The 230,686-nt window shown below is 51.4% G+C and carries 207 protein-coding genes and 3 pseudogenes; 156 read left to right on the forward strand and 54 right to left on the reverse strand.

Annotation, left to right across the window (positions count from 1 at the left end; translation table 11 throughout):
- Positions 1–596: 596 nt before the first annotated feature.
- A complete protein-coding gene (locus tag LBW89_RS01960) occupies positions 597–920 on the reverse strand; it encodes a hypothetical protein (RefSeq protein WP_213504360.1) in 324 nt (107 codons plus the stop codon).
- Positions 921–1,183: 263 nt separating this feature from the next.
- Between LBW89_RS01960 and leuC the strand changes: the two genes are divergently transcribed.
- The 14 genes from leuC (at position 1,184) to LBW89_RS02030 (ending at position 22,130) form a co-directional block, all read left to right on the forward strand.
- The gene (leuC, locus tag LBW89_RS01965; RefSeq protein WP_148452003.1) at positions 1,184–2,611 is read left to right on the forward strand and encodes a 3-isopropylmalate dehydratase large subunit; all 1,428 of its coding nucleotides are present in this window, start codon (positions 1,184–1,186) and stop codon (positions 2,609–2,611) included.
- Between the two features lie 26 nt (positions 2,612–2,637).
- Positions 2,638–3,228 (forward strand): 3-isopropylmalate dehydratase small subunit, encoded by a 591-nt coding sequence (gene leuD / locus LBW89_RS01970; RefSeq protein ID WP_148452005.1) that lies wholly within the window; start codon positions 2,638–2,640, stop codon positions 3,226–3,228.
- Between the two features lie 236 nt (positions 3,229–3,464).
- On the forward strand, positions 3,465–4,967 hold the full coding sequence (locus LBW89_RS01975; protein ID WP_225038315.1) for an N-acetylmuramoyl-L-alanine amidase family protein: 1,503 nt from the start codon (positions 3,465–3,467) through the stop codon (positions 4,965–4,967).
- A gap of 46 nt (positions 4,968–5,013) precedes the next feature.
- Positions 5,014–5,610, forward strand: coding sequence for a GerMN domain-containing protein (locus LBW89_RS01980; RefSeq protein WP_225038316.1), 597 nt, complete (start codon positions 5,014–5,016; stop codon positions 5,608–5,610).
- A 186-nt stretch (positions 5,611–5,796) separates the two neighbouring features.
- The gene (locus LBW89_RS01985) at positions 5,797–7,233 is read left to right on the forward strand and encodes an N-acetylmuramoyl-L-alanine amidase family protein (RefSeq protein WP_225038317.1); all 1,437 of its coding nucleotides are present in this window, start codon (positions 5,797–5,799) and stop codon (positions 7,231–7,233) included.
- Between the two features lie 30 nt (positions 7,234–7,263).
- A complete protein-coding gene (locus LBW89_RS01990; RefSeq protein ID WP_225038318.1) occupies positions 7,264–7,893 on the forward strand; it encodes a GerMN domain-containing protein in 630 nt (209 codons plus the stop codon).
- Between the two features lie 73 nt (positions 7,894–7,966).
- On the forward strand, positions 7,967–10,693 hold the full coding sequence (locus tag LBW89_RS01995) for an S-layer homology domain-containing protein (RefSeq protein ID WP_225038319.1): 2,727 nt from the start codon (positions 7,967–7,969) through the stop codon (positions 10,691–10,693).
- 1,059 nt (positions 10,694–11,752) lie between these two features.
- Positions 11,753–12,421, forward strand: a complete 669-nt coding sequence (gene nth / locus LBW89_RS02000; RefSeq protein ID WP_148452017.1) for an endonuclease III — start codon at positions 11,753–11,755, stop codon at positions 12,419–12,421.
- 35 nt (positions 12,422–12,456) lie between these two features.
- Complete coding sequence (locus LBW89_RS02005; protein ID WP_148452019.1) at positions 12,457–12,744, forward strand: NAD/NADP transhydrogenase alpha subunit; 288 nt, start codon at positions 12,457–12,459, stop codon at positions 12,742–12,744.
- Positions 12,745–12,976: 232 nt separating this feature from the next.
- On the forward strand, positions 12,977–16,630 hold the full coding sequence (locus LBW89_RS02010; RefSeq protein ID WP_225038320.1) for a dynamin family protein: 3,654 nt from the start codon (positions 12,977–12,979) through the stop codon (positions 16,628–16,630).
- A 132-nt stretch (positions 16,631–16,762) separates the two neighbouring features.
- On the forward strand, positions 16,763–18,535 hold the full coding sequence (locus tag LBW89_RS02015) for an ABC transporter ATP-binding protein (protein ID WP_225038321.1): 1,773 nt from the start codon (positions 16,763–16,765) through the stop codon (positions 18,533–18,535).
- The gene (locus LBW89_RS02020) at positions 18,532–20,388 is read left to right on the forward strand and encodes an ABC transporter ATP-binding protein (RefSeq protein WP_225038322.1); all 1,857 of its coding nucleotides are present in this window, start codon (positions 18,532–18,534) and stop codon (positions 20,386–20,388) included. Before LBW89_RS02015 ends, LBW89_RS02020 begins: the two co-directional genes overlap by 4 nt.
- 108 nt (positions 20,389–20,496) lie before the next feature.
- A complete protein-coding gene (gene purT / locus LBW89_RS02025) occupies positions 20,497–21,678 on the forward strand; it encodes a formate-dependent phosphoribosylglycinamide formyltransferase (protein WP_225038323.1) in 1,182 nt (393 codons plus the stop codon).
- A 62-nt stretch (positions 21,679–21,740) separates the two neighbouring features.
- On the forward strand, positions 21,741–22,130 hold the full coding sequence (locus LBW89_RS02030; protein WP_148452027.1) for a GNAT family N-acetyltransferase: 390 nt from the start codon (positions 21,741–21,743) through the stop codon (positions 22,128–22,130).
- An 81-nt stretch (positions 22,131–22,211) separates the two neighbouring features.
- Here LBW89_RS02030 and LBW89_RS02035 read toward each other — a convergent pair whose 3' ends face one another.
- The gene (locus LBW89_RS02035) at positions 22,212–23,093 is read right to left on the reverse strand and encodes an AraC family transcriptional regulator (RefSeq protein WP_225038324.1); all 882 of its coding nucleotides are present in this window, start codon (positions 23,091–23,093) and stop codon (positions 22,212–22,214) included.
- A gap of 129 nt (positions 23,094–23,222) precedes the next feature.
- Positions 23,223–23,813 carry a hypothetical protein gene (locus tag LBW89_RS02040; protein WP_148452031.1) on the reverse strand — a complete coding sequence of 197 codons (591 nt, stop codon included), beginning with the start codon at positions 23,811–23,813 and terminating at the stop codon, positions 23,223–23,225.
- A gap of 255 nt (positions 23,814–24,068) precedes the next feature.
- On the opposite strand from LBW89_RS02040, the gene LBW89_RS02045 reads away from it, so the two are divergent.
- From LBW89_RS02045 to hydF, 25 genes and pseudogenes are all read left to right on the forward strand, one after another.
- Positions 24,069–25,730, forward strand: coding sequence for a response regulator (locus LBW89_RS02045; protein ID WP_225038325.1), 1,662 nt, complete (start codon positions 24,069–24,071; stop codon positions 25,728–25,730).
- The gene (locus tag LBW89_RS02050; RefSeq protein ID WP_225038326.1) at positions 25,727–27,553 is read left to right on the forward strand and encodes a sensor histidine kinase; all 1,827 of its coding nucleotides are present in this window, start codon (positions 25,727–25,729) and stop codon (positions 27,551–27,553) included. Before LBW89_RS02045 ends, LBW89_RS02050 begins: the two co-directional genes overlap by 4 nt.
- Positions 27,550–28,530 carry a substrate-binding domain-containing protein gene (locus tag LBW89_RS02055; protein WP_225038327.1) on the forward strand — a complete coding sequence of 327 codons (981 nt, stop codon included), beginning with the start codon at positions 27,550–27,552 and terminating at the stop codon, positions 28,528–28,530. The genes LBW89_RS02050 and LBW89_RS02055 overlap by 4 nt, the downstream gene beginning before the upstream one ends.
- A gap of 160 nt (positions 28,531–28,690) precedes the next feature.
- Positions 28,691–29,515, forward strand: a complete 825-nt coding sequence (locus LBW89_RS02060) for an MBL fold metallo-hydrolase (protein WP_225038328.1) — start codon at positions 28,691–28,693, stop codon at positions 29,513–29,515.
- Positions 29,516–29,674: 159 nt separating this feature from the next.
- On the forward strand, positions 29,675–30,712 hold the full coding sequence (locus tag LBW89_RS02065; protein WP_225038329.1) for a galactose ABC transporter substrate-binding protein: 1,038 nt from the start codon (positions 29,675–29,677) through the stop codon (positions 30,710–30,712).
- 167 nt (positions 30,713–30,879) lie between these two features.
- A complete protein-coding gene (locus LBW89_RS02070) occupies positions 30,880–32,391 on the forward strand; it encodes a sugar ABC transporter ATP-binding protein (protein ID WP_213504330.1) in 1,512 nt (503 codons plus the stop codon).
- Between the two features lie 23 nt (positions 32,392–32,414).
- Positions 32,415–33,422, forward strand: coding sequence for a galactose/methyl galactoside ABC transporter permease MglC (gene mglC / locus LBW89_RS02075; RefSeq protein ID WP_148452043.1), 1,008 nt, complete (start codon positions 32,415–32,417; stop codon positions 33,420–33,422).
- A 184-nt stretch (positions 33,423–33,606) separates the two neighbouring features.
- Positions 33,607–34,122 carry a CAP domain-containing protein gene (locus LBW89_RS02080; RefSeq protein WP_318249337.1) on the forward strand — a complete coding sequence of 172 codons (516 nt, stop codon included), beginning with the start codon at positions 33,607–33,609 and terminating at the stop codon, positions 34,120–34,122.
- 40 nt (positions 34,123–34,162) lie between these two features.
- Positions 34,163–35,929 carry a dihydroxyacetone kinase subunit DhaK gene (gene dhaK / locus LBW89_RS02085; protein WP_225038330.1) on the forward strand — a complete coding sequence of 589 codons (1,767 nt, stop codon included), beginning with the start codon at positions 34,163–34,165 and terminating at the stop codon, positions 35,927–35,929.
- Between the two features lie 183 nt (positions 35,930–36,112).
- On the forward strand, positions 36,113–36,784 hold the full coding sequence (locus LBW89_RS02090) for a PspA/IM30 family protein (RefSeq protein ID WP_213504326.1): 672 nt from the start codon (positions 36,113–36,115) through the stop codon (positions 36,782–36,784).
- A gap of 39 nt (positions 36,785–36,823) precedes the next feature.
- On the forward strand, positions 36,824–37,330 hold the full coding sequence (locus LBW89_RS02095) for a DUF4178 domain-containing protein (protein WP_213504324.1): 507 nt from the start codon (positions 36,824–36,826) through the stop codon (positions 37,328–37,330).
- Between the two features lie 157 nt (positions 37,331–37,487).
- A complete protein-coding gene (locus LBW89_RS02100) occupies positions 37,488–38,306 on the forward strand; it encodes a GDSL-type esterase/lipase family protein (RefSeq protein WP_225038331.1) in 819 nt (272 codons plus the stop codon).
- A gap of 21 nt (positions 38,307–38,327) precedes the next feature.
- Complete coding sequence (locus LBW89_RS02105) at positions 38,328–39,284, forward strand: ABC transporter ATP-binding protein (protein ID WP_148452051.1); 957 nt, start codon at positions 38,328–38,330, stop codon at positions 39,282–39,284.
- Positions 39,285–39,291: 7 nt separating this feature from the next.
- Complete coding sequence (locus LBW89_RS02110) at positions 39,292–40,272, forward strand: ABC transporter permease (RefSeq protein ID WP_148452707.1); 981 nt, start codon at positions 39,292–39,294, stop codon at positions 40,270–40,272.
- A gap of 139 nt (positions 40,273–40,411) precedes the next feature.
- On the forward strand, positions 40,412–42,397 hold the full coding sequence (gene parE, locus LBW89_RS02115; RefSeq protein ID WP_148452053.1) for a DNA topoisomerase IV subunit B: 1,986 nt from the start codon (positions 40,412–40,414) through the stop codon (positions 42,395–42,397).
- A gap of 13 nt (positions 42,398–42,410) precedes the next feature.
- A complete protein-coding gene (gyrA, locus tag LBW89_RS02120) occupies positions 42,411–44,843 on the forward strand; it encodes a DNA gyrase subunit A (RefSeq protein ID WP_225038332.1) in 2,433 nt (810 codons plus the stop codon).
- Positions 44,844–44,902: 59 nt separating this feature from the next.
- Positions 44,903–45,196: pseudogene (locus LBW89_RS02125) on the forward strand (transposase); the annotation flags it as partial.
- A gap of 654 nt (positions 45,197–45,850) precedes the next feature.
- Complete coding sequence (locus LBW89_RS02130) at positions 45,851–46,204, forward strand: Na-translocating system protein MpsC family protein (RefSeq protein WP_225038333.1); 354 nt, start codon at positions 45,851–45,853, stop codon at positions 46,202–46,204.
- Between the two features lie 133 nt (positions 46,205–46,337).
- Positions 46,338–48,482: a formate dehydrogenase subunit alpha gene (fdhF, locus tag LBW89_RS02135; protein WP_225038334.1), complete on the forward strand. Its 2,145-nt coding sequence runs from the start codon at positions 46,338–46,340 to the stop codon at positions 48,480–48,482.
- Positions 48,479–49,069, forward strand: a complete 591-nt coding sequence (locus LBW89_RS02140; protein ID WP_225038335.1) for a 4Fe-4S dicluster domain-containing protein — start codon at positions 48,479–48,481, stop codon at positions 49,067–49,069. Before fdhF ends, LBW89_RS02140 begins: the two co-directional genes overlap by 4 nt.
- A 32-nt stretch (positions 49,070–49,101) precedes the next feature.
- Positions 49,102–50,499 (forward strand): [FeFe] hydrogenase, group A, encoded by a 1,398-nt coding sequence (locus LBW89_RS02145; RefSeq protein ID WP_225038336.1) that lies wholly within the window; start codon positions 49,102–49,104, stop codon positions 50,497–50,499.
- Positions 50,496–51,080 carry a 4Fe-4S dicluster domain-containing protein gene (locus LBW89_RS02150; protein WP_225038337.1) on the forward strand — a complete coding sequence of 195 codons (585 nt, stop codon included), beginning with the start codon at positions 50,496–50,498 and terminating at the stop codon, positions 51,078–51,080. The genes LBW89_RS02145 and LBW89_RS02150 overlap by 4 nt, the downstream gene beginning before the upstream one ends.
- 27 nt (positions 51,081–51,107) lie before the next feature.
- Positions 51,108–52,148: a GTP 3',8-cyclase MoaA gene (gene moaA, locus LBW89_RS02155; protein WP_412066982.1), complete on the forward strand. Its 1,041-nt coding sequence runs from the start codon at positions 51,108–51,110 to the stop codon at positions 52,146–52,148.
- Between the two features lie 22 nt (positions 52,149–52,170).
- Positions 52,171–53,577: an aspartate ammonia-lyase gene (locus LBW89_RS02160; protein WP_225038496.1), complete on the forward strand. Its 1,407-nt coding sequence runs from the start codon at positions 52,171–52,173 to the stop codon at positions 53,575–53,577.
- Positions 53,578–53,607: 30 nt separating this feature from the next.
- Positions 53,608–54,873 (forward strand): [FeFe] hydrogenase H-cluster maturation GTPase HydF, encoded by a 1,266-nt coding sequence (gene hydF / locus LBW89_RS02165; RefSeq protein ID WP_225038339.1) that lies wholly within the window; start codon positions 53,608–53,610, stop codon positions 54,871–54,873.
- 88 nt (positions 54,874–54,961) lie between these two features.
- On the opposite strand, the gene hydG is transcribed toward hydF, so the two are convergent.
- The 4 genes from hydG to LBW89_RS02185 all read right to left on the reverse strand — a co-directional run bounded on the left by hydG (position 54,962) and on the right by LBW89_RS02185 (position 59,993).
- The gene (gene hydG, locus LBW89_RS02170) at positions 54,962–56,377 is read right to left on the reverse strand and encodes a [FeFe] hydrogenase H-cluster radical SAM maturase HydG (protein WP_225038340.1); all 1,416 of its coding nucleotides are present in this window, start codon (positions 56,375–56,377) and stop codon (positions 54,962–54,964) included.
- A 99-nt stretch (positions 56,378–56,476) separates the two neighbouring features.
- Positions 56,477–57,553, reverse strand: coding sequence for a [FeFe] hydrogenase H-cluster radical SAM maturase HydE (gene hydE / locus LBW89_RS02175; RefSeq protein WP_225038341.1), 1,077 nt, complete (start codon positions 57,551–57,553; stop codon positions 56,477–56,479).
- Positions 57,554–57,670: 117 nt separating this feature from the next.
- Positions 57,671–58,426, reverse strand: coding sequence for a formate dehydrogenase accessory sulfurtransferase FdhD (gene fdhD / locus LBW89_RS02180; RefSeq protein WP_225038497.1), 756 nt, complete (start codon positions 58,424–58,426; stop codon positions 57,671–57,673).
- 685 nt (positions 58,427–59,111) lie between these two features.
- Positions 59,112–59,993: a LysR family transcriptional regulator gene (locus tag LBW89_RS02185; RefSeq protein WP_225038342.1), complete on the reverse strand. Its 882-nt coding sequence runs from the start codon at positions 59,991–59,993 to the stop codon at positions 59,112–59,114.
- Between the two features lie 218 nt (positions 59,994–60,211).
- On the opposite strand from LBW89_RS02185, the gene LBW89_RS02190 reads away from it, so the two are divergent.
- Together LBW89_RS02190 and LBW89_RS02195 are read left to right on the forward strand one after the other, a co-directional pair.
- Positions 60,212–61,282 carry a branched-chain amino acid aminotransferase gene (locus LBW89_RS02190; protein ID WP_148452080.1) on the forward strand — a complete coding sequence of 357 codons (1,071 nt, stop codon included), beginning with the start codon at positions 60,212–60,214 and terminating at the stop codon, positions 61,280–61,282.
- Positions 61,283–61,473: 191 nt separating this feature from the next.
- On the forward strand, positions 61,474–61,881 hold the full coding sequence (locus LBW89_RS02195; protein ID WP_148452082.1) for a MarR family winged helix-turn-helix transcriptional regulator: 408 nt from the start codon (positions 61,474–61,476) through the stop codon (positions 61,879–61,881).
- Between the two features lie 135 nt (positions 61,882–62,016).
- Here the strand turns inward: LBW89_RS02195 and LBW89_RS02200 are convergent, their stop codons facing one another.
- Both LBW89_RS02200 and LBW89_RS02205 read right to left on the reverse strand, forming a co-directional pair.
- Positions 62,017–62,772: an RluA family pseudouridine synthase gene (locus LBW89_RS02200; RefSeq protein ID WP_148452084.1), complete on the reverse strand. Its 756-nt coding sequence runs from the start codon at positions 62,770–62,772 to the stop codon at positions 62,017–62,019.
- Positions 62,773–62,785: 13 nt separating this feature from the next.
- Positions 62,786–63,649, reverse strand: coding sequence for a class I SAM-dependent methyltransferase (locus LBW89_RS02205; protein ID WP_213504282.1), 864 nt, complete (start codon positions 63,647–63,649; stop codon positions 62,786–62,788).
- 247 nt (positions 63,650–63,896) lie between these two features.
- Here LBW89_RS02205 and LBW89_RS02210 point away from each other — a divergent pair, with 247 nt between their 5' ends.
- Complete coding sequence (locus tag LBW89_RS02210) at positions 63,897–65,624, forward strand: ABC transporter ATP-binding protein (RefSeq protein ID WP_148452088.1); 1,728 nt, start codon at positions 63,897–63,899, stop codon at positions 65,622–65,624.
- Between the two features lie 5 nt (positions 65,625–65,629).
- Here the strand turns inward: LBW89_RS02210 and LBW89_RS02215 are convergent, their stop codons facing one another.
- Positions 65,630–66,466, reverse strand: coding sequence for a GNAT family N-acetyltransferase (locus LBW89_RS02215; protein ID WP_148452090.1), 837 nt, complete (start codon positions 66,464–66,466; stop codon positions 65,630–65,632).
- A gap of 133 nt (positions 66,467–66,599) precedes the next feature.
- Between LBW89_RS02215 and LBW89_RS02220 the strand changes: the two genes are divergently transcribed.
- On the forward strand, positions 66,600–67,445 hold the full coding sequence (locus LBW89_RS02220) for a prohibitin family protein (RefSeq protein WP_148452711.1): 846 nt from the start codon (positions 66,600–66,602) through the stop codon (positions 67,443–67,445).
- 12 nt (positions 67,446–67,457) lie between these two features.
- On the opposite strand, the gene LBW89_RS02225 is transcribed toward LBW89_RS02220, so the two are convergent.
- Genes LBW89_RS02225 through LBW89_RS02240 form a run of 4 tightly spaced genes read right to left on the reverse strand, consistent with a single transcriptional unit; the run spans position 67,458 to position 71,653 of the window.
- A complete protein-coding gene (locus LBW89_RS02225) occupies positions 67,458–68,579 on the reverse strand; it encodes a GerAB/ArcD/ProY family transporter (RefSeq protein ID WP_225038343.1) in 1,122 nt (373 codons plus the stop codon).
- A 24-nt stretch (positions 68,580–68,603) separates the two neighbouring features.
- On the reverse strand, positions 68,604–68,819 hold the full coding sequence (locus tag LBW89_RS02230) for a hypothetical protein (RefSeq protein WP_148452094.1): 216 nt from the start codon (positions 68,817–68,819) through the stop codon (positions 68,604–68,606).
- A gap of 15 nt (positions 68,820–68,834) precedes the next feature.
- A complete protein-coding gene (locus LBW89_RS02235; protein WP_148452096.1) occupies positions 68,835–70,040 on the reverse strand; it encodes a Ger(x)C family spore germination protein in 1,206 nt (401 codons plus the stop codon).
- Positions 70,040–71,653 carry a spore germination protein gene (locus LBW89_RS02240; protein ID WP_148452098.1) on the reverse strand — a complete coding sequence of 538 codons (1,614 nt, stop codon included), beginning with the start codon at positions 71,651–71,653 and terminating at the stop codon, positions 70,040–70,042. The genes LBW89_RS02235 and LBW89_RS02240 overlap by 1 nt, the downstream gene beginning before the upstream one ends.
- A gap of 225 nt (positions 71,654–71,878) precedes the next feature.
- Between LBW89_RS02240 and LBW89_RS02245 the strand changes: the two genes are divergently transcribed.
- On the forward strand, positions 71,879–72,922 hold the full coding sequence (locus tag LBW89_RS02245) for an HD-GYP domain-containing protein (RefSeq protein ID WP_148452100.1): 1,044 nt from the start codon (positions 71,879–71,881) through the stop codon (positions 72,920–72,922).
- A 79-nt stretch (positions 72,923–73,001) separates the two neighbouring features.
- On the opposite strand, the gene LBW89_RS02250 is transcribed toward LBW89_RS02245, so the two are convergent.
- Positions 73,002–74,015 carry an N-acetylglucosamine kinase gene (locus LBW89_RS02250; protein WP_148452102.1) on the reverse strand — a complete coding sequence of 338 codons (1,014 nt, stop codon included), beginning with the start codon at positions 74,013–74,015 and terminating at the stop codon, positions 73,002–73,004.
- Positions 74,016–74,024: 9 nt separating this feature from the next.
- The gene (locus tag LBW89_RS02255; RefSeq protein WP_148452104.1) at positions 74,025–75,317 is read right to left on the reverse strand and encodes a 6-phospho-beta-glucosidase; all 1,293 of its coding nucleotides are present in this window, start codon (positions 75,315–75,317) and stop codon (positions 74,025–74,027) included.
- Between the two features lie 314 nt (positions 75,318–75,631).
- On the opposite strand from LBW89_RS02255, the gene LBW89_RS02260 reads away from it, so the two are divergent.
- The 11 genes from LBW89_RS02260 (at position 75,632) to LBW89_RS02310 (ending at position 87,601) form a co-directional block, all read left to right on the forward strand.
- A complete protein-coding gene (locus LBW89_RS02260) occupies positions 75,632–76,501 on the forward strand; it encodes a MurR/RpiR family transcriptional regulator (protein ID WP_148452713.1) in 870 nt (289 codons plus the stop codon).
- A 212-nt stretch (positions 76,502–76,713) separates the two neighbouring features.
- Complete coding sequence (murQ, locus tag LBW89_RS02265) at positions 76,714–77,628, forward strand: N-acetylmuramic acid 6-phosphate etherase (RefSeq protein ID WP_148452106.1); 915 nt, start codon at positions 76,714–76,716, stop codon at positions 77,626–77,628.
- A gap of 31 nt (positions 77,629–77,659) precedes the next feature.
- A complete protein-coding gene (locus LBW89_RS02270) occupies positions 77,660–79,093 on the forward strand; it encodes an ABC transporter substrate-binding protein (RefSeq protein ID WP_225038344.1) in 1,434 nt (477 codons plus the stop codon).
- Positions 79,094–79,178: 85 nt separating this feature from the next.
- Positions 79,179–80,099, forward strand: a complete 921-nt coding sequence (locus LBW89_RS02275) for a carbohydrate ABC transporter permease (RefSeq protein ID WP_148452110.1) — start codon at positions 79,179–79,181, stop codon at positions 80,097–80,099.
- 15 nt (positions 80,100–80,114) lie between these two features.
- Positions 80,115–80,975, forward strand: a complete 861-nt coding sequence (locus LBW89_RS02280; RefSeq protein WP_148452112.1) for a carbohydrate ABC transporter permease — start codon at positions 80,115–80,117, stop codon at positions 80,973–80,975.
- Entirely contained in the window at positions 80,972–82,168 is a 1,197-nt protein-coding gene (locus tag LBW89_RS02285) for an anhydro-N-acetylmuramic acid kinase (RefSeq protein WP_225038345.1), read from the forward strand. The genes LBW89_RS02280 and LBW89_RS02285 overlap by 4 nt, the downstream gene beginning before the upstream one ends.
- A 43-nt stretch (positions 82,169–82,211) precedes the next feature.
- Positions 82,212–83,180 carry a GNAT family N-acetyltransferase gene (locus LBW89_RS02290; protein ID WP_225038346.1) on the forward strand — a complete coding sequence of 323 codons (969 nt, stop codon included), beginning with the start codon at positions 82,212–82,214 and terminating at the stop codon, positions 83,178–83,180.
- Positions 83,181–83,182: 2 nt separating this feature from the next.
- Positions 83,183–83,893: a PIG-L deacetylase family protein gene (locus LBW89_RS02295; protein WP_148452118.1), complete on the forward strand. Its 711-nt coding sequence runs from the start codon at positions 83,183–83,185 to the stop codon at positions 83,891–83,893.
- Positions 83,894–83,939: 46 nt separating this feature from the next.
- Positions 83,940–85,097: an exo-beta-N-acetylmuramidase NamZ domain-containing protein gene (locus LBW89_RS02300; protein ID WP_225038347.1), complete on the forward strand. Its 1,158-nt coding sequence runs from the start codon at positions 83,940–83,942 to the stop codon at positions 85,095–85,097.
- Positions 85,094–86,662, forward strand: a complete 1,569-nt coding sequence (locus LBW89_RS02305) for a glycoside hydrolase family 3 protein (protein ID WP_225038348.1) — start codon at positions 85,094–85,096, stop codon at positions 86,660–86,662. Before LBW89_RS02300 ends, LBW89_RS02305 begins: the two co-directional genes overlap by 4 nt.
- Before the next feature lie 15 nt (positions 86,663–86,677).
- Positions 86,678–87,601: an N-acetylglucosamine kinase gene (locus LBW89_RS02310; protein WP_225038349.1), complete on the forward strand. Its 924-nt coding sequence runs from the start codon at positions 86,678–86,680 to the stop codon at positions 87,599–87,601.
- Positions 87,602–88,892: 1,291 nt separating this feature from the next.
- Here LBW89_RS02310 and LBW89_RS02315 read toward each other — a convergent pair.
- Both LBW89_RS02315 and LBW89_RS02320 read right to left on the reverse strand, forming a co-directional pair.
- Positions 88,893–90,239 (reverse strand): (Fe-S)-binding protein, encoded by a 1,347-nt coding sequence (locus LBW89_RS02315; RefSeq protein WP_148452124.1) that lies wholly within the window; start codon positions 90,237–90,239, stop codon positions 88,893–88,895.
- A complete protein-coding gene (locus LBW89_RS02320) occupies positions 90,236–91,648 on the reverse strand; it encodes an FAD-binding oxidoreductase (protein WP_148452127.1) in 1,413 nt (470 codons plus the stop codon). The genes LBW89_RS02315 and LBW89_RS02320 overlap by 4 nt, the downstream gene beginning before the upstream one ends.
- A gap of 144 nt (positions 91,649–91,792) precedes the next feature.
- Here LBW89_RS02320 and LBW89_RS02325 point away from each other — a divergent pair, with 144 nt between their 5' ends.
- Positions 91,793–92,482: a FadR/GntR family transcriptional regulator gene (locus LBW89_RS02325; protein WP_225038350.1), complete on the forward strand. Its 690-nt coding sequence runs from the start codon at positions 91,793–91,795 to the stop codon at positions 92,480–92,482.
- Positions 92,483–92,618: 136 nt separating this feature from the next.
- Positions 92,619–93,632 carry a phosphotransferase gene (locus LBW89_RS02330; protein ID WP_225038351.1) on the forward strand — a complete coding sequence of 338 codons (1,014 nt, stop codon included), beginning with the start codon at positions 92,619–92,621 and terminating at the stop codon, positions 93,630–93,632.
- Positions 93,633–93,646: 14 nt separating this feature from the next.
- Here the strand turns inward: LBW89_RS02330 and LBW89_RS02335 are convergent, their stop codons facing one another.
- Positions 93,647–94,549: a M23 family metallopeptidase gene (locus tag LBW89_RS02335; RefSeq protein WP_225038352.1), complete on the reverse strand. Its 903-nt coding sequence runs from the start codon at positions 94,547–94,549 to the stop codon at positions 93,647–93,649.
- Between the two features lie 142 nt (positions 94,550–94,691).
- Here LBW89_RS02335 and LBW89_RS02340 point away from each other — a divergent pair, with 142 nt between their 5' ends.
- The 7 genes from LBW89_RS02340 to LBW89_RS02370 all read left to right on the forward strand — a co-directional run bounded on the left by LBW89_RS02340 (position 94,692) and on the right by LBW89_RS02370 (position 100,808).
- Positions 94,692–95,282, forward strand: coding sequence for an RNA polymerase sigma factor (locus tag LBW89_RS02340; RefSeq protein WP_148452133.1), 591 nt, complete (start codon positions 94,692–94,694; stop codon positions 95,280–95,282).
- Positions 95,248–96,429: a DUF4179 domain-containing protein gene (locus LBW89_RS02345; RefSeq protein ID WP_148452135.1), complete on the forward strand. Its 1,182-nt coding sequence runs from the start codon at positions 95,248–95,250 to the stop codon at positions 96,427–96,429. Before LBW89_RS02340 ends, LBW89_RS02345 begins: the two co-directional genes overlap by 35 nt.
- 36 nt (positions 96,430–96,465) lie before the next feature.
- Entirely contained in the window at positions 96,466–97,488 is a 1,023-nt protein-coding gene (locus LBW89_RS02350) for a DUF5643 domain-containing protein (RefSeq protein WP_225038353.1), read from the forward strand.
- Between the two features lie 178 nt (positions 97,489–97,666).
- Positions 97,667–98,215 carry a hypothetical protein gene (locus tag LBW89_RS02355; RefSeq protein WP_148452137.1) on the forward strand — a complete coding sequence of 183 codons (549 nt, stop codon included), beginning with the start codon at positions 97,667–97,669 and terminating at the stop codon, positions 98,213–98,215.
- A gap of 299 nt (positions 98,216–98,514) precedes the next feature.
- Positions 98,515–99,618: a GIY-YIG nuclease family protein gene (locus tag LBW89_RS02360; protein WP_148452139.1), complete on the forward strand. Its 1,104-nt coding sequence runs from the start codon at positions 98,515–98,517 to the stop codon at positions 99,616–99,618.
- Complete coding sequence (locus tag LBW89_RS02365; protein ID WP_148452141.1) at positions 99,615–100,109, forward strand: hypothetical protein; 495 nt, start codon at positions 99,615–99,617, stop codon at positions 100,107–100,109. Before LBW89_RS02360 ends, LBW89_RS02365 begins: the two co-directional genes overlap by 4 nt.
- A gap of 18 nt (positions 100,110–100,127) precedes the next feature.
- A complete protein-coding gene (locus tag LBW89_RS02370; RefSeq protein ID WP_148452143.1) occupies positions 100,128–100,808 on the forward strand; it encodes an MOSC domain-containing protein in 681 nt (226 codons plus the stop codon).
- Between the two features lie 69 nt (positions 100,809–100,877).
- On the opposite strand, the gene LBW89_RS02375 is transcribed toward LBW89_RS02370, so the two are convergent.
- Positions 100,878–101,807 (reverse strand): serine hydrolase domain-containing protein, encoded by a 930-nt coding sequence (locus tag LBW89_RS02375; RefSeq protein ID WP_225038354.1) that lies wholly within the window; start codon positions 101,805–101,807, stop codon positions 100,878–100,880.
- A 184-nt stretch (positions 101,808–101,991) separates the two neighbouring features.
- Between LBW89_RS02375 and LBW89_RS02380 the strand changes: the two genes are divergently transcribed.
- From LBW89_RS02380 to LBW89_RS02415, 8 genes are all read left to right on the forward strand, one after another.
- Positions 101,992–102,795, forward strand: a complete 804-nt coding sequence (locus tag LBW89_RS02380) for a CPBP family intramembrane glutamic endopeptidase (protein WP_225038355.1) — start codon at positions 101,992–101,994, stop codon at positions 102,793–102,795.
- Between the two features lie 45 nt (positions 102,796–102,840).
- The gene (locus LBW89_RS02385; protein ID WP_225038356.1) at positions 102,841–105,159 is read left to right on the forward strand and encodes an ATP-binding protein; all 2,319 of its coding nucleotides are present in this window, start codon (positions 102,841–102,843) and stop codon (positions 105,157–105,159) included.
- Positions 105,143–105,766 carry a response regulator gene (locus tag LBW89_RS02390; protein WP_225038357.1) on the forward strand — a complete coding sequence of 208 codons (624 nt, stop codon included), beginning with the start codon at positions 105,143–105,145 and terminating at the stop codon, positions 105,764–105,766. The genes LBW89_RS02385 and LBW89_RS02390 overlap by 17 nt, the downstream gene beginning before the upstream one ends.
- A gap of 131 nt (positions 105,767–105,897) precedes the next feature.
- A complete protein-coding gene (locus LBW89_RS02395) occupies positions 105,898–106,455 on the forward strand; it encodes a polymer-forming cytoskeletal protein (RefSeq protein ID WP_148452153.1) in 558 nt (185 codons plus the stop codon).
- Between the two features lie 158 nt (positions 106,456–106,613).
- Positions 106,614–106,883 (forward strand): transcriptional regulator SplA domain-containing protein, encoded by a 270-nt coding sequence (locus tag LBW89_RS02400; RefSeq protein WP_412066983.1) that lies wholly within the window; start codon positions 106,614–106,616, stop codon positions 106,881–106,883.
- A complete protein-coding gene (gene splB, locus LBW89_RS02405; protein WP_148452157.1) occupies positions 106,880–107,908 on the forward strand; it encodes a spore photoproduct lyase in 1,029 nt (342 codons plus the stop codon). The genes LBW89_RS02400 and splB overlap by 4 nt, the downstream gene beginning before the upstream one ends.
- Before the next feature lie 87 nt (positions 107,909–107,995).
- Complete coding sequence (locus LBW89_RS02410) at positions 107,996–108,172, forward strand: hypothetical protein (protein WP_170287079.1); 177 nt, start codon at positions 107,996–107,998, stop codon at positions 108,170–108,172.
- Positions 108,173–108,281: 109 nt separating this feature from the next.
- Entirely contained in the window at positions 108,282–109,514 is a 1,233-nt protein-coding gene (locus LBW89_RS02415) for an MFS transporter (RefSeq protein WP_225038358.1), read from the forward strand.
- Positions 109,515–109,606: 92 nt separating this feature from the next.
- On the opposite strand, the gene LBW89_RS02420 is transcribed toward LBW89_RS02415, so the two are convergent.
- A complete protein-coding gene (locus LBW89_RS02420) occupies positions 109,607–109,909 on the reverse strand; it encodes a putative quinol monooxygenase (protein ID WP_225038359.1) in 303 nt (100 codons plus the stop codon).
- A gap of 109 nt (positions 109,910–110,018) precedes the next feature.
- Here LBW89_RS02420 and LBW89_RS02425 point away from each other — a divergent pair, with 109 nt between their 5' ends.
- From LBW89_RS02425 to LBW89_RS02435, 3 genes are all read left to right on the forward strand, one after another.
- Positions 110,019–110,333: a thioredoxin family protein gene (locus LBW89_RS02425; protein WP_225038360.1), complete on the forward strand. Its 315-nt coding sequence runs from the start codon at positions 110,019–110,021 to the stop codon at positions 110,331–110,333.
- Positions 110,334–110,796: 463 nt separating this feature from the next.
- A complete protein-coding gene (locus LBW89_RS02430; RefSeq protein ID WP_225038361.1) occupies positions 110,797–111,372 on the forward strand; it encodes a GNAT family N-acetyltransferase in 576 nt (191 codons plus the stop codon).
- Positions 111,373–111,493: 121 nt separating this feature from the next.
- On the forward strand, positions 111,494–113,620 hold the full coding sequence (locus LBW89_RS02435) for a bacterio-opsin activator (protein WP_225038362.1): 2,127 nt from the start codon (positions 111,494–111,496) through the stop codon (positions 113,618–113,620).
- 18 nt (positions 113,621–113,638) lie between these two features.
- Here LBW89_RS02435 and LBW89_RS27415 read toward each other — a convergent pair whose 3' ends face one another.
- The gene (locus LBW89_RS27415; protein WP_263638999.1) at positions 113,639–113,770 is read right to left on the reverse strand and encodes a hypothetical protein; all 132 of its coding nucleotides are present in this window, start codon (positions 113,768–113,770) and stop codon (positions 113,639–113,641) included.
- Positions 113,771–113,886: 116 nt separating this feature from the next.
- On the opposite strand from LBW89_RS27415, the gene LBW89_RS02440 reads away from it, so the two are divergent.
- Together LBW89_RS02440 and LBW89_RS02445 are read left to right on the forward strand one after the other, a co-directional pair.
- Positions 113,887–114,336, forward strand: coding sequence for a DUF4375 domain-containing protein (locus tag LBW89_RS02440; RefSeq protein WP_225038363.1), 450 nt, complete (start codon positions 113,887–113,889; stop codon positions 114,334–114,336).
- A gap of 194 nt (positions 114,337–114,530) precedes the next feature.
- Positions 114,531–116,297 (forward strand): Ig-like domain-containing protein, encoded by a 1,767-nt coding sequence (locus LBW89_RS02445; RefSeq protein WP_225038364.1) that lies wholly within the window; start codon positions 114,531–114,533, stop codon positions 116,295–116,297.
- A 54-nt stretch (positions 116,298–116,351) separates the two neighbouring features.
- On the opposite strand, the gene LBW89_RS02450 is transcribed toward LBW89_RS02445, so the two are convergent.
- The 4 genes from LBW89_RS02450 to LBW89_RS02465 form a co-directional block, all read right to left on the reverse strand.
- Positions 116,352–118,277 (reverse strand): sucrose-specific PTS transporter subunit IIBC, encoded by a 1,926-nt coding sequence (locus LBW89_RS02450; protein ID WP_225038365.1) that lies wholly within the window; start codon positions 118,275–118,277, stop codon positions 116,352–116,354.
- Positions 118,270–119,256: a PfkB family carbohydrate kinase gene (locus LBW89_RS02455; protein ID WP_225038366.1), complete on the reverse strand. Its 987-nt coding sequence runs from the start codon at positions 119,254–119,256 to the stop codon at positions 118,270–118,272. Before LBW89_RS02455 ends, LBW89_RS02450 begins: the two co-directional genes overlap by 8 nt.
- Before the next feature lie 28 nt (positions 119,257–119,284).
- Positions 119,285–120,760, reverse strand: coding sequence for a glycoside hydrolase family 32 protein (locus LBW89_RS02460; RefSeq protein ID WP_225038367.1), 1,476 nt, complete (start codon positions 120,758–120,760; stop codon positions 119,285–119,287).
- A 156-nt stretch (positions 120,761–120,916) separates the two neighbouring features.
- Positions 120,917–121,900 (reverse strand): LacI family DNA-binding transcriptional regulator, encoded by a 984-nt coding sequence (locus LBW89_RS02465; protein ID WP_225038368.1) that lies wholly within the window; start codon positions 121,898–121,900, stop codon positions 120,917–120,919.
- Positions 121,901–122,079: 179 nt separating this feature from the next.
- Between LBW89_RS02465 and LBW89_RS02470 the strand changes: the two genes are divergently transcribed.
- From LBW89_RS02470 to ybaK, 3 genes are all read left to right on the forward strand, one after another.
- Positions 122,080–122,904, forward strand: a complete 825-nt coding sequence (locus LBW89_RS02470) for a MerR family transcriptional regulator (RefSeq protein WP_225038369.1) — start codon at positions 122,080–122,082, stop codon at positions 122,902–122,904.
- 28 nt (positions 122,905–122,932) lie between these two features.
- The gene (locus LBW89_RS02475) at positions 122,933–123,949 is read left to right on the forward strand and encodes a serine hydrolase domain-containing protein (protein ID WP_225038370.1); all 1,017 of its coding nucleotides are present in this window, start codon (positions 122,933–122,935) and stop codon (positions 123,947–123,949) included.
- A 692-nt stretch (positions 123,950–124,641) separates the two neighbouring features.
- Positions 124,642–125,139 (forward strand): Cys-tRNA(Pro) deacylase, encoded by a 498-nt coding sequence (gene ybaK, locus LBW89_RS02480; protein ID WP_148452181.1) that lies wholly within the window; start codon positions 124,642–124,644, stop codon positions 125,137–125,139.
- A 360-nt stretch (positions 125,140–125,499) separates the two neighbouring features.
- On the opposite strand, the gene LBW89_RS02485 is transcribed toward ybaK, so the two are convergent.
- Positions 125,500–125,811, reverse strand: a complete 312-nt coding sequence (locus LBW89_RS02485) for a YbjQ family protein (RefSeq protein ID WP_148452183.1) — start codon at positions 125,809–125,811, stop codon at positions 125,500–125,502.
- 262 nt (positions 125,812–126,073) lie between these two features.
- Here LBW89_RS02485 and sstT point away from each other — a divergent pair, with 262 nt between their 5' ends.
- Positions 126,074–127,303, forward strand: a complete 1,230-nt coding sequence (gene sstT, locus LBW89_RS02490) for a serine/threonine transporter SstT (RefSeq protein WP_148452185.1) — start codon at positions 126,074–126,076, stop codon at positions 127,301–127,303.
- 86 nt (positions 127,304–127,389) lie between these two features.
- Here the strand turns inward: sstT and LBW89_RS02495 are convergent, their stop codons facing one another.
- Positions 127,390–128,121, reverse strand: a complete 732-nt coding sequence (locus LBW89_RS02495) for a type II toxin-antitoxin system prevent-host-death family antitoxin (RefSeq protein WP_148452187.1) — start codon at positions 128,119–128,121, stop codon at positions 127,390–127,392.
- A gap of 70 nt (positions 128,122–128,191) precedes the next feature.
- Positions 128,192–129,142 (reverse strand): ketopantoate reductase family protein, encoded by a 951-nt coding sequence (locus LBW89_RS02500; protein ID WP_148452189.1) that lies wholly within the window; start codon positions 129,140–129,142, stop codon positions 128,192–128,194.
- A 174-nt stretch (positions 129,143–129,316) separates the two neighbouring features.
- Here LBW89_RS02500 and LBW89_RS02505 point away from each other — a divergent pair, with 174 nt between their 5' ends.
- Together LBW89_RS02505 and LBW89_RS02510 are read left to right on the forward strand one after the other, a co-directional pair.
- Positions 129,317–129,892: a TetR/AcrR family transcriptional regulator gene (locus tag LBW89_RS02505; RefSeq protein WP_148452192.1), complete on the forward strand. Its 576-nt coding sequence runs from the start codon at positions 129,317–129,319 to the stop codon at positions 129,890–129,892.
- 422 nt (positions 129,893–130,314) lie between these two features.
- A complete protein-coding gene (locus LBW89_RS02510; RefSeq protein ID WP_148452193.1) occupies positions 130,315–131,301 on the forward strand; it encodes a patatin-like phospholipase family protein in 987 nt (328 codons plus the stop codon).
- Between the two features lie 142 nt (positions 131,302–131,443).
- Here the strand turns inward: LBW89_RS02510 and LBW89_RS02515 are convergent, their stop codons facing one another.
- Entirely contained in the window at positions 131,444–131,764 is a 321-nt protein-coding gene (locus tag LBW89_RS02515; RefSeq protein WP_148452195.1) for a cupin domain-containing protein, read from the reverse strand.
- 49 nt (positions 131,765–131,813) lie between these two features.
- Complete coding sequence (locus LBW89_RS02520; RefSeq protein ID WP_148452197.1) at positions 131,814–134,399, reverse strand: heparinase II/III family protein; 2,586 nt, start codon at positions 134,397–134,399, stop codon at positions 131,814–131,816.
- Between the two features lie 221 nt (positions 134,400–134,620).
- Here LBW89_RS02520 and LBW89_RS02525 point away from each other — a divergent pair, with 221 nt between their 5' ends.
- From LBW89_RS02525 to LBW89_RS02555, 7 genes are all read left to right on the forward strand, one after another.
- Entirely contained in the window at positions 134,621–135,517 is an 897-nt protein-coding gene (locus LBW89_RS02525; protein WP_148452199.1) for a carbohydrate ABC transporter permease, read from the forward strand.
- An 18-nt stretch (positions 135,518–135,535) separates the two neighbouring features.
- Entirely contained in the window at positions 135,536–136,417 is an 882-nt protein-coding gene (locus tag LBW89_RS02530; protein ID WP_148452201.1) for a carbohydrate ABC transporter permease, read from the forward strand.
- A gap of 62 nt (positions 136,418–136,479) precedes the next feature.
- Positions 136,480–138,249 carry a sensor histidine kinase gene (locus LBW89_RS02535; RefSeq protein WP_170287080.1) on the forward strand — a complete coding sequence of 590 codons (1,770 nt, stop codon included), beginning with the start codon at positions 136,480–136,482 and terminating at the stop codon, positions 138,247–138,249.
- Positions 138,228–139,853, forward strand: a complete 1,626-nt coding sequence (locus LBW89_RS02540) for a response regulator transcription factor (RefSeq protein ID WP_148452205.1) — start codon at positions 138,228–138,230, stop codon at positions 139,851–139,853. Before LBW89_RS02535 ends, LBW89_RS02540 begins: the two co-directional genes overlap by 22 nt.
- Positions 139,854–140,948: 1,095 nt before the next feature.
- Entirely contained in the window at positions 140,949–142,343 is a 1,395-nt protein-coding gene (locus LBW89_RS02545) for an ABC transporter substrate-binding protein (RefSeq protein ID WP_148452207.1), read from the forward strand.
- 119 nt (positions 142,344–142,462) lie between these two features.
- Positions 142,463–142,684: a hypothetical protein gene (locus LBW89_RS02550; RefSeq protein WP_225038371.1), complete on the forward strand. Its 222-nt coding sequence runs from the start codon at positions 142,463–142,465 to the stop codon at positions 142,682–142,684.
- A gap of 226 nt (positions 142,685–142,910) precedes the next feature.
- Positions 142,911–143,963 carry a DUF1835 domain-containing protein gene (locus LBW89_RS02555; protein ID WP_225038372.1) on the forward strand — a complete coding sequence of 351 codons (1,053 nt, stop codon included), beginning with the start codon at positions 142,911–142,913 and terminating at the stop codon, positions 143,961–143,963.
- A gap of 494 nt (positions 143,964–144,457) precedes the next feature.
- Here the strand turns inward: LBW89_RS02555 and LBW89_RS02560 are convergent, their stop codons facing one another.
- The 3 genes from LBW89_RS02560 to LBW89_RS02570 are packed head-to-tail and all read right to left on the reverse strand — an operon-like array spanning position 144,458 to position 146,203.
- Positions 144,458–145,114, reverse strand: coding sequence for an NAD(P)H-dependent oxidoreductase (locus tag LBW89_RS02560; RefSeq protein ID WP_225038373.1), 657 nt, complete (start codon positions 145,112–145,114; stop codon positions 144,458–144,460).
- Positions 145,111–145,617 carry a flavodoxin family protein gene (locus LBW89_RS02565; RefSeq protein ID WP_225038374.1) on the reverse strand — a complete coding sequence of 169 codons (507 nt, stop codon included), beginning with the start codon at positions 145,615–145,617 and terminating at the stop codon, positions 145,111–145,113. The genes LBW89_RS02560 and LBW89_RS02565 overlap by 4 nt, the downstream gene beginning before the upstream one ends.
- Positions 145,598–146,203 carry a TetR/AcrR family transcriptional regulator gene (locus LBW89_RS02570; RefSeq protein WP_225038375.1) on the reverse strand — a complete coding sequence of 202 codons (606 nt, stop codon included), beginning with the start codon at positions 146,201–146,203 and terminating at the stop codon, positions 145,598–145,600. Before LBW89_RS02570 ends, LBW89_RS02565 begins: the two co-directional genes overlap by 20 nt.
- Before the next feature lie 148 nt (positions 146,204–146,351).
- Between LBW89_RS02570 and LBW89_RS02575 the strand changes: the two genes are divergently transcribed.
- The 11 genes from LBW89_RS02575 to LBW89_RS02625 all read left to right on the forward strand — a co-directional run bounded on the left by LBW89_RS02575 (position 146,352) and on the right by LBW89_RS02625 (position 154,709).
- A complete protein-coding gene (locus tag LBW89_RS02575) occupies positions 146,352–147,065 on the forward strand; it encodes a GntR family transcriptional regulator (protein WP_225038376.1) in 714 nt (237 codons plus the stop codon).
- A gap of 155 nt (positions 147,066–147,220) precedes the next feature.
- Entirely contained in the window at positions 147,221–147,853 is a 633-nt protein-coding gene (locus tag LBW89_RS02580; protein ID WP_225038377.1) for a carbohydrate ABC transporter permease, read from the forward strand.
- Between the two features lie 68 nt (positions 147,854–147,921).
- Positions 147,922–148,083 carry a hypothetical protein gene (locus LBW89_RS02585; protein WP_225038378.1) on the forward strand — a complete coding sequence of 54 codons (162 nt, stop codon included), beginning with the start codon at positions 147,922–147,924 and terminating at the stop codon, positions 148,081–148,083.
- A gap of 101 nt (positions 148,084–148,184) precedes the next feature.
- Positions 148,185–148,907 carry a carbohydrate ABC transporter permease gene (locus LBW89_RS02590; protein WP_225038379.1) on the forward strand — a complete coding sequence of 241 codons (723 nt, stop codon included), beginning with the start codon at positions 148,185–148,187 and terminating at the stop codon, positions 148,905–148,907.
- 11 nt (positions 148,908–148,918) lie between these two features.
- Positions 148,919–149,719: an endonuclease/exonuclease/phosphatase family protein gene (locus LBW89_RS02595; protein ID WP_225038380.1), complete on the forward strand. Its 801-nt coding sequence runs from the start codon at positions 148,919–148,921 to the stop codon at positions 149,717–149,719.
- 81 nt (positions 149,720–149,800) lie between these two features.
- Complete coding sequence (locus LBW89_RS02600; RefSeq protein ID WP_225038381.1) at positions 149,801–149,998, forward strand: hypothetical protein; 198 nt, start codon at positions 149,801–149,803, stop codon at positions 149,996–149,998.
- A gap of 15 nt (positions 149,999–150,013) precedes the next feature.
- Positions 150,014–151,189, forward strand: coding sequence for an ABC transporter substrate-binding protein (locus LBW89_RS02605; protein ID WP_412066984.1), 1,176 nt, complete (start codon positions 150,014–150,016; stop codon positions 151,187–151,189).
- A 312-nt stretch (positions 151,190–151,501) separates the two neighbouring features.
- Complete coding sequence (locus LBW89_RS02610; RefSeq protein WP_225038382.1) at positions 151,502–151,789, forward strand: DUF6809 family protein; 288 nt, start codon at positions 151,502–151,504, stop codon at positions 151,787–151,789.
- A 325-nt stretch (positions 151,790–152,114) separates the two neighbouring features.
- Positions 152,115–152,885, forward strand: coding sequence for an ABC-three component system protein (locus LBW89_RS02615; RefSeq protein WP_225038383.1), 771 nt, complete (start codon positions 152,115–152,117; stop codon positions 152,883–152,885).
- Positions 152,882–153,121, forward strand: a complete 240-nt coding sequence (locus tag LBW89_RS02620) for an ABC-three component system middle component 7 (RefSeq protein ID WP_225038384.1) — start codon at positions 152,882–152,884, stop codon at positions 153,119–153,121. The genes LBW89_RS02615 and LBW89_RS02620 overlap by 4 nt, the downstream gene beginning before the upstream one ends.
- Positions 153,099–154,709: a DUF2326 domain-containing protein gene (locus LBW89_RS02625; protein ID WP_225038385.1), complete on the forward strand. Its 1,611-nt coding sequence runs from the start codon at positions 153,099–153,101 to the stop codon at positions 154,707–154,709. Before LBW89_RS02620 ends, LBW89_RS02625 begins: the two co-directional genes overlap by 23 nt.
- A 261-nt stretch (positions 154,710–154,970) precedes the next feature.
- On the opposite strand, the gene LBW89_RS02630 is transcribed toward LBW89_RS02625, so the two are convergent.
- Both LBW89_RS02630 and LBW89_RS02635 read right to left on the reverse strand, forming a co-directional pair.
- On the reverse strand, positions 154,971–157,937 hold the full coding sequence (locus LBW89_RS02630; RefSeq protein WP_225038386.1) for an AAA domain-containing protein: 2,967 nt from the start codon (positions 157,935–157,937) through the stop codon (positions 154,971–154,973).
- Positions 157,938–158,051: 114 nt separating this feature from the next.
- On the reverse strand, positions 158,052–158,210 hold the full coding sequence (locus LBW89_RS02635) for a hypothetical protein (protein ID WP_225038387.1): 159 nt from the start codon (positions 158,208–158,210) through the stop codon (positions 158,052–158,054).
- Between the two features lie 348 nt (positions 158,211–158,558).
- Here LBW89_RS02635 and LBW89_RS02640 point away from each other — a divergent pair, with 348 nt between their 5' ends.
- The 5 genes from LBW89_RS02640 (at position 158,559) to LBW89_RS02660 (ending at position 163,717) form a co-directional block, all read left to right on the forward strand.
- Positions 158,559–159,461: a toll/interleukin-1 receptor domain-containing protein gene (locus LBW89_RS02640; RefSeq protein WP_225038388.1), complete on the forward strand. Its 903-nt coding sequence runs from the start codon at positions 158,559–158,561 to the stop codon at positions 159,459–159,461.
- A gap of 185 nt (positions 159,462–159,646) precedes the next feature.
- A complete protein-coding gene (locus tag LBW89_RS02645; protein WP_225038389.1) occupies positions 159,647–160,156 on the forward strand; it encodes a hypothetical protein in 510 nt (169 codons plus the stop codon).
- 186 nt (positions 160,157–160,342) lie between these two features.
- Positions 160,343–161,491 carry a hypothetical protein gene (locus tag LBW89_RS02650; RefSeq protein ID WP_225038390.1) on the forward strand — a complete coding sequence of 383 codons (1,149 nt, stop codon included), beginning with the start codon at positions 160,343–160,345 and terminating at the stop codon, positions 161,489–161,491.
- 28 nt (positions 161,492–161,519) lie between these two features.
- Positions 161,520–162,887 carry a caspase family protein gene (locus tag LBW89_RS02655; protein ID WP_225038391.1) on the forward strand — a complete coding sequence of 456 codons (1,368 nt, stop codon included), beginning with the start codon at positions 161,520–161,522 and terminating at the stop codon, positions 162,885–162,887.
- Between the two features lie 83 nt (positions 162,888–162,970).
- Positions 162,971–163,717, forward strand: coding sequence for a hypothetical protein (locus LBW89_RS02660; protein WP_225038392.1), 747 nt, complete (start codon positions 162,971–162,973; stop codon positions 163,715–163,717).
- A 41-nt stretch (positions 163,718–163,758) separates the two neighbouring features.
- Here the strand turns inward: LBW89_RS02660 and LBW89_RS02665 are convergent, their stop codons facing one another.
- The 4 genes from LBW89_RS02665 to LBW89_RS02680 form a co-directional block, all read right to left on the reverse strand.
- Complete coding sequence (locus LBW89_RS02665; RefSeq protein ID WP_068785507.1) at positions 163,759–164,157, reverse strand: retropepsin-like aspartic protease; 399 nt, start codon at positions 164,155–164,157, stop codon at positions 163,759–163,761.
- Between the two features lies 1 nt (position 164,158).
- Entirely contained in the window at positions 164,159–164,401 is a 243-nt protein-coding gene (locus LBW89_RS02670; RefSeq protein ID WP_068785508.1) for a hypothetical protein, read from the reverse strand.
- Positions 164,402–164,609: 208 nt separating this feature from the next.
- On the reverse strand, positions 164,610–164,990 hold the full coding sequence (locus tag LBW89_RS02675) for an aspartyl protease family protein (protein WP_225038393.1): 381 nt from the start codon (positions 164,988–164,990) through the stop codon (positions 164,610–164,612).
- Entirely contained in the window at positions 164,987–165,247 is a 261-nt protein-coding gene (locus LBW89_RS02680) for a hypothetical protein (protein WP_212938201.1), read from the reverse strand. The genes LBW89_RS02675 and LBW89_RS02680 overlap by 4 nt, the downstream gene beginning before the upstream one ends.
- A gap of 182 nt (positions 165,248–165,429) precedes the next feature.
- Here LBW89_RS02680 and LBW89_RS02685 point away from each other — a divergent pair, with 182 nt between their 5' ends.
- From LBW89_RS02685 to LBW89_RS02695, 3 genes are all read left to right on the forward strand, one after another.
- Positions 165,430–168,066, forward strand: coding sequence for a LuxR C-terminal-related transcriptional regulator (locus LBW89_RS02685; RefSeq protein WP_225038394.1), 2,637 nt, complete (start codon positions 165,430–165,432; stop codon positions 168,064–168,066).
- A 201-nt stretch (positions 168,067–168,267) separates the two neighbouring features.
- Positions 168,268–168,894, forward strand: a complete 627-nt coding sequence (locus LBW89_RS02690; RefSeq protein WP_225038500.1) for a DUF4386 domain-containing protein — start codon at positions 168,268–168,270, stop codon at positions 168,892–168,894.
- A gap of 443 nt (positions 168,895–169,337) precedes the next feature.
- Positions 169,338–169,796: a hypothetical protein gene (locus LBW89_RS02695; RefSeq protein WP_225038395.1), complete on the forward strand. Its 459-nt coding sequence runs from the start codon at positions 169,338–169,340 to the stop codon at positions 169,794–169,796.
- A 68-nt stretch (positions 169,797–169,864) separates the two neighbouring features.
- Here LBW89_RS02695 and LBW89_RS02700 read toward each other — a convergent pair whose 3' ends face one another.
- Both LBW89_RS02700 and LBW89_RS02705 read right to left on the reverse strand, forming a co-directional pair.
- On the reverse strand, positions 169,865–170,263 hold the full coding sequence (locus tag LBW89_RS02700; RefSeq protein WP_225038396.1) for a retropepsin-like aspartic protease: 399 nt from the start codon (positions 170,261–170,263) through the stop codon (positions 169,865–169,867).
- A gap of 1 nt (position 170,264) precedes the next feature.
- A complete protein-coding gene (locus LBW89_RS02705) occupies positions 170,265–170,507 on the reverse strand; it encodes a hypothetical protein (RefSeq protein WP_225038397.1) in 243 nt (80 codons plus the stop codon).
- 185 nt (positions 170,508–170,692) lie between these two features.
- On the opposite strand from LBW89_RS02705, the gene LBW89_RS02710 reads away from it, so the two are divergent.
- The 18 genes and pseudogenes from LBW89_RS02710 (at position 170,693) to LBW89_RS02795 (ending at position 183,519) form a co-directional block, all read left to right on the forward strand.
- Positions 170,693–171,331, forward strand: coding sequence for a hypothetical protein (locus LBW89_RS02710; protein WP_225038398.1), 639 nt, complete (start codon positions 170,693–170,695; stop codon positions 171,329–171,331).
- A gap of 52 nt (positions 171,332–171,383) precedes the next feature.
- Complete coding sequence (locus tag LBW89_RS02715) at positions 171,384–171,776, forward strand: hypothetical protein (protein ID WP_225038399.1); 393 nt, start codon at positions 171,384–171,386, stop codon at positions 171,774–171,776.
- Positions 171,777–171,841: 65 nt separating this feature from the next.
- Positions 171,842–172,288: an oxidoreductase gene (locus LBW89_RS02720; RefSeq protein ID WP_225038400.1), complete on the forward strand. Its 447-nt coding sequence runs from the start codon at positions 171,842–171,844 to the stop codon at positions 172,286–172,288.
- 48 nt (positions 172,289–172,336) lie between these two features.
- Positions 172,337–172,585: a hypothetical protein gene (locus tag LBW89_RS02725; RefSeq protein ID WP_225038401.1), complete on the forward strand. Its 249-nt coding sequence runs from the start codon at positions 172,337–172,339 to the stop codon at positions 172,583–172,585.
- A gap of 247 nt (positions 172,586–172,832) precedes the next feature.
- On the forward strand, positions 172,833–173,414 hold the full coding sequence (locus tag LBW89_RS02730) for a DJ-1/PfpI family protein (protein WP_225038402.1): 582 nt from the start codon (positions 172,833–172,835) through the stop codon (positions 173,412–173,414).
- 71 nt (positions 173,415–173,485) lie between these two features.
- Positions 173,486–174,259, forward strand: coding sequence for a Cof-type HAD-IIB family hydrolase (locus LBW89_RS02735; protein WP_225038403.1), 774 nt, complete (start codon positions 173,486–173,488; stop codon positions 174,257–174,259).
- Between the two features lie 52 nt (positions 174,260–174,311).
- Positions 174,312–174,761 (forward strand): hypothetical protein, encoded by a 450-nt coding sequence (locus tag LBW89_RS02740; RefSeq protein ID WP_225038404.1) that lies wholly within the window; start codon positions 174,312–174,314, stop codon positions 174,759–174,761.
- Between the two features lie 225 nt (positions 174,762–174,986).
- On the forward strand, positions 174,987–175,955 hold the full coding sequence (locus tag LBW89_RS02745) for a helix-turn-helix transcriptional regulator (protein WP_148452267.1): 969 nt from the start codon (positions 174,987–174,989) through the stop codon (positions 175,953–175,955).
- Positions 175,956–176,104: 149 nt separating this feature from the next.
- Positions 176,105–176,896 (forward strand): annotated as a pseudogene (locus tag LBW89_RS27650) (CPBP family intramembrane glutamic endopeptidase).
- A gap of 59 nt (positions 176,897–176,955) precedes the next feature.
- A complete protein-coding gene (locus LBW89_RS27420; RefSeq protein ID WP_263639000.1) occupies positions 176,956–177,090 on the forward strand; it encodes a hypothetical protein in 135 nt (44 codons plus the stop codon).
- Between the two features lie 366 nt (positions 177,091–177,456).
- Positions 177,457–178,299 (forward strand): nucleotidyltransferase domain-containing protein, encoded by an 843-nt coding sequence (locus LBW89_RS02760; protein ID WP_148452270.1) that lies wholly within the window; start codon positions 177,457–177,459, stop codon positions 178,297–178,299.
- Positions 178,300–178,452: 153 nt separating this feature from the next.
- Positions 178,453–178,833 carry a VOC family protein gene (locus tag LBW89_RS02765; RefSeq protein ID WP_148452272.1) on the forward strand — a complete coding sequence of 127 codons (381 nt, stop codon included), beginning with the start codon at positions 178,453–178,455 and terminating at the stop codon, positions 178,831–178,833.
- A 592-nt stretch (positions 178,834–179,425) separates the two neighbouring features.
- Positions 179,426–179,926, forward strand: a complete 501-nt coding sequence (locus LBW89_RS02770; protein WP_225038407.1) for a hypothetical protein — start codon at positions 179,426–179,428, stop codon at positions 179,924–179,926.
- Positions 179,927–180,639: 713 nt separating this feature from the next.
- The gene (locus tag LBW89_RS02775) at positions 180,640–181,236 is read left to right on the forward strand and encodes a DJ-1/PfpI family protein (protein ID WP_225038408.1); all 597 of its coding nucleotides are present in this window, start codon (positions 180,640–180,642) and stop codon (positions 181,234–181,236) included.
- A gap of 81 nt (positions 181,237–181,317) precedes the next feature.
- Entirely contained in the window at positions 181,318–181,791 is a 474-nt protein-coding gene (locus tag LBW89_RS02780; RefSeq protein WP_148452278.1) for an NUDIX domain-containing protein, read from the forward strand.
- Positions 181,792–181,885: 94 nt separating this feature from the next.
- Complete coding sequence (locus tag LBW89_RS27845; RefSeq protein ID WP_148452280.1) at positions 181,886–182,170, forward strand: histidine phosphatase family protein; 285 nt, start codon at positions 181,886–181,888, stop codon at positions 182,168–182,170.
- A gap of 130 nt (positions 182,171–182,300) precedes the next feature.
- Positions 182,301–182,981, forward strand: coding sequence for a serine/threonine protein kinase (locus tag LBW89_RS02790; protein ID WP_225038409.1), 681 nt, complete (start codon positions 182,301–182,303; stop codon positions 182,979–182,981).
- 73 nt (positions 182,982–183,054) lie between these two features.
- Positions 183,055–183,519, forward strand: coding sequence for a VOC family protein (locus LBW89_RS02795; protein ID WP_225038410.1), 465 nt, complete (start codon positions 183,055–183,057; stop codon positions 183,517–183,519).
- A gap of 92 nt (positions 183,520–183,611) precedes the next feature.
- Here the strand turns inward: LBW89_RS02795 and LBW89_RS02800 are convergent, their stop codons facing one another.
- Positions 183,612–184,766, reverse strand: a complete 1,155-nt coding sequence (locus LBW89_RS02800; RefSeq protein WP_225038411.1) for an epoxide hydrolase family protein — start codon at positions 184,764–184,766, stop codon at positions 183,612–183,614.
- Between the two features lie 290 nt (positions 184,767–185,056).
- On the opposite strand from LBW89_RS02800, the gene LBW89_RS02805 reads away from it, so the two are divergent.
- On the forward strand, positions 185,057–185,911 hold the full coding sequence (locus tag LBW89_RS02805) for a helix-turn-helix domain-containing protein (protein WP_225038412.1): 855 nt from the start codon (positions 185,057–185,059) through the stop codon (positions 185,909–185,911).
- Positions 185,912–186,374: 463 nt separating this feature from the next.
- On the opposite strand, the gene LBW89_RS02810 is transcribed toward LBW89_RS02805, so the two are convergent.
- From LBW89_RS02810 to LBW89_RS02830, 5 genes are all read right to left on the reverse strand, one after another.
- Positions 186,375–187,283 carry an EamA family transporter gene (locus tag LBW89_RS02810; protein ID WP_225038413.1) on the reverse strand — a complete coding sequence of 303 codons (909 nt, stop codon included), beginning with the start codon at positions 187,281–187,283 and terminating at the stop codon, positions 186,375–186,377.
- 188 nt (positions 187,284–187,471) lie between these two features.
- Positions 187,472–188,041, reverse strand: a complete 570-nt coding sequence (locus LBW89_RS02815; RefSeq protein ID WP_148452292.1) for a YdeI/OmpD-associated family protein — start codon at positions 188,039–188,041, stop codon at positions 187,472–187,474.
- A gap of 4 nt (positions 188,042–188,045) precedes the next feature.
- Positions 188,046–188,564, reverse strand: coding sequence for a DinB family protein (locus LBW89_RS02820; RefSeq protein ID WP_148452294.1), 519 nt, complete (start codon positions 188,562–188,564; stop codon positions 188,046–188,048).
- Positions 188,565–188,645: 81 nt separating this feature from the next.
- Positions 188,646–189,563, reverse strand: coding sequence for a helix-turn-helix transcriptional regulator (locus LBW89_RS02825; protein WP_148452297.1), 918 nt, complete (start codon positions 189,561–189,563; stop codon positions 188,646–188,648).
- 34 nt (positions 189,564–189,597) lie between these two features.
- Positions 189,598–190,560: a hypothetical protein gene (locus tag LBW89_RS02830; protein ID WP_225038414.1), complete on the reverse strand. Its 963-nt coding sequence runs from the start codon at positions 190,558–190,560 to the stop codon at positions 189,598–189,600.
- Positions 190,561–190,646: 86 nt separating this feature from the next.
- Between LBW89_RS02830 and LBW89_RS02835 the strand changes: the two genes are divergently transcribed.
- Both LBW89_RS02835 and LBW89_RS02840 read left to right on the forward strand, forming a co-directional pair.
- Entirely contained in the window at positions 190,647–191,717 is a 1,071-nt protein-coding gene (locus tag LBW89_RS02835) for a hypothetical protein (protein ID WP_225038415.1), read from the forward strand.
- Between the two features lie 72 nt (positions 191,718–191,789).
- Entirely contained in the window at positions 191,790–191,987 is a 198-nt protein-coding gene (locus tag LBW89_RS02840) for a hypothetical protein (protein WP_225038416.1), read from the forward strand.
- Between the two features lie 102 nt (positions 191,988–192,089).
- On the opposite strand, the gene LBW89_RS02845 is transcribed toward LBW89_RS02840, so the two are convergent.
- Genes LBW89_RS02845 through LBW89_RS02855 form a run of 3 tightly spaced genes read right to left on the reverse strand, consistent with a single transcriptional unit; the run spans position 192,090 to position 193,338 of the window.
- Positions 192,090–192,560 (reverse strand): hypothetical protein, encoded by a 471-nt coding sequence (locus tag LBW89_RS02845; protein WP_148452304.1) that lies wholly within the window; start codon positions 192,558–192,560, stop codon positions 192,090–192,092.
- A gap of 16 nt (positions 192,561–192,576) precedes the next feature.
- Entirely contained in the window at positions 192,577–192,819 is a 243-nt protein-coding gene (locus tag LBW89_RS02850; protein WP_148452306.1) for a hypothetical protein, read from the reverse strand.
- A gap of 42 nt (positions 192,820–192,861) precedes the next feature.
- On the reverse strand, positions 192,862–193,338 hold the full coding sequence (locus LBW89_RS02855) for a MarR family winged helix-turn-helix transcriptional regulator (RefSeq protein WP_148452308.1): 477 nt from the start codon (positions 193,336–193,338) through the stop codon (positions 192,862–192,864).
- A gap of 117 nt (positions 193,339–193,455) precedes the next feature.
- Here LBW89_RS02855 and LBW89_RS02860 point away from each other — a divergent pair, with 117 nt between their 5' ends.
- From LBW89_RS02860 to LBW89_RS02980, 26 genes and pseudogenes are all read left to right on the forward strand, one after another.
- Positions 193,456–194,040 (forward strand): RNA polymerase sigma factor, encoded by a 585-nt coding sequence (locus LBW89_RS02860; protein ID WP_225038417.1) that lies wholly within the window; start codon positions 193,456–193,458, stop codon positions 194,038–194,040.
- Positions 194,021–195,526 carry a hypothetical protein gene (locus LBW89_RS02865; RefSeq protein WP_148452310.1) on the forward strand — a complete coding sequence of 502 codons (1,506 nt, stop codon included), beginning with the start codon at positions 194,021–194,023 and terminating at the stop codon, positions 195,524–195,526. The genes LBW89_RS02860 and LBW89_RS02865 overlap by 20 nt, the downstream gene beginning before the upstream one ends.
- A gap of 109 nt (positions 195,527–195,635) precedes the next feature.
- Positions 195,636–196,412 (forward strand): DUF4367 domain-containing protein, encoded by a 777-nt coding sequence (locus LBW89_RS02870; RefSeq protein ID WP_148452312.1) that lies wholly within the window; start codon positions 195,636–195,638, stop codon positions 196,410–196,412.
- A 243-nt stretch (positions 196,413–196,655) separates the two neighbouring features.
- Positions 196,656–199,058 carry an ATP-binding protein gene (locus LBW89_RS02875; protein ID WP_225038418.1) on the forward strand — a complete coding sequence of 801 codons (2,403 nt, stop codon included), beginning with the start codon at positions 196,656–196,658 and terminating at the stop codon, positions 199,056–199,058.
- 87 nt (positions 199,059–199,145) lie between these two features.
- Positions 199,146–199,793 (forward strand): sensor histidine kinase, encoded by a 648-nt coding sequence (locus LBW89_RS02880; RefSeq protein WP_225038419.1) that lies wholly within the window; start codon positions 199,146–199,148, stop codon positions 199,791–199,793.
- Between the two features lie 250 nt (positions 199,794–200,043).
- Positions 200,044–200,685, forward strand: coding sequence for a FusB/FusC family EF-G-binding protein (locus tag LBW89_RS02885; protein ID WP_148452314.1), 642 nt, complete (start codon positions 200,044–200,046; stop codon positions 200,683–200,685).
- A 316-nt stretch (positions 200,686–201,001) separates the two neighbouring features.
- On the forward strand, positions 201,002–201,568 hold the full coding sequence (locus tag LBW89_RS02890) for a delta-aminolevulinic acid dehydratase (protein WP_148452316.1): 567 nt from the start codon (positions 201,002–201,004) through the stop codon (positions 201,566–201,568).
- A gap of 309 nt (positions 201,569–201,877) precedes the next feature.
- Positions 201,878–202,846 (forward strand): LacI family DNA-binding transcriptional regulator, encoded by a 969-nt coding sequence (locus LBW89_RS02895; protein WP_148452318.1) that lies wholly within the window; start codon positions 201,878–201,880, stop codon positions 202,844–202,846.
- A gap of 173 nt (positions 202,847–203,019) precedes the next feature.
- Positions 203,020–204,756, forward strand: a complete 1,737-nt coding sequence (locus LBW89_RS02900; RefSeq protein WP_225038420.1) for a sensor histidine kinase — start codon at positions 203,020–203,022, stop codon at positions 204,754–204,756.
- Positions 204,753–206,396: a response regulator transcription factor gene (locus LBW89_RS02905; RefSeq protein WP_170287081.1), complete on the forward strand. Its 1,644-nt coding sequence runs from the start codon at positions 204,753–204,755 to the stop codon at positions 206,394–206,396. Before LBW89_RS02900 ends, LBW89_RS02905 begins: the two co-directional genes overlap by 4 nt.
- An 81-nt stretch (positions 206,397–206,477) precedes the next feature.
- A complete protein-coding gene (locus LBW89_RS02910) occupies positions 206,478–207,443 on the forward strand; it encodes an ABC transporter permease (protein WP_148452324.1) in 966 nt (321 codons plus the stop codon).
- A 28-nt stretch (positions 207,444–207,471) separates the two neighbouring features.
- A complete protein-coding gene (locus tag LBW89_RS02915) occupies positions 207,472–208,359 on the forward strand; it encodes a carbohydrate ABC transporter permease (RefSeq protein WP_148452326.1) in 888 nt (295 codons plus the stop codon).
- Between the two features lie 50 nt (positions 208,360–208,409).
- Positions 208,410–210,131: an extracellular solute-binding protein gene (locus LBW89_RS02920; protein ID WP_148452328.1), complete on the forward strand. Its 1,722-nt coding sequence runs from the start codon at positions 208,410–208,412 to the stop codon at positions 210,129–210,131.
- A gap of 17 nt (positions 210,132–210,148) precedes the next feature.
- Positions 210,149–211,570 carry a GH32 C-terminal domain-containing protein gene (locus tag LBW89_RS02925; protein ID WP_148452330.1) on the forward strand — a complete coding sequence of 474 codons (1,422 nt, stop codon included), beginning with the start codon at positions 210,149–210,151 and terminating at the stop codon, positions 211,568–211,570.
- Positions 211,571–211,694: 124 nt separating this feature from the next.
- Positions 211,695–213,512, forward strand: coding sequence for an ABC transporter substrate-binding protein (locus tag LBW89_RS02930; protein WP_148452332.1), 1,818 nt, complete (start codon positions 211,695–211,697; stop codon positions 213,510–213,512).
- Positions 213,513–214,305: 793 nt separating this feature from the next.
- Positions 214,306–214,854 (forward strand): TetR/AcrR family transcriptional regulator, encoded by a 549-nt coding sequence (locus LBW89_RS02935; protein ID WP_412066985.1) that lies wholly within the window; start codon positions 214,306–214,308, stop codon positions 214,852–214,854.
- A gap of 44 nt (positions 214,855–214,898) precedes the next feature.
- Entirely contained in the window at positions 214,899–215,279 is a 381-nt protein-coding gene (locus LBW89_RS02940; protein ID WP_148452334.1) for a VOC family protein, read from the forward strand.
- A 215-nt stretch (positions 215,280–215,494) separates the two neighbouring features.
- Positions 215,495–216,943 carry an ABC transporter substrate-binding protein gene (locus tag LBW89_RS02945; RefSeq protein WP_225038422.1) on the forward strand — a complete coding sequence of 483 codons (1,449 nt, stop codon included), beginning with the start codon at positions 215,495–215,497 and terminating at the stop codon, positions 216,941–216,943.
- A gap of 78 nt (positions 216,944–217,021) precedes the next feature.
- Positions 217,022–217,981 (forward strand): carbohydrate ABC transporter permease, encoded by a 960-nt coding sequence (locus LBW89_RS02950; RefSeq protein WP_148452336.1) that lies wholly within the window; start codon positions 217,022–217,024, stop codon positions 217,979–217,981.
- Positions 217,978–218,811 carry a carbohydrate ABC transporter permease gene (locus LBW89_RS02955; protein WP_148452338.1) on the forward strand — a complete coding sequence of 278 codons (834 nt, stop codon included), beginning with the start codon at positions 217,978–217,980 and terminating at the stop codon, positions 218,809–218,811. Before LBW89_RS02950 ends, LBW89_RS02955 begins: the two co-directional genes overlap by 4 nt.
- A gap of 105 nt (positions 218,812–218,916) precedes the next feature.
- The gene (locus LBW89_RS02960; RefSeq protein WP_170287082.1) at positions 218,917–220,515 is read left to right on the forward strand and encodes a response regulator; all 1,599 of its coding nucleotides are present in this window, start codon (positions 218,917–218,919) and stop codon (positions 220,513–220,515) included.
- Positions 220,512–222,398, forward strand: coding sequence for a sensor histidine kinase (locus tag LBW89_RS02965; RefSeq protein ID WP_148452342.1), 1,887 nt, complete (start codon positions 220,512–220,514; stop codon positions 222,396–222,398). Before LBW89_RS02960 ends, LBW89_RS02965 begins: the two co-directional genes overlap by 4 nt.
- 68 nt (positions 222,399–222,466) lie before the next feature.
- A pseudogene (locus tag LBW89_RS02970) lies at positions 222,467–225,181 on the forward strand (DUF5695 domain-containing protein); the annotation flags it as partial.
- Between the two features lie 72 nt (positions 225,182–225,253).
- Entirely contained in the window at positions 225,254–225,625 is a 372-nt protein-coding gene (locus LBW89_RS27655) for a discoidin domain-containing protein (protein WP_338114598.1), read from the forward strand.
- Positions 225,626–226,145: 520 nt separating this feature from the next.
- Entirely contained in the window at positions 226,146–227,675 is a 1,530-nt protein-coding gene (locus LBW89_RS02975) for an ABC-F family ATP-binding cassette domain-containing protein (RefSeq protein ID WP_225038424.1), read from the forward strand.
- A 590-nt stretch (positions 227,676–228,265) separates the two neighbouring features.
- Positions 228,266–228,415: an aspartyl-phosphate phosphatase Spo0E family protein gene (locus tag LBW89_RS02980; RefSeq protein ID WP_211373285.1), complete on the forward strand. Its 150-nt coding sequence runs from the start codon at positions 228,266–228,268 to the stop codon at positions 228,413–228,415.
- Between the two features lie 73 nt (positions 228,416–228,488).
- On the opposite strand, the gene LBW89_RS02985 is transcribed toward LBW89_RS02980, so the two are convergent.
- The 3 genes from LBW89_RS02985 to LBW89_RS02995 form a co-directional block, all read right to left on the reverse strand.
- Positions 228,489–229,667: a MalY/PatB family protein gene (locus LBW89_RS02985; protein WP_148452348.1), complete on the reverse strand. Its 1,179-nt coding sequence runs from the start codon at positions 229,665–229,667 to the stop codon at positions 228,489–228,491.
- A gap of 82 nt (positions 229,668–229,749) precedes the next feature.
- Positions 229,750–230,313 (reverse strand): beta-class carbonic anhydrase, encoded by a 564-nt coding sequence (locus LBW89_RS02990; RefSeq protein WP_148452350.1) that lies wholly within the window; start codon positions 230,311–230,313, stop codon positions 229,750–229,752.
- A gap of 31 nt (positions 230,314–230,344) precedes the next feature.
- Positions 230,345–230,674, reverse strand: coding sequence for an iron-sulfur cluster biosynthesis family protein (locus LBW89_RS02995; protein WP_148452352.1), 330 nt, complete (start codon positions 230,672–230,674; stop codon positions 230,345–230,347).
- Positions 230,675–230,686 lie beyond the last annotated feature (12 nt).

Genomic DNA, 230,686 nt, shown 5'->3' on the forward strand with positions numbered 1-230,686 from the left:
TTTAATTCATCAAGAAATCCGGGAGCAACAGCGATCGGAAGAACATTTCACCCGGCTGCCTCTATCCCTCCATCATTAGTTCAACTCATTACGACTAACTGATGTTAAGGTTTTTGCAAGTTTAATGGAAACCGAGCCGTTTTCGTCGAAATTTCCTGCAGATTTGCAGGTATTTAGAAATTTTGAGTCCAAACAGGAAAAAAAACATGCACATATGCAGGAATTTTATGTTAGCCGGTAATAAAGGCTTATAGCCTAAGAGCAAACCACCCGTTCACACGGGTGGTTTTGATGCGGGCGAGAATATACACGGATAAAAAACCGTTTTGCGGGTGAAATGTCATTTCTACGGATTTAAAATAATCGCTCAAAAAACTAACCAATAAATCTAGGTTATGGTCTATACCAACCCTTTATTTGCCTCATAAGATGAGGTGTAACAAAAAATAAGTCCTGGGAGGGAAAATAATGAGCGGTTACGACGGGAAAAACTTCATTTTTACATCTACGGCTACAATTTTGGTTCTCTACATTTTGCTTGTTATTGTACTGAGACCATTCTAAAGCGGAGCTAATCAGAAGCATGTCGGGTGTGTTCAAGTATACAACAGAGTAATGACGAGCAATTCGTAAAGAACCAGCGTCAGGATGAGTTCATCCGAGTTGTAGAAAGGGCCCCCAAAAAACGCCCGCGGCCCGCCATAGCTGGGCACGGCTAATTGCAGCAAACCATTGTTGCAGTTAACGATTCGGCCTACGAACGTCTGACCGTCCAAGGTTACAATACGTACGGTATGATTGGCGTAGTGTTTGCAAATGTAATGCAATTTGTGTCGGATGTTTTTTAAATTCTCCGCCCAATTTTGGTCCGCCTGATACAAGACGGTCTGCGACTGTTGACCTCCAAGCTGAAGACTCATGGAATGGATTCCTCCTTATTTGATATGTGTTTATCGTATGCGAGCCAGGAACTCCTGGTTCATCTTCAAACGACCTGGACAGTGACGCCGTTTCACTGTCCTTTTTTGTTTTATCTATAGGTAATTCCTATGACCATTATAGATATTATATCTTGGATCAATCAGAGGCAAAATGCTATATTGTATTCAACAGACGAGAAAGAGGGCTCGATCTTAGCCGCCTTTACGTCACATGTTCGAACTTACGCTATGGGGTGAATTCAATGACCAGCAAAAAGACAATGTATGAGAAGATTTGGGATAATCACGTAATCTACCAAGAAGAAGGTAAACCAAGCATTCTGTATATCGACCTGCATCTCGTGCACGAGGTGACTTCCCCGCAGGCCTTTGAGGGCTTGCGTCTCAGCGGACGCAAAGTTCGCCGTCCGGATTTGACCTTCGCCACGATGGACCATAACGTACCGACGAAGGATCGTTACAACATTTCGGATCCGATTTCCAAACAGCAAATCGATACGCTGTCCCAAAACTGCCGCGATTTCGGCGTGACCCTGTACGATCTGGATACGATCGACCAAGGCGTCGTTCACGTCATGGGACCGGAGCTTGGGCTCACGCATCCGGGCAAGACGATCGTGTGCGGCGACAGCCACACCTCCACCCACGGCGCGTTCGGCGCGCTCGCTTTCGGGATCGGAACGAGCGAAGTGGAGCATGTACTGGCTACCCAGTGCTTGCAGCAGGCTAAAGCGAAGACGCTGGAAGTTCGTTTTGTCGGCAAAAGAAAACCGGGCGTTACCGCAAAGGACATGATCCTCGGTGTGATCGCCAAATACGGAACGGATTTTGCTACAGGCTACGTCATCGAGTATACGGGCGAGGCGATTCGGGAGCTCTCCATGGAAGAGCGGATGACCGTCTGCAACATGTCGATTGAAGCCGGAGCCAGAGCCGGGCTGATCGCCCCCGACGAGACGACGTTCAATTACCTGCGCGGCCGCGAGCACGTGCCTCAAGGCGCTGATTTTGACCGTGCCGTACAAGAATGGAAGCAGCTCACGACCGACGAAGGCGCAACTTTCGACCGCGTCGTCGAGTTCGACGTCGATTCCCTTATCCCTCAGGTAACCTGGGGAACGAGCCCGGGAATGGGCACCAGCATTACGGACCGCGTTCCGAATCCGGCGGATTTCGCCAGCGATAACGAGCGCAAAGCGGCGGAAAAAGCGTTGGAATACATGGGTCTCACGCCGGGAACTCCGATGACCGACATCGAAATCGATTATGTGTTCATCGGTTCCTGCACCAACGGACGGATTGAGGATTTGCGCGCGGCGGCGGAAATCGCCAAAGGCTATAAGGTTTCCGACAAAGTGACCGCGATCGTCGTTCCCGGATCGGGCCGCGTCAAGATCCAGGCCGAGAAGGAAGGGCTCGACAAAGTGTTTATCGAAGCCGGGTTTGAATGGCGCGATGCCGGATGCAGTATGTGCCTGGCAATGAACCCGGACGTGCTGCAGCCGGGACAGCGCTGCGCATCCACGTCGAACCGGAACTTCGAAGGGCGTCAAGGCCGCGGCGGAAGAACCCACCTCGTATCGCCGGCCATGGCGGCAGCGGCTGCGATTAAAGGCCGTTTTGTCGACGTGCGCGAGTGGAACGTGAAGAGCGAAGAAGCTGTGGGTTAATCAAGCGGAAGAGAGGGGAAACAACCATGGAAGCTTTTAAAAAAATGACGGGTGTCGTCGGTCCGGTGGACCGGGTTAACGTCGATACCGATGCTATTATACCGAAACAATTTCTTAAGCGGATCGAGCGCACGGGATTTGGCCAGTTTCTGTTCTATGAGTGGCGTTTTGATACGGAAGGCAACGTAAACCCGGAATTTGAACTCAACAAGCCGCGTTACGAAGGGGCTTCGATCTTGATTTCGCGCGTCAACTTCGGCTGCGGTTCTTCCCGGGAGCATGCTCCGTGGGCGATATTGGACTACGGCTTCCGCTGCGTAATCGCGCCGTCGTTCGCCGATATTTTCTATAATAACTGCTTCAAAAACGGCATTCTCCCGATCAAACTGTCCGAGGAGCAGGTCGAGGAGTTGTTTCAGCGCACCGCCGCGCATGAAGGCTATCAACTGACGGTGGATCTGGAAGAGAAGAAGATTACCGATAGCTATGGCCTGGCCATCAACTTTGATCTTGACGAGCATCGCCGGCAATTCCTGCTGCAAGGGTTGGACGATATCGGTCTGACGCTGCAGCACGAGGATCTGATTGCGGCTTACGAGAAAAAGAAATTCGCTTAATAGGGCGCCGCAAAAAGGGCCGCCGCAGGATTCGCTAGAATCCTCGGCGGTTTTTGTCTTTCTGTGAAAATATAAGTCTATTAGCGGGGCTGATTTTCTGGTATTATGGAAGCAATTAGAAAACCAGGGAAGGTGCCGGGATGCTGAAACGGATGTGAGCGATGTTTGCAGGATTTTTTCGAACTGTGACGACTTGCGAGCATCCGGCAAATAACGAGAATGGTAGGGATCTTACAATGAAAAAAATCGGGTTTCTCTTGGTCTTTGCGTTTTTCCTGCTGATGTTCCCCTCAATGAGCATGGCCGCTCAGGGCGGTACGCATATCTACCTGGACGGGGCCGAACTTGAGCAGCCTGCCGATGCCCAGGCCGGGAGCGTGAAGGGCAGCGTCATGGTTCCGCTCCGCGTCATCATTGAAAACCTCGGATACGAGGTGGATTGGGACAAAAAGAGCGGCCTTGTGACCATCCGGCAAGGGGAGCGGAACTTGCAGTTAACGGTCGGAAGCACCAAAGCCGTCGTGGACGGGAAGGCGATCGAATTATCCGCCGCTCCGGTGGTTCAGGGTAGTTCGACCATGGTCCCTCTTCGCTTTGTGGGCGAACAGACCGGACTGAAGGTCAGTTGGAACAACGATAGCAAGTCCGCCTATCTCTATAGTCCGGACGGGGGAGAATCCGTGGGGATCGTTCCCGGGCGCGCCAGTTCCTCTCCCGAAGAAGAAGCGGCCGGAGAGGGAACGTTGACCCCTGTAATCGAAGACGGCGAACAAACCGATGATTCGACATACATACCGGATTCCCCCCCAGCCGGGGAAGGGAAGACCGCTGAACTCAATGGCATCGGCTTCAGTGAGAATCGCCTGACGATCGCGGTCTCTGCCGCGGTGCAGCCCAAGGTGTTCACGATGAGCGGACCCGACAGGGTGGTCGTGGATATTCCCAACGTGACGTTCTCGGAAAGCTTCAAGCAGCAGAATTCTTTAAACGTATCGCTGCAGGGGGAACTGCCCGTAACGGACTATCCCGACGTGGCCAAAATCCGCTACTCCATGTTCGATAACGCCACCTCGACCATCCGAATCGTCGTCGATCTGAATAAAGAGGTTCATTATCAGGTTAATAATGAAGGAGACGGTTTGCTCGTCGTGGATTTGGCCGCCCCGTTCACCGTTCCCGTCGTCCCGCCGGTAACCAACGGGAAACCGCTCGTGGTTATTGATCCGGGACATGGAGGCAAGCAGCCGGGCGCGACCAGTATTACGAATAAGAACGAGAAGGATTTCACGCTTGCCTTGGCTTTAAAAGTGGAGGCTCTGCTGAAGCAGGAAACCGGGTTGAATGTCTTGATGACACGGACGACCGATGTCACCTTGGGCCTGGAAGAACGGGCGAAGTTGGCGAACGACAACCAGGCGACGGTTTTCGTCTCCATCCATGGCAACAGCTTTGACGGCAAGACAAGTCCTACGGGAAGCGAGACCTATTATTCGCGGGACGAGAGCCTTCCGTTTGCCGAGGTGATGCATAAACATCTGGTAGAAGGAACGGGGCTGCCGGACCGTAACGTTCGCAAGAAGAGTTTGCATGTGACCCGGGAGACGAAAATGCCCGCGGTGCTGCTGGAAGTCGGTTATCTTAAGCATAAAACCGACGAGGCTCTGATGTATTCGGAGGATTTCCAGCAACGCGTGGCCGAGAGCATCGTAGCCGGGATCAAGGAGTATCTTGGACAGTAATGGTAAAATGGATACTGGTTTCAGTTATTGAATAGGGGGTCGTAACATGAAAAAAATAGGATGGTCAGCCATGCTGCTGCTGGTGCTGGTTGTGTCGGCCTGCGGGCAAAAACCCGCGACCGCGCCGAAAACGGCGGAGCCGCCGCAAACGGGCGTCACCGCCCCGGAGACGGTAAATCCGGTAACGGGAGGCGGCGGTGCCCAGGAGGATCCGGGCGATCAGGGAACAGGCAAGCAGCAGGAGGAAACGCCTAAAGCGCAGACTCAGAAGATCAAGGTTTATTATACCGACGATGAGTTGATGGAACTAAAAACGGTCGAGAAAGAAATCGAGTATACGGAGGAGTCCCAAAAGTACAGCGAGGCGTTTAAAGCGCTGCAGACCCCGGATAGCGGGATGATTTCGCTCTGGGATAAAATCACTTTAAACTCGGTCCGTGTTTCGAACGGCAAGATTACGCTGGATGTTACCATTCCGGACGAAGCACGCCTTGGAGCCGGCGGCGAATCGTTGGCGATCGACGCGTTAAAGCAAACATTCTTCCAGTTTGACGAGGTGAAGGAACTGGAATTAACCATCGACGGGGAACAGCAGGAATCCATGATGGGCCATGTTGAGCTGGAACATCCGTTTAAGAAATAAACGAAGAATCATAGACAAGTCGATGCCTCGGAGGTAAGCTCCGGGGCTCTTTTTATGGCAAGAAAAATAGCATAATTACGCAACTTTTGAGGATTATGGGCGTCTAATATGTCGTCTGGTGATACCGGGATTTCGTCTCTAAGTCCGGCGATCCGAGGCAAAATTTCAGGATGGTAGGGGTGACGGATGAAAAAAATTGGGTTTTCGGTGTTCGTGTTTCTGGCAATGATTTTATTTGTATTTCCGCAAGCGGGACAAGCCGCCGGAGGCGGAGCCAGCATTTACCTGGACGGTAAGGCGCTGGAGCTGACCAAAAACGGACAAGTCCAAAATGTGAATGGAAATGTGATGATACCCATTCGTGTCGTCGTGGAGGAGCTGGGTTTTGACGTCAACTGGGATAAAAAGACGCGCACGGTAACCATACAGCAATCCGGTACAGAGTTGAAATTGGTCGTGGATCAGAGCACGGCCACAGTGAACGGTACGAAAGTCAAATTGTCCGCGGCCCCTAAGGTGGTCAACGAGACAACCCTGGTCCCTTTGCGTTTCGTAGGGGAACAAATGGGAATCAACGTCAGTTGGGACAACACCAAGAAGGCGGTATATCTGATTACCCCCCAATCCGGGAGCGGTAACGGAGTCGGCTCGGGTGAAAATACGAACGGAAACGAAGGCGGCCAGACGGGGGATGTTCCCGCTCCGAATACCGACTTGGCGAATGTCGGCGGAATCAGCTTCAGCGACAACCGGCTGATGATTGCCGTGGACAAAAACGTGAAACCGACGGTTTTTAAGATGGCGAATCCGAATCGCATCGTGATCGATTTGCCGAATACCAAGTTTGCGGATTCGTTTTCGACGGGACAACTGCTGGATGCCACGCAAAACGGATATATCGACGTTACGGAGTATCCGGACGTTTCCAAGGTCAGGTACGCGTTGTTCAACAACAATCCATCGACCGTTCGAGTTGTTTTGGACATGAACCTGGACAAGAATTACGAGTTGATTAACGAGAACGATGGTTTGATCATCGTGAATTTGGATGCGGACTCTACGACTGGAAATCCGCCCGGAAACAACGGAAAGACGCTGGTCGTGATCGATGCGGGGCATGGAGGCAAGGACCCGGGCGCGATCGGCGTGACCAAGAAGAAAGAGAAGGACTTCAACCTTGCCGTGGCATTGAAAGTCGAAGAACTGCTTAAACAGGAGACCGATCTTGACTTTGTTTTGACCCGCAGCAGCGATACGTATCCGACGCTTCAGGATCGCGTCAAGATCGCCAACGATCTCAATGCGGATCTGTTTATTTCAATTCACGCCAACTCGGGCAGCGCTGCGGCCAGCGGGGTGGAGACTTACTATACCCGCTCGGAAAGCAGGGCGCTGGCCGATGTCATGCATAAGTATTTGGTTCAGTCTTCCGAACTCAGCGACCGCGGTGTGCGCGCCAAGAGTCTGCATGTGACGCGCGAAACGAAGATGCCGGCGGTACTGCTGGAATGCGGATATCTCAGCAATAAGAATGATAATACCGTCCTGTTTACGGAAGAATTCCAGGATCGGGTCGCTGCGGGGATCGTGGACGGCATCAAGGAATACGTCGGTTTGCGCTAATACGACCCGGTCATGAAGGAGGAAACGACAATGAACAGAAAACGATGGACATTAGGAATGATCGTTCTCCTGCTCGCATGGAGCACCGGGTGCGGTCAAAAGCCGCAAGCGGCATCTGACGTTAAACCGGGGACGGAGACCCGCCAACCCGTGACGGATACGGCTCCACCGGTTGCCGCGGAGAGCCCGGAACAGCAGCCGGAGGAGCCCGCAAAGGAGCCCGCGAAGGTGAATGCTTCGGGACAACAGCAGGCCGAGCAGGTTGTGAAGCAGCAGATTGAAACCTACTATACCGACGATCAAATGCTCGAATTAAAAACGGCTACCGTTGAGATTACCTACGAAAAGGAAAAGGAACAGGATAAATACTTGGCCGCGCTTCAAACTTTGAAGTCCAGCGGCCAATCCGCTATGTTCGCCTTATGGGAGAAGGCGGAGTTCCGTTCGGCGAACTTGAAGGACGGGGTTCTTACGGTTGACATCCATTTGCCCGATGAAGCACGGCTCGGAGCCGGCGGCGAAGCGCTTGCGTTGGAGGCGCTGGAACGCACGGTGTTCCAGTTTAAGGAGATTCAGGCGGTCGACCTCCTCGTGGATGGCGATCCGGCGGAAACTTTAATGGGACACGAAGAATTGGAACATCCGATTCCAAGAAATTAGTCGCTTTTTAAAGGAACCCGGGGGTAGGCTGTCGAATTTGAATAAGTAGAACTTTTTTAAAGGGGAGAATGGAATGTCATCTTATAAACGTACTTTTAGACGCAGCACGAAGAAGGCCGTATCCGCTATGCTTGTAACAGCGATGTGCCTTGGCGGAGCGGGCGCGGTTTTTGCGGAGGAGACGCCGGCGGCAAATACTGCGCAGACGGCGGCCGCCTCTTTGCTTTTTAGCGATGTGAAAGATGGATTCTGGGCCGAGAAGCATATATACAAGCTTGCGGCGGAAGGGATTGTTCTTGGGGACGCGGGAAAATTCCGGCCGGGCGATAGCGTAACGCAGCAGGAAGCGATTACGATGGCCATCCGGTTTATGAATCTTGAATCCAAGCTTGGCGACGGGAGCGGAGCGCCGGCCGAGATGAAGGTCAGCAATTACTTTAAGCCTTATCTCCAACTGGCGGTTGAGCAGAAGCTGATTGACAAAGCGGAAGAAGTGAAAGCGACCGGTGCCAAAGAATCCTGGGGCGAGAAAAAAGCATCGCGCGAATGGATCGCCAAGCTGCTCGTTCGCTCGCTGGGGCGTGACGCCGAAGCCAAGTCGGCTACAGGAACATCTACCGGCTTTACGGATCAATCCAATATTTCCGCGGAGGCCCGGGGATATGTCAACGTCGCCGTCCAGCTCAATTTGACCAAAGGTGTGGCGGGCAACAAGTTCGACCCTAAAGGTAAGGTGACTCGGGCGGAATTGGCGACGTTCTTCAGCCGGGGCAGCGAATATGTGACGCCGGGTTATGCGAATGTTTACGAAGGGATCGTAACCGAACTGACGGACAACAAGCTGACCTTGTATGCGGACGGGAAGTTAAAGAGCTTTACGCTGGATAACCGTTCCGTCTACTTTACCAAAGACTCCGAAACCAAAGTGAGCAAGAAAGATCTTAAACCGTACACAAAAGTGCTGGCGGTGGACAAAGTGGGAGCCGCGGCTTACATAGAGGTACGCGATCCGAAGCAGCAGTTGGAGCAAACCGAAGGGACCTTGCTGCGGGTGTTGTCCGGGAACAAGCTGTTGATGCTGGTCAACAATGATTCCGTGACATTTACGTACGACAATACAACGAGCTTTTTGGATCAAAACGGCAATAAAATCAATCCGGAGAAACTGACCAACGACAGTACGGTCGTTGTCCAGCGCGAAACATTTACGGCCGAGAAAAAGCCGGTTATCGTCCAGGTGAAATCGGCCATCGTCAATAAATCCGGCAGCGGTACGATCGATTCGGTCAGCCTGAAGGATAAGACGATTCAGATTAAAGACACTTCCGGCAACGTGGAAACTTTTAAATACGACGACGGCTCCGTCATGCTCTATCAAAATCAGTTGTTGAACAATGCCGGCGAAATTCAAACCGGGGCTTCGGTCAAATACACGGTTGAGAACAGCGTGGTGACCCGTCTTGAAATTACGCAGGGGATGGAGCGGACAGTCAAAGGAACGCTGCTCAGCGTGGAAGGCACCAAACTGCTCAGCTACACCAATGCTTCCGGCGTAGCGGAAATCAAACCCCTTGCAGAGAAGCCGACGATTATTATCAGCGGTATTGCCGAACCGACGTTAAATGATCTTATTGCCGACGTGGACGGTGGGGACAAGGTCGAACTTACCATCAATGCCGACGATCAAATCACAAAGATCGCGGTAACCGGACGCGAGTCAGATCAGCTTACGGGCGCTACCATTATCAATTACGATTCGAAGCTCAAAGCTTTAACCGTAATGGATACAGCCGAGAAGCCTTACGTGTTCGTGATAGATGCAAAAACCAAATACGATTACAACTCCAAAGAGCCGTCTTTGGCGGGATTGGAGTCCTTGCTGGAAAAAGGGCGGAAGATAAATATTAAGCATATTGGCTCCAGAGCGATTTCCGTTCAGGTTATGTATAAGTATGAGGGGACTTTTGTGACCGCAAATACGAACACCAAGAAAGTCACGATCCTTCAAGCGGACGGCAAGTCAATCGATATTCCTTATCAAGGAGTTGAGCCAACGATCGAACTGTACGGAAAAACAAAGCCGACGCTAGGGGACATCAAATCCGGAGAACCGGTGGCTGCCGTTCTATCTGGAAACCAGGACGCCCTGCAAACGTTGGCGGTTAAAAAATCAGTTCAGTTCGAAATCCAGTCGGTCAATACGTCCAACAGCCGAATCCGGGTGGTGGCTGACGGCATTTCCGACGATTTATATGTCGATCAAGCCAAACTTCTGGGTGAAAACGGTGCAGCGATTCGCGTAGCGGATCTTCAGCAGGGACAAACCGTCAACGTGGAATTTACGGGCCGAACCGTCACCTCCCTGCAGGTGATTAAGCTGACTCTCGGAAAGATTACCAACATTGACGGTTCGACATTGACGATCAAGTCGTTCACCGGAACTCAGGAATCGTACCCGTTGGCCGACGGAGTGAAGGTGATACGGGGAACTGCGGTAAGCAAGGGGGCTTCGGGCTTGGCAACCTCCGATCATGTCGAAGTCAGCAAAGACACCGACGGTTCGTTGATGGTCAAGGTTCTGACGTCGCTGGAGCGAAAAGTGTCGCGCTACGATGCGAACAGCAAGGAACTTATCGTGCTGAGAGCCGGGCTCACCGATAGTAATTACCGCTTCTTTGTGACACCGGAAACATATATTCACCAAGGTGACACGACAATATCCGTGCAATCCCTCAAGGAAAATGATAAAATTGTTCTGTATTTCAATGGCGACAAGCTGGTTGAAGTCGAAAAACAATAATCGTTTTCGTGAGAATAACCGTCTTGATGCGGGATCATTCCCGGTCAAGGCGGTTTTTAAACGTCTTAGGAGGATTTAATCCCTTGACTCACAGATTCAAAGACAAAAACGGACGTCGCTTTTACGCCGCTATTTTGTCGAAATCGTCCTTTCCGCGTGAAATAGAGGTCCTTTGGGGCCTTATTTTGAAGAAAAGCGGGCCGAAACCTGGTTTTGGGACGCGAACCGGAGCAATAAGGCCCTTTTTGGCCGCTATTATGGCGGGCGGTAAGAGAGATTGCGGACAGGCAGCACCATGTCAGGTTTAATGCAGCGCCAGTGATCGTCTAGACAGTTTAACGGAAATAATAGCCGCTATTTCCGACTTTGGGGCGGATTTCAAATTCTAACGGAAATAAAAGCTGCTATTTGGCTAAAAAACTGCTGCGTTAGCGGTTAGTGCTGGAAATAGGCGCTATCATTTCCGTTAGAAAACGCAAAAGGGCGTATTATCGCAAAATAGCCGCTATGGCGTCCGTTAGAAATGCTGAAGGTTGCGTGAAAGTAGGGACTGAGTAGCGGAGCGTAGGGGGAGCCTACGTGAGCAACGGAAGGCACGCTTGAATGCAAGATTCGAAGTCGAGTTGGCTGCAGAGATCGGCTACGCGATCAAAATTCAGATTTTTAGTTGACTGGTTAAATGAGAAGCTAAAAATCGGGATTTTCAGCACCGAGAAGGTTGCGTGAAAGTAGTGACTAAGTAGCGGAGCGTAGGAGGAGCCTACGTGAGCAACGGAAGGCACGCTTGAATGCAAGATTCGAAGTCGAGTTGGCTGCAGAGATCGGCTACGCGATCAAAATTCAGATTTTTAGTTGACTGCTTAAATGAGAAGCTAAAAATCGGGATTTTCAGCACCGAGAAGGTTGCGTGAAAGTAGTGACTGAGTAGCGGAGCGTAGGAGGAGCCTACGTGAGCAACGGAAGGCACGCTTGAATGCAAGATTCGAAGTCGAGTTGGCTGCAAAGTTCAGCTTCGTGATCAAAATTCAGATTTTTAGTTACCTTAAAGGGGGTGGGGAAATGAATGCTGCTGGGGTGCGCCATATCCTGGACACCATCGCCGCAATGTTCCCGGATGCGCATTGCGAGCTTAACCACAGCAATGCTTTTGAACTGACCATCGCCGTGCTGTTGTCGGCGCAGTGCACGGATGCTACGGTCAACAAAGTGACGGTCGACTTGTTCGAAAAATACAAGACGCCCGAAGATTACCTTGCCGTCCCGTTGGAAGAATTGGAGCAGGATATTCGCCGCATCGGGCTGTTCCGCAGCAAGGCCAAGCATATTCAGAATCTATGCCGTATTTTGGTTGACCAATATAACGGTGAGGTTCCCAGCGAGCACGACAAGCTAGTGACCCTGCCGGGCGTCGGCAGAAAGACGGCGAATGTGGTCGTTTCAAATGCTTTCGGGGTTCCGGCTATCGCGGTGGATACCCATGTGGAGCGGGTAAGCAAGAGGCTGGGGCTGGCCAACTGGAACGACTCCGTACTGGAGGTCGAAAAGAAGCTGATGAAAAAGGTCCCCCGAGAAGAGTGGACCCTTACGCATCATCGGCTGATATTTTTCGGGCGTTATCATTGCAAAGCCCAGAATCCCAATTGTCCGGCCTGCCCGCTGCTGGATGTCTGCCGGGAAGGCAAAAAACGTATGAAAAAGTCACAACCCAGAAATAATAGAGAAGTGTGACAAAACAAGATTACGATAGTAGAGGATGAGATTCCATGAAGTGTATTTCCGTTTATACCGACAATTTTGAATTATTTTCCGATGTTTTTGAAAAAGTGATCGCGATCGATTTGCAGGAAAACGACGAGCGTGAGCTGGAAGGCGTCACCGTCAGCGATTCGGGGGAAGTTCCGAAGCATTACTTGGAACGCATGTCCGTTAAACCTGAAGTGGTGGTTATGCGTGACCGTGATAAGGGCATTACGATTTTGCAGCATGGCAAAGTGTTCGAAATCCTGATTCCTTCGGAAGCGGATGAAATGGAAAGCGAAGCTTCCGTTTAAGTGGAAAACAAAAAACGATGGATGGGGACTTTTTCCCCGCCATCGTTTTTTGTTTTTCTTCCGTCCTCCCTATCGAATAGATCAAATTTAAAGAAATGGCGTGAGAGGCTTCCATGTCTTTTTCAGGTAGGGTAAAATGAATGTATTTCAAAAGCAGAACCAGATCCCTACAGAAGGGAAGGACTTCCCGGCTCGTCCCAAGGCGGGGCAGGGGAAGAAGGAGTGAAGAATAGTGGAAACGATTACAGACAGGCATAGAGGAATCCTGATGAACCGTTTAGCCGGATTGGAGACCTGGTTTGCGGAACAGGGAGACCGAATTGCCAGAAACGAACTTTTTGACTTGAAGGAAAAACTCGCGTCAGGCCGGTTGACGATCGCTTTCTGCGGTCATTTTTCCGCGGGCAAATCCAGCCTGATCAACACGTTATGCGGGAAAACCGTGCTTCCGGCCGGGCCTCTTCCGACGACCGCCAATGTGGCGTCCTTACAAAACGGGGCTCCCAAAGCGCTGCTGATTCCGTCTCCGAACAGCGGCAGCCATCCGGTGGAGATTCCGCTGGACCAGCTGGCTCCTTATTGCCGGGACGGCACCGCGTATGAACGGGTGTCCCTTTGGGACGATATCCCGCTGCTTGGGGAGCACGGGGTGCTGCTGGATACCCCTGGCGTCGATTCGGGCGAAGAATCGCATGCCGCCGCGACGAATTCGGCGCTTCATTTGGCGGATGTCGTATTCTATGTCATGGATTACAATCATGTGCTGTCGGAAAGCAATTTGGGATTTGCCCGGCGTTTGGCCGATTGGGGAAAACCGCTATACCTGGTCGTAAACCAGATCGACAAGCACCGCGAGCAGGAATTGAGTTTTGCGACATACCGAAAATCGGTGGAACAGGCCTTTGAGCTGTGGGGGATCCCCCCGGCCGGAGTCTTTTATATTTCGCTTAAAGATGCGGGCCACCCGGAAAATATGCTGCCGGGACTGAAGCTGACGATCCGCCGTCTGCTGGAAAAACCGGAGCCACTGTTGGAGTACAGCGTCGCGGGCTCGCTGAACCATAGCGCCGAGCAATTTTTAAAGCGCCGCGAGACGGCCGAGGAAGAGGAGCTGGACCGCTGGATCCGGGAAGCCGGAGGTCCGGAGGCGGTGGAAGCCATCCAAGAGCAGCTGGCTTTGCTGGAGCGGGAACAGGAAACGCTGGAGAACCGTGCCGACTCGCTGCGAAGCGAGTGGACGAAGGAACTGGAGGACTTGCTGGGCAGCGCCTATTTGATGACCCCCGCTCTCCGGGAGGCGGCCGGGCTTTACCTGGAAAGCTTGCAGCCGGGATTTAAGACCGGTTTATTGTTTCATCAAGGCAAAACGAAGCGGGAGCAGCAACGCAGGTCCAGCGACTTTCTTGAGAAGCTGAAGGAACAAACCGACGCCCAGGTTGACTGGCATGTCCGCGATCTGCTGCGGAAATGGGGCCGGGGGTTGGATTTATGGGATCCGGCGTGGGAAAGCCGGATGGAAGAGGCGCTTCCGAAAGCGGAGGAAGCGTGGATCCGCGGGCCGGCCCGGGAGGGCGCTGTCCTGTCCGGCGAGTATACGCTCCGCTATACCGCCGACGTCGCGGCCGGCATAACGGGCCGGTACCGCAGGGCAGCCCTGTCCGTAGCGGAAGGGCTGCTCGATGCCCACGCGCCGCGGCTGGAAGCGGCGCGGGCGGATTTGGCCGCGCGGCGCGAGGCCCTGCTCGCGCGTTCGGCCGCCGCGGCGCGCGTCACCGCGCTGCGCGCCGCCGCCCGCGAGCGCGCGGCCGAGCTGCGCGCGCTGCTGGGCGCCCCGCCGTCCCTCCCTCCCGGCCTCCTGCCGGAGGTGAGGGACGTGCGGGCCCAGGCGCTGCCGCCGGCGGAGCCGCGGCAGCCGGAAGCCCCGGCGCCGGCGCCAGCCGCCGCGCCCGGCACCGCCACCGGCGCGGCAGCGGCGCCGCCGGCCGCGGCCGCAGGCCGGCGGCGGCTCACGGCAGCCGCCGCTGCGCTGGAAGCCGCGGCGGAGGCGCTGGCCCCGTACCCGGCCTTCGGGTCCGGGACCTCGGAGCTGCGCGCGCGTGCGGCCCACTTGCGCGGCGGCCGCTTTACCGTGGCGCTGTTCGGGGCCTTCAGCGCCGGTAAATCGTCCTTCGCCAACGCGCTGCTCGGGGCGAAGGTGCTGCCGGTCTCACCGCATCCGACAACGGCGGCGATCAACCGGATATTGGCTCCGGCGGACGGAATCGAGCACGGCCATGCGGCGATTACCTTCAAAAGCACGGATGCCATGAAGTCCGATCTCGCCTACTCCTTTGAGGCGCTGCAGCTCGGTCCCTGGAAAGAACGGACGTGGAGAAACGACGTGAAGAAACTCCGCGCGGTGGACGTTCCGCCATCCGGCCGGGCGCACTACAGTTTTTTGAAGGCGGCCGAAGAAGGCTGGGACGATTACGCCGAACGATTGGGGACGCGTGAGATCGCGGGGATGGCGGATTTCGCCTCGTTCGTGGCGGAAGAGAGCAAGGCCTGCTTTGTGGACGGAATGGACCTGTACTATTCCTGCCCGTTGACCGAACAGGGGATTGTTATCGTGGATACGCCGGGGGCGGATTCGATTCATGCCCGCCACACCGGAGTCACCTTTCAGTATATGAAGAACTGCGATGCCTTGATCTATGTGACCTACTATAACCATGCGTTCTCCAGGGCAGACCGCCAGTTTCTGGCCCACCTGGGCAGAGTGAAAGGAAGCTTTGCGCTCGACAAGATGTTCTTTATCGTCAATGCCGCCGATTTGGCCGCTTCGCTGGAAGAACTGGACGCCGTCGTGGGGCATGTTTCGGAAGGTCTAAGAACAGCCGGGATCGAGCAGCCGCAGATTTTCGCGGTCTCGAGTATATCGGCGCTGACGGCCAAAGAGAACGGTAATGCCGGGCTGCTGCAAACCAGCGGGTTTTTCGGGTTTGAGTCCAGGTTTTTCGATTTTCTGGGCAACGAGCTGGCAAGCCTGGCGGTCTTATCCGCCAAGCGGGAGTTTGAGGCTTTGGGTGAGCGGGCCCGGGAATGGAGCCGCTCGCTGATGCAGAGCCGGGAAGAGCGAAGGAAGCGGCTCGCTGAAATCCGCGCGGACCGCGGTTCCTTCAAGGAGAGGCTGCGGCAGTTGGCGGCCATCGATAAGAGCCCGATGATTTTTCAGGAGGCGGACGAACTGCTCTTCCACGTTCGCCAGCGGCTCCGGCTGCTGGCGGGCGATTTGTTCCAAGAATTTTTTCACCCTGCCCTGCTGCAGGAGGAGGGCGGGGACTTACGGCGTAAATTTACCGCCTCGTTCCGAGGCTGGATGGCGCAATTGTCCATGGAGCTGGAGCGCGAGCTTCAAGCCACTTCGTTAAGGCTCGAACGGAAATGCGAAAGCTTCTTGGCGCTGGGTGCCGCAGAGTGGCGGACCGGAACGGAAAACGCCTTAAGGCATGTGCCGGCCTTGTCGGATCCGGAACAAGGGTCCTGGGGAACTCCGGAAATCGAGGAAGGTGTGATGGAGCATCGATTGAAAGCCGATGCCTACGCCTCATACTTTAAAAATCCGAAGTCTTTTTTTGAAGGCGGAGGAAAGCAGAAGCTGCGCGAAGCATTGGAGCAACCGTTGGAAGCCGTGCTCAAGGAAGCGGTGGAAGCCGCCGGAAAAGAGTTGGGGAATTTTTACCGCGCGGAGACGGCCCGGCGCTTTGCCCGGCTTGCGGAGCGTTACGACAAAGAATGGACGGACTGGGAGTCCGGCTTGACGGATTTGGCGGAGGCGGAAAGCCTGGAGCAGGATTGGCACGACGTCATGGTTCGTCTCGACCAACTGCTGGAGTCCTTCAATTAGGCGGCTGAACAAGTTTAAAGGCCCGCTTGGGCCAAGTAATAACGGATAAATACGGCCTTGGCTTTCGCTAGAGTACTTGAAGGCTAGTCTGCGCATCGTACGGGAGCCTGGGGAGACCTGGGAGGGAAAGAGATGGAGGTACTGAAGCAGCTTAGCGGCTTCTACAGGACGAGGCTGAATTACTTGATTTTATCGATCGTGTGCCTGGCTGCGGCGACCGGACTTGGGCTGGTTTACCCGATGTTGCTGAGGAAGCTGATCGATGAAGTGATTGTACCGCGGAACTATGATGAAGTGCTTGGAGTCGCCTTGGCGGCTGTGGCGGTGGTTGCGGTGAAAGCCGGACTTCAGTTTTTACACGGTTTTTTTGGAGGCAGGCTGGGCAATTACCTGGCTTATCGGTTAAGAAACGCTTGTTATGAGAAATTGCAGTTTCTTTCGTTTCGCTATTACGACACCGCCAAGACCGGAGATTTAATGTCCCGGCTTACCGGGGATCTGGAGGCGATCCGCAACTTTGTCGGCTTCGGCTTTGCCCAATTGCTGAACCTGGTTTTAATGGTCACGTTCGGAGCGGCCGTCATGATGTCGATTCATTGGCAGCTTACCTTGATTACGATGGTGACGATTCCTTTTCTCGCGGCGGTCGCTTTGAAATTCGAAACTAAAATTCATCCGGCTTTCCAGGAAATGCGTCAGGCTTTAAGCTCCCTTACGACGGCGGTGCAGGAAAATATCACCGGGGTGCGCACCGTCAAGTCATTTGCCCGCGAGCCCTATGAGGTTGATAAGTTTTCCCGCCGAAACGAACGGTACAAGGAGAACCAGATTTTTACTTCGCAGCTGTGGAGCAAATTCTTCCCGGTGATGGAACTGCTGGCTTCGATCAGTGTGGCCGTGCTCCTCGCCGTCGGAGGAACGCTGGTGATTCGGGGCTCCATGTCCCTAGGCGACCTGGTCGCTTTTTTCAGCCTGATCTGGTTTATCATCGGCCCGATGTGGGGGCTTGGCTTTCATATCAACAACTATACGCAGTCGAAGGCTTCCGGGGAGCGGGTTCTGGAAATTTTGAACCAGCCCATCGACGTCAAAGACAAAGCGGAGGCCATCGCTCTCGATCCCGCGAAATTCAAAGGCGAGGTGGAGTTCGATCGGGTGACCTTTGCTTACGGGAATAAAATGCCGGCGGTTTCGGATATCCGCTTTAAGGCACCCCCGGGTTCGGTGATCGGCTTTCTGGGGGGAACGGGTTCGGGAAAATCGACCATCATTCAGCTTCTGATGCGGGCTTATGATGTGAATCGGGGACGCATCACCCTGGACGGGATGGATATCCGGGAGATCGGCGTGCAAAGCTTGCGACGTCAAATCGCTACGGTATTTCAGGAAACCTTTTTGTTCTCCTCCAGCATCCGCAACAATATCGCTTACGGGATGACGGAAGTTTCCATGGAGGAGATCGTCCGCGCAGCCCGGCTGGCCCAGGCCCATGATTTCATTATGGAACTGCCGGACGGGTACGACACGGTTGTGGGCGAGCGGGGGATGGGACTATCCGGCGGGCAGAAACAACGGATCGCCATCGCCCGGGCCTTGCTGAAAGATCCGAAAATTTTGATATTGGACGATGCCACCAGCGCGGTCGATATGGAAACGGAGCAAGAAATTCAGGCCGGATTTCAGGAGGTGATGCGCGGTCGCACTACTTTTATTATCGCTCATCGGATATCCTCGTTGCGCCATGCGGATGAAATTCTTGTACTGGACGAGGGACGCGTCGTACAGCGGGGAAGCCACCGCGACCTGATTGAGATGCCGGGGCCCTATCGGGACGTTTACCGCATTCAATATGCCGACCATTTAGCCAAATCATCCCGTGGTGAAGGGGGAACGCCAAGCCTATGAGTACGGAAACGTCAATTGCCGGAAAGAAGCCGGGTCCGGCGGGAAGCCGCAAAACGAGCATTCAGGACCGCTTTGTTTACAAGGATGACGAACTTATCGACAAAGCGTTCGACTGGAAGCAGTTCCGCCGTCTTTTTGCCTATATGAAACCGTACGCCAAACAGATGCTGCCTCTCGTCGGGCTGATGACGATCTTGGGAACGGTGACGAAGCTGACCGTGCCGTATTTGACCAGTCTCGCCATCGACAAGGCGATCGCGCCCGAAAACGGCCAAACCAGTTTAACGCTGTTGTACACTTTAACCTGCGCCGTGCTGGTGCTCTACGTGATTCAATGGGCCGCGGGGGTCTTCCGAATCCGCTTCACCAATATCATCGGGCAGAAAGTGATCTATGATTTGCGCTCCGACTTGTTCCGCCATATCCAGAAGCTGTCGTTCAACTTTTTTGACAAGCGGCCGGCGGGTTCGGTTCTGGTCCGGGTGACCAACGATGTCAACTCCCTGCAGGATCTCTTCACCAACGGGGTCGTCAACCTGATGATCGATTGCGTTCAGCTGGTTGGCATCGTCATTATTTTGCTTCTGATCAATTGGAAGCTCGGTCTTGCGGTGATGATTACGGTCCCCGTCATGTTTCTGATCTCCACCAAGCTGAGGCAGAAGATTCGCCTCGCCTGGCAGGAGGTCCGGATGAAGAACTCGCGGATCAACTCCCACCTGAACGAATCGATTCAGGGGATTCGGGTTACCCAGGCTTATACCCAGGAACGGGAAAACATCGAGTACTTCGACATCATGAACCTGGACAGCAAAAAATCATGGGACCGGGCTTCCGCGATGAACCAAGGCTTCGGTCCTTTGATCGAGGTGACCGGCGGGATCGGGACGTTCATTCTCTTTATGCTCGGGATTTATTTAATTCAATCTGGCGAGCTGACGATCGGTCTTTTGGTCGCTTTCAGCAACTATGTCGGCAATTTCTGGGACCCCATAAACAGGCTGGGCCAGATGTACAATCAATTGCTGGTCGCCATGGCTTCCTCGGAACGCATCTTCGAGTTTATGGACGAAGAACCCAATATCTCCGACAAACCGGATGCGGTGGTACTTCCGCCGATCCGGGGGGATATCGCTTTCCGGCGGGTGGTCTTCGAATACGAACCCGGTCGTCCCGCCCTGCGCGGCATCGATTTGACGGTTCGGCCGGGGCAATCCGTCGCGCTGGTAGGTCATACCGGCTCGGGTAAAAGTACGATCATCAATTTGCTCAGCCGGTTTTACGATCCGACGGGCGGAACCATTCTGATCGACGGATATGATATCCGGGATGTCACCGTGCATAGCCTGCGGAGCCAGATCGGCATCGTGCTGCAGGATACGTTTATTTTCTCGGGCAGCATCCGGGATAATATCCGGTTCGGCCGATTGGACGCTACGGATGAAGAAGTGGAGGCCGCCGCCAAAGCCGTTGATGCCCATGATTTTATCATGAAGCTACCGGACGGCTATAACACGGAGGTCGAGGAGCGCGGCAGCGCTTTGTCCATGGGCCAGCGTCAGCTGCTTTCATTCGCCCGGGCGCTGCTGGCCAATCCCCGAATCCTGATTCTGGATGAGGCGACGGCCAGCATCGATACTGAAACCGAGTTGAAAATTCAGGAAGCGCTTAAAGTCTTATTGAAAGGCCGAACCTCGTTTATCGTTGCCCACCGGCTTTCAACCATTCGCAGCGCCGATCATATCGTCGTTCTGGACCACGGACAAATTAAAGAGTCCGGCACGCATGAGGAACTGATGAAATCCGGCGGGATTTACAATGGATTGGTGGAAGCACAATTCCGATTTTTGTAACTTTTTGTCGAATTTCGCGATCAGTTTTCAACACCCTATTGCAATATTGGTCGTAAAATATCAAAATAGAGATAGATTCAAGTCTATTCAAGGGGGATATAGGAACGCATGTGGGGGGCTCCTCGATCAGAACGCGCCAAAAGTATCATGCTGCTTGGCGGCGGTGAGTTAGGCAAGGAGGTTGTCATTGAGGCGCAGCGTCTCGGCCTGAAGACAATCGTGGTTGACCGGTATGAGCATGCGCCGGCGATGGGAGTAGCCCATGAGTCTTACTGTATCGATATGCTGGACGAAGAAGCGTTGAAATCGCTGATCGTCCGCATCGCTCCGGATTTAATCGTTCCCGAAATTGAGGCGATTGCGACACGTGCGCTCGTCGAGCTGGAGCAAGATGGATTTCGCGTCATCCCGACGGCTCGCGCGGCTCGGTTGACGATGGACCGGGAAGGCATCCGGCGGCTTGCCGCCGAGGAACTGGGACTGCCGACCGCGGCGTACCGGTTTGCCGACAGCCTGGAGGAACTTGAATCCGCGGTGGCTGAAATCGGCCTGCCGTGCGTCATCAAACCGCTGATGAGTTCCTCCGGGAAAGGGCAGAGCGTATGCCGCAGGCAGGAGGAGGTAGCCAACTGCTGGAACGCGGCGCTGGAAGGCGCAAGGGCGAAGCAGATGCGCGTCATCGTGGAAGCCTTCGTCCCGTTCACAAGCGAAATCACCTTGTTGACGGTACGTTCTTCCACGGGAACGCTGTTCTGTCCGCCCATCGGCCATATCCAACGGGATGGGGATTATGTGGAGTCCTGGCAGCCGCATTTCATGACGGAAGCGCAGTTGGAGGAGGCTCAATCCATCGCTGCCACGATCACGGATGCGCTCGGAGGATACGGCTTGTTCGGTGTGGAGCTGTTTATTACACCGGATCGGATCGTATTCAGCGAGGTTTCGCCAAGGCCGCATGACACGGGGATGGTCACCATGGTGACGCAGGATTTGTCGGAATTCGCGCTGCATGCCCGCGCGATTCTCGGTCTGCCGATTCCTTCGGTGGAGCTTTTGACGCCCGGAGCTTCGGCTACTTTGAAATCCGACCGGGAAGGGAGAGATTTCCGGATCGGCGGTATCGAGGAGGCGTTAAGCCTGCTGCGTACGCAAGTTCGTATATTCGGCAAGCCGGATTCCAAGCCCGGCAGACGGATGGCCGTCGCGCTCAGCGCGGCCGAAGATGTTGAAACAGCCCGCAGCCGCGCGAAGCAAGCGGCAAGCTTATTAAAGGTGGTTTGGTCCAATTGAGTATTGAGGTTTGTGCTCCGACTTTGGTAATCCGTAAATGTTGCGGTGAAGATGCCCATCATATGCTTCCTTTGATGCGGCAGCTGCGCTATCCGACTACGCCGAGCGTGCTGAAGGAGCGCCTTTGCATGCTGGAGGAACATGAACAGCTCGTAAGTCTTGTCGCCGAGCTGGACGGTGTCGTGGTGGGCACCGTCTTTCTGAGACAGCACCAGACACACGATATGCCAAGACCCGTCACCCGCATTACCGCCCTGGTGGTTGACGAGAAGCACCGGGGGACCGGGATCGGCAAACGTCTGTTGCGGGAAGCCGAAAATTGGGGAAGAGAGCGGGGAAGTTCGCAGCTGCTCGTCTCCGTTGCCGGAGAGAACAATATGTCCTCGAAATCGTTTTACGAATATTCGGGCTTTTCCTGTATGGGCTACCGCCTGAGCAAGGAATTGAAATAGTCATGGAACGTCAAACGGAAGCGGCCGGGGGGATGCCCCCGAGCCGCTTCCGTTTTTGCTTCGCCAAGACTTGCCGTGGCTTTAGATCCCCGTTTTTTTTCGCACCGGGATCCAGATTTCGCTGCGATAATCGGGGGCCGTGGTGTCGGGATGCTCGTTCCAAAGGATCTCCGGTCCTTCAACGGCTTCGAAATCCGTGGAGGGGAACCATTCGGAATAGATGCGGCCCCAAACGTTTTGCAGGGTATCCGGAAAGGTGCCGACCGCTTCAAAGACGGCCCAGGTCAGGGAAGGCACCTCCAAGGCAGCGAGGTGGTTCGGCCCCTCCTGCGTTGTCGCGACCCCGATATAGTGGTCAAGCTGCCCCTGCTCGTTCAACCGGCCTTCCGAAAAATTCGCGGAAGCGCTGATGATTCCACGGGGGTCCGTATTGGACAGCCCCTTGAGCCGATCGATCGTTTCCGGATCCAAACTTTTCGCCATTTCGGCAATTTCCGGATTCACACCATGGAAGACGAGGTTCACTCTCTTTTTTAAGCCGACAATCCGAAAAGCTTCTTTCTCCACCAATCTGTAATTCATTTCGCTTCCTCCTTGAACGGTAAGTTGGAAGGTCATCCGCGGATAGGCTTTGAGCAAAGATCCTCGGGACTTGGCTTCCGAAGGGAGGATGCCGTGCATCGATTGAAAGGCTCTGGCAAACGAATCCGGGGAAGCGTAGCCGTACTTCATGGCGATGTCGATAATCCTCGCCTGGGAACTGCCAAGCTCCAATCCGGCGAGCGTCAGTCTTCTCCTGCGGATGTATTCCGATAGCGGGATTCCCGCCAGAAAGGAGAACATTCGCTTGAAGTGGTATTCCGAGCACAAGGCCAGCCGGGCCGCTTCCTGGTAATCGATTTCGCCGGTGAGCCGGTCCTCGATGTACCGCATCGCTTTGTTCATAGATTGAATTGCATCCATCAGGTCGACCTCCTTGGTTTTAGAATAACGGAAAAAACCTTGCCGCACCCGACGATCGGTGCACGGTTTTGCAGGATATGAAAAAAACCGTTAAGCCTCCATGCGGACGGTTAACGGTTATGTTCACGTTTAGTTGGCGATGTAGTAAGGATGCTGCTCCAGTGTGGTCGAGGCTCCCTGACGAATACAATAGTTACGCCGGTAGGTCTCCATCTCACCGCGAAAAACAAGTTTCAAAGAAGAACAGGTGTTTAAATCGTCGGGCGTCGTCAACCCCGCGGACTTATTGAGCAGCTTGACCCCGGCTTTCTGGAAAACGCTGCATACGAATTGGGAACAAAAGTAGGCGTTCTCTCCGCCCAGTTCCATATTCAACACAATGCCCAAAATGCCGAGAAAATTATATTTGTACATATCGCCGTTTTCTTCAAACTGCCGGACGTAGGCTCTCATTTTATTGTAGGTTTCCAGATCGACGGTGTAGCTGTATACCGCGCAGGTCGCCCGCTCGAAAACCCGGGAGCGGACATTCTCTTTCACGAAGCCGCCGAACATGGGGAGCAAGGGGTGTTTACGACCAAAGCTGTACATTTCCCGCAGCCCCGGATCGAACGCGATGGACGCGTGATTATACGGGGCTTTAGTATAAAAGCCGATCATTTTCGCAACAACAGTATTAGGATTGCTTAACAGAATATAAATCTGTTTCTCATTTTTCATATTAGGTTTCAACCGCCATTTAATTATTGGTTATGTAAAAAACAAGCAACGGGTTTTCCATTTGATATTAACATGGTACTGCCTTCGGGGGAATAGCAAAACCGACCGGAGGCGGAAATTATACTGGACCAAGGTCGTGGACCCGTCCGCCATCCCTTGCGGGGAGCGCATTTACAAATAACGGACGATGCGATAAAATCGGGGGGAAATTAGGGGGTACGCCTAAAGTGATAAAAGAGTAGAGGATGGTCTTCGATGTACAAAATGATTTTGGCGGATGACGAAGAGGACGTTAGGGAAGGCCTGCTGCAGTTGATAGATTGGGGAAGCCTCGGATTTCAGGTGATGGATACCGCCGAGAACGGCAAGGAAGCTGTAGAGTTGGTGGAGAAGCATTTGCCCGACATCGTGGTGACGGATATTCAGATGCCGTTTATGAACGGCCTTGAGCTTTCCGAATGGATCCGGGAGACCTATCCGGCCATGAAGATCATTATTCTTACCGGCTTTGAGGAATTCGAGTATGCGCAAAAAGCCATTCGTCTCGGCATCGACGAGTATGTGCTGAAGCCGTTTTCTTCCGCGGAACTCGCCGCGGTCCTCGGAAAGGTCAAGGCGCAGATCGATGAGGAGCGGGCGGAAAAGGAGAATGTGCAGCTGCTGACCGAGCATTATCGCAAAAATTTGCCGATACTGCAAAGCTTGTTTCTATCCAGCCTGGTCTCCCGGCGTCTGCCTAAGGCGGAGATTCGGGAAAAAAGCAAGTCATACGGCCTGAACCTGGACGGGCAAGGCTACCTGATTAGCGCACTGCGGATCGATTCCGTTCAACTGCCGGAAGAAGCGGTTCGAGAACCGGGGACCTCGCTGTCGCTCCGCGAAACCCAGGATACGCAGCTGCAGTTGTTTGCCGTACTGAATATCGCTTCGGAACTCGTCGGCAGAGATCATCCGGGGAATCAAGTGTTTATTCATCATGACGAAATCGTGCTGCTTCGTGTTTTTGACAGCGCTATCAGTCCGGACGACGAGGGGATCGCCGCGCGAACGCTGCAGCTGTTGGAAGAAATCCGCTTTAGTGTGGAACGTTTTTTGAAGCTTACGGTTACCATAGGCGTCGGCTCGATCAGAACCGATATCGGCGAAGTGTTTGCGTCATATCAGGAAGCGCAGCGGGCGCTGGATTACCGGTTGGTCTTGGGGAGCGGGAAGGTGATATGGATTCAAGATGTGGAAGCGAGGCAGCTCGTCCCTTTTACGTTCGATGAGGTGAAGGAAAAGGAGCTGATCCGCGTCCTTAAAGTCGGCAGCGACGAAGAATTGGAGGAGTTGCTGGAGAAGCTGTTCAGCGGCCTGCTGGACAGCCGTATCTCGTACCAGGATTATCAGGTATATCTCCTGATGATGTTCACGGCGATCGTGAAGGCGTCGCAGGAGGTGCACGCGGATATGGACAAGCTGTTCGGGGAGAGCTCGTTGTTTCTGGGACAGATGTCCAAGCTCAAGCACGCGGCCGAGGCGAAGGATTGGTTCACGAAAATATGCCTCACCTTAAAGCACTCGATTGCCAGCGAGCGGCAAACCAGCTACAACCGACTGGTTGAGGAAGCCAAAGCTTACATTCAAGCCCACTACGGTGAGAGCGACATTTCCATCGCCAAAGTATGCAAGCAGCTTCATATCAGTACGGGCTATTTCAGCGGTATTTTCAAAAAAGAGACGAAGACGACCTTCGTCAATTACTTGATGGGAGTCCGTATGGAGGCGGCCCGGCATCTGCTGCGAACGACCGATCTCAAATCGTTTGAAATCGCGGAACGGGTCGGCTTTGCCGATCCGAACTATTTCAGCTTCTGCTTCCGGAAGAAATTCGGTATCTCTCCGAAAGAGTACCGGAATGGAGCCGGCGGGCTATGAAGTGGACGCGGGCGATCGCCCGATTGCTCAAGGGCTTTCATTTTAGAAAGATTCAGGTGTTGATCTCGTTCTCATCGATTACGATAACGATTCTGGCCGTCGTTCTGGTCAGTTTTCTGCTGTTCAACCGATTTACCAAGGTGGCGGAAGAGAACGCCTATCTTAACCTTGGTCAAATCATCGAACAGGTCAACGCAAACCTGGAAATGTACGTGAGCGGGATGCAGGATATTTTTCAAGTCGCACAGGACAAAATGAGCGAAGCTTCCGACATCACGGATGAGCCGAAGCTGAAGGAGCAGCTCGAAACGCTGTTGGGAACGAGGCAGGACCTGGTGTCCATCGCGCTCTTTACGACAGAGGGCGAGCTCGTGCGGGGCGTGCCGGCATACCCGATGCGGCGGAATACCCGGCTGACCGAACAATCCTGGTTCGAATCCGCACTCCGCAATCCGGAAGAACTGCAGTTTTCGCCGCCGCATATTCAGAACCTGTTTAAGTCCGAATATCGCTGGGTGGTGTCCATGAGCCGGCTGATCACTTACCGGGACAACTCCCGGGATCAAGAAGGCGTGCTTGTAATGGACATCAACTTTCGAACGATCGATGAACTGAGCCAGCGGGTCAGCCTGGGTAAAAAAGGATATGTTTATATCATCGACAGCGTCGGCAACATCGTCTATCACCCGCAGCAGCAGCTCATTTACGCCGGGTTGAAATATGAGAATATCGAGCCGGTGCTGAACTACGCCTATGGAAGCTATGTGGATGAAACGGAGGGCGAACAGCGGCTGATCACGATTCAAACGGTAAAACCGGCCGGCTGGAAAATCGTCGGCGTCGCCTATGCCGAAGAATTTCTCACGACGCGAAAAGAGCTGGGCGGCTTTTTGTACGGCTTTCTTTTGGCGGCCATCGCGGTTATTCTGGTTATCAACCTGTACGTTTCCGCGCGGATTTCGCAGCCGATTCGGCGGCTGGAGCGCTCCGTCAAAATGGTGGAAAAAGGGGATTTCGGCACCAGCGTGCATGTCGGCGGGGCGTACGAGGTGGAGCAGCTTTCCAAGCGGTTCAATCTTATGCTGCGCCGGATCCGGGAGCTGATGGACCAGATTATCCGCGAACAGGAAGCAAAAAGGAAGAGCGAGCTGGATGTGCTGCAGTCCCAGATCAATCCCCACTTCCTCTACAATACGCTGAATTCGGTAACCCGAATGGCGGAGCTTGGGCGGACGGAAGAAGTGGTGACGACGATCACATCGCTGTCCCGGTTTTTCCGCATCAGCCTGAGCAAGGGGGATCACATCATCACCGTTCGGGACGAACTGGAGCATATCCGGCACTACCTCATTATCCAGACGATCCGGTTCAAGAACAAATTCACCTATGAAATTCACGCTGAGGAGGGGACGCTGGATTGCCTCACCCTGAAGCTGATTTTGCAGCCGCTGGTGGAGAACGCGATTCATCACGGGATCGAAAAATCGGCCGAAGCCGGGTTTATCGGAGTATATGCCCGGTTTGCCGAGGATCATCTCGAGCTGATCGTCAAGGACAACGGGATCGGGATGACGGAGGAAACCCTGGGCAAACTCCTGTCCGGCGGCCTCCGGAGCGAGAAAGGTTCCGGCGTCGGCGTGACCAACGTCCAGGAGCGCGTCAGCCTCTATTATGGCAAACCGTACGGCCTGTATTTCGAGAGCGAGCCGGAAGAGGGGACAAGCGTTACAATCAAGCTGCCGATCGTGAGGGCCGAAAATCCGGAAAATCCGGAAAATCCGGAAAATACGGATAAGCCGGGAAAAGGAGGGGAGAACGGATGAAGCTTGGCTTGAATACGGCAAAGGGCGTATTGCTCGGTTTGCTGCTGCTGCCGTTGTCGGCTTCCTGCGCTCCCGACGGTAACGGCCCGATGGACGAGCGGCCGATGAGGGTCGATATGATCGTGAAAATGGACCGAGGCGACTACTGGAACACGATCCGCATGGGCGCGGAGGTGGCGGCCAAAGAATTCAACGTCAAGCTGAACTTTATCGCCCCGGATAACGAGAACGACTATAAAGAGCAGATCCGGTTGATGGAGGAATCGATCAAGCGCAAGCCGGATGCGATCGTGCTGGCGGCAAGCGATTACGAGGCGTTGGGGCAGGTTACCGACAGGACCTCTTACGCCGATATTCCGGTCGTTTCGATGGATTCCGAGGTGGCTTCCACCAAGGTGAAAACCTATGTCGGCACCAACAATTACGAAGCCGGACAGAAGGCGGCCCAGCGTTTGGTCGAACTGACCGGAAAAGAAAGCGAAATCGCCATCGTTAACTTTGTGAAAGGCGCCCGGAATGCGGATCAGCGGGAGGAAGGTTTTTTGGATTACGTAGCCCGGTTTCCCGGGATCTCGGTCGTGGACATCCAATATTGCGGCTCGGACGAGGAGCTGGCCTATCGGCTGACCCGGCGGATTCTCGAGAAGCATCCGGGGCTGGACGGACTGGTTTCATTGAGCGCGGAATCCTCCATCGGCGCGGGTCGCGCGGTGGTCGAACTCGGCTTAGGCGGAACATTAAAGCTGATCGCGTTTGACAATCCGCCGGAGATGCTGGAATTGCTTCAGGAGGAGACCGTTCACGCGATGGTGGTGCAAAACCCGTTCAACAACGGCTATATGGCGGTTAACGCCGCGGTAAAGGCGGCCCGGGGCGAACGGCTGGAGGACCGCATTCCGACCGACACCAAGCTGATCGACCTCGACAATATGCTGTGGCCGGAAAATCAGAAGCTGCTGTTCCCCTTCGTGAAATAAGCATTCGTGAAATAAGATTAGAAGAAATTCGGCGGATAACGCCTTTTTTCGGTGTCCTGTTGTTCGAAGCGACTCCCCGTAACCGGGGAGTATTTTTTTTGCGCCGGGGTAAATTACAGGAGAACCTATTTTTTATATCCATAGAAAGGGAGGGAGACGGATGAGTGAAAAAGATATGCTGCATACCGGTACGGTGGACACGACCCGGGTATTGGAAGATTTGTGGTGCGTTCGAACGCTGATGGTCAATGTCGGCTTCGCGGGCCGTCCGGATCGCGGGGACTGGATTATGATCGACACGGGGCTCGGCCCTTTCCGAAACGCCTTGATCGGGGAGGCGGATCGGTTGTTCGGCCGGCCGCCGCAGGCGATCGTGCTGACGCACGGACACTTCGATCATGTCGGCAACGTCAGGGAGCTGGCCGATTTATGGGGGATTCCGGTCTATGCTCACGTGCTGGAGTTCCCCTATCTTACCGGTTTGGAAGACTATCCGGAAGGGGATCCCACGGTGGGAGGCGGTCTGATGGCGGGCGTCGCGCCGGCGTATCCCAACCGGGCGATCGATCTCAAGGACCGGCTGCTGCCATTGCCGGAGGACGGCCGGGTTCCGGGCGCTCCCGAATGGCGCTGGATTCCGACGCCGGGACACAGCCCGGGGCATGTATCCTTGTTCCGGGAACGGGATAAGGCGATGCTTGCCGGCGATGCGTTCATCACCGTCAAGCAGGAATCCGCCTTGGCCGTCATGAAACAGGAGCGGGAGCTGCACGGGCCGCCGATGTACTTCACGCCGGATTGGGAACATGCGAAGGAATCGGTGCGGAAGCTTGCGGCTCTATTCCCGGAAGTAGCCTTGACGGGACATGGCCAGCCGATGAGCGGGCGGGATTTGCAGTTCGGGTTGAATCGGCTCGCCGAGCATTTCGATGAGCTGGCGGTGCCCGAACAGGGAAGATATGTGAACGATAACGAGAAGGCCTAGGGAAATCCCGGCCTTCTTTTTTTAGGATTTAATCTCATGAGAATTTTAATAGAACATCTGAGGATTTTAGATTCGCAAGCGCGGGGAAACCAGGCATAATGAAAACGTATCCAAAAGGATAAATAAAGATAACTCAAATCAGTTCAGGAGGTCATTTATATGAAAAAAATCGGATCTGCACTATTGGCTGCGGCACTCCTCGGAGGAGTACTTGCCGGTTGCTCCGCCGGTGGCGGAGGCAAAGAAAGCGGCGGTAACGGAGCCGTGGAACCGAAAGTCGGCGTAGCGATCTATAAATTTGACGACACCTTTATGACCGGCGTGCGCAACTCGATCGAGAAGAACGCAAGCGGCATCGCCAAGGTGGATATCGTCGACAGCCAAAACTCCCAGCCTACCCAGAACGATAAAATCGACTTGTTCCTGACGAAGAAGACGAATGCCCTGATCGTTAACCCGGTGGACAGAACGGCCGCAGGCGTCATTATCGATAAAGCGAAAGCCAAGGAAACCCCGGTGGTTTTCCTCAACCGCGAACCGCTGCCGGAAGATATGAAGAAGTGGGATAAAGTCTACTACGTCGGTGCGAAAGCCGAAGAATCCGGCACGCTTTCCGGCCAAATCGTCGTCGATTACTGGAAAGCCAATCCGAAGGCGGATAAGAACGGCGACGGCGTTCTCCAATACGTCATGCTGAAAGGCGAGCCTGGGCACCAAGACGCCGAGCTGCGGACCCAGTATTCGATTCAGGCGGTGGAAGACGCCGGGATCAAGGTCGAGAAAGTGGCCGAAGACACGGCGATGTGGGACCGCGTCAAAGGCCAAGAGAAAATGGCCGCTTTCCTGGCCGCGAACGGCGACAAAATCGAAGCCGTCTTTGCCAACAACGACGATATGGCTCTCGGCGCGATCGAAGCTCTGAAAGCCGCGGGTTATTTCACAGGCGACAAGTATATGCCGGTTGTGGGCGTTGATGCCACCGCTCCGGCGCTGCAAGCTCTCGAGCAAGGCACGATGCTCGGCACCGTTCTCAACGACGCCGAAAACCAAGGCAAAGCTGCGGTCACCCTGGCTTCCCTGCTGGCCAAAGGCGGCGAAGTGAACAAGGACAGCGTAGGTTTCGAGATTACCGACAATCAATACGTGTGGATTCCGTACCAAAAAGTAACGAAAGAAAACGCAGCGCAATTTAAGTAAACCGCTGCGGCTGCAGCAGGACTTCTCATCATTATCGGAAATGGGAGGTTCGGGCCTGACGGTGCGAGCCTCCTTTTTTTTGAGATCGGCGAATGTAAGGATAGCGGTTATGGAGGAAACGCTTGCTGTGCCTCTGCAGGTATAGAAAAGAATAGGGGGCGTTGAGAATGACAGCTTCGAAATATGCATTGGAAATGAAGGAGATCTCCAAGGAATTCCCCGGCGTCAAGGCGCTGGATGGAGTGACGCTGCAAGTACGGCCCGGAACGGTCCATGCCCTGATGGGCGAGAACGGGGCGGGTAAATCGACATTGATGAAATGCCTGTTCGGGATTTATAAACCCGACGGGGGCGAAATTTATTTGGACGGGCAAAAAGCCGATATCAACAACTCCAGCGATGCGCTTCGTCTCGGAGTCTCCATGATTCACCAGGAATTGCACCCGGTGCCGTTCCGCAATGTGATGGAAAATATATGGCTCGGCCGGTTCCCGATGAAAGGCGCGGGTCCCTTCAAAATTGTGGACCATAAGAAAATGTACCGGGACACGGAAGAGCTGTTTAAACAATTAGATTTGGATTTAGACCCGGATACGCTGGTCGGACAATTGTCGGTTTCCAAGATCCAGTCGATCGAAATCGCGAAAGCGGTTTCCTTTCATTCGCGGATCATCGTAATGGATGAACCGACGTCCTCCTTGACGAGTGTGGAAGTGGAGCATCTGTTCCGGATTATTAACGATCTGAAAAGACGCGGCGTCGCCATTATTTATATCTCCCACAAGATGGAGGAAATATTGCGGATATCCGATGATGTCACCATCATGCGCGACGGGAAGAAGATCGGGACCTGGCCGGCTATGGAAATGACCACGGATCTGATCATCTCGAAAATGGTGGGGCGGGACCTGACCCAGCGTTTCCCGGATCGTCACAATACGCCGAACGGCGTCATTCTGAAGGTCGAAGGTTTGACCTCCCCCGATCCGAAGTCGTTTAAAAATGTGTCCTTCGAGCTCCGTAAAGGCGAGATTCTCGGGGTGGGCGGACTGGTCGGCGCACAGCGGACCGAGCTGATCGAGGCGCTGTTCGGCCTCCGTGAAATCAAAAGCGGGACGATTTCGATCAACGGCAAAGAAGTGAAGATCCGCAGCGCCGGAGACGCCAAACGTCACGGGCTTGCCCTGCTGACGGAGGAACGGCGAACGACGGGGATTTTCCCGGTATTGTCCGTTCACGAAAATGCGGCGATCGCCAATATGAGCCGCTACGTCAAACCGTACGGGTTGCTGGATGAACGGCGCAAAAAAGAAGAGGTCGACAAGATGGTCGCCAAGCTGCGGACCAAAACACCCACCACGAAAACGTTGATTATGAATTTGTCGGGAGGGAATCAGCAGAAAGTGCTGCTCGCACGCTGGCTGTTGACCGAACCGGAGATCCTCCTGCTGGACGAACCGACGCGGGGGATCGACGTAGGCGCCAAGTATGAGATATATTCCATCATTGCGGATTTGGCGCAGCAGGGCAAAAGCATCATTATGATTTCCTCCGAAATGCCGGAACTGTTAGGTATGTCGGACCGGGTGATGGTCATGTCCGAAGGCCGCTTGACGGGAATATTGGAAGGCAGCAAAGCGTCGGAAGAAGAAATCATGCGTTTGGCGGCCCAGCACTAAGGCCATTCAAGGAGGAGAAACTCATGCAAACGAAAAAAATACAGCATTTTGTAACCCAAAACGCCATCTATATTGTATTAGCCGTGTTGGTGATCGGCATCGCCGTCTACGATCCCAGCTTTATAGGCGTCAATACGCTGCGCGATATTTTGATTCAGTCGTCAACCCGGGTCATTATCGCCCTCGGCGTGGCTTTCATCCTGATTACCGGCGGCACGGACTTGTCGGCCGGACGAATGGTCGGCTTGACCGCGGTTATTTCCGCCTCCTTGCTGCAGGTGGAGAATTACCCGCGCCGGTTCTTTCCGGATCTGCCGCATCTTCCGCTGCTCGTACCGATTGCGATCGCCATCGTGGTCGGTCTGATCTTCGGTCTGATCAACGGGCTGATCGTCGCCAAATTTAAAGTACCGCCTTTTATCGCCACTCTGGGTACCATGGTTGCGATTTACGGGATCAACTCGCTGTACTTCGATACCGAACCGAACCAATCCCAGCCGATCGGCGGCTTGCGGGACGATTTCACAACGCTGGGCTCCGGCAGCATCGGCAGCGGCGAATTCTCGCTTCCGTATATCGTTCTGATCGCGGTCGCCGTCTGCTATATCGTCTGGGTGATGTTTAATAAAACCCGGCTCGGCAAAAATATGTACGCCATCGGCGGCAACGAACAGGCCGCAAAGGTATCCGGTATTAATGTCACCAAAAATTTGATTTATATTTACTCGATCGCCGGCGCGTTGTACGGGTTGGCCGGGGTGCTCGAAGCGGCCAGAACCGGCGGCGCCACCAACAACTACGGGAATATGTACGAGCTTGACGCGATCGCCGCCTGCGTGGTCGGAGGCGTGTCCACCACGGGCGGCATCGGTACCGTACCGGGCGTCATGGCCGGGGTACTTATTTTCACCGTTATTAACTACGGTTTGACCTTCGTCGGGGTCGGCCCGTATTGGCAGCAGATTATCAAAGGGGCGATCATCGTGGCCGCCGTTGCGTTTGATATGAGAAAATACGCCTCCAGAAAATAATTCGGTTTTACGGAGAATAACGCCTCGAAGCGAATGAACCGCTTCGGGGCGTTCTTTTTTTTACCTCCGTCAAAAACTTTCATTTTTCCATAAATTTCGTATGCACCCGGCAAATTCCCGTGCTAAAATGTGTTAAGGAAACCAATTCATGTACAAAAATCGTTAAACGCTGGGGGGAGACAAGTTGAAAAAGATAAGCCGGAAAAGGGTCGGAACGAGCTTCTTATTCTCTGTCTTGGCAGGTGTGTTGCTGTTCTCTCCCGTGGACCATCGTGCGAAAGCCGAGGCTCCGTCGAAGACGGCGATTGCGGCCGTGTATGCCAAAATTCAGACGGAACGCGCTTCGGAGGTCGTGAAGCTGGTGAACAAAGAACGGAAGGCAGCCGGGTTAAAGCCGCTGGCCGTACATACCAATCTTTCAAAAATGGCCAAGATCAAGGCGATGGACCTGTTCAACAACGATTATTTTGACCACACTTCACCCGTATACGGGTCACCGTTCGACATGATGGATACGTTTAATATTACTTATCGCTATGCGGGCGAGAATATCGCCATGGGACAAACCTCCGCCAAGGAAGTGGTCAGAGACTGGATGAACAGCCCCGGTCACAAGGCGAATATTCTGAACGCTCATTATAAGATGATCGGCGTCGGATATTATAACGGTTACTGGGTGCAGGAGTTTATCGGAAAGTAGTTGTATTGAAGGCGCTTCCATAACCAAAGGAGGTAAAGCGATGAAGAAAATCATCAATCGACCCGAGGATGTTGTTGCGGAAATGTGCAGAGGGATGGCGCTGGCGCATCCTGAGCTTGAATTCGTAAAGAAACATAAGATCATCAAGAGGAAGCGTATCGATGAGAACAAAGTGAGTTTGATCAGCGGCGGCGGAAGCGGCCACGAACCCGCCCATGCGGGGTTTGTCGGAAAAGGAATGCTGGATGCGGCCGTTTGCGGCGATGTCTTCGCTTCGCCTTCCCAAATCCAGGTCTATCAAGCCATAAAGGCAACTGCCGGCAGAAAAGGAGCCCTGCTGATCATCAAAAATTACAGCGGGGATATGATGAATTTCAAAAACGCGGCATTTTTGGCACGGGAAGACGGAATCGAGGTGGAGTACGTTCGGGTTGAGGATGATATCGCCGTCCAAGACAGCCTGTATACCGTTGGAAGACGGGGGGTTGCGGGGACGGTACTCGTTCACAAAATCGCCGGGGCCGCCGCGGAAGAAGGGCGGAGCTTGCGGGAGGTCAAGGCGGTTGCCGAGAAGGCGGCCTCCAGTGTCCGCAGCATCGGTTTTGCCCTGACTTCCTGTACGGTTCCGGCAAAAGGGACGCCGACGTTTGAAATCGCCGCGGATGAGATGGAATATGGCGTCGGCATCCATGGAGAGCCGGGCATCCGGCGCGAAAAAGCCGCATCGGCCGACGAGCTTGCCGGAAGGATGGTTCATGCTCTTTTGGAGGATTTGAAGATCGGCGGAGGGGAAGGCCGGGAAATCGCTTTGCTGATCAACGGATTTGGGGCTACTCCCTTGCAGGAGTTGTATGTTCTGAATCATGCGGTAACCAGGGAACTGGTCAAGAGATCCGAACTACAAATATGCAGGACATTCGTCGGCAACTATATGACCAGCATCGATATGGCGGGAGCATCCGTCTCGATCATGAAATTGGACGACGAATTAAAGAAACTGTTGTTTGCGGAGAGCGATACACCGGCATTTAAGATAACCGGCACCGAAGCGGCTTCCGATTATCGGGAGATCCTTGAGGAGCAGGAGGGCGAAGGGCAAGAAGTATCCTTCACAACGGAAACCCCGGAGGAATACGGGCTGATTCGCGACAACGAGCTCCATCTGCGTAATATGATCTATTTAGTCGACAAAATGAGTGAAATCATCATTAAAAATGAGGTGCCTTTCTGTGAGCTCGATGCCCATGCCGGAGACGGGGATTTCGGCATGAGCGTCGCCAAAGGCTTCAAACAGTTGAAGCGTGAGTGGAAAGAGATTATCTCCGGTCATGGGGAACATATCGGCGATTTTCTTGAGGCGTGCTCCTTGGTCATTATGGAACATTGCGGAGGAGCCTCCGGCCCGATTTGGGGCTCGGCCTTCCGGGCGGCCGGGAAAGCGGCGGGCAGGAAGACCCGGCTTAATGTGGCCGACATGAGCGGCCTGCTGCAGGCGGCCGTTCGCGGAATTCAGGCTACGGGGGAACGTTCCTTCGGACGCGGAGCCGTCGTCGGGGATAAAACGCTGATCGATGCCCTCGTCCCGTGCGCGGACTCCTGGATGGCCAGCGCGAAGGCGGGGGACGACATGCGGACCGCCTTCCGGAAAGGGGCGGAAGCGGCTGAGGATGGCGCGAGAAGAACTGCGGATTTCGTCGCCCGGATGGGACGTGCGGGAAATGTCGGTGAGCGCAGCCTTGGTTATCCCGATGCGGGCGCTTACGCGTTGGGGGTAATTTTCAAAGCGCTCTCGGAAAGTTTGAGATAAGGGCGAATCAGAGCAGAAAACGGACGGGTCGATCCCGTCCGGCTAACCGGACCTTGCTTGCGGGTGCAGGCGCAAGCGGGTCCTCTTTTTTTCGAAAAATTTTTAATTAAGGATGAAACCTCTTCCTTCGCACTGCGTAAACATTAATCAAGAACGCAAAAATTTTGGGGAGGAAACAAAACCATGTCGATTTTTAAAAGATTACGCGATTTAACGATGTCCAATATTAACGCAATGATTGATAAAGCGGAAGATCCGATCAAAATGACCGATCAATATATCCGGGATATGCAAGAAGATTTGGAGGACGCCGAAAAGGCGGTAGCCGCGCAAATCGCCATCGAGAAAAAATTCAAAGCGCTGTACGAAGAGCAGGAAGCGTTGGTCGCCAAGCGAACGCAGCAAGCCCACACGGCCGCACAAGCCCAGAATGTGGAATTGGCCCGCCGCGCGCTGGAGGAGAAGAAGGCCGCGGAAGCCAAAATGGCCGAATATAAAGCCAACTATGATCAGAACAAAGCAGCCGCCGACAACCTTCGCAAGAAACTGGAAGAGATGCGCAAGCAGTTGACCGAAATGAAAAACAAGCGCGAGACGCTTGTAGCGCGGTATAATGCGGCGAAAGCGCAGACGGAAATCAACAAAGCGATGACCGGTTTCGGCTCGGACACCGCGGCCCAAGGCCTGAAGCGGATGGAAGAGAAGATGATGCAGATGGAAGCCCGCGCGGAAGCCAGCAATGAAATGGCCGCCAAGGGCGCCGATCTGGACGAGGAGTTCGAGAAGCTCGGCAAAGACAAAGAAGTGGAAGACGAACTGGCCGCTCTGATGAAGCAGTACGAGAATAAAGAATAGGATTTGCGAAACGAACGGTAAAGCGAGGCAGCGAAGCTCATGAGTGTTTGGAAAAGAATCGGAAACCTGTTCGCGAAACCCCAGCCGCCTCAGCCGGAGAAGAGCATGCTCACCCTGGCGCCCGGAGACATGTGCGAAGTGTCGCTTGTGACCTACGAGGTAACGGGGCGGGTTCATAATCGCGGCCGTAACGCCGTGGTGCTGACCCTGCAGGATGGGGTCCACATCAGCTATCTGCTCGTCGAAGAGCGGGAAAATCTCCGATATCAGCTCTACCGGCCGATTGACGGCCGGTTGGATACGCCGGATGAGGTTCCGGCGGAAATGGAGCTGGACGGCAGAACGTACTACCTGGAGGAGCAATATATCGGGACGGTGACGGTCGCCGGACGAACGCCGTTTATGCAGGGCGGGGAGCAGCATGTTTGGCAGTTTCAATCGGATGATTTCGCGTTATTGCGGATTGAATGGCAGAACGGCCGCTTTATGCTATATGAAGGCGAGAAAGTCATTCCGGCGGACGTGAAGGTCATCCGGGCGAGTTAGATGTTAATATGAAGGGCTGTCCGTGGCTGGGAAGGCTGGAGGACAGCCTTTTCTGCGTCGAAGCGGCAAGAGGAAATTTGCATCGCGGGGCCGGAAAGTTTTATGGTTATTACATAAACTGGAGAGAATAAAAGGGACAACATCCTAGGGGGGCGAGATGATGAAGAAAACATCCGGAGCCTGGCGTACAGCCGTTCTGGTTTCGGCCTCGATACTGGGGACGCTATTGCTGTTGTCCGGGTTCGTTTATGCGGTCAGGGATGTCCTGTATCCCGCCTCATCCCTTGCGGGTTTGCCGTCGGCACCTGACGCGGCGGAACGGGCAGGGAGAGAAACGGTTTCGCTGGATGTCACGGCGCTTGGCGATTCCCTTGCCAAGGGGACGGGAGATGATACCGGCAGCGGTTTTGCGCGCAGGGTCGTCGACTTGCTGACTAAGCAGGGGGCAAAATCCAAGCTGGTCAACAATCTGGGCATTAACGGGCTGACGACGAAGGAGCTTCTCCCTATGCTGGAGGAGCCTGGCGTACAATACGCATTAAAACAGGCAGGCGTGATTTTACTATCCATTGGAGCTAACGATCTATTCGACGATGGACAGCAACTGGAGACGCGAACGGAGATTCCGACGGAGAAGGAATTGGAAAAAGCGATCGAGGGTGCTTCGACCAATCTGGTGAAGATCGTGAAAAGGCTCCACGAGATCAATCCCGAGGCGCAACTGGTGTATATCGGGTTGTACAACCCGTTTTCCGATATGGAACAGTTGAAGGAGGCGGGAGACGACGCGGTGGCCCGCTGGAACGCCGTCGCTATGGAGGCGATGGCTTCCCTGAAGGGGGGCCGGGTCGCACCGACGGCCGACCTGTTTACGCTGCGTGCGCCGAGCTATCTGTCCGGCGATCATTTTCATCCGAACGGGACGGGATACCAGGCGATTGCCGAGCGGATCGTTCAGGGCATCGCGATACCTTAGAATTACAGGAGGGTGGGCAGCATGGGTGCAGAAACGGTTTTACAGGTAGAACATTTGAAGAAAAAAATCGGCGCGAAGTGGATCGTTAAGGACGTGAGCTTCGAGGTTCGGGCGGGGGAAATCTTCGGCTTCCTGGGTCCGAACGGCGCGGGGAAGACGACCACCATCCGTATGCTGGTCGACCTGATCCGTCCCACGGAAGGGAGCGTGCGGGTTTGCGGTTTTGATGTGAACCGTGAGCCGGAACGCGCCCTCGCGTTTGTCGGTTCCATCGTAGAGAATCCCGAGGTTTATTCCTACCTGACCGGATTCGAAAATCTGGAGCAATTCGCCCGCATGATGCCGGGGGTGGACCGGAAACGGATCGTGGAAGTCAGCGAAATGGTCGGACTGCAGGAGCGGATCCATGACAAGGTGAAAACCTACTCGCTGGGCATGCGTCAGCGGCTCGGCATCGCGCAGGCCCTGCTCGGACGGCCGAAGCTGCTGATTCTGGACGAGCCGACAAACGGTCTCGACCCCAAGGGAATCAAAGAGCTACGGCAATTTATTCGCGGCTTGGCGGAAGAGGGGTTGGGCGTATTAGTCTCAAGCCACTTGCTTAGCGAGATTCAACTGCTGTGCGACCGCGTGGCCATTATCAGCCGGGGAAGCGTACTTGCGGTCGGCAAGGTGAGCGAATTGATCCGTGAAAGCGCCGGCTATGTCATATGGGAGCTTTCGCCGAAAGCGGAGGGCCGGGCACTGCTTGAGGCCTCGGGGATCCAGGTGATCGAAAGGGCGGAAGAGGTGCTCGACGATGCCGTCCTGGCGGGAATGTCCGCCAACTCGGTAGTGGCTCAAATGCCGGGCGAGGACGTTCCGGAGCTGCTCTCGAGTCTCGTTGCCGCCGGCGTGAAAGTGAGCGCGGTGCACAAAATCAATCCGACGCTGGAACAACTGTTCCTGGAAATGACGGGCGGTGAGACGATTGAATAAATCCCTCATGATTTCATTGATCCAGAACGAAATGATCAAAATGATTCAGAAAAAACGATTTTACGTCGTTCTGTTGGTTTTGCTTGTTCTTGTGCCGATCTTCGCTTACGCGCAAATGAAGCAGGCGGAGGACAAAATCGAGAAATACGGCAGCGATTGGCGCCGGGAAGTACAGCAGGCGATCACCGACAATCAGAACTCGCTCGGAAGCGACCGGGTACCCGAGGAATGGAAAAAATATCGGCAAATTTATATCCAGCAATTAAAGTACTATCTGGAGCATGATGTGAATCCGGCACAGCCCGGCGGGGTCTCTTTTACCCGGGAATTCCTCGACAACGCTTCATCCTTGTTTATCCCGCTGCTGATCATGGGCATTGGCTCGGACATCGTCTCCTCGGAACGGACGTCCGGCACGATCAAAGTGCTGCTGACCCGTCCGGTCCGCCGCTGGAAAATTCTGCTGAGCAAACTGATCACGCTGATGATGTTCGTATCGCTGATCGTTTTATCCACTTTTGTCATATGCTATTTGATATCGGGCCTCTTTTTCGGATACCGGGGATTTGACGCACCTGTGTTTACGGGGTTCCAACTTTCCGGGTCCGATGTGGACGTATCGGCGGTGCATGCGGTCCCGCAGTGGAAGTATTTGTTCATGCAGGCCGGGTTGGTGTGGTTTGTCGGCGTGACCGTAGCGGTGTTGGCTTTCATGGTTTCGGTTTTGGTCCGCAGTACGGCGGCCAGTATCGTCATTATGATGGCGTCGCTGATCGCGGGCAGCATTTTGAGCAATATGGCTTCGTCGTGGGCGAGCGCCAAGTATTTGTTTATGGTCAACCTGGGGTTAACCAATTATTTGGCGGGCACGCCGGCGCCCATCGAGGGAATGACGCTCGGTTTTTCCTTGGCCGTGCTGGGGCTTTGGGCCGCCGCTTCATTGGTCGTTTCATTCCTTGTCTTTACGAAACAGGATATATTGCATTAAAATGGACAAGGATAACAAAACATCTGTTTGCATTGTAGACGTAAGTGCTTGTTCTAAAGAGAGAAACTTCCCAAGAGTAAACCTTTCGGAACAACCTCTTTACAGGGACTACATAAAGAAGATAAAAGGGGGAGCATGAATGGCCGAACAAATCGATTTGTTCGAAGACGCCTCCGGGGTCAAGCCGGGCCAGGCGGCTTCGGGATACGAAGCGGACGACATTCAGGTGCTCGAAGGGCTTGTCGCGGTACGTAAACGACCAGGCATGTATATCGGCAGTACGAGCTCGTCGGGACTTCATCATCTGGTATGGGAAATTGTGGATAATGCGGTCGACGAGCATTTGGCCAAATTTTGCACCAAAATCGAGATTACACTGAATAAAGACGGATCTGTCACGGTATTCGATAACGGCCGCGGCATTCCGACCGGTATGCACAAAACCGGTATTCCGACGCCGCAGGTCGTCTATACGATTCTCCACGCCGGCGGGAAATTCGGCGGCGCCGGTTACAAGAAGTCGGGCGGCTTGCACGGCGTGGGCGCTTCCGTAACCAATGCCTTGTCCGAGTGGCTGGAAGTCGAAATTTACCGGGAGGGCAAAATTCACCGGATGCGGTTCGAGTACTGGGTGGACGACCAGGGTGTCGAGCATGTCGGTGAACCGGTCACGGGCCTCGAAGTGCTTGGAAACACGAACCGGACCGGGACAAAGGTGACGTTTAAGCCGGACATTCGCGTCTTTGTCAATGGAATCGGGCTCAATTACGATACGCTCGCGGAACGTTTACAGGAGATCGCTTTTCTGAATTCGGGCCTCAAAGTGACCTTGAAGGATGAGCGGTCGGATCGTTTCGACGAGTTTTTTTACGAGGGCGGCGCCAGCCAGTTCGTGCAATTCCTGAATGAAGGCAAAGACGTGCTGCATGACGTGGTCCATTTCTACGCGGAGCGCGACGATATCGAGGTGGAGGTGGCCCTGCAGTATAACGCGGGGTACACGGAAACGCTCGCTTCCTTTGTGAACTCGATTCCGACCCGGGGCGGCGGAACGCATGAAACGGGCTTCAAGACGGCCTACACGCGCGTCATGAACGATTATGCCCGCAAGAACGGCATGTTGAAGGAGAAGGACAAGAACCTCGAAGGCAACGATCTGCGCGAAGGTATGATGGCCGTCATCAGCGTTAAAATGTCGGAGGTCGAGTTTGTGGGCCAGACGAAGGATCAGCTCGGCAGCGCTTCCGCGCGGAGCGCGGTCGACGCGGTCGTATCCGAGAAGATGGCGCTGTTCCTGGAAGAGAATCCGCAGGTCGCGCAGACGCTGATCAAAAAGGCGGTTCAGGCCTCCAAAGCGCGGGAAGCGGCGCGCAAAGCCCGGGACGAGATGCGTTCGGGCAAGAAGCGGAGCGAAAGCTCCAATCTGGGCGGGAAGCTGACGCCGGCGCAATCAAAGGATTTCTCGCGCAACGAATTGTTCATCGTGGAAGGCGATTCCGCCGGCGGTTCCGCCAAGCAGGGCCGGGACTCCAAAATTCAGGCGATTCTGCCGCTGAAAGGCAAGCCGATGAATCCGGAGAAGGCCCGGCTGGCCGATATTTTAAAGAACGACGAGTACCGGGCGATTATCTCGGCGATCGGCGCCGGAATCGGGCCGGAATTTGCGGTGGAAGACAGCAACTATTCCAAAATTATTATTATGACCGATGCCGATACGGACGGGGCGCATATCCAGGTGCTGCTGCTGACCTTCTTTTACCGTTACATGAAACCGTTGATCGACGCGGGCCGGGTTTATATCGCCCAGCCTCCGCTGTACAAGATCACAAGGCGTTCCGGCAAGCTGGAAACCGTCCGGTACGCGTGGAGCGAGGAACAGCTGCAGAATTATTTGAAGGAGTTCGGTAAAAATTTTGAACTTCAACGGTATAAAGGACTCGGGGAGATGAACCCCGAGCAGCTCTGGGAGACGACGATGAATCCCGAAACCCGCACCATGCTCCAGGTCCAGATCGAGGACGCCGCGAAGGCGGAACGGCGCGTCTCCACCCTGATGGGAGACAAAGTTGATCCGCGGAAGCGCTGGATTGTGGAGAATGTGGATTTCACGGATTACGAGGAATAGAAGGTGACATGAGTTGAGTTCATTGGAAAATTTTCTGCCGGCCTTCCTCGAGGAAGTCGTCGGCGACCGCTTTGGGCGGTATTCCAAATATATTATTCAAGACCGGGCGATTCCCGATGTACGCGACGGATTAAAGCCGGTGCAGCGCCGGATCCTGTACGCGATGTACGATTCGGGGAATACGCCGGATAAACCCTACCGCAAATCCGCCAAAACGGTCGGGGACGTCATGGGGAACTATCATCCGCACGGGGACTCTTCCATCTATGAAGGCATGGTGCGGATGGCCCAGCCGTGGAAAATGGGACATGTCCTGGTGGACGGTCATGGCAATTGGGGCTCACAGGACGACGATCCGGCCGCCGCTATGCGGTACACGGAGGCCCGCTTGTCGCCGATCGCCATGGAACTGCTCCGCGATATCGAGAAGCGGACCGTCCCGTTCAAGGATAACTTTGACAATACCGCGATGGAACCGGTCGTCCTGCCTTCACGTTTTCCCAACCTGTTGGTCAACGGGGTCAGTGGGATTTCCGCCGGTTTTGCCACGGAGATTCCGCCGCACAACTTGCGGGAAGTCATCGACGCCTGCATCGCTGTGATGGAGAAGCCCGATCTGCCGATGGAGCAAATCCGGACCTATGTGAAGGGGCCGGATTTTCCGACCGGCGGGATCATTATGGGCGAAGAGGGGATCCGTGAAGCTTATGAAACCGGGAGAGGCAGGATCTACATCCGCTCCAAGACCGAGATCGAAACCCTTCGCGGCGGCAAGCAGCAAATCGTAATCACGGAGATCCCGTATCAGGTCGTGAAATCGAGGCTGGTAACGGCGATGGAGAATATCCGGCTGGAGAAGAAAGTGGACGGGATTGCCGAGGTTCGTGACGAGAGCGGCCGGAACGGGCTCCGCATCGTCGTCGAGCTGAAGAAGGACGCCGATGCGCAGGGGATCCTCGCTTATTTGCTGAAGAAGACGGACCTGCAGGTCAATTACAACTTCAACATGGTCGCTATCGTCAACAAGGCGCCCCGCCAGTTGGGCTTAAAGCAAATGATCGACGCCTACATCGCGCACCAGCGGGAAGTCGTGACCTTCCGGACCCAATTTGAACTGGAAAAGCTGGAGGACCGGGCCCATGTCCTGGAAGGGTTGGTCAAGGCGCTGAACATTCTGGACGAGGTGATCGCCGCCATCAAAGCGTCGAAAAACCGCCAGGACGCCCAGAACAACCTGCAGTGGATGTTCGGATTCACCGAACGCCAGGCCGATTCGATTCTGACGCTGCAGCTGTACCGTTTAACGAACCTGGAGATCACGTCCCTGCAAAAAGAGCTGGAGGATATCCGGAAGAAAATCGCCACGCTGCGCGGTATTTTGGAGAGCGACAAAAAATTGATCGCCGTCATCCGCAAGGAACTGACCGAAATCCGCGACAAGTACGGCGTTGACCGGCGTTCCGAGATTCAGGGCGAGGTGGAGGAACTCAAGGTCAACCTGGAGGTGCTCGTCGCCCAGGAAGAGGTCCTCGTTACGCTCTCCCATGAAGGATATATCAAGCGGACAAGCATGCTGTCATTTACCCGTTCCGGCGGGGAAAGGGACAGTTCGGGAGTCAAGGAAGGCGACTATATCCGCCAAGTGTTTGACGTGGATACGCTGCAGAATCTGCTGATCTTTACGCAGCGCGGCCAATACTTCCTCCTGCCGGTGCACCAGATTCCGGAGTTCAAATGGAAGGAGAACGGAACGGCGATCGTTAATGTCATTCCGATGGCCAAAGAGGACAGAATCGTCAGCGTCATTCCCGTCAAGAGTTTTGACGCCCCCGGCGAGAGCCTGGTGTTCGTGACGAAGCGCGGCCAGGTCAAACGGACGGACCTGAAGGATTACGAAACGAAGCGGTCCGGTGCCGTGGCGGCCTGTAAAGTGGCGGACGGCGATGAGATCATCGGCGTCAAGCTGAGCCATAACCGGCAGGATATTCTGCTCGTGACGAAACAGGGGATGGCGATCCGTTTTGCCGAAAATGAAGTGAACGCGATGGGCCGCGTGTCGGCAGGCGTTAAGGGCATTCAGTTAAAGGACGAGGACGAAGTCGTTGCCGCCCTGTGGGTGGAAGGCGAAGAAGGAGAGATCCTGGTCGTCTCCGATCTCGGTTACGGCAAACGGACGCTGCTGCTCGATTACCCGGTACAGAGCCGGGGGGGCAAAGGCGTGCAGACGTTCGAATTCAAGGAAGGCAAGCGGGTCAAGCCGAACGGCACCCGGCTGGCCGGCGGATTTCACAGCAAGGAGCCGCTGGCGCTCCTCGCGGTGACGAAAGAGGGAACGCTGCATTCGTTCAGCTCCGAGGATGCGCCGCTGGCGGACCGGAAATCCATCGGAAAGCAGCTGGTACCCGTGGATAAGAAAGACGAATTGGTCGATCTGCTCGAAAAATAGAGATTGGAAGCTTCGCCCGGCGGCGGTGAAAATCGCCGGGCGGAGCTTTTTTTTACTTCATGTTGGTGAGCATACCGCCTAAGTTGAGTGTGTCGGCCTTTATAGGATAATTGAAAGGGAAAAGCACTTAATGATATTTGATCGACACGCCAATTTAAAATATCGATACGGAATGGAGATTTTGGTGCAAAGGATGTTATGTGGATACGGTCGGAAGGAACAAGAAAGTAATCGAGGAATATATCCGAAATCAATTGCAGGGAGATATCGTCGCGGAACAAATAACGATGGAGGAATACATTGATCCATTTACAGGAGAAGAAACCAAGGTGAATCGAAAGAAGAAGAAGTAAAAGAACCCCTTAAGGGGTAGCCGTAAAAGTAGTGCGGTTGGCGAGTCATTCAACGTCCTTTTAGGGCTGGCCAGTAACAAAGGCTTTCAGCCGCAGAGCAAACCACCCGTTCACACGGGTGGTTATGATTTGATGCATATGCGGCTGCAGAGACGATCTATATAGTTTGAACTATTAATTTGCATACTAGGTGTCCGGTCAGGCAACCTTTGAATTGGCATTCTTAAGTCTGGTCAGAATGCCTAAATCCGGATGATATTTTGATAAGTTGAAGCTATCAGAAATCGTTCAAATTAACTTAAGAGATCTGGATATTGACGAATTTTCCTTAGTTGTACGGGGGGAACAAAATGGAGTCGTTCAATTAAATATGGTTACAATGCGTAGAACTTAGATAAGGTAGATAGCAAAGAGCGGTAAAGGTCTGAATCCGGCAGGAAAAGCGGAATTTAAACCTCTGCTGCTCTTTTTTTAAATATCGTAAGATTGAACAAGCATTTTAGGAATTTATGGATATCATGGAAGAAGTGGATGAAATCACGTTGAAATGAAAGGATTTGACCTTTTTTGTGGTTTGACAATCTTTATTGGGTAGGTTTAACATGTAATTAATTAAATAATTTACCAAAATAGGGGTGTTGAGGCTGGGGTGTAATGATGTCTGAGACTGTTTTTGAATGCCAGGAGAAGGTGCGAAGACTTGCCGTTAAGATTGTGAAGCATTATCGCGGCAAAGGTCCGGAGAATGTAAAGGTTAGGATGGAGGATGACTCCTTAATCATTATAGAGATTCGTGGAATTCTCTCCAGTTTATCTGAAATTTTGCTCAAAGAAGGTGCGTTACATTTAGTTACAGAATACTGGAAGGTGCTGAAGCCTTATTTGGAGAGAGAGTTTATGGCAGAAATCGTAGAAACGCTTGGCAGCCCCTTTACATATACCTGGAAGATCGAAGACCGGAATCCAGGGGATAGGGCAATTATTATTCAATTGAATAAATCGGTTTGATTAGAGAGAATGGACTTTTGCTCCTTAGCTTTTTAATAAGCCAGTACATTGGGTATTTCTGATTATACCTTGTATTGGCTTATTTTTTTATTGCTATATTTGTGCAAAAAATCACAAGGAGAGGTGAGGAACTATGGAGAATAAAGTGCTGACTGTATGTCCGTATTGTGGAAGTGGTTGTCAGATGAATTTAATTGTTGAAGAGGGGAAAATCGTAGGCGCTGAACCAGCGGATGGAAGAACGAACGAAGGGAATCTGTGCCTTAAGGGTCATTATGGATGGGATTTTCTGAATGATCCGCAGATTCTTACCGCCCGTATCCGCAAGCCGATGATTCGTAAAGCAGGGTCACTGGTAGAGGTATCTTGGGACGAAGCTATTCAGTATACGGCCGAGAAACTAACAGCAATCAAGGAAAAGTACGGACCGGATGCAATCATGGGAACCGGTTCAGCCCGTGGCCCGGGAAATGAAGCCAATTATGTCATGCAAAAATTTATGCGTGCTGTTATCGGAACCAATAATGTTGACCATTGTGCAAGGGTATGTCACGGGCCGTCCGTAGCAGGGCTTACCTATTCGCTTGGGGATGGCGCAATGTCCAATTCGATTCCTGAAATTGAGGACACGGATCTGTTGTTTATTTTTGGATACAATGCAGCGGTTACCCATCCCATTGTGGCGAGAAGAATTGTGAATGCGAAGCAGAAGGGCGCAACGATCATCGTAACCGATCCCCGCAAGACGGAATCGGCCCGCATTGCAGATACTTGGCTGCCCCTTAAAGGCGGCACGAACATGGCGCTTGTCAATGCCTTTGGTCATGTGTTAATTGCTGAGGAGTTATACGACAAGCAGTATGTTGAGAAATATGTGGAAGGTTTTGCGGAATATAAAGCCACTGTACAGAAATATACACCTGAATATGCGGAGAGCATTACAGGAGTGCAGGCGGCCGAAATCCGCAAAGTAATGCGGCAATATGCGAGTGCCAACAAGGCGATGATCCTGTACGGTATGGGGGTATGTCAATTTGCCCAAGCCGTGGACGTTGTAAAGGGTCTGGCTTCCCTGGCGCTTCTGACCGGTAACTTAGGCAGACCTGGCGTCGGGATTGGTCCGGTCCGCGGCCAAAATAATGTACAGGGTTCCTGCGATATGGGGGCGTTGCCAAATGTCTATCCGGGATACCAGTCTGTTACGGATGACAAGATCCGTAAAAAATTTGAAAAGGCCTGGGGAGTGGCTTTACCTCGCAAAGTCGGGTATCGGATTACCGAGATTCCTCATCTCGTTCTAAAGGAAGACAAGGTGAAAGCCTATTATATTTTTGGTGAAGATCCGGTGCAGAGTGATCCGAATGCATCAGAAGTGAGAGAGACACTGGATAAATTAGAATTTGTAATTGTCCAGGACATCTTCATGAACAAGACGGCCCTCCATGCCGATGTGATTTTTCCGGCTACCTCCTGGGGTGAGCATGACGGGGTCTACTCTTCAGCCGACCGTGGATTCCAGCGGATTAGAAAGGCGATCGAGCCGCCCGGTGAAGCAAAGCCCGATTGGCAAATTATCAGCGAGCTTGCCACGGCGATGGGCTATCCGATGTCCTACCGGAACACGGAAGAAATATGGGATGAAATGAGGGGGCTCACCCCGTCGTTTGCCGGAGCCAGTTATCGGAAGATGGAAGAACAGGGCAGTGTTCAGTGGCCTTGTCCGTCAGAAGATCATCCGGGCACACCGTATTTATATGAAGGGAACCGGTTTACCACTTCCAGCGGCAAAGGACAGCTGTTTGCCTCTGAATGGAGGGCACCGCAAGAGCAGCCGGATCAGGAATATCCGTTGTCCTTGTCCACAGTGCGTGAGGTAGGGCATTATTCGGTTAGGACGATGACCGGCAACTGCCGTGCCCTCAGTCAACTTTCGGATGAGCCTGGTTTCATCCAGATGAGTCAGGCGGACGCATCTAGCTTAGGGATTGAAGACGGCCAGCTTGTACATGTTGTATCCCGCCGAGGCAGAGTGTTAGCCCGGGCACAGATCAGCAACCGTGTCAAAACCGGAGCCACCTATATGACCTACCATTTCTGGATTGGGGCCTGCAATGAGCTGACGGGTGATTATCTGGATCCGGTCTCCAAAACTCCGGAATACAAGTATTGTGCGATCCGCATCGAGAAAATTGCAGATCAACTGCGCGCGGAACAACAGGTTCAGCAGGAATATGAGGCGCTCAGAGCGCAGATGCATGTGGAGGCGAGACCGGTATGAATAATGTACTGCCGAGTCCGTTTGTCATTGCCGAAGCGGGCAAATGCATAGGCTGCAAGGCGTGTGAACTGGCATGTTTCGCAGTTCATAACGATCACAATGGGGTTGTGGCGGCTGTGGGTACTGTTACGGTACCGGTTATTCCCCGCCTGCATGTCGTTCGAACAGAGAGCTTCACACTGCCGGTACAATGCCGCCAGTGCGAGAATGCGCCTTGTGCGGAAGCCTGTCCGGTTCAGGCGATCCGGCGGGAAGAGGGGACAATGGTTATTCATGAAGAGAGCTGCATAGGCTGCAAAGGCTGTGCCATGGCCTGTCCGTTTGGTGCCGTCAGTCTGTATAAAGCGTACAGCAACGGCAAGGTAGTCCCTCAGATTCAACTGAAGGAACGGCAGCATAACGCGATGGTACGTAGCGCCAAAGTGATCGCCTATAAATGTGATTTATGCCGGACCAGGGACCATAAGGACGGAGCTATGGGAAACGTTCCGGCTTGTGTAGAGGTCTGTCCGGTAGAGGCTCTGTCATTGGTTCATCCGGATACCAGTGTATCCAGGTCACGAACAGCAGCAGCTATGCGACTGTAACACCACTTCAATTCAGAAAAGAAGGTTGCACTATGTCGTATAAGGATCCAATCATTCATATTGACGAACAATTATGTACCGGCTGCAGACGTTGCGCGGCAGTATGTCCTGTGGGTGCCATTATCGGCGAACCAGGCCACCCGCAGACTATTGATGCTCATCGCTGCGTCGTTTGTGGACAGTGTGTGCAGATTTGTACCGCTTATGCTGCGGACAACGAGTCGACGACAGCCTCACGTGCGGTAAAGTTACAGGAAAGAGGGCAGCTCCCTAACGTGCGTGAGCCTTTGTTTGCTGCTTATTCGTCAGGGGATATCCAAAAGGTAAAAGCTGTTCTGGCTGATCCGAAACGGTTCAAGGTGGTGCAGTGCGCTCCTGCGATCCGAGTATCTTTGGCGGAGGAGTTTGGGCTGCCCTTCGGCACTTTAACCCCGGGGAAAATGGCGGCGGCGCTGAGACGGCTTAGGTTTGACCGGATTTATGATACAAATTTTGCTGCGGACGTGACGATTATGGAAGAGGGCTCAGAGCTGATTGGCAGAGTGATGTCAGGAGAGCGGCTGCCCATGTTCACCTCCTGTTGCCCGGCTTGGGTGAAGTATGCGGAGACGGCAGCACCGGAGCTGCTGGAGCATTTGTCCAGTTGCAAGTCCCCGATGCAAATGGCTGGAGCCTTGTTCAAGACCTACGGAGCGCAGCTGGATGGAATTGCACCTTCGGATATTTTCAGCGTCGCGGTTATGCCCTGTACCTGTAAAAAATTTGAATGCAGCAGAGAAGAAATGAGTGTGGATGGTTACCGTGAAGTGGATCTTGTGATTACTACAAGGGAACTGGCCAGCTTAATCAAGGATCAAGGCATCGATTTCATTCATCTTCCCGACGAGCCGTTTGATTCACCGCTGGGCAAATACTCAGGAGCAGGCTCAATCTTCGGTGCCACAGGCGGTGTGATGGAAGCGGCGATACGAACGGGGTATGAACTGATCACCCATGAGCAGATTCCCAATCTGCAATTGGATTTTGTCAGGGGAGAGGAAGGCATACGGACGGCAGAAGTTCAGATTGGCGAATTGGAGCTCAAAGTGGCAGTAGTTGCAGGACTGAAATATGTGGATGCTGTTTTGGCAAAAGTTGCAGAGGGCACCTGCCCGTATCATTTCATTGAAGTGATGGCTTGTCCCGAAGGCTGTGTCAGCGGCGGAGGACAGCCCAAGCTCCTGTTGGAAACGCAACGGAAAATGGCTTATCAGGCCAGAAAGAGCGCCCTTTACCGCCACGACTCTCATCAGAAGGTCCGCAAATCTCATGAGAATCCAGATATTATCAAATTGTATAAGGACTTCTTAGGTGAACCGTTAGGCCATACGTCACATCATTTGCTGCATACCAAATTTGTTGACAGAAGTGTTAAGGAGGAGATGTCATGAACCGGTTTGTCATTGCCGATCCCGATAAATGTATAGGTTGCCATACTTGTGAAGTGGCCTGCGTAGTTGCCCATGCCGGGAATAATATGTTTCTTCAAGAAGAGAGCGGGGCCGACTTCTATCCCCGGTTGACAGTCGTCGAAACCGACGAAGTTACCGCACCGGTGCAGTGCAGACATTGCGAGGATGCTCCTTGTGCCAATGTGTGCCCGAATGGCTCCATTACGAGCAAAGACAACAGCATTTTCATCAATCAGGATAGCTGTATTGGTTGCAAGACCTGTATGCTGGTATGTCCTTATGGGGCGATTACAATGGTTCCGGCACATAAAGGTGGCCAAAAGCAACTTCAATCCGGGCTTCGTTCCAATACAGCGGGTGCATGGAGGAGCAAGGAGAGAATTGTGGCGAACAAATGTGATTTGTGTGAAGGCAGCGGAAAGGGCCCGGAATGCGTGCGGGTATGTCCCACCAATGCGCTCCAATTCATCGTACCAAGCCAGATTGAGGATTCCATTTCCCGGAAAAGACTGGCCAGTGCGCAGTCACTACTGCAGTTCGGCGGTTTTTCGCATCTCTAATTCAGTCACTATAACGCAGAAAGCAAGGTGGAGCGTTTGTCCGATATCTTGGTCGATCACTTTGGTCGTTTACATAATTATGTACGTATCTCCGTTACTGAGCGCTGCAACTTGGGCTGTCAGTATTGCAATCCGGGCAGAGTACAAAAGGCTGTGGAGGGTAACCCGCTTACCTTTGACGAGATTGAACGGATCGTAAGGGTACTCGCTGAGATGGGGGTAACCAAGGTGCGTCTTACCGGAGGAGAACCGTTGATACGTCCGAACCTGGAAGAACTGGTTGCCAGGTTAAGGGCCATCTCCGGGATCGAACGTGTCGGTCTCACCACGAATGGACTGCTGCTCGCCCCCAAAGTGCAGAAGCTGCGTGATGCCGGGCTTACAGATCTCAACGTCAGCCTGGATTCTCTAATTCCAGAACGCTATTCCAGAATCACTGGGGGCGGCGATGTCAGCAAGGTGCTGCATGCTTTAGCAGCTGGTTTTAAGGCTGGCTTCGAGATACTGAAGCTGAATATGGTCTTGATGAAAGGTGTAAACGATGATGAAATTGAATCCTTTCTGCAGCTGACTCAGAAATATCCGCTGCACGTCCGCTTTATTGAATATATGCCCATGGGTCATGATATCAACGGATGGGAAGCGGGATATATGCCTTTGGATGGAATACTGGAGCGCTGTGCCAAGGCTGGTTTTAGTCTTGAAGCAGATCCAGACTCAGGTAGGAGAACTGATGAGCCGACTGAAAAAGCAGCAGATTCCGGCCCGGCCCTTTATTTTCGCATCCAAGGTGCGGCAGGGAAATTTGGCTTGATTCATCCGGTCAGCCAGCATTTCTGTAATTCATGTAACCGGCTGCGTATTACAGCAAACGGTCACGTTAAGCCGTGCCTCTTCTGGAACGAAGAGCTGTATATCCGGCCTTACATCGCTCAATCAGAGCTGCTGAAGCAATTGTTTCTGCGCTCCTTGGAAGCCAAACCTGGCCAGCATCTTATGATGGACCAACCGGGTACCAAGCCACCCTTGAAGGCCACAATGCGCCTGATGTCGCAAATTGGGGGGTGAAAAGCAATTGAACGGGGAGCAAATGTTTCGGGTGGAATCGGATGCTTTGGGGAGTGAAGCGGTTCCCAGTGAGGCTTATTATGGAATTCACACGCTAAGGGCACGGGATAACTTTGCGGTCAGCGGCCGGCCGGTGAATCCGCGGATCACGCGGGCCATAATAATGGTGAAGAAAGCGGCAGCCAAAGTAAATGGCAGGCAAGGGTTTATTTCCAGGCAGGTGGCTGCGGGTATTCAATCCGCTTGCGATGAACTTCTGCAAGGCCAGATGGATCAACACTTTATTGTGGATGCGTATCAAGGCGGGGCGGGAACGAGTACGAACATGAACGTTAACGAGGTGATAGCCAATCTGGCCATCGAGAAACTTGGTGGACATAAGGGGGATTACCGGCTGGTCCATCCGATAGATCATGTGAATCTCTATCAATCTACCAATGACGTGTATCCCACTGCCATGCGAATTGCGATGATTCCGCTGCTTCGCTCGCTTAGTGAAGAGTTTGCCTCTCTTCAGGAGGCATTGCAGGAGAAGGAGCGGGAATACGCCGATGTGTTAAGGTTAGGACGGACGGAACTCATGGACGCACTGCCCATCATGGCCGGACAAAGCTTTGGTGCTTATGCCAAAGCGGTTGCACGGGACAGGTGGAGGCTGTACAAGGCGGAGGAACGGCTCCGGGAGATTAACCTTGGAGGAACGGCAGTGGGCACAGGAATGAATGCCCCCCTTGCTTATATTTATGCCATTGCAGAAGAGCTGCGGGAACTATCCGGAATGGGGCTGTGCCGCAGCGATTTTCCGATGGATGGCACACAGAATATGGATGCATTTGTGGAAGTTTCAGGTTTGCTCAAAGCTGCTGCGGTGAACTTGCTGAAGATATCCGGCGATTTCCGGCTGCTTAATTCAGGGCCCTCCGGCGGAATTGCAGAATACATCCTGCCGCCCATGCAGGTGGGTTCTTCGATCCTGCCCGGTAAAATGAACCCGGTCATCGCAGAGATGGCCGGGTCAGTCGCTATGAAGGTGATCTCCAATGATACAGCAGTCACTTTGGCGGCGGCCAGCGGACAGCTGGAGCTGAATGCCTTTGCTCCTTTAATCGCAGAATCTCTGCTTGAATCTCTTGAAATTCTTACTGAGGCTGTACGGCTCTTTCATGAGCGATGCGTGCGTGGGTTGAAAGTCGATACTGCGCATTGTCTCGAGCATTTGGAACGCTCCGGCGTCATGGCTGCCGCAGCGGTGACGTATCTGGGTTATGACGCCGCAACTGAACTGGCTAAGTCTGCGGCGGCCTCGGACCGGCCGTTAAAGGAGATTTTGCTGGAACAAGGACTGCTGACGAAAAAGCAGATCGATGCCATTCTGCACCCGCTGCAGGTTACCAAACCAGGCATCCCTGGAAGATCGAGTGATTTATAAAGGTTCTAGGATAACGAAGGAGCGCATGTTATGAGCTTAAATGATACCCCGCGTGGAGAACGAATGCACATTGCAGTCTTTGGAAGGCGTAATGCCGGCAAATCCAGTGTGATTAACGCTTTAGCCGGTCAGGAGACGTCTATTGTTTCTCCGGTAAGCGGGACAACGACAGATCCGGTTTATCAACCGATGGAGCTGTTGCCGGTGGGGCCGGTAGTGCTTATTGATACCGCCGGATTGGATGATAGCGGAAGTTTGGGCGAACAGCGGATTCGCAAAACAAATCAGATCCTGACCAAAACCGATCTGGCGTTGCTGGTGATAGACGCTGTCCACGGAGTAGACGAATTGGAGCACAAGCTTTTACGGGACCTGTCAGTCAGGAAGATTCCGGTCATCCTACTATTGAACAAAATAGACTTGCTCGAGGAACATGGTAACGGTGAGGAACACAATGTAGTGGCGGCAAAAGCAAGGGTAGAAGAGCAGCTTCATTTGAAGCCAATGTTATTCAGTGCGCTCAGGAAGACTGGGATTACGGATCTTAAAGCCGCAATCATCAGGGAGCTGCCGAGGGACGAAGAACGGTTCCGGCTAGTAGGAGATCTGCTGAATCCCGGAGACTTGGCTGTTCTGGTAGTGCCGATCGATAAGGCAGCACCTAAAGGAAGACTGATTCTGCCCCAGCAGCAGACCATTCGTGACATCATGGAATGTGATGCAGTTGCTGTTGTCACCAAGGAACAGGAGCTTGGACACACGCTCAAGATGCTGGGGCGCAAGCCCAATGTGGTCATTACAGATTCACAGGCATTTCTTAAGGTTCAGGCAGATACCCCAAAGGATGTCCCGCTCACGTCCTTTTCCATATTGTTTGCTAGATATAAGGGGGATCTTCCTCAGCTTGTACGCGGGGTTCGCGCTATTGGTCGTCTGCAGGACGGAGACCGGGTGCTCATTGCGGAAGCCTGCACGCATCACCGGCAATCCGATGATATTGCTTCCGTGAAGATTCCCCGCTGGCTGCGGGAACTGACAGGCAGGCAGCTTCAAATTGAACATGCCGCAGGCAGCGATTTCCCTGCAGGACTCGGTGGTTATTCACTGATCATTCACTGCGGAGCATGTATGTTGAACCGCAGGGCGATGCTGGGAAGGCTTGAAGAGGCGGAACATGCGGGTGTTCCAATTGTGAATTATGGTGTATTTATTGCCTACGTGCAGGGGGTGTTCCCAAGAGCCATCGAAATGTTTCCGTCTGCAATGCTGGCCTGGGAGGAGGGGGTATACCATTAATGCTTATATTAAAGCGGGGGTGTTCCAAAAGCCATCTGAATGGCTGCTGGAACACCCCCTTTTTGTGACAGCGTACATTGGGTGCAGCCTAAAACCGTAGATCTCGTTCGCCGTTACGGATACGCTGAAGTTGCTTTAGGGTCGCTTTTTTGACCGATTCCTTGGGGATGCGCCCCAGATTGTCATGAATCGTCTGCTCCCCAATGGCCCGCATCTCCTCATCGGCGTAATCCAGCAGGTATTCCTGAAACGTCATCAGGGAGTTCGGCTGACAGACATTATGGATTTGGCCGGATTTTGCCAGCTGCATGAAACGGTCTCCCGTGCGGCCTTCCCGGTAACAGGCGGTGCAGTAACTCGGCACATACCCGTCCCGGCAGAGACTTTTGATAATTTCCATAGGGGAGCGGTGATCGCCTACCATGAATTGCGGTTTGTCATCTTTATCTCTGTTCACACTGTATGCGCCAACACCCGTGGCGGAGCCTGCGCTGATCTGGGAAATGCCCAGTTTAATTATCTGATCACGAAATTCAGCGTCTTCGCGTGTAGAGAGTATCATTCCTGTATAGGGAACGGCTATTCGCAGAACGGCGACGATTTTGGCGAAATCCGAATCGCTGACCAAGTAAGGGTAATTGTCCAGATTCACATTCTCCGCTTCGCGCAGGCGGGGGACGGAAATCGTATGCGGTCCGCAGCCATAGGCCTGTTCCAGATGCTCGGCATGTTTTAACATGGCTATCGTTTCATATTTATAATCATAGAGTCCATACAGGACACCGATACCAACATCCTCGATACCCGCTTTCACGGCCCTATCCATGGCGGTCGTATGCCAATCATAATCACTTTTGGGTCCTTGCGGATGGTATTGCTTGTAACTAGGTCTATGATAAGTCTCCTGAAATAAAATATAAGTTCCAATTCCCGCCTCAGCCAGCTTGATATAGTCATCGATTGTTGTTGCAGCGATATTGACATTGATCCGACGGATACTGCCATTGTCCAGCTTCGTATCGTAAATGGTCTTTATGCAGTCGAGAATATAATCGATGGAACAATTGCGGGGATCCTCTCCCGCTTCCAGAACAAGCCGTTTGTGTCCCAGAGACTGCAAAACGGTAACTTCCTGGGCAATTTCATCTAAGGTTAAGCGGCTGCGTGTGAATTCTGAATTGGAATGTTTGTAACCGCAGTATACGCAATTATTGACACAATAGTTGCTGACATAGAGTGGTGCGAACAATACAATCCGGTTGCCGTAGATTCGTTCCTTGATGTCTCTGGATACCTGATAAATCTCATGGAGTGTTTCCTGATCTTCCACATTTAAAAGGACAGCTGCTTCTTGTGAGGTCAGCCCTTTGCATTGTCTGGCCTTCTCAAGAATTGCGGACACCTTGGCCCGATCCGATCCGGCAGTTTCTCCAAATCGCAGCGCTACTTTGATCTCTTCGTCCTGAATGAAATCCGCCGGACGACTTTCATTTACTCGGCTCACGAACATCCACTTCTTTCTGGTTCATTATTGGATTGACAAGCAGACTTAAACTCTTCCAACTCGATTGCAAGATGACAACAGGCTGATTCGGTGGCTTCCTTACAATGGAATGTGCTGTGCAGAAGTGCGGGATAGATAATTCAGACTATCTCCCCTGCCCATATCCACATGGAATCCGGCAGCTTCAATCCGCTGTTCCAGGCAAAATCTGCATTGGGCGGATTCGTCACCCAGACAGATTTTGTTATTGTAAAGCGTATATTGCGCTCGTACATTCAAAGGAGAGAGATTTGGCATGACCACATTGGCACCTGCTTGTAACGCCAGTTCCCGGCCGTTCGGATGAGCGGTTCCCATGGCTGTTGTGGCAGGGATTAGAGCATTCGGCACGAAGAGCCGGGCCAGAGCAATCATATCAAGTGTGTTTATAACGGTTCCGGCCGGCTCGTCCTTTAAGGGTGTGGCCTGATGCGGCAAAAAAGGGCCAATGCCGATCATATCCGGTTCAAGCGCCTTAAGATACAGCAGATCTTCAGCCAAATCCCCGGGAGTTTGTCCTGGTAAACCGACCATGAAGCCTGCACCCACCTGATAGCCGAGGGACTTGAGCGCCTTCAACCGATTCCGGCGGCTGTCAAAGGTCATGGTCGGGTGCAGGGCTTCGTACAGCTTGCGGGAGGCCGTCTCATGGCGCAGCAAGTAACGGTCAGCTCCGGCCGCGAGCAGTGCAGCGTAAGTCTCATCATCCCGTTCACCAATCGACAGTGTTACCGCGGTATCCGGGTAGAGTGTTTTGATGCGTGTAATGAGCCCGGCCAGCTTCTCAGTGGTATACCAGTCGTCTTCTCCGCTCTGCAGAACAAAGGTACGATAACCCAGCTCATACCCTTCCCGGCAGCATTCCAAGATTTGTTCAGGTTGGAGCCGATAGCGGCGGACTGTCTTATTGCCGGAGCGTATGCCGCAATACAGGCAGTTCTGTTTGCAAATATTGGAGAATTCGATCAGCCCACGCAAAAATACACGGTCGCCATAACGTTCCATTCTTTTCAGATGGGCGAGGTGATGCAGCCGCTTTTTTAGATTTTGGTCCGGATTCCTCAGCACAGCAATGATCTCTTGAGCTTCCAGTGATTCTTCTTCATATAATCGATCCAGCAGTTGTTCCGTTGACATCACTCCCTATCCTGGAGAGGATTAAACCAAATAACCAAAAAATAACATTACTTCCTAGGAAAAATTGTAACAAAAGTAAAAAAAGAGAACAGTGAGTTTTGTGGTTGAAATTGAGGTTCAAGGAGGAGGGAAAGCGGGACAGCCGGAGATCCGATCCGGACGGGTATACACATTACATGAATTCTGACGAATGAAACCAACGGTGGTGATTCCTAATTGTTCCGCCAGCTCAAGCGCTAGTCCGGTGGGGGCAGATTTGGACAAAATCATTTCACAGCCTATTTTGGCTACTTTCAATAAGATTTCCGAAGAAATCCGTCCGCTGAAAACAACAATTTTGTCATTGAGTTTCAAATGTTGCTTCAGGCAGTAGCCGTAAATTTTGTCCAGTGCATTATGACGACCAATGTCGCTGCGGGCCAGCAGCACCCCGCCGGCATCGCAAATTGCAGCAGAATGGACGCCACCGGTGCGATGGAACAGCTCTGATCCGGTTTGCACTTCCTCCATTAAGCGGAAACAATCGTCGAACGAAAGTGACACATGTACCCCGTCCGCAATTTTGGCCGTTCTGGCATCATTAATGTAGACGAAGCCATGCCGGCTAGACCCGCAGCAGGAAGTTACATATCGCTTGGCAAACAGCTGACGGTGCAATGGGCTTAAGTGGTCTATAGTTACGTGGACGAAACCTTCTTCTTCCTGACTCCAAATTGACTTGATATCCTGGAACCCTCTAATGATTCCTTCGGATGCCAAGTAACCGATTACCATGTCCTCGATATATTCAGGAGTGCATACCAAAGTGACGAATTCATCACCGTTTATTTTGATTGTGACCGGATGCTCCGTAACAATAAGATCTTCTTCCATCGTGATATGTCCACTGCGGTAACGTATAATTTCCCCATGCCGCTCGGATGCGAGTTTCAATGCAATCATCCTTTTTTGTTAGAAATTGAATATCTCAACATTTCCTTTAAATGATAAATAATACCATATAGAAAACACACCCTTACTACACCACTTTTCCTAAAAAGTGTCAATTTAATATCTCACATATAGCCTTTACGTTCTTCATGAATCAGAACTATTTTAGGAGTTGAACGCTATGGTATAACGGGTCAGAGGACTAGGCGAGTTATGTATTTGAAACGGATTGAAATAGCGGGCTTTTTTAGTGTTTATACATGTTGCTGCAAGCCCAATAGAATCAACAAAAATGGTTTCATAGTTTTATTTAACCCGACACATGGGGCAATTGATAGCCTTGGAAAGGAAAGGTTTTTTCACATTCTTCACCTGCAGCTCATTTGAATTAAAAGGAATTCTTCCCGTTAATTTGGTGCATATAGCGGATGGAGAGGCGAATTAGCTGGAAAACCTCCCGCTAATTCGCCCGAAATAGCGTATATCGGCAATAGGGCCGCGAAATAGATGGAGTTTTTCCAGCTAAATCCGATAGAAGGGCCAAGGGTGGTGAATTAACGGGAAGTTTTCCCGTTAATGATGTGGACTCCGTCGGTGGGGGATTAAAATTGCATTTGTGGACGTTTCCTTATCTGGCCGGAATCCGGCTTGAAGCCAAATGCTCGATAAAGGCCTGGAGGCTGGGGTCCATGAACGTATGTTTGCGGTAGACGAGACCGACTTTTTTTCGGGGGGCCGGCTCGGCTAAGGGAATGACGGATACCCCGGGGGAATCCAGCATTCCCGCATAAGACGCGGGGAGGACCGTTCCGCCGACATCCTGCTGAACCATCTGCATCTGGGACTCCATGGTCGACAGCTCCATGACCGGCTTCAGCGACAGACCTACCGCATGGCACGCGGTGTCGATCATTTGCCGCACAAAAAACTTTGGCTGGAACAGGACTAGCGGTATTTCGGCAAGCTGTTCCAGCTTCACCGCGGTGAAGTCCGAGAAGGGATGACTGCGGGAAACGACAAGAACAAGCTCCTCGTCATAGAGGGGCAGGTTGATCAACTGCTCATCTTCCAGCGGCAAAAAGACAACGCCCAGATCGAGCCGGTTGCCGAGCAAACCGTCACGGGTTTCTTCGGTCGCCAGTTCGACCACGTTCAACTCGATTCCCGGATATTGACGGTGAAACGAAATGAGCGCATCGGTCAGCAGATGGTTGCCGGAGCAGCCGATCCGGAGCCTGCCCCGCTGAAGGCCGGCGATCTGGCCGATTTCCAGCTTGGCCTGCTCCAGCTCATGCAGAATCCGTCTGGTATGTTCCAGCAATATCGTGCCGGGCTGCGTGAGGTGGATTTTTTTCCCGGAACGGTGAAATAACGGGGTCCCTACCTCTTGCTCCAGTAAACGGATTTGGTGGCTTAACGTCGGTTGGGTAATGCCGAGCCGGTCCGCGGCCTTCGTGAAATGAAGCTCTTCGGCCACCGCCAAAAAGTAATCCAATAGTCGATGCTCCATATGCAGTGTCTCCAATCCCGGTTGATCACCAATTTGATAGATAGTATCTATGATATGGAAAAATCTCCGTGTTGGCTAGGAAAATCGAAAAATGAAACGGGCAATCGATCCATAGAGAGAAACTATGATAATTATTGATATCATAATATTGATCAATGCTAAAACAAAGGGTATAGTTAGTGACAGAAGTTAACGGAACAGAGAGGGAGCGAATCGCAGTGGGCAAAATACAAATCGTACGGCGCGAGCAGCCGAAAACCAAACCGGACCCGGAGAAGCTGGGCTTCGGCCAATATTTTACCGATCATATGCTGGTGATGGATTATTCAGCGGAGACAGGGTGGCGGGAACCTGAAATCGTTCCTTACGGACCGATCTCCCTGGATCCGTCCGCCATGGTGCTTCATTACGGCCAGGAAGTATTTGAAGGCATGAAAGCTTATACGCTGGAAGACGGCCGGATCGCCCTGTTTCGTCCCGACATGAACATGAAGCGGATGAACCAGTCCTGCGAACGGCTCAGCATCCCTCCGTTCGATCCGGAGACGGTGCTGGAAGGGATCGTCGAGCTGGTCAGCCTGGACCGGGACTGGATTCCGGACGGCGACGATACTTCCTTGTACATTCGTCCCTTTATTATCGCGACGGAACCGTGCCTTGGCGTACGGGCGGCCAAGGAGTACAAGCTGATCGTAATTTTGTCCCCCGTGGGCTCCTACTACCCGGAAGGGATTCATCCGGTATCGATCTACGTGGAGGATCAATTCGTCCGGGCGGTTCGCGGGGGAACCGGAGCGGCCAAGACGTCGGGAAACTATGCCGCGGGGATCAAGGCCCAGGAAACGGCGAAAGAACAAGGCTTTTCCCAAGTGCTCTGGCTTGACGGCGTAGAGAAGAAATACATCGAGGAAGTCGGCAGCATGAACGTCTTCTTTAAAATCGGCGGCGAAGTCGTTACGCCTGCCTTGTCCGGCAGCATTTTGGCCGGAATCACGCGGGATTCCGTGATCACGATGCTGCGCTCCTGGGGGCTTACGGTTACGGAACGGAAGATATCCGTCGAGGAACTGTTTGAAGCCGCCCGGAAGGGCCTTTTGGAAGAAGCGTTCGGCACCGGTACGGCTGCGGTTATCTCTCCGATCGGAACGATGAAATGGGAGCAGGAGCAGATCACCATCGCCGGCGGCAACACGGGAGAGTACGCCAAGAAACTTTACGATACGATAACGGGGATCCAAAAGGGACTCCTGGAAGACCGTTTTGGCTGGATGAAAGAAATTCAGGAATAACGGTAGACCGCTTTGTACCACATACCATGACCACCCGCCGCCCGGCTGCCCAGCCGGGCGGTTTTTTGCCTTCCGCTGAAGTTCCAATGGGAATCAGGAAGGAATTTCAAAGCGGTTGTCGAATATTCATGACGTGAATGAGACATGAGACGGATCTCGGCTTGAAGTTGACCTTACATAGGGGGGAAGTCATGCATACTGCGGAATTTGCTAAATTGCTGGGCATGATCATGAAGGACTACCAGACGCATATGGAGGAGGAATTGGCTCCCGCGCTCACGACGTCCCAACTGACCGTACTGGAGGTATTGGAGCGTGAAGGCAAGCTGAAGCCGTCCGAATTGATCCCCTTTCTGTCCACCACGCCGGCGGCGGTAACGATGCTGCTTGACCGGATGGAGCGGGGGGGACTGATTCGCCGGGACCGCGATGAGGGCGACCGCCGGATCGTGTGGGTTTCGATCACGGAGAAAGGCAAACGCGAGGCGGAACGGGGCGTACAGGTCAGAGAAGCGTACTTGGGCGGGGTGCTGGACCGGATTTCTACCCACAACCAGCAGCTTCTCGTCTACCTATTAGGGAAAATTTCCGGAAAATAACCGGCTGTGCAGGGCTTTGACGAAAGTAAAAATGCGAGTTGCCGAGGAGCGTGAACTCCAGCCGGCAGCTCGCATTTTTTTACGATAAAAATAGGATTTCCAACTTCTCACGCCATCACGCCATTCTTCCGAGGATCACATTTCTCCGGCCATGCCGCCCGATTTGCAGGCTTCGCCGACCCCGCGATACAGCCGATCTTCCCACAGATTCCAAGGATACAAGCGGGGCGGAAGCGAGACCAGGTCGATCATCTCCTTGCTGACCGGATGGGGGAAGCCTACATAAAGCGACCACAAGGCGATCTGTTCGCCGGGCTTGTTTAAGGCGGCTCCGTATTTTTGGTCGCCGTAAAGCGGGCAGCCCAGATGGCTGAACTGCACGCGAATCTGATGGGATCTTCCGGTATGGAGCCGGATTTGTACCAGGGACAAATTGTCCTGAACGGAAGTGCCCAACACCCGGTAATCGAGCTTCGCGTCTCTGCCCCCCGGCGTGCCTTTCTTGACCACGCGGACCGTGTTGGTCTTCTCGTCTTTCAGCAGCGTATCGGTCAAGGTGCCGCTGGCCTGGGCGGGAATTCCGCGGACGACGGCCACGTAGCCCTTCTCGAAACCGCGCGTCCGCACCGCATCGGACAATCTGGACGCGGCCTTCGACGTTTTGGCGAAGATCATGGCCCCGCCGACGGGCCGATCGAGCCGGTGAACGAGACCCAGATACACATTGCCGGGCTTCCCGTACCTTTCTTTAATATCCGCCTTTAGCAGGTTGAGCAAGTCGGGATCTCCGCTGGCATCCTCCTGGGTGGGGACATTGACCGGCTTCTCGATACCGAGCAGATGATTGTCCTCGTAAAGGATCGTCATGCCCGGCTCGCCTGAAGTACGCATGAAACCGCCCTCCTCAGTCCTCCCAGCGGCCCAAGATGCCGCATGGAAGATTCAAACCGGACCGGGTAATCGGTAGCCCCAGCTCTCCGGCCGTGATACGTCCGCCGTACTGCTTCTTGACGGTCATGGACAAGATGTTGTGCAGCACGGTCGGCGAGATCCCGGTCGTGTAGGAATTGATCAGGAAGAACAGCGGGGTATCCGATAAAATGGAGAGACATGACTCCACGAACGGATAGAGGCTTGTTTCCAGCTTCCACATTTCGCCTCCGGGTCCCCGGCCGTAGGACGGCGGGTCCATAATAATCGCATCGTATTTGTTGCCTCGCCGCTGCTCCCGCTGGACAAACTTAAACACGTCGTCCGTGATAAAACGGACGGGGCGGTCGCCGAGACCGGACAGAGTCAGGTTCTCCTTGGCCCATTGCACCATCCCTTTGGCGGCGTCGACATGCACGACCGAAGCGCCGGCCGAGGCGGCCGCCACGGTAGCTCCGCCGGTGTAGGCGAACAAATTGAGCACCTGGATCGGACGACCCGCCGCGGCGATCTTGTCCATCATCCAGCGCCAGTTCGCCGCCTGTTCTGGAAACAGGCCGGTGTGCTTGAAATTAGTCGGCCGAATATAGAATTTGAGCCGGTCGTAAGAGATGGTCCAGCGGTCGGGGATCTGCTTCTTCATCTCCCATTGGCCGCCCCCGGAGGAGCTGCGGTGATAATGCCCGTGGACATCGCGCCACTCCTTGTTTTCGTCCCGGATGGGCCAAATGATCTGCGGATCCGGACGCCGCAGCACGACATCGCCCCAACGCTCCAGCTTCTCTCCGTTCCCGGTATCGATAACCTCATAATCGTTCCAATCGTTCGCTACATACATGTGCCTTAAACCTTCCTTCCGTTTCAAAAGAACGGTCCTTTGCGGACCGCCCGAATAATTACGCTGCCTGTTGTAGAGTTCGCTAGTTATTGTACCTTATTTTTCTATCGGCATGCCAGCATCCGCGAAAAACTTGTTCCCCGGTCGTTTCCCGCCTTTTTAAATATAGACGTTTTAAGTACTTTGAAAAAAGGGGGTTCTGTGATAGTCTGTTTTGAAAAGTATAGATGGGAGGAGAGATGCGCTCATGCTTCGCCGTTTTTTTACATACTATCGGCCTTATAAAAAGTTGTTCATTCTCGACTTTACCTGCGCGGTCGTCGCAGGCTTGCTGGAACTCGGCTTTCCCGTGGCCGTCAATCATTTTGTGGACGAATTGCTTCCCGGCAAGAACTGGACTCTAATTCTCTGGGCTTCCGCCGCGCTGCTGGGCGTTTACTTGCTCAATACGGTGCTCAATTACATCGTGACTTACTGGGGACATATGCTCGGGGTCAATATCGAGACGAATATGCGAAAAAAAATGTTCGACCACCTGCAGAAGCTGTCGTTCCGGTTCTATGACAATCACAAGACCGGCCACCTGATGTCCCGGATTTCCAACGATCTCGACAATATCGGGGAGGTCGCGCACCACGGGCCGGAGGATCTGTTTATCGCCGGAATGACCCTGGTCGGATCGTTCCTGCTCATGCTAGGTATTAATTGGAAGCTGGCGGTGCTGACCTTCCTGATCGTGCCGATCCTTGTCTGGGCGGCTTTATATTTTAACGGAAAAATGACCAAAACCTACCGCGGCCTGTTTTCGGCCCTCGCCGATTTTAACGCCCGCGTGGAAGAGAACATCGGCGGGATCCGCGTCGTTCAAGCGTTCGCCAATGAAGAGCATGAGAAGGCGTTGTTTGAGGAAAACAACGGAGAATACCGGCAAACCAAACTTCGCGCTTATAAAATTATGGCCGGGAGCTTGTCGGTGAACTACATGCTGATGAGGCTCGTCTCTTTGTTCGTGATGGTCTGCGGTACGTGGTTCGTCATTCGCGGCGAGTTGTCCTATGGGGAATTTATCGGCTTTTTGCTGCTCGCCAACGTGTTTATCCGCCCGATTGAAAAAATCAACGCCATCATCGAAAGTTACCCCAAAGGCATCGCCGGATTCAAGCGTTATCTTGAAATCATGGATACCGCGCCGGATGTGGCCGATGCGCCGGAAGCGGTCGACGCCGGCTGGCTCAAAGGGGATATCGCTTTCGACCGGGTTACGTTCGGCTACGACGACGGACCGCCGGTCGTTAACGATATCAGCCTGAGGATTCGGGCGGGGGAAACCATCGCCTTCGTCGGTCCTTCCGGGGCGGGCAAAACGACGCTGTGCAGCTTGCTGCCGCGTTTCTACGAACCGACTGCGGGCCGGATCTCGATCGACGGCCAGGACATCCGCAGTATGACCCTGGCGTCGCTGCGCCGCAATATCGGGATCGTCCAGCAGGATGTTTATCTGTTCTCCGGCACGATCCGGGACAATATCGCTTACGGCAAGCTGGGCGCGGACGAAGAGGAGATTTGGGCGGCGGCGCGCCGGGCGCAGCTCGAGGATTTCATCCTGGCCCAGCCGGAAGGCATGGCCACGGTGATCGGCGAGCGCGGCGTGAAGTTGTCCGGGGGACAAAAACAGCGGCTCGCCATCGCGCGCATGTTTCTGAAGAATCCGCCGATCCTCATTCTCGACGAAGCGACCTCCGCGCTCGATACGGAAACCGAGCTGGCGATCCAGCAATCGCTTGCGGAGCTGGCGGAAGGGCGCACCACGCTCGTCATCGCCCACCGGCTGGCGACCATAAAAAATGCCGACCGGATCGTCGTCGTGACGGCGGAAGGCATTTCGGAACAAGGCCGCCACCAGGAGCTGGTGACGGCGGGCGGGCATTACAGCCGCTTGTATGAGGCCCAGTTCGGAAGCTTGCAAAACGTATAGCCCGTTTAGGCAAAGTTGTAGCGGTAGTAGTTCTGCGCCCGAACGGTCCGGAAACCGGTGGATTCGTACAGCCGCATGGCGTTCGGGTTGTCCAGCGCGACCTCCAGCCATACCTCGCAGCCGGACGCCGTTTCGCGGCGAACAACCTCGCGGAGGGCGGCGGATCCGATGCCGTGTCCGCGATAGGACGGGGAGACGGCAAATCCGTAAATCCAGGCTTCCCCATTGGACCGGGAGACCCGGAGCTTGCCGACCGGATTATCGTCGAGCATCAAAAGCTCATTCTCCGCGACCGTTTCGTAATTTTCATAGAAGGACAGGGACTCATCCAGCGGCATATCGAAGCCGTCGCTGTCGAACCGGGCGAGCACAGGGACATCCTTGGCCTCCGCACGACGCAGGATTACATCTTCCCGGACGGGCAGCGAGAGATCCCCGCTCGGCTCGTACTTCATCTGATACTCCGAAAAGTCGTAGGTAAACGGCACGCTATTCAAAAAAGCCTTGGCGGATTCGCTGTTTTCAGGCGCGTTTAATAAAATTTGCTTATATTTCGCTAAGCGCTCCGGAGTAAGAACTTTTTGCAGCAGTCCGGTAAATACCCCCTGACGCCGGTACTCCGGATGGACCATGCCGCAAAGTTCCACCGAGCTGCCGAAATCGTAAAATCCCAAAAAGCCGATAAGCCGGCCATTCCGATATTCGGCCCAATCGGCTTTCTCATCGGGTTTGCGGGACAGCAGCGTGTCCCAATTCAGCTTCAGCACGATGGAATCGCGGGCTTCGCAAATGCGCTGCAGCTCTTTGACGTCCTCCCAGTTAAACGGGTTTGTAACGATCACGCTAAATCACTTCCTCTCGGGAGTATTCTAGCCGGTTTTTGGAAAAAAAGCACGTGTGACACCATTTCGCCGTTTTCCCGTACTACTACTATAACCGTTAAACGGGAGATATCAGGAGACGGAGGGATTGGACATGGAGACTGTGAAGAAGAATCCGGGAACCAAGAGGAATTTTAAGTTGGGGGGAATAACGACGGCGGCCGTTGCCGGCCTGATCGTCCTGGTCGTAGGGGCCAACAGCTTTGCGCAAGTCGAATACGGACATGTGGGACTTTATAAGACGTTCGGGAAACTGGACAGCAATATTTTGTCCCCGGGAATTCATTTGAAAATTCCGTTTTTTCAGACGGTCATCCAGGTCAACACGCAGGTCACCAAGGCGGAGACGGATACGAGCGCATCTTCCAAGGATTTGCAGCCGGTATCCACGCATGTGGCGGTGAACTACTCCGTGAACAAGGAATCCGCTTATAACCTCATGAACAATGTCGGAAGAAACGTAGACGCCGTCATCATTAACCCGGCCGTTCAGGAAATCGTCAAGGAGGTGACGGCAAGATACCAAGCTGAGGATTTGATCGCCAAACGCGATATTGTCGCGGGCGAAATCAGCGAGCATTTGACGAACCGTCTGGCCAAATACGACTTGATCGTCAATGAAATCAACATCGTTAATTTCAAATTCTCCGATGCCTTCAATCAATCGATCGAAGCGAAGCAGGTCGCCCAGCAGCAAGCGCTGAAAGCCAGCAACGATTTGAAACGGATCGAAATAGAGGCGAAGCAGAAGATCGCTCAGGCGCAAGCCGAGGCGGAGTCGCTCAAGCTGAAAAAGCAGGAGGTTACGCCGGAACTGGTACAGTTAAAACAGATCGAAGTTCAGGAGAAGGCCCTCGAAAAATGGGACGGACGCCTCCCGTCCGTTACGGGGGGAGCCACGCCGTTCATCGATATCCAATCGTTTACCAATCAGCCCTGATTCAGCGTTCGCTTACGAATCCGCCGACTTGCCGTCGGCGGATTTTTCGTTTCGTCCGGACCCCCGTACGGCTCCGGCGATCCAGTAAACCCACGGAATCAGAAATTCCGTGACAATGAGCACGGGAGCGGTTCCCTCCACCAAAAACTTGGTCAGCTCCGTATGCGATTTGGCGATCGTTAGGGAGAAAATAACGGAAAAGGCGGTAACCGGCAAGGTGAGAGGCTTGTGATCCTTGACCCCCGTCAACTGGGCAATGCATAAGGATGCCGTGAAAATAATAAAGGAGATTTTGACGAAAATGCTGGTTAACCACAGGATAATCAGAACAGGGTCCAGCGTCTCGATAAAAGAACCTACCCGAATAAACCGAATCAGCTCCATGTCGGGATAAGTCAGGTTCGCGCCCAGCTCCGGGCCGAAGGTCAGCAGCACCGGAATCGTGTGAGACAAGATAATGACCAAAGAGCTGAGCGTGGTGAAGAAGAAAGTGCGATACACTTTTTTGGGAGTTTTCAAATAGGGAAAAACCAGAAACAAATAGGCAAGTTCTCCCAGCATGACGGCCATCAAATAAGATCCGGAGCCGATATCTTGAAGAGATAAGTGAGTCACCAGCGCGATCAGCATGTCCCCTTGGATCTCCTGCATCGCCAGGATGGGGATGACGATGAAAGCGAGGGCGCTGATCAGGTAGATTCCTTGGGCGATGCGGAAAATCGTGTCCACCCCGCTGCGAACCGCGTAGGCGATGCAGATGGAAAAGATGGTGGCCACCGCCCATGGCGGCGTTCCGATCAAATACACGGACAGCAGAAAGTCGGATAACTGACGCAGGTTTACGGCCGCGAGCAGGAGCTGGGCACCGATGATCATCGTAATAAACAAGACATGCAGCCAGCGGCCCACGAGTTCGCTTCCGTATTGGACAAGAAATTCGTCCGGCCTCGAAGATGCGATTTTATAGGCGGGGTAAACCAGGATCAGTCCCACAAAGGCGCCTAGAACCATGGCCGCCGGAGCCGAATAACCGCCGCCAGAAATCATAATGCCCAGAAGAAATGCGATGACGGTGGTAAAGATGTATAAATTATAAAGCGAAAAAACTTGGTTGGAAGTAACGGATTTATACATGTGAGCGGCCTCCGCATTTTGGATTCAAAAAAGCCAGGATTCCACCGTCTTACTGATCGATTGGGACAGCATCGGCAGATTCCACCGGTCTTTCAGCATAAATTGAACTTCGGCCAATAGAAACAGCAGGAAGGAGACGGCCAGAACGATCCGGCGGTGTGCCCGGTCCCCTCCTTTTTTACGCTGCTGGTTCCATTGGTATCCCATAATTACCACAAACGATATTCCGATCCAGAGCATTTGATCATCCCCCCGTTATTTGTAGTTGTTTTGCGTGACCGAACGGGTGATGCCTCCGGTTCGGTCCAACTTGATCTTGATTTTAACCTCAATCGGCAATTCGGCTGCGTAGTACTCCCGCCACTCGGGCTCGATTTTCCTCCAGACCTTCGGGTATCTCCAATCGAGATATTGGCTCATCAAAAAAGCGTCGGACCGCGCCTTTCTCGTTTTGGCCAGCACCTTTTCCAACCGGGCCTTGATGTCTTGTTCCATCAGGTCTTCGATCTTTTCAAGTTTATCGGGATCCTTCAGGTCGACCGAAGCGTTGGAGGAAAGAACATACGCGCTGGCTTGGCTGAGGACTTGAAAAGCGACCTTTCCTCCGCGAATCACGGGCTTCAGTTTGGTGCCGATATTTTGGGCGACACAGCTGATGTCTTCCCCGCCGGAGGGAGAATTCACCGTGACGATAGAGGAGGTCAACTGGGAACTGATCCAGAGGGCCCCCCGTAATTCCTGCGGATTCAGCTCCACGTTGGACATTTTACCTTTGCTGAAGATGGCGGCTCCACCGGTCCCCATCCATCTTTCCTTTTCGGAAGTCTGGGCTTCAACCTCGGGCTGCTTGCTGAAGCTCAGGAGAGGAAGCAGGATATCGCCGCCTTGATATCCGGCCATGATAAAGTCTTTGACCGTCGTGTCCAGGGTGACATGCTGATTAATGTATTTTCGTAAAATATCCGAGACGAATCGTTCGAAAATTAAAGGAGTATAGCTAATATCGCGTAAACTTTGGGGCGTGACGAACAGATTCGCGCTGAGATGGAAGGCGGGCTGGCGGTTGACAAACTCCAGTACGGGATCGAGCCCCTGTTCCGCCAGTCTGCGGCCGACAATAATGATTCGGGTTTGGCCGAACGAGATGGTCCGCGACATATCCACCTGAATTTCCCGAAGCGCTTCGCCGATGTTGGATGCCCGTTTGGTGATAAAAGAGAAAGGTTCCCCCTTGGCTTGTCCAGATCCGCCGGCTTGCCCGGGAATCATCCGGTTGGGCAGCGGGAAGCCGATCGTCAGCTCGAACTCTCCGTTTTCGGTCCGGTCTATCAGCATGGTCAGGGCAAACGCGCGGCTGTTGATCTCCTTGGAGGACCAGCAGCCCCCGGTTACGATCAGTATGACGATCGCCAGGCCGGTGGTGAACGCCAACCTTATGTTCTTGTATCTGTTATGGATCATCAATTTCCCTCACCCTTTTTTTTCGCCCAGCCCCTGGAGTCGTTGGTTTGCCGAGTATGGTTCTTGGTAGTTAGCGGGGGGCGCTTGCGCATGTGCCACCAAGGGGCTCGAACCAGCGTATCCTTCAAATCGCTATTGACCAAAGGGGCGAGGGGAGCCATATAAGGTTCGCCGAAAGATCTCAAGTTGATCAAGTGGATGTAGATCAGAATCAGCCCGCAGGCGATGCCGTACAGACCGAACAATGAAGCCAAAAACATGATGGGAAACCGCAGCAGCCGAAAAGCCAGCCCCAGGTCAAAGTGCGGAATAATAAAGGAGGCGATCCCGGTCAACGACACGATAATGACCATAGCCGCCGACACGATCCCCGCTTCCACCGCCGCGGTTCCGATAATCAGCGCGCCGATAATGGAGACGGCCTGTCCGATCGCCTTGGGAATCCGAATGGACGCTTCGCGCAGCGCCTCAAAAGCGAGCTCCATAATAAAGGCCTCGAGCAGCGCCGGGAAGGGCACGATTTCCCGGGAAGCGGCAAGCGTATAAAGAAGCTGCGACGGAATCATTTCCGGATGAAATGTGGTGATCGCGATATATAGGGAAGGCAGCAAAAGGGACACGAGCACGAAGATGTAACGTATCCAACGAATCCATGTCGCCGCTACAAATCTTTGATAGTAATCTTCAGCCGACTGAAGCAGCATCGACAAAGTGACCGGGATCAGCAATACTATCGGTGTTCCGTCGACTATGATGGCGATCCGCCCTTCCAGCAATGAGGCGGCAACCACATCAGGTCTTTCGGTATACTGCATTTGGGGGAAGGGGGAATAGGGATTATCCTCAATCGCTTCCTCCAGATAGGAAGCGCCCAACACCCCGTCGATGTCGATGTAGGACAGTCTCCGCTTCACCTCGTCAACCATGCCGGGCTTGGCCACGTCCCGGATAAAGGCAACGACGATATCGGTTTTCGTTTCGGTCCCGACTTTAAGCGCTTCGCATTTGAAGTTTATATTTTTAAGCCGTCTGCGCAATAAGGTAAGATTGATCTCCAGATCCTCGATGAACGCTTCCCGCGGCCCGCGGATGACGGATTCGTTCGGGGCTTCGCTGACGGAACGCGTCGGATAGGCTGAAATGGAAAAGGTCAGCATCCGCGGGTCTCCATCCACGATCAGCAGGGCGCCGGCATCCAGCACCGCGTCCAGTGCCGCGTTAAGGTCCGTAACCACTTTATTTTGAGAAACCGCCAGTCCCTTATCATCCAGCAAAAAGCGGTAAATGTCGTCCCCTTCCAGTTCTTTGGCCTCTGCCTGGAGACTCCTCATAATAAAGTTTTGGACTGACGGTTGGCTGATCATCCCGCGCAGGTAAATCAGCACGCACGCCTGGCCGGTGCCGAGAACAAATTGCCTGTAGATGACATCGGAGCATAGATCGAGCTGCTGTTGAATCCGGTCCAGACGCCGACTCAGGCTGGCGTCGCCCGAAGCATGTTCTGGATTCGAAGCAGAAGAGGGACCCGCTTTATTCCCTTTGGCCGCGGCTTCCTGATTTGAATCTTTCGTGCCGCCGTGCCGCGCCTGTCGTTTTTTTCTCCAAAATGGCAAGACGAGAGACCTCCTTTTCACGCAGGTTGACACTATAAAGATTTGCGGGAAGCAGGAAAATTATTCTTTTCGACCGATTTAAATACAGACTTTGGAACTATTTAATTATGGGGTCATTTGATCGATATTTATGATATAGCCTGAATACATCGGCCTGTTGGGCGTGACATCAAGAATCGCAGATGGAGAGAACCGAAGTAGAGATGAGAAGGAAGGGGGCCTTTCGTGAGAACCCACGTCATGGAGCTGCAGGACGGGGACCGATTAAAGACGGACGTCTTTAATAACGCCGGTCTACACGTTCTGCCAAAGGGAACAAGTATACATAAGGAAGAAATTGCACTTCTGATTCGGCATAGCATCGATTATGTCGATATCGAGCTTAGGGAGGACGGTACGGTCCTTTCCCAGCTGGATCGATCCGATTTTCAGAAGCTGCTGAAGGATAATTTCGATTCCACAGTGAAAGGCTATCAGTCCATATTTCTGGAGGCGCTGACCACCGGGAAATTTAATCAATCGATGGTGGATGACAAGCTGAAGCCGATGCTGGAAATCATCGACCAGAAGAAGGATGTCGTCTCCCTGCTGATTACGTTCGGTGAAGAAGACGTCAACCTTTACAACCATGCCCTGCAAGTTGGGTTGTTGTCGTACTACATCGCATCCTGGCTCGGCTACAGCCGGGACGAGTGCTATGAGATCAGCAAGGCGGGCTGCCTTCATGATATCGGTAAAAGCAAAATCCGCCAGGAACTGCGCAATCACACCGGACCGTTGAACGAGGCGCAGTTGGATGAGATGCGGCGGCATACCCGCTATGGCTATGAGATTATCCGCGATTCCATGCCTGACGAGGTGCCCGCGCTCGTCGCGCTGCAGCATCACGAACGTGAGGATGGGACCGGCTTCCCGCAAGGGCTTAAGGCGGAAGAGATTCATCCTTATTCCAAAATTGTGGCGGTCGCCAACATGTACGTCGAGATGACGGCGCCGGACCGGTTGAAAGGCCGGCCGGGGCTGTTGGCCGTGCTCCGCGAGGTGTACGAGCTTGGCTTCGGGGAACTGAACGAGAAGGTCGTGCAGGCGCTCGTTCGCCATTTGCTTCCGCATTTTGTGGGTAAGCACGCCCGTCTGAGCAACGGGGAGACCGCGATGATCGTCTGGAACAATCCGAGCGATTATTTCCGGCCTTTGGTGAAGGTGAACGAACAGTTCCTCGACCTATCCGTCGAGCGCCAACTGACCCTGGAAGAAATTTTTATGTGATAACTTTTGGAAAAAGACGAACAGCCGGTTACCGCTACAAAGCGGTAACCGGCTGTTTTAGAATGAACTTTCGATATCGTTAGGAGAGCTGCACGCCCTGGATATGCTCGATAACCTTGCGGCGCAGCTCCGGTTTCACGGGGGATCCCTCCGCCAGTTCCAACGCCCAGAGGACGGCACCGGCAGCCGGAGGAACCTGGAGGAAAGTATAACGGCACGGAACCCGGGTAAATTGTTCCATCTTACGCCTGAAGCTGTCGAACAGCAACGGACTCTCGACCTTGACCCATACGGAACCGGCCAAAACGACGTCGACTTCCTGATCGTCATCGAAATTCAAATGCTTCAGGCAGCCCGCGGCGGAGCGGGCAAGCTGCTCCGCCGAGCGGTCAACGATCTCAAGCGCCGCGGAATCCCCTTGATCGGCGGCGCGGAACAAAATCTGAACCAGTTCCGTCGTGGGTAAGCTTCGCTTTACCGAGCCTTCCAGCACGGTTTCGATATAACCGGCTTTGGATGGAATGCGCAGCAGTTCCATGACCGGCTCGGTCATGGCCGTCTCGGGACCGAGCCGGTACAAGAAGTCGTACACCGCCCGCAATACGCGCCTGGCCAAATAGAACCCGCCGGCTTCGTCGCCGGACAGCTCGCTGCCGACCCCGCCGATCTGCAGGCGTTCCCCGGCAGGGGATATCCCTGCAGTGGACATCCCCGACCCGTTGATGGAGCAGACGCCGTAGCCTTTTTCACTCCCCGCCTTAATCCCGAGAAAGGCATCGTTATCGAGCGCAAAGTGCGTCATTCCCAGCCGCCGGACAACTTCGTTCAGTCTGGCTTTCTGCGGGGGGATATCCGCCCCCGCCAAGCCAAAGGAACCGGCGGTAATCGTCTGCGGGCTCAACCCGTGGGAGGCCAGCAACTGATGAAGTTGGTCTTTCATGGCCCGTTCGGCACCGGCATATCCGTCGGGGAACCGTTCGTGGCTGCACGTGCCGGTATGAAGATGATCGATATAATTGCCGTCCAGGTCAAACAGAAAATAATCCGTCTTGCTGTTCCCGCCGTCCACGCCGATCACATATTTGTTATTCATGGCCGGAACCTAGCTTTCGGGATAAAATTGAGGCAAATAAGCTTTGTGCGCTTCTTTCAACTCCTGGAAGCAGGCGTAGGCCGCATCGTAATCGCCGACCAGCGGATTCATGAGCAGGGCCCGCATCGCGGCGTCTTCGCTTCCCGTCACGGCCGCGGTCACGGTCTCGCGCTCGTAGGCTTTGACCATGCGCATATAGTCGATGATATGCCGGTTCTCAAAGCCCTCCACTTTGATGGGCTTGGCCCCGTCCCGTCCAATGACCGCCCGGACTTCCACGGCATCCGTATCTTCCATGAAATCAAGCGCTCCGTGATTCAATACATTCACGACGTGAACTTCCTGCTTGTCGTTGTAAATGGCATCCACCAGGCTGATCGCGACTTCGGAATAATTGGCCCCGCCCCGGGAGGACAGCAGCTCGGGCTTGGTATGCAGCGCGGCGTCGGAGTAGATTTGCAGGAGTTCTTCTTCGATCTGCACGCATTTTTCTCCGCGGCTCAGTTCGCTTGAGCGGAGAAGGTCCAGCTTTTTGTTCTTGAAATAATAGTATTCGAGATAGGAGGATGGGATGGCCCCGACCATTTGAATCAATTCCTTGCTGAACCCGCTCGAAGGAATATTCTTCATCGCCTCGCTGTTCAAGCCCATCTCGAGCGCCTGTTTGAGATAATCCTTACCATCTTGTTCAATCGCGGTGATCCAACTGAGGTGATTGAGTCCCAAATACGTGATCTCCGGGTGGTCCAACTGCAAGGTTTCACGAATACTCTTAAACATGTTGAAAGGAACGTTGCACAGCCCCAGCATGTTTATCTCGCTGTGATTCAGCAGAGCTTCCGTAAGAATGCCGGCGGGATTGGAGAAATTGATCAGCCAGGCGTCCGGACACAGTTCCTTCATCCGCTGCGCGATCCCCAGCATGACCGGTATGGTTCGCATCGCTTTGAAAAAACCTCCGATACCGCAGGTTTCCTGCCCGATTAGATTGTATTTGAGCGGAATCTTCTCGTCGAGGATTCGGGCGGCCAGCTTTCCGACACGAATTTGCCCCAGCACAAAATCGGCATCCCGAAGCGCTTCGTCCAGATCCGCCGTTCTGACGACACGGCAGGTCAGTTGCTCGGCCAGAATCATCCGTTCGCAGAGGCGGCCTACAATATCAAGCTTGCGGGCGTCAATGTCCATGAGAACCAGTTCCGTGATCGGGAGCGACTCCTTGCGCTTGAGGATGCCCTCGATCAATTCGGGCGTGTAGGTGCTTCCCGCTCCAATAATGGAGATTTTTAACTTTTTGTGCATGGAAACCATCCTTTGTTGTTATGACGTGAACTTCCAAACTTTTCGCGGCTATTATAGCATGCGGTTCTTAGAATCGACAATAAAAAACGTAAAATAATTTTATATTGAGTTAATAGTTTTGAAATAAAATTTTAAATTAAAGGACACGATTTCCAGAATTTTAGCTGAAATCGCTTGTTTTTTGCACAAAAAGCGCTTAAGATATGAATGCATATCATGGGACGTAAGGTTTTGGCAGAAGCCGCTTTCTATGATTTGGAGGATCTGGAGTTCATAAAGTAAGAGAAATCAATGAAGTGAGTAGGGAAGCTGCGATGGCGATTAATGATAATATCCTGATCAAAATCCGGGAAATGAAAGAGAACTTGACACCGGTAGAGCGGTTGGTGGCGGAGTACATCTTGGCCAATACGGAAGAAATTCCGCATTTGTCGATCAAAAGCCTGGCCCGTTTGAGCAAGACCAGCGACGCTTCCGTCCTGCGGTTCTGCAAAACGATGGGCTACAGCGGGTACCGCAACTTCATCGTGAGTATTTCCGCCGCCGTCGGCTCCATGGATGAGGACCGGAAGGACGGTTACACCGACATTCAGCCCGGGGACGACCTCAACACCATTATTTCGAATATTTCGCGGAACAACATGAAATCGATAGAAGATACCCTCAGCGTTTTGGACAGGAACGAGGTGGACCGGGCCGTCAAAGCGCTTCGGGCGAGCAACCGCATCGTCTTCTTCGGCGTGGGCGCCTCGGGGTTAATCTGTCAGGACGGCGAGCAAAAATTTTCGCGGATCAACAAAATGTGCCACGCCTACATCGACGCGCACAGCCAGCTTACGGCGGCGACCTTGCTGGGCAAGGGCGATGTCGCCATTTTCGTTTCCAATTCGGGCGATACGGCCGAAATTCTGGACACGCTGGAAGTGGCGAAGAAGAACAAAGTCAGCACGATTGCGATTACCCGGTACAACAAGAGCGAACTGGCCGACAAGGCGGATATTCTTCTGGGGATTTCAACGCCCGAAGTGACGATGCGCAGCGGAGCCATGGGCTCAAGAATCGCCATGCTTACCGTCATCGACATTTTGTTCGCCGGCGTGGCGAGCGCGGAGTATCAGAACGTAAAGAAGTTCCTCACAAAAACGCACAATATTCTCGCCTTCAAACATAGAAGCCGGAAATAAACCTGTGTAATCGGCAGAGTTATGGGCTGTCCCGAAGTCATCTCGGATGACGGAAGGACGGCTTTTTTTATCTCATGGACGAATTAAAAAAACAAAAAAATATTACATCATAAAATTTTATTTCAAAAACTATTGACGGCGTCAGGTTTGCCCAATTAATATAAAACCAAGAATTGAGGTCCCAATTCACCAGTGAGGAGAATGAATCGGCCATGGAACAATACTTTGCAGGACTGACCACAGAAGGAATCAACCCCGACACGCTAATGATTGACGAGTGCACGACCGAGCAAATGCTCCGGCTGCTCAATCAGGAGGATGCCAAGGTTCCTGCTGCGGTGGCTGCGGAAATCCCACAAATCGTCAGGGCGGTGGATATTCTCCATCACGTGCTTAAGCAGGGTGGCAGAATGTTTTATATAGGAGCAGGTACCTCGGGTAGACTGGGTGTGCTGGATGCCTCCGAATGTCCGCCTACTTTCGGTGTCGATCCCGCCTTGGTGCAAGGGCATATCGCCGGGGGAGACATGGCATTAAGAGTAGCCGTTGAAGGTTTTGAAGACAGCGCGGAGGAGGGGATAGCTTTAATTGAGCGCGTCGGCGTGACATCGCGGGATGCCGTGATCGGCATTTCGGCCAGCGGTTCGGCCAGCTTTGTCATTGCCGGACTGAAGAAAGCCGCCGAGTTGGGGGCGGTCACGATCGGGATCGTCAATAACAAGGGATCCCGGTTGGAGGAGGTATGCGATATCTGCATCGCGCCCGTGGTCGGCCCCGAAGTGATTATGGGATCGACGCGGCTGAAAGCGGGCACGGCCCAGAAGCTGGTGCTGAACATGCTGACAACCTGCACGATGGTTAAGCTGGGGAAGACTTACAACAACTTAATGGTGGATCTGAAGGCCAGCAACAAAAAGCTCTATGACCGTTCGATCCGGATTATCCGGATCGCTACCGGAGTCGATCCGGATACGGCGGCCGAATATTTGGCGAAGGCGTCCATGAATTGCAAACTGGCGATCTTGATGATCAAAACCGGACTGGACGCGGTCCAGGCGGAGCGGGTTCTTGAAGAAAGCGAAGGGAACCTGAAATCCGCGATCCGCACAACCAATCAAGTAAGATAACCGTTCGATAACCCGGGGGGAGGATTTTCAAATGAAAAGAAAAACGCATGTCCTGACTTCACTGTTGGCTTTCTCTATGCTACTTACCACCTTGACCGCTTGCGGGCCCAAAAGTAACGAAGGCGGCGGCGCAAACGCTGCAAAAGCCGGGAACGGGGAAGCGAAAGATACCATTACCGCGCTGCTTCCACCGGTTTCGGGGGAATTTCAGAACAATTTTGCCCAAATGGAGAAAGACTTTAATGCGCTCTACCCGAATCTTACTTTGAAAATCGAACCTGCCAGCTGGGAGGATATGACCCAGAAGCTCGACACGCAGGTCAATGCGGGAAGTCCTCCTGATATCGCTTTCATTGGCTCGGATGGGATTTCCAAGTACGTTCAACAGGGGATGCTGATGGATATCACCGACACCGCGACCCCGGAAATGATCGCCGATTTTGATCCCGCGCCGCTGGAATATATGAAGAAAGGCGAAGGGCTCTACGGGTTCCCCGCTTATATGGAAGTACACGCGCTGGGCGGAAATAAAGAGTACCTGGAAGCCGCCGGCATCGACTGGAAAAACGTGCAGAAAAACGGATGGACTTACGAGGAATTCCGGGAAGCGATCAAAAAAGGTGTCGTCAAGGAAGGCAATACCACGAAACGGTACGGATTCGTGTTTGCTACCGCCGGCGTCACCGCGAAGGATTACTTGAACATTTTGATTAAAAACGCGGGAATGCCCGCCGCTTTCGACAAAGATTTGAAATATGCCTACACCAGCAAAAACTTCCTGGAAGTGCTGAAGGCGATCCGGCAACTCATCGACGACGGCTCGATGCCGAAGGAGCTCAGCTCCGTCGATGCCGGGAAACGTTGGAATATGTTCCTCACGGGCCAGACGATGATTACCGGGAAAGGGCTCGCCACCTTTGAAAACTCCGCCAAAAAGAACAACGAAAAGCTCAAAGCCAATGACGGAAGCGCCGTCCAAGGCAGCATCCCGGTGGAATATATCGTCCTGCCGGTACCGACCTTCCTGGGCGAAGAGCCGATTTCCAGCACCGTGGTTGACGGTTATGTAACCTTCCGCGGCAAAAAAGAGCCGACCGCCGAGCATAAGGCGAATGTGGTAAAAGCCGCGTATTTCCTCGCGAGCGGCAAGGTGGCGGCCACGACGAACAACGATCTCTTCGCCGCCCATATCACGAAGAGCGGAAGAGAAGCGGCCAAGAGCATGACGGTTGACCGGAATCCGGACAATGTGGCCGCCGTGGAAACGATGCTCTCGCATGCAAATCCGGCCCGGCCGGACATCCCGGTCGACCTTGGCGCCAAAGCGATCAAGATCGAGGACGCCGTGATTATTCCGAAGCTGCAGGCGCTTCTGGCGAACGAAATCACGCCGGAGGAAATGTACGAAGCGGTTAAGGCCGAGGCGATCGGTACCTTCGGTCAAGACGGAATTGTAAACGATTAGTCCTACCCATCGGGCAGTCGCGTAAAACCGATCCGGCTGCCCGATCCTTTTTTCGCAAAACGGTTGGAGAAGGAGTTTGGACATTATGGCTCACTTGGCAAAAGCACAGAATCCACCCAAGATCGGCAAGAAGCGCAAATGGAAAGGGGACGGCGCTTGGGCTTACGCGTTTATCGCCGTGGCGCTGGTCGTCTACGCCATGTTTACCGCCTATCCCGTGGTCAGCGCCTTTATTATCAGCTTTCAGGAGTACCGGCCGCTCGGCTCGGTGTTCATCGGCTTTGACAATTACGTAAACACCTTCAAAGATTCGCTCTTTTGGAAGTCCATCACGAATACCGTGGTATATACGGCCTTGACCGTCCCGGTATCCCTGTTTCTGTCCTTTGCCGTCGCGATCATGATTCTTCCATTTAAAAAGGGACTGCAAACGACGTTTAAAGCGGTTTACTACCTGCCCGCCGTCGCATCGGGGGTCGCTCTATCGGTCGTCTGGCTGTGGATTTTCGATCCGATGACCACGGGGATCTTGAACCAATTGCTGAGCGTGTTCGGCATCGCCAACCAGAACTGGTTGGGATCGAGCGCGACGGCCATGTTCTCCCTCGTGCTGATGGCCTGGCTGTCAAGCCACGGCACCAGTATCATTATTTATCTCGCCGCACTGCTCGGCATCGATACAAGCTATTACGAAGCGGCGGATTTGGACGGGGCTTCTTTTTTTCAAAAGCTGTGGTACATCGTGATCCCGTGCCTTAAGCCGACCACCTTGTTCCTGCTCGTGACCGGCGTCATCGGCTCGTTCCAGGTTTTCCAGAACGCTTATCTGATGACGGGCGGAGGCCCGGACAACGCGACGACGATGGTCGGACTGTTGATCTTCGACAACGCGTTCAAATACTTCGAGTTTGGCAAAGCCGCAGCACAATCCTTGATTTTGACGGTGATTATCGCCGGTATTTCCCTGATCCAATTCAAATTTCTCGGCAACGACGTTGAGTACTAGGGGGAGGAGAGAACGATGGCGCTATACAGTAATCATACCGGACACAAAGGCGTAAAGTTTGCCCGCAACACCTTCATGATCATCGTGCTTGTGCTCTTCGCGCTCGCCACCCTGTTTCCGATCTATTTCATGATTATTTCCTCCTTCGGCGATCCGGTGGAAGCCGGCGCTCTAAGCTATACGCTTTGGCCGACCAAGATTTCACTGGATTCCTACAAGTTCTTCTTCGATTACAGCGAATATTCCTACCGCTGGCTGCTGAACTCGCTGATCGTCGCGGGCAGTGTCACGGTATTCAATGTAGTGTTTGCTACCTTGGCCGGATACGCGTTCTCCAAAATCCGGTTTAAAGGAAGAAACGTGCTGTTCTTTATTTTGCTCTGCGCGATGATGATTCCTTATCAAGTTACCCAGGTGCCGCTTTACATTTTGATCGTGAATGTGTTCCAGATTCAGAATACGTACAGCGCGCTTATCCTGCCGGGGATCGTGACGGTCTATAACATTTTTCTGGCCAAACAGTTCATGTCGTCGATTCCGAATGAAATTCTGGAATGCGCCAAGGTGGAAGGGTGCAACCAGTTCCAGATTTTCATCCGCGTGATCGTGCCGCTGTCCAAAACGGTGATGGCGGTGATGGCGATCCTTACGTTTATGGATAGCTGGAACACCTTCTTTTGGCCGTTCCTGGTTACCAACACAATGGATATGCAGACCATTCAAGTCGGACTGAAAAACTTCCGTTTTGCCAATACGACGTATTTCGCCCCGATGATGGCGGGGGCCGCCATTTCGGCGATACCGATGTTCGTCCTGTTCTTCAGCCTGCAAAAATACTTCCTGGAAGGCGTTACCGTAGGGGCGGTGAAAGGATGAACGGGCGAAGCGCGACGGACGTCGGCACCCGCTATGCCGTGGGACTCATGTCCGGCACCTCCGTCGACGGGATCGACGCGGCGGTGGTGGAAATCCGCGGGGAGCCGGATCAGAAACCGCAAGTCCGGCTCGTGGCGTTCGAGAACGTTCCGTACCCCGCTCCAGCCAGGAAAGAGATCTTTGCGTTATTTGATCCGCAACAAGCGACGATCGACCGCGTCGGCCGGTTGAACGTTTGGCTGGGCGAACTGTTCGCGGAGGCGGCTCTGGCGGTGATCCGCAGGGCGGGACTGACGCCCGGCGAGATCGCCTGGATCGGTTCGCACGGGCAGACGATCCACCATGCGCCGGAATCGCACGTCAGGGAGGGCTTCGATTTGCGTTATACAGTGCAAATCGGGGAAGGGGCCGTCATCGCGGCCCGGACGGGCATTCCCTGCGTCTGCGATTTCCGCGTCGCCGACATGGCCGTCGGCGGGCAGGGGGCGCCGCTCGTTCCCTTTACGGAGTATTTGCTTTACCGGGAAGAACACCGGACCTTGCTGCTGCAAAATATCGGTGGCATCGGCAACATGACCGTCCTTCCGGCGGGCTGCCGGGAGGAACAGGTTTACGCCTTCGATACGGGCCCCGGCAACATGCTGATCGACGGGATCGTGTCCCGGCTGACTCTGGGCAGGCAGACGATGGATGCCGGAGGAGACATGGCCAAGCGCGGGCGCATCCATGACGGGCTGCTTCGGGAGTTGCAGCGGGAGCCCTATTATTCCCGGCCGATTCCCAAATCGACCGGGAGGGAGTTGTTCGGAGCGCCCTATATCGATCGATTGCTGGACTACCGGGAGCGGCACGGCCTTTCGGCCGAAGACCTCGTGGCGACGGTGACGCGGTTGACCGCGTGGACGATCGGCGAGGCTTACCGCCGCTTCGTCCGCGACCGCTATCCGGCGGACGCGCTGGTCGTCGGAGGCGGCGGAAGCTACAATCCCGTGCTGATGGATTTTTTGAACGCCGAGATGGCGCCGATGAACGTCGCGGTGCGGACCCAGGAGGAGATGGGCTGGAACAGCGACGCCAAAGAGGCGGTGGCTTTCGCGCTGCTTGCCGGCTATACGCTGGCCGGGCGGACGAATAATCTGCCCGGCGTGACCGGGGCGGAGCGCCCCGTGGTGATGGGCAAGATCAGTTATTAAAGGCCGGCAGGTCAAAACCAAACCAGGCAGGGGGGATCGCGTCATGCTGATGACGTGGGAAGACCGCTTCATCCCCGGGGTTATCGAGCTATGGAACCGGGAAGCGGTGCGGGACGGTTATAAAGAGCTGACCGAGCAAAGTTTTAGAGGCATCTTTACGGACAGCCGCTATTTTGACCCCGAGGCGGCATGGGTGATGCTGGATCAAAGAGGAACGGTCCGGGGATTTGCCTGCGGGTGCACGGGTGACGACTTGCCGCTCGGAGAAACCGCGGGTTATTTGACTTGCATCGTGCTGGACGATGAGTTTCAAACGGAGGAGAACTACAGAGGGCTGTTGGCAGCCCTGGAGCGGCGTTTCCGGAGTTTGGGCAAAAAGCAGGCCGAAGTGCTGTTTTTTAATCCGATGCAACTGCCGTGGTACATTCCGGATACGCCGCGGCATGAGCACAACAATGCGCCCGGCGTCCCGGCGGGGAGCGGGCTGCACGGCTTTTTGCTCCGCGAGGGGTATGCGGAACGGGCGCGGGAATGCGGTATGTATTTGCCGCTCGGCGAATTTGCGATCCCGGAGGATATCCGGGCCAAGGAGCGAAAGGCGGCCGAAGCCGGATACCGGGTCGAACTTTATGATCCCCGGCGGCACGACGGGCTTGCGGAGATGCTGGACGGCTTCGACAATCCGCTGTGGAAGCGGGAGATTCCCGAGTACGCCGAAGCCGGCGAGCCGCTGGTGATCGCGGCCTTGAACGGAAAGGCCGCGGGCTTTGCCGGCCCGGTCGTCCGGCAGGAGAACGGCCGCGGCTTTTTCGTTGGCATCGGGGTTCACCCCGCGCACGAAGGCCATGGCCTGGGCAGCGTTTTATTTTTCAAACTATGCGAGGCATTTCAACAGATCGGGACGGATTACATGTCGTTGTTTACCGGCATGACGAATCCGGCGATGCGGATTTACGAGAAGGCGGGATTTCGGAAGGTCAAAACATTTGCGGTCATGAGAAGGGAGTTCTAGCGATGAGCGAACAGGAACGGTTAACGATTCTGGCTATCGGAGGCCATGTGGGGGACATGGAATTAACCGCGGGAGGCGTGCTCGCCAGCCACGCGCTGAAGGGAGACCGCGTCGTCACGCTGGCGCTGACCGCCGGGGAACGCGGCGTTCCGGCCGGAAGGGATATGGCCGAGTACCGGGAGCAGAAGGTGCGGGAGGCGGCCGTTTTTGCCGAGATGCTCGGAGGGGAATCCATCGTATTCGATATTCCCGACGGCGAGCTGACGAACAGCGAAGAGATGCGCTACCGGGTGTGCGACGTCATCCGCGAAGTAAGGCCGAACATTATCATTACGCATTTCAGGAACAGCATGCACAAAGACCATATGACCACGCATTTGATCGTGAACGACGCTCGTTTCTTCGCCGGGCTGAGTTCGCTGGAGCGGGATCTGCCGGCGCATTTCGCTTCCAGGCTGTACTATGCGGAAAACTGGGAGGATGCGGTCGACTACAAGCCTTACGTGTACATCGATTTCGATCAGGAGGCCTACGACCTGTGGGTGAAGGCCGTGTCCCAGCATTGGTTCGTCACGGGAAGCGCTTCCTTTCCTTATCTGGAATATTACAAGCATCTGGCGCGCGTGCGCGGCATCGAAGCCCGGAAGCAGTATGCGGAGACCTTTATGGTTCCGGCGGAAACGATGCGCGTGCTGAAATCGGATTTGATGTAAACCAACGGTTTGCTATAACGTGCCGTTCAAGGGGAGGTTTGCGGTTATGGTCAAGAGCGGGGTCGATAACATCATGTCGCATGCCCGGCTGCTCCAAGGGAAGCGCCTGGGACTGATCACGTCGCCTACGGGGCTTACTTCCGGCTTTGTGTCCACCATTCAGGTGCTTAAGGAGCATTTTCATCTGGCCGCCTTGTTCTCGCCGGAGCACGGCGTGCGCGGAGATCAGGCGGCGGGGGCACTGGTCGATACCTATACGGACCCGCTGACGGGGGTTCCGGTCTACAGCTTGTACCGGAAAGAATCCAAACGGATGACGCCGGAGATGCTGGAGGAGGTCGACGCGGTCGTCTATGACATCCAGGATGTGGGCATCCGCTATTACACGTTTATTTATACGATGCTGTATGCGCTGGAGGATTGCGCCAGGGCGGGCAAGCCGTTTATCGTGCTGGACCGGATCAATCCGCTGGACGGAGTCACGGTGGAAGGCAACGTCCTGAAGCCGGGATACGAGTCGTTCGTCGGGAATTATCCGCTTTGCGTACGGTACGGTTTGACCGCGGGCGAGGTGGCGACGATGGCGAACGAGATGATGGGCTGGAACGCCGAACTGCACGTCATCCCTTGCGAAGGCTGGGACCGGAGCATGCTGTTTCCGGAAACAGGGCGGCTCTGGGTGCATCCTTCGCTGAATATCCCGCGGTTCGAAACGGCTCTGCTGTACGGCGGCACCTGTCTGTTCGAAGGCACGAACCTGTCGGAAGGGCGCGGCACGACGTTTCCGTTCGAAATGATCGGCGCGCCGTTCATCGAGCCGGAAAGCCTGGCGGCGGAGATGAACGCGCTGCGGCTGCCGGGCGTCTTGTTCCGTCCGGTGTATTTTAAGCCGACGACGTCGAAGTTTGCCGGGGAGCTGTGCGGGGGCGTGCAGCTTTACGTGACGGATGCGCGGGCGCTAAACGCCGTGGAAACCGGGGTGACGCTGCTTTATACGATTAAGCGACAGTACGAAGGCTTCTCCTACCTGCCGCCGGTCAAGGACAACGCCCGCCCGTTTATCGATCTGCTGTGCGGCGATAAGCTGTACCGCGAAGGGACGGTGCCGCTGCCGGAAATGCTGGAGCAGTTCCGGGAGGAGAGCCGGGTGTTTGCGAAGATGAAAGAGAAGTATCATCTCTATTCGTTGGGAGGCCGCGTATGACTGCATTGACGATGACAGTAAGGGAAAAGATCGGCCAACTGATTCTGACGGGCTTCTCCGCGCCGGAAATCACGGCCGATCTGCATCGCTTGGTTGCGGAGTACAAAATCGGCAACATCATTTTATTTTCGCATAATGTAGGCGGCGTGGAACAGTTAAGCCGGTTATGCGGCGAGTTACAAGCGATGATCGTCAAGGAGACGGGGCGGCCGGCGCTGATCTCGATCGATCAGGAGGGCGGCCGGGTCACACGGTTGCCGGACGAAGCGACGAACGTACCGGGGGCGATGGCGATCGCCGCTGGGGGACGGCCGGAGCATGCTTACGCCGCCGGGCGGATCACGGCCCGCGAGCTGCGGGCGCTGGGGATCAACTTCAATCTGGCGCCGGTGTTGGACATCAACAACAATCCGCACAATCCGGTGATCAATGTCCGTTCTTACGGGGACACGGCGGAGACGGTTGCGGAGTACGGTCTGCAGATGCTCCGCGGTTTGCGCGACGGCGGCGTGCTCGCGGCGGTCAAGCATTTTCCGGGGCATGGCGATACCGCGGTCGATTCGCACCTCGGCCTGCCGGTCATCGGCAAAACGCTGGCCGAGCTGGAGGCGTTGGAGCTTGCGCCGTTCCGCCGGGCGATCGAAGCCGGCGCGGAAAGCGTGATGACCGCGCACATCCTGTTTCCGGCGCTGGAAGCGGAGCGGGTGCCGGCGACGATGTCCCGGACGATCGTGACCGGCTTGCTGAAAAACGAGCTTAAATTTGACGGTCTGATCGTTTCCGATTGCCTGGAGATGGATGCGATCAAGAAGTTTTACGGCACGGCCCGTGGGGCCTTGGGGGCTTTGAAAGCCGGAGTGCACATGGTATTCGTCAGCCATACGCCGGCGCTTGTCATCGAAACGGTGGAGCTGTTGGAGCGGGCGGTTCAATCGGGCGAACTCCCGATGGATGTTTTGGATGAAGCGGTAGCGAAGGTGCTGTATTATAAACGTAAGTATGCCGCGGTTGAGCGGGCCGGGCGGGACCTGTCCATAGTCGGCTGTGCGGCCCATCGCCGCTCGGCCGAGCAAATGAGCCTGGAGAGCATTTGCCGCGTTCGCGGTGAATTGCGACGGGTGGAACCGGGGGATCCGCGGACGATATTTCTCGGCAGCTATCCCTATCGTTCCGACCTCGCCTCCAGCAGCGTCAATGCCTCATTTTCGTTTCCGGAGACGTTGGGACGAATGTTCACGGCGGCGCATCAGGTGATCGGCATCGATCCGGAGCCGGATGAAATCGAAAGGATTGCCGCCGATGTGCGATCCTATCCGCATGTCGTCATCGGATTATACAACGCTCGGGAAAATGAGGGCCAGTTGAAGCTGGTTCGCCGTTTAAGAGAGCTGGGGCACCAAGTTACGGCGGTGGCGCTGGGGCGTCCTTATGACTTGGAGCTGTTGCCGGATGAAGTATGCGGTCTGGCCGCCTTCGAGTATACGCCGCTGTCCGTGATGTCGGTCGCGCGCGTTTTGGACGGATCGGCCGAACCCGGCGGACGATTGAGCATCGCTCTGAGATAAAGGAGTGTCGTAAGCATGAGCAAAACATTTGTAGCCGGGCTGGACGGAGGGGGCACCAAAACCGCTGTCGTTATCATGGATGAGAATGGGGCGGCGGTGGACTCTTTTGTTTCCGGGGCCATTAATTTAAACGGGCAGCAGGAGAGTTCGGTCCGAAACAGCCTGCATGAAATCATAGGGAGGATCTCCGACGTCTGCGGGGGGCTGGAATATTGCAAGCATCTTTGCATTGGCGCGGCGGGAGTCAGCCATCCCGAGGCGGCGGAGCGGCTGGAGTCGATCGTCCGGGAAGCCGGCTATGCCTCCGGTTTGACGGTGACGGGAGATCATGTGACCGCGCTTAACGGCGCTTTGGACAGTCCCGTCGGGATGATTGTGATTGCGGGAACCGGGTCCATTTGCTATGGACAGAACGCAAGCGGTCAAACGCATCGGACCGGCGGATTCGGGTATCTCATCGACGATGAAGGCAGCGGCTACAGCATCGGACGGGACCTGCTGCGCGCGGTCGTGCGGGCGGAGGACGGCCGGATCGCGCCGACCGTCATCACGGCCATGGTGTACGAGCAGCTTCAAGTGAGCGATGTGCGGCAGATCGTCGGGTTCGTCTACGACAAGAACACGAACAAAAAAGATATCGCCGCGCTGGCTCCCATTCTGTCCCGAGCCAGTGCGCAGGGGGACGAAGCGGCCTTGGCGATCGTGAACCAAAGCGCGGGCGCTTTGGTTGAGCTCGTCGCTCCCGTGGCCGAACGGCTGCACCTGCGGACGGGCGAACTCGCTTTGGCGGGAAGCGTCCTGCAGTGCAATAAAGAGGTGCGGGAAGCCTTCGGCGGAATGCTGCGGCAGCGCTATCCCGAGCTCGTCTGCACGCTGCCGAAACATGACGCCGCCCGGGGAGCGGCGATGATCGCGCTCCGGGAATTTAAGCTAGTTTAGGAGCATTAGGGTACGGGCTAGCCAATTAGCGGGAGGTTGTCCCGTTATTTGGGCGTCATTGAGCGCATAGTTATAGCACTCATCTTAATAGGGGCCATCCATCGGTCTATTGCCTCCTACTCCTCAGACAGAGGGGGAGGTAAATAAGGGGCTTTAACGCCTCGATTTTGTCGAATTTGGCTCTTCGAAAAGGGATGGCGGCCCTTCAGGGCCTTTTTTTTGCGCACAACCGGTCAAATCATCGTTTAGGTGCCCGCTATTAGGGAAGTAAGTCTCTTTTTTTTCCAGGGGCATTGCGTAAAACCCGATATGGTGCTGCCTATCCGCAATCTCTCTTGCCTCGTGCTTATAATAGCGGCGTTTTGGGCCGTTATTTCGGCCCGATTCGCGTTTTCGGGTAAAATAGCGGTCGAAAAGGGCCTTATTTCATTGAAGCGGGCCCCAAAATCAGGCTTGAGCCCGCTTTTCCCAAAAATAAGGCCCCAAAATGCCGCTATTTCTCACCGAAGGGACGAATTCGACAATATAACGCCGCAAAATGCCGTTATTTCTGCCAGCAGCTGATGGGGCCCTGGGAACCGCCACTAAGAGCCGCCGGACTAGGAGTTGTCGGACTGGGATCCGTCGTTCTAGGTTCCGTCGGACTAGGGCTCGTCATTAAACCACTTTCGCTAATCACCGCCAGCCGCGCAATATCCAAGCAATATCCACGCAATATCCAAGCAAACCTGCCAATTATCCACGCATTTTATCAATATTTCACATGCACCCGCCAACTTTCGCGCCTCTCGCGAACCAAAGTATGTTCGTTCGATTCAACGATCCGCTAGTTATCCCTATCAATAGAGCACACCAGCTATGGTCGGTTCTCTTCCACCTTTTCGTTGGATTCCAGTTGGGGAGGTGCTCGATAAGTTAAGTGCGCAGTCTCACACCCATCGACATCCATTTTGGTTTTAGTCCACGAGGATCAAGGCGCCTAGCGCACTTTCCAACCCTTCCTCCAGCTTCAAACCAAAAAGATGCAAATCTGCAGGTATTTTAGGCTGATTTATGAGGGGATGCGAGAAAAGATGCAAATTTGCAGGCATTTCTAGCGATTTTAGAAAAACGAGGCTGTTTCGCCGAAAATTGCTGCAGATTTGCAGGAATTTTGAAATTTCTATCCCAAACCAGAAAAAAACATGCAGATTTGCAGGAATTTTATGTTCTCAAGGTTGTCTGATGGTGTACAACTGGATAGTTATGCCGCCGTTCTATCTTCTTTCCGCAAGAAAAAAAACCGGTCCCCCTAGAGGGCCCGGTCCAGTAAATCCATAATATGCACGGCTTCCATTTGACCGGCCAGGCCGGCGCGTAGGATGCCCTGTTTCATTTGCAGCAGGCAGCCGGGGTTGGAGGTCACGATCAGACGGGCCTGGGTTTCCCGCACTTGTTCCATTTTGCCGTCCAGGATCTGCATCGACATGTCGAACTGGGTGAGATTGTACGTGCCCGCGGAACCGCAGCAGCTGTCCGGCTGCCGCATCTCCACCAGCTCCAGCCCGGGGATGCGGCGGAGCAGTTCGCGGGGCTGATTCCGTACCCCCTGTCCGTGCGCGAGATGGCAGGAGTCCTGATAGGTGACTTTGGCCGGCAGCGGTTTGCTGAACGACAGGGGAGGAAGCTCCGCCAGCATTTCATTCGCGTCGCGATTTCGGGCCGCGAACCGGCGGGCGCGTTCTTCCCAGTCGGGATCGCCCTTGAACCAATGCCCGTACTCTTTCAGCGCCGCCCCGCATCCGCCGGCGTTATTGACGACGAAGTCGACTCCGGATCGTTCGAACGCTTCGATGTTCCGTTTGGCCAGCTCCTTCGCGCCGCTCATTTCTCCCGAGTGGGCGTGCATCGCTCCGCAGCATCCCTGCTGGGGAACGAATACCACGTCGCAGCCGGCTTTGGTCAACAGCCGCGCCGTCGCCTGATTCGTCTCAAAGAACATCACATCCATAATACAGCCGGTGAACAGCCCGACCGTAAACTTCGTTTCGCCCTCCGCCTGCATTCGCGGCAGGCGCGTCCGGCGTTCCCGGGGGGAAGCGACGGTACCGACCGCTTTCTGCATTTCGGCCAGTTCCCGCGGCAGGATGCGGATCAGTCCGGTCCGGTCGGCGAAAGATTGCAGGCCGAGCGCCTGTGCGGCCCACAGCACGTTCCCCAGCCGTTTGACCCTTTGGGGATAAGGGAACACCCGGTTGAAGATCAGGTTCCGCACGGCGGAAGGCTTTTCTTGGGCTTTTTTCGTCTCTTGCACGACCTCGCGGGCCGTCTCCAGCAGTCCGCCGTAGGGAACCCCCGCCGGACAGGCCGTCTCGCAAGCGCGGCAGCCAAGACAGGCGTTCATATGGTGCTCGAACTCGGCATCCACCGCCAGCTGGCCTGTGGCCACGCCCTTCATCAGGGCGATGCGGCCCCGGGGACTATAGGTTTCCAGGCCCGTCTGCACAAAGGTCGGGCAGGTCGGCAAGCAGAAGCCGCAATGCATGCAGTTCATAATCTCATCCATATCAAAAAGCTCCAGCAGCCCGTCGGTTCTTCCCGCAGAGCTGGGGGAAGCGCAGGCCGGCGAAATAGAGTCTTTTGGCGTAAATTCGCTCATCGTCTCACCACCATTCTACGGCGGGCGGAGCCGGCGAAAATTTTGCCGGGGTTCATTATGTGATTGGGATCAAACGCCGCTTTGATTCGCCGCATAAGCTCGATTCCGCCTTCCCCGACTTTTAGCGGCAAATAGTTCAGCTTGGCCAGCCCGACGCCGTGTTCTCCGGTAATCGTCCCGCCCAAAGCGATCGCCGCGGCAAAAATTTCCGCGAACGCCTGCTCCACGCGTTCGATCTCTTGTTTGTTTCTCTCATCCGTCATGCAGGTCGGATGCAGATTGCCGTCACCGGCATGGCCGAACGTACAAATTTGCAGGTCGTATTTGTCCGCGATCCTTTCCACCTCGGCCACCATATCAGCCAGCCGGGAACGCGGAACGGTGGCGTCCTCCATAATGGTTGTGGGTTTGATCCGCGACAGGGCGGACAGCGCCGAGCGTCTGGCGGTCAGGAGTTTGGCGCCTTCCTCCAGCGTTGCGGCGACTTCGACGCTGGCGGCACCGTTGGCTCGGGCGATCTCGGCTATACTGGCGATGTCTTTGCTCACCAGCTCCTCGGGGCCGTCCTGTTCGATCAGCAGCATGGATTTCATCTCCAAAGGCAGTCCCAGCTTGGCGTATTCGTCAACGACGCGCATCGTGCCTTGATCCATAAATTCCATGGTGGCGGGAATGATTTTAGCGGCGATTACCTGTTCCACGGTTTTGGCGGCGTCCACCAGACTGGTGAAAAAGGCGAGCAAAGTCCGTTTCGTCTCGGGCAGCGGCAGCAGCTTCAGCGTAATTTCCGTAATGACCGCCAAGGTTCCTTCCGATCCGACCAGGAGCCGGGTCATGTCGTAACCGGCCACATCCTTCACGTTTTTGCCGCCACAGCGGAATATTTCCCCGGAAGGGAGGACATATTCCAGACCCATGACGTAATCTTTGGTTACTCCGTATTTCAATCCGCGCATTCCCCCGGCACATTGGGATAGATTCCCGCCTAACGTGGATATCCGCATACTTCCGGGGTCGGGCGGGTAGAACAGGCCATAGGCTTCGACGGCTTGGTGCAGATCCGCCGTAATGACGCCGGGCCCGACGGTTGCCGTAAGGTTTTGGGTGTCGATTTCGTGAATCCGGTTCATGCGGTGCAATTGAAGCACCAAGCCGCCTTGAACCGGGATGGTGCTTGCCGCCAGATTCGTGCCCGAGCCCCGGGGAATCACGGGAATCCCATGTTCGTTCGCGAGCCGGAGCAGGGCGGACACTTCGCCGGAGGTAGCCGGCATGACTACGACGTCCGGCAGCGACTGAAACATCGGGGTAGCGTCATAAGAGTAGGCGTACAGTTCGTTCGGACTGTCTTTCACCCAATCGCTTCCAACAATTGAGATGAATTGCTGCTTGATCTCGGGGGTAATCATGAGGTTATCTCCTCCCGGTTTATAGAATAGTTATCAGGTCATCTGACGAATTTGAAAACAATCTACCATAATTTATTCAAATTGTATAGACTGTAAAGTAAGAATTTACGTTGATTTTAATTTGAACGGAAGGAACGTAACCGGATGGACTTAAGCAAAAAGAACGTGGATATCGTCAGTGAAGAATTGAAACGGATTATCGAGTCGGGCCAGGTCAAGCCGGGGGACAAGCTCGATACGATCGAAGCGATGGCCGCCCGCTTTCGGGTGGGGCGGTCGACCGTTCGCGAGGCGATTAGCCACCTTAAGGCGCAGGGCCTGATCGAAACCAAACAGGGCGGCGGAACTTATGTCCGTGCCCAAGTTCCCGAGCTTATCGGCGTTCGCCGGATCGCGAAAGAACGGGAACTGATCCACCTCCTGCAGGTTCGTAAAATCGTGGAAGTGGGAAGCATCGGATTGGCGGCGGAGTTTCGTACGGAACAGGACCTGATGGAACTGTATAAAATTGTCGACTTAATGGAGGAAGCGATCGGCAACGAGGAGATCAGCCAGGTATACGATGTGAATTTTCATCTGGCGGTAGCCAAAGCGACGCAAAATCCTATGCTTCAAGGCATGATGGAGAGCATTTCCGAAATGATGTTCCGGACTATGCGGGATACCCGCAGCCTCTGGCTGTTCAGCGAACAGGAGTCGGCTCACCGATTGTATCAAGAACACAAGCAGATGCTTCTAGCCATCGAGCGGCAAGCCAGCCGCGAAGCCAGCCGACTGATGGATCTTCATTTGACCAAGGCGGGGAAAGAGATAGCGGCAAGCATGAATCGATAGGATAAATAAAACCCATGGGACCGCGTGAATTTGGGAGAACGCCCGGCGGTCCTTTTAGTTTTGTCATCCAGAGTGATATACTGTTAAAATAAGAATATTTGTTCTATGGAAGTTGAAATGCCAGGAGAGGATTAACATGTCTGACGAGACGGTGAAGCAGTATTGGCCGGATTGGAACGGTACGGTAAAAGAAGGGGACAGCGGCTGGAACAACACGACCCGGTACGTGGAAAACAAGGGACTCAGCTGCGTGCTGCGCATTTATGAAACCCATCGCGATAGGGATAAAATCGAATTTGAGCATAACTTGCTGATGCATTTGCAAAAGTTTCCGCTAAACTTCAAGGTCCCCGTTCCGGTCCGGACACCGGAGGGGGAAACCATTATTGCGCTGGAAGACGGGACGGGGCGATACGCTTGTCTGTTTGAGTATATCGAGGGCGTCCGGCCGGAGGAAGGCCGGTTCCATGCGGCTTATTCCTTCGGGCAGGCGGCCGCCGAATTAACGCTGGCTCTGGCCGCGGTTCAAATGGAGCAGCCCCCGGCATACCGCCCTTATTACGAGCTCCAGCAAGCTTATCCTGCCTGCAGCTACGAGGCTGTCAGGGATTTTTGCGGGAGTCCTCCTAAGGCGTTCCGGGAGCTTAAGCCTTCGCTCCTCGTGCTTGGCGAGGCGTACGAAGAGCTTTGCGACCGGCTGCCGGAGCTGCGCAGACTGCCTCATCAGCTCGTTCACGGCGATTTGAACCCGTCCAATTTGCTGGTCGATGAAGAGCGGCCCGAAAACGTGACGGCTTTGCTGGATTTCGAGTTTTGCACCCGGGACGTCCGGGCGATGGAGGCCGCGGTCGCCATTTCCGATTTGCTCGGTTATGACGGAAAGCGGATGAATATCCTGCGCTTTTGCGACGGCTATGGAGCCCGCTTAAGGTTGATCCCCGAGGAGATCTCGGCGATTCCGCTGCTCCTGCGATTGCGCAAGGTCGATGTCTTTTTACATTTCATGAGCAGGTTCCTTAAAGGAACGGATGGCCCGCAGGTGCTTCGGTCGCAAGTGCAGACTTTGTCCGCCGGATTGGAAGCACTCAAGCAGGACGAGATTTGGATTCGCGAAATTTTGCGAGAGCATCTGCTGGACCATCTGGCTTAGCTTAACACGTTGAGTCAATTTTGCTCTTTAAGTTTAAAATCGGGGGTAACCACCGTTCCTTTTATCGGCATGGGATCGGCATTCGTCCCCTCAAAATACAGCGGCAGCCCTTCGGCCAGGACGGGATGAAGGACGGTCAACGGGTTTTGCCGCTGATGATGAATGTGCAGATGGGGCTCCGAGGTCGATCCGCTGTTGCCGACCCGCCCGAGAACATCTCCCGGCTTCACGGTGTCTCCGGTTTTTACTTGTACGCTGCCTTGTTTTAAATGATTCAACAGCAAATAAGTTCCGGTCTCTTCGATTTGAATGTAAACATGATTCCCTTCCATGGAGAGAATCTCCTCGCTTCCCGGCTGGATATCGGGCTCGGCGTCATAAGCGGCGATTACCGTTCCGGCGACCGGGGAGAGCACCTCCTGGTTCCAAATCCCGTAATCCTCCGGATTCGTACTTCCCGTGCCGTAAGGCTCCATGAGCAAATCATAAGCCCAGCGTTCGGAAGGCCAAACCGCATGCGGCGAATTGTCGTTCACCGCGTCGCCGCCCCAGCCGACGGTCGCTTTCCCGGCAAACGGCCAGGATACGGTGATAGCGGGAGAGGTGCTTTGAATCCGCGCGGGATAGGCGAGCGGGATGACATTCATCATGAGCAGCAGATGCAGACACAGAACGGTACCTACGCCCAGCCCGGTCCAACCGCGGCTGCGGCTCTTTTTTTTGCGAAATCGGATAAGGAGCAGGACGGTACATATGAGAATATAGGCCAGTCCCAAGAGCGGGACGGCGAATTTCAGGACAAACCAGGCATAAGCCCCGGGCAGGCCATTCACGGCGTACACGGTTCCCCACAGTACAATGACGAGCAGGAGTAGGACTAAATTTGTCATCCCCGCTGTTTTTAGCAGTCTTTTCACAACCAAACATCCCCTTGATTCGAGTTAGAATTTCTATTCCTCCTATTAAGACGTAATAGACAAAAGTTCCCCCTGCAAAATTCATGTCACAAAATGCACGTTCGAAATTGTTATATAGGCAAACAGACAAGGAGGTGATCTTTTGCAGCCAATCCCCGGGGAAGCGGAAGAGAAGAAAGCGCAGATCGAAGCGGTGATCGAGAGGGTCCAGTCGGGAGACAAGGACGCCTACGGTCTCATCATCCGGCAGTTTGAACGGCAAATGTACACCTACTGCTACTATATTTTGAAAAATCATGCGGAAACGGAAGATGCGGTTCAGGAGATATTTATTCGCGCCTACCTGAACCTTCATAAATACAGCAGGCAGGTTTCTTTTTCAGCATGGCTCTACAAGGTTGCTTATCATCATTTGATCAATATGAAGAAGAAGCAGGGCCGTTGGGTGCAGTTAGTCGATAAGTGCATGGAGGAGCAGCCGGTTCAACAGATCACGCCGCATGATACGATGATTCAAGAGCTGTTGACCTATTTGACGGCCGAAGAACGTCACATCCTGCTGCTAAAATCCGTGGAGCAGTACAGCTTCGAGGAAATGGGCGAGGTTATGGGCGTGAAGTCGGCCACCCTGCGCAAGAAATATGAACGGTTGCGCCGGAAGTTGATGGACCGAGTTCTTGAAAAAGGAGAGATTGCTCATGGAAAAATTGCCGGATCCAGTGGAGTCCGCTGAAATGGAAGCGATCGAGCGAATGATTCGTCAGTCCTCGATGCAAAAGACAAGTTTGAGCGATAAAATTATGAATCGAATTGGAGAGATGGAAATGTCCAGAACGGAAAAATACGCTAAAAACAAGCCGAATATCATGAAACGGGCCGCCTTGACGGCCGCCGCCACGGCGATTCTCGGAGGAGGCCTCGTCGGATCGGGCTTTGTATCCCCGGTGATGGCGGATGCTCTGAAACAGATTCCGATGTTCAGCACGCTGTTTGAGGGGACCAGCGAAGCGGCGGTTAAGGCCGCTATGGATCAAGGATTGGTCATAGATCCCAACCTGAGCGTTACGCATGACGGCATCACGTTGAAACTCAGCGATCTGTTGTATGACGGAACGAGATTGTCCTTTATCCTGGACCGGGAAGGCGTGGATCTTCCGGGGACGGTTGCTCCTTTTAGCGAAAGGGAAAAGCCCGAAGACCAAATCCCAAAAGGTTATATTAAAGGGGCTGAAGCGGCAGGGACGACTTTACTTATTGACGGCAAAGACATTATGAAGGGGTTTGAGAACATTCAAACGGCCGGATTTGGAGATTTTTCCAAGCGGGAGAATGCTTACATGGCGGAGGTGCAGTTTAAAAAACCGGTTTGGGGCAATGAATTTGAGCTGACCATCCGCACCGAAGTGACGGGGGTTGATGAAGTCTTTGAATTCAAAGTTCCGGTGAAAATCGAGGACAATACCGTCCTGCTCAAGCCAAACGCTACCAAAACTTTGGAGGATTTCAGCTATAACGTAAAAGAGATGGTTATCACGCCGGTTACCACCCGTTTGGTTATCGACAGCAAAGGGAAGGTGCCGCGTTCCCCGGAACAGTCCGGCGATTATATCGCCAGCATGATGTATTACGATATCGTTGATGACCAAGGGAATTTACTGAAGCAACGCCAGGTCGGGTTATTTTATAGCGAGCCCAAAACCGAATATCATGTTGACGAACTGTACTCGCCGTTCAAAGAAACGCCGAAAACGATCACAATCAAGCCATACACCCTGACGGTCAACAAGAACACTTGGAAGGCCATTGGTGAAACCCAAGGCAGCCTAGGAACCAAAAATTATATTAAGGACCTGGAAATGACGATTCCCGTCGAAAAATAAGTTTAAATAAATTAATCAACCAGAATGGAGAAGATCATGAACAGAACAAAAAGAAATGTACCCGCTGTAGCCCAACTGTTGAAAAGATCCGCATTGACCGTAACCGCGGCAGCGGTGCTGGGGGCCCTGATCCCCGGCGCCGGCACGCTGCCGGCGGCCAAGGCCGCGGCCTTGAATGAGGCCTTAAAGCCGACTCTGCCGTATAGCTCGCTGCTGGCGGCGGCCAGCGGCGCGGCCGGGAACGCCGCCGCGGCCAATCCCAGCATAACGCATGACGGGGTCACGCTCCGGCTATCCCATCTGATTTACGACAAAACCCGGTTATCCTTCGTCATAGAGCGCCAGGGCGCAAATTTTCCGGCCGATGAATCGGTTGTTATCCTTAACGAAGAAAGAGAGAAAGACAAGAAGGGAAAAGGGTATATTAAAAGGCCCACCCTCTTGATCGACGGCCAGGAGCTAAAGGATTGGGGCAGCTTTGGCGACTCCGGGAAAATAAAAAATGCATGTATGTATGAAATCGGAAAAAAAGCCGATTGGCCCGACAAGTTTGAGCTGACGATCCAGGCCCAGGTGACCGGGATCGACGAGACCTTCGAATTCAAGGTCCCGGTAGAAATGGATAAAAAATCGATCGAGGTCAAGCCCAACGCCACGAAAAAGCACAAAGGGTTCAGCTACACCGTCAAGGAACTGTATTTCTCGTCGTCCTCAACCCAGTTGATTATCGACAGCACCGGCAAGGTGCCGGCGACGTCCAAGCAGACCGGCAAATATATCGCCAGCATGATGTATTACGATATCGTGGACGATCAAGGGAACCTGCTGCAGCAACAGAGATTCCCTTACTATAACAGCCTGCCGAAAACCAAGTACCACATCGACGAGCTGTACAGCCCGGTGAAAGGAACACCGAAGTACGTTACGATCAAACCGTTTACGCTGACGGTCGATAAAAATGACTGGAGCGTTGTCGGAGACACGGAGAAAAGTGTCGGAACCAAAACATACTGGAAGGAATTAGAAATGAAAATTCCTTTGGACAAAATCAAGAAGTAAGTTGACAGGCTGTCCATGGACCCAAAGGTCCTGGACAGCTTTTTTCTCGTTTGCCACGGACAAATTTCGACCATAATCTTCGAAAATCAGCAGGATACTGCCATGCCGATATCGAAATAAAAATAGATTTAACCGGAGTTGTGTGATCTGCAAATAATAGGAGGATTAATTTGAGGTTATGAAGGTTTTTAAATTTACCCTGGGCGTGATTTCATCCATTATTGCTTCTTTTCTTTTGTTGGTATTTCTTATAATTTTGTTGAATGAGAGAAATATACCGGCCCTGACGATCGTATTTGTACCGACCGCGCTGCTTATATGGCTCTCGATTTTCTTATTTAAAGGATCGACGACACCTTCGCAGCCCCTAGAGCAGCTGGCTCCCGGTGCCGAGTTCCCGACCGGGGAACTGCCGCAAGCCTTCGTCTATAACCCCATGGGGTATTTACGTATGGACGCAAGGTCCGTTAACGATTTTGTCCGGTCGCTTATTCATGAGAGAGACGCGGCGAAAAGGTCTCAAGTGAAGTTCTCCCTCGATCCGGCCGAATTGGGTGATTTGGGCGAGGCCTTCAACCTATTGTTCGGCCAAGCTCCCCAGAAGAGCGAGCCCCCGAAAGGACCGGTATCGGTGGATTGTCCGGGCTGCGGCGCAAAAACGGTTGTTTATCCCGATAAAGCGGTGAAATGCGAGTTTTGCGGCACGGGCATTACCTATAAGAACTAGCACTCCGTCAAATAACCTTGATCACATAGATCATTAGAATTCCTGCAAATATGCATGTTTTTTTCTGGTACGGAACAAAAATATCAAAATTCCTGCAAATCTGCAGGAATTTTCAACGAAACCGGCTCGTTTCTCTAAAATCGCTAAAAACACCTGCAGATTTGCATCTTTTGTCGAAACTCTTCGTAAATCAGCCTAAATACCTGCAGATTTGCATCTTTTTGGAGTTGGAAGGGTGGAGGTGCGCTTACTACGAAGTTTGATGGGGCACTGGCGGCAGGAAGAGGAGGCGGCACCTTTTGATAGACCAATTGCATAACCTTCCCGCTTCACCTGGCGTTTATATGATGAAGGACGGTCACGGAGGTATCCTGTATGTCGGCAAATCGAAAAATCTGAAGCAGCGGGTCAAATCGTACTTTGTCTCCTCCGCATCGCATTCCAGAAAAACGCAAAGACTGGTCAACAATGTGAAGGATTTGGAGATCAGGGTGACGGATACCGAATTTGAGGCTTTTATGCTGGAATGCCGTCTCATTCATGAGCTGCGGCCGCTTTACAACAAGAAGATGAAAAGTCCGCATGCTTACGTGAATGTCGTGGTCAAAACGGGGAAGAACGGCGGCCGCCGTCTGGAGCTGGGCCGCGGAGACGAGCCGGAAGGCGGACAGCCGAGTTTCGGACCGTATACGGCGAGCAGACATACGGTGGGGAAGGCGTTGACCAGGATCCAAGAAAGCCTGCGAATCGCTTGTGCCGGGTCAGACGGGGAGCGGGGGCCTTGCCTCAACGTGTCCCTCGGACTTTGTCTCGGCGGATGTATGGGGGGAGAGGCCGCCGGGGAGTACGATCGCGTTATGGATCGGCTGATAGCGCTCATGGAAGGGCGGGATTTCAGCCTTATGGATGACATGCGGCGGGAAATGGAGGAAGCGGCGAGCGAGTTCGATTTCGAACGGGCGGCCAAATGCCGTGACGGAATCGAAGCCTTAACCTTTCTGCTGCGGCAGGAAAAGGTAATCTCTTTCGCCGAGCAAAACCGGATCATCCTATTGTCGGAGCCGCTGAATGAACGCGAAAGCAAACTGTTTCTTGTTCAGCGCCATCAAATTCTTTATAGTGAGAAATATGATCGGCAGGCAACGGATCGGACCCGGACGGCGTTATCCTTGATGAAGCGGCTTCAAAACCGCGCCATGGAGGAGACGGCCGCCGGGCATGAGTTGACGCGCGACGAGATTGATGGAGCGCAAATCATACACAGCTACCTGCGCAACGGTACCTGTCGTCACCTGGTCTTACAGGAAGCATGGCTTGAAGCGGGAGGCGAGCATGACTTGCGGCAGGCGATTGAGTCATTTTTGGCGGCGGAAGCTGGAGAAAGAGAGAGTGGACCGGGATGAGTCACTATCCGAACGAAATTCAAGATTTTCACGCTGCGATCGTGAAGCTGCGGGGGATCACGGAAATCGAGAGCGGTGTGGACAATTTGGCGGCGGTGGATGCCGAGGTATTGCGCTTTCCCTCGTTTGCGCATCTGCCGCATGCCGCTTTATTGCGCACCGGAGGCGGATTGGATAACGAGGTGCTAATCCAGTTTGAGCTCGGCATCGATTACACGGCCGAGGGACTACAAGCGGTCGAGTTTCTGGCGTGGTTTGTCCGGGACGCGGCCAGGGGAGGCACGAAAATCCAAATGCGGCCGTTTGCTTTGCCCCCGGAATCGCCGTATGGCCGGCAATTGGGAACCAGCTTGAAATTCCATATCGATCTCTTTGTCGACGGGATCGAGGATACGTTGGAGCCGGCGTACAAGGATATCAGCCGGTTGACGGAATCGCTGGAGACGGCGATCCGGGTATACCGGATTCCGCTCAAGCCAACTTATATCTAAGGTACTGGAGGGGAAACCATGACTCACGCGGAAATCGTTTCGTTGAATGTCGGAAAGCCGCAGCCTTTATTGTATAAGAATAAAGAGGTAGAGAGCGGGATTCACAAGCAGCCGGCAGACCGGCCGTTATTTTTGTCACGCGTCAATCTGGACGGGGACGCTCAAGCCGACCTGGTCCATCACGGCGGCAAGGATAAGGCCGTTTGCGTTTATCCTTTCGAACATTATGCTTTCTGGGAGAAGGAATTGGAGACTTCGCTCGTTTTCGGTGCGTTCGGAGAAAACCTGACTACGCGGGGGCTGCTGGAAACCGAGGTTTGTATCGGGGATATTTTTCAACTTGGGGAAGCGGTCGTACAAATCACGCAGCCGCGCCAGCCTTGCTATAAATTAGCCGCGCGGTACCAGGTTCCCGATATGCCGATAAGAGTTCAGGACACCGGCTTCACCGGGTACTATTTCCGCGTGCTTGAAGAGGGGACGGTAGCCCCAACCTCGGAGCTTGCGCTAATGACCCGGCACCCCTTAGCCGTTACCGTGGACTTTGCCAACAGAATCATGCACCATGACAAGAAAAACGTTGATGGCATCAGGCGGCTTCTCGCTGTCGAGGAATTGTCGGATAGCTGGCGGGCCACGTTGACGAAGCGGCTGGAAGGGCAAGACGTAAATACTCGGGAGCGGCTGCAAGGGAACTAAACCTAGAGCGAATGTAGAGGAGGCGGTAATCGCCTCCTTTTTTCGTGTTCAGGTGGGGATCGCTGGGTTTTACCGTAGCAACAGAGGGGCGATATGGCGGCGGAAAACGTCGATCGGGCTCCGGTCTTTTTTGCGTTTGTCATCGGTCAAAACAACCACGGTATCCAGTCTGGGCACGACATAAACAAACTGGCCGCCAAAGCCGCGCGCATAGAAGTAGTCGAAGCCTGCTTCCGCCGTTTCTTCGTAGGTGTCGGTCCACCAGTGCCAGGCGTACCGGCCGCGGTTCGGCGGGGCCGCGGGGAGAACGGGCTTCACGGACCGTTTAGCCAACTCTCGGGAGATCAGGCGCTGCTGCTCCCAACAGCCTTCCTGCAAATAAAGAAGGCCGAATTTGAGCAGATCGGCGGGACGCAGCCATAGTCCGAAGCCCCCGGTGCGAAGCCCTTGAGGGTCTTGTTCCCACTTGTAGTCCTGAATGCCGAGGGGGGTGAACAAGAAGCGTTCCGCAAAGGCGGCCGCATCCTCGCCTGTCGCCTGCGCCAGAATGGCGGACAGGAGCTGGGAAGCTCCGGAATTGTACTCCATCCGGCTGCCAGGAGGATAGGCCAAAGGCTGCTCCAGCACAAAATCCACCCAGTTGGAAGTCCGGGTCATCCGCGGGAACGAGTTGCGCCCTCCGAATTCCGTCCATTCGAAGCCCGCCGACATGGTCAGGAGGTGCTCCAGCGTCATGTCCCGTTTTCGATGATCCGGATCTTTGGTCAACTGAGGGAAAAAAGCACGGATCGGCGTTCCGGCTTCCGGCAGCTTCCCTTGATCCATCGCGATGCAGATCAAGGCGGAAAGGATGCTTTTCGTGCAGGAGTTGATCTTCGCGAGCTCCGCGTCGCATCGCTCATCCCGGTAATGCCGAAACACGAGCTGTCCGCGGGAACTGATCAAACAGCTTCGAAGGTCAAACGGTTGTAATGTCTGCTGCAATGTAGTCAAGTCCATAACCTATTCATCCTTTAACTCTGTCGTTACCGTGTTTCCATTACTATATCAGCGGTTGCGCGATCACGCAAAAAAGTTGGCGGACTCCGCCTGAAAAACGACCGTACGCTACGGATTCGCCGAAACGATTCTTCCGGTATGCTGGAAACATACCTAGTGAGAAGATAGAGGAGTGGAATCTCGTATGAGTCCGACCTGGAAAATGCGCTTCACCGACTTTTTTGTCCGCAAAGACCCGGAGTACGACCTTTTTCTAAAGCAGCATCAAGCCGCCACCCGGAAACAGATCTCGTTGTACCTGTTGCTCGGGGTCGTTCCGGGCATCATTACTTACTTGCTGATCTTCCCGTTTCGCGAACCGCTGATGGAACTGACGGGGTTGTCCAGCCATACCTATCAGTTTATGATTCTCGCTTTGATGGCCAGCGGATGGCATATTCTTTTCCCTTTTTTCATGCTAAGATTTGTGGATAAGCTTACTTTTAAACAATCCTTGATTTACCTGGGATTTACCAAACCGGATCTCAAAGGGCTCTTATTCGTGCTGCCTGTCATCACGGTCCTGTTCACATTATTGTCTCTTCCCTATATGAAGTATATTTTTCCTCCCTTGTCGGGGATGCTGGATCGTCTTCCCGCGCTGCATATGGGAGAATGGCATATCTTCAACCAAGGATATTACGATTTTCCCTGGCCGCTGCTGGTGGTCGGTCTGATCGGCAATTTCATCGGGGAAGAAATTTACTTCCGGGGGTATCTTTTGCGCAAAGTCGGAGCCCTCAAATGGAACTGGCTCATCGTCAGCGTGCTGTTCCAGTTCTATCATATGTGGCAGGCTCCCGTAAACTGGGCGTTCATTCCCCTGGCCGTCATCATTCCTTGCGAAATTCTGGTTCGTCTGCGAAAAAGCATTTACGGAGCCATTCTTTTTCACATTTATATCAATACGCTATGGGGGCTTGTGACGTTGTATCTCGTAGGTGTGTGACCCCCTCCCGATTTTATCGGACCCGTTTGAAGGAGCCTGGATTCTATGCCGTTGTTCAATAACAAATATCATATCCGAATGGTTCTCGCCGTTCTGACTTTTCTTTGTCTGGCAGGGTACATTCACGCGGAATCCTTCCGTCACCCTTATATCGGGGCGCTGCTGGAGAAGACGAATTCCATGTGGATCGTGAAGGAAGTGAACCCCTCGGGAAAAGCGGCCGCCTGGCGCATGAAACCGGGAGACCGTGTCCTGACCCTGGACGGGGAAGCGGCGGAAACGCGGCTGGGGGAGAAACGAAGCCCCGTATCCCTTGTTGAGATTTCCGCAATCGGCTTTAAGGGAGTGGACGGATCCGTCACCCTTAAGAGCGTCGCGACAGATGCCGGCGATGCTCTGAAAAATGGGTTTGCGATAGGGATGGAGCTTGCCCTTTTGGCCATCGGTTTATCGGCCTACCGCAAAAACCCCAACTCCCGGCTGGTCCGGCAGTTCACGGCAATCAATTTCGTGATGGCCCTGACGATATTGACGCTGTATTCAACGGAGCTGCGGCTGTCGGATTTTATTTTATCCTTGAGCGCGATTTGGCTGCCTTACATGCTGCTTTCGTTTTGCGTGTCGTTCGTTATCCGGTCCGTATCGGGCCGGCTCCGCAACCTGCTGCGCACGTTCCGCCTGTTCTGCGTTCTGTTCTCCGGGTATGCGGTATACGCGGTTGCCGGCGAACAGATTCCGGGTTGGATCCGCGAGGCGGTGCATGTGGTTTTTCTGCTTGCGCTGCTGCTCGTTGTGATCGCGGTGGGGGTATATTGGAGGGTCATTGACCGGATTGAAAAAAATCAGGCCCTGGTGCTTGTGACCGGGTTGTATTTCAGCTTGCTGCCGTATGTGTTCCTGTATGCCCTGCCCGATTTAATCCGGGGCGATGCTCTGGTTTCGCCGGAATATGCGCTGACGGGGCTCGTACCGCTTTCGTCGACGATGTTGTATGTCCTGCGCAAGCGCAGTCTGATCGATATGAAGTTGTATATGCCGCGGGTCTTGATTCACAGCCTGTACTTCGGCGCGGTTTTTATTTTATTCCTGCTGGCCTCGCGCCTGCCGCAGCCGTTTTGGCCGGCGCTGCTGTTCTTGGCGTTTCTCGCCGTGACCCTCATTTACCGGACAAGTCTTCGCTGGTCGGGGAGAAACGCCGGAAAGCGGAAGGAGTGGCTGGACAGACAGACGCTCAAGCTGTCGATTCAAACGGCGGAAGCCCGGAATATCCGGGATATTCTCCGTATGATCGGGGAAGTCATGGACCGTGTGATGGACGTAACGGGGAGCTGCCTCATATGGCGGGACGGGAGCCGGTTGATTGTCCACGGGACGGGGGCTTACGCCTCCTTAACTCCGGAGGAGGGGGAGTGGTTGGATCCCGGGTTTTTACAGGCCAGGTTTGATTTTATCCATATCGAACCGTTAAGGATGGACGGGGAGAATGAGTTCGAGGGTTACCTGTGCGTCGGTCCCAAGCGGAATTCCTCGCTTATGGGAGCGGAGGAGAAAGAGCTGATCGTCAGCATGCGCAACGAAGCGATCCGCCTTCTGATCAATGTCCGAAGTTTGTCCGGGCTGCAGCAGGAATATCAACGCGCGAAGGAGCAGAACGCGGCGTTTGAAAGGCGGGTAAGCGATATGCGGCTGGAGCGGCGCATGCTGATGGAGGCCCAGCACGCGGAACGGCTGCGGACGACGTATTTTCTTCATGATCAGCTGCTCCAAAACCTGATATTTCTGTCCCGGGATTTGGAAGAGCTGGCCGATCGGGGTAAAGCGGAGCCCAAGCGGGTGGAGACCTGGCTGAAATGCGTTTATGACTCTCAGCGGGACATCCGGCTGCTCTGCGATGATCTGCATCCGGCAATCGCGGACAAAGCCGGTTTGGAGGAGGCTTTGCATTGGCTGCTTCGGTCCGTCGAAGAGACGGGGATCCATACGACGCTAAGCTACGAGTGGGGACTGGCGGAGCCGCCGGATCGGCTGCTTCGGAGCAATCTATTCCGCATGATTCGCGAATTGACCAATAACGCGCTAAAGCATGCCGATGCCACCTCCCTTGAGGTACGGGTTCGAAGCCATCCGGAGGAAGGAATCCACTGTCTGGTCAGCGATAACGGAAGAGGATTCGATCCGGTTACGCTGTACCGCGACAGCCGTTTTTTGCAAGAAAAACATATCGGGCTTATTTCGGTAAACGCACAGATCGAGTATTTGGGCGGGGAAATGGAAATTCAGGCGGCTCCCGGAAAAGGGACCCGGGTGATGCTGAAACTTTCGGCTTACGAAAGGGAGGAGAAGCACGATGGAAAGCTTGGTTAAAATTATTCTGTTGGACGATCACCCGCTCGTTATGGAGGGACTTAAAACTCGGCTCGAAGAAGAGCCGAATTTCTCGGTTCAGGCGACGTTTACGGATCCCCTGGTGTTATTGGAGCAGATCCACCTTTATGAACCGGACGTGGTGGTTATGGATGTTTCGATGCCGAAACTGGACGGTTTCGAGCTTGCGTCTATCCTTAAGGGAAAATACGGATCTTCGCTGAAGTTGATCATGCTGTCCGGGTACGGGTATGACGAGTTTTACCGGAAAGCCTATGAGCTTGGAGTCAACGCCTATTTATCCAAGCAGGCGACGTATCCGCAAATCATCAATGCGATCAGACAGAGCATATCCGGCCATGTGCTGATGCTCGAACGGCTGTTTAACAAGTCCCCGGTGGAGCCCTTAACGCCTGCGGAGCAAAGAGTTTTGGCTCTCGTGGCCAGGGAGCTCACAAACAAGGATATCGCCCGGGAGCTGGCGGTCAGCCAGCGGACCGTGGAATACCATATCACTTCGATTATTCAAAAGCTGGAAGTCAAAACTCGTATCGGTGCCGTGGCCAAAGGGTATGAACTTGGAATTCTCGGACCGATGCAGATGTAACCGGGAAGGCTAAACGGACGTTAAAAACAGCAAAGTGAGTAATGTCACAACCTTGTGAATATTGTCACATTCTTTCCTGCAATTTTTAATTATAATCAACTTGTAATTAAAAAGAGTAGGGGGAAACCACTGTGAAGATTTTTAAAGGCTTATTGGTTGCAGGCGTCGCCATCGCATTGCTGTCCGGCTGCGGCGCCAAGGAGGAGAAAGCGGCTGAACCGAATAAACCCGCCGAACAAACCGCTGCCGGCGAGCAGCCGGATGCGGTAACGACCGCTTCCATCGTAAATGATGCGGATGCGTTCATTAACGCGGTAAGTGAGCAAGGAACATGGATCATCGCCACTTTGGGCGATCTCACGGTCGACAAGGACGTCGTCGTGGCGGGGGAATTCCATGACAAGAACAAGCCGGACGGCGACATTTACCGTAAAATCGCGCTCTACACGCAGGATGAGAACCATAACATTACCGCTTCGTTCACGCTCACGGTGCCTAAACTGACGGTACAAAGCGAAAACTTGAGAATTCAAGGCGGCACGGTAAAAGGTGACGTTTACGTGGAAGCGAACGGATTTAATTTGCACGAGTCGGCAACCGTAGACGGAAACATTTACTTTGCCAACGAGGACGTCAAAGCGTCCGCCAAAATCGACGGTAAGGTGACGGGAACGACCGAAGTGAAATAAACAGGGATCAGCATTCGAAAGGGAGCCAAGTCGGCTCCCTTTTTTATGCCTGAAATAGGTTGTACGGCCCGGATAACATAAATATTTTTCGGCCCGAAGGGAAATACATAAATTACTTGAAACGGATTTTTTGCGAAAAGGAAGGGCAGGAGATGGGAATGTACGATGAACAACAGTATGGGGCTCAAACCTTTAAAGCGGGGGATATCGTCTACGTTTTTTATCGGAATCCGCATACTCAGGATGTGGCCAATATCCAGGAGGCCGCGGTCGTCAATCATCCGGAGAAGCCGGGCGAGTTGGCGGTTTTTCTGTATGAGACTTACTATCCATTGACGAACGAGATGGCCGTCTATTCGACGGCGCAGGAAGCGGAGCAAGCTTACAACGACGTTTATGGACCCGCCGCCGAGGGGATTTGGGAATGAATCCTCCGTTTACGCCGCGGCTGGTCTATTTCGAGCCGGATGCCCTGGATTATCCGCTGGGCAGAGAGCTTATGGAGAAGTTTGAACGTATGAAGCTGGATATTCGCTATACGACCTCGCATAATCAGATCCGAAACTTGCCGGGCGACAGCGATCTGCAAAAATACCGCGTAGCCAAATCGACCCTTGTCGTCGGCATCCGCAAAACCCTGAAATTCGATACGTCCAAGCCTTCCGCCGAATATGCGATTCCGTTTGCGACGGGATGTATGGGCCACTGCCATTACTGCTACCTGCAGACGACGATGGGGACCAAGCCCTATATCCGGACCTACGTCAACGTGGAGGAAATTCTGGAGGCGGCGGATCGCTATATGGCCGAGAGAGCGCCGGAGATAACCCGGTTCGAAGCCTCTTGTACTTCGGATATCGTCGGGATCGATCATCTGACGCACACCCTGAAACGGGCGATCGAACACTTCGGGACATCGGAGTTGGGGAAACTCCGGTTCGTGACGAAATTCCATCATGTCGATCATTTACTGGACGCCCGGCATAACGGAAAAACCCGATTTCGGTTTAGCGTGAACGCGGACTATGTAATCAAAAACTTCGAACCCGGGACATCGCCTCTGGACAAGAGGATCGAGGCCGCGGGCAAGGTGGCCCGGGCCGGTTATCCGCTCGGCTTCATCGTGGCTCCGATCTATCTACATGAGGGATGGGAAGAAGGCTACCGCCATATGTTCGAACGTCTCGACGCCGAGCTGCCCGCGGATGCGAGGGACGACATTACCTTTGAATTTATCCAGCACCGGTTCACCAAGCCGGCCAAGCGCATTATCGAGAAAAATTATCCCATGACCAAGCTGGAGCTGGACGAAGAGAAGCGGAGGTACAAATGGGGTAAGTACGGGATCGGCAAATACATCTATCAAAAGGACGAAGAGGAGGATATCAAGTCCCATCTTTTTTCGTATATGGAGAAGTTTTTTCCGCGGGCGAAATTGGAGTATTTTACGTAAGGCGGCGCGTGGGGTAAGTTGATGTGATTTTTGTTACTGTACAAGCCGGGCTTTTGTTGTAATCCTACCTTAGGAGGTGGGTAACCGATGAAAGTTCAATACTCTTTACAGTCCAGCCCTGAGATTGGTGAAATCAAGGCGATCCTTAAACCGTTCGGAGGGCGCTGCGCGAAGGTGATCGACGGAACCCTGGAATATCAGATCAAAGAAGAGCAGGAAAGCGCCGCATATGAGGCGTTGAAGGAGAAGGGTTTTGTAAGCTAAAAGAGTCGGGGGAATTTTCCCGGCTCTTTGTTTGGCTTAGCCGTTTGCAACCTATAGCGGTCATGTTACAATATGGGCGACAAAAACCAATTTTTAAGGAAAAAAGGAGATGACCGTGAACAACTGGAAAAGAAATATCGTGCTGTTTTTGAGCAGTCAGACCATTTCGCTGTTCGGCTCGTCCTTGGTCCAATACGCCATCATGTGGCATATTACGCTGACCACCCAATCCGGAATTATGATGACGTTGTTCATTCTTTGCGGGTTCATTCCCACCTTTATTCTGTCTCCTTTTGCCGGGGTGTGGGCGGACCGCTTTAACCGGAAATGGCTGATCGTTTTGTCGGACGGTATGATCGCTACCGCGACGCTGATTCTTGCCGTTGTCTATTTGCTCGGCTACGAGGCGATCTGGCTTCTGTTCGCGATGGCGGCGATCCGCGCTTTGGGAACAGGGGTGCAGACACCGGCGGTCGGCGCGATCCTGCCGCAGATCGTACCGCAAGACAAGCTGACGAAGGTCAATGGAATTAACGGCACGCTGCAAGCCGTCATCATGTTTGTTTCCCCGATGGTCAGCGCGGCTTTGCTGACGAAAGCATCGATCGTAAGCATTTTCTTCATCGATGTCATCACCGCGGCCATCGCGATTCTCACTTTGCTGCTGTTCTTTAATATCCCCGCACACGAGAAGGCTTCCGAAAAGCAAGCGACAGGCTATTTCAGCGACTTGAAAGAAGGGCTTCTCTACATAAAGAACCATCGCTTCCTAAAAATCTTCTTTCTGTTTTTCGCGGTCCTGTTCGTCCTGATGGCACCGGCCGCATTTTTGACGCCGCTGCAAGTGACACGCAGCTTCGGCGACGATGTCTGGCGGTTGACCGCCATCGAGATCGCGTTCTCCATCGGCATGATGGCGGGTGGGGGGCTGATTGCGTCCTGGGGCGGTTTCGCCAATAAAATCCGTACGATCATGCTCGCCGGTTTGGTGATGGGGGGCTGTACGCTGGCGCTCGGAGTCGTTCCGGTATTCTGGAGCTATCTGGTGTTTATGGCTATCTTCGGCATCGCCATGCCGATGTTCAATACGCCGTCCATGGTGCTGCTCCAGGAAAAAGTCGACGAAAACTTCATGGGAAGGGTATTCGGGGTCCTCGGCATGATTTCGACCTCCATGATGCCGGTCGGGATGCTGATTTTCGGTCCGCTGGCGGACGCCGTCCGAATTGAATGGCTTCTTGCGGGTACAGGTTTCTTGCTGATACTTCTCGCCGTCCTTCTGGGGCGGAATCGGGTGCTGCTTGAAGCGGGCAGGACGGAGGGGCAGGAAGCTATCGACTAAAAAGGGGCAATAGGGCGGGAGCAGCCGATGGCCAGGAACAAACCGAATCGGAATGTACATCCATTCGGCTGCCGCCCGCCTGAATTCAGGCGTTAGACACCCAATCCGCCGACGACCCTTAATCGGGTTCCCTCCATTTTTGCAATAAAGGGTCTTCCCTTGGAGATGACGGCCTTCGTTGCCTCCAGGTTGAGCGAGGCCGCGTGGGCGTCCGCATCCCGCCAAATTTCCATGATCCAGATCGAGTCGGGATCGCCATCGTCTACATTTATCGCATAAAGTTCGCATCCGTCCACCGTTTTCATCGCTTGAGCCGCTTCCAGCAAAATACCCAGCAGCATGTCGCGCTGCCCTTCATGAGCGACGAGTTTGGCGGTCATTCCGAATTTATTCATTTGAACTCCTCCTTGTTTCAGAGTATCATACCTTACAAGCGACTTGCATTTCAATGGCTTGAATATTTAATATGTAGATAGACAGATTTGAATAAGGGAGAGGGCCAACATGGAAAAAATTCAATCGGAAGAGCAATATCAGCAGGCGATTCAAAGCGACAAATATACCGTTATCAAATTCGAGACAAACTGGTGCCCGGACTGCAAAAACCTGGACCGCTTTATCGGGGATATCGTAGCCGAGCATGCGGACAAAGATTTTTATTCGATGGACGCGGAGCAGTTCCAGCCGATCGCGGAGGCCAATGAGGTGCGCGGCATTCCAAGCCTGCTCGTGTACAAAAACGGGGAAAAAGTCGCTCACCTGCACAGTAAATTTGCCAAGACCCCGGGCCAGGTCAGAGAGTATTTGGCGGGTTTGTAAGAAAGAAAAGCAGGCGTTTTTTGTCAGAAGACAAGATGTAAATGTATTAAAGACCGCATGAATTTGCGGTTTTTTTGTTTATTTGTTTATCGGATATTAAGCTAGTACCCCGTCAGACAATCTTGATAACCTAGAATTCCTGCATATGTGCATGTTTTTTTCTAGTTCGTGCCCAAAATTTCAAAATTCCTGCAAATCTGCAGGAATTTTCGACGAAACCGGCCCGTTTCTCTAAAATCGCTAGAAATACCTGCAGATTTGCATCTTTTTTCGAATCCCCTCAGAGAACGGAATGAAATACCTGCAGATTTGCATCTTTTTGGAGTTGGAAGTAATGGAAGTACGCTAGGCGCCCTTTAGTTACCGTGGGCTAAATACGATTTCGACGGCCTTTTCGTGGTAAGATAATGCGGACGAGGCTGATTAAGACACGGATGTTATAGTGACGGAGGTTTTTTAAAGCATGGGCATTGCATTCAACAAACTGAGCGGCTTTAAGCGGGGAATACTCTTCGAATTATTGACAGACGCCTATTCATTTGACGGCCGATATAAACAAAGCTGCTATTCGGATTGGCAAGCATTTGAAAACTTTTTCTTTGATAACTTGGAGATTGCAGATAAGTACGGGTTTATCACCAAATTAAACGAAGAAGCTATCGGATTCGTTTTTTGGGACCCGCGAAACATGCCCGAGTATGCGGAAATTGGCCATAATTGCGTGGTTTCCAAACACAAAGGGAAAGGGTATGGCAAACTGCAACTGCAAGAAGCCGTCAAAAGAATCTCTCAAAACGAGGTCAGGAAAATCATTGTCTCCACGAACGATGACCTAGTCGCTGCTCAACGAATGTATGAGAGTGTCGGGTTCACCTTCTATCAGAAGAGGAAGAATACGAATACCGCCGACTTTGTCCAGGAACACATCGATTACGTGTATTACACCTATAAATCAAATCATTCCTCAAAAATAAGGGGTGCAACATCATGTTGTGCCCCTTATTTTTTTCATAGAGAAAAAGGACTTTTCGGTACCTAAAATGTCTCACCGACAAATAAATCTATGATTTATTTAAATTTAATAGATAGTGTAGTATAGAACATATCGAAGAACATTCCGTTTATGATTCAATTCATCGTAGAGAGTGGAGGGAGAAAAGGTGGAGCGAAGTGAGACCGAACGTTTCGTCTCCCGGGACCGGATCATCGGTCTTGCCGAAGAACTGGGTTTTCTGGAACGGTGGCTCGCCGAGCCGAAGCCTCGTACGGAGCTGTTTTTCGTGTCGGGGATCGGGGGGATCGGCAAAACGACGCTGCTGACGGAGATGTCCAGGCGGGCGCGCGATAGCCAGGCGCAAGTGTTATGGCTGGACGGTCCCGGAGAGCTGGGGACATCGGCGGCTTTTTTGTCCGGGATGGAAGCGTGTTTGGAGAACGAACACGGAAGGAAACGGGAACAAGACGCGCCGACGTTTGCCTTTATTACCTCCGAGCTGTCGAGCCGCCGTTCGGTTATATTTTTGGATAACTGTGAAAATATCGAACGTATCGAAGGCTGGTTCTTCTCCAGCTTCCTGCCCAAACTCGAGGCGGCGGGCGTGCTGTTCGTGCTGGCTTCGCGTAACGGGCTGCCGGCCAAATGGCGGACGAACCCCTATTGGGGCAGCCGGGTACGCGATTTGCCTCTGCGGGTGTTTACCCGTCAAGAAGTGCGCGAATATTTGCGCGAGAGCGGACTCGACCCGGCGCTGCAAGCGGAGGTTGCCAGGCATTCGGACGGCCATCCGCTCCTGCTGGCCCTGACCGTCGACCTGCTGAAGTCCTCGCTGGAAGGTACAGCGGGCAGGGAGCTAAGCGATATTCCGGCGATGATGAGCGCCGAATTGCTTAAGGAAGTCACATCTCCGCGGTTATATGCCGCTTTGACCGGGCTTTCGCTGCTGCCGGAGGCGGATTTGCTGGTCTTGCGGCAGTTTCTGGACACTCCGCTGGAGATGTCCGAATATGAAGCGCTCGGCCGTCTCTCCTTTGTCGGCAGAACTCCGCGGGGGTTGACGCTGCACCATGTCGCCTCCCGGCTAATCCGCGAAGATTACGCGGAGCGAAGCCCGCAAACGTTCCGGCTTGAGCGCCAGCGGGCCTTTCGCCTGTTAGCCGAGCGGTTTCCGCATGCGGATCGGCGGTCGCAAACGCGTATCGCGGCCCATGTACTCGAGTTGTACCGCGAATTTCTGCCTTCGGCTCATGCTTATGCCCATTTTTCGACGCGCTTGCAGACGACCGAGGACAGGCCGTATCAACCGGAGGATCTCCCGGACCTGCAGCGGATGCTGGCCGACTCCGTCCGCGGTGCCGACTGGCAAACGGAACTGGTCAAGGTGGAAGATTACGCCGGTTTGCTGGAACGGATCGCCGGCATGAGCCCGGAAAGCATTTGCGTCGTCCGGAGCGACATGGGGACTCCGCTGGCGTTTTGCGCCGGCGTTTCCCTCCATCCTTCGACCTTATCGCTTTTTGAAAAATACGCTCCCAGGCTGCTTGAAACGCTGGGTGAGGAGATTGAACCGCATAATTCCACGTCCCAAGAAGCTGGCGATACGTTTTTCATTTTGCTGGCGGCGGTTGACGTAAGACAGCCGTATTACCGTCCGGAGGAACTTGGGGGCCTGCTGATGCAGCAGTGGCTGATCCGTATGACGGGAGGATTCAGGGGAATCGTGGTGACCGGAGATCCGAATCTGAATACCCTGCTGCCGCTGATGGGGTTTCAGGAGACGGGCCAAATCGCCCTTTCCGAAAATGGACCCGTGCCATTAACCCGTTGGGATCTCGATTTCCGGTTCACCTCGTTCGAGCGCTGGGTAAAACGAGTCATAAGCCAGACCGAGACCGAGGTGGAGTTCTCCGAATTCCCACAAGTGGCGGCGGCACTTGAGCCCGAGCCGTACCGGGCTGATGCGGTTCACATCGACGACCACGAGATGAAGCAAATCTTAAAGGAGTTGTATCGCCCCGACAAGCTGGAGGAGCTGCCCGTCATACGGCGCTTGGGGAGACCGGGCTCGGAGGTGCGAAGCCGCGTGGAGCAGGTTTTGACGGGGCAGGATACGGTATATCCTCTCACAGCGCTGGAGCAGCGGATTTTGCGTGAAATCTACATTTTGAAAGAACAGAACAAAAACCAGCTGGCCGAAGATTTCCATATGAGCAGAACGACCTTTTACCGTCACGCGCAGTCGGCCACCGGCCACTTGGCGATGGCGCTGCCTAAAGTTTTGGAACGTTAAAGACGCGGAATATTCAGCTTATCCGAACAGCAGATCTTCCGCCGCCGTCGTTCCTTGACAAAGCTCCGCAAAAGTTCGGGCGATCTCCACGGCATCCTCGAAGCCAAGATTTCCCGAACTGACAACCAGTACGGGAAACTCCCCATTCATTCGTTATTCCTCCTAATTCCAGGGTCGTCTGCCGAGTCGGCATGCGATAGTTTAAGATTAAGCGATCGGCGGAGAAATGCGCAAATTATCCAACGAAAGAGAGAAGGCGAGAAGAAATGAGCGAACCGGATTTATACGATGCCTGGTACGATTATGCGGGGGCATTTGTGGACAAAAAGAACGCGTCAACCTTGCGCTGGCAAGCTTTGACTTCGGACGAACAAGAAATCGCCGCGTTATGGCTTCTGGAAGCTGATATGTACAACGGCGGGTTTATTCAGTTTTTTTGCAATTGGGGCGAAGAGGCATATGTCCATGCGCGCCGGGCGCTTCAAACGATTGGAGCGGAGCGGGCGCTGGAACTAATCATAACGGGGTATGCCTGCATCGCGCGTCTCGAACATGATGAACGTCTTAAGCAGCTGTGGGACATCCCAAAGTTTTTGACGAAAGAAGAGGAGGCCCGGCTCGACGAGCTCGATCAGCGGTTTTGGGAGGACCCGGACCGGCTTGCCGAAACCGCCTATCGGTATTATGCGGTGAAATTGGAGGTTCCTCTTCCTTAAGTCCGCAGCACACCTCCTCACCAAACATGGATTTCACGAACAATGGCCTAACCTTTTAAGCATTTAGCGGGATATTCGAGCCATCCTTCTTCCTTAATAATAGAGTTGAATCAAAATTGGTAGTTTCATCATGGTCTACTGGATTCTTCCAAGGAAAACGCACTCCAAAACCATTTTGACAAGGAGAGTTGCTGATGCGAAAGAACCTGGGTAAGCTCATGACGATGATGTTGGCTTTTGTTGTATGGGGGATGGGATGGCCTTCCACCGGATCGGCCGATGCACCCGCCGAGGACCCGCGGGTAGAGTGGTCCGCCGAGTTCAGGGGCAGTTCCGGAGTATACGATTACTCGGCGGGAGAGGCTGTGACCGCGACTTCGGATGGCAATTATGTTGTTGTGGGCCGGACTTATTCGAAGCTGACCGACGGGCCGATCGCGTATGTTCTGAAGCTTAATCCACGGGGCGAAGTATTGTGGGAAAGGGAGATTGCCTACAGTGACTCATACGGTTACATGCCGAACAAACTGTCCGAAGTAATCGAAACATCCGATGGACACATCCTTATAGGTGGAGATGTGAGGGATGGAGGAAATGAATGGCGGCCGCGTAATGTTCCGTATATTGCCAAGCTTACTCAGGACGGGGATGTGTTATGGCAAAAGGCCTATCTTGATATGCCGTTTTATTTCCAATCCGCGGATGTAATTGCAGAAACAAAGGAAGGAAATTATGTCATTACCGGAATTACATTCCGGACCAGTGGAGAAGTTCCCGCTTATTTGTTAAAAATCAATGCGGATGGCGAGGAACTGTGGTCGAGAACTTATAAAATCGGCTATATGCAAAATTTTGACCATGTCGTGGTTACGCCTGACAATGGGGTGATCGTGTCCGGGAGAAAAATGTACGAGAGTGAAGGGCCCGAAACACCTATATTATTAAAAGTAAATTCAACGGGTGAAATCGTTTGGCAAAAAAATCAGGAGAACGATCCGATTGATGCCATACTGGCTGCCGCTGACGGAAGTTATGTGTTGACCCGGCATGATCCGGACACGCATAGTTATTACTTGCAGACCTTGTCTGGTTCCGGTAATCTGCTTGAAACCAAAAAAGTCGGTGTACTGCCGGGAGAAGGCAATCGAAACATCAGGCGTTTTCAAACGTACGACCAGGGCTACGCGTTCATTACCGAGCTTCGTACCTCGTACGATAGGGCCAAATACCAACTTGTGATATTGAATGCGAACGGGGATGCGATAAAAAATTTCCTGTTTGGCAGTGGGGGACTTAATTCCGTCGGCAAAGGGATTATGACCTCGGATGGCGGATTTTTATTGACGGGAAGAGTCGTTACCAAAGGCTCTAATATGGAAGTTATCAAGATCGCTTCACCCGGTTCGCCTACCGAACCCGTGCTCACGGGCATAGCGTTTCAACCGGACCGGATGGAGCTGTCCGTCGGGCAGACCGCCAGCAGTGTGGTAAACGCGGTATATTCCGACACATCGGTGACCGATGTGACGTATTCGGCCTCTTTTGAATCGGCCGACCCGTCGATCGCGCTTGTGGACGGAACGGGGAAGGTGACGGCGGTCAGCCCCGGCAGGACGATAGTTACCGCTTCTTATGAAGGGATGCGGGCTAGTTTAACGGTAGAGGTGAAGGAGGGAACTCCCGGATTCGGGAGGTTCTATCTGGACTCGGAGGAATATTCGGTCTCCGTGGGAGCCGAGCTGGATGCCGCCGCGTATTTCGCCGATGAGGATGGACGTATTTTGCTGGTTACGGAGGACACGCTCTTTGAAACCGCCGATCCCGCTATAGCCACTATCGATAAGGATGGAAATATCCGCGGCATCAGCCCGGGGATCACATGGATTACGGCCACCTACCATGGCCACAGCTTCCGGGCCAGCGTCTGGGTGGTCCGCCCTTTTAGCAAGGTAGACGCGTAAAAAAACAGGCAGCCTTAAAGAACCGCTGGTTCTTCAGGTTGCCTGTTTTCTTTTTTACAACTGGACGGTAATCACCGTTTGTTCAATCGCCGTAACCTCGCCTTCGTGTGAAGGGACGACCTCCCGGACGGCATCCAGGCCGGACGGGATCAGCACGGGTGTAACCAGGGGAAGACCCGCCTGCCGGATCAAATCCATATCGAACTCAATGAGGAGTTGGCCTTTGGCCACCTTGTCCCCGGTGCTGACGTGCGTGGTAAATCCGTTCCCTTTGAGCCCCACCGTATTGATGCCGATATGAATCAGCAGCTGTACTCCGCTCTCATGCTCCAGGATGACGGCGTGTTTGCTCTTGTCCATCACATGGGCCACGGTTCCGTCAAACGGGGCGAAAGCCTTGCCTTCCGTCGGTTCGACCGCAATTCCTTCACCCATGTGTTTCTCCGCAAAGGCCGGATCCGGCACTTCGGAGAGAGGAACCGCTTTTCCCGTGATCGGGGAAGGGATCTCGAGCTTGCCCGATCTTCCCTCGGAAGGCTGAGTTACCGCCTTGACTTCCGCTTCAGCGGGTTTCGCCGATGCATTGTCCGCCGGAACCGCTTCGTTCTTGTATCCGAAGAACCAGGTTAATACGAACGCGATAATCATGGCAACCACATTCGTCAAGATGTACAAAGGCAGTTGACTGTTCAAATACAGCAGGGTACCCGGAATGACCGTAATCGACATGCCCGTACCGGCCAATTGGAAGAGGGAGGCAAGGAAGCCGCCCACAGCGCCGCCGATGAGACCCATAATAAAAGGCTTCACATATCTTAAGTTGACCCCGAAGATCGCGGGTTCCGTGATGCCGAGGAATGCCGACAGGGAGGAAGGGAGAGCCAGCGCTCTCAGCTTCATGTTTTTCGTCTTCATGCCTACCGCGAGACAAGCGGCGGCTTGAGCCGCCATGGCGGTGGTGATAATCGCGTTGAACGGATTGCTGCCTTTCTGTTCAAGCAGTTGAATTTCCAAGAAATTAAAAATATGATGGACGCCCGAAACCACGATAATCTGATGAAAAAAGCCGATAACCAGACCGGCGATGCCGAACGGCAGCTCCAGTACGGCGACTGTTCCGTGAAGCACCCACTCTTCCAGAGAGTGAAAGATCGGGCCGATCGCAAACAAGCCGAGCGTGATCATAATCAACAAAGTAATAAACGGAGTCAAAATCAGATCCAGGGCTTCAGGGATGCGTTTACGCAAAAATTTCTCCAGCTTCGCGCCGATCAAGCCGACAAAGAAGGCCGGAAGGACGGAGCCTTGATAACCCACCACCGGAATGAAGCCGAACATGGTCAGCGCCTCCGCGGAACCGTCCGCAACGCTGTAAGCGTTGGGGAGAGCGGGATTGACCAGCATCAAGCCGAGCACAATCCCCAGCACCGGACTTCCTCCAAACACTCTGAACGCGGACCAGGCCACTAAAGCGGGGAGGAACGCAAAGGCCGTGTCCGTCAATACCTGGGTAAACAGCAGGAAATTCGACGAAATGTCTTCAGGCGCGGCTCCGAACCAGGAAAGAACCAACTCCTGGGTTAACAAGCCCCGAAGGCCCATAAAAAGACCGGTGGCCACCAGTACGGGAATGATCGGAACGAACACGTCACCGAACGTGCGGATCGCGCGCTGGAACGGGTTGCCCTGTTTTTTGCCCTGCTTCTTCAATTCATCGGTTGACGTACTTTCTATGCCCAGCTTCTCGACTTCTTCAAAAATGCGGTTGACCGTACCCGTGCCGAATATGATTTGATATTGGCCGGAGTTGAAGAACGCCCCTTTGACTTTATCGATTTGTTCGACTTGCTGCTGCTTGATTTTGTCTTTATCCAGCACCATGATGCGAAGGCGAGTCGCACAATGGGCGAAGGAAGCGATATTTTCCTTTCCTCCGACAGCTTCGATAACCGCTTTGGCGATTTGTTGGTTTTCAGACATGGCTTTCGTTCTCCTTCGCTATAAGTTCATCGACTTGCTCCAAGGACGGCAGAGCGGGAATAGCTCCCTTGCCGGTCGCGGTGATGGCTCCGCAGGCATTGGCAAATCGAAGCAGAGCGGCATGCTCATCCGTTAAAATGGAGCTTAAATTGTGCGGCGTGGCTTGGCGTTCCAGCAGTTGATGCAGGAACCCGCCGATAAAGGCATCGCCGGCGCCGGTCGTATCCTGCGCTTTTACTTTAAAACCGGCGGACTTGTATCTTCCCTGCGGCAGAATCAAATCGGCGCCCCGAGAGCCTTTTGTATAGACCACGGCTTGCACATCTCCGGTAAATAATGAAGCGAGCGCTTGGTCCACGTCTTGAATTCCCGTGATAAAAGAGAGTTCGTCCTCCGAGATTTTCAAAAGATGAGCTCTCGGGATAAAAGACCGGATCGTTCGGCGATAGGCGTCATGATCGTTCCACAGAGGCAAGCGCACGTTCGGATCAAAGCTTACTAAGCCGCCCCGGTTTTTGACGGCATCAATCGCTTTGACGTGGGCCCGCTTCATCGGGCTTTCCACCAAATCCACGGAACCGAAATGCAAAAGGTCGCCCGCTTGAAAAACGTCCGGGTCGATCTCGTCCTCGGCCAAAAGCAGGTCGGAAGAGGGATTCCGGTAAAACGAGAAGTCGCGCTCCCCGTCGTCGCGCAAGGAGACGAAGGCCAAACCGGTATTGGCCTCGTCGGTCCTTTTGACCAGATCGGTATTTACCCCGGCTTCGGACAACTGCTCCAGCAGAAAATCGCCGAAGGCGTCTTTGCCCAGTTTGGTAATCATCGAGGCGTTACCGCCCAATTTGGCCGCCGCCGCGGCCACGTTGGCCGGCGCGCCTCCCGCGGCGCGCTCGAAGGCAACCGCATCTTTCAGCGCTTGACCCGCCTGCCGGGGGATAAAGTCGATCAATACTTCGCCAATGGCATATAATGTTCCCACGTACTCACCTTCAAACATAAATTTGGTTTTAAATGTCCCATTTGCAGACGCGAAACTCCGCGGATCCGCCGGAACAAAACAGTCGAATTTCCTGGCTCGTCGGGTCCGGAAAAATCCGGCCGGTAAACACTTCTTCTCCGTCATTGACAAAGATCTCCACGGAGGAGGCGTCCACGAACAGATGAAACTTGAGGTTATCCGCGTCCAAGCCGCAGCGGCGGACGTTACCGTTGACTTCATCCATAGCCCGTCCCGAAAGCGTGCGGTCGAGAATGACTTTCTTCAGGACACGGTCGTATTTAAGCACCGTTTTCTCATGATCGCCCGCCCGGAATTCGAGACCCAATTGCTCCGCATCGAACTTGGAAATTTCGCAAATCAGCTCGTAGCTGGTTCCGTCAAACCCGTTTAAACGGACGACTTCGTCGGTTACAGTAAGCTCGGCGCTGCTTCGGGTCTTGCGGAGTTTGGCCAGCTCGGGGACCGGCTGCTGAATCAGCTTATTGCCGCCCCGGATCGTGAGCTGACGGGGAATCGTCAAGCAGCCGGACCAGCCTTGGGTATCCGTCGGGTAGGCGACATCCGGCAGCCCCATCCAGGCGACCAAAATCCGGCGTCCATCCGGACCGAGCGTGGTCTGAGCCGCATAGAAATCAAAACCCCGGTCCAGCTCTTGGAAAGCTCCGTGACGGAACTCCCTTGTTGCCAGATCCAGCGGTTTGCCAATCACATAACCCGTTTGATAAATGTTGTTATAAAGATCTTCATCGGCCTCGAGACCCTGCGGCGAGAACACCAGCACGCCTGATCCGTTCAGTTCAAAATAATCCGGACATTCCCACATATAGCCGAAAGGGGATGAGCCGGTCTTCATTTCACCCATAAACGTCCAGTCCAACAGATCTTTGGACCGGAACAGCACGGCGCAGCCGGTTAAATCGGTTCTTTGCGCGCCGATGACACAGTAATACGCCTCTCCGGATTTCCATACTTTCGGATCCCTGAAATGGTCGGTGTATCCCGGAGGAACCGAGGAGATCACCGGGCGGTCGAGCTTGGCGATCCGGCCGCCGGCATCCATGATGGCCAGGCATTGATACGGATGTCTTGTCCAGTTTACGTCTCGCGTATTGCCGGTATACAACAGATTCAGTTTGCCGTCTTTCTCAATCGCACTGCCGGAATAAGCCCCGTGCGAATCATAAGGCCCGCCGGGGGCAAGGCCGATGCCTAAATCTTCCCATGCCGCCAAATCGGACGACTTCATATGGTACCAATATTTCATGCCGTGCTCGGTCCCCAAGGGGAACCACTGGTAGAACAAATGGTACTCGCCTTGATAGTAAGCAAAACCGTTCGGATCATTGAGCAGCCCGGTCGGCGCCTGGATATGATAGCTTTGCCTCCAAGGCGAAAGTTCGACTTGGGCCCGGAGCTTCTCCAGCTCGCCGGGGCGCGCTTGCTCGATCAGCCTATATTTTTCTTCTCGCGTCATCCTATTCATGTTGTTCTCCATCCTGAAACGATTTATATTCAGGAACCGGTTCCATCCAGGTGAAAAAAATAGACCGGAACCGGTTCCAGCGACAAAGAAATATATCCGGTTCAACCTCGATTGGAGGTGGAACCGGTTCCTATACCATCATCATAATCGATTCTTTTACAAATTGTCAACGCTTTCTCGCCGGATCAGTTCCACATCCAAGACGGACAGCCGGTCCACGGGCTGTTCCAATACAAGCTGGATAATATGACGGGCCGCTTGCTCACCCGCCTGAAAGTAGTGATATTTCACCGTTGTGAGGGCAGGGTGGATCATCTCCGTAATATCGTAGCCTCCGAACCCGGTTACCGATAAATCTTCGGGGATGCGGACGCCTTTTAAATGAGCCGCCTTAATGACGCCGAGAGCGATATTGTCGGTAGCGCAGACGATAACGGAAGGTTTGGCATCTTCCAGAATCCGCGTCGCCTCCGCCATGGCGTCGGTCATTTTAAAGCTCGTCTCGAAATAACGCACGCGGCAATCGGGACAAGCCTCGAGAGCTTGTTTGACGCCCTCTTTCCTGTAGACGCCGACAGCCCTGTCTTTTTCCGTAACGCCCAGATACACGATGTCGCGATGTCCCTGGTCCAGAATATGACGACCCATCAGCCATCCGGCGCGCTTGTCGTCGTGCACCAGACTGTGCACTTGATCATGCTGCTGGCCCACCAGAATGACGGGGATCCGGATGTCGTGGATGGCCGTTAAATGGGCTTCCGTCACCTGGGCGGCCAGCAGAATAATGCCGGAAATTTTCTGCCGCGCAAAATCATAGATCGCCTCGATCTCCCGATCCAAGTCTTGGCTCGTATTGGCGATCAGCATTTGATAGTGGTTCTTCCGTAGCTCTTCGTCGATGCCGATCAAAGTTTGCGAAGTCGCGTAGGAATCCAGGCGGGGAACCACCGTGCCGATGAAGTTGGTCCGTTTGGCTTTTAGGCTTTGGGCAAAGGTGTTGGGGACATAATTTTGCTCCTTAATGATCCGCTCGATGGTTTCCCGGGTCCGGTCGCTGACCGAACCGCCGTTCAGGTAACGGGAAACCGTGCTTTTGGCCACGCCGGCCAGCTTGGCGATGTCCGCGATTGTTTTCGTCATAAGTACTCCTCGGTTAAGTCTATATATTATTTAAATTAAGTTAGAATAGGAGATGCCGTTAACTTACCTTCTAATTATACTCATTTCTGCAGCACAGGGCACATGCCCTTTTATAATTTGGGGTTGACCTTGCCCTTAGGGGAAGGTACACACTGGGAAACAACGGGAGGAGGCGACCCATGCTATCGATTGGAGAATTCTCGAAAATTTGCAAAGTTTCGACCAAGACGCTGCGGTATTATGACGAGATCGGTCTGATTCATCCGGATCAGATCCACCCTGAAAACGGGTACAGATATTACTCGATCACTCAGTTGGAAAAGATGCTCCTGATTCAACGCCTGAAAGCCTATCATTTTTCCCTGGATGAGATCAAAGAGATACTTGCATGGGAAGAGGATCAGGCGGAGGAACATCTGCATGTCCGTTTGCATCGTAAAAAAAGAGAGATCGAAGAACATATCCAGGCCTACGCATCGACCTTGGAGCAAATCAATCGCGATATCGGCAGACTGGAGCAAGGGATGCCCGTCATGTCCTTCGTTGACCATATCCAGGTGGAGTTGGTGGAGACGCGTCCGCGGAATGTCCTTTTCATCCGCCAAAAACTAAGTGCGGACGATTATGCGGCAGGTTATGGAACGTATTTCGCCAAACTCTACGAACGAATCGCCACCGAAACACTCACCTTGCAAGGAACGCCGATGACGGTCTATCACAGCCCGGAGTATGATCCGGCCGGCAACGATACGGAATTTGCCATCCCGGTCGCGGAAGCGGTGAAGGGGACGCGGGATTTTCCCGGCGGTCTCTGCGCAAGGTCGGTACTTAAAGGAGCTTACCCGGAGCTCACGGCGGTTTATGCCAGGTTAAGGAGTTGGGTGGAGGAGGAAGGGTACGCCCTAACCGGTGCGCCTTACGAAGTCTATGTGACCGATCCGATAAAAACCGGGGATGCCGGGGATCTGGTTACCGAAGTGTATTTTCCCGTTAAGAAAAAATAGCAGGTGAGTTAAGAGGAGGAATGCAAAAATGCCAGAAAACGTGTGGCCCAGTGAAGCCTGGCCGGCAGCCGATCCCGAAAGTGTGGGGCTGAATGCGGAGAGACTTATGGGGCTGGAACCCGAAATAACGGAGAATTACGGCAACATCAACGGCATTGTGATCGTGAAAAAAGGTTACGTAGCGTATGAAAAATACTTCAATGGGTATGGACCGGACGAGGCGCATCATGTGGCGTCGGTGACCAAATCCATCGTATCCGTTCTTGTGGGGATGGCGATCGATTCCGGATTTATACAAAATGCGGATCAAAAGATACTGGACTTTTTTCCGGAATATTCTACCGAACGCGACCATCCCGTGAAAAAAGAAATCACGCTGCGCCACCTGCTGACGATGACGGCTCCTTATCCTTTCGAAGACTGGCAGGAACCGCTCGACAAGTTGTGCACGCAGCCCGACTGGGTCGAATATACGCTGAATATGCTGGGACATCAGGGGGAGCCGGGGAGGTTCAAATATTCCACCTCGGGAGCGCATTTGCTGTCGGCGATCCTCACCCGCGCCACAGGTCAAAGCGCCCGGGCATTCGCCAATGAACGGTTGTTCGGACCACTAGGGATGAAGGTGATTCCGGATTATGGGATGGAAGGGTACGGGTTTGAGGACCTGTTCGGCGCAAAGGTGAAAGGGTGGGTCACGGATCCGCAAGGAAACTCCACGGGGGGATGGGGGCTGACGCTAACGCCGCGCGACATGGCGCGTTTTGGTTTGCTGTGTTTAAACCGCGGCACCTGGAACGGACGCAGCCTGGTTTCCGAGCACTGGATGCTGGAGTCCACGGCGATGACCCCCCATCATTACGGCTACCTGTGGTGGCTGCGGGAAGAGGATGGCGTTGTTGCTTACATGGCTATGGGCGACGGCGGGAATATCATCTGCTGCGTCCCTGAACATGAGTTGGTTGTCGCCATCGCTTCCGGGTTTATGATGAACCCTCGGGATCGATGGACCTTGATCAAAGATTGGATACTGCCGGCGAAGTGAGAAGGCGGCCCGATTGCTATAAAGCCTGGCTTCACGACCCCTTCGGGCTGGAGAAGACAGGCTTTTTTTGCGCTGCGCTGGACGCCGGATCATAGTGAATCGGGTATTTTATTAGATCCCCCGGACGTTCTCCACTCTATTGCTCCTGCGGCAGATTTGCTATACTTTCAATGAGAGAACTTGCGGACTGGAAAAATAGGGAAGGTTCCTTGCTTCGATTTAACGTGTTTAGCGTTGCACTAACCCGAAGGATCTAGTGGCCGTAACCGCCTCCCTTTGAAGCAGGTCGGGTGGATAAGGGCTTTTTGAGGCGTTATTTTGTCGAAATCGTCCCATCGGTGAGAAATAGCGGTCTTTTGGGGCCTTATTTTAGGGAAAAGCGGGCCGAAAACCGATTTTTGGACTCCCATCAGTGAAATAAGTCCCTTTTTGGCCGCTATTTTTCACGTAAAAGCGAATTTGGGCGAAATAGCAGCCTAAAACGCCGCTATTATAACGGGCGGCAAGTGAGATTACGGGGTCGGCAACACCATGTCAGGTTTAATGCAACGCCAGTGCGCTATTATAAGTTTTTCCAGTTAATTATGCGAATACATGGTCCGAGATTAGAAATAACGGGAGGATATTCCGTTATCACTCGAAAGCTAAGGCGATGTATCGGTTATTTGATACGAGAAAGAGAGGACCCTGAAATGGCCGAAGTCAACAAAACGAATGCGATGCGCTTGCTCGATAAAACGAAAACGCCGTACGAAATACACGCCTACGATCCGGAGGACGGCCAGATCCACGGCACCGCCGTCGCGGAGAAGATCGGCAAACCGCCGGAAAAGGTGTTCAAAACCCTGGTCGCTCATCAAGGAGCGGCCGTCTTCGTGTTCGTCATCCCCGTTGCCGCGGAACTGGATCTGAAGCTGGCGGCCAAAGCCGCGGGCGTCAAAAAGGTGGAAATGCTGCCGCTGAAGGATTTACTGAACCGGACGGGCTATATTCGCGGCGGATGCTCGCCGGTAGGGATGAAAAAGCTGTATCCTACGTTTCTGGACAGCAGCGCGGAGGACTTGGACAGGATCCTGGTCAGCGCCGGAAAAATCGGGCTGCAAATGGAACTCGCACCCTTGGCTTTGGCCGAGCAGGTGAAGGGAAAGTTCGTTCCGTTGGTCCGTTTGGAGGGAATAGAGGGGGAATGACGGTGGGCCGGCGACGTTTACGCCGAGTTGACAGCAGGCCGACCGATAGGACTATTAAAAGGGGCAATACCATGAGCATGAGCGAAAACCTGCAAATCTGCAACTTTTTCTCCGGGATTTTCTGATCCAGCCGAAATTCCTGCGAAAATGCAGGAATTTCGACGGTTTTGAGCGATATGGGGAGTATCGAGTTTTAGAAGATGTATATTTGCAGGAATTTCGCGATTTCTCAAGCAAGACGCGATAAAAGATGCATATTTGCAGGTTTTTTATCGCGTCATGAGCTAACCGATGGTGCTGCATCAAACCTCGTTAGTTAAGCGGGTGTACCACAAGCAGTTTACGGATCGTGGTGGCGGACTAAACCACCACCGCCGTTCCGCTGACGGAGACCATCAGCATGCCTTCGCGCACGACTTCATAATCGATGTCGACGCCGATGATGGCTGTTGCCCCCATGCGGGAAGCCTGCTGCCTCATTTCCGCGAACGCGGTGTCCCTCGCTTCCTGCAGCTTGTCTTCATAGGCGCCGGAACGTCCTCCGACAACGTCGGTGATCGAAGCGAGAAAGTCACGGAACACATTGGCGCCCATGATGACCTCGCCGGTAACGATACCCAGATACTGTATCACAGGATGTCCCTCAATCGTAGAAGTCGTGGTCATTAACATAATCAATATCCTCCTTGGGAAACTTCGGTTTTGGTTTGTTACGCAGGAAGGGCGGGTTGGTTTCAAAAAAGGATTTGAGCCTTCCGACCTTTATGGGAACTGCCTGTGGCGGGTGGAATCCACATGAACATCTGTGAAAAAAAGCGCACAAATCTTTCCACCAGTACACAGCTTGCCGCTTCCATGGTAAACTAGCGCTATGCCTCACTACAGCGTCGAGGCGGTGCTTGATTATAATTACATCATAACCCGGAGGGCAAACATGAAAACACTACTGCACAGGTGGAGCCGGTTAAGTCTAGTCACACGCATTTTTCTGGGAATTATCGTGGGTGTCATCCTGGCTTTGGCTTTCCCTAAGGCGACCGGCATCGCACTATTCGGCTCCTTATTCGTATCCGCGTTAAAAGCGGTTGCTCCCGTACTGGTTCTGCTCCTTGTAATGGCAGCGATCTCGAATCATAAAAAGGGCGGCCGGACGAACATGAAATCGATACTCGCGCTATACGGACTAAGCACTTTCTCGGCGGGGTTGATCGCGGTGATCGTCAGTTTTATTTTTCCGGTGAAGTTGTCTCTCACGACAGGGGACAGTGACCTGACTCCGCCCGGCGATATTGTTGAAGTACTGCAAACTTTGCTGTTCAACGTTGTGGATAATCCGGTGAGAGCTTTGCTTGAAGCCAATTATATCGGTATTCTGGCCTGGGCCATTCTACTCGGGGTTGCCTTAAAAGGGGCCAGTGATCAGACCAAAAGCATGCTCACCCAGTTCTCGGACGCGGTCTCGCAAATCGTCAAATGGGTGATCCAGTTTGCGCCTTTCGGCATCATGGGACTGGTGTTTAGTACGATTACCGCAAACGGGCTCGCTTCCTTGCTCGATTACGGAAAATTGCTGCTCGTTCTCGTCGGCTGCATGTTATTCATGGCGCTGGTGATCAATCCGTTGATCGTATATGTGAATATTCGGTCGAACCCCTATCCTTTGGTGCTCAGCTGTTTGAAAGAAAGCGGGATCACGGCGTTCTTCACGCGCAGTTCCGCCGCCAACATTCCGGTCAATATGCGGCTGTGCGAAAAATTGAAGCTGGACAAGGATACGTATTCCGTATCCATTCCTTTGGGCGCGACGATCAATATGGCGGGTGCGGCGGTGACCATTTCCGTCTTGACCCTCGCCGCCGTCCATACGCTGGGGATTTCCGTCGATTTTGGAACGGCGCTGATTCTGAGCGTGGTTTCCGCGATCGCCGCCGCGGGGGCTTCCGGCGTGGCCGGAGGGTCGCTGCTGCTTATCCCGCTCGCCTGCAGCTTGTTCGGCATTTCGAATGACATTGCCATGCAAGTCGTCGGCGTCGGCTTTATCATCGGCGTTTTGCAGGATTCCTTCGAGACGGCTCTCAATTCCTCCTCCGACGTGCTGTTTACCGCAACCGCGGAATATGCGAAGAAGCGGAAAGAGGGCTCGAAAACAACGGTGAATGCCTAAATAAGAAAACAAAGATCGCCTGTCCCGCAGCCTTTCGGCTCAGGATATGGCGATCTTCTTGTTTTGTTCGGCGGCATGTTATTTGTTTAAAATTCGGCGAACAGATCCCGCATGGAAACGCGCAGCCCCTGAAACCGCTCCGATTCAACGTATAGGTCTTTGCCGTTGGAATAGTAAGTGTTGTCCGCGATCTCACCATCGGCCAAAACGTAAACCGCCGCCTGCTCCTTCATTGGATCAACGATCCAGTACTCCATGACACCGCATGCCCGGTACAGTTCGAGTTTGCGGATCAAATCCTTGCTTCGCGTGGCTGGGGACAGCACCTCAACGACCAATGTCGGCGTTCCCGTGTATTTGCCGTTTGCGTCGATTTGATCCTTGTCACAAATGACCACCACGTCCGGCTGAACGACGCAAATATTCGTTTCTTCCTTCTTCAGCGTAATGTCGAATGGGGAGGTCAGCGGCTTACAGGGTCTCCCTTTGAACCAATTGTAAAACGTACCGATCAGTTCCTGCACGGCATGTTGGTGTTTGTACGTAGGTGAGGCCAGGTTATACACGATGCCGTCAATCAGCTCAAAGCGCTGTTCCGACGTTTTCGCCAGCTCAAGGAATTCTTCATAGGTCACAGAGCCGCAGCTTAGTTCATAGTTCGCCGCGGCCTCCCTAATTAAGATGTCATCGCCGCCGGAGAGAGCGGTCAATTTGGCCACATCCTTGCCGTTCCTCGTTACGATGATCTCTTCGCTGGACTCCGCAAACTTTAAGTACTTCCCGAAATTGTTCTGCATATCGGTGGAAGAAACTCGCATCGGATTCACCTCGGATTAGCTATTATATTATATTTTAGCTAATATATTGGTGAATTTCAATTGAAATTAGCTAATTCTGAATAGTAAGCCGATCTCCGTAGGTGACGCTAAATCGCTCTTCCAGCAGGTCCCAGGCAGGCGTAGGAATACCGGCGCGATGACTCCATTCACGAAATACGCGGCCCAAAGCGGCCAATTCGTGGGGAGAACCGTCGACCATCCGGCTGACGGGGAGAAGGTGGTAAATTTTCAGGAAAAACCGAAGCAGTGCAGGGTGGTTCCGGATCAATTTCGCCTGTTTCGCCGGCACCAGAGGAATTCCGAGCGCCTCCAGCACGCGGAACCCTTCGTCCATGGCCGCGACCATTTGCCGAAGCAGCCCGCTGTCCCCGGCGATTTTTTTCATTTGGCCGTTATAAATGAAAGTGCCGTAGTTGATCGCCAGAATCGGAACGATATGATTTTTCAACCAAGCGTCGATATTGTCGTGGTAGATCAGTTTGTATTTGGTTCTGGCAAAAGCCTGATCCAGCAGCGCATGAAAGGGAATAGGACCGTCCAATCCGCCGATCACCATCCCCACGCCGGCCCGAACGCTGACAATGCGGCCGCCGGGTTGCCTGCGACCGGCGCTGAGCTGGAATCCGAAGGCGATATTCTTCCGGGTGGAGACATTCTCCTGAAGATAAGCCTGCATGTCCCGGGCGTCGGTATTATTGCCGACGATCACGATGTTGCTGCTGCGGTTCTCCGCCAGAATCGGCAGGACGCTCGGAAAGTCGGTAAATTTCATGACCACAAAGATGAGGTCATAGATATCTTCCGGCTCCAGCCGCCGGATCACCCGAACCGGATCGACTGAGGTTTTAAGCTGGAAATAGTGGCGGATGACGAGGCCGTGCCTCTCCAGTTCCTCCGCGCGCTCGCCTCGCGCCAGCATGGTAACCTCATTGCCCCCGCGGATCAATGCATGGGCCAGGTAACTGCCCAATACCCCCGCGCCATAAATCAAAACTTTCATGTGTGATCCCTCACTTTTTTATATACTTGAACATTTGTTGTATAAATGACGTTTGTTAATTACAATTACCTTAGCACTATACGGAAAGCCGGGGCAATCGCTAAAACGGCCGCCTTTGTTGCATATTCAACAGGGAGGCCCGAAATGTTCAGAAAAAAAGCGCGGAGGAGAGTTATGGACAGAAGGATCATCAGAACGCGGCAGGCGATCATGGAAGCTTTTGTCGGACTGCTGGAGGAAAAAGGGTTTGAAAAGGTGACGGTTCAAGATATCGCGGACCGGGCGAACGTGAACCGAGGAACCGTCTATTTGCATTTCACGGATAAATACGACCTGATGGAGCAGTGCGTCGAAACTTATTTGCAGCTCCTGTACGAGAGTTGTATGCCGGATGGGGAGGCGAGCAGGATGTCGGCGAAAGCGCTGCTGCTCCGCACCTTTGAGTTTATAGAACGGCATGCCTCGATCTATACCACTTTGCTAACGAACCAAGGTGTACCGACGTTTCGGAACCGGATGACGGCGATGGTGGAGCAGGGAATCGGGGAGCATATCCAAAGCTGTGAGATAACCACTGCGGGCGTGCGGCCCGAGATTCTCGGCCTTTTTTTGTCCAGCGCGGTGGCCGGTTTGGTGGAGTGGTGGATCATCCACTCGATGCCTTACGCTCCGGAGGCAATGGTAGAGCAATTGCTGGTGCTGCTGGAGCGGAATTTGCTGCCACCCCGGGAGACACTAAAGGGAGGATGAAGGGGAAGCGCCGAATTAACAGGAATTCCTCCCGTTAATTCGGTGCCTATGCGGCTGCGGAAGTGAATTAGCTGGAAAACCTCCCGCTAATTTACCTGATAATATGCATATCGGCGGGTAGGCCGCGAAATAGATGGAGCTTTTCCAGCTAAATCTGATTGAAAAGCCAAAAGCGGTACATTAACAGGATATTTTCCCGTTAATGATATAGACTCCCGACGGAGACGATCGGCGGCGTATCCCCCGCAACTCGCTGATCGCCACCACGTTTGGGCGGATTTGAGCTTGAATGCGGCGAATCTTCAGAGGCCGTTGGCGGAGAAGTAGAGGGAGGTACAGAGGTTTTACATATATTCCGTAAGAAGCAGCACATTAACTGTATTAGCAACCCGAGGTAAATAAAATACAAAGAAGGTGCTGCAATGGAAGCGGACGCCGTGTTTGAAGGCGGAGGAGTCAAAGGAATCGCTTTTGTAGGTGGAATAGAGGTGATGGAATCCAAAGGATACGTATGGAAAAGGCTTGCGGGCACATCCGCGGGATCTATCGTGGCGGCGCTACTGGCCTGCGATTACAGAAGTTCGGAAATCAAGGCGCTCATGGAATCGCTGGACTACAATCAACTCCTTGGACGAACCTGGATGAACCAACTTCCGATTTTAAATAAAACGGTTCCTCTGATGATGAAATCGGGAATTTACAGCAATGATGTTCTGGAGCGGATTGTGGAAAAATGGCTTGAAAATAAGGGAATCAGATGCTTTGGAGACTTACCCGAAGGAAAGCTGTCCATCATTGCCTCCAACATCAGCAACGGTAAAATGGTGGTGTTCCCGGACGATCTGCGCGATTACGGACTGTCGCCATCCCGATTTTCCATTGCGGCTGCCGTTCGGATGAGCACCACGTTACCTTACTTTTTTCAGCCCTATTTATGGAAGACGCCTTTGGATAAACAGCCGTATTACATGCTGGATGGCGGCCTGCTTAGCAATTATCCGATCTGGTTGTTTGACGTGGCAGGGATGCCCAGATGGCCAACATTCGGATTTCGGTTGTCGGCAAGACGCACGCTTGCGCATGCCAGGGATATAAACGGACCTTTCAGCCTGTTTAAAGGCGTCTTTAAAACGATGCTCCAGGCTCACGATCAACGTCACGTCGACAAACATTCGGAGGAGCGAAGCGTATTCATCCCGACGGAATCGGTGGCGACTACGAAATTCGATCTCACGGAAGAAGATAAACAGACCTTGCTCCAATCCGGCAGGATCGCGGCGGAACAATTTTTGCGGAAATGGGACTTTGAAGAGTACAAGCGCAAATTTAGGGAAAAAGAGGCGAAGGAGCCTGTTCATGATTACTTTGGCCTGGAAGAACGGGAACAGGAGCCGACCGTTTATCATTGACTAGGTAGATAAAAAAGCATGCCCGTAAGACAGTTTGTTTCTTGCTTACGGGCTGTTTGGTTTGCCGAGGAGACCTTAGGTTTTCGATTAATTAAGTAAGGCAATAGCATCCCGCCATTATGCTGTTCAATCTCAATCCAGTCTAACGCTTCACCAAGTCTTCGCGAATCGGCGTAAAGACGTCGAGCAGGGCGGAGTTATCCTCCAAAGCGGTAACTCCATGTACCGCATCCCGGGGGATATGGATGGTTTCTCCCGCCTTGAGCGGGTATTCCCGGCCATCGATCCGGAAGATAAAGCTTCCGCGCAGACAGTAGCTCATTTGTTGATGGGGATGGCTGTGCTCGTATCCTTCCGCGCCTTTGGCAAAATGAACCTCCATCATCATCAGGCTGTCCGCGGCGTTTAGAATGCAGCGTTTGACTCCCGGTTCGGCCTGTTCCCATACTCCGATATTGCTCATAAATAAACCTCCTTTTATTTTACGTAAGGCAAGCAAACTGATTTTACAGTTAAGCTTGCGGCAGCAGGATGCAAAAAGTTTCAGCTTCCATCTCCAGCAAAGATCCGTCCAGCTTGCCGCCGATCGGTTGAGTCTGCCCGTCGGGTAACCTCATCGGTCCCAGAGCCAAGGTATCCAGATTTAATGTGAATGAACACGGGGCACCGTTCACCACAACCGCGCACCACGCGCCGTCGGCATGGACGATTTTATAGCAGCGTACTTCCGGCGACGGATGCTCCAATGGAACGGCCTCGACGTGCACCGGCGGCTCCGCGTCCCGATGAGGATGCAGCACAATCAGAAAGTCGCCGGTGGAGCGGCCGTGCACCCTGAAATACTGCTGCGCCGGCAGGGGATAGTTCCCGGCCAGGGCGCCCTGATCGGTCTCGATCCAAGGCAGTCGAGGCTCGGCGATCACGGCGCTCAACCGCATGCCGCCCAGGCAGCGCGCCGCAATATGCTGCGCTCCGATCTCCGCATCCGTGCTGAGCGTATGCAGGTTCCACACCCGCGCGGCGTCCCCCCGAATGTGATCCCAGATCACATAAACCTCCAGTCCGGCCTTGATGAAGGCGAAATGTCTCCGATACGACTCCACGGTCGGATCGGGAATGCGGCTCACCACCCTATCCAGCTCGGCGGAAAATAGCACCTGCTCGCATTGACTCCGAAGCGGGGTTTCCCGCCACGTCCCCGGTGCATCCGCGAATTGCACGACATTATGGGCGGCGCTGGACAGATACCAGTGGCGGTCGCCGTTGTAGTAACCGCCGGTGCCCGAATCGAGCGCCAGCGGCACCTGGTCGCACCAAATCGAGAAATGGCCTTCGTCATGATGGGCATGGTAGGTGAGCGACGAGGCCTCGTAGATGGCGTAATGCTCAAACCGGATCGGACCCTCCGGGTTGCGGAAGATCACATAGCCCATCCCCGGATACTGCACCGAACGCAATTCGGGCGCTTCTTCCGGCAAATCCGGATCGGCAAACCACAACGGCGCCAAAGGATAAGGGAAAGCGCCGCTGTCCCGAACCGGCGACCCGCCGCGCCGCCATGCCCACATCATTTCCCCGGCCAGTTTCGGAGCGGTTTCCCGGTAGAAGGGAGCCGCGTACACCAGCAGCCGGAACCAGTGTTCCTGTACATTGGCGTCTCCCACGGCGGGCGTCAGCATGACCGGGGCCCCGTCCGTCCCGGCCTGAATCCGATCCGGTGAAACCGCGGTGCCGATGAGGAAGCGGTACATGCTTTTGACCTTGGGATGCCGGAAATAGTCCGACCCCTTAAACCTCTTAAGCAGGGCAAAAAATAAAAAATAGCGATGGAGCACCGCCCCATGGTACCTGATGTTTTCCGGCCAGGCCCCCGTCTCGTCCACGACATGTTCGAGCTGCCAGTCCACGACCGATAGGGCATGTTTCAGGTAAGCCTCCGATTTCCGTTCCTCCGGGAACAGGAGGGCATAGACCCCCAGACCCGTGGCCCGGTCCGCGTTCCAGTTGCTGCGCATCCCGCCCTTTTCGTCAGGGAACTCCTCCAGATCGAAGCGGTAGTACCCCGTATCCATCATCAGCTTGGCGATATAACGGAAGTACGCAAGCAGCATCGCGGTCTCCTCCTCGTCAAAAACCCCGGAAGGCGCGATTTGACGGTAAATGACCGAGAGAACGGCCAGCCCCCGGCCGATATGGACCGCCCCGTAAATATCGTCGTCATGCCAGCCCGTTTCTTTAAAAATCCCCATCCCCGGGATGATATCGTACAGCATATACAGCAATTTTTGCTTGCAGCGTTCCGCGCTCGCGACATCGCCTTCCAGCATAAACCGATTGGCATCCGCACCGGCCGCTTCGAGAAAATAGACCCAGGGCGTCGGCGTCGCCCGGTTGAAGGGAGGCGAAGAGAGGAAGGCATCGCCCAGCGGGTTGCCTTGATCATCGCTAAAATGAACTTCCGAATAAACCCCTATGGTGAGAGGAGCCTCCAGACCCAGCGTGACCTGGACGCTGTAGTGGTCTCCCTCCCGGACGGGAATCGGCGTCTCGTAATGAAGCACCGTGTCGGCTTCTTCGTGCGTGTTGACGATGCGGACCATTTGGGCTTGCGCCGCCGAATGATTAGCATCCGTTCCGCTTGCCGGTGTGACGCCCGATGGCTGCAGGGCCGCGGCGTTCGCGGGAACGGGCTGAAGCTCGAGCCGGCCGCCCTCCTTCACGTCCGCCCGCCAACAGGCCAGGCCCTGCGCGAAATTCGCGTTGCCGAGCTGCACCGGCAGGCCCCGCTGGGAATGCGTCACCCGCAGTTCCCGGATTCGGGCTGACCCTTGTCCCGCGACATGGATCGAGATCTTAAGATAGCGGGCCCCCTCCGGTACCCGAAAAACAAACGGCTGCGTCCGCTCGTTCGCTTGTTCCGCCAGCGGAGCCTTCATCGCCTCCGCGGCAAACCGCTCCGAAAGCTCCTTTTGCCGCTCATACTCCTGCCGCAGTGCCGGATGACGACCGACACGCTGCCGCATCGCCTCCACTTCCTCCGCGGAAATCCATCCGCCATGCCATCCCCATCCCGGGTCCTCGCCGCTCTGAAGCTTCATCGATCTCGTGCACCTCCTAACGATTTCTTTCCTTATTTTAGCAAGTATCAAGCCCTCTTCGGGATGGAGAATCAAGCGATGGAGAGGGGACAAATCGACTGAATCGGCCGAAAAGTGATTTTCCCCCCTGCACACAGTGGGTTTTTCCCTAACCGCTTCGGTCCGCGGACTTTTATCTTAGGATTAAGAAAGGCAACGCTTCATGACGGGAGGAAAAACTTGTGAATCGTACAAAACGCCAAATCCATGCCTGGACGTTCGTCGCGCCGAGTCTCTTTTTAACGCTGGTGTTTGGGGTGTACCCGATAGTTTGGGCGCTCAAGTACATGTTTTACGATTACCAGGGATATGGAGAACCTTTATTCATCGGATTGGATAACTTTGCGAGGCTGTTTCGGGATACGGAGTTCTGGCAGTCGGTTCTGAACACGCTGGTGTATGCCGGCGGGAAACTGCTGGTGACGATTCCTTTGTCGTTCGTGCTGGCGGTTATCCTGAACCGGGCTTTCAAGGGGCGGCACCTGCTGCGGGCGGTGTACTTCCTGCCGACCATCGTCAGCGCCTCCGTGATGGCGATCGTGTTCTATGTCCTGTTCAACTCTTATAACGGGATGATCAATCAGCTGCTGATGAAATCGGGCATCGTGTCGGCTCCGATCGATTGGCTGGGCCCCGAATACGCCCTGCTGACTTCGATCATCATCGCGATCTGGGGGGCGGTGGGCAACTACATGCTGCTGTTCATCGCCGGTCTGCAAAATATCCCCGAAGATCTGTACGAGGCGGCCTCCCTGGACGGGGCCGGACCTGTCCGCAAAATGTGGAGCATTACCGTACCGATGCTGGGGCCGGTTCTGCAAATGATCATCATGCTGGCGATCACCGTTTCGCTCAAAGGGTACGAGAGCATTATGGTGTTGACGGAAGGCGGGCCTTACGGCAAGACGAATGTCATGTACCTTTACCTATACAAGTTGTTCTTCCCGGTATCGAGCGGGGGAATGAGCGCGCAGCAGTTCGGCTACGGCAGTGCGGTCGGGTTTGCGACGGCGGTGATCGTCGGGGTGATCACGCTGATCTATTTCCGGATGTCCAAAAAACTGAACGAACTCTATTAAACGAAAGGAGATCAACCGATGAATACACTATATCCGTCCATCACGGCATCCCGAAGAAAAACGCTTCCCTGGCGCAAGCTGGCATCGAATATATTGTTGTGGGCGTTTCTGCTGATCGTCGCCGTGTTTACGCTATTTCCGATCCTGCTGGCTTTCTTCGGCTCGCTGAAGTCCAATCTGGAGATCACGACGGGCTCCGGCCTGCTGCCGCAGGAATGGAAATTCAGCAATTACGCGCAGGCGTGGGAAGTGGCCAATTTTGCCCGCTTTACCTGGAACAGCCTGTTTATCAGTTTCTTTACGACCGTAGGCACGCTGCTGATCGGTACGATGGCCGCTTATGCCGTGGCACGGATTGATTTTATCGGTAAAAAGTTCTACGTGTTTCTGCAATCCAGCACCTTGTTTATCTCGATCGGCGCCGTCGTCTTAAGACCCCAATTCGATTTGATGGTGGCGCTGAATCTGCAAAAATCGCTGTGGGGCGTGATCCTGCTGTTGATCAGCGCGCATGCCACGGTGTTCTTCATGCTGATCGGCTTTGTCCGCGCCATCCCGAAGGAGTTGGACGAGGCCGCTTATATTGACGGTTGTAATTTTTACAGCACCTATACTAGAATTATTCTGCCTTTGCTGGCCCCGGCGCTGGGCGTGGCCGGACTCTGGTCCTTCCGCGGCGCTTGGAACGAATATATCCTGCCCCTGGTCTTTACGATGACCCAGCCCGATCTGCAGACGCTGACCGTCGGACTGGCCAGTTTGAAATACGGCGTGGGCGATGCCGCGCAGCCGCAGCTCATGTTGGCCGGCGCGTGTCTGTCCATTTTGCCGATGCTGCTGGTGTATGTGTTCGCCAATAAATCTTTCATGCAGATGACGGCGGGTTCGGTCAAAGGGTAGACGACGGGCGCTCTCGACAGGAAAGGGCGGCGGGCAGGGATGACGAAGGAGCGTGAATGCATTTGAAGACATGGATTTACCGGACTTCCTTGCGAAAAAGAATGTGGGTCTCCTTTGCCGGCCTTACGGTACTTTGCATCGCTGTCACCGGCCTATGTTCCTATGTGATCGCGGCCCGCGCCATGGAGCGCAATTCCACCCAGCTGAACCACAGCGTGCTCAACCAATCCGTCAACGTGCTGGACCAGAAGCTGAAGCAGATCGTGGTGGCCTCCTCCACCATGACGTTAAGCGAAACTTACAAACAGACGATTCGCGATATTCAGGCCGACAATCGGGGCCGGTATTTCGCGAATTTTTCGCTGCTTCAAGGGCTGTTTACGCAGGCTGAGCTGACAGAAAATTCGATTGACTCGATCCTGATCAGCACGCCGAGCGGCGATTTCTATTCCAGCGGCAAGACGCGAAAAACCGACGTCCCTTTTAACTCCACGGCCATTTATCAGCGGATTAAGGACGAGCCCGAAACGCGATGGATTGAAAGCCATGAGGATGAGCTGTTTGCCGGAAAAGAGGAGGTCGTCACGCTAGTTTTGCAATCGCTTACAGAGACGTATGTACCCGATGTGTTCCTCATCGTCAATGTCGATGCTCGGATGCTGGGGGAGGTCGTCAGTGAAGGGCTTAACCCGGGATCGGCCCACTTTTTGCTCATGAACACCTCGGGGGCGAGCGTGCTCGGAGATCAGGGGCGGCCGGCATGGACGAAGTCCCCGGAATTCATCCGGAAGCTGGCGGCGAGCGGCAGCGGGAATTTCGAGTATAAAAGCCCGGACGGCACCATGCTGGTGAGCTACGCCATCTCCGCGTTCGCCACCGATTGGATGCTGGTCAGTTATCTGTCGAAATCGGATCTGCTCGCGCCCGTTCACCAGATTCAATGGCTGGTGCTGGCGATTATGGCGTTCTGCACGCTGACTGCGCTGCTGCTCGCCCGGTATTTGTCGGGTTTGCTGCTCTCCCCGCTGCTCCGGCTGCAAAAGACGATGAAACGGGTCGAGCACGAGGATTTAGGAGCGCGCTTCGTAAGTCCCTTCCAGGACGAAATCGGGGAAGCCGGACGGAAGTTCAATCAGATGCTGGACCGGATCGGGCAACTGATCGCCGAGGTGAAGGCGTCGGAGAACGAGAAACGGAAAGCGGAAATCAAGGCGCTGCAGGCGCAGATCGATCCGCATTTTTTATACAACACGTTAAATACGATTTACTGGAAATGCGAGATGGACGAGTACGAGGATGTCAAAGCGATGGTCCTGTCCTTGTCGGCGTTATTCCGCCTGGGACTGAATCAGGGCAAAGAGATCACGACACTAGGCAAGGAACTGGAACATGCCCGCCAGTATTTAAACCTGCAGCAGCAATGCTATGAGGGCCTGTTCGAGTTTTCGATCCATGCGCCGCCCGAACTGCTGGAGCTGCCCGTCCTGAAAATCATCATCCAGCCTCTGGTGGAGAACTCCATCCTTCACGGCTTGAAGGATAAGCGGGAGGCGGGAATGATTCGGATCGAGGCCGAGTCCGCGGGCGGCAGCCTGGTCATTTCGGTGACGGACAACGGGGTCGGCCTGGATGCGGAGCGGATGGATGAAAAGCTGCGGCTGCCCGCCGACTGCAAAGGGTATGCCTTATCCAACATCTGCAACCGCCTGGCTTTGTACTACGGCAAGGGGGCGGGTTTGCGCTTTCTCAGCCGTCCCGGTGAAACGGTTGCGGTTCTTACCATGACAATGGAAAGCGAGAGGGATGAACCATGGAACATTATGACCCGATAAAAATTTGTATTATCGACGATATTCCGGCGGTGGTGCGCGGACTGTCGCAACGGATTGCCTGGGAGGATCACGGGATGACGGTCGCGGCCACGGCCTCCAACGGGCATGAGGGGCTCGAATGCCTGCGCCGCGTCCGCCCCGATATCGTGCTGACGGATATTCGCATGCCGCTGATGGACGGGCTGGAGATGATGCGGACGATTTTGCCGGAGCAGCCGGGGGTCAAGGTGATCTTTTTCACGGCGTATACCGACTTCTCGTATGCCCAGGAGGCGGTCAAATTGGGGGCGTTCGATTTCATCGTCAAGCCCTTCACCCCCGCCCAGGTGCTGGAGGTGGCGCTGAAAGCGAAGGCGTCGATCGAGCGGGAGCGCAGCAAAGCCGCTTATATGCAGGGAATGGAGCGGAAGCTGCGGGAAAGCCTGCCCTATCTGAGACAGGAATTTATGCGCCTGCTCATCCGGTACGGCACCCGGCAGCAGAGCCAGAGCCGGCAGTGGGATTTCTACGGCATCACGATGGAGAAGAACGACTTCTGGGTCATGGTCGCGGAGATGGATCATTTCCCGGAGAGGACGGCGGATTTGCCGGTCGGTGAGGTGGAGCTGATCCGCTTTGCCGTGCAGAATATTTTGGAGGAGACCGTCTCGTCCCATACCAGCGGCATTGTGTTTCGCGAAAATATCAACCAGTTCGTGATCGTCGCCAATCCGGCCGCCGCGATGGACGCGGGGCAGCTCGCGGAGAAATGCCGCGAACATGTGTGCAGGCACACGTACCAAACCGTATCGATCGGCGTGGGCCATGAGGTGAAGGATACGTCGCAATTGGCGGCTTCGTACGCGCAGGCGCTGGCCGCGTTGGCCAATACGTTTTTGTCGGGCGGAAATAGCGTTTATCTGTACAAAGACGGGGAATTCCGGGGGGCGGACGAGCCGCAATACTCTTACGAGCAGGAGAAAGAGCTGTTGTTCTGCCTGCGTTCCGCGAACCTCGACAAGGCGGAGGAGCAGCTGCAAGGGATCTGGGACGGGTGGATTTCCGCCGGGAAGAATCCGCATCCTTCGGTTCTGAAGACGCTATGCCTGGAGCTGGCCCATGCGATCCATCGAACGTTTGCGGAAAAAGGCACGGTCGAGGAGATCCAGGAGCTGGAGGGCAAGCTGGCGGATATGAACAAAGCGGCCACGTTTGAGGAGCTGTGCGGCTTGATCCGGGAATTTTGCCGGCAGGGCTGCGGCTATTTGCGGAAGCGCCAGGTCAGCGAGTCCAGGGTGCTGGTCGAGCGGGGCATTGCGCATATCCAGCGGCATCTGCACGAGAATTTGTCCGTGGCGGACTGCGCCAAGGCGGTGCACTTGAGTCCGAGCTATTTTTCCAACTTGTTCAAAAAAGAAATGGGTGTCACTTTGGCCCAATACATCACCCACTGCCGGATGGAGAAGGCGAAGGAACTGGTGCTCGAAGGGATGCAGGTGCAGGATATTGCCGGATCGCTCGGGTACGAGGACCGTCCGTATTTTACCGAACTATTCAAGAAGCATACCGGCGTGACGCCGACGGAGTTCCGGACGAAGTATGCGGCGAATATTGAAAAGATATGAACATAGCTGAAGTTCAAAAATTTAATTTATGCCAACTTGTCGCAAGACATTTTGCAAGCTGCAAGAGTGGGGGGGGAGTATTGGTAAAAGCGAAAAGGGTGTCAACTATTTTTCAAAAATATAGAAGATAGGACTTTGCGGAATTTCCAAGTATTGTATAATAATTTTGGACTGTTGTTCAATTCCTCGAATTAAAGGGAATTCTTCCCGTTAATTGGGTACGTATGCGGCTGCAGAGGCAAATTAGCTGGAAAACCTCCCGTTAATTCGCCTGAAATGGTGAATTTCGGCAATAGGGCAGCGAAATAGATGGAGTTTTTCCAGCTAAATCTGAATAAAGAGCCAAGAGCGGTACATTAACGGGATATTTTCCCGTTAATCATGTAGACTCCGACGGGGGGCTTTTAGTTATTATCAGGTCAAACAAAAAGAAGCTTATAATAGGGGACATATCGCGATATCTTTCAAGTGAATTATTTGAAGTGGCACAAGGTATAACTCAAACGATTCTTTATATGAAAGAATTGTGACTACCAAAAAATTCAGCTGTAATGGAACCATGACGGAAGCTGACTTTTTAGCTGATAAAAACAGTGCCTTTTTAGAATTTGTTTTAGAATATCGAGATTTAGCTAATCATCTCAAATGCATAGATACAGGCCATTTCCATGTATTTTGAAAGACGGGATTCTTCTATAGTTGATATAGACTCGTCCGAACAGGCTATAATTATTCATTTTAGGAATTGAACTCAAGGTGGATGCGTGTATTAGAAAAGAGTCCCTTTATTTACTTTTGATGATGAAGGAAGTATGGATTATAGGTATCACGGAGAAACCCCCGGCAGTTCGAGTAACTGAAGCTCCATTACATGATGGATGGCATATTTATCCGCATCGCTTTTGATTTTCTTATAAAGCAGATCTATGGCCTGATCTTCGGTGTATTTAAATTTTGGCTGCTTTCCTATGTAATTAAAGAGTGGTTTCCTCTCCCCTGAAAAGTTGTTTTTTCCTTCACGCGCGGAAGGACGGATGATTTATATTTTTAGTGAAAAATGAATGCGATTACATCATCCTAAGGGGGCAAGGTTCAATGAAGTTTAACAAGTGGGGCTTGGCGGGACTGGCGCTGCTGTTGGCGGGCTCTTTGGCGGCCTGTTCATCCGGCGGCGACAAGACGGAACCCGACACGGCGGCGGCTAGCGCCGAAGGAAGCAAGACGAAGCTGACCTACTGGACGATCGACCGACACGATAGCGATTTTATTGAGCAGAAAGTGAAGGAGTACGAGGAAAAGAACCCCAATATCGATATCGAAATGAAGGTGATGGCCGATAACTACGCGCAGTCCGTGGAAATCGCGTTCGCCAGCAACCAGGCGCCGGATATTTTTCGGGTGGATACGGGAAATGTGCCGACCTGGGTGAAGCGCGGCTATTTGGAGCCGTTCGACGACTACATCTCGCCCGAGCTGAAAGAGAACTTCAAAAACGTGCTGATCGAAGAAAAGAACATGGTTGGCGGAAAAATCTACACGCTGCCGAATATCGGCCAGTTCTGGAGGCTGATCTACAACGTCGATCTGTTTGAAAAAGCAGGGATCGACGGGCCGCCGACGACGATTGCCGAAATGGTCGAGGACGCCAAGAAGATCACGGCTGCAGGCAAGAACAGCGGAGCCTACGGTTTTGCCGGCAACTTCAAGAGCGCCAGCGGCTTTGAGCGGATCGCCTATCCGATCGTCTCACTGAGCACGAACACGGGAAACGAGGGCTTTAACTTCCAAACGGGACAGTTCGATTTTACCGTGTACAAAGAAGTGCTGCAGGCGCTGCATCAGATCCGTGCGGACGGCAGCATGCTGCCCGGCTCGGAATCGCTCGACATCGACCCGCTGCGCGCCCAGTTCGCGCAAGGGAAGATCGGCATGTACTTCAACCACTCGGTGGAGCCGAGCGTGTATAAGACGCAGTTCCCGACGGACATTAATTGGGCCGTAGCCATGCCGCCGACGATCGACGGCAAACAAAACGGAGCCGACCAAGTCATCGCGGGCAGCTACCTGGCCATGAGCAAAAATTCCGAGCATAAAGAAGAGGCCTGGAAGTTCATCGAGTGGATGTACAGCGACGACGTGCAGGTCGCTTACCAGGAAGGCGGCTACGGCGTATCCGTCATCCCGTCCGTGGCGGCCAAAGCCAAAGCCCCGGACATCGCCGGCATCGAGAATTTCCTGCCGACCGCGATGGACGGCATCTATCCCGCCACCCCGCTGGTCGCCACCGAAGGCCGCGTCGAAGGCACGAAGAAAGTGGACGTCTTCAACAAGTTTATTTTTGACGGCCAGGATTTGGACAAGGTGTTAAGCGATCTGAACGCGCGGTACAACGCCGCGCTGGAGAAAGCGAAAGCCGCGGGGGACACCACGATTGGAGCGGATCCGAGCTTTAACGCGGCGAATCTGCAGGGGTCGTTGGTGGAGAAGTAGGGAAGAATCACTCGAACAAAAGGAAAACAGCAAAAGAGGCGGGAATCCCCTGGGATGGGGTGTTCCTGCCTCGAAAAACAACAAAAGCTGCCAATGCTGCACTTTTAAGATCGAAAGCAATGTCAACTCAAACAGATCAAAAGAATATTCGCCCGGTACACGGTGCTAAAAGATCACTTTCAGATTCGGGTATTATGATCGTTCCCCCACCCGAGAATCTACGCCCTCTTATCGACCAAGAAATGAGAAAAATACGTTTGGATCTCATGGAGAAAATGGGTCAGGAAGCTTATGGTGAACGTATAAGACAAGCGAATGAAGAATTTGAACTTCTTCGCTGAGATATAAAGAACTACGGTTTAGACAAGACGCATTGGTGTATCCGATCGTCTTTTTTTATTGCCGGGATATCCTTCAGACACAGCCCCTCCACACTTGGAAGCACCGGTATTTGGCTAAGTACATCGGATCGCAACCGCCGTCATTCTCGTGTCCTGCATGGCTCCCGTTCCTTTCTTTTGCTATGATTATGATAGGTTATAGCGCGGTAAAATGGAGGGAGAACCGATGGACGAGATGACGGCCATTAGGAAAGCGGTCGAAGGTTTGCGGGGAGACGAGTTAAAGGCGTATCTGAGGTTTCTGCTGGCTCAAATCAGCTTGCTGGATAAGAAAGAGTCGCAGCCTGCGGCGATTGCTGAGTTGATCGAACTTTACGACAATGTAGTGAGCGCCTCTAACCGGCGGGAGGCCGGGAAAATTTCACCGGATGATACCCACGTCCATATCGTGGTCGGTCATTCTTTTGCGGGCAGTATGAAACAGGCATTGAGGCAAATCGGCTGGTCGGAAACACACAAAGTGATTGTTCTGGAGGAAGATTACGCGATCGGTCCGCTCGGTGATCTGGACTTGCCGAAAGGGCGTCAGGCGCGGATCGATTGGTTTCGCGACCATATTTCGGGCGGAGCCGAAGCCTACTCCTCGTTTGAGGAAGAGTATGAGGAGCTCTTGCGTCAAGTAGCGCAAATTCCCGAGCGGGCCGAAGTGGTGATCTGGGCCGCCGGCAACGCTTACGAACAGATGGGCATGCGGCATGCGCTCCATCTGCTCAGCAATAAGTCGAATGCCATTGCCGTATACAATGCTTGCGCCATTTGCGAGGAAATGTACAATCGACCGGATGCGTGGATTAAATACCGCCACTCGGGCGAAATTGTGCCGGACAAGCTTTGCGACGCGCTCGCCCGAATGGACGGCAGCGGGATGCTGCTCCCCGCTGACATCGAACGGCTGAGACAGGAGTGGCAAGCCCTCTCGGAACAAGCAAAAGTGTTGCGTATTTGGCGTGCCGGCGCGGTGGTCGAGGTGCCTGCCGATAGCTACGATCAATATCTGCTGGAAAAGCTGGACCTTCTTCAGTCGCGTGCCGGCAATGACAGCTTTCTGAGAGCCGCCCGCCTGATCGGCGAGGCGATGGGCCATTGCGACCCAACTATCGGGGATGATTATTTTGAATATCGGCTGCGCACCTTGATTTATGACGGGGTGCTGGAAATCAAGGGCGTTCCCGCGGCAATGAGATATTACAGTGTCAGACGCAAAACGTCACTCGGATAACGACCACTCCTTCACAGGCAAGCACGTTCACTTCGTCGCAGGACGAACCACATTAAGTGACGGTCATACGCGTCGGCATGGCGATAAATGTCATGAAGAGAGGTTTGGTTCGAATTAAAGGGAATTCTTCCCGTTAATTTGGTACATATGCGGCTGCAGAGGCAAATTAGCTGGAAAACATCCAGTTAATTCGCCTGAAATGGTGTGTTTCGGCAATAGGGCAGCGAAATAGATGGAGTTTTTCCAGCTAAATCTGAATGAAGAGCCAAGAGCGGTACATTAACGGGATATTTTCCCGTTAATCATGTAGACTCCGATGGTGGAACTTTATGTCTACGATTCTGGATGTTGGCAACGTACATTCGAAACCCTATCACATCCTTGCCCAGCTCCGCCTTTCCTGCATTTGATTGCTTTGTCCGTCAGCGAGGGGCATGCCGTGGAACTGGGACAAGTAGCATCTTCGTATCATTGAAACGCATGATCTATCTACGTTACCGGCTTTCCTGAAACGGCTGCTTCCTCAGATCCTTCGGTCGGAGTCCATTCTGCTTTGCTTTGCGGTGCCAGAAGAAATGGGTAGCGGACAAACGCCACAGCATACGCGGGAAGTTTGGCTGAATGAACAGCGATTCTGCACTGCTGCGGGTGAGGATAGCCGTGGAGAGCCGGGCCATCGCCTTGCCGAGATTCTTCAGTGGGCCTTTACCCAGCGGCACCTGTTTTAAGTTGTTGAACATCTCTCCTGCTCCGTGACCGACGGCCATTCCAAAACGGAAGCCGCAGCGTATGCACCAGTTGCTAACCATATCTGCTGCAATGATGCACTGACGGCCTTCGAAAAATCCATTATTAATTAGCGTATAAACGATGAGGTTCGGGTTCCCTGGCTCACTCTGCCGGTAATTCTCCAATTCGACCATCATCCGCAGCAGATGTGAAGGGATGGCGTCAAAATAGAGCGGAAATGCCAGCACGATGACATCGGCTTCGTTAAGCTCCCGATATTGCTCGGGCTTCAACTGCTTTGCATTAACTCGGTATGAGTTAAGCTCGTTGCCTTCGGTGATGAGCGGCTTGAGCTTATCCAGCAGAAATCCGGAGTTGCTGGGTCCACCCTTGGGGCTGCCGTTTATCAGAGCCATTTTCATGGTTGCACCTCCGCCAACTCGTGAAGCGTGTTGTGAAAAGAAACACTGTATTGGGACGCATCCAGATTTTTTGCATTGGCCCGGGTCAATGCTTGTGCCGTGTGGCGTTCCGCCTCCGTTATTCCTTCTCCATAGAAATGGGCCGAGAACTTGAATCGCTGCTTGTAGCGTTGCTGGTGGTGGGTCTCACCGTCTTGGATTACAAAATAGGGCAGGATGTAGGGTAATGATCTGTTCAACACATTGCTGACGAACGGGCTGTAACCTCCATACACGTTGCGGCTGATCAGCACAAATTCATCGCAGGCGGCGAGCCGTTCGCCCATGTGCTTATAGGGATCTTTAAGCACACAGGTTCCCGGAGTGCGGACCCAACAACCAAAGCAGCCTACACAATGACGAATGGTACCGGACTCTCCAATGACTTCATCCGTATCCCTGCTGAAGCCGCTTAGCCAAGCATCATAATCATCGTTCGCCAGATCATGGACAATCAGTCTCATTTGCTGTTCCTCCCGATTGAAGAATGATTTGCCATACCTTTTGCCAATTGCCCGAATATCGAATGCCGCTGCTGGATAGTAGGGATGCCACGCCATGTACAAGCGACCAGTAGGCCATCAGCATTTTGTCGTCCAACTCAGGTGGAAGACCCAAACTGCGGAACAGCCGGTAGCCGGTTGCCCGGAATACCGCAAACGGCGGGTAAGGGGGAACATCTTCCGCTCCTTCGTCTACCTGAATGATAATGCCCGACTGAAAAAATAAGAACGGCAGGTAAGCAGGATGCTGCTCGAAAAAAGTAATATAGGCCGTTCCAAGCTTTTCCATGGCCGACATGGGGTCGCTTTGCCCTTCAATGGAGGCTTGTAGGGAAGCCGTAAACTGCTCGGTGACATGATCTGCCATGGCCGCCAACAGCTCCTGCATATCCTTGAAATGACTGTAAGGAGCAGCGTGACTGACACCGCATTTGGCTGCAACCTTACGCAAGGAGAAACCTCCTAACCCTTCCTTGCTAATTAGCTCAATGCCGGTTTCGATTAAGGTGTTACGTAAATCTCCATGATGATAGGGTTTAGGCTTCAAAAATATCGCTCCTTGCCTTAACTTTACAATGTAAAGATAACTTTAAATCTTGACGCTGTCAAGATTGGTGACTGTCACGTCCTACTTGACAACGGATACGGATATCCAACAGAATTGAATAAAGTTGTCTAGAGGAGTAGACGTAGTTATGCAGGCTAAACACTATCAAGTCAAGCAGCGGTTAGCGGAAATGATTGACAACGGGGAACTGCGAATCGGCGAACGGATGCCTTCGGAGCTGGTGATGGCCAAGGAGTTCGGCGTCAGCCGCGAAACCTTTCGTTCGGCGGTTCGCGCGTTGGAGCAGGAAGGAAGGCTTCTCATCAAGCACGGGGTGGGAACGTTCGTGATCCAGCCGCTGCCGCTCATCTCAAGTTCGCTTGAGAAGCTGTCGAGCATCGGCTCGATGATTCAGGCTGCCCGGTTGGATGAGGGCGAGGAACGCGTTCGGCTCAAGACGGAGCGATGCGCGCCGGAAGCTGCCCAAGCGCTGGGCATTCAGCCGGATGATCCGGTTATTATGCTGGAGCGGTTTCGTTCGGCCAACGGAGAGCCCGTTTCCTATTCGATCAACGTCATCCCCCGGCAGATCGCGGGCGATCGCTTCGATAACGGCCAGTTCGAAGGCTCGCTGTTGGAATTTTTCGAGAAGCAGCTTGGCCGCAAGATCGTGACGGCCGATTCGGAAATCAGCGTACCGCTGCATATCGACCGCAATTGCCAGCGGCTTCTGCTGCACCCGCAAACGACCGTGCTGCTGCTGAAGCAGACTCATTATGACGAAGTCAATCAACCTGTCCTGTACTCGCTGGATTATTTGCGCAACGATGTCTTCACGTTCCGCATAAGACGCACGATCTAGCCGATTTGACCGCGAGGAGCCCGTTCTGTTTCTACAGAGCGGGTTCTTTTGCTTTTACAAAACATATAAATCGATTTGACAGTCGGCGAATACTTTCACGTTACGATATTGGCAAAGATGTCTATACCTCTTGAAAAATGGGAAGGGAGTCCTGTATGGGCTGGATAAAAAAAATAATCAAACCTTATTTGTTTATGTTGCCATGTTTGCTGTTTGTTATTTTGTTCACCTATTATCCGTTCGCCAAGACGGTCTACTTGGGATTTACTTTGGTTGATCTGAATGGAAACCCGGTTGAGTTTGTCGGGTTCGAAAACTTTATTAATCTTTTCAAAGATAAGATGTTGATCAATACCTTGTTAAATACGTTGGAATATACGGCGATAACGATTCCCGCTACATTTTTTATCAGTTTGGCTTTGGCGCTTTTGGCGGAAAAGAAGAGAAAAGGAAATCACATTTATCAAATTATGTTCGCACTGCCCATGGCGGTATCCATGTCTTCGGCCGTCATGATCTTCCAACTGCTTATGAATCCGACAATCGGTATGTTTAACTATTTGACAGGCTTAGGCATCGACTGGTTTGGCGATGAAAAATATGCGATGGTAGGCATTTCGATCCTTAGCGTGTGGATGGGACTCGGGTTCAGCTTTTTGTTTTTGCTTGCGGCGCTCCGCAATGTGCCGTCAGAGTTGTTGGAAGCGGCGGATATGGAAGGCTGCAACTATTTTCAGAAGCTGGTAAGCATAAAAATGCCCTTGATCTCCCCCACGATTTTTTCTTGATTTGTACCGATTTGATCGGTTCATTGATGGTTTTCGGTCCCGTATGGATTATCACGAAAGGGGGTCCTATGGGATCTACGGAAACGATGATGTACTGGATGTATATCGAGGCGTTTGAGAATGCGAAATACGGATATGGATCCGCCGTAGCGGTCTTAATCTTCGTCATTGTTATGCTGGTTACTTTGCTGAGCTTTGTATATGAGAAAAAAGGGGTTCATTACACATGATGAGATCCAGGTATGTACACAAGCTGTTCATGAGCATTCTTTGTCTTCTTGTAGGACTGATTGTCTCCTTTCCGGTTATTTATTGCGTGGGAGTAAGCTTGATGAGCGCGTCTGACCTAAGCTCCTATCCTCCCAAGTTATTTCCAAGCACCTTATATTGGGAGAATTACAAGACGGTGTTTACGTCCACGCCTATTCTCCTGTTTATGTGGAACTCCTTTTTGATCGCGTCGATCGGAACGATCGGAAGATTGATTACAAGCAGCTTAGCGGCGTACGCCTTTGCTTTCTTCGATTTTAAGGGCAAACATTTTTGGTTTCTGATTATTCTGGGAACGATGATGATTCCGGGCGATATGCTCATTATTACCAATTACATCACCGTAGCGAATATGAAATTAATCAACACCTATGCAGGCATTATGATTGTCATGATCGCCTCGGCCACGTTTATGTTTATGCTGCGGCAGCATTTCAAAACGATGCCGAGGGATTTCAGGGATGCCGCGTTCGTCGATGGCTGCGGGGATCTGCGTTTTTTTCTGAATATCCTGCTGCCGATGTCCAGATCCGTATTGTCGTCCATATTTATCGCTTCTTTTATCGGGCTGTGGAATGCTTACTTATGGCCTTTATTGGTTACCAACACCGAGCATATGAGAACCGTGCAGGTTGGAATTACGATGCTCCAATTCGAAGAAAGCATGGTGTACGGCCCGGTAATGGCGGGGGTTACGGTCATTCTGATTCCATCGGTATTTATTTTCCTCGTATTCCAGAGGCAGTTGGTACAAGGGATTACATTTTCTGCAATTAAAGGATAGGAGGCGTTGAAGTGAGCAGAACGTTTACCGTGATGACATTCAATTTGCGTACGGCAGTAGCTACAGACCCTTATGTATGGGGAAAAAGAAAGCATTGGGTAGCCAAAATCATCGAGGACCGCAAGCCGGATTTGATCGGTACGCAGGAAGCGACGGTTCTTATGCTGGATTGGCTAAAAGACCGATTCCACGGAACCTATGACGTATATGGGGTTAACCGAACCCGTGCGGAAGAGGCGGGGGAATTCAGCGCTATTTTTGTTAAAAGGGACAGCTTTTCCATCTTGCGAAGCGGTTCGTTTATGTTGTCGGAAACTCCGGATGTGATCGGCAGTTTTGGCTGGGATGCCCAATGCGAAAGAATTTGTTCATGGGTAGAGCTTGCTTTTCATGGCGAGACAAAGCCCGCGATAAGGTTTTTTAATACTCATCTGGATCATATAGGCAAGGTGGCTAGAACAGAAGGGTTGAGACTGATTTTGAAAAACATGCGGGAACAGAATCTGGACATCCCCTTACCGGTCATGCTAACCGGCGATTTCAACGATACTCCGGAGAGTGGATTGCTCGATGTGATCCATGAATTCGAGCCGATGACAAGTTGCTTCGACCTTATGTCCGAGGAGGAGAAGAAACATAGCAGAACGTTTCACGGCTATCAAGGGGGCACGGAAGGCAGACCTATCGATTACATTATGAGCAGTCAAGGGATTGACTTTAAATCCAGTGCGATTGTGAGAGACAAGGTTGAAGATGGGTACCCGTCGGATCATTATCCGATCGTGGCCCATATGGAAATGCAAGCAGATTAACCTGCCCATTCAGACGCAGACCCAGCGCACTGATAGGTAGTTAATATAAAAAACACACATAACCATTAGGAGGATTTGGGAATGAGGAAAACCATTGCAGTACTAGCCGCATCGATCATACTACTTACCGGGTGCGGGACGAAAACCGACACAACCGCATCTTCCATGGACGCTAGCAGCAGCGCGGTGGCTGAAGCTAGCCATTCCGGAACGGTTCATTTAACATTTTGGCATGCCATGGGGGGCACGAATGAAGGTGTGGTGAAAGAAGTCGTCTAAAATTTCAACGATACGATAGGCAAGGAAAAGGGGATTGAAGTTACGCCGGTATTTCAAGGCAGTTACCAGGACTTGCTGAAAAAAGTAAAAGCGGCCGTCCAGGCGAAGGATACCAAAAACTTGCCGGATATCGTACAAGTTCCCGCATCGGACACGGCATATATCAAGGACGTGCCTAGTATTATCTGGGCGCAATCGATGATCGATAAAGACCCTTCTTTCAATATAGCGGATTTAGAGCCCAATACCGTTTCTTCCTTCAGCTTCAAAGGTAAATTGGCGGGAGTTCCGTTTGCCAACTCTACAGTTTTGTTGTACTACAATAAAAACATGTTTAAAGAAGCGGGGTTGGACCCGAATAAACCTCCTCAAACCATTGATGAAATGGGCCAATACGCCGCCAAGATGACGAAAAGGAACGGAGATCAAGTGACGCAATGGGGTCTTTCCGTAACGCCGGACCAATACCACTTATCGAGCTGGATCGGGATGCAGGGAGGCTATATCGGCAATAACAAAAACGGTCGTGAAGACACCATGACCCAAGTAGAATTTGATTCGACAGGTACGATGAAACAATTCCTAACCACTTGGAAAAAGGCTGTGGAATACGGCGGCATCCAAACGGGCCCGGAAGTAAAAACGAACGAGGTTTTTGCTGCAGGAAAGCTAGGCATGTTCCTTAATTCAACAGCAGGCGTAAAAGGAACGTTAACCGCGGTGGGCGATAAATTTGAAGTAGGCACCGCGTTCTTGCCTAAGGTCCATGAAAGTGACAAAGGCGGAGTAGCTGTCGGCGGTTCGGCGCTGTACCTGGTGGACAGAGGCGAACCATCGAACATCGATGCCGCATGGGAATATATGAAATACAGCACTTCTCCCAAAACACAATTTACATGGCATACAGGCACCGGTTATTTTCCGGTCAACAAAAAAACCTATGATTTGCCTGAAATGAAGCAGCATTTGGAGGAAAATCCTTTATTTAAAACCGCAATCGAGCAACTGCACGCATCGTCTCCGGAAACTCAGGAACCCATGAACCCGGTCTCAGGTGAATTCAACCGTGCGATAAAGGACGAAACCCTGGCCTATGTTACAGGCAAAAAAGATATCGACCAAGCCATTAAAGATATGGCCGCCGCCTCCAACAAAGCTTTGGAGGACTACAATAGGGTGAATAAGAAGTAGTCCTTAGAGTAAATAAAAAGTAATCCTTGTTAATCGTGTTGTAATGACAAATAGGAGACGTGCATGGGAAGCCTTGATCGGCCCGTGCACGTTCTTTTGTTGTAAATGGACACGATTAAGGAGTTTGCTTGAAGGGGATGCAGGTGGAGGATATCGCCGGATCGCCTATCCGATTTTGTTTACTTAGAGAGTATTATGCGAATATTGCATAAAATTCAACTCGCTCTAATCGTATACGGTAAACTTGTCTCGGGGGAGCGGCGTCAAGTTTTTTAACTCCTTACTTTGACAAGAACCTAAGAGGTCGAGCCAATGAAGAACATTATAGAAGAATTATATTACGGTAACCTACGTCCCGAAGAGCATATAGTCCCCTCGAATCCCGAGTATCGTCCGTTGACTAGAAAGATCTCTGCATTGATGGAAGAAGCCAAGCAAAGATTTTCGGAGGACGATTTCAAAACCCTTGAGGAGATCTTGGATTTGAATGGGGAGACTAGTTCTATGGTAGCAAGTGAGGCTTTTGTTCAGGGGTTTAGAATGGGGGCTTTGGTGCTGGTGGAGGTGTTTTGTGGGGAGGGGAAGGGGGTTAAGGAGTGAGTTGGTGAAGGAAGCCTGGGATTTTTGAATATAAATCAGAAACCACAAGTGTTTGCTGTTATGTGAATATAATATGGATTCAATGCTTTTGCTAATTTTAGCGGGAGTTTTTTTTATTTTTAAGAAAATATCAATTTTTCGGCATATAATTCCAAATTGTAGTAGAATAAGATTAGTTCAATAAGACTATTTATGTAGGGGAATCAACTCCAAATTCAGGAAAGGAATTTGGAAGAGAATGTCGAATGCAATCATTGATACCTAATAGCTATACTCGCATTTAAGATACTTAAAAGAACGTATAATCTATCGAGGTGTAGAGCCAGTGAAAGTGAAAGACAATCGAAAAGCATTAACTGATAATGAAAATCTTAAACTATTTTCCGAAGTTGAAGGTTACTGTCCTTTATGTGCAAAGAGTTTGCTATATAAGAAAGGTAATAAACTTCATAGGATTTTTGAAGGAGCTCACATTTACCCATTAAACCCAACGAGTGAAGAACGAGAACTTTTGAAAAATGAAGAAAAATTGAGTGATGACGTTAATGCAATTGAAAACTATATTGCTCTTTGTAGAGACTGCCATTGGAAGTTTGATAAGCCTAGGACTGTTGAAGAGTATAGAAGATTAGTTGCAATAAAAAAACAACTAATAATAAGGGATGAAAATAGGTCTAGATATTTTTCTTATCAAATTGAGTCAGAGATAAATACCATTTTAAATTTATTAGCAAATGAAGATGATTGGGAATTCGACCCAGATAAATTAAGCATGGATGCGTTAAAAATTGAAGAAAAGGTAGATAGTACTCTTAAGAAAACCACTAAAAGAAGAATTATTGCAGATGTAAATGACTATTACTTATACATTCAGGAGCAATTCTCTCAATTGGATAAATCAAATCCAGATACATTTGAGACTATTGCGACTCAAATAAAAGCACTTTATAAGACGCTCAAGAAGAGTGGACAGAATCAAGAAGATATATATCAATATATGTCAGAATGGTTAAGTAAAAAGACGGAAAGAAGTCCCGTTGAAGTTTGTAAAATTATTATATCTTTTTTTGTGCAGAATTGTGAGGTGTTCTCTTGATAGTCCCTAACAAAGTAACCACCTATCAAGAATCGATCATTAATAAAATGCTCAGTATAATAGAGTTAAAGCAACAGGGGAATATCTATTTAGTTGATTTATTTAATGAAGTTTATGATAAGTTTGAGGGAATTGAGGAATTTATGTACTCCCTTGAGGTACTTTATATTCTGGAAATTATCAATGTAGAAGAAGATAGTGGGGTCTTATCTTATGTTAAAACAGATAAGTTGTGACTTATTTAGAATAGGAACGATAAATTTTAAGCCAGGTCTAAATGTGGTGCTAGGTGATAATCAAGCTTCCAATTCAATTGGTAAATCCACACTACTCATGATAATAGATTTTGTTTTTGGGGGTACCACATACATAGAGCATAATAATGATGTGGTGACTGAGTTAGGGCATCATCAATTTAAAATTATACTTGAATTTTCTGATACTGAATATTACTTCATTCGAAAAACAATTGAACCTAAGATTGTGTATATTTGCAATAAATTCTTTGATGTTATAGATGAACAGCCTCTAGAAAAATACTGGGAATTTCTGAAAAATAATTATCGTCTGACTACTAAACATTTGTCATTTAGAGCTGCAGTAAGTCTTTATTCAAGGGTATGGGGGAAACATAACATAGATGTTAAAAGACCTCTACATACCTTCCCAAAAGAAAAAAATGCCGAGACAGTAAAAAGGGTCCTTTTATTATTTAATAAATATGACCATGTAATAGAAAGCGAAAAAAGACTAAAAGCACTTAAGGATTCACAGACTACAATTAATAAAGCAAGTAAGTACGATTATTTACCTAAGATATCGAAATCAGTTTATGAAAAAAACATTAAGGAAAGATCTGATATCGAGGTAGAGATAAATATTATTAAAGAAAACATTTACAAATATACATTAAATTTAAGTGATATGCTGTCAGAGGAGGTTTTTAAACTACAAGGTGAGAAAAACGAGCTGCTAAAGGAAAGGAATTATTTTAAAGCGCGTCTAAACCGCATCAATAAAAACATGAAGGAAAAGTATGTAGAGCGGAAATATGATAAGTTACTTGAATTTTTTCCTAATGTTAATATAGAACGAATTAAGGAAGTCGAAGGTTTCCATCAAAAAATAAGTAAGATTCTCGGATCTGAATTAAGGAAAGAGCAAAAAGAATTAGAAAATAAACTGAATTATTTCGATGAACAATTAATAATGATTGACAGTAGAATGAGTTCTTTGTTAAAGACAGAGGGGCAGCCAAACCATTTAGTTCAACGGATGTTTGATTTATCTTTGAGACTTAGAAATATTGATTTAGAGAATAAAATGTATGTTGAAACTCAAAATATTAAAGAAAATATCGGGAAAACATCTGAAGAAATAAGTGAGCAAAAGAGTACAAGTTTAAATGAAGTAAATGACAAAATTAATAAAAAAATTATAGAAATAAACGACCAACTTCATAGTGATAAGAGAAGGGCACCGCAATTGTTGTTATCTGAAAATGATTACGAATATAAGGTTTTCGTTAATAAAGGTACTGGAAAAGCATATACTAATTTGTTTATCCTTGATTTGTCTGTGCTTGAACTTACACAACTTCCTATACTTATACATGATTCGTTATTATTTAAGAATATTGAGGATAGTGTTATTGAAAACATTATTGACATTTATAATGATGATATGTTTCTCGAGAAACAAATATTTATAGCCATAGACGCAATAAATAGATTATCGAGGGAGGCACAGCAAATACTGAACGAACATAAGGCTGTTTCCTTGTCAAATGATTCGCTACTTTTTACAAAAGACTGGCGAAGTTAGCAAGATGAAAAAAAATATACTCTGTTGCGCAAAAAACTAAACTCTTCGGGGCTTTTAATTAATTTCACTCATATATAGAGTCTCCCGGTTGGAGAGAGAAAATGTCGGATGCTGAACAATATGGACCTGAAAGAAAAGATTTGCAGCCGTGTCCCAAGTTTTGGGTATGGCTGCAAATCTTTCACGTTATTTACCCGTGATGAGAAGGGAGGGGGCAATTAGCAAGCAAAAGTCCAATCGGTGTTAGTAATTAATTGCATTTTATGCAAAAGAGTATAGATAGTTCCTCAATCTTTCCCAACCCTCTGCTTCATCATTAGAAGCTATACGAAATAGCTGGAATTCTGCATAGCTGCACAGTTTATCCTTCTTTGCATCATTTTCTATTGTTTTTTCATCACGTCTATGGTACTCCCCATCATATTCAATGGAACATAGCGGCTGAAGCGATTCTTTTTCGTAGATGACAAAATCCATATGGCTAGTAAAGTAATATGACTTTAGTGTACTGTCCAGCTCGAAATTGATGGATAATACATCTTTAATGGGAACTTTCGGAAAGACAATGAATGGCATACCGCCAAGAAAAATCTGTAGCTTGTTAAAAATCATCCGTTCTCCCTGATGCAAGAGGGCTTTGCGACTTTCTTGTCGTATAATTTTATTAAATTCAATAGATAATTCAATTGCAGGACGATGGAAGTTGCTAGCCTCTATGGTGTAAATATAATGGCTTAACTTAGTTAAATAGCCTTTACCATTATCGATCTTCGTTAAATTGCCTACGAGGATAAAGTAGTCTATTGCTCTAGTCAGAGCAACATTGATTAAACGGTAACTATTTTGCACAAAATCAACTTGAAAAGCAGACGAACCATTTGAAATGACAGTACTGAATATAATGGCTTGACATTCCCCACCTTGGAAGGAATGTACAGTTCCCACCTTTATATTAGGATTTTGGCGAAAGGCTCGTATTAAGTTGTTCTTCTGTGCAGCGAAAGGTGTTACAATTCCAATTTGAGTAACTCCATTACTTTCTAGTTTGTCTACTATTAATTTGATTTCATCCAATTCCTGCTGGTTATAAGTTCCAGAGGCGGTTCCGTATACATTTTTTGAGAATATTCCAGTACGATAAGGCTTTCTCTCTGGCTCTTGGCGCATCATTCGCAACCGTCCGCGGTAGAATTGCTGATTACTGAACGAAGCAATAGAAGGAATACAGCGATAATGATAGCTTAATAAGTGCTTTCCACGGTCATTATGCTGGCATGATTGTTCAGCTCTTTCAAATGCAGAGACGTTACGAAAACAATAGGGTGTTCGTTCAATGCCTGAGACATATTTATCGAACAATGTATCACACAGTGAGTCTTCCAATGAAACTATGTGACTTAATTGGTGGATATCGCCAAAAAAGCAAGCTCTCCTTGAAACTTGTAACAGGGAGAACACACTTGGAATTGAACATTGCGACGACTCATCTATAATGACCAGGTCTACCGATGTTCCGTATGGAATACAATTTCGAGCAGATAAATTACTTACTAATAGTACAGGAAACAGCTTAACAAATGAATAGAAGGCAGATGAATTTTGGCGTATTCTTCCATCCTCACTTAATTCTTTGAGAAGACTTTCAATATTCCTCATTTCCTTTGCATCTTCCAATATCGGTTTTGCTTTAGAAAGCCACTGTGAACGAACGATCTCAAGATCAATTTCATTTTTCTCTTTATACAGTGTTTCTAAGTTATGAGCTTGCTCCTTCTGCTGATGCTGTAGTTGCAAAAGCTCAACTTTGTATTGCTTAAGACGATTCTCTAAGTTAATGACTTTAACGATCTCTTCGCAAAGAGCTAGCGAATGTGTTGGACTTGTGATATCAATGTAGTCCCATAAATGGGTAGCATCGATTGAGCGTAAGTACGCTTTAACTCGTCTTTTCATGTAGGCATCGATTTTCCTGGCCACAAAAGCACGAAACTTACGGAAAATATCACTCCCAAATAAATGTAGAGGATCGTCTACAAGTGCACGCAATCGCTGCTCAATTCTTTCATTTGCTAATGAGAGTTCTTCAAAGTCATTCTTCATGCTCGTTAAATGAAGCAGACGCAAACGATCATTCAATATGCCAACCAACTGTTCAAGTTGGGTGATTGTATTTGTCATATCAATGATTTGTTGTTCCATGTTTTCGGCTTGACTGATTCGCTCCATTAAGGCCTGACTTTTCATTCTAAAGCTAATATAGCTTTCGTCCGACAGCATCGTTTGAACTTCTTTCTTCATCCGTTCAATTTCATTTTTTATCTTCAAAGATTCTCTTTTATTTTGAGCTATACTGCCCAAGCGAACAAAACCAAAAAAATGTTGATTAATTCCTTTTCCCTTTAGCTTCTCAGAAATATTGTCTACCGCTTGATTATTTGTACTGGCGACGACACATGATTCATGTTGATCGATTTGATTTGCTATTAAGTTTAAAATGGTTTGGGTTTTTCCCGTACCAGGTGGTCCTTTGATAATATTGACTGTATTTTCAATATCTGAAATCGCAGCATTTTGAGGAAAATTACTTGGAACAAGATGCAACGGAGTTCTCTCGGTGTATTGGTTTTGTAATGCAAAACTATGTGTAAGGAAGCTGTTAAGTACGGCGCTTGGTTTGCATTTACCATCTAAAATTTCTTTAATTTCATTAACAATAAGATAGTTACTTGCACTTTTTTGTTCTGCTTGAACGATTACGTAACTTGAAACAATATCTTTTATTTCGTAATCAGTGTACTCCAACAGCTTTTGCAGATTTTGTCCATCTCGCAAGAAGGTCTTAGGGGATAAAGCAAATTGATCCTTTAGTTTATGTATTGTATCAACGGAACTTTTGTCCGTGACGGATCTGTAAAGTTCTTGATGAAATCCATACTGATCTGCTTTAAATAAATCGCGATCCGTTAAAAAAGTCGAATTGCTCCATAAAATCAAAGGCAAATAAATTGCTTTTTCGCCTTGCCCTTTTCGCAATAACGGGTAGCCGAACATTATGACATGGTCATCTTTTAATCGCTTACTTATTCTTTCATAAGAAACAAAAGCTTTATCTAGTTCCGCTGGATTGATCTGAGAAAACGATAACTCATTTTGTTTAAGCTGAATTGAATAATAACTCTCGTACTTAAGGCAATCCAAATAATACTGAAGTAAATTAGTTGTTAGCAAGATATCCTCCATAATAATGTGAAAATCGATGATAGCTTAAAATGTCCTTTAAAGAGGTTCAAATTTAGGTGTATCGTTGCACCTAAGTCTTTTTTCGATTACGTTTTCAACTAATTATAAAGTGAGGTCTTTTAAATCAATTACTGCATGTAACCTCATAAGAATATCGAGATCGAGAAGCCCATTGATTTGACCTTGAGGATCGACGATGCCGAAATCTAACTTGGTTGTGTTGAGCCTAACGTCTCTGTTTCTTGTCATCAAAAAGTTCATAGTGCGCCTCCTTTAAGAGCTTGTGCAATACCCTAATACTACCATTACTAGGAAGATTGATCTATTCGAAATTTAATCAGCCTTAATTATCGGCTAATATCTGATTAGCGTCGGCTGGCTAATTAAGCTTGGATAAACCGGCTTTCTGCCAAGACCTTCGTCCTCTACATCTATAAATAACATCATATCCATGCTTCGGGGCTACCACCCCCTTATTAACAGATGTATAATCATGGAAGATGCTCAGACAAAACAAATGCCCCAGCCTAAGATAGGAGCTATCTAGGGCTGGGGCTTTTCGTAATAACTGGATGTTAGTCGAAATTCCTGCAGATTGGAGAGGATAATATGCCTAGCATATTTTTGAGCCACACTAGTATTGATAAACCTTTTGTAGAAAAACTTGCAAGGGACTTGAAAAGAATTGGCGTAAATGTTTGGTTTGACAAATGGGAAATAAGAATTGGAGAGTCTATTACTTGGAAAATTGAAGAAGGTATTCGTGAAAATGAATATCTTGGCCTTGTTTTATCACCAGAAGCTTTGAATTCAGAATGGGTAAAAAGTGAAATCGGAGCAGCGTGGGTCAAACAAATGCAATTAAAGAAAGTCTTTGTGCTTCCTATCTATTATAGGGATTGTGACATTCCTTTATTCTTAGCAGATAGGAAGTTTGCAGATTTTAGGATTGATTACGAAAATGGTTTTAATGAGTTAGCGAGTATATTTGGAATTGAAGAAACTGAAGCAATTACTCAAGATAACTGGAGAAAGTTTTCCAACAGCAGGAAGGTTAATTGGAAGGAGTTTAGGATTAGAGAATTCGAAACTCTCGTTACTACACTTGTAGATCGAGCTATCGAATATAATTGGTCTTCTTGGGTTGGGGGCACTGCAAATGAATTTTCAATAACGCTTAGCGCACGTACAGACAACGAACGAAAATCTATCTCAATAAAATTAATACCCAAAACTAATGCTTATATGGCAACTTATAAAGATGCATATAATCCGAATCATTTAAAGACCAGCGACTTTGATAAATATGTGGGGAACTCGGTTAATGCTTGTGATGAGTTTGTATGGAGGGAGATGGAGGAATTCCAAAATAAATATGGACTTCCAATCGATGAAGCAAAACAATTCACTCATAGATTTTCAAGGGGCAATGAGTCAGTTGAGACAGCAATAGAATTGGCAGTACAAGTAAGGAACAAATTCAATTGGTATAAGGGAGATAAACTCCTCTAGAATATTATGGTGGCAAGAACTTCGACTAACATTGTATTCACTCTATAGGGCTGTTGTTCTTTGTTAATAGATGTACAGACAATACGCGCCTCAGCCTAAGCTAGTAGCTATCAAAGGCTGAGAGTTCGTGGATACCAGAATGATTGCTGGTGCCGAATTCAAAATTAAAAAGGGAGGAACAATTCTTGACCACATTATTCACTAAATTAGCTGGAATTTGTTTTATTATTTTATCGGTACTGAGATTAACTCCAATTATTAATGCGTCTGGGAAGTGGTTACTGTATGTCTCAATTGCAGCGTTATTTCTTATATTATCTGACTTAATAGAATTCATCATTGAAGGAATAGAAGAGAAGAGAGGGATTAAGTTGGATCAAGTATTAAATTTTCCACGTTCAATTTTTCTTGCGGCTGCAGTAATGGCTATTTTCGTTTTACCAAATTTAAAAATCAATATCCCTGTAAAACAAGTTAATGCATTGAGTGATGCTATTACACTAGTAAGCTTAGGAATTGCAATTGCACTGATTGGATATAAAACAGAAAGAGCGCAAAGTTCGTTATTTAATAAAACTAATGTCATAAAAAATGAGGTAAGGGAGTTTATGAAATCAGTAGAAGGGAAGAACATAATTGATGAAAGGATAAGGAAACTAGCACAACAAGATAAAACAACACAGTTAGAAAACTGAAAAAAGATCAAGGTAATGGCAATTGCGGGTAACACTAGGTCATTTTTTTAAATGGAGGGGATATTTTGAGTAGATCAAGAACTTCTTTTTTTAGGGGAACGATAACAGCAGATGAACGGGAACATTTATACAATGAAATCTGGGCTGAGCCAGTAAAAACCGTGGCTCAAAGGTATGAAATCTCTGATGTTGAGAAAGCATTGTATCCGTTTCGGTATTCCGCTTCCGCCGCGAGGTTATTGGGAAAAATTAAAAGCTGGAAAATCTGTATACAAATCCGCACTTCCTAAAGTTACAGGCGAGTTGAAAAAACATGTCCGCAACTATGTAATCAAGTATAAACATGATGTGAAGAACTTAAAGGATGAAGAACTTGAGTCAGGAGAGGGGATGTTTTTATTAACAGATGACACTAAAAATTATATCAAAGAAACCTGCTCTAAAATTGAGGTCAAATCCCAACTACGTGAACCACATCCCTTGATTGTCGAGCACCAGGAAGAAATGAAGTATAGAAAGAGCCGGGATAAGGCTGTTGAGAGAGCTGGTTTCAACTACTTATATCAGGCGAGGATTAAGAATCAGTACCGAGAAGATAAGCCGGTACTTCCCATATTTGTATCAGCTGATCAACTAAAGAGAGCCTATCGGATCATGGACGCCCTAATCAAGACTTTACCTCACTTGGAAAGTTGGGTGTCTATCGGAGGCTTTAATGATAAAAAGGACCAGGCATATATAAATGTGATGCATGTTTCTTTTAAATTCGAACTAAAAGAAGCAGGAGTCAAACAAACCTCAAAAAATAAAGCTAAGCATGTAGAAGTAACATCCGAGCAAGTAGTACGCCCGTTGGTACTCTCAGTAACATCAAATGGATCATCTTGGAACAGGGAGTATACGGAACATTTTGAGCATGAAGATACTCCTTCAGAGCCACTGGAAACCAAACTGAACCAGGTTATTACAGACTTGTTTATCGTGGCAAACAGAGTTCTTGCTAGAGAAGAATTGCATCACAGAGAACTTGAGAGAAAATGGGCTGAAGAAGAAAGACAGTACCAGTTAAAGAAACTTAAACGCAGAGAAGAGGAAAAAGTAAAAATATTAGAGACGCTTGTACTGGAGTGGGATCAAGCCAGAAAAATCAGAGAATTCGCGGAATCTCTTGAAAGTAGCGTAAATGGAATGCAAGATTCTCTGCAGAAGCAAAAAATATTAGACAGGGCAAGATGGATAAAAGAAAAAGCAGACTGGCTAGATCCACTTATAGTCAAAGAAGATGAACTTCTTGGAAAAAGGAAAAATGCTTTAGACTTATTTGAAGATGAATAATTCTTGATGGATCAAAGATGGTGATTAAATGGCTGAGAAGATAAACGAAAATACATATGCAGTAATAATTGCGGTCGAGAATTATCAATTTGGTATTAAAAAAGTTGATTATGCAAAAAATGATGCTAATGCATTTCGACAGTGGTTAATAGAGAATCTTAAGGTTTCTCAAGATAATATCAAACTATGGATTGATGCAGATGTGACTAGATCAGCTTTAACTGAAGAGTTACGATATGAAATCTCCCGGCTATGTGAAAGTGATCAGTTCATTTTTTACTATGCCGGTCATGGATTTTTTGACGGTGGTTATAACAAAATAACAACATGGGATACCCATCCATACAATTATAAAGATACTACAGTTTCACTGAACCAGATATTGATGGAACCTCTTCGGCAATCAAAATGTAATAAAAGTTTGTTATTCATTGATGCCTGTGCCAGTAGAATTGATGAGCAATTATTAAGCAGGGAATTCATTGCCGATATGAACTTTAGCGAATTTATCGACTTTGTACGTTCTAGCAATTACAGAGCTATGTTTTTATCATGTTCACGCGGTGAAAAATCATATAGCAGTTCAATGCTTGGGCATGGTATATGGACGCACTTTTTATTAAAAGCACTAAAAGGAGAAGCACCCGAAGCAATAGAACAAGAAAGATTCATTACAAGTACATCACTCCAGAATTATCTTAGTAAAGTGGTACCAGATTTTATTAAGTTTAGTACTGATATTAGAGAAACTCAAAAACCTTGGGCTGAAGTATCTAGCTCTAACACCTTTATTATTTATGAAATACCCACGGGTAGTACTGCTAATAATACCGTCATTGATTATATTTTTATCCCGGAGAGACTTATTATAGATTTTGGAAACGACTTAATAATGGCTCCATTAAAAGGGCTTGAAAATGATGGTCGGAGCTATCCAATGTATGATTTTGAAGGATTAGAAGAAGTTGATGTGGAGGCTTTTTGTATAAGGATTAGTAAGGTAAAAAGTGAAATTAAAAATTTATTAGAAGAAATTATAGATTTTTTAATGGAATATGAATGGAAAGAAGAGGTGATTTTCGAAAAAAGTGATGACAAATTATTGGTTAGTGCTATTTTGTATGAGGATGTAGAGGCCGAAACTATAACGCTATCACTAAGTTTATATTTGCATATTTCTGGCCTTCACCCAATGGGAGATACTATTTTTTATTCGGAATTTAATGCTGAAGAAGATGAACTTAATTTTTCTACAGATGACAGTGCCTTTATATTAGATGCTGATGAATTTAAAATTATTTTTTCAGATTGTTGGGACGAAATCAGACGTTACTTTATAATTGAAAAAGAAATTGAAGAAGAAATGTTAGTGGGACTAGACGAAGATGATGAGTAGTTGGGGGACGATATTTTAGCAATTTTTAATTTATGCTTGTGATGAATTTGTTTGGAAATATACCCCTGCAATGGAGGTTTTATATGAATGACCCACATGTGAATTTTATAGAATATCATTTAGTTACAGATGATGAAATTGAATACTCAGTGGCTGCTGAACTTAAGTATGATAGTGAAGAGTTTGATATGCATTTAAAAAATGGTATTTTGACATGTAATTTTAAGAATCACTATTCAGAAGTTAAAGAAGCAAGAGAAGTGGTAGAAAAATTATTAAAGTCTTGGGAAATCGACACAGCTTTAAGGATAGGGATTGGGGAATTAAATTTTAAATTTCATAATGCTGATATTATTGATAGATCACCAAAAAAAGACAACATAATAAACTTGGGACCGATTAGATTAAGTGGTGGATCAACAATGGAAGCGAATTTGACTGTAGTAAGAGGAAGCTATCCCAAAGTTCCTACAGATTTTTTGGCAAGCCTTGATGTTGAGATATTATGGGCAAGGTATAAAATGTATCTCGATGGAAAGGATCAATTACTCAGTATGGCTTATTTTTGTTTGAGCTATCTTGAGGGTCTTGCTGGTTCAAGAAGCGAAGCTTCAATTAAGTATAAAATTGATATCGAAGTATTGAAAAGATTAGGAGAGCTTTCCTCGGAAAGAGGAGATAAATTATCTGCAAGAAAAGGAAAATCCAATTCTTTTTTACCAATAACAGATGATGAAAAGGTTTGGATTGAAAACATTGTAAAAAAGATCATTCGGCGTGTAGGGGAATATGAGGTTGATTCAGAGAATTTACCTGAGATTAAACTTTAGTTACGGGGAAGATAGGGATGCGAGCAATTTGCATCCCTATCTTAATCGCGACTTAGGATAGCTGAATACATTTCCATCCGATTCAGATCAATAATCATATTGCTGCTCTTCAAAACATCCAACCCAATTAGGCCATTTATTTGATCGATATCCTCATGAAAGACACCAAAATCAACATAAGCATTGTTCATAATGTAATCTCCTAGCTGAACTTGATCAATCCGCTTTCGGAAAGAGTATTCATCTCCTCCAATTCCAAAACTGCGTACAAGTTTGTCTCCATTTTCAAAGTGAATTCCGATTTGTGCCGCGAGATCGGAAGAGAGGAGAGAATGGGCTGCACCGGTGTCGATAACTAGATGATCGATGGTCAAGGAGCGTCCTTTATAATGGATCGTCATAGAGGTCTGCAGTAGATTATCGATATAATCGATCTTCATGTTATCGGCTCCTATAGAATGGAGGTTTTCTTAGCTCGATCGCAATTTTTTCTTGGCCGGTGTGGTAAACGATGTTATTGTCTTTGCATCTTAGGAGCTCTTTGGTCGCTTCGGAGGGGTCTTGAATGGCTCGAACCAGAGCTACCTCTTCAACGTACTGAATGTTATCTTCCGTATAGGAGTCGAGAATTTCAAGCAGTACATATTGATCGGGATAAACCGTACGAACTTCCTGCCATTGCATAAAATCACTCCATTTCTCAGTGTTTCATTTATAGAAATTATATCGTGTTTTGAGAGGCGGTCCCCCCAACACATAAGCCCATGAACCACATTATAAAAAGGACATGCAAATCAATATAAAGGCACAATAGGAGTGAATCGGCGGGCGAATTAAGTAGTAGTGCTGGTTTTCCGTTTGTGGCATGCGGTTTTTTGGAGTGATTTTGTTTTTAGTACACCACAAAGTTTTTGAAGTCGATAACCGCTTGACTTCTTGTGAAATAATCAACCCCGAGTATTGCATCAAAACCGTAAGGGATTTTTGTCATTGCTAATTGTAAAGTGTAATTTGAGAGATGGTTTGAATCGATTGAGATTTCGTCTATTGTTTGTTGAAATGCTAGTTCACTTTTGCCGCCAATCCCATACATTCGGACAGCTCTGCCGATTTCGGTGTTAATCGTGAGACCGATCGTAGACACGATGTCAGTATCAAATACCGAAATTGCACAGCCCGTGTCGAGGAGAACATTTTCTAGAGTAATCGTGCTAGATTTATAGCCTAATTTAACGGAAATAAGCGGCAGACCATTTTTCATGACAATCTTCATTGTAAGCCACGTACTCCAGTAAAGGGTTGCTCCATAATCTCAAGGTGCTCATGTGAGGTGTGGTAAATGTAATATTCCCGACTGGGATCTGCAAGGTGGTGTTCTTTGTAGGCTTGCCAGGCGCAATTCGTATCATCAAAATCAGAAATAACGGCCAGTTCCTCAACTTGCCGCTGTTGATTGGCGGATTTTGCGGAGATGGCTTCAAATAATACCCAGCGATCAGGAAACTGTTTTCTAACCTTAGGCCATTTCATATATAACACCTCAACTCTTTTTTATGATACTTTTATTTTACTATAACAAACATAGAGTTGAAATCAATTGAAAGTAGATCGAAGGCATATGGGAGAAAAAATCATGTTCAATTTCCAAAATCATACAAACTGTAATAGTCTCGAAGGAGTTCATCAGCGATAGCCAAGAGGAAGTGAAAGAAGTGAACATCCCCATATTAACCACAAAGCTGCATATTCCTCCAGCGCGATCGAAAGCGGTTCAACGCTCACATTTATTTGAACGCTTGTCTGAGGGGCAGCAAGGAAAAGTAACGCTAATCTCCGCTTCTGCAGGCTATGGTAAAACCACGTTGGTCAGCGAGTGGCTGGCTGACTGCAGACGTCGGGCCGCTTGGTTGTCGCTGGATGAAGGTGACAATGATCCTGGGCGATTTCTCCTTCATCTTATCGCTGCCATAAAGAACATCGTTGACGTTAACGACCAAGGTGTATGGAAAGCGCTGCAATCTCCGCAACCGTTGCCGATCCCATACATCCTTACTGCTTTAGTCAATGAAACATCATCCGGTTCAGATTCATTTATCCTCGTTCTTGATGACTACCACGTCATTGAATCTCAAACTGTGCATGAGGCTCTGTCGTTTCTGATCGATCATCAACCGTTACAGATGCATTTGATCATCATGACACGCGAAGAGCCGAAGCTGCCGATCGCCAGATTACGGGCAAAAAACCGATTAACCGAACTACGCGGAAACGACCTGCGTTTCACCCGGGATGAAGCGACGTTATTTTTTAACCAAATCATGGGGCTTCATTTATCATCGGCGGAGGTATTTGCTCTGGAGGCACGTACAGAAGGGTGGATTGTCGGGCTGCAATTAGCCGCGATCTCGATGCAGGGTTGTTCGAATACGACCCAATTTATTTCATCCTTTACCGGCAGCCACCGTTTTGTGTTGGACTATTTAATGGAAGAAGTCCTTATGCAGCAATCTGAAAAGGTTCAGACCTTTTTGCTTCAAACCTCCATTCTTGATCGATTTTGCGGCTCCCTCTGTGATGCCGTTCTACCGCAGGGGATGGGGGGAGATGAAATCCTGGCGTATCTTGAGCGTTCCAACCTATTCATGATCCCGTTGGATAGCGAGCGTCATTGGTACCGTTACCATCATCTTTTTGCCGATTTGTTGCGACAGCGTTTGTATCAAGCCAACAAGGACAAGACCGAGGAGATCGCCGTTCTACATACTAGAGCAAGCCATTGGTTTGAAGAGAATGACCTTGAGATCGAAGCTTTTCGGCACGCTGTGGCGGCTCAGGATGTGGATTGGGCTGCCACATTAATCGAGGGAAAGGGAATGCCTCTACATTTTCGCGGCGCCGCTCAGCCTGTATTAAATTGGTTGAAGCGCCAGGACGCGTCTACGCTTAACGAACGGCCGTCGCTCTGGGTGATTTATGCCTCCGCCTTATTGATGATCGGCCAAGCGGACGGAATCGAAGAAAAACTATCCGCTGCCGAAGCGGCCATGAAGCAGATCGATTCCAAAGAGGTAGATCCTGATCTAATCGGGCATATCGCATCGATCCGGGCCACGCTTGGAGTTACTCGGAACGAGACGGATACCATTATTGCCCAATCCCTCCTCGCGTTGGAGCAGCTGCATCCGAATAATCTGCCTGTGCGCGCGGCGACAAGCTGGACGTTAGGCGTTGCCTACCAGCTGCAGGGCGATCGCGCAGCCGCCAGACGAGCTTATACTGAAGCCTTATCGATCAGCAAGCGAATGGGGCACTTGATTATTACGCTAATGGCAACATTAGGTACAGGCCAGATTCAGGAGCTCGACAATCAGTTGAACCTGGCCGTGCAAACCTATAAACAAGTGATTGAACTAGCTGGCGAACCGCCGTTGCCGGCCGCTTGTGATGCTTACTTGGGCATGGCTCGCATCTTCTATGAATGGAACGATTTGGAGGCAGCCGAACGGCATATAGAGCAGAGTATCCTGTTGGCCAAGCAGATCGAAAACACGGATAGGCTATCCGATAGTGAATTATTTGCGGCAAAATTGAAACTTGCCAGACAAGATATTTCAGCATCGGAAGCTTTGTTGATTCAAGCTCGTCATGAAGTGCAGGAACGATCCTATCCTCACCTTTTGGGTGAAGTTCAACATTTGGAACTTCTTATTTCTCTTCATCACGGCAACTTTCCGGGAGCCGTCAAGCATTTGGAAACTAATGAATGGCCTGTTCTGCAATCAAGAATCCATATGATCCAAGGGAATGCAAGCGCGGCTCTGGCCCTACTGGCTACTTTGTATGACCAAGCGAGAGCGAAGCAATGGAAGAACGAACAGCTTAAGCTTCTTGTGCTCCAAGCCTTAGCCTTTCAGGTCCAAGGCGATCTGGAGAGGGCGCTTCAAAGATTAAAAGTTGCTTTGACACTGGCAGAGGATGAAGGTTTCGTTCGTCTTTTTGTTGACGAGGGTAAGCCCATGCTTGATTTGTTAACGGAAGCGGCTACCCGTCGGATCCAGCCGGAATATACCGGTTTTTTACTGTCCAACATGCATCATGAACAGAAGCTCAATCATTTCGCGATTCACAGTCCACCCATTCGCTTCGAACCTTTCAGCGATGCCTTAAGCCAGCGTGAACTGGAAGTTCTGCAACTGATTGCCCAAGGCCTCTCCAATCAAGAAATAGGGGATCGGCTTTTCCTGGCCTTAAGTACCGTGAAGGGGTATAATCGTAATATTTTTGACAAATTGCAGGTTAAACGGCGAACCGAAGCGATCGCACGTGCCAGAGAGCTCGGCCTGATATAACTGACTCCGGTCTTAAGCAATGCCGAAAGGCAAGGCTTGGGACTTTTTTAGTTCGCACCAACTTTAATACTTTAGTATCTACTCGGTCATACTTTGCAGCCAATATACTATTCGTAAAACACTCTGGCGGATCATCAGGTAAAAGGGGGAGGCGTCCTGCAAACCAACAGAAAAACGGCAGTCTACCTTGGGCTGCTGCTCATATTTAGTTTTGTTTTTGGAATATTAAGCTCCGTTCCTGCATTGGAACGTTCCGATTACCTTGTAAAGTTGTCGGAAATCGAAATGCAAGTTTTGGTGGCCACCTTTTTTCAAGCGGCAATGGCTGTAGTTTATGTCACGATAACCGTATTGGTATATCCAATCTTAAAAAAATACAACAAAAGTCTGGCGGTGGGATATTTCGGTTTCAGGCTTATTGGCTCCGGCTTTCTCTTTGCCGGTATAGGCTCTCTGCTTCTTTTATTAGGGGCGAGTCAGAGTTCTGCAGCTGCCGGCCAAGCTGACTTATCGTATTTTGAAGTTATCGCTGAATTGCTTAGACAAGGCAGAGATACTCTGAATCATATAGGAATGATACTGCCCTGGAGTATTGGCGGCTTGATCCTCTATTATGGCCTATATAAAACTAGACTTATCCCAGGGTGGCTCTCGATCGGGGGAATGATCGGTTCTACCTTGACTCTTCTGGCTACGTTACTGTTGATGTTGAACATCATCAAATTAACGAGCCCCATCTACTTTATCCTAAATGCGCCGATAGCTATTTGTGAGATGGTTCTGGCTGTATTTTTAATATTTAGAGGATTCAATCAAGTTAAAGTGTGAGAACAACCTGACGAAAATGTCGGATGGGTTGCCGTACGGCCGGATACATTAGTCAATCATGATGAAGAGAGTCCCTTTGATGTTTGTGAAGCTCCGGTAAGAAGCCCCATATTCAATGCGGGTAAAACAAGCAGAATCAATGTAAGTTATTTTATGGCTGAACTTGCGACGGATGATAAGTTGTGGAAGTATTGGGAATTCAAAACCCCGGTGATTTATAATAAATAGAGAGGCGGCGCATGAAGATCGCAGGCAAGTACGAATGGCAATGGATGATAATTGCGAAATATACCGTGACCCGAACGATAACCGTTGGATCGCCGTTTCGACATGGGGTGACCGGCGCAGTATCAATTATCGGACCCATTTCGATGCGATCACCTCATTCTTAAGCCTAGGCGGAGGGTTCAGGTATTTCAAATAACGAGCGGAGCGTAATTTCCATGAAGAAAATCGGAATCATGATGTTGCTTGTCTGGATTGTTTTCTTAAGCGGCTGTACTTCCCACAAAGAGATGAACAGTCCTTCATTGAAGGCATTCCGGGAACAAGTCAGCCAGGCGATCCCGGAGATCAAATCCTTGAAGACGGTAGCCTTACCGACACGGGTCACATTCCGGTATACTTTTGAGACGAAGCCGGATCTCTCGGTTCAACAAGACATCGTCAAGCGGACGGATAGCTATATGCGTACGGAAAACTTCGAGACCGAAGTGTTGGCGTCTTATTACGAAGCGTTCAGCAAGGAAGATCGCCTTCCACCCGATATCGTCGTCGCGATGGATACGGATGAGAACGGCGAAGCGAATTTTGAGTACTTGGCTTCATTTCAGCAGGACGGTGAGTGGACGTGGTCATACAGTGATTACCAGAATAAGGCGGAGAAAGTAACACTTCCTTAATGGAACGGTAAAGGACAACAATCTCATTTTTTAATAAAAAGGGGACGCTACTGAATTTGCGCCCCTTATTAATCGTAACTAAGTGTTACCGCATTCAATTCCATTTGATGCAAATCAATTATCATATTTCCGCTCTTCAAAACATCCAACCCAATAAGGCCATTGATTTGATCGATATCCTCATGAAAAACACCAAAATCAATATAGGCATTGTTCATAATGTAATCACCTAATTGAACTTGATCGATCAGCTTCCGGAATGAGTATTCGCCTCCGCCGATTCCAAAACTGTGTACAAGCTTGTCTCCATTTTCAAAGTGAATCCCGATTTGGGCCGCGATATCAGAAGAGATGAGCGAATGTGCTGCTCCGGTATCAATAACTAAATGATCGACTGTCAAAGAGCGTCCTTTATAGCTAATCGTCATAGAAGCTTGCAATAGGCTATCAATATATTCGATCTGCATGTTATCGGCCTCTATAGAATGGAGGTTTTCTCAGTTCGATCGTAATTTCTTCTTGGCCTGTATGGTACACGATGTTGTTATCTTTGCATTTTAAGAGTTCTTTGGTTGCCTCAGATGGGTCTTGAATGGCTCGGACAATAGCGACATCTTTAACATATTGCGTGTTATCTTCAGTATGGGAATCAAGAATTTCAAGCAGAACATATTGATCGGGAAAGATCGTGCGAACTTCTTGCCACTGCATCAAAATTCACCTCGTTCTTTGTATTTCATTTATAAAAATTATATCACTTTTTGTGAAATAGGAGATAATGAGGTAAATGAGACGCCTATTTAAGTTTAAACATTTCTAATCCCATGGATCAAATAACACAGGGAGCTACACGTAACCGATGAAATATCCGCCATTACTGAGGAAGGAGAATCTTAATGAGTTGGTTACAGGGTGGACCATTCTTAGAACTCAGTTTTTTAATTGAAGAATCTGAAACACTACTGCAGACAATAAACAGAATAACAAATTCTTTAGAAGTAAAAATAGAGCTGCATCATTCGCCTGAAAAGATTGATGAGTTTTACGAAGGGTATCCGTTTGATGAAGACGATCCGGAAGGGAAAACTGTTCATCAAGTTTGTTTGAACTTAACGGTTTGTACCCATAGAGTTCGCCAATCCCTACTCTTTGTTGAGAGAATAAACACCGATCTTCTCTGCTTCTCGATTTGCTTCTATGGTTCAGAGGTTGATGCGCACGAATGGGGACAACCTGGAATCAGGGAAGACGAGATGCCAGAATTTTATAATCTGCTGCGAGATATTTTTAATGAAATCCATTTTATTGTGGGTGGGTGTGCTTTTGAAGAAGATGTAAAAGCTTTCTTTGATACGGATGTATGCTGGCCTGATCCTAGTTATTCAGTGGAGAATATCACTTCGAGTCGAATAACCCGTAGAATGAATACTTTTAAACAGATCATTATAAATGACATCCTCAATAACAAGTTGGAGTGGGGTTCGAAAAATATTATTTTTAATAAAATACATAACGGAATTGAATGGATTAATTAAACTTCTCTGAGAAGGCGAATATAAGAAAACAATCACTTTGGTGGTGATCTCTATGAAGATAAAGCTTTTAGAATTGCGTTTTCTGAAGCAAAATAAGGTAAATGTTACTTTTTCTTCTGATTTAGGTATAGGCTTTGGGTATTGGAATTCAAGTAATCATGTTAAAGAGGGCATGGAGGTAGAAGTTGAGTTAGATATTCCGGGAACACTGTGCTTTGGTAAAGATATCGTCGAATCTATGGATGAAGCACCGAAGCTATATATAAGTATGGATAAAGTAAATCTCATTGGTCGAGTGGAACAAATTGAATACGATAATATTATAGCTGTTCGTCTAGGTCACAGTATTTTGTTGATTGAAGTTGATGACCCTTCCATGTTTGAGGCAGGGAGATGGATCAAGATTCAAACTAATGAACTACAGATAACCGATTTTATGTTTTGAGATCTCTAAGAGGAATCAATGGCTAGGGCGTTTCATGAATCCCCGCATATATATTAGGAGGAAAAATGGATAAAATAAATTGCTTAGAATCCAGACCTTCAAGTCGGTATGATGACTATGATCCTGAGCAGGATGGAAATAAAAACACGAAATTTGCTGATCTAATCATTGACGGCAGGTCACTGTATCAAATGCTCAAGAAGTACGATTTGGTTCCGTGTCTTGGGTGGGGGAGTGAAGAGAACCAAAGACAAATGATTGATTACTTTTTATTGAAGCAACCACATCCATACATGTATTTTAGATATCCCATCATGGTATGTCCTTGGTGCGGGGATGAAGATTGTGGCTTTATATCCGTTTTTATAGAAAGAGAAGGAGACATTGTTATTTGGAAGAATTTCAAACTTGAACCTGAGTATAAACCTATTCATTTAGGGCCATTTTATTTCAGGTGGCGAGACTATGAAAGTGCGATAAATAAGACATTTGGAACTGCAGGGATTCAATAACATTCTAAGTAATCTCAGCGTATGATCAATTATTGAAGGTGAATCTGAATGTTTGACAGTAGTTCTATAATAAAAATGATTGATGCTGCGGCAACCCAAAAGAATTATAAAGAAATAGAAAAGCTAATAAATGTAATGGACATCCGAGTTCAACATGAAATACATAGCTTATTAAATGAGTCCACGATTGAAATAATTACTGAAAATAAGGACAATATCGATATTGCTTCAAGTGTAAAAGAGCACATCATTTGGTTGCATTTTTATTCAGATAAACAAATTGGAAAGCACATTTAGTTCAAAGGAATTTATAAAGCAAATTGAAATTTGGAAGAAGAGAAATGGTTATAGTTGAATACATGAATCTTTTACAATCTGCCTATGTAAGCAAAATATCGATATTGCGAGCATTGCCTGCGGATGTATAATCGAGGAAAGAAGCTCAGACAACAAACGACCCAGCCGAAGATAAGAGTTATCTAGGGCTGGGTCATTTCGTGAATACCAGAGCTTAATATCCTGATACAGAAAGAGGGTTGATTCCATGAAAATCGCATTCATTTTATTCAACGGAGTTACATTTCTTGATTTTGTCGGGTTTTATGACGTGATCTATCGTTTAAATCAGTTTGACCAGACTAAAGGAACGACTTGGGATATTTGTGGCGTAACCGAGGAAGTGACGGATGAACTTGGCATGAAGGTAAAGATCAATGTCATTAAGCCTGATTTGTCCGGGTATGATCTTGTTTTTATTCCAGGAGGCATAGGAACGAGGAAGCTCAAAGATGATGCGGACTTCATCGATTGGATCAAGACGGCGGGGCCGGTTAAGTATAAGGTATCGGTATGTACGGGTTCATTGTTGTGGGGAGCGGCGGGGTTTTTGAAAGATAGGAAAGCAACAACCCACCCCAATGTCTATGACTTGTTGGAGCCTTATTGTTTAGAGGTCATTCCATCCCGAATTGTGAAGGATGGGAGCGTAATCACCGCAGGAGGAGTAGCGACATCCATTGATTTAGGCCTTTTTATAATTCGATTGTTTGCTGGAGCGGAAGCGGTCCATGTGGTGAAGAAGCAGTTGGATTATCCATATACGGCAGTTGGAATTGTGGAAGTGTAGGCATTTTTGTGTTGGTGACATTTTACAAGAAACATCCAGGTTCTAAAGTTAGTGAGAGGATTAAGATAAATATGTTTAAGGTTGTATTTTTTGATGTTGACGGTACTCTTTTGAGCGAGATTGACAGGAGCATTCCGCAAAGTACAAAAGAAGCAATTAATCAGTTAATTAACAAAGGTATAACGGTGGTGGTCGCGACAGGGAGACCGTATAGTTTGTGCGAAGAGTTTGTTTCTATGGGCATTAACACAATTATTTCCGCAAACGGGGCACTTATAAAAAGTGGTAGCAACGTCATTTATAAGTCAACGCTTTCTACAGAAAGCATTCGAGATATCTCGGCATTTGCTGAATTAAATGGACACGGCGTTTCTTACTTTACAGAGGCGTTCGCCATGAATGGAATTGGGTCAGATGATCAACGAGTTATGGAGGCGCTCAAAGAGACGTTGAGTATTACGCAGTACCCCGAAAAAATGGGTATGGCAGAAGAAGTTTACTGCATGTGCCTGTATGCAGATGACAGTGAAGCTCAAAAATATATAGTTAAATTCCCCAAGCATAGGTTCGTGAGGTTTCACAGATATGTCATGAATGTGCTTGAAGAAACGGAAGTTTCCAAATCAACAGCGATTCAAAAGGTTCTTGATTATTTAAAGATTGACAAATCTGAAGCTATTGCTTTTGGTGACGGAGGAAACGACGTAGATATGTTGGAGTATGTTGGTTTGGGGATTGCAATGGGAAATGGTGAGCCTCGTTTAAAACAGGCAGCGGACTTTGTTACGAGAAAAGCAAGTGAAGGGGGTATTATGTACGCATTAAAAGTATTCGGGATCATTTAAATGTTAGAGCCGAGAGAGACTTACTAAACTTAATAACGAGAGGGAGTAGGGGATGCGAATTTTCTTTCGGATCATTACGGTTTCTATTTTTTTTGTGATTTGCGGATGCTCAACACAAGAAAAACTAAATTTTGAAGACCGTATGAAAGCTGTTATTGAATACAAGCAATATGAAGTAGAGGCAGAACACTCCGATAAAGTAAAGCAATGGTTAGACCAGGTCCGTTCTACCGGGGAAGAAGACCGATATTTTATTCTTCAAGATCCCGATGAAGACGAAGGCTATGTGTATTCGTATGTATACCGAAAGGGTTCATCCGATTATGAGGTTTCATTTATCTACGACCCAAGCGATCAAAGCAGCACAGAGAAAATTCATGTAACCGGAATAAACAACGACCCCTCCAACGAAAAATTTGTAAAGATTAAATCCATAAAAAATGGCGAATCCACACTCTTTATTTTCTCAGATGAAAGTTTGAAGAATAGATTGATAAATTAATATAACGAAGGCAGAAGCCGGCTCCCTATAATGGAAACCGGCTTTTGCAATATGGGCGGGCGTTAGCTCTGTATTTTAAAAGTGAAAGAAAATATGTCACTGAAATTTATATTGGGCGAGTTAGGGAAGAAGCTATATCCTCGCTTTCAGCAAGTAAAATCAAACAATGAAAATTCCATCACTCTATAATGGGTATAGAGTCGTTGAAACGAGGTGAACAGACGAATGTACGAGTGGCACAAGCAAATCCAAATCATCGTTGACGAAATTGACGAGTGTATTCAACATCGTAACGGTGAAGCGATATCTCTTGGATTTCTTTCCCGCAAGTTAGGTTATTCCGAATTTCATACGACGAGAAAATTTAAGGAAATATCAGGTATGCAATTTAGGGATTATCTGCGGCATAGAAAATTGGCCTTTGCCCTAAAAGAGGTACGGGATAGTGACAAAAGCCTGTTGGATATTGCGTTTGAATATGGTTTTTCATCACATGAAGCTTTTACCCGAGCCTTTAAGGGAACCTATGGTGTAACTCCAAGTGAATACCGAAAACAGCCTATGCCTGTTGCCCTTCGTACAAAAATCACCCCTTTCGACCGCTACTTTTTCGGATTGGGAGAGATCGGTATGATCAAATCGGCAGATGGGGTTAACGTTTATTTTGTAACCATTCCCGCGCACAAATTTTTGCATATCAAAAACGATGAGAGTAATGGGTATTGGGATTTTTGGCAAAAGCAAAGTCTTATTCCCGGCCAGGACTGCGAAACCATATGCGGCTTGCTCGATAGCATCAAGGGTAAATTGGATGACGATGGCGGGAGCGTAACGAACAGCGGCAGCGGTCAGATTATGGCGTACATCATTGACCCGGGCGGCAGACTCTGCGGTTGGGGGATTCCACGTACAGAGTGTTATGGTGTGCGACTTCCTTTGGATTATCAAGGCGAAGTCCCCCCACAAATGCTTTTGATTGATGTTCCCGAAGCCGATTATCTTGTCTTTGAACATGGGCCGTTCGATTATGAACAGGAAAATCGCAGTGTGGAGGAAAAGCTGGAACAAGCAATGGCAACTTTTGATTTTGCAGGCACCGGTTACTGTCTGGATGCTTCCCCCGGTAGAATCATTTACATGTATCATGATCCGGAGCGGTTTTTTAAGTATATCAGACCGGTGCGAAAGTCATAATCGTTAGAAGCATCTGCCCAATGCGGCAGGTGCTTTACTACATCCGATTAAGTCCTGATGACACCGCTCCTCAACCAAGTGATAAAAGTCAAAGCGCCCATAAGCTAAAATTAATATATATTTCAATAATACGTGGGGGTGAAGAAACCATGACGGACAAAAAGATCATAGTACAATTTACTATGCTGACATTTTTCATAGCCTTTCTTGTATCCGGTGCTTTGATTGCTCTTGGGCCATTCGGATATTCGGTTCACAATTGGGTTCACACATTCCAGCAATTCATGATGAATATTCCTTTTGCAATCTATATCTTGTCGCCCGCTATTGCTTCGTATATCGTTCTGAAGAAAAACAAAAAAGTAGCGGATTTTATGGAATGGTTGAAAACGGTTTTCTATGTCAAAAACAACCTATTTGCCTATTTGTTCGTTGTTGCAGGGCTTGCTTTATACTTCGTAATACATATCGCGGTTTCAGCCCGCACGGAAATGGCGCTTCCATTCTATACGCTTTTACTTTCACTGCCAGGCAATCTTATAATCGGCGGCTTGGAGGAAGCTGGTTGGATGTAAATATTGCAGCCTAAACTCAGCAAAAAATACGGCTTTGTTTTATCTTGTGTTTTTACCGGAATTATTTGGACTGCATGGCACATCCCTCTTTTCTTCATTCCGGGGACGAATCACGGAGAGGGACTCATTAACTTTTGGATGTTTGCCGTTCAAGTTATGGCGTTTCGGTTTTTTTACGGAGCAATCTACACAATATCAGGAAAAGGCCGTGTGTTTATGTGCGTATTATTCCATACCATGTTCAATGCCGCATCCCCCATCTTCGGCACGACGACTATGACTTGGGCGGGGACCATTGCCGCAAATGCTCTGATTGTTCTTGTTTCAATTGTAACCGTTGTATTGTACGACAAGAGGCATAATTGAATCCCTTGACATTGACGTCGTGTCGCACTTTATGATCTGTATGAGAAAGGAGATCAGGCATGAGCAATTTAAATGCTGGCAACTGGGATTCCGGAAATATGTTCGGCTGGCTTGAAGATCTATTAATTCCAGTCAAAGAAAAGAAGGGTGAGATCCATGAAAGCATCAGAGATTCAGAAGGCAAGAATAGCTGAGATTGAAAATCAGGCGGATTTGATGATTAAAGAGATTAAGGTCGCTACACTTACTTCAATCACAAGGCAACACATTTTGAAAAACAATTCCAAAGCTTCGGTGTGTTACTTTAAAGACTCTAATAAAGCAAATTTAGAACTTGCAGATACAAAACTAGGTAACCAATATCATCGATTCTTTCGAAATTCGCTTGGAGTCCGGCGGACTCATATGACTGGGCGACAGCCTTGCTACGCGAGAAATATACAGAGTTGAAAAAGGCATCCCTTGGCTGAGGAGGAGGCAGGTTTGATGCAGATTACACCCAATCTTCATTTTAAGGTTCGATGTAAACAGGCAATTCAACTATACAAGGAGGATATACGATGTTAAACGAACTTCAATCCGTACATAACGACTTTATAACAGTCATGAAAGTAGAACAAGGTGTGCTGGGGGCATGGTATTTTGGCTCTGCCGCTCATGGGACAATGGACGTTCATTCCGATATCGACATTGTTTTTCTCGTGGAAGAAGGCGCTTATTCGTTGGTGGATGAAAAACTCACAGTTATGCTTGAAGACGTATGTGATGAAGTTATCCTTTGTTGGCCGGAGGATTTTAACAGCCAGGCCATCAAAAACTATGGCTATATTTTACGGCAGAAGGAGCATCTGTTTCAGTATGATGTGTTCCTATTAAACAAAGGGAAAATAGACGACGATATGTGCCGGATTCATTACACCGAGTTGCAAGCAAAGGATATCGTCTTTGATCGGGATGGTAGTGTGCAAGCGTTGATAAACGAAGGTATTAAAGGGGGGCTATGGCAGGATGACCTGCATAAGCTCATCACGACTTACTGGTTTCATGTGCAGATGTCAGCCAAATATTTTGCACGTAAAGACTTTTTTAAGTTAAACGGGGTCCTGCGCATATTGATGGATACGCATAGCTCTTTGCTGTTGACGTCATATGATCAAATCACCTGGGGCGGCGCTGCCAGCAAGCTACATTATATAGATGAAACAAAACAAAAGCATTTGATGAAATATGGCTGTACAGAAGATTTGGTGATGGTCAGAAAGAACCTCCTGCAAGCCATGGAATGGTTTGAGGACGATGTCAGAGAAATCGCAGTGCCGGATGAAAGCATACTCAGCCCAAGAGCCATCGATCTTATCAAGCAGGACTGGATTATAAAAACCGGATCTATTATTAATTTGTAATGGAGGAGATTGTAATGATCAAAAGTTTCGGCGGGATTAATCTTGCAACAAAGGATGTCGGCGCGTTGGTTCATTTTTATGATGACGATTCGAATATGTACGCATGGTATAGAAAAAAACGAAAGGGCTTTCAAGTGCAAAGGAGGGCTCCTTATGAACATCAGCTCACAGGTTTATGTTAAAGGCAGTATGGAAGCTGTCGGTCTATATTGCCGGGCATTCGGTTTGGAGAAAGGCCTTGAAATTAAGGACGAGGCAAAAAATGAATATGCGCACTGCGAGTTGACGCTAAACGGCAAGCTGTTCATGGCCGTCAGTGAAGCGCCTAAGGAATGCGACACCAGCCAAAAAACGGCTTGGCAGACCATGGCCTTTAATGTATACGACATGGGGAGTGAGGAAGCTGTCCGGCAGGCCTACGATATCCTGAAAGACGGCGGTACCGTCATCGACCCGCTCGGTCCGTGTGACTGGAATCCTTATTGTTCAAACTTGATTGACCGTTTCGGCGTCTTTTGGTGGATTGCTATATGACAAAGCAAGGCTCGCGTATGTAAACTGTTTTCTTCCCAAAAAGAAAATGTCGGAGAGTGGAATATCTATACTTCTAGTCCCGAGATGGAGGGGAGCGGGAGTTATCTCTTCATGGTTGCGACAGAATTTAATAATTCACTTGATTTGTCTAAATTAGATGGAATGACTCTGGATTTTATGCATATTTTGCCGGCGAAATGGTTGATTATTCGGGTTTCGTCTCACGAGGAGATGGATCATGTACATAAACGTACATTAGTAGATCGTTGCATAGAGGATGTTGGATATAGATTAGACTTTGATAATAATAAGCCGATCATGGAATTTCAACCCATTGCCTGTACACAAAAAAGGAGCGTGAAGACTATGAAATTTAGGATCATCTCGATCCCGCCGTTTAAGGCGGTATCCTCGGGGGGTGATAAGCACTCCATTATGCGATGGGGCATATCATCACGCCGCCGGAAGTGATTAAGGCCACAAGATATGCACCCAGCCAAAGATCAGAGCAATCTAAGGCTGGGTCATTTCGTTGAATGCAAGAACGCTATGCGAAACGTAGGAGAAAACATGAAAGGTATTTTTTAACTTTATGGATTGGTCTAAACTTAGAGTACTTATAAAAGATTTTATTACTCCTGAACTAAGAAAACGAATAGATATCCATGAGACAAGATACCGAAAAGCTCATGATGGCTATGGGGAAGTTTGGATTACTTTAGACGGCGAAAAGATATTCGGTGGTGGGTATTATCATTGGTACATGAATACTTTGCCTATAGATGGTGCTTCTTTAGCTGTTGAATATGGAATTCATAAAGACTTTTACAAAACCCATATTGAGTCAAAGCAAGTAGAAGAAGTGATGAGATCAGGATTACATGAAACAAGCCATATTACTATGAACTTGAGAAGTTATTTGTCAACCCCATTCCAAGAAATCATTGAATCTAATAACCCAATATATAAGGCATTCGGATTGGTAGATAGGAGATTGGGAAGAAGAAGATTTTATAAAATACAATTAGAAGAGCATGAACATCCATTGGTGAAAAGGTTTTATGAGCTTAGAAGAGAGTTGTTTGAAACTTAATTTGAAAATATGTTATGGGGCATAGATGTTGATCATTTCTCAATATTATTTGAGAGGTATTTTGCAGGCGATGAATTCGCGAACTCGAAATAACTCACCGAAAGTTCAAGCGTATGGAAGAAGTCTTTTGAAACGAATATATAATAATCAGTTAATATGAAAGGAATTCATATGGAACGTTCTGAAGACATAGTAACGAATAATGCACTGTCCGTTCTCGCATACATAATTATACAAGTCGCTGGAGACGTCATCTTATTCTATTATAGTAACCAAACAGTAGTGTTTTATTTGGTCACTGGTGTGTCGTTAATCATTTATCTTATTATAGGTTTCACAGTATTAAAAAATAACAGAACCTATCTTTCTGATTACTTTTCCGTCTCAACCATAGCTATTGTAGGAATCTCAATATGGTTACTGTTCTTTTTTTACTATATATCGGATTCTAGCGGATTTATGCCTGATTTGATTTGGGCTTTATATGCGTACTATAACAACCTCAGTATGATTGTGATGATAAGAGAATCCGAATATGAATATTATTATGTAATCATGTTGCTTTTGAATCTCGTACCCAGTTTTATGTTTTGGCTTGGGTTATCATTAAAACGATACTATATGAATTATAGACGAGGGATGAAATAACTTAGAAGAGGGATCCTTCTCATCTACTCGGGACGGATCTTGTTGATCAAGGTATGGTATACAACATGGGAGCAAGTCATATTAAAAAGGATGAAAATGCAAAGATGAGTATAAAAAAAACAGGTGTAATCCTATTTCCTCTTTTTAGCGAGTATGAATTAACTGTTGCCTTATCTATTTTGAAACAAGGAAACCATCCAATAACAACCATTGGAATCACCTCAGATATGATTAGGGGGGAGTCAGATTTAAAGTGTGTTGCCGATTGTACAATATATGATGCAGATATTGAGAGTCTGGACAGTATTTTGATACCTGGTTGTATGGATATATCCACTTTATTTGATAATGAGGATTTAGTATCCTTCATTAAAAGATGCGCTGAGTACAATAAAGAACTCATCATAGCAGCGATATCGAGTTCACCTTATTTACTGGCGAGAGCCGGAATACTTGAAAACCGGAAATATACCACCGGCATCAATGAAGAGGATAGAAAACAGCTAGGGATATTTAATGAGGATAATTATTGTAATGATTTAGTCGTGCAAGATGGAAATTTATTAACTGCAAGAGGAAGAGGATTTACAGAGTTTGGAAATAAGTTAGGACATTTATTAAACTTGGATTTTAATTCGGATTGGTATACGGGAAAACCATAAACGGGAAATTCAATAAAGGATCGGAGCTATCATTGAGGCTAAGTCATTTTGTATATATAAGAACAAGGAGGCATTTTTTTCATGGGAATGTCAGACTATTATAAAAACCTGCGAGAGAAGATGGGAAGCGAGCTTATCCTTTTGCCGAGTGTAGCTGGCGTGATTAGAAATGATCAAGGTGAAATTCTTTTCGGAAGAAAACACAATCAAGAGCACTGGGGCTTAATTGCCGGCGCAATTGAGATTGGAGAAACCCCTGCTCAAGCTATGGTTAGAGAAGCATTGGAAGAGACGGGGCTTGATGTTGAACCGGAGCGAATTATAGGAGTATATGGTGGGGAAGAACAGAGGTTTACTTATGGGAACGGTCATCAAGTCGAATACCTAACTATTGTTTTTGAATGCAAGATCAAGGCTGGACAGTTAATCTCAGATAATGAAGAGATGAAGGATCTCAAGTTCTTTCCCGAAGACCAAATACCACCGATCGCAATCAAGTACCCGGATTATATATTCAGTTCAAGACAAGATGAAAAGGCACATTTTATAAAATGAATAGAGAACTAGTTACGTCATATCTACGCCCTTGGTTCGCGGGAAAAGAAAGGCGGGCGATTTTGCGCCTTACTCATTTACAGAAGCAAAGCGGATGTTATTTGAGAACTCTTCATTTGCATTCCCGGAAGGCGAATCGAATGAGGAAGCTCAGAAAAGAGCTACAAAGGTTATACTGAACATTCTCAATAAATACGAAGGTAAGAATATTGTAATCGGGACTCACGGAGATATCATGACGTTAATGATGAATCATTTCGATCCCCAATACGATTATCAATTCTGGCGCACTACAACGATGCCGGACATATATAAGGCAGTGTTCCAAGGACAGAAATTAGTAAGTACAACAAGACTCTGGGAAAAAATGCTCCGTTAACCGCATCGCGGCTCGCTCCTGACGAAACTTAAGTCGATGGAACGTCGTAAATAGGGTAACCTTATACGTTACATACGATTACTCTAAATTCAAACAATGTACCGCTGGCGAAACAAAGGAGGAGGCGGCCATGGATTCGGATTGGAAGCGGGCGGAGGAAGCCTTAAAGCTTGTCGAGGTGACAGGTTATGAAAACAATAAGCCGGTTTCGGTCATTCATGTCCCGGAAAATTTACGCTGTATCGGGATCGGTACGGATGCTGCCGTTTTTTATGATCCGGCCACTCCTGAGTACGCGTACAAAGTGTATACCGCTCAGGCTTTAGAAAAGAAGGATATTGAGGCAGGGATTTATGATCGGTTAGCAGGATCGCGTTATTTTGCCAGGTGCTATGGTGTGGGTCCTAACTATTTGGTGTTAAGTTTGGAACAGGGAATGACGTTATACGATTGTCTTCTGCAGGGTGTGCCGGTTCCCGAGCAAGCCATCCTGGACGTGGAGGAAGCGCGTCAGTTCGTCCGAAGTCGAGGGTTGAACCCCAGGGACATTCACCTTAAGAACGTTCTCCTGCAGGAGGGGAGAGGAAAAGTCCTCGATGTTTCGGAATACATCCAAGAGGGGAACGACAATCGTTGGGAGCATTTGGTTTGGGCGTATCAGCACGTTTATCCTCTGGTCAAAGGGACAAAGGTTCCGTTATGGATGCTGGAAACCGTGACCAACTGGTACAACCGGATCGATACGGCAAACTTCGGGATCGAAGACTTTGCGAAGCGAGTGAGCGGGTTGTTTTTTGGTAAGCGGAAATAAGTGAGGGCCGCTCCACCAAAACATTTATAAGAACGAATTTGAAAAGGAAGCGTTGAAAGGAGAAAGAACACCGATGATACTTGGATTATATGAAGCGCATCTACCCGTGAGTAATTTACAAAAATCCATCGAATTCTATTCGAATTTAGGACTGGAAATGGCCTGGAAAGATGAAGATACCGCTTTCTTTTGGATTGAAAGAGAAAAGAGCTGGATTGGTCTTTGGCAAGGAGAAGAACATAAAACATCTTATCATCCGTCACTAAGACATATCGCGTTTAGGGTTAGTTATGAAGATCTTAAGGATAGCTTAAATTGGCTTCGGTCTATTCATGTTGCCCCGGTGCCGTTCGGAAAAAGAGATTCCATCGATCCCTTTGTTCGACCGAATCAGGGGAACGCATCGGTATATTTCAATGATCCGGATGGGAATAGTTTGGAGTTCATGTGTTTTATAGATGTCCCTGAAAACTTGAAGAATATATCAACGAAATTATCAATAGAGGAATGGGAAGCTCTTTTAAATGAGTCGAATTAAAAGCCCGATAGAGATATTAATAGAAACACAGTACCTCGTCAAGATTAAAGAGGGAGGCTAACCGCTCGGGTTAGCCTCTTTAAATTTCTTTCTCAATTCTTCGCCCTAAAAGGCCTGTAGAACTCCCGAATGTCCTCGGCCAAAGCCTCCGGTTCTTCCCAAACGGTAAAATGTCCGCCCCGAGGCATCGAAGTCACGCGGGTTACATTCAGGTGGCGTGCAGCCCACGCTTTAGGCGGAAGCAAGACATCCGCCGGGAATAAGGCTAGGGCTGTCGGAACCTCGATGTAGCCGAGCGGCGGCAAAGAATGCGCGTTTTCATAGTATAGATGCGCTGACGATGCGATGGTGTTGGTCACCCAATAGACCATGATATGCGTGATGAGTTCGTCTTCACTGAATCTTTGCTTGAGGTCACCTTGGCAATCACTCCAAGCCCGGAATTTCTCCATCAGCCAACCCGCCAATCCTGACGGGGAGTCGGAAAGTCCATAAGCCAGCGTTTGGGGGCGTGTCGATTGAATGGACATGTAGCCTCCCTCTTGAGCCACCCAGGCCGATGCCGCTTGCTTGTAACGCCGTTCTTCCTCCGAAAGTTTGGCCTCATCGGCAGCAGACATCAGATCCCTGATAATCCCGATATCGGTGAGGTGAATTCCGTATAGCAGTTCGGGATGGTTGGCCGCCAGGTATCTGGTCACGCCGGAGCCGACATCCCCGCCTGCGGCGCCAAATTTGGGGTAGCCTAATTCTTCGGTCATAAGCTTGGCCCACATGTCGGCGACATGCTTATTGTTAACGCCGGGCTGTTTAGGGCGGCTAGAGAACCCGAATCCGGGTACGGAAGGGACGATCACGTCAAAAGAATCCTCGGGGTTACCGCCATAGCTGGCCGGATCCGTTAGAAGCGGAATGACTTTTTGATAACGCAGGTAACTGTCGGGCCATCCGTGGGTAAGAATCAGGGGCAACGGGTTAGGTCCCTTCCCGCGCTCATGTACAATATGCACGTCGATGCCGTCGATATGACAGCGAAACTGGGCTAAGCGGTTCAACGCGGATTCTTGCGCGCGCCAATCATATTGGTCTCTCCAATACGAAACGAGCGATTTTAAGGTGGTTAATTCCGTGCCGCGTTCCCAACCCGTGTCTTCGACTTGATCCGGCCAACGGATGTGCCGCAGCCTGTACTGCAGATCGTCCAGGATCTCATCGGGGACGTGAATATGAAAACGTTCAACAGCCATGTTTGACTCCTCCTTTGGTTGCTATATAAATTGAACTTGAGTTTTACTAATAGGCAAGAGTGTGAAATGATTCTGGAGAAGCGAAGCGTTCGCCTTTGTGAACGGATTTTCACATTAAAAGTCAATTAAAAAAATCTGGGAACAACAGCGATCGGAAGAACATTACACACTCTTGCCTTACAAGTAAATCAATAGTTCAATTTATATACAACGTCATTATATCCCTCCCCCCGGTGTGATACACTGGCATAAATGAAGGTTCTGACTATACTATTTGATAGGTGAACGCTATGCCGCAATTCGACCGTTACAAAAACCGCCTGGTGAACATTGAATTTGCCCCCGTGGAGGATCTGAGTCATCTTCCTTACCCCGATCGGCTTTCTCTCGTTTTCGTCACGTCCGGGAGCATGAGAGGGATACTGAACGAACGTCCCATATCGATTGCCGCCCCCTGTATCCTGTGTCTGGCGGAAGAGGATGAGCTAAAAATTGCGGAGGAGCAGAACGTGGCTGCACAATCCTTTCATTTTCAACGCGAATTTCTGAACTCCGTACCCGATTCCGAGACGCAGCGCGATCTTCGGATGGCTCCGAGAATTCGGACGGGCCTTTCCCTTTTTCAAAGAGATGATGCCCATACAGGTGTGCCCTGTATAACGGAAAAAGCTTATCCGCTCCTGTTCGAATGGTTTTTTGTGCTCGGTACGGAAGTGCAGGCGCAGAGCGATGAACGGTGGAGGTGCCGAATCAAGAAATACCTGATCCAGATTTTGGGCATGCTCGAGGATTTAAATCGGAGCAGCGAACAATCGCCGGTGGATCTGGTTCTGGAATACATCCATACGAATTATTTCAGAAAAATTGCTTTGGAAGATCTGACGAAATGCGCCCATTTGAACCGGGTGAGTCTGAACAAGCTGTTTCAGGAAAGATACGGAATTACCGCCATGGGTTACTTGCTTACGCATCGCTTGAAGGTAGCGGGCGATCTGTTAACGCATACGGATATGAATCTGAACGATATCGCCCGTGCCACCGGATTTGAATACGACACCTACTTTATCAAGCAATTCACGTCCAAGAGAGGACTATCGCCGACCGCGTATCGGGTGGCCTCCCGGAAGTTGGCGGCATTTCTGTAGGAGGCTTACTATCGTAGACCGAATTGAAGTCACCCCTGATGAATCAACCAAAGAAGCTGGCGCCTAGAGTGCTTCCAGACTCCCAACTCCAAAAGGATGCAAATCTGCAGGTATTTAGACCGATTCCCGAGGGAATGTGAAAAAAGATGCAAATCTGCAGGCATTTCCAGCGATTTTAGAGAAACGAGCCGGTTTCGTCGAAAATTCCTGCAGATTTGCAGGAATTTTGAAATTTTGGGCCCCGAACAAGAAAAAAACATGCACATATGCAGGAATTGTATATTATCCAGGTTGTCTGAAGGGGGACTAGTAATCATCGCACTCCGTCAGGGGTAGGCAAAAGCGGCGACGGCATAGTAGCTTGAACGAAGTGAAAGCTAGCGACTTTAGACGCGAGCTGGGAATAAAGGCTTATAGCCTAAGAGCAAACCACCCGTTTGACGGGTGGTTATGATGTGTTACTCTAACCGGCAGACTTCTGAACGTTTAAAGAGTTGGGATTCGAGCTTCCCGCCCGGAGATTGCTGCTAACAATCCCTAGCAGAATAATGATTACCCCGATCCACTGCGGCAAGCTGATCGGTTCCGCCAGTACCAAAGAGGACATGATCAGAACCACCGGCAATTCGGAGGAGGTAAGAATGGTCCCCAATCCTGAACCGACATGCGGCATTCCAATGGAAAACAAGAGGGGAGGAAGGACGACCCCGAACACACCCAGCGCTAATCCATAAGGAAACACCCCCACTAAAACATCCATGTCGAATAAAAACGTTGGCGGAAATACGAGAAAGACGGTGATTACGCCTCCCGTGGACAGCAGAGCGCTTTTTAAAATGGGCGGGGCTTCTTTTTCGACAGAACTGCTCAAAAAAACAAAGGTGGAAAAGCTGCATGCCGCAAGCATACCCCATACGGTCCCCTGCCATGACAACGTCAGGCTTTCCTGAAAGAAGATATTGGCCGCCAGAACGGAACCGACCAGAAGCAGCCCGATCGAGACAAGCTTACGCTTCGTAGGCTTTCTCTTATGGAACGCCCACTCCAGCAGGGCCCCGATCCATACGAACTGAAACAGAAATACAATAGCGAGAGAAGCGTTTAGGGTTTGTAAAGCTTGATAATAAAAGATACCGGTTGCCCCGAACGGAATCCCGGATAAGATCAGCTTGGTAATTTGCCTGCGAGTCAGTCTTTTCTTTTTGGTAAATAGGACGGCAAGCCAGGCCAACACAACGCCGAAGAAATACTGCGCTCCGGTCACGGCCGACACGGTGAATCCCGCAGCATAGGCCAATTTTACGAAAGTGGATAATATCCCGTAACAGCAACCTCCTAAAAAAACAATCAGTGCATAGTGCCAAAATTTCATGATTCTCCTCCTTCGGTGGACGCAAAAAAGCCACACAAAAGACCGGTAAGGCCTTCCGTGTGGCGAAAATAGAGATAGTCTCCAGAAAAGTCCACATCATCCTGATTAGGTTTTAGATCGTATTCCGTTCCGGTAAACAGTATAAAAGCATTCTTGGCGTGTTGTCAATCCTAAATCCGCTTAACAACTTAATCGTCCAGCAGGCGTCCATCATCATGCCATTGCCCGTACGTTTTATTTTCCCGCGTGTGGGTTATCAATTTGTCCAACCGGCTCTTAAACAATTCGGGTTGGTTCAGGACGCTTTGAATCGTGTCGATTCGAACCCTTTGATAAAGCGCCGGAAAGGCCAAGAAATTGGCATAAACTTGCGGTTCCTCCCGCAGCCTCTGCTCAATAAACCTATCGATTTTAAAAGAATCGGGGTCCATATCGGGAAGTACTTTTCTGCCTTCGTCTGTCATAAGCCCCAGCTTTTCGAGGCGGCGGACACGCGCTTTGTTGAGTTCGGTCCATGAACTTTTTGGGCTTCGGGGTGACAGCCTTTGCCCCGTCTCCGTTTCGGATATTCTCTTTTTGATGCCGTCGATCCATCCAAAACACAGAGCTTCTTCGACCGCGTCCAGATAAAGAAGGGTATCCGGAGTCGGCTTCATGCTGACGACCACCCAACAAGCTTTCTCGGTCATGCTATGCTCGAGGAGCCAACTCCTTAACTCTTCTCTCGATTTGGCAGGGAGGAGATTTTCAATTTTCATAGATTTAGCTTATAGATGCGGTTGGTTCCATATACCAAAAGAGCGCGTAGTCGTTCATAGTGGATGCGTGCCCCAATTGCCGCAGCATCGTGGAAATATTGCCCCGATGGTAGGTCCCGTGATTAACGACATGCAGCACCATTTCCGAGAAGCGGGTTTGACGGACTCCGGCGAACGGATTGTTAAGCAGCACGCTTTGCTCCAGATCGGCATGGCTTCGGAACCATTGTCCGTATTGTTCGGCTAATTTCCCGAAAGCATTGGCGTACTCCTCCACGGAACCCAGGACATTCTCATTTAGCGGTTTCGCCGCTTGAAAAGCCTCAGGCATCTCCATGCCCGTCAAAACCAGATACCACATCGTGTCCACAGAGTAAATATGACTCAGAGCGTGGGCGATAGTGGGGAATGAACTGTTCACTTCCTGGCTCAGCACGGAGGACGGGAGTTCCTTGATTCTCCCCAGGATCGTTTGGTTGGCCCAGGCGTGATATTGGTACATTTCTACGGGATGATTCGTCATTCGTATCGTCTCCTTCAATTGTTCTTGGATTTGTTTTTGCTTCTGACCCGATTATAAAAAAAGAAGTATGACATCAGTCTGTCATACTTCTTCATAAAGCTTGAGCGCCTGCTGAAGCTGTTCTTTGAGAATGTCCCGAAGGGGAACCGGCTCGAGGACTTCGGCCCCGCTGCCAAAACTGAGCAGGATGGACCAAAGCCAACGCGCCTCGAGCGGCCGGTAAACGGGAATCCGCACGGTCATGCTCCCGTCGGCGTGAAACTGCTTCTCCGCCTGGTGAAACTGATCCATCACATCCGCCAAAGCCTCAGGCCGTACCTGGAGTACGACTTCTTCAACCTGGCCATCCCAGGCCTTTTTTGCAGATCCCGTGTCCTCCGGAAGATTGTGATGCGGATGAAAGGTATTCGGCGTCAGCGTCAGATGCAGCATCCGGGATAGCCGGAACTCCCGATAATCCCGTCGTGTCCGGCAATACCCATAGATGTACCAGTTGCCGAATTTAAAATGAAGCCGCACCGGTTCCATCTCGCGGGTGGTCCGTTCATTCTGCGCGCTGATGTAATCGAAACGGATAATATTTCGCTGCGAAATGGCCGTACGTAACAGAGGTAGCACGCCCAGATCCGTGCGGCGGGTATCCAAATCGACGGACAAACTCGTAGTCCGATGCTCCGGTCCGATCGTCTGCAGCCGTTCGATGGTGCCCTGCGCACGCGTGTCTTCAAACACGGTGGAGAGACTTTGGAGTACGGTAATCAAGGAATTGACATCGTATGAACCGAGCAGGCTTTTATCCATTTTGTACCCGTCCATGATGCCGTATCCGCCGTTCGTTCCCTGATGCGATACCACCGGAAACCCCGCCGCACAAATCGCGTCGATATCCCGATAGATGGTTCTTTGCGAAACTTGAAACTCTTCAGCCAGCTTGGCGGCGGACAGAACTTCGTGATTCAGCAGCTTGAAGATGATGGAGATCAATCGCTCCAATTTCAATAGGGATCACCGTCCGTTTGCTCTATTCTAATGGTCAGGGCGAAGTATACCGCCCATACTTGATGTCCAACTCTCCGAGGTTCTCCCCGTCCTCCAGCAGGAAAAAAGAATTGACGCCTTCCGCTCCCCACCACGACATCCCCAGCAGGAGACCTTGCTTGGTTTCCGCGGCCAATAGCAGCGGGAACATGCCCGGCGACACCTCACCGCCATCATCCACGCGCCAGACGGAAATATCGTCTTCAGCGACCGCCGGATAATCCCGAAATAAGAAGTTCTCGCCGTTAAACAAGGCGATGCTGAACAGCCGGTCTTTTCCCTTGTCCGCAAATCTTACGAGATAAAGCTTGCGTTCCGAGCCGATGCCCGCCAGCGTCCAGATTTGCGTCACATCGCGGTCTCTCATGAGGGAGATGTTTTCCTTGAGCGTTTCCTCAGCTTCAAGTTCCGCATCCGTTCCCTTCTGCGCCGGGGGAGTGATTTCAAGCAAGGATTCAAGGTCAAAGTCCTGCTTCTTCACCACATAGTAGGTCTCGTTGGGAGCGGCCTTCCCGTCTAGGATATCGAAGACATAACCTTCCAGGTTGGCAAAATTGTTGGCGGTCTCCCGGCCGCTGCTTTGATCGGAGCCGGTTTGCCAATTCGCAAATCGGACGCCGTAGGTTTTTCCGGCTTCCCCGATGATGTGGTCGTATTCCGACAGGGACGTCTCCAGCCCGGCTTCCTGCCCGGTCACGATGATTTGGCTGCCGTCCGCGTTCACGAACCCGAAAAAGGGGCTTAGTTTTTCAATGTCGGCAACATGTTTCTGCTCATCGAGGTGATCGTCAGCTTTATTCGCTTTCACAACCGTGTCGTTATTCCCTAGCTGCGTTTTCGCCGGAGGCGGAGCCGCTTCTTCCTTATGAGCCCCCGAGCCGTCGTCCTTACTAGAACAGCCCAGGGTCAGCGTCGTCAGCAACGATGTTAGCGCGATCGCCACAATCCATTTTTTCATTTTCAAGTGAACTCCTCTCCGATCTATTATAAAATAGACGTTGTGACAAAGGTATTTATCACCAAAAGCTTTAGAAGGAGAATATCATGCTTCGACAAACGGAACAACTCATTCATCTGCTCCATAGCCAACCGAGGCTTTCGGCCGCGATTCTCCAAGCCTATTGCCAAATGATTTCGACCTACGGAGACCGTGAAGACGCCGCCGCACTGTTCAAGCTTTTTCTGGAGCAGCCGGAAGATTATCGTCATGTGATGCTGCTTGACCCCGTCATGCGATGCGGGGATCTGGCGTTGGCGCAAGAGATCGATCATCATTGCTTTGAGCAAAATAAGCTGAAGCGGGAGATGCCGAGCGATATTTTACACGTATTGGGATATATGGGCTATGAGAAATATGTTGATTATATGGTAGATTGCATAGAGATGAACGACTGGGATCTGTCCAAGGATGCGTGTCTTGCGCTGATGCACCTTCCGCTCGGGCCGCGTCATGAAGACCGGCTGAGGGCGGAATTCGAAAAGGTATACGGGGAGCCGCTATTCCCTGAGTTTTTGCCGGCACTCTCGTTCAAGTTCAGCGGTCCGGAGCTCGTTCCGAGGCTCTTGGCTTGGGGGGAGAGGGCTTCCACGGATTGTAATGCCGGGATTGTTTTGGGCATAGCCGCTTATGGGGAAGGTCATAGTGAAACTCTAAAGCAACTCCTCTGGAACCCGGGATGGGAGTTATACGCCATCGGAACCGGAAGTCACTGGTGGGCTTACATGGGCATGCAGATGGTGAAGTTGTCTTTTCGCGAACTTATTCTGGATATTAAGAAGGACACCCCATTGGAACAAGAGAAACGCGATTCGGAAGAGACGGATATGCGGCTCGTAGAACATAAGCTGGACGTACTTCATGATTTGCTTGACCTTAAACTGAGCCGCGCGTTGAGCCCGCTCCGGTTTGTCCAGGGAGTCCAAGAGGACTTAACGCAGCTGTACACGTTAATGTTTGAATGGAGTACCGTGCATCGGGATGACTCGTTACTTGGCCGAATCGGCCGTTATTTTGGGTCCGATCACCCGCTGGCGAACAAGTATTTGCAGTTGAACAAGAGAATGGAAGAGGGGATATTCCGGGAGTTGGAGCGGGATCTTCTTCAGATGAGTTGACGCTTTTTCTTTAATTTAAGTGAGATCGCCCACCTCCATTATGCTATAATCGTAAACGGGAGGTTGGTACTCGTGAATGATGAATTATTGAAGTCTGTAAGTGAACTGCTTGATCAGAAGCTTGCGCCATTACAGCAAAAAATTGAAGTGGTGGATGATAAGTTAAGCCGATTGGAAGAGAAAATGGATACGTTGGCGGCAGATGTCGAGTTTACATACCAAAAAACTTCCCGTAATGAACTTGAAATCAACAGGTTGAAACAACAGTAACGGTTTGATTAACAAGCAAAAGCCCCGCTCGGTTAAGGAGTGGAGGCTTTTTTATATGCCTTGTAATACGCTGGCGTTTCATTAAACCTGACATGGTGCTGCCTATCCGCCATTCAACAATTCATTCATTTTATCCATATCGCCGCGAACCTGTTCAAGCTCCTGATCCGTAAGGATCAGCTGTTTGGCTTGGGCCAGTAATTGCTTGGCAAGATCGGTATCGTCGCTGGAAAAAGCCAGGTCCGCGCGCAGAATCAGGGCTTTATAGCGCAGTGTGTTCGCCGCTTCCTTATCGCTCGCCAACATTTTATCGAGCACTTTGACGGCCGCCGTGTGGTCGTCTTTCGCGTAGGCCAATCGATAAGCGATTTCATAAGTATTCAGCGGCCGGTTTGGCGTCTCCCAGATGGATTCGTCGTGCGGTTTCAGTTTGGAGCTGTCGTGCCTTTGGCCGATTAACAGACGGTTTCCGGCAGGATCGATCAGATTAAATCGGCGGTCTTCCGATAAATCGGATAGGCGGGTGATTTTCGGGATTCCGGACCGCGGGATTTTATGATACGTCTGCTTCAAGCGGGCACAAAAATCCTCATATACGCTCATCCACGTTAGGAACATGAATATAACACATGGCGTAGGACTCGGCGGGGACGAGCTGTTTGAGGCCGAAAAAGTGAAGCTCCACGATGGGATGCCGCACACAAGCATAAATATTCGGTTTGGCTTGGCGATAAGTAATTTCGAACCCCAACGTTTCATAAAAATCCAGTTGCTCGTCAATAGACTTGCAGGGAAGCAGGGGAATGACAGATGGACTCGGTTCCATCGACAAATTGAAACACCTCCATAGTGAATTTGTAAACGACCCTGACCATTACATATCGGGTGATTCAAAAAGAGAGTTGCTCTGATCCATGAGCTCGCGAATGCGGCGAATCTCATCGAGCATGTGAGTTAATCGTTCGATGGAGAGCGACTCTGTGATATGGCTGGTCCATACGGCATGACGACGTTGAATTTCATCCAGCGCGGTTCGGCCTTTCGGCGTGATGACCATAAGTTTGGCCCGGCGGTGATGGGGATTGTCCTCGTAGCGCATATACCCTTCCGCCACCAAGGAATCGGCCACCTGTTGTATCGCTTGCCGCGTCAGCCCCATTTCGCGGGCCACATTCGGGACGGTGACCGGTCCGTGTTCGACCACACCAAGCACCTGCCAACGGGCACTGCTGAGTCCCACGGGCTGAGTCAGTCGATCCCCGGCATCGAGCAGTTGGCGATTGAGGCGGAATACTTCAATGACGAGATCGGAAAAAGCGCTGTTTTTGGGAGGTAAAATATGGTTTTCCATGACAATACATTAACAAAATGACAATACCTTGTCAAAAGATTTATTGAAAAATCACCAGGAAGCGAACCTGTTTCCCATATGCTTCGACTATATTACCGAAGACAACTTTAGGAAGTGATGATGATGCAAGAGGATCAAGCGTGGATCCAGCGGTGCAGAGACGGCGACCGCGAGGCTTTTTACCATCTGGTGGAGCCTCTGCTGGACCGGGTCTACAGCACGGCGGCGGCGATTCTGCGTTCGGCCCATTTGGCGGAGGACGCCGTACAGAACGCTCTGATCGAAGCTTACCAGGCGATTATGAAGGGGAAGGAAATTCGTTATTTTGCGGCCTGGTTTAAACAGATGGCGGCGATGAGAGCGATCGATTTGGCCCGAAAGCGGTCGCGGATTGACCGCATGTCGGAGGACTTGGAACAAGTGGAACCGGTGGACCGTCAGGCGCAGCCGATGGAGGTTCTTTTGATAAAGGAAGAGCAAAACAGCCTGCTAGCCCAAGTTATGTCCCTCGACATTCCCCATCGTTCCGTGGTACTGCTGTTTTACTATCAGGAGCTGTCCCTGGAGGAAATCTCCATCGTGCTGGGCGTGAAGGTAGGCACGGTCAAATCGCGGCTGCACCGGGCACGGCTTAAGCTGCTGAAGCTTTATCAATCCGATGAAAACAAGAAGGTGGTGCAACATGTTGGATACAAGGAATGAGTTGGATATGAAAAAGGAGATCGAACAGTCGCTGGACCGGTTGACCGCTCCCGAGTCGCTGCGGGATTTTGCCCGGAATATCGCATGGCACAGCGAAAACAAAAAGCCCGACCGGCGTCGGGCAGGGAGAAGGCCATGGGTCACCGGTTTCGTCGCGGGAGCGGCCGCCGTCTCGCTCCTGTTCGTGACGGCCGAGATGTCCCCCGCGTTTGCCAGCATGCTCAAGCAAATCCCCGGCGTTTCGGTCGCCGCCGAATGGCTGGATACGCTCCGCCGCCAGGACGGGGTCGAGAACGCCGCCGCTCACAAGTACATGCCTTTTGAACCGGTGGTGCAGCAGTTTGGCGATATGAAGGTGAGCCTTGCGGATGTTTATCTGACCAGCGATAAACTGATGTACAAAGTATTTATTCGGACGGACGCCCTCAAGGAGCATATTGCGAAAAATCCGGACGGAAGCTTGAGTCTCGACCGTACCGCCGATTTTTACGCCGTGGAAAGCGTGGATTTCGATATGATCGAAGGGAGCGGCAGCGAAGATTTGATTACCGACCAGGAGACGGGAGAGCCGATCCTCGTCATTTCCAACATCATAGATTTGGAACCGGAAGCGGTGCAAGCGTTTCTGCAGGGGAATCCCGACACTTTGCGATTTGAAATTTATGCGGGGACCCATGCCTCCGGCCGCGTGGACCGGCAGTATGCCATGAAAGTGCCGTTTTCGCCCGACCAGCAGTTGAAAGACCGGATTATCCAAGCCAACCGGCGGATCGAGGTGAAGGGGGACCCGGATATCGGGGCTGTGGTGCTGGACAACATCCGGGTTACTCCGCTGAACACCTATGCCGAGCTTCGGTTGGACAACAGCGCAGAATATTCGCTGGATCTTCGGTTAAACGGGGACGGTAAGGAAGATCCGGTGAAGCTGACGGACAACAACGGCAAGGTGTATCCGTTGGTTTCTTACGAGACGAAGTATCAGCCGGTGCATGACCGGTTTCAGCCGGGGGTAATTAAGCTGACGTTCAATTCCTCTCCGTTTTTTGACGAGACCGTGGACCGACTGACGCTTCACGTCGGCGCCGTGGAGGTCTCGGACTGGACGAAGAGCGGCTCCTTTACGCTCGATTTAAACGAACCGCTGCCGAAGCCGATCCGCTTTAAAAACAAGGAAATGACGATTACCGAAACGCGGTATGAGGATGGGTTTTTGAAGCTTAAGGTGCGGCAGAAATCCGAAGATCGCATGAGCGTCCGGTTCGATATTCCTTCCTTACGTCCCGACAAAGAGAAATCTCCGGAGCTCTGGGAGGCGTATTACGGGGAAAAAGCGGATTTAAGAAAGGAACGGATAATGCCGACCGAAGGAAACGAGGAATACGAACTGGCCTTCATGGTTCCCAAACAGGAAACTTATGAAATTCGCGTGAAACGGGAGGCCGATCCCGTACGTATCGACCGGACGATAGCGTTCGATCTTCGCTAGGGCAAGATCAAATCACTTGAACTTGATTTGAGTGTCCCTTTTCCGGAGGCTCAGGCGTTATACAAGTAAAACAAAATCAAATGCCTGACTGGCCGAGAGGAGATTATCCATGAACGTTACGAAAAAGACCCTGATTACCGCCGCGAGCATCCTGTTGATGTTTGGCTCGGCAAGCCCTATTGCCGAGGAGGCTGCAGCCGCGCCGCACAAATCGTCGAAGACACAGGCGGCCTCGAACGAGACCCGTCTCGAACAGCAGAAAAAAGCGGCGATAGCGATCCATTCCAAACAGAAAAAGCCGGGAGAGCTCACCGTCATGTATGATGGAACGGACAATTCCCTGTCTTTTAACTATCTGTCCATCAAGACTTCAAATGATGACGAGTACACGAAGCTGTTGTCCAAGTACAAAGCGCCGGAGTTAACACAGCCGGCCTGGCTTCCGGAAGGGTACGCTTTTGAATCCGGTGAAATCATGCCGCCATATCCTCATTTTCTCAGCAAGAGATATCAAGGGATGTTAAAGGAACTCCAAACGGAAGCGAAGGGCAAAACGTATTACGCCAAGAAGCTGAACTGGAGCGAAGCCGGAGAAACGGCCATCGTCTTCTCCAAAGATTCGGACGTCATTCGCCTCAGCGCCAAAAAGATGCAGCCGTTCTTTACGGAGGTCACAAAGGTGCCGGGGAAAGGGGAAAATTTTGAAAAGTTGACCGTCAACGGGATCGAGGCTTTATACGCCACGAATTCCGACGCCCTCTTCTCGACCAGACTGATGTGGGAAAATACGAAAGACCAGTTGGAGTACGAGATTTCCACCTACAAAAATAGCTCCCTGACGAAGGACGATCTCGTCGCGATCGCGGAGAGCATGGGCAAAGAGTGAACTGAAACAGAAATAATCCATTCCCGGAGTCTGCGTATAGGCAGGCTCTTTTTTATTTCGATGTATTTTTCGTTCGGCTCGGACCGCAACCTTTCCACTGCGCCAACGTTCAACTATATAGTTGAAATTTGAAGTCGGCTTCCTGGCCGCGATAGGTTTGTATTGAAGTGTACATATTTAAAATTTGAGACGCATTCGACAGGGAAAAGGAAAATTGTTGTTTTTTGTCGAATCTTTGTGACTATGATGAAAAGAAGAAAAATTGCGGCGATCGTCGGCTTGTTCTTTCTTGTGCTGACGGGGATTCGCCTCGTATGGATCAATATACAAACGACCTCGATGCGGATCGAAGCGGAGGATGGGCGCGTGGATTTAAGCGATTGGCTCCCTTCGTCCAAACCGATTCTTTCCCTTGATGGACAATGGGAGTTCTATCCTTCGCAGTTGGCGACCCCGGGTCCCGATGGGGCGTTTGTGCCCGAGGCCGGCTCCACCATGAAGATGGCGGTCCCCGAAAGCTGGCAGCGGTATTTTTCCCCGCAGCAGCGTTCGACCTTCGGCTATGGGACGTATCGCCTGCGGGTTATTTTGCCGCAAAGAACGGAGGAATTGCCCAAGTTGACCGTTCGCATACCGCGGATTTCGACCTCTTCGGCTTTATATGTGAACGGGCGCTTAGAGGGCCGCTCCGGTCAGCCGGCGGAGCAAGCTTCGTCCTACCGGGCGGGTAGTATGCCCTATTCCGTCACAATCACCGCCGACCGCGATGTCCTGGACTTGGTCCTACACGTCGCCAATTACGATAACCGCGTCATGGGCGGGTTGACCGAACCCGTCAAGCTCGGAACGGCGAGCGCCATGGAGCGGGCATATTGGTACTCCGCCGGCTCGCAAGCGGCGATGGTTCTGCTGATGGTCATGCATGCGGGGTATGCCTTCGTGCTCTATTTCATAGGTGCCCGACACAAGCCGCTGCTGATCTTTTCTTTGCTGGCGGCTTGCGGTGCGGCCGCTGTCTCCGTGGATCAGGATCAAATTTTGTCCGCCTGGTTTGGGGTCGGTTATGAAACGGCTTCTAAAGTGTTCTATTTATCATACGTTGGCGTGGCCGGGCTGCTGCTGCATTTTTTAAAAGGCTTGCTGCCGGAAATTCCGATCCTTCGCTACTCCCGTTGGCACTTGGTCGCCTGCGCGGTATTCGGTTTGGGTGTTTTGGCGCTGCCGGCCAGGCTGATCACTTACGCTGACGGGTTACATACGCTGCTGATGCTGGTTTCGTTCGGCAGTGCTCCGGTCTTTCTCTATTTGGCGGTAAGGAAAGGGGTTCCGGATGCAATCTATTTGTTGCTCGGCGTGGTGGCTATGGCATCGAATCTCATCTGGGGACTGTTGAATTACACGTTTTTTCTCGATATCGGCTATTATCCTTTCGATATGCTGGCCTTGTTTGTGGCCTTTGCTTTGTACTGGTTTAAGCAGTATTTCCGCAGCGCCGCCGAAACCGCCACACTGGCGGAGCGTTTGAAGGAAGCCGACAGACTGAAGGATGAGTTCCTGGTTCAGACGTCGCATGAACTGAGGAATCCGCTTCACGGTATTCTGAACATGGCCCAGACCGTACTGGACAGCGCCGGAAAATCCGACGACGAGGCTAACCGTGACCGGTTAAAGCTGCTGGTTTCCGTAGGCAAGCGGATGTCCTTTTTGCTGAATGACCTGGTCGACCTGACCCGGCTTCGGGAGAACCGGGTCCTGCTGCAACCCGGTCCGCTCCGTCTCCAGGCGGAGGCATCCGGCGTGCTGGATATGGTCAGGTTCTTGACCGAAGGGAAGCCGATCAAGCTGGAAAACCGGATTCCCGATTCGCTGCCGCCGGTGCTGGCGGACGAGAACCGGCTGCTGCAAATCCTGTTCAATCTCCTGCATAATGCGGTCAAGTTCACGAATGAAGGGCGCATCGTCATCGATGCGGGGATTGAAGGAGACATGGCGGTAATCCGCATTTCGGACACCGGCATCGGAATGGACGAAGCGACAATGAGCCGGATATTTCTGCCCTATGAACAGGGTAGGGAACAGACGGAGACGAACGCGTCGGGCTTCGGGCTGGGTCTTTCGATCACCAAGCGGCTGGTCGAACTACACGGCGGCGAGCTGACGGTCACCTCCGTTCCGAACAGCGGCTCGGTCTTCAGGTTTACTTTACCCGTGGCGAAGCCCGACGAACTCGAAGCCGCGCCGGAGGCTATTTCGGCAGGAAAGCCGAACGAAGCGGATGCAGCTCTTAACCGCGCCGAGACGGCCGCCGCCGCTTCCCCGCCGGAAACTCCCGCCCACAGGGACGTGCCGCGCATTCTTGCCGTCGACGACGATCCGGTGAATCTGCGCGTCTTAACGAACGCGCTCGCCCGGGATCGATACGAGATCGTAACGGCGACGAGCGGCCTCGAAGCGCTGTCTCTTCTGAATGCGGGAGCCTGGGATTTGCTCATCGCGGACGTGATGATGCCCGGGATGTCCGGGTATGAGGTCTCACGGACCGTCCGCTCCATGTTCTCCCATTCGGAGCTGCCGATTCTACTGCTCACGGCCCGGCACCGGACGGAGGATATCGAAGCGGGCTTCCGTGCTGGAGCGAACGATTAAATCGTCAAGCCTGTCGATGTCCACGAACTGCGAGCACGGGTAAAGGCGCTCACGGACGTCGCCCGGACCGCCCGCGAGCAGTCGCGGATGGAGGCGGCATGGCTCCAGGCGCAAATTCAGCCGCATTTTCTGTTCAATACGCTGAATTCCGTCGCCGCGCTCGTCGAAGTCGACCCCGACCGCATGCGCAACCTGCTGCTGGCTTTCGGCGATTATTTGCGGGCCAGCTTTGACTTCGCGAACCTGGAGCGGTTCGTCCCGCTGGACAAGGAACTGGAGCTGGTGCGGGCTTATCTTTACATCGAGAAAGAACGCTTCGGAGACCGCGTTCAGGTGGAGTGGGAGGTGGACGACGGTCTCCCGCTGCAGGTGCCGCCGCTGTCTATCCAGCCCCTGGTGGAGAATGCGGTCCGGCATGGTCTGCTTCGACGCAACCGGGGAGGCACCGTCCGGATCCGGGTTTGCGACTTTGGAGACTATGCGGAGATCTCCGTCGAGGACAACGGCGTCGGATTCGACCCCGAGCTCCTGCGCGGGGTTCTGTACCCAAGGGAGACCCCTGGCAGAAAATCGGGCGTCGGCCTGGCCAACACCGACCGCCGCTTGAAACAGCTGTTCGGGAAAGGCTTGCAAATCCAGGGGGCTCCCGGGCAGGGCACGGTCGTTTCTTTTATCGTCCCGAAGCAAGCGACCAGCGGCACGTTACTGCCCCGATACGGTTTAGAGGCTAAGTAATAGATGAATTGCAGAACCTGGCATTTGGTGCTATACTTTTGCGCATGAAATAGGAATGGGGGTTGTGGAGATGGCAATGCAGGATTGCTCATTGGCTAGGAAGTCCTCATGCAAAGCCTGATCTAGGGCGATACTTTGCGTGAGGTGCGATAGGATGGATTCGATCGCCCAAACTCTTCATTTTATCGTTTCTAATAACAGGCTTTGCACCTTATTGAGATTTTTTATACAAAATAAGGGGCTGAAAGCTATGAGTACACCATTTATTAGAAACCATCAATTTAATGTGATTAAGAAACAAGCGGAATTTCTTCAGAATACGTTGCGGACGGTTGCGGATCGGCGTGTTCTGGAAACGGTAAGGTATCGGGCCGCGGAGAATATTGTGGAAGCATTCCTCTATCTGTCCGAGGAACAGAAGAAGATGCTTGAACAGATCTCTACCTTCGAGACGGCGTTCGAATTCCAGCGATATCTTAACGAGTTGGAACCTTATCTGGAGCCATATCCGCCCATTACGCCGAAACAGATTCAGAAGTTGTTCCCTAAAAATAAGAAGCTGAAAGTTCCGGATTTAAACTCCATCGACTTCCGGTATGTCACCTATCTGAGTTGGGTGGATATCGCCACGAACCGGTTATTCATCGTATATCCGTTCGAAGATCGGTTCATCGGGGTGGAGGGGCGAATTACACCGACGAACAAGAAGGGGTATTGCCTGTTCTGCAACCGTGAGCATGAGCTTGCTCACTTCTCGGTTCGAACGCCCCACACTTCACCGGATAACATATCCGCCGTAGGTCAATATGTGTGCATGGATAACCAAGGGTGCAACCGAAGTATTACAGATCCCGGCTCCCTGGAGAAATTCATTCTCTCGGTGAGCAAATAATAAGCAACTAGGCTGCCTTCGGGCAGTCTATTTGTTTATTAAAATCACGCTGTTTTCCCAAATAAGAGACCGGTTGTCCCACTGGGAGTAATTAGGTAAAATATCATCGTAGACTCCAGTTCCGGGTATTTTTAACGTAAACCGTTTTCAACAGGGATGGAGGATTTCATTTCGTGACGATACAGGAGGATATACCCATGAAGTTCAAACATTAACGCCTTGCTGAGATTGGATACAGGGCCCGGGCACCTCCATGCATCGATTTGTTGATTTCCGATTTGATGCGAACAAATCCAGCATGTGGAGGATGAAGAAGATGAGCAAACCCTTAATGAATGTGGCTTTGGTATGCGGCCCCGATAACGATATGGAATTGCAGGCCATGCGTGCCGCTTTGGAATTATTTGGCGCAAGAGTTTTTACGTATTGGATCGGCCGGCCTAATGACCTGATTTCCGTGTTGAACGGAGAGGACATTTATCCGGATACGGATTTGATCGTGCTCCATTTTCACGGAGACGAAGGCAAAATGATTATGCCCGAACTGGGCGAAGACGTTTATGAAGACGGGGAACCGAAAGGGGATTTTGGTCCGGACGAGATTCGGCGCTATGCCAAGCTGGAAGGTAAAACCGTGATCGGCAACGGATGCACGCTGGGGGACCCGGCTTTGTCCCGGGCTTTTCTGGACGCCGGCTGCCGGATTTACATCGGACCGGACGATTACCCGGAGGGCAATGCGGCGCTGATGTTTTTGCTGCGTCTTTTTTACGAGATGTGCCAAAACCAGAAATCTATGAAAGAGGCTTACCGACTCGCCAGGTCCATGGATGAAGAAAACATGACGATGTATCGAATTTATGAAAACGAGGCGTTGGTGTAAAAGCCTGACTTCGACTTAGGGCAGGAATCTAGTACCCCATCAGCCATCGTAGTAGGAAAAAATGAGTCACTCACAGAAATAGCGGTCTTTTGGGCCGCTATTTCTGTTTGATTTGGCTCTAAGGGGATAATAGTACCGTTATTACCTCCCACGGCTGTCAGAGGATAGCGGGCTAAACCGAAAAGCTATAAAACGAGAGCCGGAGTGCCGCTACTGCCATAGCTTTTAATCCGGCGATTCTATTTATTGAAACGTTTCCATTCCAATGTTATGCTGATGTTCAGAGAAAGTTAACAACGGGGGAGTTCTATGACGAGTATCAAGGATATCGCGCAAATAGCCGGTGTGGCTGTAGGAACGGTCTCCCGGGTGATCAACAACTCGGGACCGGTCAAATTGGAAACGCGCCGGAAGGTGGAAGAGGTCATCCGGCGGATGAACTATGTGCCCAATGAAGTAGCCCGGAATTTTAAAATGCAGAAGTCCAAGATGGTTGCGCTGCTGCTGCCCAGTATCTGGCATCCGTTTTTTTCGGAATTAGCTTACTATATCGAGGATGAGCTTGATCAAAGCGGTTTCAAGCTGATGCTCTGCAACAGCGGGGGCAAACCGGAGAAGGAGCTGTACTACCTGGATATGCTCCGGCAGAACAAGGTGGCGGGGATTGTGGGAATTACTTATAACGATATTGAGAAGAATGTCGGTCCGGAAATTCCGATGGTCAGCATCGACCGGCGCTTCGACCGGAAAATTACCTGTGTGACCTCGGACAATTTCGAAGGAGGGCGGATCGCTTTGCAGGAACTCGTTAAGGCAGGTGTCCAAAGACCCGTCTTCATCGGAGCGGTGGCGGCCATGTCCAGCGAAACGATGAACCGCAAGGCGGGTTTTGTCCATGAAGCGCAGCGGCTTGGCGTGGATGGTTCCGTCTTTGAGCGACCGGATCCCATCATGGACGAAGAGGCTTACTTCGATGAATTTTTCCGGATTCATCCGGAAGCCGACGGCGTGTTCGCCATTAATGATATGTTTGCCGCCAAATATATCGACCGGGCGGTGAAGCTGGGATTAAAGGTGCCGGAGGATGTCAAGGTTATCGGCTATGACGGAATTCAGAGCCATACCTATTTCCATCCGGTGTTGTCCACGATTCGTCAACCTGTGGAAGCTATGGCGCGAACGGCCGTTCAACTGCTCTTTCGGAAAATGAACGGAGAGGGTCTGCCGCGGGAAACCTATCGGCTGCCCGTTATTTTCAGGCGGGGCGAAACAACCTGAAGCATTCCGGCCGGTTGTTTCACGAAAAAGTGGAAACGTTTCACTTTTTTATGACAGCGCTTCCTTATTGGCGTTCGAGCGCCGGTTCTCACCCCAAATGTCTCAAATAGCATCGGCTCTTGGCGACGACGAACGCGGGAAGCCTAGCGACATCAAGGAAGGGGTTGTCTTCTATGAACCGCAAACCGCACAAAAAAAACAATCTCGTTTTCAACATGCTTTATAAACGTTTTCTTTTGGTGATCGCTTCCATCCTGATCATCGCCATTCTTTTCGGCGTCGCCTTGTTTTTGCGCAGTCAGCGGTATTATTCGGAGATCATCTATAACAAACAGGTCGAGCGGCTAAAATTCGTTCATCGCGATATCGAAAGCGAAATCGAAACGATCAAACGCATTCAGTACGGAGTCTTGATGGACGAAAGTGTCGATAATTTGCGCTATCTCTATTCATCCAGCCCTTACTTCCTGCGCTATCAAATGATTCATTCGATGATGGATCAAATGAAATCGCTGAAAAACAGCAGCCGCTTGGTATCGGACGCGGGCGTTTACTTTAAATCCATCGGCAAAGTGATCGGCAGCGAGGAAATTAACGATATGGAACCCAAGGCCTGGATGGAGATGGAGCAGGTTTTGTTTCCAAACGCTTCTACGCTGATGACCTACCATAATCGCTTAATCGTTTTGGAAGCGGTTACTAACGCGCAGGACAACCCGTCTCTGGATTGCGTCCTGATCGTGGAACTGGACAAGCGGGCGATCGAAGAACAGTTAAAGAACGCGCTGCTGACCGACGAGGACATGATCGTGCTCACCGGCGGCGAGCGGCAGTTTATCGTGGCCAGCGGGCACGAGGGCTACACCTTGCCTATCGATGAGGCGATTTCCGGGCAGCACGTGAAACTCGCCGACAAGAAATTCGACGTGATCCGGAGCGAGTCCGAAGTTCTCGGAACCCGGCTTCTATGGCTGTATGTCGATAACTCGAATCAGGTTCTGATCGGAATCGGACTTACGCTTTTGCTGTTATTTATCGCGCTCATCGCGCTCATCGTACTTTCCGGCTTTCTCGACTCCTACCGCCGCGTCTACCACCCCCTGAAGCTTCTGCTGGAGGATGCCTTCGAGCAAGTGCGATCCGGTAATTTCAAGTACAGGATAATCCACCACGAACAGACGTATTTTGCCGAGCTGTACGACAGCTTCAATGAAATGGTCGGCCAGATCGACTTCTTGATTGAAAAAGATTTAAAGCAGCAGCTTCTGATCAGCCATGCCCAGTTGAAGCACCTGCAGGCGCAGATCAATCCTCATTTCATGTATAACAGCTATTATCTTCTATATCGCATGATCAAAATGAGAGATTACGAAAACAGCGTCGTATTCTGCGAGCATCTCGGCAAATTTTACGAGTATATTACCCGGGACGGCGAGGATGAAAAAACGCTTGCGGAAGAGGTGGCACACGCGCGGAACTACGCGTCCATTCAAAGTTTTCGCTTCAAAAATCGCGTGAGCATCGAATTTGCCGAACTGCCTGTCCGGTGGACCCACACGCCGGTTCCCCGCCTGATTCTCCAGCCCTTGCTGGAAAACGCCTTTCAGTACGTGTTTGAAAAAGTGCCTACGGACACGGCCGGCCTCTTAAGCGTCTCCTTCCGGGAAAATGGGGAGGAGCTGGTCATCCGCGTCGAGAACAGCGGAGACCTCGACAGGAGCGCGTTAGAGCCTATCCGAGCCCTGATCGAGCAGGGAAGTAAGGCCGGACAGACCACGGCGTTAAGGAATATTCATAAACGAATGCAAATTTATTTCGACGAACGTGCCGGACTGAGCATATCGCAATCACCGCTTGGCGGACTATGCGTCGAGATTACTATACCGCACGGAGAAAGCGAGGGGGAATGATGAACCATTCGGGTCAAAAACTGCTGATCGTGGACGATGAGCCCACCATTGCCGACGGATTACGGATGATGTTTCGCGAACGGAAGGAGCTCGGGCTGGCGGTGGAGGCCGCTTATTCTTCGAAAGACGCACTTCTTCTATTTACGGCTTTTCGCCCGGATGTGGTTCTGCTTGACATTCATATCCCGGGTATATCCGGGCTCGAATTGGCGGGACGGATGCGCGAAATTCACCCCGCCGTCAAAATTATTTTTCTGACCGGCTACGATTATTTCGAGTACGCCTACAAGGCGATCAAGCAAGACGCTTACGACTATATTCTGAAAACCGAGGGAGACGACAAAGTGATCGCGGCGGTGGCGGCGGCCCTGGACCGGATCGCGTACGAGCAAGGACTGGAAAACCAGTATGTTGAGGCCCAAGCTCGCCTTGCCACCATGCTCCCGGTGTTCAGGGATCATCTGCTGTCGGCGCTGCTAGCCGAATCTTCGCCCGACGCGGACGCGATGTCCCTTACGATGAACGAGTTGGGGGATTCCTTCATGCCGGATCACCCCGTGCTGGTTCTCCTCGGGCGAAACTGCTCCGAGCAAATGTCCTTCACGAGGAAAGGGCTCGTTCAATTGACTGTGGAGCAGATCCTTAAGGCCCAATTGCAGCCTTCTCCTCTGCAAATTCTCAGCACAAGCCATCGGGAAGATATTCTCTGGTTTCTGGTCGGCCGGGACAGTGAACTTGGCCCGCCTACCGTACCGATGCCGCTCCTGGAGGACATTCAGGGGATTCTGGCGGAACGTACGGGATGCAAACTATCTTTTGTACTGGCGAAAGAAGCAGGAAGCTGGATGGAAATCGGCCGCGTTTACCGGTCGCTTCAAAGGACGCTGGCGCTTTTTGATCTGTGCAGCCAGGAAGGAATCGCTACGGAAGGAGACCGATATCCGGGAGAGTCGTTCACTTCGGAGGACGAAGAGTGCGCCGTTGTCTTACGTTTGCTGCCGCGTGTGGAATTGCTCCGGACTCATCTGCAAAGCGGCAATCTGGAATCGTTCCGAAACCTACTGGACGAGGTGTGCCGGGTGCTGTCCCGGATTCGCAACGCCTATCCGCTGCATACGATGGAACTTTATCTTGCGGCCGGCAAAACGCTGCTCGGCCATTTGAACGAAACCCGGCTGTACTCGGCGTTGCCGGAGGACATCGATTTGACGCTGCTGTACACGCCCACGCAAATGCAGAGCTGGGTGGAGCGGGCCGCGTATCTGAACAAGCTGGGCCGCGCGCTGTGCGAAGCGGCGGACACGGAGCGTCGGGCCAATGCGGAGACGACCATAAGCCGGATCAAAGAATATATCAACCAGCATTTGGCGGCGGATCTCTCCTTGAACGCGCTCGGGCGGGCGACAGGCTTCAACCCCAGTTATCTTTCGCGGATGTTCAAGCGAGAGGTGGGAATTGGGGTTCACGATTATATCACCCGCTGCAGGATCGATCTGGCCCGGTCGCTGCTGACCCACACGAAAATGAAAATTTACGAGATTTCCCAAAAATGCGGATATGACAATACCAACTATTTTATCCGGAACTTCAAAATACTAGAAGGCCTTACGCCGCAGGAATACAGGAATCGCCACGCTTAAAGGGGGAGCGCCAAAACAGGTAAAGGGATAGAGATAAAAGTCCAAAGATTAGCATGGGAATGGAACGCGAAAAGCCGGATAATGAAATTGCGATCGCAAAGTAAGCGCTTTAAAAAGGGGGAGATTAGAATCGCAGTATCCGGCAAACCGAAGAGAAAATGGTTTCTGGCAGAGCTTCCGTTCCATGTCATGCTTTTGCCGGCGGTCATCCTGACCCTCATTTTCCGTTATGTTCCCATCGCGGGTTTATCCATCGCCTTTATGGATTACCAACCGGTTTTCGGTCTTTCCGACCAGAGGTGGGTAGGCTGGGATAATTTTGAATACGTTTTCAATTTGCCCGGATTTTTCAACGTGCTGTGGAACACCTTGTTTATCGCCGTGATGAAAATCGTCGGCAATCTGATCGTGCCGGTCGTGTTCGCCCTGCTGCTTAATGAAGTCCGTAACCGGTGGTTCAAGCAGTCGGTACAGACGATGCTGTATTTGCCGCATTTTCTGTCGTGGGTGGCGCTGGCCGGCGTGCTCATCGATATTTTGTCTCCGTCGTCGGGCATCATCAACAATCTGCTGACCGGGCTGGGGATGAAGCCGATCTTTTTTCTCGGGGATCCGGCCACCTTTCCGTACACGCTCGTCTTCACCGACGTATGGAAAGAATTCGGCTGGGGGACGATCATTTACCTCGCGTCGATCACCACGATCGACCCGACGCAATACGAGGCCGCTATTATCGACGGGGCGGGCAGATGGAAACAAACCCTGCACGTCACGCTGCCCGCCCTGGCGCCGGTCATGCTGCTGCTGATGGTGCTCGGTATCGGTAATGTGCTGCAGGCCGGCTTTGACCAGGTATATAACTTGTACAGTCCGCAGGTCTACAGCACGGGAGATATAATCGACACACTCGTGTACCGCATCGGGATCGTGGACGTGCAGTTCGGCCCTGCCACCGCCGTCGGCTTTTTCAAATCGGTCGTGTCCTTCGTGTTGATCGTGATCGGCTATAAGCTGGCCAACAAATGGGCAGGATACAAGGTTTTCTAGCCGCTTATACGAAAGGGGGGTTACGGCTATGGAAAATTCCGCATCCAGAAAAGCATTTGTGGTTTTTAACGCTCTGCTCTTGTCGTTTATGGCCTTTATCTGTCTGCTGCCGATTCTGAATTTGATCGCGGTCTCGTTCAGCTCTCGCTCGGTGGTCGAGGCCAATCAGGTCGGACTTTGGCCAAAAGGCTTTAATACCAGCTCGTTTCAATACATTTTTGCAAATCCGCAATTTTTCAAATCGCTGTGGATTACAGTGGAACGAACCTTCCTGGGCTGGGCCATGGAACTTGTGCTGACGATTCTGGTCGCCTACCCTCTGTCCAAGTCCAAAAGGGTGTTTCGCCTTAGAGGGTTCTATGTTTGGTTTTTCATGGTGACCATGGTGTTCAACGGAGGCCTGATTCCCACGTACCTCGTGGTCAACGAGCTTCATCTGGTCAATTCCGTTTGGGCGCTGATTTTGCCGGAAGCGGTGGCGATGTTCAATGTCCTGCTGATGCTGAATTTCTTCCGGACGATTCCCGGCGAGTTGGAGGAGGCGGCTCTGATCGACGGAGCCGGGTGGCTGGTTACGATGGTAAGGGTCTATTTGCCGCTCAGTCTGCCTTCATTGGCAACGATCACGCTCTTCATCCTCGTCCGCCATTGGAACAGCTGGTTCGACGGGCTGATTTTCATGAACATGCCGGACCGTTATCCGCTGATGACCTTTTTGCAAACGATGGTCCTGAACCTGGATCTGTCGCAGCTTTCGTCGACGGCGCTCGCGAACAATCCGCAGCTTTTGGAAATCACCGGCAGGTCGCTGCGATCGGCGATGATTCTGGCCTGCACGCTGCCGATTTTGCTGGTCTACCCGTTCTTGCAGAGATTTTTCGTCAAGGGGATGCTTTTGGGGAGCGTGAAGGGCTAGAAAGCCAGTATTTCGTGTCATAACCACATTTGATCAAGGGGGAGAGAAATTTGAAAAAACGGAAAACGAGAGCGCTGAGAGGGTCACTGATTGCCATGCTCGTTCTGACGATGGCCGCCATGTCGGCATGCGGAGGCGCGACAAAGTCGGGCCAGCCGGAGCAGCCCGATACCGGGGCCGTTTCAACGCCGGCAAACGACGGTCCATTGGTGAAGTACGAGCCGGCCATCGAGCTGTCCGCGATGAAGAATCTGTACGGGGATGAGAGATACCTTCCCGGCGACGATCTGAACAACAATGTTTGGACCCGGGCCTACGAGAACGAACTGGGCATCAAAATCAATTATCAATGGGCGGTAGCCGGCGAAGGCTTCCAGCAAAAGGTGACGATGGCGGTGGCCTCCGACGATCTGCCCGAGCTGATGACGCTTCCGGCAAAGGATTACTTTACACTTGCCAAGGCGGGCAAACTGGCCGACTTGACGCCGTATTTTGACAAATACGCTTCGGACACGTTAAAGGCCACCTTAAACGCGGACGGCGGAAATCAGATGAAGACCGCTTACGTGGACGGCAAGCTTTACGGGATTCCGCAGACGGGCGGCTTTGACGCCACGGCAGACATGATCTGGATTCGCCAGGACTGGCTCGAAAAGCTGAATCTCCCGGTTCCCAAAACGTTGGATGATGTCGTAAAGATCGCCAAAGCGTTCCGTAATGAAGACCCTGACGGCAACGGGATCAAAGACACGTTCGGCATCGGTTTTCAGAAGGATCTGGTCAGTTCGACCGGCAGCTTTGAAGGCTTCTTCGCCGCCTATCATGCTTACGGCAAGGCTTGGATTCGGGGCGAAGACGGGGTGATTTCCTACGGGGCTATCAAGCCGGGGATGAAAGAGGCTCTGGCGAAGCTGAGGGAGCTGTTTGCGGAGGATCTGATTGACGTGGAGTTCGGCGTCAAAGATTGGAAGAAGGTCGGCGAAGATATCGCGGCCGGGAAGGTCGGCCTGTTCTATGGACGGGAAGGATTGCCGTGGATGAGCGCCAAGGACGCCATCGTGAACAATCCGCAGGCCGATTGGATTTGCGTACCGATCGTTTCGGCCGACGGCCAGCCGGCCAAGCCCGTTACGACCGTGACGATGGAGCGTTATTTTGCCGTACGTGCCGATGTGAAGCATCCGGAAGCGCTCTTGAAAATCATCAACCTGTTCCAGGACAAAATCAACAATCCGAAAACGACCATGGAAACGCTGAATACGTTTGGCGTGGATCCGAAAAGCGGGATTAATTTCGCCGCTTACGCCTTCGGCGGACTCGATCCGTCCGAGGATAAACCGAATAAATACTTCAAGCAAATCAACGACGTGCTGCAGGGCAAGGAGAAGGTGGAAAACATCCATCCGGAAGCGATCCGTTACTACAACACGATCAAGAATTATATGGACAACGGGATGGATAAGGGAGCCGATCCGCTGGGCTGGAACTACTATAAATTCCTCGGTCCCGATAGCTCCTGGAAGGTGATCGGCTATTACCGCGACAACCAATTGCTCGAACGGTCGGCCTGGTTCGGCTTGCCGACGGCGACGATGGGCCAGAAGGGCGCCACGCTGGACAAGTTGCAGGAGGAGACGTTCATCAAGATCATCACCGGCAGCGCTCCGGTCTCCGACTTCGATGCGTTCGTAGAAAATTGGAAGAAGCTAGGCGGTGACCAGATTACCAAGGAAGTGAATGAATGGTACAACGCTACTTTTGAAGCCAAATAGGAGGAGGCCAGCTATCGATGAAACAGGGAAGCAGACACCGATTTTATTTGCACGAGGCCGAGCGCGAGAATATGCCGGGGCCGGATACATGCGGCGACTTTATGCCGTTCTACCATCAGGGAATCTTTCACTTGTACTATTTGCACAAGTACTGCGTTTATGAAGTGCTCACGACCGATTTCGTTCATTACGGAGAGCCGCGGATGGCGATCCCTTGCGGAAGTCCGGAGGATCAGGATTGGCATATCGGCACGGGGAGCGTCGTGGAACGCGAAGGAGTTTTTCATTTTTACTATACGGGATTCAACGAGAGCTACCGGGACACGCCGGGCAAGCATGAACAAGTGCTGATGCGGGCCATCAGCACCGATCTCATCCATTGGGAGAAGGACGCCTCGTTTCACGTGGCGCCTGACACGGAGCATTACGGCGGGTTGCATTGGAGAGATCCCCAAGTGTTCTGGAACGATCAGGAGCAGGAATATTGGATGGCCGTGACGGCGACCGAGAAGGACGCGGATCACAACCGCGGCGGGTGCACCCATATTATGAAATCTTCCGATTTGGCGAACTGGCGTGCCGGAACGGCGATCTATGCTCCGGGAAGCTTTGCTACGCATGAATGCCACGATATATTCAGGATGGGCGATTGGTGGTACATGGTCTTCTCCAATTATACGCGCTGGTGGGAGACGCGTTATCGGATGGCTCAAAGTCCGAAGGGGCCGTGGATCACGCCGGCGGTCGATGATATGTTTGACGGCCGGGGCTTTTACGCCGCGAAAACGGTCTCGGACGGAAAAAAACGCTATCTGGTCGGCTGGCAGGCCTTCCGCACCGGTATGGACGATAGGAAGCCGTACCAGTGGGGAGGAAGCACTCTGGTGCACGAATTGGTACAGCGTCCGGACGGCACACTCGGCGTAAAGCCGGTACAAGCTTTGGAGGATTCGTACCGTAAAGCGCTGCCTCAAGCAACCGTGGCCCGCCGCGGGACTTGGACGGTTGAAAACGGGATACGCGGCCGTGAACCTTTCGGTTTCGGCTGGGTTGAAGTGGCAAGAATGACCGAAGCTTGTCTGGTTAGAGCGAAGCTAAGCTGGACACCGGAGACCCTCGCTTGCGGGCTCATGCTGCATACCGAGGGAGAGCGGCTTGAGAAATGGTGCCAGGTTCGGCTGGAGCCTTCAAGGAACAGGGTGATTTTTGACCGCTCCAACAAGTTTGATGGGGATCAGCAGTTTGTCGAAGAAAGGTATGTTCCGTTAGCGGGTGAGCATGAGGCGGAAATTAAGGTAATCACAAGCGGAAATATTGTGGTCCTTTATGTCAACGATACGGCGTTGGCCGCCCGAGCTTACGATTACCAACCCGGAGGGCTGGGGCTCTTCGTCGAGCACGGGGAAGCGGTCTTCACGGAGCTGGACATCATGGAATAGCGCAGACTGAGGGAAGGGACCGGGCGTAGGTATTTACGTCCGGTTTTCTGCGTTCCTCTGAAGGCTGTCTTGGCGACTTTTTCTACCCGATCCGGTACAATATCGGATAGAGGTGGTTTTTTCGATGCTCTCAACCAACGACTATTATTTTCTCAAATTAAGGCAGGTCTATCGCCACTGCCCCAATCATCAAGAGATTCCGGTGTCCTCCCAGGAACTGGCCGGAATTTTTGTTTGTACGCCCCGCAACGTCAAGCTTATTGTGAACAAGCTGGTCGAAGACGGATTGCTGGATTTCAGACCGGGGAGGGGGCGCGGGAATACGTCGAAGCTGATTTTTTACCGGGAATTCGATTCATTTCTGCTGTTGAAAACCGAGGCGCTTCTGAAGGAACAGGCGATCGGCGAAGCTCTTGAGCTGGTGAAGGAATTTGGTGAAGGGACGGAAGCCGATCGTTTTCTGGTAGGCTGGGTGAACTCTTTTTTCGGCTACAAAAAACTTCAAGCCCCCCATCAGGAAGCCCAAGACGCGCTCGTTATCCCGATTTACCGGACGATCACGACGCTGGATCCCACTCGGGTGATCTTTGACTCGGATGCGCATCTGATTATGCAAGCGTTCGATACTTTGGTGAAATACGACGCGGAGCGCGAAGCCTTCTCGGGTGCTTTGGCGCATGCCTGGGAAACCAATGGATCGTATACCGAATGGCTTTTTCATTTGCGAAAAGGCGTCGTTTTCCACAATGGCCGGCCTCTAACGGCCGAAGCGGTGAAGCAATCCTTCGCCAGATTGTTCGATTCTCCGCACCGCTGGGTGGTGGACGACATTGACGTGATGGAAGTGAAGTCGAGGCATGCTCTGCTGTTTCGGCTGAAACGCCCCAATGCCTTGTTTCTGCATTTTGTCGCTTTCACTCCCGCGTCGGTGGTGGATACATCCGGGATTTCCGATGGCTTTGTGAGATTTTCGGTGGGAACGGGACCCTTTGTCCTCGAAAAAATAACACCGGACCACTGTATTCTGTCCGCCTTCGATGCTTACTACGGTTACCGGCCCCATTTGGACCGGATCGAGGTGGTCCGGGTCTCGGAATATTTCAAGGAGAGTTTGGACGGATCGGGGCAGTTGTTTATGAATTTGGGGGAAGGGCAGCTGCCTCCGTTTCCCACCCGGTTGGGCCAGTCGGAAGCCCGGTATTCCGGAACGAATGTGCTGACGCTGAACATGCGCAAGAAAGGCCCGCTTCAGAACAAGTCGTTTCGCCGGGTTCTCGACCGGATGATCGACCGCGAGGCACTGTTGGCGTTGGGGGGAATCCGGCATGAGATCGCCTGCGGCTTTCCTTTTAGCGAGACGGCGGGCAGGGCGCGGAATGTGAACGCGAGTACCTTGTCGTCCGCGGCAGATTGGGGACAAGAGCTGCGGGACGCGGGATACCTGGGGGAAACGCTGGTGCTTACGACTTATCAACGGCATGAGCCGGATGCCGTATGCATTCGCGAGACCTTACTCCGCTATGGGGTGCGGATTCAGCTGCAAATTTTGGATTGGGCCGACGTCCCGAATCCGGAAATCCTCCGGCGAACCGATATGCTTCTTTTTGAAGCGACACCGCACGAAGGCGTGATTTCGCTGTTTGACCTGTTTTTGTTCGAATGGGGGTTCATCTATCCGTTCCTTGATCCCGAGCACAGGCACAGGCTGGAGGACTACGTCAACCGCCTCAAAAACGAAGAGGACCCGGCGGCGCGTTTCCGTGAGTACAAGGAGATGGAGCAGTACTTTGCGGATGAAGGGGCCATGCTGTTCCTCGTACATAAAATCATCGATATTACGTACGATTCCTCGCTGGAAGGCGTGGCGTTCACTTCGCGGGGCTGGGCGGACTTCCGGGAGCTTTGGTATAGGCACGAACAGGTGCAGAACGAGCAGGCGTAAGGCGCGGACAGGAGTAAAGTGTAGGCAGGGGTAAGGCGTGAACAGGAGTAAAGCGGGCGGGTGTAGAGCAGGCAGGTTTAGTATGAACTGGGGGAAAGATGAGCAGGAGGAAAGAAGGACAGGAGAGCGGTGTGAACAGGAGTAAAGCGCGGGCAGGGGTAGTCGAAGTGGGGGAAAGATGAACAGGAAGAAAGACGGACAGGAGACCGGTGTGAACAGGAGTAAAGTACGGATAGGTTTGTAAAGCGTGAAAAGGGTGCAAGGTTTGATCTGATCAGGCGTAAAGCACGAACAGGTGTAAGGGTGGCGGGGTGAAAAAGGGCGGACTTGAACCGAGAGCTGACATAAGAAGCGCACTGGAACGAAAAAGATGCAAATCTGCAGGAATTTTTTGATTTGAACGGTCGGGAACAGCAAATTCCTGCAAATCTGCAACAATTTCCGGGACTATTCGCCGATTTGGCTCGTCCTGCCGAAAAAACCTGCAGATTTGCAGGTTTTTTTAATTTTCGCCCGAAACGCGGGAAAAAGCCTGCAGATTTGCAGGAATTTTTAAAGCCAGCCAATTGCGGCAGAACATCGTGGAAGAATATATTGACAATTGGGTACAGATCATATAGTTTAATGATAGTGAGTACTAACAAACGTTGATGGCAGACAAATACGACATCCAACAAACCAACCAAACAAACAAAAGGAAGGAGGAAGGAGGAAGGAGGAAGGAGGAAGGAGGAAGGAGGAAGGATCCACTTTGCCAACCAAATCATCTGTTAACAAAACGAAAGACAAATTAATGACCCAGGCCATAGAGCTGATGGCCGAGAAAGGGTACAAGGGCGTGTCGACGAAGGAAATCGCCGCAGCCGCCGGGCTTAGTGAGATGACCCTGTTCCGGAATTTCGGCAGCAAGATGAAGCTGCTGGAAAGCGCAATTGACCGTTACCATTATTCCGTCGAGATGTCGAAAATTTTTGAAGAGAACATTCAGTGGGACCTGAAAGCGGACCTGGTGATGATCGGCCGGATGTATCATGAAATGATGGATCGAAACCGCAAGTTGTTTCTGATTGTTTTAAGGGACGAGGAATTGAAGGACATACGCGAAAACGCACAGAAGCATCCTTTGACGCTGCTAGAGCTCCTTAAGAATTATTTTCAGGAGATGCAGCATAAAGGGAAGATGATTCCAACGGATGCGGAGGCCCAGGCTATTCACTTTATGTGGATGAACTATGGAGCGTTTATGTCCAGGCTGTTAGGGGGGCCGTCGATGTCCCGGTTCTCTATTTCGGCTTTTATCGAGTCCAGCACGGATTTGTTTGTCAGGGGTTTAAAGCCGTAGCATATGGTTTGCTATAACCAACGAAATAAGGAGAGGATTCCGAAATGAACAAATACAGTCATATCGACCTGCGGGTCACCAGTTGGGAGGCGGCTTCCCATTTTTACGAAAGCCTGCTGCCCGAGTTGGGATTTACGCAAACTTATCATAGTGCTGATTGGAAGGTGTTCGCCGGGGAGGGCGTGCTTCCGGACGTACCTTATTTTGCCATTACCGAGGACCCTGAGCATCAGCCGAACGGGAATCTGATCGGCTTTTGGGCGAGCGGTCGTGAGGAAGTGGACCAGATCGCCGAGTTGGTTACACGGAGCGGCGGGACGATCAATGCCGGTCCGCAGCTTTTTCCGATCAGTCCGACCTACTACGCCGTCTATTTCGAAGATCCTTGCGGAAACAAATACGAGATGGTGCACCGATTGAATTAAATTGGCTTTAAGAACAGCAAACGGCAGCCAGGCTTATAGCCCGACTGCCGTTTTTTGCTGCGAGCGGTCAACGAAGGCCAGCATGAATCTAAGAAATGTCCACCAATCTGAAAATTTTACAATTTTTCAAATAAAGCGTTTACATTATAATGAAGCCAGCTTAAGCGAATCGAAAAGAACAATGAATCCAGGTAAAACAAAAGGGAGGAACAAACATGGTCATGAAGAGGAATTGGTTTCTTCTATTAAGCTCATGGCTTCTGATCATCGCTGTGGCTTTATCGGGCTGCGGCGGAGCAAACGGCGGCAGCGGGACGACCCCGGCCGCGACGAACGGAGCGCAGGAGTCCGGCGGCGGCGGAAAGGATGCACCCGTTTCGGGAGCGGATGACAAGGAACCGGTCACGTTGAAATACACGTTCTGGGGGAGCCCGCAGGAGAAGAAAGCGGTGGAGGAGGCGACGAAAAAGTTCACCGAGAAATACCCCTGGATCACCGTCAATGCCGTTCATATTCCCGAAAGCGATTATGACGCCAAAATTACGGCGATGGTCGCGGCCAATGAAACGCCGGATGCCGGTTATGTCCATGGCGAGCTTGGGGAAGCGTGGCAGAAGGAAGGGAAGTTCATCAACTTCAACGACATGTTCGCCAAGGACCCGGAGTTAAAGAAAGAAGACTTCCTCGACTATATCTGGTTTAACGGGGACGACCCGAACTACACTTGGGGAATCAGCACGGCCGGCGAAACGTTCGGGCTATTTTACAACAAGGACCTGTTCGAGGCGGCCGGAGTAGAGACGCCGCCGGCCAAGGCGGAGGAAGCCTGGACCTGGGATGAGTTCGTGGAGGCCGCGAAAAAGCTGACAATCGACAAGAACGGGAAGAACGCGTCCGAACCGGGCTTCGACAAGGACAACATCAAGCAGTTCGGCGTCTCGTTCGAGAACTGGTACGGACCGGTCATGGCGCATATCGTCAACAACGAAGGCGATCTCGTCTCCGCGGACGGGACTAAGTTTGCGCTCGACCAGCCGGAGGCGGTGGAGGCGCTCCAGAAGTTGGCGGATCTGATCAACGTCCATCACGTCGCGCCGAATCCGGTGCAGGCCAAGTCGATCCCGTCCCAGGCGGTCGCCCTGCAGTCCAGATTGGTGGCGATGAGCATGCACGGCCAATGGATCAACCTGGACCTCGGTGCCGCGAAAGTGAACTATGACGTCGGCGTTCTGCCGAAAATGAAGCGGAGCGTGGCCATGGGCATCAGCGGTGTGAGCGCGATGTTTAAAGCCACCAAACATCCGGAGGAAACGTGGCTTTTGACCAAGTTTCTCGCCGACCCGTCCGGGGCGCTGAATCTGTATCGGGATGGGCTCTGGATGCCGACGCTCAAAAAGTGGTACACCGATCCCGAGCTGGTGGCCCAGTGGGCGGAGAACAACCCGGCGCACCCGGCGGGCTTCAAGGACGCGTTTATGAACAATCTGCTGAACAACAGCACCCCTTCGCCGGTCTACTATGTAAAAAACTTCGGCAAGGTCAGCTCCCTGGCCTTCTCCGCCCTGGATCCGGTATGGCTCGGCAAGCAGAGTGCGGAACAGGCGATGAAGGAGGCGGCCGCCAAGATTCAGCCGGAGATTCAGGGACGATACGATAAAAAGTAGATGGAGCAAGCCGGACCGGCGCGCTGCACGCCATATCACGATATGCGCGCCGGTTCTTCGGCGGAAGGAGATAAACCGATGAAAACGTTGGCTGATGCGCAACACACGATCACACCCGCCCCTGCCCCCTCGGAAGGGATCCGAAAACGCAAACGAACCGAGCTGAAATACGGGCTGCTGTTCGCTTCGCCCGTGCTGCTTGGCTACCTCGCCTTCGTGCTCGGGCCCCTGGTCATCACCTTCGCTCTCGGGTTTACCGAGTACAGTATGGTCGGCACCCCGAAGTTCGTCGGGCTCGACAATTTTACGAGGCTGTTTACGGGCAAAGAGCCGCTCTTTTACGACGCCGTCGTCAGCACGTTTTACTACGTGATGGTCAGCGTTCCGCTCGGCATCGGCTTTTCGTTCGTGCTCGCCTTGCTGCTGAACAGCAAGATCAAGGGGAGGGCTTTTTTCCGCGGCTTGTTCTATTTACCCGTCATCATCCCGCTCGCCGCATCCTCAGTGATTTGGCTCTGGATGCTTCAGCCCGACTTCGGCGTCGTCAACTATGTGCTGGGCCTGTTCGGAGTCCCGAAAATCCCCTGGCTGTCCTCGGACTCGACGGTGATTCCGACCCTGATCCTGTTCAGCTTGTGGCTGACGGGGAACACGATGGTCATCTTCCTCGCCGGTCTGCAAAATATCCCCTCGCATTTGTACGAAGCGATCGAAGTGGACGGAGGAAATACGCTGCACAAAATTTGGTACATTACGCTGCCGATGAGCTCGTCGATTATTTTTTTCAATACCGTGATCGGGTTCGTCAACGCCTTTCAGACGTTCGTGCAGCCGGCGGTGATGACGCAGGGCGGCCCCAATAACGCGAGCTATCTGATCGTTTACTACCTGTTCAAGGAAGGATTTCAGTTTACGAAATTCGGCACGGCCAGTGCGGCCGCGTTCCTGCTGTTCCTGATCATTCTGCTGTGCACGGCGGTTCTGTTCAAATTTTCGGATTCACTCGTTTATTATGAAGGGCAGGAGAGAGGAAAATGAAGCTGCGCGCGTTTGCCAGACGTCTGGCGTTATACGTGATTTTGTCCCTGGGCGGTCTGCTGTTTGTATTCCCCTTCTATTGGATGCTGCGGACCGCGTTCATGGGGATGGACGGACTGTTTCAGATTCCGCCCGCGTTTGTCCCGAAGTCGTTCGAACTCGATAACTTTGTGGAGGCGCTGTCCAGCAATCCGTTCGGCCGATACTTCTGGAACAGCACGGTCGTCACGGTGCTCTCCATCGCGGGAGTCGTCCTGTCCAGTTCGCTGTGCGCCTACAGTTTTTCGCGGATTTCATGGACCGGGCGGGACAAGGTGTTCGGTTTTATTCTGACCGGGCTTATGCTGCCTTTCTTTGTCGTGATGATTCCGCATTTTCTCGGATGGAAGTTTCTGCATCTGACCGATACGCTGGTTCCGCTCATCGCACCGGCCTGGTTCGGCGGCGGCGTGTTCAACATCTTCCTGCTCAGGCAGTTCTTCCTGACGATTCCCCGCGACATGGATGAGGCGGCAAAAATGGACGGTGCGGGTCATTTCCGGATCTACTGGAACATCATTATGCCGATCAGCAAACAGTCGCTCATCGTCATCGGGATGCTGACCTTTCTGGCCAACTGGAACGATTACCTGGCTCCCATGGTGTTCATTTCTTCGGAAAAAAATTACACCCTGATGCTCGGTTTGACCCTATTCCAGGGGACTTACTCGGCCCAGTGGCATCTCATGATGGCGGCGACCGCGATCATCGTGCTGCCTTCCTTGATCGTGTTTCTCATCGGCCAGCGGTATTTCGTAGAGGGCATCGCGATGAGCGGCGTCAAGGGATGAGTGAAGGTTGACCCCTCACCGCTTTATAATGATTAAGCAGTCGTCATAATCCTGTCCGTTTCGCACCGTTCTTTCTATATAATGGGGCTAAAAGGAGGGAGTAGGATGATGCATGTTCTGTTGGTGGACGACGAACCCGGTCATGTTCTCGGTTTCAGCAAGCTGCTGCAAAGGCTGAAGCCGGACGTCGCCGTCAGTTCGGCACGAACCGGGGAAGAGGCGCTGCGGCTTTGCGAAGCCCGGATCTTCGATCTGATCTTCACGGACATTCAAATGCCGCGAATGAACGGGCTTGAATTTATGGAACGGTTGGAACCGGGCCAGCGGGGGAAGGTCGTTGTGCTGAGCGGGTACGATTTTTTTGAATACGCCAGGAAAGCGCTTACGTTCGGCGCGTTCGATTATTTGCTGAAGCCGGTCGACGCCGGAAGGCTGGAAGAGGTGTTCCGCCGGGCGGAGGCGCTGAATGAGCGGGAGCGGCTTGAGCGGATGAGGCAGCAGGAGCTGGCGGCGAGGATCGACCGCATGGAGCCGGCCTACAGCGGGAAGCTGCTCCAAGCTTGGGCGGATGGAAGTCTGGAGGCCGAGCGGATGACGGAGCTCCGCGCGCTGCTCCCTTTTACTGGCCAGGGCGCGGCCTTATCGATCCGGAGCCGGTCAAAGTTCGGCCGGGTTGAGGCGGGCGAACTGCAGTCCCTCCTCGGACGGCGGGGAGGACAAAGCTTTTGCTTTGTCAGCGAGCAGGACGAGCGGGAAGTGATTTGCCTGCTCGGCGGCGATTCGCCGTCGGCGGCTTGCGAGACGGAGGCGGCGGAAGTGGAGGCCGTGATCGACGAGCTGGCGGGACGCCATGGCTCGGGAAGCCTGGCCGCCGGGATCGGAAGCCGGCGGGAGAGCTTGCTCGCGGAGGCGCATCTCAGTTTGCGCGAAGCCCGGCTTGCCTTGCTGGAGCGGTTTTATGAGGAGCGGATAAAGGTGTTCCCCGCCGGAAAATCACGCCTGGACGACAGCCGGCACCCGGTCGTGCCGACGGCCGCCGAGTCGGCCCTGGCGGAAGCGCTGCGGGCCGGCAACGAGGCGGCGTTGAAGGCGGCGCTGCATGCGTGTTTTGACCACTGGCGGCGCCCTCCTTTTCCGCTGCCGCACCGGCTGCGGGCCAAGTGCAAGCTCCTCCTGATCAAGCTGCTGGAAGGCCACGAGGTGCTTAGGGAGAGCGGGACCCATGAACATTTCCTTTGGGAAATTGACGAGGTTTGCGACCAGGCTTCGGGTTTTGCGCAGCTTGAGGAAGGCTGTCTGGAGGTGCTGCGGAAGGCCGTCCGTACGGTGGCGACGTGGAAAGAGGATCGGCGAAACCGGCTCGTCCAGCAGTGTCTGGATTTTATCGATGAGCGGTATGCGCACGATATTTCGCTGGAATCCACGGCGGAACGGTTTGGGCTTAGCCCGGGATATTTCAGCCAATATTTCAAAAACAAGCTGAACATCAATTTTACGGCCTACCTCACCCAGGTCCGGCTCAGCAAAGCCAAAACCTTTCTGGAGCGGGAGAACAAGCGGATCTACCAGGTGGCCGAGGCGGTCGGATATTCGGACGTGAAATACTTTAACCGCGTCTTCAAAAAAGAGTTCGGCATGACGCCGGAGGAATACCGCAAAACGCTCCGGCTGCTGCAAGGAAAGCGGGGCCGGTCGCCGGAATGATGCCGTTCTTCCGCCGGTTCGCCCGGCTAAAATTTCGCACCAAGCTGATCGTCTACTATGTTCTCCTGATCACCCTCCCTATGATCCTGATCAGCTACGCCTATTACCGGACCAGTTCGGACATTATTCTCAAAAATGCCAGCGACAGCATGCGGGAGGTCGTGAAGAAGAACAATCAGTACAACGACATTGTCCTCAACCGGATCAAGGATCAATCGCTATCCCTTCTGGCGGACCCGGATTTGTTCCGGCTCTTCGACAGACCCCGGCCCACGGATCTGCTGGAGCTTCTTCGGATGGACCGGGAGGTGTCCGAAATTTTGAACAAATATTATGCCTCGGAGCCGGGAATCGGCAGCGTACAGCTGGTGACCAGCTATTACAGCTTCGGCGGCATGGCTTCGTCGACGTCCCGTCCGACGTTCGTTTCCGTAAGGCCCGAGAAGCTTCACGCTTCAGGGGTGTATCAGCAGGCCGCGCGGGCGGACGGCAGGCTGATCTGGGTCCCGACCTACGATTTCGCCAAGCAGTTCGATCAGCAGGAGCTGGCGGACATGGATCCCGGGTACAGGTACGTGTTTTCGGCGGCCCAACTGCTCAAAAGTTCCATCGTGCAAAACGGAGTCGTCCACAGTTGGGGAGAACGCACCGAGAATCCGCTGCTGCTCATCAACTTTAACGAGAGCTTCTTCCGTTCCTCCCAGGTAAGCGGAAGTGCCATCGAGGGCGCAACGATGTACGTCGTCTCGGAACGGGGCGACATCGTGGCTCATCCGGACGGCGGGAAAATTGCCCGTACGGAAGCCGCGGATTGGCTGAAGGCCGCGGTGCGGACCGGGACGGGAACGTTGGTTTCGCGCGTGAATGGGGAGAAGGTGCTGATCTGCTACGATACCTCCGAAATCACGGGCTGGCTCAGTGTCCTGGTTGTCCCCTACGGCAGGTTGATCAGCGATTTGCCGCTGATTCACACCTACAGTTTGTATATCGCGGCCGTATTAATCGGGGTTTCCGTGGCGGTGGCGTACATGATTTCGGGCCGGCTTACGAAACCGATCAAGAAGCTGCTGGTGGCGATCCAGTTGACCGGCAGCGGCGTGTTTTCCACCAAAATTCCCGAGCAGGACGATGTCGAGTTCGGCATTTTAATCCGGAAATTCAACCAGATGAACGAGAAGATCAGCGACCTGATCGATGAAAACTACAAAACCCAGCTTCGGGAGAAGGAAGCGGAAATCATGGCGCTCAACCTGCAGTTGAATCCGCATTTTCTCTACAATACGTTGAACGTCATCAACTGGATGGCGCTGGAACGGAACGAAACCGCGATCAGCCAAATGCTGGTCAGCCTGTCGACCATGCTTCAATATACGGTCAAAAACAAACAGGAACTGGTGAGTTTTGGCGATGATCTGATCTGGCTCAAAAGCTATCTGCACATTATGGAGATGCGGTACTTCGGCGTGTTTGAAACCCGGTACGAGCTGGACGAGATCCCGCTGGACTGCCGGGTGCCGAAAATGTTCCTTCAGCCGGTGGTCGAGAACGCCATCATCCATGGTTTTTCCTCCGTTTCGAACGGAGGCTTGCTGCGCATCGCCGGGCGGGATGCAGGGGACCGCCTGGAATTTATCGTGGAGGACAACGGCAGGGGGATGGAAGCGGAAGCGCTGGAATCGCTCTGGCGTCCTGAAGCGGCCGGGGTGGGCCTGAAGAACGTGAATAACCGGATCAAATTGTTGTATGGCGAATCCTACGGGATGCAGGCTTTTTCGATTCCCGGGGGAGGGACGCGGATGAAAATAACGCTGCCGAAACAAAGCGGGATGGAAAGGCTGCCGGAACCCGGAAAGGAGGTGATGCGGAGGTTGGGCGAGCGATAGAAACGAAGGATCGGATAAAGGGAGAGGGCTGTTCTGGTAAATTGCGATTAGATGAGGAGGAGCGGCGCATGAGAGGACACGGCTTAGGATTGGCTAAACCTTTGAAGGTACTATTCGGGGTAGTTGTCGCCAGTACGCTGGCTTTCGTTATCCCCCAAGCGGCTTCCGCCTACACGCTCTCCAATGGCGACTTCCGGGTGACGACCGGGGAGCATGGCGAGATCACGAACCTGCAAATCGTCGGGGATCGTTTTCCTACGAATTACGTGATGAACGCATCCAACGCCCCGCAGCAAAACACGCCGGACCATCAGTGGCTGGGTGAATTAATGTTTAAGTACCGGCTGAACAACGGCGCCTGGACGACCGCCTGGACCAACCGGTCCGCCGACGGACGGACGCAGAGCCAGAACGGCAACACGGTCAACGTGACGTATCAGAATTCCAGCCATCCCGAAGGGATACGCAATTTTAAAGTCGAGCAATCCTACGCTTTGAACGGGGATCATTTGCGCTGGGCGATCAAGGTGACGAACACGAGCGGCCGGACGCTGGAAATCGGCGATTTCGGCTTGCCGCTTCCTTTTAACGAGTATTGGTCCGGAGGCAACAATGAACAAATTTACGAGTCCCGGGTCGTGACCCATTCCAACGTGGCGAACAACAATTCTTACATCACCGTGCAGCGCCCGAGCGGTATCGGCGACACCTTGCTGATGGTTCCCGATTCCACAACCGGCGCCGGATTTGAATATATGGACAACTGGCGGGTCGAGGAGCATCCCGGAAGCAAATGGGCCGCCGATCAAGGGGGCTGGTCCGAGGGTTTGACCGTGTTTTATATTCACTCCAACGTCATCAAAAGTACAAACCGCGGTTACCTGCCGAATACCAGCCTGATTTTGAAACCGGGCGAGAGCAAAACGTACGCCTTCAAGTTTTTTAAGGCCGCAAACGAGCAGGCGGTGAAGGATCGGCTGTACGAGGAAGGCCTGATCGACTTCACGGTGGTTCCCGGCATGATTGTGCCGACGGATCAAACCGCCAAGTTCAGCTTGCGGACGAAAAAGCCGATTCGCTCGGTTCAGGCGCAGCATCCTGCGCAAACGACGCTTGAGCCGATCGGTACGGAACCTGGAGGCCATCATTTGTACTCCCTGCGTCTCGGTAAACTCGGGACGAACGACATCACGGTCCACTACGGCGACGGCGAGAAAACGGTGCTGCAGTTCTACGCCATCGAGCCGATTGCCGATGCGCTGCAGCGCCATGCGACGTTTATGGTGGAGCATCAGCAGTGGAATGTTCCCGGAGACCTGCGCGACAAGGTGTTTGACGACTGGATGATGCAGACGAACTCGAAAAGAAATGTTTTTAACGGGTATTGGGGATGGGGCGATGATTGGGGGCTCACGCACGGGCAGTTCCTGGCCGAGAAAAACGTGCAGAAACCGGTCGCCTCGGAAATTATCGCCGTGGATGAGTATCTGGAGACCGCGATCTGGACCCATCTGATGAACGGCCACCACGAGGATTATTTGATTCACGATTTCCTGATGCCTGAGCCGAACACGACGCCGACCTACCGGGGTTACGCTTATCCGCATGTGTACAACACGTATTTCAGCATGTACAAAATCGCGAAGCTGTACCCGGATCTGGTGGAATACCAACACCCCCGGTCCACGTACTTGCTTCGGGCCTACAATATTTTCAAGGCGCTGTATGAAGGACCGGTCGCCTACAATTGGAATACCGGGCTCATGGGCGAACTGTCGACGCCGGACATCATCAAGGCGCTGCAGGACGAAGGCTACACGGCGGAAGCCAACGATCTGAAGAACAAAATGGCCACGAAATACAACAATTTCAAGAATACGACATATCCTTACGGATCGGAGTACAACTACGACAATACCGGCGAGGAGTCGGTTTATACGTTGGCCAAGATGTACAACAATCTTTCGATGATGGAAAAAATCAACACGAAGGTGCGGGCGACGCGCGGTCATATGCCGCTGTGGTATTTCTACTCCGTCCCCGTGACGATTACGGGCGAGCCTTGGTGGAACTTCCAATATACGGTCGCGCTGCAGGGCTACGCGATGGACGATTGGGTCCGTAACCATTCCAAGCAGCCCGAAGTGGAGCAGCGTTTGACCTACGCCTCGAAGATCGGCAATGTCAGCGCGATCAACTCCGGGCAAATCAGCTCCGATCCGGCCGATATCGGCGCGGTGGCGTGGACCTACCAGATGACCAAAGGCAATCATGGGGCCCTTGGCGTCGGAGGCGGGCCGCTCTTTAACGGTTGGCGGGGGATGTCCGGGGAAGCCGATCTCGGCTTGTGGGGCGCGATCCAAATTTTGAGCGCCGACGTGGCGGTCGACCCGCTTTTCGGGGTGTACGGCTACGGCGCGGAGGTGACGGATGAGGGTAGCCGGTACGTGGTCGTTCCGAAAGACGGCGTCTTCCAGAAGCTGAATCTGATCACCGAGAAGTTCGGCATGGTCATGGAGCGGGATAAGTACACAGAGGCAGCGGTTTCGAAGGCGAAGGACGGTATCCGGTTTACGCTCGCGAGCGCAACGCCGGGGACGGCGCATACGACGCATGTCACATTTACCGGTCTCGCGCCGGGCTCCTACGATATTCTGATCAACGGCACCAAGGCGGGGACGGTGAGTTCGGTCGGCGGTAAACCGGCCGTGGCCGCGCTGTCGATCGGCGAGGCCGCCCGGTACGAGATCGAGCTTCAACAAGGCGACGGACCCGGGGAGCCGGAGCAGGTTGATCTGGCCCTGTCGGCGACGGCATCCGCCTCCTATGTATCCCCGTGGGAAAGCCTTGCCGGACTGAACGACGGCTATGAGCCGGTCCATTCGGCCGACCGCGGCCACCCCGTTTACGGAAACTGGGACAATCCGGGGACGACGCAATGGGTCCAATACGATTGGAACGAGAACGTGACGATCGACCGGGTGGACGTGTATTGGTTCGACGACGATGCCGGGATCGACCTGCCGGCGTCTTACTCGATCCAATACTGGAACGGGTCGGCCTGGGCGGAGGTCGGCAATGGATCGGGTTACGGGCTGCTGCCCGACCGGTACAACACGACCACCTTCGCGCCGGTAACGACGAACCGGATCCGCTTAAACGTGAAGGCCAAAGAGGACTTCTCCACGGGCATCCAAAGCTGGCGGGTTTACGGACCTCAGCTGTAACCTCATAGAACCGGGGCCTTTCCGGGTTGGAAGGGCCCCGGTTATTTTTGTTTCAGGGACGATTGCAGCATATCGCAAGAGGCCGATCCTCCCAGAGAGCGAGGCGGCCCCTTTTCTAAACCGGATACCTGTGGTAAAATATAGGCGTATTTTTGGAAAAGCAGGTGTTAAACGATGTATATTCGTCTTGTCAAACTGGTTAGGGAACTCCGCTCCGTACAACTGTTCACGATGAAGCATTGTGCGGAGCTTAATCGGGGAATCGTCTAGATTCCATATTCATCGGGTTATAGCTTAGCGTTTAAAAGCGTGCGGATCGATACGCTTATTTAAATGCGGCTACAATCCGAGTGAATGATTGATTAAAGGGCCATGGACAATGCTTTTGTCCGTGGCCCTTGTGTTTGGTTCAAGGCTGTGCCATTCGCGGCAGCCAACCCAAAAGAGCAGAGGGCCGGCGTCTTGTTGACGCGGTTCCTCCGCTCTTTTTTATTTTGTTAGGGAAGAGAGGAAATACGTAATGAGTTTATTGGAAGTTTACGATTTGACGCACCGGTTTACGGACAAAACGCTATACCGAAATGCCGGATTGCAGCTGTTCAAGGGGGAGCATATGGGCATCGTCGGCCAGAATGGAGCGGGTAAAAGCACGTTGATCGACATTTTGACCGGGGCGCTGATCCCGGATTCCGGCACGGTGAAATGGCAGCCGGGTCTTAAGGTGGGGCATCTGGACCAGCACGCCGAGATCCGGGGATCGGACACGATTCGGGCCTATTTGCAAACGGCTTTTGCCGAGTTATACGCCTTGGAGAGCCGATTGAACGAGCTCTATGCGGAGATGGCCGCCTCTGGCGAATACGACAAGCTGGAGCAGGCGGCCAAGGTTCAGGAGAAGCTGGAGTCGGGAGACTTTTATCACGTGGACAGCCGGATAGACAAGGTGGCTCAGGGACTCGGCATTCAGGCTATGGGGCTTGACCGGCCGATCCGGGAACTGAGCGGGGGGCAAAGAGCGAGGGTGATCCTGGCCAAGCTGCTGCTGGAGGAGCCGGATGTGCTGCTGTTGGACGAACCGACCAATTTTCTGGACCAGGAGCATGTGGACTGGTTGGCCGGGTTTTTGGCCGGTTTTGACAGCGCGTTTATCCTTGTCTCCCATGACTATCATTTCTTGGATAAAGTCACAACCTGCATTTGTGACATCGAGTTTGAATCGATCCGGAAATATACGGGCAAATACAGCGATTTCGTCCGTCAGAAGGAGCATCTGCGGAAGGATTACTTACGGCAGTATCACGCGCAGCAGAAGATGATCGAAAAAACCGAGGCCTATATCCGCAAAAATATCGCCGGAGTCAACAGCCGCATAGCCCAAGGGCGGCGCAAACAATTGGAGCGCGTGGAACGGCTGGCCCCGCCGGCTTTCGCCCATAAGCCTTCTTTCTTCTTCAAGGAAATTCCGCTTACGGGGGAACTGGCCCTTTCGGTGAAGGGGCTGCAAATCGGCTATGACCGGCCGCTGCTGCCCGGGCTGAGTTTTTCGGTGGGAGGTGGAGAAAAGGTGGGGATTACCGGCTTCAACGGGATCGGGAAATCCACGCTGCTCAACACGCTGATCGGACGCATTCCCGCGATCGGCGGACAATTTCGGTTTGCGGAGAGCGTGCGGATCGGGTATTTTGAGCAGGAACTGGTTTGGGAGGATCTTGAAACTACGCCGATTCGCCATATCGCGGAGCATTACCCGCGAATGCCGGAGAAAGAAATCCGGCGCAGTCTGGCGCAATGCGGATTAAACGCGACGCTCGCCGCCCAGGCGATCGGCACGCTCAGCGGTGGGGAGCAGTCCAAGGTCAAGCTGTGCCGACTGGTGCTTTCGCCGTGCAATTTCCTGATTTTGGATGAGCCGACCAATCATTTGGACGCTGAGACCAAGGAGGCTTTAATGGCGGCTCTTACCCGGTTTAAAGGCAGCGTGCTGATCGTATCGCATGAGCATCCTTTCTACCGGGGATGGGTGGACCGGGTGATGAAGATCGAAGGTTAAAGTTAAGGCTGCCTAGTCAGGCGGCCTTATTCTTTCGGCTTGGTCTTATACACGCAATCTTTATTCGGTCTGGACTATTAGCCATCCAATATATCGTGAACGCAGACAGGGGATCGGATATGTCTCCTGAACCACTGCCGGGTATATAGAATTCCTGCGTATATGCATGTTTTTTTCTTGCTCAGACCGAAAATTTTAAAATTCCTGCGATTCTGCAAGAATTTTCGACGAAACCGGCTCGATTCGCTTAAATCGTTAGAAATACCTGCAGATTTGCATCTTTTTTCGCATCCGCTCGTAAAACGGCCTAAATACCTGCAGATTTACATCTTTTTGGAGTTCGAAGTGCGCTAGTGAAGTGAATTTGGAAGGTGTGAAGCAGCCTTGCGGTTACATTTCCGGAGCATCATGCGTGTCTTTTAAATTTTACATAAAATCTCTTTTCAGGAGGTTATTTGGGCGAATCTGTCGAAAGAAAGTAATACCACTTTGGGTTGGTGCGGACAATGCCGGGGTGGGATCCGCAATAACGGTCGCCAGTGCACAGCGGACGTATCACATAGATATTTGAATTTACAGGAGTGTTCGCTTTGGAGTTGATCCGCAAAATTGAAGAACTCCGGTCTGAATTGAATAAACTCGCTGTGTATAAACGCCTGGCCGACCGGGAATTGGTCAGTCTGAGTCAGAAGCTTGACCGGCTGCTGAATGAGTTTCAAAAGGACCAGCAAGCGAAATAAGCAGGCAAAGGGAGTCCGCGTTTTGCGGCTCCCTGCTTCATGGATAAAGTGCCGTTGCAGCTAGCCCGGATCACTATTCGCCGCGATTCTTGACGGCGGAAGAGAAACGGTCGAGCGCTTCCTTCAGGAGATCCTGCGGACAGGCCAGGTTGATTCGCAGGAAGCCTTCGCCGTTCCTGCCGTACAGCGAGCCCTCGTTGAAAGCGATTTTGGCTTCCTTGTACATGAGTCGTTTAAGTTCCGCGGAAGAGAGACTCAGCTTCCGGCAATCCACCCACAGCAGGTAGGTGCCTTCGGACGGGACCGGGGTCAGCTCGGGAAGGTGCTCGTCCAAATACCGGACGGCAAACTCCTGGTTCGCTTTTACATAGCCGAGCAGCGCGTCCAGCCAATCCTCGCTTTCGTTGTACGCCGCCATCGTGGCGGACGGGCCGAAAAAGTTGACGGATCCGATGCCCAAAGCCTCGATCATCCGATCGAACTTTCGTTTTAGCTCCCGGTTGGAAATGACGGTAAACGAGGTTTGCAGCCCCGGGATGTTAAAGGTTTTGGAAGGGGCCAGACAGGTGACCGTTCTTTCGGCAAAAGCTTCGGAAAGGGAAGCGAAAGGAAAGTGACGATGCTCCGGCAATACCAAATCGCAATGAATCTCGTCGGCGACGACTTTGACATCGTATTTCACGCAAAGATCGCCGAGACGTACCAGTTCTTCCTTCGTCCAAACCCGGCCGCCCGGATTTTGCGGGCTGCACAGCAGCAGCAGCTTGGCGCCATCCTTCATCAGCTCTTCCAGCCGGTCGTAATCCATCTCATACCGGTTTTCCTTCAACAGCAGCGGGCTCTCCGCCAGTTTTCGTCCGTTCTTCAGAATCACGTCGTAAAAAGGGTTATAGACCGGGGACTGCAGAATCACCGCGTCTCCAGGTTCGGTTAGCGACTGTACGGCGATGCTGAGTGAAGGAACAACGCCGGGAGAATCGGTCAACCATGCGGCATCGATGTCCCAATGGTGTCGTCGCCGGAACCAGCCCGTAATCGCCTGCACATATTCTTCGGTTCGGATCGTGTACCCGTAGATCGCTTGGGCGGCTCGTTCGTTTACCGCGCGTACGATCGCCGGGGCGCATTTGAAATCCATATCGGCTACCCACAAGGGAAGGACTTCGGGATCCCCGAACAGATTCTCCCCCTGGTCCCATTTATAAGACAGCGTCCCCCGGCGCAGGGTGCGTTCGTTGAAGTCATGACTCATCGGTTGCATACATCCTTTCGAAGGTTGGTAAAAAAGGACGCGAACCAGACTCTGGTCCGCGCCAAACCGTAAATGATGTTTGTTATGAGTTGTAACCGTCCACGACAAGCTCAAGCTCTCCGGTAGTGGAGTCGATGAGCATGCCGTGAACCGGTACTTGGGGGGGAAGCAGTGGATGATTTTTCACAATCTCCACAGTATGAATTACCCCTTCTTTTTCGTTATTAAACCCGCGAAGCCATTTTCTAAGTTTGATCCCCGAGTTCTCCAGCGTGCTCAGCACGTCCTGGGAAATGCCGCGTTCCTTCATGGAATCGATCATGCGCTCGGAATTCAGCGCGGCCATCCCGCACCCCGTGTGGCCTATAATGTAGACCTCCTGGGCTTTTAGCTCGTAAATGGCCACGAGCAGACTCCGCATGACGCTCCCGAACGGCTGGGAAATGACGGCGCCCGCGTTTTTGATGATCTTGGCGTCGCCGTTGCGCAAGTTCATGGCTCTGGGAAGGAGCTCGACCAGCCGGGTGTCCATGCAGGTGACAATGACCATTTTTTTCTCCGGAAACTTGTCCGTAATATAGGCCTCATAATCTTTGTTAGCTACGAATGTGCGATTGTACTCCAGAATGGATTGAAGCTGACTCATCGCTGATCTTCCTCCTTTGCGAGTGTGAATTTTACGGTAGTCGGCGGTCTATGAGCCGGAGGTTCGACTTATAAAACTGCGAGACGCCGTCCAAGCGGAAGGTTCCCCCGCTTTCCTCGGCGGTCAGCATCAGCCGCTCCTCAAAAAACACGGCCTGCATCCGGTCGATGGAAAAGGGAAAGGCGTCATTTTCCATGGGCATGTCATAAGGTCCGGGCTCATCGGCGATCTGCAGACTGGGGACACCGCTCATCCCGCAGCCGCAATTCTCCGTATCGTAGACCAAACGCATCAAGCCGGGCCGGTCGCCGATCGCCTCACGAATCATATGTTCTGCACGGGGATCCAGTTCAATTCTCATCGCGACACCTCC

It is taken from the genome of Paenibacillus sp. alder61 (assembly GCF_020179875.1).
GTDB classification, from domain to species: Bacteria; Bacillota; Bacilli; order Paenibacillales; family Paenibacillaceae; genus Fontibacillus; species Fontibacillus faecis.

Excerpts from the sequence above, each read along its gene's own strand:
- LBW89_RS02205 (WP_213504282.1), bottom strand. The coding sequence starts at position 63,649 with ATGTATGTAGCGAACGATTGGAACGATTATGAGGTTATCGATACCGGG.
- LBW89_RS02905 (WP_170287081.1), top strand. The coding sequence starts at position 204,753 with ATGATGAACCATTCGGGTCAAAAACTGCTGATCGTGGACGATGAGCCC.
- LBW89_RS02460 (WP_225038367.1), bottom strand. The coding sequence starts at position 120,760 with ATGAATAGGATGACGCGAGAAGAAAAATATAGGCTGATCGAGCAAGCG.
- LBW89_RS27415 (WP_263638999.1), bottom strand. The coding sequence starts at position 113,770 with ATGAATGGGGAGTTTCCCGTACTGGTTGTCAGTTCGGGAAATCTTGGC.
- ybaK (WP_148452181.1), top strand. The coding sequence starts at position 124,642 with ATGGCCGAAGTCAACAAAACGAATGCGATGCGCTTGCTCGATAAAACG.
- LBW89_RS02635 (WP_225038387.1), bottom strand. The coding sequence starts at position 158,210 with ATGAACTTTTTGATGACAAGAAACAGAGACGTTAGGCTCAACACAACC.
- LBW89_RS02600 (WP_225038381.1), top strand. The coding sequence starts at position 149,801 with ATGAGGAAAACCATTGCAGTACTAGCCGCATCGATCATACTACTTACC.
- LBW89_RS02230 (WP_148452094.1), bottom strand. The coding sequence starts at position 68,819 with ATGCTCTGGATCGGAATATCGTTTGTGGTAATTATGGGATACCAATGG.
- LBW89_RS02990 (WP_148452350.1), bottom strand. The coding sequence starts at position 230,313 with ATGAGTCAGCTTCAATCCATTCTGGAGTACAATCGCACATTCGTAGCT.
- LBW89_RS02995 (WP_148452352.1), bottom strand. The coding sequence starts at position 230,674 with ATGAGAATTGAACTGGATCCCCGTGCAGAACATATGATTCGTGAGGCG.
- LBW89_RS02470 (WP_225038369.1), top strand. The coding sequence starts at position 122,080 with ATGCTATCGATTGGAGAATTCTCGAAAATTTGCAAAGTTTCGACCAAG.
- LBW89_RS02310 (WP_225038349.1), top strand. The coding sequence starts at position 86,678 with ATGAGCAAAACATTTGTAGCCGGGCTGGACGGAGGGGGCACCAAAACC.
- LBW89_RS02655 (WP_225038391.1), top strand. The coding sequence starts at position 161,520 with ATGGCTGAGAAGATAAACGAAAATACATATGCAGTAATAATTGCGGTC.
- LBW89_RS02890 (WP_148452316.1), top strand. The coding sequence starts at position 201,002 with ATGAGCAAACCCTTAATGAATGTGGCTTTGGTATGCGGCCCCGATAAC.
- LBW89_RS02160 (WP_225038496.1), top strand. The coding sequence starts at position 52,171 with ATGTTTCGGGTGGAATCGGATGCTTTGGGGAGTGAAGCGGTTCCCAGT.
- leuD (WP_148452005.1), top strand. The coding sequence starts at position 2,638 with ATGGAAGCTTTTAAAAAAATGACGGGTGTCGTCGGTCCGGTGGACCGG.
- LBW89_RS02660 (WP_225038392.1), top strand. The coding sequence starts at position 162,971 with ATGAATGACCCACATGTGAATTTTATAGAATATCATTTAGTTACAGAT.
- LBW89_RS02550 (WP_225038371.1), top strand. The coding sequence starts at position 142,463 with ATGTCAACTCAAACAGATCAAAAGAATATTCGCCCGGTACACGGTGCT.
- LBW89_RS02350 (WP_225038353.1), top strand. The coding sequence starts at position 96,466 with ATGAACAGAACAAAAAGAAATGTACCCGCTGTAGCCCAACTGTTGAAA.
- leuC (WP_148452003.1), top strand. The coding sequence starts at position 1,184 with ATGACCAGCAAAAAGACAATGTATGAGAAGATTTGGGATAATCACGTA.
- LBW89_RS02445 (WP_225038364.1), top strand. The coding sequence starts at position 114,531 with ATGCGAAAGAACCTGGGTAAGCTCATGACGATGATGTTGGCTTTTGTT.
- LBW89_RS02530 (WP_148452201.1), top strand. The coding sequence starts at position 135,536 with ATGAATACACTATATCCGTCCATCACGGCATCCCGAAGAAAAACGCTT.
- LBW89_RS02385 (WP_225038356.1), top strand. The coding sequence starts at position 102,841 with ATGCCGTTGTTCAATAACAAATATCATATCCGAATGGTTCTCGCCGTT.
- LBW89_RS02090 (WP_213504326.1), top strand. The coding sequence starts at position 36,113 with ATGTCGATTTTTAAAAGATTACGCGATTTAACGATGTCCAATATTAAC.
- LBW89_RS02875 (WP_225038418.1), top strand. The coding sequence starts at position 196,656 with ATGATGAAAAGAAGAAAAATTGCGGCGATCGTCGGCTTGTTCTTTCTT.
- fdhF (WP_225038334.1), top strand. The coding sequence starts at position 46,338 with ATGGAGAATAAAGTGCTGACTGTATGTCCGTATTGTGGAAGTGGTTGT.
- LBW89_RS02725 (WP_225038401.1), top strand. The coding sequence starts at position 172,337 with ATGTTTGACAGTAGTTCTATAATAAAAATGATTGATGCTGCGGCAACC.
- LBW89_RS02030 (WP_148452027.1), top strand. The coding sequence starts at position 21,741 with ATGCTTCCTTTGATGCGGCAGCTGCGCTATCCGACTACGCCGAGCGTG.
- LBW89_RS02330 (WP_225038351.1), top strand. The coding sequence starts at position 92,619 with ATGTCTGACGAGACGGTGAAGCAGTATTGGCCGGATTGGAACGGTACG.
- LBW89_RS02555 (WP_225038372.1), top strand. The coding sequence starts at position 142,911 with ATGGACGAGATGACGGCCATTAGGAAAGCGGTCGAAGGTTTGCGGGGA.
- murQ (WP_148452106.1), top strand. The coding sequence starts at position 76,714 with ATGGAACAATACTTTGCAGGACTGACCACAGAAGGAATCAACCCCGAC.
- mglC (WP_148452043.1), top strand. The coding sequence starts at position 32,415 with ATGCAAACGAAAAAAATACAGCATTTTGTAACCCAAAACGCCATCTAT.
- fdhD (WP_225038497.1), bottom strand. The coding sequence starts at position 58,426 with ATGGAAGAAGATCTTATTGTTACGGAGCATCCGGTCACAATCAAAATA.
- LBW89_RS02520 (WP_148452197.1), bottom strand. The coding sequence starts at position 134,399 with ATGAAGCTTCAGAGCGGCGAGGACCCGGGATGGGGATGGCATGGCGGA.
- LBW89_RS02250 (WP_148452102.1), bottom strand. The coding sequence starts at position 74,015 with ATGAATAACAAATATGTGATCGGCGTGGACGGCGGGAACAGCAAGACG.
- sstT (WP_148452185.1), top strand. The coding sequence starts at position 126,074 with ATGAAAACACTACTGCACAGGTGGAGCCGGTTAAGTCTAGTCACACGC.
- LBW89_RS02765 (WP_148452272.1), top strand. The coding sequence starts at position 178,453 with ATGAACATCAGCTCACAGGTTTATGTTAAAGGCAGTATGGAAGCTGTC.
- LBW89_RS02150 (WP_225038337.1), top strand. The coding sequence starts at position 50,496 with ATGAACCGGTTTGTCATTGCCGATCCCGATAAATGTATAGGTTGCCAT.
- LBW89_RS02780 (WP_148452278.1), top strand. The coding sequence starts at position 181,318 with ATGGGAATGTCAGACTATTATAAAAACCTGCGAGAGAAGATGGGAAGC.
- LBW89_RS02730 (WP_225038402.1), top strand. The coding sequence starts at position 172,833 with ATGAAAATCGCATTCATTTTATTCAACGGAGTTACATTTCTTGATTTT.
- LBW89_RS02950 (WP_148452336.1), top strand. The coding sequence starts at position 217,022 with ATGAAAACGTTGGCTGATGCGCAACACACGATCACACCCGCCCCTGCC.
- LBW89_RS02885 (WP_148452314.1), top strand. The coding sequence starts at position 200,044 with ATGAGTACACCATTTATTAGAAACCATCAATTTAATGTGATTAAGAAA.
- LBW89_RS02040 (WP_148452031.1), bottom strand. The coding sequence starts at position 23,813 with ATGAAAAATGAGAAACAGATTTATATTCTGTTAAGCAATCCTAATACT.
- LBW89_RS02020 (WP_225038322.1), top strand. The coding sequence starts at position 18,532 with ATGAGTACGGAAACGTCAATTGCCGGAAAGAAGCCGGGTCCGGCGGGA.
- dhaK (WP_225038330.1), top strand. The coding sequence starts at position 34,163 with ATGAAGAAAATCATCAATCGACCCGAGGATGTTGTTGCGGAAATGTGC.
- splB (WP_148452157.1), top strand. The coding sequence starts at position 106,880 with ATGAATCCTCCGTTTACGCCGCGGCTGGTCTATTTCGAGCCGGATGCC.
- LBW89_RS02420 (WP_225038359.1), bottom strand. The coding sequence starts at position 109,909 with ATGAATAAATTCGGAATGACCGCCAAACTCGTCGCTCATGAAGGGCAG.
- LBW89_RS02430 (WP_225038361.1), top strand. The coding sequence starts at position 110,797 with ATGGGCATTGCATTCAACAAACTGAGCGGCTTTAAGCGGGGAATACTC.
- LBW89_RS02790 (WP_225038409.1), top strand. The coding sequence starts at position 182,301 with ATGGATTCGGATTGGAAGCGGGCGGAGGAAGCCTTAAAGCTTGTCGAG.
- LBW89_RS02760 (WP_148452270.1), top strand. The coding sequence starts at position 177,457 with ATGTTAAACGAACTTCAATCCGTACATAACGACTTTATAACAGTCATG.
- LBW89_RS02260 (WP_148452713.1), top strand. The coding sequence starts at position 75,632 with ATGGCGATTAATGATAATATCCTGATCAAAATCCGGGAAATGAAAGAG.
- LBW89_RS02220 (WP_148452711.1), top strand. The coding sequence starts at position 66,600 with ATGGAGACTGTGAAGAAGAATCCGGGAACCAAGAGGAATTTTAAGTTG.
- LBW89_RS02945 (WP_225038422.1), top strand. The coding sequence starts at position 215,495 with ATGGTCATGAAGAGGAATTGGTTTCTTCTATTAAGCTCATGGCTTCTG.
- LBW89_RS02505 (WP_148452192.1), top strand. The coding sequence starts at position 129,317 with ATGGACAGAAGGATCATCAGAACGCGGCAGGCGATCATGGAAGCTTTT.
- LBW89_RS01960 (WP_213504360.1), bottom strand. The coding sequence starts at position 920 with ATGAGTCTTCAGCTTGGAGGTCAACAGTCGCAGACCGTCTTGTATCAG.
- LBW89_RS02320 (WP_148452127.1), bottom strand. The coding sequence starts at position 91,648 with ATGATTACCCCCGAGATCAAGCAGCAATTCATCTCAATTGTTGGAAGC.
- LBW89_RS02110 (WP_148452707.1), top strand. The coding sequence starts at position 39,292 with ATGATTTCATTGATCCAGAACGAAATGATCAAAATGATTCAGAAAAAA.
- LBW89_RS02590 (WP_225038379.1), top strand. The coding sequence starts at position 148,185 with ATGAGCGCGTCTGACCTAAGCTCCTATCCTCCCAAGTTATTTCCAAGC.
- LBW89_RS02545 (WP_148452207.1), top strand. The coding sequence starts at position 140,949 with ATGAAGTTTAACAAGTGGGGCTTGGCGGGACTGGCGCTGCTGTTGGCG.
- LBW89_RS02585 (WP_225038378.1), top strand. The coding sequence starts at position 147,922 with ATGGGATCTACGGAAACGATGATGTACTGGATGTATATCGAGGCGTTT.
- LBW89_RS02640 (WP_225038388.1), top strand. The coding sequence starts at position 158,559 with ATGCCTAGCATATTTTTGAGCCACACTAGTATTGATAAACCTTTTGTA.
- LBW89_RS02050 (WP_225038326.1), top strand. The coding sequence starts at position 25,727 with ATGAAGTGGACGCGGGCGATCGCCCGATTGCTCAAGGGCTTTCATTTT.
- LBW89_RS02960 (WP_170287082.1), top strand. The coding sequence starts at position 218,917 with ATGATGCATGTTCTGTTGGTGGACGACGAACCCGGTCATGTTCTCGGT.
- LBW89_RS02285 (WP_225038345.1), top strand. The coding sequence starts at position 80,972 with ATGAACGGGCGAAGCGCGACGGACGTCGGCACCCGCTATGCCGTGGGA.
- LBW89_RS02540 (WP_148452205.1), top strand. The coding sequence starts at position 138,228 with ATGGAACATTATGACCCGATAAAAATTTGTATTATCGACGATATTCCG.
- LBW89_RS02495 (WP_148452187.1), bottom strand. The coding sequence starts at position 128,121 with ATGCGAGTTTCTTCCACCGATATGCAGAACAATTTCGGGAAGTACTTA.
- LBW89_RS02715 (WP_225038399.1), top strand. The coding sequence starts at position 171,384 with ATGAAGATAAAGCTTTTAGAATTGCGTTTTCTGAAGCAAAATAAGGTA.
- LBW89_RS02775 (WP_225038408.1), top strand. The coding sequence starts at position 180,640 with ATGGGAGCAAGTCATATTAAAAAGGATGAAAATGCAAAGATGAGTATA.
- LBW89_RS02105 (WP_148452051.1), top strand. The coding sequence starts at position 38,328 with ATGGGTGCAGAAACGGTTTTACAGGTAGAACATTTGAAGAAAAAAATC.
- LBW89_RS02625 (WP_225038385.1), top strand. The coding sequence starts at position 153,099 with ATGTTAAAACAGATAAGTTGTGACTTATTTAGAATAGGAACGATAAAT.
- LBW89_RS02210 (WP_148452088.1), top strand. The coding sequence starts at position 63,897 with ATGCTTCGCCGTTTTTTTACATACTATCGGCCTTATAAAAAGTTGTTC.
- LBW89_RS27420 (WP_263639000.1), top strand. The coding sequence starts at position 176,956 with ATGAGCAATTTAAATGCTGGCAACTGGGATTCCGGAAATATGTTCGGC.
- LBW89_RS02255 (WP_148452104.1), bottom strand. The coding sequence starts at position 75,317 with ATGCACAAAAAGTTAAAAATCTCCATTATTGGAGCGGGAAGCACCTAC.
- LBW89_RS02735 (WP_225038403.1), top strand. The coding sequence starts at position 173,486 with ATGTTTAAGGTTGTATTTTTTGATGTTGACGGTACTCTTTTGAGCGAG.
- hydF (WP_225038339.1), top strand. The coding sequence starts at position 53,608 with ATGAGCTTAAATGATACCCCGCGTGGAGAACGAATGCACATTGCAGTC.
- LBW89_RS02280 (WP_148452112.1), top strand. The coding sequence starts at position 80,115 with ATGGCGCTATACAGTAATCATACCGGACACAAAGGCGTAAAGTTTGCC.
- LBW89_RS02475 (WP_225038370.1), top strand. The coding sequence starts at position 122,933 with ATGCCAGAAAACGTGTGGCCCAGTGAAGCCTGGCCGGCAGCCGATCCC.
- LBW89_RS02275 (WP_148452110.1), top strand. The coding sequence starts at position 79,179 with ATGGCTCACTTGGCAAAAGCACAGAATCCACCCAAGATCGGCAAGAAG.
- LBW89_RS02805 (WP_225038412.1), top strand. The coding sequence starts at position 185,057 with ATGCCGCAATTCGACCGTTACAAAAACCGCCTGGTGAACATTGAATTT.
- LBW89_RS02575 (WP_225038376.1), top strand. The coding sequence starts at position 146,352 with ATGCAGGCTAAACACTATCAAGTCAAGCAGCGGTTAGCGGAAATGATT.
- LBW89_RS02770 (WP_225038407.1), top strand. The coding sequence starts at position 179,426 with ATGGATTGGTCTAAACTTAGAGTACTTATAAAAGATTTTATTACTCCT.
- LBW89_RS02810 (WP_225038413.1), bottom strand. The coding sequence starts at position 187,283 with ATGAAATTTTGGCACTATGCACTGATTGTTTTTTTAGGAGGTTGCTGT.
- LBW89_RS02070 (WP_213504330.1), top strand. The coding sequence starts at position 30,880 with ATGACAGCTTCGAAATATGCATTGGAAATGAAGGAGATCTCCAAGGAA.
- LBW89_RS02305 (WP_225038348.1), top strand. The coding sequence starts at position 85,094 with ATGACTGCATTGACGATGACAGTAAGGGAAAAGATCGGCCAACTGATT.
- LBW89_RS02500 (WP_148452189.1), bottom strand. The coding sequence starts at position 129,142 with ATGAAAGTTTTGATTTATGGCGCGGGGGTATTGGGCAGTTACCTGGCC.
- LBW89_RS02295 (WP_148452118.1), top strand. The coding sequence starts at position 83,183 with ATGAGCGAACAGGAACGGTTAACGATTCTGGCTATCGGAGGCCATGTG.
- LBW89_RS02200 (WP_148452084.1), bottom strand. The coding sequence starts at position 62,772 with ATGCGTACTTCAGGCGAGCCGGGCATGACGATCCTTTACGAGGACAAT.
- LBW89_RS02440 (WP_225038363.1), top strand. The coding sequence starts at position 113,887 with ATGAGCGAACCGGATTTATACGATGCCTGGTACGATTATGCGGGGGCA.
- LBW89_RS02710 (WP_225038398.1), top strand. The coding sequence starts at position 170,693 with ATGAGTTGGTTACAGGGTGGACCATTCTTAGAACTCAGTTTTTTAATT.
- LBW89_RS02935 (WP_412066985.1), top strand. The coding sequence starts at position 214,306 with ATGACCCAGGCCATAGAGCTGATGGCCGAGAAAGGGTACAAGGGCGTG.
- LBW89_RS02465 (WP_225038368.1), bottom strand. The coding sequence starts at position 121,900 with ATGACGAAAACAATCGCGGACATCGCCAAGCTGGCCGGCGTGGCCAAA.
- LBW89_RS02870 (WP_148452312.1), top strand. The coding sequence starts at position 195,636 with ATGAACGTTACGAAAAAGACCCTGATTACCGCCGCGAGCATCCTGTTG.
- LBW89_RS02910 (WP_148452324.1), top strand. The coding sequence starts at position 206,478 with ATGAAATTGCGATCGCAAAGTAAGCGCTTTAAAAAGGGGGAGATTAGA.
- LBW89_RS02745 (WP_148452267.1), top strand. The coding sequence starts at position 174,987 with ATGTACGAGTGGCACAAGCAAATCCAAATCATCGTTGACGAAATTGAC.
- LBW89_RS02235 (WP_148452096.1), bottom strand. The coding sequence starts at position 70,040 with ATGATCCATAACAGATACAAGAACATAAGGTTGGCGTTCACCACCGGC.
- LBW89_RS02610 (WP_225038382.1), top strand. The coding sequence starts at position 151,502 with ATGAAGAACATTATAGAAGAATTATATTACGGTAACCTACGTCCCGAA.
- LBW89_RS02415 (WP_225038358.1), top strand. The coding sequence starts at position 108,282 with ATGACCGTGAACAACTGGAAAAGAAATATCGTGCTGTTTTTGAGCAGT.
- LBW89_RS02860 (WP_225038417.1), top strand. The coding sequence starts at position 193,456 with ATGATGATGCAAGAGGATCAAGCGTGGATCCAGCGGTGCAGAGACGGC.
- LBW89_RS02865 (WP_148452310.1), top strand. The coding sequence starts at position 194,021 with ATGTTGGATACAAGGAATGAGTTGGATATGAAAAAGGAGATCGAACAG.
- LBW89_RS02955 (WP_148452338.1), top strand. The coding sequence starts at position 217,978 with ATGAAGCTGCGCGCGTTTGCCAGACGTCTGGCGTTATACGTGATTTTG.
- LBW89_RS02195 (WP_148452082.1), top strand. The coding sequence starts at position 61,474 with ATGCATACTGCGGAATTTGCTAAATTGCTGGGCATGATCATGAAGGAC.
- LBW89_RS02485 (WP_148452183.1), bottom strand. The coding sequence starts at position 125,811 with ATGTTAATGACCACGACTTCTACGATTGAGGGACATCCTGTGATACAG.
- LBW89_RS02375 (WP_225038354.1), bottom strand. The coding sequence starts at position 101,807 with ATGGACTTGACTACATTGCAGCAGACATTACAACCGTTTGACCTTCGA.
- LBW89_RS02045 (WP_225038325.1), top strand. The coding sequence starts at position 24,069 with ATGTACAAAATGATTTTGGCGGATGACGAAGAGGACGTTAGGGAAGGC.
- LBW89_RS02005 (WP_148452019.1), top strand. The coding sequence starts at position 12,457 with ATGAAGTGTATTTCCGTTTATACCGACAATTTTGAATTATTTTCCGAT.
- LBW89_RS02450 (WP_225038365.1), bottom strand. The coding sequence starts at position 118,277 with ATGTCTGAAAACCAACAAATCGCCAAAGCGGTTATCGAAGCTGTCGGA.
- LBW89_RS02055 (WP_225038327.1), top strand. The coding sequence starts at position 27,550 with ATGAAGCTTGGCTTGAATACGGCAAAGGGCGTATTGCTCGGTTTGCTG.
- LBW89_RS02975 (WP_225038424.1), top strand. The coding sequence starts at position 226,146 with ATGAGTTTATTGGAAGTTTACGATTTGACGCACCGGTTTACGGACAAA.
- LBW89_RS27845 (WP_148452280.1), top strand. The coding sequence starts at position 181,886 with ATGTTATTTGAGAACTCTTCATTTGCATTCCCGGAAGGCGAATCGAAT.
- LBW89_RS02680 (WP_212938201.1), bottom strand. The coding sequence starts at position 165,247 with ATGAAATGGCCTAAGGTTAGAAAACAGTTTCCTGATCGCTGGGTATTA.
- LBW89_RS02880 (WP_225038419.1), top strand. The coding sequence starts at position 199,146 with ATGGAGGCGGCATGGCTCCAGGCGCAAATTCAGCCGCATTTTCTGTTC.
- LBW89_RS02560 (WP_225038373.1), bottom strand. The coding sequence starts at position 145,114 with ATGAAAATGGCTCTGATAAACGGCAGCCCCAAGGGTGGACCCAGCAAC.
- LBW89_RS02820 (WP_148452294.1), bottom strand. The coding sequence starts at position 188,564 with ATGACGAATCATCCCGTAGAAATGTACCAATATCACGCCTGGGCCAAC.
- LBW89_RS02835 (WP_225038415.1), top strand. The coding sequence starts at position 190,647 with ATGCTTCGACAAACGGAACAACTCATTCATCTGCTCCATAGCCAACCG.
- LBW89_RS02675 (WP_225038393.1), bottom strand. The coding sequence starts at position 164,990 with ATGAAGATTGTCATGAAAAATGGTCTGCCGCTTATTTCCGTTAAATTA.
- nth (WP_148452017.1), top strand. The coding sequence starts at position 11,753 with ATGAATGCTGCTGGGGTGCGCCATATCCTGGACACCATCGCCGCAATG.
- LBW89_RS02705 (WP_225038397.1), bottom strand. The coding sequence starts at position 170,507 with ATGCAGTGGCAAGAAGTTCGCACGATCTTTCCCGATCAATATGTTCTG.
- LBW89_RS01990 (WP_225038318.1), top strand. The coding sequence starts at position 7,264 with ATGAACAGAAAACGATGGACATTAGGAATGATCGTTCTCCTGCTCGCA.
- LBW89_RS02315 (WP_148452124.1), bottom strand. The coding sequence starts at position 90,239 with ATGAGCGAATTTACGCCAAAAGACTCTATTTCGCCGGCCTGCGCTTCC.
- LBW89_RS02965 (WP_148452342.1), top strand. The coding sequence starts at position 220,512 with ATGATGCCGTTCTTCCGCCGGTTCGCCCGGCTAAAATTTCGCACCAAG.
- LBW89_RS02270 (WP_225038344.1), top strand. The coding sequence starts at position 77,660 with ATGAAAAGAAAAACGCATGTCCTGACTTCACTGTTGGCTTTCTCTATG.
- LBW89_RS01980 (WP_225038316.1), top strand. The coding sequence starts at position 5,014 with ATGAAAAAAATAGGATGGTCAGCCATGCTGCTGCTGGTGCTGGTTGTG.
- LBW89_RS02145 (WP_225038336.1), top strand. The coding sequence starts at position 49,102 with ATGTCGTATAAGGATCCAATCATTCATATTGACGAACAATTATGTACC.
- LBW89_RS02565 (WP_225038374.1), bottom strand. The coding sequence starts at position 145,617 with ATGAGACTGATTGTCCATGATCTGGCGAACGATGATTATGATGCTTGG.
- LBW89_RS02095 (WP_213504324.1), top strand. The coding sequence starts at position 36,824 with ATGAGTGTTTGGAAAAGAATCGGAAACCTGTTCGCGAAACCCCAGCCG.
- LBW89_RS02855 (WP_148452308.1), bottom strand. The coding sequence starts at position 193,338 with ATGGAAAACCATATTTTACCTCCCAAAAACAGCGCTTTTTCCGATCTC.
- LBW89_RS02100 (WP_225038331.1), top strand. The coding sequence starts at position 37,488 with ATGATGAAGAAAACATCCGGAGCCTGGCGTACAGCCGTTCTGGTTTCG.
- LBW89_RS02365 (WP_148452141.1), top strand. The coding sequence starts at position 99,615 with ATGAGTCACTATCCGAACGAAATTCAAGATTTTCACGCTGCGATCGTG.
- LBW89_RS02290 (WP_225038346.1), top strand. The coding sequence starts at position 82,212 with ATGCTGATGACGTGGGAAGACCGCTTCATCCCCGGGGTTATCGAGCTA.
- LBW89_RS02695 (WP_225038395.1), top strand. The coding sequence starts at position 169,338 with ATGAAGAAAATCGGAATCATGATGTTGCTTGTCTGGATTGTTTTCTTA.
- LBW89_RS02925 (WP_148452330.1), top strand. The coding sequence starts at position 210,149 with ATGAAACAGGGAAGCAGACACCGATTTTATTTGCACGAGGCCGAGCGC.
- LBW89_RS02300 (WP_225038347.1), top strand. The coding sequence starts at position 83,940 with ATGGTCAAGAGCGGGGTCGATAACATCATGTCGCATGCCCGGCTGCTC.
- LBW89_RS02015 (WP_225038321.1), top strand. The coding sequence starts at position 16,763 with ATGGAGGTACTGAAGCAGCTTAGCGGCTTCTACAGGACGAGGCTGAAT.
- LBW89_RS02720 (WP_225038400.1), top strand. The coding sequence starts at position 171,842 with ATGGATAAAATAAATTGCTTAGAATCCAGACCTTCAAGTCGGTATGAT.
- LBW89_RS02510 (WP_148452193.1), top strand. The coding sequence starts at position 130,315 with ATGGAAGCGGACGCCGTGTTTGAAGGCGGAGGAGTCAAAGGAATCGCT.
- purT (WP_225038323.1), top strand. The coding sequence starts at position 20,497 with ATGTGGGGGGCTCCTCGATCAGAACGCGCCAAAAGTATCATGCTGCTT.
- LBW89_RS02515 (WP_148452195.1), bottom strand. The coding sequence starts at position 131,764 with ATGAGCAATATCGGAGTATGGGAACAGGCCGAACCGGGAGTCAAACGC.
- LBW89_RS02410 (WP_170287079.1), top strand. The coding sequence starts at position 107,996 with ATGAAAGTTCAATACTCTTTACAGTCCAGCCCTGAGATTGGTGAAATC.
- LBW89_RS02225 (WP_225038343.1), bottom strand. The coding sequence starts at position 68,579 with ATGTATAAATCCGTTACTTCCAACCAAGTTTTTTCGCTTTATAATTTA.
- LBW89_RS02700 (WP_225038396.1), bottom strand. The coding sequence starts at position 170,263 with ATGCAGATCGAATATATTGATAGCCTATTGCAAGCTTCTATGACGATT.
- LBW89_RS02665 (WP_068785507.1), bottom strand. The coding sequence starts at position 164,157 with ATGAAGATCGATTATATCGATAATCTACTGCAGACCTCTATGACGATC.
- LBW89_RS02425 (WP_225038360.1), top strand. The coding sequence starts at position 110,019 with ATGGAAAAAATTCAATCGGAAGAGCAATATCAGCAGGCGATTCAAAGC.
- LBW89_RS02185 (WP_225038342.1), bottom strand. The coding sequence starts at position 59,993 with ATGGAGCATCGACTATTGGATTACTTTTTGGCGGTGGCCGAAGAGCTT.
- LBW89_RS02325 (WP_225038350.1), top strand. The coding sequence starts at position 91,793 with ATGGACTTAAGCAAAAAGAACGTGGATATCGTCAGTGAAGAATTGAAA.
- LBW89_RS02380 (WP_225038355.1), top strand. The coding sequence starts at position 101,992 with ATGAGTCCGACCTGGAAAATGCGCTTCACCGACTTTTTTGTCCGCAAA.
- LBW89_RS02915 (WP_148452326.1), top strand. The coding sequence starts at position 207,472 with ATGGAAAATTCCGCATCCAGAAAAGCATTTGTGGTTTTTAACGCTCTG.
- LBW89_RS01985 (WP_225038317.1), top strand. The coding sequence starts at position 5,797 with ATGAAAAAAATTGGGTTTTCGGTGTTCGTGTTTCTGGCAATGATTTTA.
- LBW89_RS02795 (WP_225038410.1), top strand. The coding sequence starts at position 183,055 with ATGATACTTGGATTATATGAAGCGCATCTACCCGTGAGTAATTTACAA.
- LBW89_RS02130 (WP_225038333.1), top strand. The coding sequence starts at position 45,851 with ATGATGTCTGAGACTGTTTTTGAATGCCAGGAGAAGGTGCGAAGACTT.
- LBW89_RS02355 (WP_148452137.1), top strand. The coding sequence starts at position 97,667 with ATGAAGGTTTTTAAATTTACCCTGGGCGTGATTTCATCCATTATTGCT.
- LBW89_RS02390 (WP_225038357.1), top strand. The coding sequence starts at position 105,143 with ATGGAAAGCTTGGTTAAAATTATTCTGTTGGACGATCACCCGCTCGTT.
- LBW89_RS02060 (WP_225038328.1), top strand. The coding sequence starts at position 28,691 with ATGAGTGAAAAAGATATGCTGCATACCGGTACGGTGGACACGACCCGG.
- LBW89_RS02985 (WP_148452348.1), bottom strand. The coding sequence starts at position 229,667 with ATGAGTCATGACTTCAACGAACGCACCCTGCGCCGGGGGACGCTGTCT.
- LBW89_RS02900 (WP_225038420.1), top strand. The coding sequence starts at position 203,020 with ATGAACCGCAAACCGCACAAAAAAAACAATCTCGTTTTCAACATGCTT.
- LBW89_RS02370 (WP_148452143.1), top strand. The coding sequence starts at position 100,128 with ATGACTCACGCGGAAATCGTTTCGTTGAATGTCGGAAAGCCGCAGCCT.
- LBW89_RS02830 (WP_225038414.1), bottom strand. The coding sequence starts at position 190,560 with ATGAAAAAATGGATTGTGGCGATCGCGCTAACATCGTTGCTGACGACG.
- LBW89_RS02580 (WP_225038377.1), top strand. The coding sequence starts at position 147,221 with ATGGGCTGGATAAAAAAAATAATCAAACCTTATTTGTTTATGTTGCCA.
- LBW89_RS02140 (WP_225038335.1), top strand. The coding sequence starts at position 48,479 with ATGAATAATGTACTGCCGAGTCCGTTTGTCATTGCCGAAGCGGGCAAA.
- LBW89_RS02035 (WP_225038324.1), bottom strand. The coding sequence starts at position 23,093 with ATGGATGCAATTCAATCTATGAACAAAGCGATGCGGTACATCGAGGAC.
- LBW89_RS02940 (WP_148452334.1), top strand. The coding sequence starts at position 214,899 with ATGAACAAATACAGTCATATCGACCTGCGGGTCACCAGTTGGGAGGCG.
- LBW89_RS02800 (WP_225038411.1), bottom strand. The coding sequence starts at position 184,766 with ATGGCTGTTGAACGTTTTCATATTCACGTCCCCGATGAGATCCTGGAC.
- LBW89_RS02345 (WP_148452135.1), top strand. The coding sequence starts at position 95,248 with ATGGAAAAATTGCCGGATCCAGTGGAGTCCGCTGAAATGGAAGCGATC.
- parE (WP_148452053.1), top strand. The coding sequence starts at position 40,412 with ATGGCCGAACAAATCGATTTGTTCGAAGACGCCTCCGGGGTCAAGCCG.
- LBW89_RS02400 (WP_412066983.1), top strand. The coding sequence starts at position 106,614 with ATGTACGATGAACAACAGTATGGGGCTCAAACCTTTAAAGCGGGGGAT.
- LBW89_RS02895 (WP_148452318.1), top strand. The coding sequence starts at position 201,878 with ATGACGAGTATCAAGGATATCGCGCAAATAGCCGGTGTGGCTGTAGGA.
- LBW89_RS02930 (WP_148452332.1), top strand. The coding sequence starts at position 211,695 with ATGCTCTCAACCAACGACTATTATTTTCTCAAATTAAGGCAGGTCTAT.
- hydE (WP_225038341.1), bottom strand. The coding sequence starts at position 57,553 with ATGTCAACGGAACAACTGCTGGATCGATTATATGAAGAAGAATCACTG.
- LBW89_RS01975 (WP_225038315.1), top strand. The coding sequence starts at position 3,465 with ATGAAAAAAATCGGGTTTCTCTTGGTCTTTGCGTTTTTCCTGCTGATG.
- LBW89_RS02740 (WP_225038404.1), top strand. The coding sequence starts at position 174,312 with ATGCGAATTTTCTTTCGGATCATTACGGTTTCTATTTTTTTTGTGATT.
- LBW89_RS01995 (WP_225038319.1), top strand. The coding sequence starts at position 7,967 with ATGTCATCTTATAAACGTACTTTTAGACGCAGCACGAAGAAGGCCGTA.
- LBW89_RS02650 (WP_225038390.1), top strand. The coding sequence starts at position 160,343 with ATGTTGAGAAAGCATTGTATCCGTTTCGGTATTCCGCTTCCGCCGCGA.
- LBW89_RS02670 (WP_068785508.1), bottom strand. The coding sequence starts at position 164,401 with ATGCAATGGCAGGAAGTTCGTACGGTTTATCCCGATCAATATGTACTG.
- LBW89_RS02065 (WP_225038329.1), top strand. The coding sequence starts at position 29,675 with ATGAAAAAAATCGGATCTGCACTATTGGCTGCGGCACTCCTCGGAGGA.
- LBW89_RS02815 (WP_148452292.1), bottom strand. The coding sequence starts at position 188,041 with ATGAAAATTGAAAATCTCCTCCCTGCCAAATCGAGAGAAGAGTTAAGG.